The organism is Mesorhizobium ciceri biovar biserrulae (assembly GCF_001618845.1).
Taxonomy (GTDB): domain Bacteria; phylum Pseudomonadota; class Alphaproteobacteria; order Rhizobiales; family Rhizobiaceae; genus Mesorhizobium; species Mesorhizobium ciceri.
The window spans coordinates 3178638-3404492 of sequence record NZ_CP015064.1; the positions used below are offsets into that span (position 1 = coordinate 3178638).

The 225855-nt window shown below is 60.2% G+C and carries 224 protein-coding genes, 5 tRNA genes and 2 pseudogenes (2 of these 231 running past the window's edge); 81 read left to right on the top strand and 150 right to left on the bottom strand.

What is annotated here, in order from left to right; all coding sequences use genetic code 11:
• The 35 genes from A4R29_RS14745 to rpsL form a co-directional block, all read right to left on the bottom strand.
• Nucleotides 1–551, bottom strand: the beginning of a protein-coding gene (locus A4R29_RS14745) for a hypothetical protein (RefSeq protein WP_063172205.1). It extends 1108 nt beyond the left edge of the window; the window shows 551 of its 1659 coding nt (coding positions 1–551); the start codon lies at nucleotides 549–551; its stop codon lies beyond the left edge, outside the window.
• Between the two features lie 170 nt (nucleotides 552–721).
• A complete protein-coding gene (locus tag A4R29_RS14750; protein WP_063168068.1) occupies nucleotides 722–1552 on the bottom strand; it encodes an aspartyl/asparaginyl beta-hydroxylase domain-containing protein in 831 nt (276 codons plus the stop codon).
• A 171-nt stretch (nucleotides 1553–1723) separates the two neighbouring features.
• The gene (locus A4R29_RS14755; protein ID WP_063172206.1) at nucleotides 1724–3031 is read right to left on the bottom strand and encodes a replication-associated recombination protein A; all 1308 of its coding nucleotides are present in this window, start codon (nucleotides 3029–3031) and stop codon (nucleotides 1724–1726) included.
• A 48-nt stretch (nucleotides 3032–3079) separates the two neighbouring features.
• Nucleotides 3080–4567, bottom strand: a complete 1488-nt coding sequence (locus A4R29_RS14760; protein ID WP_013531440.1) for a DegQ family serine endoprotease — start codon at nucleotides 4565–4567, stop codon at nucleotides 3080–3082.
• 199 nt (nucleotides 4568–4766) lie between these two features.
• Nucleotides 4767–5198 carry a 50S ribosomal protein L17 gene (gene rplQ, locus A4R29_RS14765; RefSeq protein ID WP_013531439.1) on the bottom strand — a complete coding sequence of 144 codons (432 nt, stop codon included), beginning with the start codon at nucleotides 5196–5198 and terminating at the stop codon, nucleotides 4767–4769.
• A 104-nt stretch (nucleotides 5199–5302) separates the two neighbouring features.
• The gene (locus A4R29_RS14770) at nucleotides 5303–6313 is read right to left on the bottom strand and encodes a DNA-directed RNA polymerase subunit alpha (RefSeq protein ID WP_013531438.1); all 1011 of its coding nucleotides are present in this window, start codon (nucleotides 6311–6313) and stop codon (nucleotides 5303–5305) included.
• A gap of 102 nt (nucleotides 6314–6415) precedes the next feature.
• A complete protein-coding gene (gene rpsK / locus A4R29_RS14775; protein WP_006205444.1) occupies nucleotides 6416–6805 on the bottom strand; it encodes a 30S ribosomal protein S11 in 390 nt (129 codons plus the stop codon).
• 162 nt (nucleotides 6806–6967) lie between these two features.
• The gene (gene rpsM / locus A4R29_RS14780) at nucleotides 6968–7336 is read right to left on the bottom strand and encodes a 30S ribosomal protein S13 (RefSeq protein ID WP_013531437.1); all 369 of its coding nucleotides are present in this window, start codon (nucleotides 7334–7336) and stop codon (nucleotides 6968–6970) included.
• A 210-nt stretch (nucleotides 7337–7546) separates the two neighbouring features.
• Entirely contained in the window at nucleotides 7547–8143 is a 597-nt protein-coding gene (locus A4R29_RS14785; RefSeq protein ID WP_013531436.1) for an adenylate kinase, read from the bottom strand.
• The gene (gene secY, locus A4R29_RS14790; RefSeq protein WP_013531435.1) at nucleotides 8140–9480 is read right to left on the bottom strand and encodes a preprotein translocase subunit SecY; all 1341 of its coding nucleotides are present in this window, start codon (nucleotides 9478–9480) and stop codon (nucleotides 8140–8142) included. The genes A4R29_RS14785 and secY overlap by 4 nt, the downstream gene beginning before the upstream one ends.
• Before the next feature lie 192 nt (nucleotides 9481–9672).
• Nucleotides 9673–10149 carry a 50S ribosomal protein L15 gene (gene rplO, locus A4R29_RS14795; RefSeq protein WP_013531434.1) on the bottom strand — a complete coding sequence of 159 codons (477 nt, stop codon included), beginning with the start codon at nucleotides 10147–10149 and terminating at the stop codon, nucleotides 9673–9675.
• Between the two features lie 22 nt (nucleotides 10150–10171).
• On the bottom strand, nucleotides 10172–10369 hold the full coding sequence (gene rpmD, locus A4R29_RS14800; protein WP_006205449.1) for a 50S ribosomal protein L30: 198 nt from the start codon (nucleotides 10367–10369) through the stop codon (nucleotides 10172–10174).
• 24 nt (nucleotides 10370–10393) lie between these two features.
• Nucleotides 10394–10957 (bottom strand): 30S ribosomal protein S5, encoded by a 564-nt coding sequence (gene rpsE / locus A4R29_RS14805; protein WP_006333394.1) that lies wholly within the window; start codon nucleotides 10955–10957, stop codon nucleotides 10394–10396.
• 148 nt (nucleotides 10958–11105) lie between these two features.
• Nucleotides 11106–11465: a 50S ribosomal protein L18 gene (rplR, locus tag A4R29_RS14810; protein ID WP_013531433.1), complete on the bottom strand. Its 360-nt coding sequence runs from the start codon at nucleotides 11463–11465 to the stop codon at nucleotides 11106–11108.
• 138 nt (nucleotides 11466–11603) lie between these two features.
• A complete protein-coding gene (rplF, locus tag A4R29_RS14815) occupies nucleotides 11604–12137 on the bottom strand; it encodes a 50S ribosomal protein L6 (RefSeq protein WP_013531432.1) in 534 nt (177 codons plus the stop codon).
• Between the two features lie 89 nt (nucleotides 12138–12226).
• Nucleotides 12227–12625, bottom strand: coding sequence for a 30S ribosomal protein S8 (gene rpsH / locus A4R29_RS14820; protein WP_013531431.1), 399 nt, complete (start codon nucleotides 12623–12625; stop codon nucleotides 12227–12229).
• Between the two features lie 12 nt (nucleotides 12626–12637).
• Nucleotides 12638–12943 (bottom strand): 30S ribosomal protein S14, encoded by a 306-nt coding sequence (gene rpsN, locus A4R29_RS14825; protein WP_013895695.1) that lies wholly within the window; start codon nucleotides 12941–12943, stop codon nucleotides 12638–12640.
• 27 nt (nucleotides 12944–12970) lie between these two features.
• Nucleotides 12971–13570 (bottom strand): 50S ribosomal protein L5, encoded by a 600-nt coding sequence (gene rplE, locus A4R29_RS14830; RefSeq protein WP_013531429.1) that lies wholly within the window; start codon nucleotides 13568–13570, stop codon nucleotides 12971–12973.
• Complete coding sequence (gene rplX, locus A4R29_RS14835) at nucleotides 13563–13877, bottom strand: 50S ribosomal protein L24 (protein WP_013531428.1); 315 nt, start codon at nucleotides 13875–13877, stop codon at nucleotides 13563–13565. Before rplX ends, rplE begins: the two co-directional genes overlap by 8 nt.
• A gap of 12 nt (nucleotides 13878–13889) precedes the next feature.
• Nucleotides 13890–14258: a 50S ribosomal protein L14 gene (rplN, locus tag A4R29_RS14840; RefSeq protein ID WP_006205457.1), complete on the bottom strand. Its 369-nt coding sequence runs from the start codon at nucleotides 14256–14258 to the stop codon at nucleotides 13890–13892.
• An 83-nt stretch (nucleotides 14259–14341) separates the two neighbouring features.
• Entirely contained in the window at nucleotides 14342–14581 is a 240-nt protein-coding gene (rpsQ, locus tag A4R29_RS14845; protein WP_010909280.1) for a 30S ribosomal protein S17, read from the bottom strand.
• Nucleotides 14582–14592: 11 nt separating this feature from the next.
• The gene (gene rpmC, locus A4R29_RS14850) at nucleotides 14593–14793 is read right to left on the bottom strand and encodes a 50S ribosomal protein L29 (RefSeq protein ID WP_006205459.1); all 201 of its coding nucleotides are present in this window, start codon (nucleotides 14791–14793) and stop codon (nucleotides 14593–14595) included.
• Between the two features lie 13 nt (nucleotides 14794–14806).
• Nucleotides 14807–15220, bottom strand: coding sequence for a 50S ribosomal protein L16 (gene rplP / locus A4R29_RS14855; protein WP_013531427.1), 414 nt, complete (start codon nucleotides 15218–15220; stop codon nucleotides 14807–14809).
• 27 nt (nucleotides 15221–15247) lie between these two features.
• Nucleotides 15248–15973, bottom strand: coding sequence for a 30S ribosomal protein S3 (gene rpsC / locus A4R29_RS14860; protein WP_013531426.1), 726 nt, complete (start codon nucleotides 15971–15973; stop codon nucleotides 15248–15250).
• Entirely contained in the window at nucleotides 15973–16362 is a 390-nt protein-coding gene (gene rplV, locus A4R29_RS14865; RefSeq protein WP_006205462.1) for a 50S ribosomal protein L22, read from the bottom strand. Before rplV ends, rpsC begins: the two co-directional genes overlap by 1 nt.
• 2 nt (nucleotides 16363–16364) lie before the next feature.
• On the bottom strand, nucleotides 16365–16643 hold the full coding sequence (rpsS, locus tag A4R29_RS14870; RefSeq protein WP_006205463.1) for a 30S ribosomal protein S19: 279 nt from the start codon (nucleotides 16641–16643) through the stop codon (nucleotides 16365–16367).
• Nucleotides 16644–16659: 16 nt separating this feature from the next.
• Complete coding sequence (gene rplB, locus A4R29_RS14875; protein WP_024505067.1) at nucleotides 16660–17493, bottom strand: 50S ribosomal protein L2; 834 nt, start codon at nucleotides 17491–17493, stop codon at nucleotides 16660–16662.
• Between the two features lie 22 nt (nucleotides 17494–17515).
• Nucleotides 17516–17809, bottom strand: a complete 294-nt coding sequence (locus tag A4R29_RS14880; RefSeq protein WP_013531424.1) for a 50S ribosomal protein L23 — start codon at nucleotides 17807–17809, stop codon at nucleotides 17516–17518.
• Nucleotides 17806–18426, bottom strand: a complete 621-nt coding sequence (rplD, locus tag A4R29_RS14885) for a 50S ribosomal protein L4 (RefSeq protein WP_013531423.1) — start codon at nucleotides 18424–18426, stop codon at nucleotides 17806–17808. The genes A4R29_RS14880 and rplD overlap by 4 nt, the downstream gene beginning before the upstream one ends.
• Nucleotides 18426–19154: a 50S ribosomal protein L3 gene (gene rplC, locus A4R29_RS14890; protein ID WP_013531422.1), complete on the bottom strand. Its 729-nt coding sequence runs from the start codon at nucleotides 19152–19154 to the stop codon at nucleotides 18426–18428. Before rplC ends, rplD begins: the two co-directional genes overlap by 1 nt.
• A gap of 61 nt (nucleotides 19155–19215) precedes the next feature.
• Nucleotides 19216–19524, bottom strand: coding sequence for a 30S ribosomal protein S10 (gene rpsJ / locus A4R29_RS14895; RefSeq protein ID WP_010909272.1), 309 nt, complete (start codon nucleotides 19522–19524; stop codon nucleotides 19216–19218).
• Nucleotides 19525–19593: 69 nt separating this feature from the next.
• Nucleotides 19594–20769 (bottom strand): elongation factor Tu, encoded by a 1176-nt coding sequence (gene tuf, locus A4R29_RS14900; RefSeq protein ID WP_013531404.1) that lies wholly within the window; start codon nucleotides 20767–20769, stop codon nucleotides 19594–19596.
• A gap of 99 nt (nucleotides 20770–20868) precedes the next feature.
• On the bottom strand, nucleotides 20869–22959 hold the full coding sequence (gene fusA / locus A4R29_RS14905; RefSeq protein ID WP_013531421.1) for an elongation factor G: 2091 nt from the start codon (nucleotides 22957–22959) through the stop codon (nucleotides 20869–20871).
• A gap of 29 nt (nucleotides 22960–22988) precedes the next feature.
• Nucleotides 22989–23459: a 30S ribosomal protein S7 gene (rpsG, locus tag A4R29_RS14910; protein WP_008875664.1), complete on the bottom strand. Its 471-nt coding sequence runs from the start codon at nucleotides 23457–23459 to the stop codon at nucleotides 22989–22991.
• A gap of 76 nt (nucleotides 23460–23535) precedes the next feature.
• Nucleotides 23536–23907, bottom strand: a complete 372-nt coding sequence (gene rpsL / locus A4R29_RS14915) for a 30S ribosomal protein S12 (RefSeq protein ID WP_006333356.1) — start codon at nucleotides 23905–23907, stop codon at nucleotides 23536–23538.
• A gap of 497 nt (nucleotides 23908–24404) precedes the next feature.
• Between rpsL and A4R29_RS14920 the strand changes: the two genes are divergently transcribed.
• Nucleotides 24405–24686: a transcriptional regulator gene (locus A4R29_RS14920; protein ID WP_013531420.1), complete on the top strand. Its 282-nt coding sequence runs from the start codon at nucleotides 24405–24407 to the stop codon at nucleotides 24684–24686.
• A gap of 172 nt (nucleotides 24687–24858) precedes the next feature.
• On the top strand, nucleotides 24859–25785 hold the full coding sequence (locus A4R29_RS14925) for a Gfo/Idh/MocA family protein (RefSeq protein ID WP_063172207.1): 927 nt from the start codon (nucleotides 24859–24861) through the stop codon (nucleotides 25783–25785).
• A gap of 100 nt (nucleotides 25786–25885) precedes the next feature.
• Here the strand turns inward: A4R29_RS14925 and A4R29_RS14930 are convergent, their stop codons facing one another.
• A complete protein-coding gene (locus tag A4R29_RS14930; protein ID WP_063172208.1) occupies nucleotides 25886–26284 on the bottom strand; it encodes a hypothetical protein in 399 nt (132 codons plus the stop codon).
• A 96-nt stretch (nucleotides 26285–26380) separates the two neighbouring features.
• Between A4R29_RS14930 and A4R29_RS14935 the strand changes: the two genes are divergently transcribed.
• The gene (locus tag A4R29_RS14935; RefSeq protein WP_063168071.1) at nucleotides 26381–26959 is read left to right on the top strand and encodes a DUF2975 domain-containing protein; all 579 of its coding nucleotides are present in this window, start codon (nucleotides 26381–26383) and stop codon (nucleotides 26957–26959) included.
• A 13-nt stretch (nucleotides 26960–26972) separates the two neighbouring features.
• Entirely contained in the window at nucleotides 26973–27185 is a 213-nt protein-coding gene (locus A4R29_RS14940) for a helix-turn-helix domain-containing protein (RefSeq protein WP_013531416.1), read from the top strand.
• Between the two features lie 65 nt (nucleotides 27186–27250).
• Here the strand turns inward: A4R29_RS14940 and rpoC are convergent, their stop codons facing one another.
• From rpoC to secE, 8 genes are all read right to left on the bottom strand, one after another.
• Nucleotides 27251–31447: a DNA-directed RNA polymerase subunit beta' gene (rpoC, locus tag A4R29_RS14945; RefSeq protein ID WP_013531415.1), complete on the bottom strand. Its 4197-nt coding sequence runs from the start codon at nucleotides 31445–31447 to the stop codon at nucleotides 27251–27253.
• Between the two features lie 186 nt (nucleotides 31448–31633).
• On the bottom strand, nucleotides 31634–35770 hold the full coding sequence (gene rpoB, locus A4R29_RS14950) for a DNA-directed RNA polymerase subunit beta (protein ID WP_013531414.1): 4137 nt from the start codon (nucleotides 35768–35770) through the stop codon (nucleotides 31634–31636).
• 251 nt (nucleotides 35771–36021) lie between these two features.
• Nucleotides 36022–36399: a 50S ribosomal protein L7/L12 gene (gene rplL, locus A4R29_RS14955; RefSeq protein WP_013531413.1), complete on the bottom strand. Its 378-nt coding sequence runs from the start codon at nucleotides 36397–36399 to the stop codon at nucleotides 36022–36024.
• 54 nt (nucleotides 36400–36453) lie between these two features.
• Complete coding sequence (gene rplJ, locus A4R29_RS14960; RefSeq protein WP_013531412.1) at nucleotides 36454–36972, bottom strand: 50S ribosomal protein L10; 519 nt, start codon at nucleotides 36970–36972, stop codon at nucleotides 36454–36456.
• A 393-nt stretch (nucleotides 36973–37365) separates the two neighbouring features.
• Complete coding sequence (gene rplA, locus A4R29_RS14965; RefSeq protein ID WP_013531411.1) at nucleotides 37366–38064, bottom strand: 50S ribosomal protein L1; 699 nt, start codon at nucleotides 38062–38064, stop codon at nucleotides 37366–37368.
• 4 nt (nucleotides 38065–38068) lie between these two features.
• On the bottom strand, nucleotides 38069–38497 hold the full coding sequence (rplK, locus tag A4R29_RS14970; protein ID WP_013531410.1) for a 50S ribosomal protein L11: 429 nt from the start codon (nucleotides 38495–38497) through the stop codon (nucleotides 38069–38071).
• Between the two features lie 158 nt (nucleotides 38498–38655).
• Nucleotides 38656–39183: a transcription termination/antitermination protein NusG gene (gene nusG / locus A4R29_RS14975; protein WP_013531409.1), complete on the bottom strand. Its 528-nt coding sequence runs from the start codon at nucleotides 39181–39183 to the stop codon at nucleotides 38656–38658.
• A gap of 27 nt (nucleotides 39184–39210) precedes the next feature.
• Complete coding sequence (secE, locus tag A4R29_RS14980; RefSeq protein WP_013531408.1) at nucleotides 39211–39414, bottom strand: preprotein translocase subunit SecE; 204 nt, start codon at nucleotides 39412–39414, stop codon at nucleotides 39211–39213.
• A 1087-nt stretch (nucleotides 39415–40501) separates the two neighbouring features.
• On the opposite strand from secE, the gene A4R29_RS14990 reads away from it, so the two are divergent.
• The 3 genes from A4R29_RS14990 (at nucleotide 40502) to A4R29_RS15000 (ending at nucleotide 42690) form a co-directional block, all read left to right on the top strand.
• Nucleotides 40502–41032 (top strand): hypothetical protein, encoded by a 531-nt coding sequence (locus A4R29_RS14990; RefSeq protein WP_063172210.1) that lies wholly within the window; start codon nucleotides 40502–40504, stop codon nucleotides 41030–41032.
• Between the two features lie 33 nt (nucleotides 41033–41065).
• Nucleotides 41066–41830: a hypothetical protein gene (locus A4R29_RS14995; RefSeq protein WP_063172211.1), complete on the top strand. Its 765-nt coding sequence runs from the start codon at nucleotides 41066–41068 to the stop codon at nucleotides 41828–41830.
• A 158-nt stretch (nucleotides 41831–41988) separates the two neighbouring features.
• Nucleotides 41989–42690: a hypothetical protein gene (locus tag A4R29_RS15000; RefSeq protein ID WP_145923757.1), complete on the top strand. Its 702-nt coding sequence runs from the start codon at nucleotides 41989–41991 to the stop codon at nucleotides 42688–42690.
• Nucleotides 42691–42712: 22 nt separating this feature from the next.
• Here the strand turns inward: A4R29_RS15000 and A4R29_RS15005 are convergent, their stop codons facing one another.
• From A4R29_RS15005 to A4R29_RS15030, 7 genes and pseudogenes are all read right to left on the bottom strand, one after another.
• Nucleotides 42713–48241, bottom strand: coding sequence for a DEAD/DEAH box helicase (locus A4R29_RS15005; RefSeq protein WP_063172213.1), 5529 nt, complete (start codon nucleotides 48239–48241; stop codon nucleotides 42713–42715).
• A complete protein-coding gene (locus A4R29_RS15010) occupies nucleotides 48238–49257 on the bottom strand; it encodes a hypothetical protein (RefSeq protein ID WP_063172214.1) in 1020 nt (339 codons plus the stop codon). Before A4R29_RS15010 ends, A4R29_RS15005 begins: the two co-directional genes overlap by 4 nt.
• A 7-nt stretch (nucleotides 49258–49264) precedes the next feature.
• Nucleotides 49265–51169 (bottom strand): hypothetical protein, encoded by a 1905-nt coding sequence (locus tag A4R29_RS15015; protein ID WP_063172215.1) that lies wholly within the window; start codon nucleotides 51167–51169, stop codon nucleotides 49265–49267.
• Nucleotides 51166–52428, bottom strand: a complete 1263-nt coding sequence (locus tag A4R29_RS15020) for a hypothetical protein (RefSeq protein ID WP_063172216.1) — start codon at nucleotides 52426–52428, stop codon at nucleotides 51166–51168. Before A4R29_RS15020 ends, A4R29_RS15015 begins: the two co-directional genes overlap by 4 nt.
• Nucleotides 52429–52650: 222 nt before the next feature.
• A pseudogene (locus A4R29_RS35705) lies at nucleotides 52651–52785 on the bottom strand (hypothetical protein); the annotation flags it as partial.
• Between the two features lie 4 nt (nucleotides 52786–52789).
• Entirely contained in the window at nucleotides 52790–54013 is a 1224-nt protein-coding gene (locus A4R29_RS15025) for a Druantia anti-phage system protein DruA (protein ID WP_063172217.1), read from the bottom strand.
• Between the two features lie 332 nt (nucleotides 54014–54345).
• Entirely contained in the window at nucleotides 54346–55260 is a 915-nt protein-coding gene (locus tag A4R29_RS15030) for an ArdC family protein (RefSeq protein WP_082827406.1), read from the bottom strand.
• Between the two features lie 609 nt (nucleotides 55261–55869).
• Between A4R29_RS15030 and A4R29_RS15035 the strand changes: the two genes are divergently transcribed.
• From A4R29_RS15035 to A4R29_RS33120, 6 genes and pseudogenes are all read left to right on the top strand, one after another.
• Nucleotides 55870–57039, top strand: coding sequence for an ImmA/IrrE family metallo-endopeptidase (locus A4R29_RS15035; protein WP_063172218.1), 1170 nt, complete (start codon nucleotides 55870–55872; stop codon nucleotides 57037–57039).
• Between the two features lie 7 nt (nucleotides 57040–57046).
• Entirely contained in the window at nucleotides 57047–57511 is a 465-nt protein-coding gene (locus A4R29_RS15040) for a DUF4411 family protein (RefSeq protein WP_063172219.1), read from the top strand.
• A 161-nt stretch (nucleotides 57512–57672) separates the two neighbouring features.
• Entirely contained in the window at nucleotides 57673–58047 is a 375-nt protein-coding gene (locus tag A4R29_RS34135; protein ID WP_145923758.1) for a hypothetical protein, read from the top strand.
• A 425-nt stretch (nucleotides 58048–58472) separates the two neighbouring features.
• A pseudogene (locus A4R29_RS15050) lies at nucleotides 58473–59621 on the top strand (IS701 family transposase); the annotation flags it as partial.
• Nucleotides 59622–60486: 865 nt separating this feature from the next.
• On the top strand, nucleotides 60487–61005 hold the full coding sequence (locus A4R29_RS15060) for a Ros/MucR family transcriptional regulator (RefSeq protein WP_082827407.1): 519 nt from the start codon (nucleotides 60487–60489) through the stop codon (nucleotides 61003–61005).
• Between the two features lie 72 nt (nucleotides 61006–61077).
• On the top strand, nucleotides 61078–61431 hold the full coding sequence (locus tag A4R29_RS33120) for a sunset domain-containing protein (protein ID WP_082827569.1): 354 nt from the start codon (nucleotides 61078–61080) through the stop codon (nucleotides 61429–61431).
• A 254-nt stretch (nucleotides 61432–61685) separates the two neighbouring features.
• Here the strand turns inward: A4R29_RS33120 and A4R29_RS15065 are convergent, their stop codons facing one another.
• Nucleotides 61686–62309, bottom strand: coding sequence for a hypothetical protein (locus tag A4R29_RS15065; protein WP_063172223.1), 624 nt, complete (start codon nucleotides 62307–62309; stop codon nucleotides 61686–61688).
• A 203-nt stretch (nucleotides 62310–62512) separates the two neighbouring features.
• On the opposite strand from A4R29_RS15065, the gene A4R29_RS15070 reads away from it, so the two are divergent.
• Nucleotides 62513–63394: a DUF6875 domain-containing protein gene (locus A4R29_RS15070; protein WP_145923760.1), complete on the top strand. Its 882-nt coding sequence runs from the start codon at nucleotides 62513–62515 to the stop codon at nucleotides 63392–63394.
• 60 nt (nucleotides 63395–63454) lie between these two features.
• Nucleotides 63455–63955 carry an aminoacyl-tRNA deacylase gene (locus A4R29_RS15075; protein WP_063172225.1) on the top strand — a complete coding sequence of 167 codons (501 nt, stop codon included), beginning with the start codon at nucleotides 63455–63457 and terminating at the stop codon, nucleotides 63953–63955.
• Nucleotides 63956–64010: 55 nt separating this feature from the next.
• On the opposite strand, the gene A4R29_RS15080 is transcribed toward A4R29_RS15075, so the two are convergent.
• Nucleotides 64011–64571: a recombinase family protein gene (locus A4R29_RS15080; RefSeq protein WP_063172226.1), complete on the bottom strand. Its 561-nt coding sequence runs from the start codon at nucleotides 64569–64571 to the stop codon at nucleotides 64011–64013.
• Nucleotides 64572–64809: 238 nt separating this feature from the next.
• Between A4R29_RS15080 and A4R29_RS15085 the strand changes: the two genes are divergently transcribed.
• The 6 genes from A4R29_RS15085 to A4R29_RS15115 all read left to right on the top strand — a co-directional run bounded on the left by A4R29_RS15085 (nucleotide 64810) and on the right by A4R29_RS15115 (nucleotide 68896).
• Complete coding sequence (locus A4R29_RS15085) at nucleotides 64810–65160, top strand: hypothetical protein (RefSeq protein WP_063172227.1); 351 nt, start codon at nucleotides 64810–64812, stop codon at nucleotides 65158–65160.
• 62 nt (nucleotides 65161–65222) lie between these two features.
• Nucleotides 65223–65927 carry a hypothetical protein gene (locus tag A4R29_RS15090; RefSeq protein WP_145923761.1) on the top strand — a complete coding sequence of 235 codons (705 nt, stop codon included), beginning with the start codon at nucleotides 65223–65225 and terminating at the stop codon, nucleotides 65925–65927.
• Nucleotides 65928–65964: 37 nt separating this feature from the next.
• Complete coding sequence (locus tag A4R29_RS15095) at nucleotides 65965–66360, top strand: polysaccharide deacetylase family protein (protein ID WP_063172229.1); 396 nt, start codon at nucleotides 65965–65967, stop codon at nucleotides 66358–66360.
• Between the two features lie 111 nt (nucleotides 66361–66471).
• Nucleotides 66472–67002 carry a hypothetical protein gene (locus A4R29_RS15100; RefSeq protein ID WP_063172230.1) on the top strand — a complete coding sequence of 177 codons (531 nt, stop codon included), beginning with the start codon at nucleotides 66472–66474 and terminating at the stop codon, nucleotides 67000–67002.
• Between the two features lie 177 nt (nucleotides 67003–67179).
• Nucleotides 67180–67599 carry a hypothetical protein gene (locus tag A4R29_RS15105; protein WP_063172231.1) on the top strand — a complete coding sequence of 140 codons (420 nt, stop codon included), beginning with the start codon at nucleotides 67180–67182 and terminating at the stop codon, nucleotides 67597–67599.
• Between the two features lie 835 nt (nucleotides 67600–68434).
• Complete coding sequence (locus A4R29_RS15115) at nucleotides 68435–68896, top strand: phasin (protein WP_063172233.1); 462 nt, start codon at nucleotides 68435–68437, stop codon at nucleotides 68894–68896.
• Between the two features lie 192 nt (nucleotides 68897–69088).
• Here A4R29_RS15115 and A4R29_RS15120 read toward each other — a convergent pair whose 3' ends face one another.
• The 7 genes from A4R29_RS15120 to A4R29_RS15150 all read right to left on the bottom strand — a co-directional run bounded on the left by A4R29_RS15120 (nucleotide 69089) and on the right by A4R29_RS15150 (nucleotide 78388).
• On the bottom strand, nucleotides 69089–70405 hold the full coding sequence (locus A4R29_RS15120) for an O-antigen ligase family protein (protein WP_063172234.1): 1317 nt from the start codon (nucleotides 70403–70405) through the stop codon (nucleotides 69089–69091).
• A complete protein-coding gene (locus A4R29_RS15125) occupies nucleotides 70402–71541 on the bottom strand; it encodes a hypothetical protein (protein WP_244506826.1) in 1140 nt (379 codons plus the stop codon). The genes A4R29_RS15120 and A4R29_RS15125 overlap by 4 nt, the downstream gene beginning before the upstream one ends.
• Before the next feature lie 7 nt (nucleotides 71542–71548).
• Nucleotides 71549–73927, bottom strand: a complete 2379-nt coding sequence (locus A4R29_RS15130; protein WP_063172236.1) for a GumC family protein — start codon at nucleotides 73925–73927, stop codon at nucleotides 71549–71551.
• A gap of 44 nt (nucleotides 73928–73971) precedes the next feature.
• Nucleotides 73972–74748: a polysaccharide biosynthesis/export family protein gene (locus A4R29_RS15135; protein ID WP_063172237.1), complete on the bottom strand. Its 777-nt coding sequence runs from the start codon at nucleotides 74746–74748 to the stop codon at nucleotides 73972–73974.
• Nucleotides 74745–75554 carry a tyrosine-protein phosphatase gene (locus tag A4R29_RS15140; protein ID WP_063172238.1) on the bottom strand — a complete coding sequence of 270 codons (810 nt, stop codon included), beginning with the start codon at nucleotides 75552–75554 and terminating at the stop codon, nucleotides 74745–74747. The genes A4R29_RS15135 and A4R29_RS15140 overlap by 4 nt, the downstream gene beginning before the upstream one ends.
• A 259-nt stretch (nucleotides 75555–75813) precedes the next feature.
• Entirely contained in the window at nucleotides 75814–76323 is a 510-nt protein-coding gene (locus tag A4R29_RS15145; protein ID WP_063172239.1) for a hypothetical protein, read from the bottom strand.
• A gap of 706 nt (nucleotides 76324–77029) precedes the next feature.
• Complete coding sequence (locus A4R29_RS15150; RefSeq protein ID WP_063172240.1) at nucleotides 77030–78388, bottom strand: O-antigen ligase family protein; 1359 nt, start codon at nucleotides 78386–78388, stop codon at nucleotides 77030–77032.
• An 87-nt stretch (nucleotides 78389–78475) separates the two neighbouring features.
• Between A4R29_RS15150 and A4R29_RS15155 the strand changes: the two genes are divergently transcribed.
• On the top strand, nucleotides 78476–79561 hold the full coding sequence (locus tag A4R29_RS15155; RefSeq protein ID WP_161491078.1) for a right-handed parallel beta-helix repeat-containing protein: 1086 nt from the start codon (nucleotides 78476–78478) through the stop codon (nucleotides 79559–79561).
• 48 nt (nucleotides 79562–79609) lie between these two features.
• Here the strand turns inward: A4R29_RS15155 and A4R29_RS34140 are convergent, their stop codons facing one another.
• From A4R29_RS34140 to nusG (A4R29_RS33125), 16 genes are all read right to left on the bottom strand, one after another.
• Nucleotides 79610–80056 carry a hypothetical protein gene (locus A4R29_RS34140; protein WP_145923762.1) on the bottom strand — a complete coding sequence of 149 codons (447 nt, stop codon included), beginning with the start codon at nucleotides 80054–80056 and terminating at the stop codon, nucleotides 79610–79612.
• Nucleotides 80057–80182: 126 nt separating this feature from the next.
• Nucleotides 80183–80578, bottom strand: coding sequence for a hypothetical protein (locus A4R29_RS34795; protein ID WP_174564968.1), 396 nt, complete (start codon nucleotides 80576–80578; stop codon nucleotides 80183–80185).
• Nucleotides 80579–80800: 222 nt separating this feature from the next.
• Entirely contained in the window at nucleotides 80801–81994 is a 1194-nt protein-coding gene (locus A4R29_RS15165; RefSeq protein ID WP_063172242.1) for a glycosyltransferase family 4 protein, read from the bottom strand.
• Nucleotides 81995–82004: 10 nt separating this feature from the next.
• Nucleotides 82005–83135, bottom strand: a complete 1131-nt coding sequence (gene wecB / locus A4R29_RS15170; RefSeq protein WP_063172243.1) for a non-hydrolyzing UDP-N-acetylglucosamine 2-epimerase — start codon at nucleotides 83133–83135, stop codon at nucleotides 82005–82007.
• A 112-nt stretch (nucleotides 83136–83247) separates the two neighbouring features.
• A complete protein-coding gene (locus A4R29_RS15175) occupies nucleotides 83248–84177 on the bottom strand; it encodes a dTDP-4-dehydrorhamnose reductase family protein (protein WP_244506828.1) in 930 nt (309 codons plus the stop codon).
• A 131-nt stretch (nucleotides 84178–84308) separates the two neighbouring features.
• On the bottom strand, nucleotides 84309–85337 hold the full coding sequence (locus A4R29_RS15180; RefSeq protein WP_063172244.1) for a polysaccharide biosynthesis protein: 1029 nt from the start codon (nucleotides 85335–85337) through the stop codon (nucleotides 84309–84311).
• Nucleotides 85338–85355: 18 nt separating this feature from the next.
• On the bottom strand, nucleotides 85356–86522 hold the full coding sequence (locus A4R29_RS15185; RefSeq protein ID WP_082827409.1) for a glycosyltransferase family 4 protein: 1167 nt from the start codon (nucleotides 86520–86522) through the stop codon (nucleotides 85356–85358).
• Between the two features lie 77 nt (nucleotides 86523–86599).
• Entirely contained in the window at nucleotides 86600–88063 is a 1464-nt protein-coding gene (locus A4R29_RS15190; RefSeq protein ID WP_063172246.1) for a capsular polysaccharide export protein, LipB/KpsS family, read from the bottom strand.
• Nucleotides 88060–89121, bottom strand: coding sequence for a pseudaminic acid synthase (gene pseI / locus A4R29_RS15195; RefSeq protein WP_063172247.1), 1062 nt, complete (start codon nucleotides 89119–89121; stop codon nucleotides 88060–88062). Before pseI ends, A4R29_RS15190 begins: the two co-directional genes overlap by 4 nt.
• A complete protein-coding gene (pseH, locus tag A4R29_RS15200; RefSeq protein WP_201787926.1) occupies nucleotides 89118–89648 on the bottom strand; it encodes a UDP-4-amino-4,6-dideoxy-N-acetyl-beta-L-altrosamine N-acetyltransferase in 531 nt (176 codons plus the stop codon). Before pseH ends, pseI begins: the two co-directional genes overlap by 4 nt.
• Complete coding sequence (gene pseG, locus A4R29_RS15205; RefSeq protein WP_201787927.1) at nucleotides 89641–90738, bottom strand: UDP-2,4-diacetamido-2,4,6-trideoxy-beta-L-altropyranose hydrolase; 1098 nt, start codon at nucleotides 90736–90738, stop codon at nucleotides 89641–89643. Before pseG ends, pseH begins: the two co-directional genes overlap by 8 nt.
• Before the next feature lie 22 nt (nucleotides 90739–90760).
• Nucleotides 90761–91462, bottom strand: coding sequence for a pseudaminic acid cytidylyltransferase (gene pseF / locus A4R29_RS15210; RefSeq protein WP_063172248.1), 702 nt, complete (start codon nucleotides 91460–91462; stop codon nucleotides 90761–90763).
• Nucleotides 91459–92619 carry a UDP-4-amino-4,6-dideoxy-N-acetyl-beta-L-altrosamine transaminase gene (gene pseC, locus A4R29_RS15215; protein ID WP_063172249.1) on the bottom strand — a complete coding sequence of 387 codons (1161 nt, stop codon included), beginning with the start codon at nucleotides 92617–92619 and terminating at the stop codon, nucleotides 91459–91461. Before pseC ends, pseF begins: the two co-directional genes overlap by 4 nt.
• Before the next feature lie 32 nt (nucleotides 92620–92651).
• Nucleotides 92652–93950: a lipopolysaccharide biosynthesis protein gene (locus A4R29_RS15220; protein WP_145923763.1), complete on the bottom strand. Its 1299-nt coding sequence runs from the start codon at nucleotides 93948–93950 to the stop codon at nucleotides 92652–92654.
• Nucleotides 93951–93986: 36 nt separating this feature from the next.
• On the bottom strand, nucleotides 93987–95270 hold the full coding sequence (locus A4R29_RS15225) for a sugar transferase (protein ID WP_244506829.1): 1284 nt from the start codon (nucleotides 95268–95270) through the stop codon (nucleotides 93987–93989).
• 525 nt (nucleotides 95271–95795) lie between these two features.
• Nucleotides 95796–96311, bottom strand: a complete 516-nt coding sequence (gene nusG / locus A4R29_RS33125) for a transcription termination/antitermination protein NusG (protein ID WP_161491079.1) — start codon at nucleotides 96309–96311, stop codon at nucleotides 95796–95798.
• Between the two features lie 882 nt (nucleotides 96312–97193).
• Here nusG (A4R29_RS33125) and glmS point away from each other — a divergent pair.
• Together glmS and A4R29_RS15240 are read left to right on the top strand one after the other, a co-directional pair.
• Nucleotides 97194–99017, top strand: coding sequence for a glutamine--fructose-6-phosphate transaminase (isomerizing) (gene glmS, locus A4R29_RS15235; RefSeq protein ID WP_063172252.1), 1824 nt, complete (start codon nucleotides 97194–97196; stop codon nucleotides 99015–99017).
• A 130-nt stretch (nucleotides 99018–99147) separates the two neighbouring features.
• Nucleotides 99148–99609, top strand: a complete 462-nt coding sequence (locus A4R29_RS15240) for a VanZ family protein (RefSeq protein ID WP_174564955.1) — start codon at nucleotides 99148–99150, stop codon at nucleotides 99607–99609.
• 1165 nt (nucleotides 99610–100774) lie between these two features.
• On the opposite strand, the gene A4R29_RS15245 is transcribed toward A4R29_RS15240, so the two are convergent.
• Nucleotides 100775–101170, bottom strand: a complete 396-nt coding sequence (locus A4R29_RS15245) for a hypothetical protein (RefSeq protein WP_063172253.1) — start codon at nucleotides 101168–101170, stop codon at nucleotides 100775–100777.
• A 171-nt stretch (nucleotides 101171–101341) separates the two neighbouring features.
• A complete protein-coding gene (locus A4R29_RS34145; protein ID WP_145923764.1) occupies nucleotides 101342–102715 on the bottom strand; it encodes a tyrosine-type recombinase/integrase in 1374 nt (457 codons plus the stop codon).
• Nucleotides 102716–103295: 580 nt separating this feature from the next.
• Between A4R29_RS34145 and A4R29_RS15255 the strand changes: the two genes are divergently transcribed.
• From A4R29_RS15255 to A4R29_RS35055, 3 genes are all read left to right on the top strand, one after another.
• Nucleotides 103296–103976, top strand: a complete 681-nt coding sequence (locus tag A4R29_RS15255; RefSeq protein WP_063172254.1) for a hypothetical protein — start codon at nucleotides 103296–103298, stop codon at nucleotides 103974–103976.
• A 361-nt stretch (nucleotides 103977–104337) separates the two neighbouring features.
• On the top strand, nucleotides 104338–107316 hold the full coding sequence (locus A4R29_RS15260; protein ID WP_145923765.1) for a beta strand repeat-containing protein: 2979 nt from the start codon (nucleotides 104338–104340) through the stop codon (nucleotides 107314–107316).
• Between the two features lie 118 nt (nucleotides 107317–107434).
• Nucleotides 107435–107722: a PilZ domain-containing protein gene (locus tag A4R29_RS35055; RefSeq protein WP_082827412.1), complete on the top strand. Its 288-nt coding sequence runs from the start codon at nucleotides 107435–107437 to the stop codon at nucleotides 107720–107722.
• A 755-nt stretch (nucleotides 107723–108477) separates the two neighbouring features.
• Here A4R29_RS35055 and A4R29_RS15270 read toward each other — a convergent pair.
• The gene (locus A4R29_RS15270) at nucleotides 108478–110433 is read right to left on the bottom strand and encodes a ParB/RepB/Spo0J family partition protein (protein WP_063172257.1); all 1956 of its coding nucleotides are present in this window, start codon (nucleotides 110431–110433) and stop codon (nucleotides 108478–108480) included.
• A gap of 743 nt (nucleotides 110434–111176) precedes the next feature.
• On the opposite strand from A4R29_RS15270, the gene A4R29_RS34150 reads away from it, so the two are divergent.
• Both A4R29_RS34150 and A4R29_RS15275 read left to right on the top strand, forming a co-directional pair.
• Nucleotides 111177–111467: a hypothetical protein gene (locus A4R29_RS34150; RefSeq protein WP_145923766.1), complete on the top strand. Its 291-nt coding sequence runs from the start codon at nucleotides 111177–111179 to the stop codon at nucleotides 111465–111467.
• Nucleotides 111448–111942 carry a hypothetical protein gene (locus tag A4R29_RS15275; RefSeq protein WP_063172258.1) on the top strand — a complete coding sequence of 165 codons (495 nt, stop codon included), beginning with the start codon at nucleotides 111448–111450 and terminating at the stop codon, nucleotides 111940–111942. Before A4R29_RS34150 ends, A4R29_RS15275 begins: the two co-directional genes overlap by 20 nt.
• A gap of 353 nt (nucleotides 111943–112295) precedes the next feature.
• Here A4R29_RS15275 and A4R29_RS34485 read toward each other — a convergent pair whose 3' ends face one another.
• Nucleotides 112296–112613 carry an NAD-dependent epimerase/dehydratase family protein gene (locus A4R29_RS34485; RefSeq protein ID WP_161491080.1) on the bottom strand — a complete coding sequence of 106 codons (318 nt, stop codon included), beginning with the start codon at nucleotides 112611–112613 and terminating at the stop codon, nucleotides 112296–112298.
• 405 nt (nucleotides 112614–113018) lie between these two features.
• On the opposite strand from A4R29_RS34485, the gene A4R29_RS15285 reads away from it, so the two are divergent.
• The 3 genes from A4R29_RS15285 to A4R29_RS15290 all read left to right on the top strand — a co-directional run bounded on the left by A4R29_RS15285 (nucleotide 113019) and on the right by A4R29_RS15290 (nucleotide 115275).
• Nucleotides 113019–113753 (top strand): antitoxin Xre/MbcA/ParS-like domain-containing protein, encoded by a 735-nt coding sequence (locus A4R29_RS15285; RefSeq protein ID WP_063173694.1) that lies wholly within the window; start codon nucleotides 113019–113021, stop codon nucleotides 113751–113753.
• Nucleotides 113754–113947: 194 nt separating this feature from the next.
• Nucleotides 113948–114124 (top strand): hypothetical protein, encoded by a 177-nt coding sequence (locus A4R29_RS34490; protein WP_161491081.1) that lies wholly within the window; start codon nucleotides 113948–113950, stop codon nucleotides 114122–114124.
• Complete coding sequence (locus A4R29_RS15290) at nucleotides 114121–115275, top strand: porin (protein ID WP_063172260.1); 1155 nt, start codon at nucleotides 114121–114123, stop codon at nucleotides 115273–115275. The genes A4R29_RS34490 and A4R29_RS15290 overlap by 4 nt, the downstream gene beginning before the upstream one ends.
• A gap of 107 nt (nucleotides 115276–115382) precedes the next feature.
• On the opposite strand, the gene A4R29_RS15295 is transcribed toward A4R29_RS15290, so the two are convergent.
• The gene (locus A4R29_RS15295; RefSeq protein ID WP_063172261.1) at nucleotides 115383–115778 is read right to left on the bottom strand and encodes a hypothetical protein; all 396 of its coding nucleotides are present in this window, start codon (nucleotides 115776–115778) and stop codon (nucleotides 115383–115385) included.
• A gap of 548 nt (nucleotides 115779–116326) precedes the next feature.
• Nucleotides 116327–116605: a DUF2285 domain-containing protein gene (locus A4R29_RS15305; RefSeq protein WP_063172263.1), complete on the bottom strand. Its 279-nt coding sequence runs from the start codon at nucleotides 116603–116605 to the stop codon at nucleotides 116327–116329.
• 287 nt (nucleotides 116606–116892) lie between these two features.
• Between A4R29_RS15305 and A4R29_RS33145 the strand changes: the two genes are divergently transcribed.
• The gene (locus A4R29_RS33145; protein WP_082827413.1) at nucleotides 116893–117333 is read left to right on the top strand and encodes a Ros/MucR family transcriptional regulator; all 441 of its coding nucleotides are present in this window, start codon (nucleotides 116893–116895) and stop codon (nucleotides 117331–117333) included.
• A gap of 70 nt (nucleotides 117334–117403) precedes the next feature.
• Here the strand turns inward: A4R29_RS33145 and A4R29_RS15310 are convergent, their stop codons facing one another.
• Both A4R29_RS15310 and A4R29_RS15315 read right to left on the bottom strand, forming a co-directional pair.
• Nucleotides 117404–117760: a DUF2958 domain-containing protein gene (locus A4R29_RS15310; RefSeq protein WP_063172264.1), complete on the bottom strand. Its 357-nt coding sequence runs from the start codon at nucleotides 117758–117760 to the stop codon at nucleotides 117404–117406.
• 9 nt (nucleotides 117761–117769) lie between these two features.
• Complete coding sequence (locus A4R29_RS15315) at nucleotides 117770–117979, bottom strand: hypothetical protein (RefSeq protein WP_063173695.1); 210 nt, start codon at nucleotides 117977–117979, stop codon at nucleotides 117770–117772.
• Between the two features lie 383 nt (nucleotides 117980–118362).
• Between A4R29_RS15315 and A4R29_RS15320 the strand changes: the two genes are divergently transcribed.
• Nucleotides 118363–118560, top strand: coding sequence for a hypothetical protein (locus A4R29_RS15320; protein ID WP_145923768.1), 198 nt, complete (start codon nucleotides 118363–118365; stop codon nucleotides 118558–118560).
• Between the two features lie 63 nt (nucleotides 118561–118623).
• On the opposite strand, the gene A4R29_RS15325 is transcribed toward A4R29_RS15320, so the two are convergent.
• Nucleotides 118624–119172, bottom strand: coding sequence for a hypothetical protein (locus A4R29_RS15325; RefSeq protein WP_145923769.1), 549 nt, complete (start codon nucleotides 119170–119172; stop codon nucleotides 118624–118626).
• Nucleotides 119173–119446: 274 nt separating this feature from the next.
• Here A4R29_RS15325 and A4R29_RS15330 point away from each other — a divergent pair, with 274 nt between their 5' ends.
• Both A4R29_RS15330 and A4R29_RS15335 read left to right on the top strand, forming a co-directional pair.
• A complete protein-coding gene (locus tag A4R29_RS15330; protein WP_063172267.1) occupies nucleotides 119447–121444 on the top strand; it encodes a phospholipase D-like domain-containing protein in 1998 nt (665 codons plus the stop codon).
• 445 nt (nucleotides 121445–121889) lie between these two features.
• A complete protein-coding gene (locus A4R29_RS15335) occupies nucleotides 121890–123452 on the top strand; it encodes an FAD/NAD(P)-binding protein (protein ID WP_161491082.1) in 1563 nt (520 codons plus the stop codon).
• Between the two features lie 435 nt (nucleotides 123453–123887).
• Here the strand turns inward: A4R29_RS15335 and A4R29_RS15340 are convergent, their stop codons facing one another.
• The 3 genes from A4R29_RS15340 to A4R29_RS15350 form a co-directional block, all read right to left on the bottom strand.
• Nucleotides 123888–124070, bottom strand: coding sequence for a hypothetical protein (locus A4R29_RS15340; RefSeq protein ID WP_063172269.1), 183 nt, complete (start codon nucleotides 124068–124070; stop codon nucleotides 123888–123890).
• A gap of 424 nt (nucleotides 124071–124494) precedes the next feature.
• Nucleotides 124495–125178: a DNA methyltransferase gene (locus A4R29_RS15345; RefSeq protein WP_082827415.1), complete on the bottom strand. Its 684-nt coding sequence runs from the start codon at nucleotides 125176–125178 to the stop codon at nucleotides 124495–124497.
• Between the two features lie 85 nt (nucleotides 125179–125263).
• A complete protein-coding gene (locus A4R29_RS15350; protein ID WP_063172270.1) occupies nucleotides 125264–125467 on the bottom strand; it encodes a hypothetical protein in 204 nt (67 codons plus the stop codon).
• Between the two features lie 913 nt (nucleotides 125468–126380).
• Here A4R29_RS15350 and A4R29_RS15355 point away from each other — a divergent pair.
• From A4R29_RS15355 to A4R29_RS15370, 4 genes are all read left to right on the top strand, one after another.
• Nucleotides 126381–127253, top strand: a complete 873-nt coding sequence (locus A4R29_RS15355) for a phage integrase N-terminal domain-containing protein (protein ID WP_063172271.1) — start codon at nucleotides 126381–126383, stop codon at nucleotides 127251–127253.
• Nucleotides 127253–127555, top strand: coding sequence for a hypothetical protein (locus A4R29_RS15360; protein WP_063172272.1), 303 nt, complete (start codon nucleotides 127253–127255; stop codon nucleotides 127553–127555). The genes A4R29_RS15355 and A4R29_RS15360 overlap by 1 nt, the downstream gene beginning before the upstream one ends.
• A 324-nt stretch (nucleotides 127556–127879) precedes the next feature.
• Nucleotides 127880–128191, top strand: a complete 312-nt coding sequence (locus tag A4R29_RS34495) for a hypothetical protein (RefSeq protein WP_063172273.1) — start codon at nucleotides 127880–127882, stop codon at nucleotides 128189–128191.
• Nucleotides 128188–130647, top strand: coding sequence for a M48 family metalloprotease (locus A4R29_RS15370; protein ID WP_063172274.1), 2460 nt, complete (start codon nucleotides 128188–128190; stop codon nucleotides 130645–130647). The genes A4R29_RS34495 and A4R29_RS15370 overlap by 4 nt, the downstream gene beginning before the upstream one ends.
• A gap of 1192 nt (nucleotides 130648–131839) precedes the next feature.
• On the opposite strand, the gene A4R29_RS15375 is transcribed toward A4R29_RS15370, so the two are convergent.
• The 3 genes from A4R29_RS15375 to A4R29_RS34155 form a co-directional block, all read right to left on the bottom strand.
• On the bottom strand, nucleotides 131840–132043 hold the full coding sequence (locus tag A4R29_RS15375) for a hypothetical protein (RefSeq protein WP_063173697.1): 204 nt from the start codon (nucleotides 132041–132043) through the stop codon (nucleotides 131840–131842).
• A 144-nt stretch (nucleotides 132044–132187) separates the two neighbouring features.
• The gene (locus A4R29_RS15380) at nucleotides 132188–132502 is read right to left on the bottom strand and encodes a hypothetical protein (protein WP_063172275.1); all 315 of its coding nucleotides are present in this window, start codon (nucleotides 132500–132502) and stop codon (nucleotides 132188–132190) included.
• A 38-nt stretch (nucleotides 132503–132540) separates the two neighbouring features.
• On the bottom strand, nucleotides 132541–133002 hold the full coding sequence (locus A4R29_RS34155) for a hypothetical protein (protein WP_145923770.1): 462 nt from the start codon (nucleotides 133000–133002) through the stop codon (nucleotides 132541–132543).
• Between the two features lie 431 nt (nucleotides 133003–133433).
• On the opposite strand from A4R29_RS34155, the gene A4R29_RS15390 reads away from it, so the two are divergent.
• Nucleotides 133434–135071, top strand: coding sequence for a type IV secretory system conjugative DNA transfer family protein (locus A4R29_RS15390; RefSeq protein WP_063172277.1), 1638 nt, complete (start codon nucleotides 133434–133436; stop codon nucleotides 135069–135071).
• 125 nt (nucleotides 135072–135196) lie between these two features.
• Here A4R29_RS15390 and A4R29_RS15395 read toward each other — a convergent pair whose 3' ends face one another.
• The 8 genes from A4R29_RS15395 to tuf (A4R29_RS15430) form a co-directional block, all read right to left on the bottom strand.
• Entirely contained in the window at nucleotides 135197–135652 is a 456-nt protein-coding gene (locus A4R29_RS15395; protein ID WP_063172278.1) for a hypothetical protein, read from the bottom strand.
• A gap of 350 nt (nucleotides 135653–136002) precedes the next feature.
• On the bottom strand, nucleotides 136003–137097 hold the full coding sequence (locus tag A4R29_RS15400) for a MobA/MobL family protein (RefSeq protein WP_063172279.1): 1095 nt from the start codon (nucleotides 137095–137097) through the stop codon (nucleotides 136003–136005).
• Nucleotides 137098–137363: 266 nt separating this feature from the next.
• On the bottom strand, nucleotides 137364–138578 hold the full coding sequence (locus A4R29_RS15405) for a site-specific integrase (RefSeq protein WP_063172280.1): 1215 nt from the start codon (nucleotides 138576–138578) through the stop codon (nucleotides 137364–137366).
• Nucleotides 138579–138688: 110 nt separating this feature from the next.
• A tRNA-Trp gene (locus A4R29_RS15410) sits at nucleotides 138689–138764 on the bottom strand.
• Nucleotides 138765–138844: 80 nt separating this feature from the next.
• Nucleotides 138845–139396, bottom strand: coding sequence for a putative glycolipid-binding domain-containing protein (locus A4R29_RS15415; protein WP_063172281.1), 552 nt, complete (start codon nucleotides 139394–139396; stop codon nucleotides 138845–138847).
• 29 nt (nucleotides 139397–139425) lie between these two features.
• On the bottom strand, nucleotides 139426–139908 hold the full coding sequence (locus A4R29_RS15420; protein ID WP_013531406.1) for a group II truncated hemoglobin: 483 nt from the start codon (nucleotides 139906–139908) through the stop codon (nucleotides 139426–139428).
• A 102-nt stretch (nucleotides 139909–140010) separates the two neighbouring features.
• A complete protein-coding gene (locus A4R29_RS15425) occupies nucleotides 140011–141651 on the bottom strand; it encodes a COG3904 family protein (RefSeq protein ID WP_063172282.1) in 1641 nt (546 codons plus the stop codon).
• A gap of 153 nt (nucleotides 141652–141804) precedes the next feature.
• Complete coding sequence (gene tuf / locus A4R29_RS15430) at nucleotides 141805–142980, bottom strand: elongation factor Tu (protein WP_013531404.1); 1176 nt, start codon at nucleotides 142978–142980, stop codon at nucleotides 141805–141807.
• 312 nt (nucleotides 142981–143292) lie between these two features.
• Between tuf (A4R29_RS15430) and A4R29_RS15435 the strand changes: the two genes are divergently transcribed.
• Nucleotides 143293–144180: a DMT family transporter gene (locus tag A4R29_RS15435; protein ID WP_027163678.1), complete on the top strand. Its 888-nt coding sequence runs from the start codon at nucleotides 143293–143295 to the stop codon at nucleotides 144178–144180.
• Nucleotides 144181–144312: 132 nt separating this feature from the next.
• On the opposite strand, the gene A4R29_RS15440 is transcribed toward A4R29_RS15435, so the two are convergent.
• A complete protein-coding gene (locus tag A4R29_RS15440; RefSeq protein WP_013531402.1) occupies nucleotides 144313–144570 on the bottom strand; it encodes a GlsB/YeaQ/YmgE family stress response membrane protein in 258 nt (85 codons plus the stop codon).
• A gap of 132 nt (nucleotides 144571–144702) precedes the next feature.
• Here A4R29_RS15440 and A4R29_RS15445 point away from each other — a divergent pair, with 132 nt between their 5' ends.
• Nucleotides 144703–145167, top strand: coding sequence for a YidB family protein (locus A4R29_RS15445; protein WP_024505802.1), 465 nt, complete (start codon nucleotides 144703–144705; stop codon nucleotides 145165–145167).
• A gap of 76 nt (nucleotides 145168–145243) precedes the next feature.
• Here the strand turns inward: A4R29_RS15445 and A4R29_RS15450 are convergent.
• Together A4R29_RS15450 and A4R29_RS15455 are read right to left on the bottom strand one after the other, a co-directional pair.
• Nucleotides 145244–145317, bottom strand: a tRNA-Gly gene (locus tag A4R29_RS15450).
• A gap of 88 nt (nucleotides 145318–145405) precedes the next feature.
• Nucleotides 145406–145490 (bottom strand) — tRNA-Tyr (locus A4R29_RS15455).
• Nucleotides 145491–145688: 198 nt separating this feature from the next.
• Between A4R29_RS15455 and rlmB the strand changes: the two genes are divergently transcribed.
• Entirely contained in the window at nucleotides 145689–146537 is an 849-nt protein-coding gene (rlmB, locus tag A4R29_RS15460) for a 23S rRNA (guanosine(2251)-2'-O)-methyltransferase RlmB (protein WP_027163677.1), read from the top strand.
• Nucleotides 146538–146644: 107 nt separating this feature from the next.
• Here the strand turns inward: rlmB and A4R29_RS15465 are convergent, their stop codons facing one another.
• The 3 genes from A4R29_RS15465 to gcl form a co-directional block, all read right to left on the bottom strand.
• Entirely contained in the window at nucleotides 146645–147562 is a 918-nt protein-coding gene (locus A4R29_RS15465) for a 2-hydroxy-3-oxopropionate reductase (protein WP_063172283.1), read from the bottom strand.
• Between the two features lie 159 nt (nucleotides 147563–147721).
• On the bottom strand, nucleotides 147722–148519 hold the full coding sequence (otnI, locus tag A4R29_RS15470) for a hydroxypyruvate isomerase (protein WP_063172284.1): 798 nt from the start codon (nucleotides 148517–148519) through the stop codon (nucleotides 147722–147724).
• 26 nt (nucleotides 148520–148545) lie between these two features.
• Nucleotides 148546–150327, bottom strand: a complete 1782-nt coding sequence (gene gcl / locus A4R29_RS15475) for a glyoxylate carboligase (RefSeq protein WP_063170247.1) — start codon at nucleotides 150325–150327, stop codon at nucleotides 148546–148548.
• Nucleotides 150328–150542: 215 nt separating this feature from the next.
• Here gcl and bhcR point away from each other — a divergent pair, with 215 nt between their 5' ends.
• Nucleotides 150543–151364 (top strand): HTH-type transcriptional regulator BhcR, encoded by an 822-nt coding sequence (gene bhcR, locus A4R29_RS15480; RefSeq protein WP_063172285.1) that lies wholly within the window; start codon nucleotides 150543–150545, stop codon nucleotides 151362–151364.
• On the opposite strand, the gene A4R29_RS15485 is transcribed toward bhcR, so the two are convergent.
• From A4R29_RS15485 to A4R29_RS33150, 4 genes are all read right to left on the bottom strand, one after another.
• Nucleotides 151365–151724: a hypothetical protein gene (locus tag A4R29_RS15485; protein ID WP_013531395.1), complete on the bottom strand. Its 360-nt coding sequence runs from the start codon at nucleotides 151722–151724 to the stop codon at nucleotides 151365–151367. It abuts the gene before it with no gap.
• 186 nt (nucleotides 151725–151910) lie between these two features.
• Nucleotides 151911–152216 (bottom strand): BA14K family protein, encoded by a 306-nt coding sequence (locus A4R29_RS15490; RefSeq protein ID WP_013531394.1) that lies wholly within the window; start codon nucleotides 152214–152216, stop codon nucleotides 151911–151913.
• A 558-nt stretch (nucleotides 152217–152774) separates the two neighbouring features.
• The gene (locus tag A4R29_RS15495; RefSeq protein WP_013531393.1) at nucleotides 152775–152993 is read right to left on the bottom strand and encodes a hypothetical protein; all 219 of its coding nucleotides are present in this window, start codon (nucleotides 152991–152993) and stop codon (nucleotides 152775–152777) included.
• Between the two features lie 233 nt (nucleotides 152994–153226).
• Complete coding sequence (locus tag A4R29_RS33150) at nucleotides 153227–153394, bottom strand: hypothetical protein (protein ID WP_013531392.1); 168 nt, start codon at nucleotides 153392–153394, stop codon at nucleotides 153227–153229.
• 154 nt (nucleotides 153395–153548) lie between these two features.
• On the opposite strand from A4R29_RS33150, the gene A4R29_RS15500 reads away from it, so the two are divergent.
• The 6 genes from A4R29_RS15500 to A4R29_RS15535 all read left to right on the top strand — a co-directional run bounded on the left by A4R29_RS15500 (nucleotide 153549) and on the right by A4R29_RS15535 (nucleotide 158906).
• Nucleotides 153549–153624, top strand: a tRNA-Thr gene (locus A4R29_RS15500).
• A gap of 325 nt (nucleotides 153625–153949) precedes the next feature.
• Nucleotides 153950–154369, top strand: coding sequence for a hypothetical protein (locus A4R29_RS34645; protein ID WP_167355178.1), 420 nt, complete (start codon nucleotides 153950–153952; stop codon nucleotides 154367–154369).
• A 351-nt stretch (nucleotides 154370–154720) separates the two neighbouring features.
• Nucleotides 154721–155374, top strand: coding sequence for an outer membrane protein (locus A4R29_RS15510; protein WP_063172287.1), 654 nt, complete (start codon nucleotides 154721–154723; stop codon nucleotides 155372–155374).
• A gap of 269 nt (nucleotides 155375–155643) precedes the next feature.
• The gene (locus A4R29_RS33160) at nucleotides 155644–156024 is read left to right on the top strand and encodes a hypothetical protein (RefSeq protein ID WP_013531389.1); all 381 of its coding nucleotides are present in this window, start codon (nucleotides 155644–155646) and stop codon (nucleotides 156022–156024) included.
• A 614-nt stretch (nucleotides 156025–156638) separates the two neighbouring features.
• Nucleotides 156639–157346 (top strand): Crp/Fnr family transcriptional regulator, encoded by a 708-nt coding sequence (locus tag A4R29_RS15520; protein ID WP_013531388.1) that lies wholly within the window; start codon nucleotides 156639–156641, stop codon nucleotides 157344–157346.
• A gap of 1260 nt (nucleotides 157347–158606) precedes the next feature.
• Entirely contained in the window at nucleotides 158607–158906 is a 300-nt protein-coding gene (locus tag A4R29_RS15535) for a DUF1236 domain-containing protein (protein ID WP_013531386.1), read from the top strand.
• A gap of 366 nt (nucleotides 158907–159272) precedes the next feature.
• Here A4R29_RS15535 and A4R29_RS15545 read toward each other — a convergent pair whose 3' ends face one another.
• Nucleotides 159273–159842, bottom strand: coding sequence for a DUF2569 family protein (locus A4R29_RS15545; RefSeq protein ID WP_063172288.1), 570 nt, complete (start codon nucleotides 159840–159842; stop codon nucleotides 159273–159275).
• Nucleotides 159843–159966: 124 nt separating this feature from the next.
• Complete coding sequence (locus A4R29_RS15550) at nucleotides 159967–160581, bottom strand: TetR/AcrR family transcriptional regulator (protein ID WP_063172289.1); 615 nt, start codon at nucleotides 160579–160581, stop codon at nucleotides 159967–159969.
• Nucleotides 160582–160672: 91 nt separating this feature from the next.
• Here A4R29_RS15550 and A4R29_RS15555 point away from each other — a divergent pair, with 91 nt between their 5' ends.
• The 5 genes from A4R29_RS15555 to A4R29_RS15575 are packed head-to-tail and all read left to right on the top strand — an operon-like array spanning nucleotide 160673 to nucleotide 165286.
• Nucleotides 160673–161764, top strand: coding sequence for a polyamine ABC transporter substrate-binding protein (locus A4R29_RS15555; protein WP_063172290.1), 1092 nt, complete (start codon nucleotides 160673–160675; stop codon nucleotides 161762–161764).
• A 13-nt stretch (nucleotides 161765–161777) separates the two neighbouring features.
• The gene (locus tag A4R29_RS15560) at nucleotides 161778–162680 is read left to right on the top strand and encodes an ABC transporter permease (protein WP_063172291.1); all 903 of its coding nucleotides are present in this window, start codon (nucleotides 161778–161780) and stop codon (nucleotides 162678–162680) included.
• A 1-nt stretch (nucleotide 162681) separates the two neighbouring features.
• The gene (locus A4R29_RS15565; protein ID WP_013531381.1) at nucleotides 162682–163464 is read left to right on the top strand and encodes an ABC transporter permease; all 783 of its coding nucleotides are present in this window, start codon (nucleotides 162682–162684) and stop codon (nucleotides 163462–163464) included.
• Entirely contained in the window at nucleotides 163461–164525 is a 1065-nt protein-coding gene (locus A4R29_RS15570) for an ABC transporter ATP-binding protein (protein WP_063172292.1), read from the top strand. Before A4R29_RS15565 ends, A4R29_RS15570 begins: the two co-directional genes overlap by 4 nt.
• 2 nt (nucleotides 164526–164527) lie before the next feature.
• Nucleotides 164528–165286 (top strand): MBL fold metallo-hydrolase, encoded by a 759-nt coding sequence (locus A4R29_RS15575; protein WP_063172293.1) that lies wholly within the window; start codon nucleotides 164528–164530, stop codon nucleotides 165284–165286.
• A 6-nt stretch (nucleotides 165287–165292) separates the two neighbouring features.
• Here the strand turns inward: A4R29_RS15575 and A4R29_RS15580 are convergent, their stop codons facing one another.
• From A4R29_RS15580 to A4R29_RS15590, 3 genes are all read right to left on the bottom strand, one after another.
• Nucleotides 165293–165994, bottom strand: coding sequence for a TetR/AcrR family transcriptional regulator (locus tag A4R29_RS15580; RefSeq protein ID WP_013531378.1), 702 nt, complete (start codon nucleotides 165992–165994; stop codon nucleotides 165293–165295).
• A 139-nt stretch (nucleotides 165995–166133) separates the two neighbouring features.
• Entirely contained in the window at nucleotides 166134–167561 is a 1428-nt protein-coding gene (locus A4R29_RS15585; RefSeq protein WP_063172294.1) for an amidase, read from the bottom strand.
• Between the two features lie 85 nt (nucleotides 167562–167646).
• Nucleotides 167647–168681, bottom strand: coding sequence for an extracellular solute-binding protein (locus A4R29_RS15590; protein ID WP_063173699.1), 1035 nt, complete (start codon nucleotides 168679–168681; stop codon nucleotides 167647–167649).
• On the opposite strand from A4R29_RS15590, the gene A4R29_RS34160 reads away from it, so the two are divergent.
• Nucleotides 168653–168931: a hypothetical protein gene (locus A4R29_RS34160; protein ID WP_127224493.1), complete on the top strand. Its 279-nt coding sequence runs from the start codon at nucleotides 168653–168655 to the stop codon at nucleotides 168929–168931. The two genes, A4R29_RS15590 and A4R29_RS34160, sit on opposite strands and share 29 nt — an antisense overlap.
• 115 nt (nucleotides 168932–169046) lie before the next feature.
• Here A4R29_RS34160 and A4R29_RS15595 read toward each other — a convergent pair whose 3' ends face one another.
• The gene (locus A4R29_RS15595) at nucleotides 169047–170018 is read right to left on the bottom strand and encodes an NAD-dependent epimerase/dehydratase family protein (protein WP_063168088.1); all 972 of its coding nucleotides are present in this window, start codon (nucleotides 170016–170018) and stop codon (nucleotides 169047–169049) included.
• Nucleotides 170019–170738: 720 nt separating this feature from the next.
• Here A4R29_RS15595 and A4R29_RS15600 point away from each other — a divergent pair.
• Nucleotides 170739–171512 carry an NAD kinase gene (locus A4R29_RS15600; protein WP_013531374.1) on the top strand — a complete coding sequence of 258 codons (774 nt, stop codon included), beginning with the start codon at nucleotides 170739–170741 and terminating at the stop codon, nucleotides 171510–171512.
• Between the two features lie 198 nt (nucleotides 171513–171710).
• The gene (locus tag A4R29_RS15605; RefSeq protein ID WP_063172295.1) at nucleotides 171711–173306 is read left to right on the top strand and encodes a DEAD/DEAH box helicase; all 1596 of its coding nucleotides are present in this window, start codon (nucleotides 171711–171713) and stop codon (nucleotides 173304–173306) included.
• A 71-nt stretch (nucleotides 173307–173377) separates the two neighbouring features.
• Here the strand turns inward: A4R29_RS15605 and A4R29_RS15610 are convergent, their stop codons facing one another.
• The 8 genes from A4R29_RS15610 to A4R29_RS15645 all read right to left on the bottom strand — a co-directional run bounded on the left by A4R29_RS15610 (nucleotide 173378) and on the right by A4R29_RS15645 (nucleotide 181933).
• Nucleotides 173378–173983 (bottom strand): hypothetical protein, encoded by a 606-nt coding sequence (locus A4R29_RS15610; RefSeq protein ID WP_013531372.1) that lies wholly within the window; start codon nucleotides 173981–173983, stop codon nucleotides 173378–173380.
• A gap of 241 nt (nucleotides 173984–174224) precedes the next feature.
• Entirely contained in the window at nucleotides 174225–174875 is a 651-nt protein-coding gene (locus A4R29_RS15615) for a YiaD family glycine zipper/OmpA-like lipoprotein (RefSeq protein WP_013531371.1), read from the bottom strand.
• A gap of 175 nt (nucleotides 174876–175050) precedes the next feature.
• Nucleotides 175051–175419 carry a GFA family protein gene (locus A4R29_RS15620; protein WP_024503891.1) on the bottom strand — a complete coding sequence of 123 codons (369 nt, stop codon included), beginning with the start codon at nucleotides 175417–175419 and terminating at the stop codon, nucleotides 175051–175053.
• A gap of 169 nt (nucleotides 175420–175588) precedes the next feature.
• A complete protein-coding gene (locus A4R29_RS15625; protein ID WP_013531369.1) occupies nucleotides 175589–175966 on the bottom strand; it encodes a hypothetical protein in 378 nt (125 codons plus the stop codon).
• 288 nt (nucleotides 175967–176254) lie between these two features.
• The gene (locus tag A4R29_RS15630) at nucleotides 176255–176674 is read right to left on the bottom strand and encodes a GFA family protein (protein WP_082827572.1); all 420 of its coding nucleotides are present in this window, start codon (nucleotides 176672–176674) and stop codon (nucleotides 176255–176257) included.
• Nucleotides 176675–176751: 77 nt separating this feature from the next.
• Nucleotides 176752–177883 (bottom strand): peptide chain release factor 2 gene (gene prfB, locus A4R29_RS15635; protein ID WP_013531367.1). Its coding sequence is split into 2 segments (ribosomal slippage): nucleotides 176752–177816 and nucleotides 177818–177883, totalling 1131 coding nucleotides; the frame shifts between segments, so codons are not numbered across the junction.
• 117 nt (nucleotides 177884–178000) lie between these two features.
• Nucleotides 178001–180457, bottom strand: coding sequence for a penicillin-binding protein 1A (locus tag A4R29_RS15640; RefSeq protein WP_013531366.1), 2457 nt, complete (start codon nucleotides 180455–180457; stop codon nucleotides 178001–178003).
• 213 nt (nucleotides 180458–180670) lie between these two features.
• A complete protein-coding gene (locus tag A4R29_RS15645) occupies nucleotides 180671–181933 on the bottom strand; it encodes an N-acetylmuramoyl-L-alanine amidase (protein ID WP_063172297.1) in 1263 nt (420 codons plus the stop codon).
• Between the two features lie 654 nt (nucleotides 181934–182587).
• Between A4R29_RS15645 and A4R29_RS15650 the strand changes: the two genes are divergently transcribed.
• Nucleotides 182588–185524 (top strand): Rne/Rng family ribonuclease, encoded by a 2937-nt coding sequence (locus A4R29_RS15650; RefSeq protein ID WP_024503887.1) that lies wholly within the window; start codon nucleotides 182588–182590, stop codon nucleotides 185522–185524.
• A 170-nt stretch (nucleotides 185525–185694) separates the two neighbouring features.
• Here A4R29_RS15650 and A4R29_RS15655 read toward each other — a convergent pair whose 3' ends face one another.
• Together A4R29_RS15655 and A4R29_RS15660 are read right to left on the bottom strand one after the other, a co-directional pair.
• Complete coding sequence (locus tag A4R29_RS15655) at nucleotides 185695–186642, bottom strand: glutaminase (RefSeq protein ID WP_063172298.1); 948 nt, start codon at nucleotides 186640–186642, stop codon at nucleotides 185695–185697.
• A gap of 4 nt (nucleotides 186643–186646) precedes the next feature.
• A complete protein-coding gene (locus A4R29_RS15660; RefSeq protein ID WP_027160394.1) occupies nucleotides 186647–187795 on the bottom strand; it encodes a pyridoxal phosphate-dependent aminotransferase in 1149 nt (382 codons plus the stop codon).
• Between the two features lie 145 nt (nucleotides 187796–187940).
• Here A4R29_RS15660 and A4R29_RS15665 point away from each other — a divergent pair, with 145 nt between their 5' ends.
• The 6 genes from A4R29_RS15665 to aat all read left to right on the top strand — a co-directional run bounded on the left by A4R29_RS15665 (nucleotide 187941) and on the right by aat (nucleotide 193253).
• Entirely contained in the window at nucleotides 187941–189335 is a 1395-nt protein-coding gene (locus tag A4R29_RS15665) for a M48 family metalloprotease (protein WP_013531361.1), read from the top strand.
• Between the two features lie 61 nt (nucleotides 189336–189396).
• Nucleotides 189397–190200 carry a DsbA family protein gene (locus A4R29_RS15670; protein WP_013531360.1) on the top strand — a complete coding sequence of 268 codons (804 nt, stop codon included), beginning with the start codon at nucleotides 189397–189399 and terminating at the stop codon, nucleotides 190198–190200.
• Nucleotides 190201–190349: 149 nt separating this feature from the next.
• Nucleotides 190350–190784 carry a type II 3-dehydroquinate dehydratase gene (aroQ, locus tag A4R29_RS15675; RefSeq protein WP_013531359.1) on the top strand — a complete coding sequence of 145 codons (435 nt, stop codon included), beginning with the start codon at nucleotides 190350–190352 and terminating at the stop codon, nucleotides 190782–190784.
• A gap of 26 nt (nucleotides 190785–190810) precedes the next feature.
• Entirely contained in the window at nucleotides 190811–191269 is a 459-nt protein-coding gene (gene accB, locus A4R29_RS15680; protein WP_013531358.1) for an acetyl-CoA carboxylase biotin carboxyl carrier protein, read from the top strand.
• Between the two features lie 10 nt (nucleotides 191270–191279).
• A complete protein-coding gene (gene accC / locus A4R29_RS15685) occupies nucleotides 191280–192623 on the top strand; it encodes an acetyl-CoA carboxylase biotin carboxylase subunit (RefSeq protein ID WP_013531357.1) in 1344 nt (447 codons plus the stop codon).
• 12 nt (nucleotides 192624–192635) lie between these two features.
• Nucleotides 192636–193253, top strand: a complete 618-nt coding sequence (gene aat / locus A4R29_RS15690) for a leucyl/phenylalanyl-tRNA--protein transferase (RefSeq protein WP_024503883.1) — start codon at nucleotides 192636–192638, stop codon at nucleotides 193251–193253.
• Between the two features lie 9 nt (nucleotides 193254–193262).
• Here aat and A4R29_RS15695 read toward each other — a convergent pair whose 3' ends face one another.
• From A4R29_RS15695 to A4R29_RS15705, 3 genes are all read right to left on the bottom strand, one after another.
• Nucleotides 193263–193649, bottom strand: coding sequence for a hypothetical protein (locus A4R29_RS15695; RefSeq protein WP_024503882.1), 387 nt, complete (start codon nucleotides 193647–193649; stop codon nucleotides 193263–193265).
• Nucleotides 193650–193724: 75 nt separating this feature from the next.
• A complete protein-coding gene (locus A4R29_RS15700) occupies nucleotides 193725–194315 on the bottom strand; it encodes a DUF2155 domain-containing protein (RefSeq protein WP_063172299.1) in 591 nt (196 codons plus the stop codon).
• A gap of 123 nt (nucleotides 194316–194438) precedes the next feature.
• Complete coding sequence (locus tag A4R29_RS15705) at nucleotides 194439–194837, bottom strand: NADH:ubiquinone oxidoreductase subunit NDUFA12 (protein WP_013531353.1); 399 nt, start codon at nucleotides 194835–194837, stop codon at nucleotides 194439–194441.
• Nucleotides 194838–195092: 255 nt separating this feature from the next.
• Here A4R29_RS15705 and panB point away from each other — a divergent pair, with 255 nt between their 5' ends.
• Together panB and panC are read left to right on the top strand one after the other, a co-directional pair.
• Nucleotides 195093–195908, top strand: coding sequence for a 3-methyl-2-oxobutanoate hydroxymethyltransferase (gene panB / locus A4R29_RS15710; RefSeq protein WP_063173700.1), 816 nt, complete (start codon nucleotides 195093–195095; stop codon nucleotides 195906–195908).
• On the top strand, nucleotides 195905–196756 hold the full coding sequence (panC, locus tag A4R29_RS15715) for a pantoate--beta-alanine ligase (protein WP_063172300.1): 852 nt from the start codon (nucleotides 195905–195907) through the stop codon (nucleotides 196754–196756). The genes panB and panC overlap by 4 nt, the downstream gene beginning before the upstream one ends.
• Nucleotides 196757–196793: 37 nt before the next feature.
• On the opposite strand, the gene A4R29_RS15720 is transcribed toward panC, so the two are convergent.
• From A4R29_RS15720 to gatB, 4 genes are all read right to left on the bottom strand, one after another.
• Nucleotides 196794–197138 (bottom strand): VanZ family protein, encoded by a 345-nt coding sequence (locus tag A4R29_RS15720; RefSeq protein WP_063170249.1) that lies wholly within the window; start codon nucleotides 197136–197138, stop codon nucleotides 196794–196796.
• Between the two features lie 99 nt (nucleotides 197139–197237).
• Nucleotides 197238–197936, bottom strand: a complete 699-nt coding sequence (locus A4R29_RS15725; RefSeq protein WP_063172301.1) for an AIM24 family protein — start codon at nucleotides 197934–197936, stop codon at nucleotides 197238–197240.
• A gap of 161 nt (nucleotides 197937–198097) precedes the next feature.
• Nucleotides 198098–198592: a GNAT family N-acetyltransferase gene (locus tag A4R29_RS15730; RefSeq protein ID WP_063168096.1), complete on the bottom strand. Its 495-nt coding sequence runs from the start codon at nucleotides 198590–198592 to the stop codon at nucleotides 198098–198100.
• A gap of 4 nt (nucleotides 198593–198596) precedes the next feature.
• Entirely contained in the window at nucleotides 198597–200096 is a 1500-nt protein-coding gene (gatB, locus tag A4R29_RS15735; RefSeq protein WP_063172302.1) for an Asp-tRNA(Asn)/Glu-tRNA(Gln) amidotransferase subunit GatB, read from the bottom strand.
• 354 nt (nucleotides 200097–200450) lie between these two features.
• Between gatB and A4R29_RS15740 the strand changes: the two genes are divergently transcribed.
• Entirely contained in the window at nucleotides 200451–200753 is a 303-nt protein-coding gene (locus A4R29_RS15740; RefSeq protein WP_013531345.1) for a YjhX family toxin, read from the top strand.
• A gap of 47 nt (nucleotides 200754–200800) precedes the next feature.
• On the opposite strand, the gene A4R29_RS15745 is transcribed toward A4R29_RS15740, so the two are convergent.
• Together A4R29_RS15745 and A4R29_RS15750 are read right to left on the bottom strand one after the other, a co-directional pair.
• Nucleotides 200801–201232 carry a CBS domain-containing protein gene (locus tag A4R29_RS15745; RefSeq protein WP_013531344.1) on the bottom strand — a complete coding sequence of 144 codons (432 nt, stop codon included), beginning with the start codon at nucleotides 201230–201232 and terminating at the stop codon, nucleotides 200801–200803.
• 87 nt (nucleotides 201233–201319) lie between these two features.
• On the bottom strand, nucleotides 201320–202078 hold the full coding sequence (locus A4R29_RS15750; RefSeq protein ID WP_063172303.1) for a rhomboid family intramembrane serine protease: 759 nt from the start codon (nucleotides 202076–202078) through the stop codon (nucleotides 201320–201322).
• Between the two features lie 388 nt (nucleotides 202079–202466).
• Between A4R29_RS15750 and A4R29_RS15755 the strand changes: the two genes are divergently transcribed.
• The 3 genes from A4R29_RS15755 (at nucleotide 202467) to A4R29_RS15765 (ending at nucleotide 204750) form a co-directional block, all read left to right on the top strand.
• A complete protein-coding gene (locus tag A4R29_RS15755) occupies nucleotides 202467–203099 on the top strand; it encodes a PAS domain-containing protein (RefSeq protein WP_024503876.1) in 633 nt (210 codons plus the stop codon).
• A 183-nt stretch (nucleotides 203100–203282) separates the two neighbouring features.
• Complete coding sequence (locus A4R29_RS15760; protein WP_013531341.1) at nucleotides 203283–203900, top strand: PilZ domain-containing protein; 618 nt, start codon at nucleotides 203283–203285, stop codon at nucleotides 203898–203900.
• A gap of 241 nt (nucleotides 203901–204141) precedes the next feature.
• Nucleotides 204142–204750 carry a transglutaminase-like cysteine peptidase gene (locus A4R29_RS15765; RefSeq protein WP_063172304.1) on the top strand — a complete coding sequence of 203 codons (609 nt, stop codon included), beginning with the start codon at nucleotides 204142–204144 and terminating at the stop codon, nucleotides 204748–204750.
• A 188-nt stretch (nucleotides 204751–204938) separates the two neighbouring features.
• Here the strand turns inward: A4R29_RS15765 and A4R29_RS15770 are convergent, their stop codons facing one another.
• Nucleotides 204939–205598: a DUF2726 domain-containing protein gene (locus A4R29_RS15770; protein ID WP_063172305.1), complete on the bottom strand. Its 660-nt coding sequence runs from the start codon at nucleotides 205596–205598 to the stop codon at nucleotides 204939–204941.
• Between the two features lie 172 nt (nucleotides 205599–205770).
• Here A4R29_RS15770 and A4R29_RS15775 point away from each other — a divergent pair, with 172 nt between their 5' ends.
• Nucleotides 205771–206319 (top strand): ankyrin repeat domain-containing protein, encoded by a 549-nt coding sequence (locus A4R29_RS15775; RefSeq protein WP_063173701.1) that lies wholly within the window; start codon nucleotides 205771–205773, stop codon nucleotides 206317–206319.
• 48 nt (nucleotides 206320–206367) lie between these two features.
• Here the strand turns inward: A4R29_RS15775 and A4R29_RS15780 are convergent, their stop codons facing one another.
• Together A4R29_RS15780 and A4R29_RS15785 are read right to left on the bottom strand one after the other, a co-directional pair.
• On the bottom strand, nucleotides 206368–206895 hold the full coding sequence (locus A4R29_RS15780) for a gamma carbonic anhydrase family protein (protein WP_027160406.1): 528 nt from the start codon (nucleotides 206893–206895) through the stop codon (nucleotides 206368–206370).
• A 19-nt stretch (nucleotides 206896–206914) separates the two neighbouring features.
• Nucleotides 206915–207256 (bottom strand): DUF6949 family protein, encoded by a 342-nt coding sequence (locus tag A4R29_RS15785; RefSeq protein WP_063168099.1) that lies wholly within the window; start codon nucleotides 207254–207256, stop codon nucleotides 206915–206917.
• 125 nt (nucleotides 207257–207381) lie between these two features.
• Here A4R29_RS15785 and A4R29_RS15790 point away from each other — a divergent pair, with 125 nt between their 5' ends.
• Nucleotides 207382–208107, top strand: coding sequence for a hypothetical protein (locus A4R29_RS15790; RefSeq protein ID WP_024503873.1), 726 nt, complete (start codon nucleotides 207382–207384; stop codon nucleotides 208105–208107).
• A gap of 64 nt (nucleotides 208108–208171) precedes the next feature.
• Here A4R29_RS15790 and A4R29_RS15795 read toward each other — a convergent pair whose 3' ends face one another.
• Together A4R29_RS15795 and cysE are read right to left on the bottom strand one after the other, a co-directional pair.
• Complete coding sequence (locus A4R29_RS15795) at nucleotides 208172–208375, bottom strand: DUF3126 family protein (RefSeq protein WP_027160407.1); 204 nt, start codon at nucleotides 208373–208375, stop codon at nucleotides 208172–208174.
• A gap of 311 nt (nucleotides 208376–208686) precedes the next feature.
• Nucleotides 208687–209535: a serine O-acetyltransferase gene (cysE, locus tag A4R29_RS15800; protein ID WP_013531333.1), complete on the bottom strand. Its 849-nt coding sequence runs from the start codon at nucleotides 209533–209535 to the stop codon at nucleotides 208687–208689.
• 147 nt (nucleotides 209536–209682) lie between these two features.
• On the opposite strand from cysE, the gene A4R29_RS15805 reads away from it, so the two are divergent.
• Entirely contained in the window at nucleotides 209683–210285 is a 603-nt protein-coding gene (locus tag A4R29_RS15805; RefSeq protein ID WP_063172306.1) for an HD domain-containing protein, read from the top strand.
• Between the two features lie 85 nt (nucleotides 210286–210370).
• On the opposite strand, the gene A4R29_RS15810 is transcribed toward A4R29_RS15805, so the two are convergent.
• Genes A4R29_RS15810 through A4R29_RS15820 form a run of 3 tightly spaced genes read right to left on the bottom strand, consistent with a single transcriptional unit; the run spans nucleotide 210371 to nucleotide 212340 of the window.
• On the bottom strand, nucleotides 210371–211138 hold the full coding sequence (locus tag A4R29_RS15810; protein WP_063172307.1) for an alpha/beta fold hydrolase: 768 nt from the start codon (nucleotides 211136–211138) through the stop codon (nucleotides 210371–210373).
• A gap of 20 nt (nucleotides 211139–211158) precedes the next feature.
• Entirely contained in the window at nucleotides 211159–211719 is a 561-nt protein-coding gene (locus tag A4R29_RS15815; RefSeq protein ID WP_063172308.1) for a DUF192 domain-containing protein, read from the bottom strand.
• Between the two features lie 24 nt (nucleotides 211720–211743).
• Entirely contained in the window at nucleotides 211744–212340 is a 597-nt protein-coding gene (locus tag A4R29_RS15820) for a cold-shock protein (RefSeq protein WP_063168103.1), read from the bottom strand.
• Nucleotides 212341–212557: 217 nt separating this feature from the next.
• Here A4R29_RS15820 and gloA point away from each other — a divergent pair, with 217 nt between their 5' ends.
• Both gloA and A4R29_RS15830 read left to right on the top strand, forming a co-directional pair.
• Nucleotides 212558–212998, top strand: a complete 441-nt coding sequence (gene gloA / locus A4R29_RS15825) for a lactoylglutathione lyase (RefSeq protein WP_063172309.1) — start codon at nucleotides 212558–212560, stop codon at nucleotides 212996–212998.
• A gap of 145 nt (nucleotides 212999–213143) precedes the next feature.
• A complete protein-coding gene (locus A4R29_RS15830) occupies nucleotides 213144–213434 on the top strand; it encodes a DUF2218 domain-containing protein (protein ID WP_063172310.1) in 291 nt (96 codons plus the stop codon).
• 8 nt (nucleotides 213435–213442) lie between these two features.
• On the opposite strand, the gene A4R29_RS15835 is transcribed toward A4R29_RS15830, so the two are convergent.
• Nucleotides 213443–214003, bottom strand: coding sequence for a DUF1697 domain-containing protein (locus A4R29_RS15835; protein WP_063173702.1), 561 nt, complete (start codon nucleotides 214001–214003; stop codon nucleotides 213443–213445).
• An 8-nt stretch (nucleotides 214004–214011) separates the two neighbouring features.
• A complete protein-coding gene (ilvA, locus tag A4R29_RS15840) occupies nucleotides 214012–215268 on the bottom strand; it encodes a threonine ammonia-lyase IlvA (protein ID WP_013531325.1) in 1257 nt (418 codons plus the stop codon).
• Between the two features lie 467 nt (nucleotides 215269–215735).
• Here ilvA and A4R29_RS15845 point away from each other — a divergent pair, with 467 nt between their 5' ends.
• Both A4R29_RS15845 and A4R29_RS15850 read left to right on the top strand, forming a co-directional pair.
• Entirely contained in the window at nucleotides 215736–216809 is a 1074-nt protein-coding gene (locus A4R29_RS15845) for an alpha/beta hydrolase (RefSeq protein ID WP_013531324.1), read from the top strand.
• A gap of 143 nt (nucleotides 216810–216952) precedes the next feature.
• On the top strand, nucleotides 216953–218116 hold the full coding sequence (locus A4R29_RS15850; RefSeq protein ID WP_024503865.1) for an alpha/beta hydrolase: 1164 nt from the start codon (nucleotides 216953–216955) through the stop codon (nucleotides 218114–218116).
• A gap of 161 nt (nucleotides 218117–218277) precedes the next feature.
• On the opposite strand, the gene ade is transcribed toward A4R29_RS15850, so the two are convergent.
• Nucleotides 218278–220086 (bottom strand): adenine deaminase, encoded by a 1809-nt coding sequence (ade, locus tag A4R29_RS15855; RefSeq protein ID WP_063172311.1) that lies wholly within the window; start codon nucleotides 220084–220086, stop codon nucleotides 218278–218280.
• A 147-nt stretch (nucleotides 220087–220233) separates the two neighbouring features.
• Between ade and A4R29_RS15860 the strand changes: the two genes are divergently transcribed.
• Both A4R29_RS15860 and A4R29_RS15865 read left to right on the top strand, forming a co-directional pair.
• Nucleotides 220234–221085 (top strand): alpha/beta fold hydrolase, encoded by an 852-nt coding sequence (locus A4R29_RS15860; protein WP_063168107.1) that lies wholly within the window; start codon nucleotides 220234–220236, stop codon nucleotides 221083–221085.
• A gap of 94 nt (nucleotides 221086–221179) precedes the next feature.
• On the top strand, nucleotides 221180–221845 hold the full coding sequence (locus A4R29_RS15865; protein WP_027160415.1) for an outer membrane protein: 666 nt from the start codon (nucleotides 221180–221182) through the stop codon (nucleotides 221843–221845).
• A gap of 351 nt (nucleotides 221846–222196) precedes the next feature.
• On the opposite strand, the gene A4R29_RS15870 is transcribed toward A4R29_RS15865, so the two are convergent.
• The 5 genes from A4R29_RS15870 to A4R29_RS15890 all read right to left on the bottom strand — a co-directional run.
• Complete coding sequence (locus tag A4R29_RS15870; RefSeq protein WP_164919925.1) at nucleotides 222197–222541, bottom strand: hypothetical protein; 345 nt, start codon at nucleotides 222539–222541, stop codon at nucleotides 222197–222199.
• 143 nt (nucleotides 222542–222684) lie between these two features.
• A tRNA-Leu gene (locus A4R29_RS15875) sits at nucleotides 222685–222769 on the bottom strand.
• Between the two features lie 351 nt (nucleotides 222770–223120).
• Nucleotides 223121–224569 (bottom strand): aromatic amino acid lyase, encoded by a 1449-nt coding sequence (locus tag A4R29_RS15880; protein ID WP_063172313.1) that lies wholly within the window; start codon nucleotides 224567–224569, stop codon nucleotides 223121–223123.
• Nucleotides 224570–224595: 26 nt separating this feature from the next.
• On the bottom strand, nucleotides 224596–225180 hold the full coding sequence (locus A4R29_RS15885; protein WP_063172314.1) for a GDYXXLXY domain-containing protein: 585 nt from the start codon (nucleotides 225178–225180) through the stop codon (nucleotides 224596–224598).
• Nucleotides 225177–225855, bottom strand: partial view of a DUF2157 domain-containing protein gene (locus tag A4R29_RS15890; RefSeq protein ID WP_063168110.1) — the 3' portion only. Its footprint extends 440 nt past the window's final position; 679 of the gene's 1119 nt are visible here — the last part of the coding sequence; its start codon lies beyond the right edge, outside the window — the gene reads right to left on this strand; its stop codon occupies nucleotides 225177–225179. The genes A4R29_RS15885 and A4R29_RS15890 overlap by 4 nt, the downstream gene beginning before the upstream one ends.

The following is a 225855-nucleotide window of genomic DNA, read 5'->3' on the forward strand; positions in this document are numbered from 1 at the left end:
ACACGCATTCCGCTGATCACCGGTTCATGGGTCAGGAACCTCGATTTCCAGAGAAAATAGGTTGCCGCGCAAAGCGCGAGGCAGCCGGCAATGTCCGGCAACCCACGAAGCGTCGCCGCCCAGAAGGGCGTGTAGAGAAAGGCCGCAATCCATACGGTGAGCCAGCTTCGGCATGAAGGCGTCCCGGTCGCCGCCTCCAGATAGCTTGTTCTGCCGATGAGAAGAGCGGTCGGAACCAGGTAAACAGCGACTATTCCGGCGATGTAGGAAAACCTCGAATCGCCAAAAATGATGTGAAACGGCATCAGCGGCACCAGGATCGCCGCACTGTAGTCATCGGTGGCGATCGAGGTCCTCAAATGGCTGAGCCACTCGAGAGGGCTCTGAACCAAGAGCGTGCCCTGCCGGCTAAACGTGTCGAAATAGGCAGCGAAGTCCCAGTAATAGACAGGCTGTTCAAGCCCTACATAGATGAGAGCAAGAGCAACTCCCAGCAGAGCGGTACACACATATGTCGTTGCCCAAAATCCGAGAGATTTGTTCTTCGTCACTTGCGGCCGCCAGAAGGAGAAGAGGCAGAACTATCACAGCCAGCCCGGACTACCGTTTATGCAGCCAGGATCCGTTCCGGCGCATGAGCGGCCGACAAGGATTGGCCAAGTCTCACATGCAGAGCACCCAAACGCTGCCGGCAGGGCCGGCAGCGCCGATTTTCCAAAGCTCAGGTCGTCCCGGCATTCTTCGGCTTGGTCGAACCGATCATTTTCCAGTTCTTGTAGAACATGGAATTGATGCGCTCGACGCTCACCGAGACGATGGCCAGCATACCCGCGATGAGGCGGGGAACCGGCGATGGCCTGATAATGTCCATGAACACGCAGTAGCGGCGGCCGTCATACTCGTTGACCGAGCGATGCAGCAGCGTGTCGTCGAAGATGAACAGCGGATTGTCGTACCAGTAATTCTTGACGTTGCCGCACTCGACGAAAATCTCCGATTTCACCGGGATCAGATTGTAGAGGATGCGCAAGCTGAGCCGCAGCGGGCCGAAATGCCAGGACGTCGATTCGCGCTTGCTGAAGACGGAAACGGCGATGGTCTTGATGTATTTGAAATCCTTGTTGAACTCGGCGACGTTGTCGATCCTGTGCTTGCCGTACCACTGGTAGACATACATGCCGCGCCGGCCGGCGCCGAAATTGGCATCGATATCGGCGATGATCTCATCCTTGCGCGCCTTGAAGATGTCCAGGACCTCGTTGACCTCGCGCTGATAGTCGGCGGGAAACTGCTCCAGCTTCCACACGCCAGGATTTCTGTAGCACAAGAGGTCGACCAGCAGGTTGAACGGCGAAAGCAGCCAGGTGAACAGGCCGTTGCCGAGAAAATAGCCTGAGAACAGCGACAGATCCTTGCGGTCGTTGCGCAGCACGTCGATCAGGCCGCAGACGATGAAGATCGTCGTCAGGATGGGGATGAAATAGAAGCCAAGGGCGAGAAGCGGGATGGCAATGGCGAATTTGCGAAGGGATTTGCGAAGATTTTTTGTCATTTTTCCACGCGCCAAGCGCGATCCTGTTGCGAATGAGGTGCCCAAATCAAGGCAATGGCCACCGCCCGGTCGTGCGCCTTGATAAGGTTTTTTGGGTTACCACACAACGGCCCTGCTACCGCGGCCGGCTGGCTGCCTGCTGGATCTGGTCAATAGCCTCACGCAAGCCGGCTATTCCCGCTCTTTGCGCAGCTTTACCCAATAATCGAGCCGCTTCCTGATATCGCGCTCGAAGCCGCGCTCGGGCGGATCATAGAAGGTCTGGCGACCCATCTTCTCCGGAAAATAATCCTGCCCCGAAAAGGCATCCGGCTCGTCATGGTCGTAGCGGTAGCCGGCGCCGTAATCCTCCTCTTTCATCAGCTTGGTCGGCGCGTTGAGGATGTGCTTGGGTGGCAGCAGCGAGCCGTGTTCCTTGGCGGCCCGCGTGGCGGCCTTGAAAGCGTTGTAGACGGCGTTGGATTTGGGCGCGGTGGCGAGATAGACGGTGGCCTCGGCAAAGGCGAGTTCGCCCTCGGGCGAGCCGAGATAGTCGTAGGCATCCTTGGCGGCATTGGCGACGACAAGCGCCTGCGGGTCGGCAAGGCCGATGTCTTCCATGGCCATGCGCACCAGCCGGCGGCCTAGATAGAGCGGATCCTCGCCGGCATCGAACATGCGTGCGAGATAGTAGAGAGCCGCGTCAGGATCTGAACCGCGTACCGATTTGTGCAGCGCCGAGATCAGATTGTAATGGCCGTCCTGGCCCTTGTCGTAGATTGGCGCGCGGCGCTGGACGATGCGCTGCAGACCCTCGGGATCGAAGACCTCGCCGGGCTTGGCTGCTCGCCAGACTTCCTCTGCCAGGGTAAGAGAGGCGCGGCCGTCGCCATCGCTCATGCGGATGAGCATGGCCCGCGCCTCGTCGTCGAGCGGCAGCGCCCTGCCCTCGGTCTCCTCCGCCCGCGCCATCAGCTTGGAGATGCTCTCCTCGCCAAGCGAATGGAAGACCAGAACGCGCGCGCGTGACAACAAAGCGGCATTCAGTTCGAAGGACGGGTTTTCGGTCGTGGCGCCAACCAGCACGACTGTCCCGTCCTCCATGACCGGGAGGAAACTGTCCTGCTGCGCGCGGTTGAAGCGATGGATCTCGTCGACGAACAACAAGGTCTGGCGGCCATTGGCACGGCGCAATTTGGCTGATTCGAACACCTTTTTCAGGTCGGCGACGCCGGAAAAGACAGCCGATATCTGCTCGAAGGCGAGACTCGTTTCACCGGCGAGCAACCGCGCCACGGTGGTCTTGCCGGTGCCGGGCGGCCCCCAGAAAATCATCGAGCCGAGCGAGCCGGAACCGATCAACCGGGTCAGCGCGCCGTCAGGCCCGGTCAGATGCTCCTGGCCGACGACCTCGCCAAGGTTCCTCGGCCGCAACCTGTCGGCCAGCGGCCGCCCAAGCGGCTTCTTTTCCGGTTCATCGACGCTGAACAGATCGGCCATGCACTTCTTTTTCGTTGGAGCATGAGCCCGAATGCACGGAACCCAGCCCTAATAACGCAACACCTGACGCAGTATCTGCCCGCCGCGCTCGACCGTAAAGCGCCACCAGCGCGTATCCGTCTTGGCCGCCAGCTCCAGGGTCGCTGCGGTATCGATGGTGGTGCCGTTCACCTCGCGCACGATGTCGCCCGGCTGGAAGCCGAAATCGGCGGCCGGTGAATCGCGGTTGATGTCGACCACGGTGACGCCCTTGATGTCCGTGCGCAGGCCAAGCCGCTGCGCGAGCCGGGGCGAAAGCTCCGCGACCTTGGCGCCCGAAAAGGGGCTGCGGCCATGCAGCGTCACCTCGGCAGCCTTCATGCCTTCCGGAGCACGCTCCAGCGCGATATCCATCGCCGCCTGCTGGCCCTTGGTCAGAACCGCGAAATTGGCGGTGGTGCCGATCGACAGCGTCGCCATCCGGTAGTCCAGCGCTTCGATGCTCTCGACCGGCTTGCCGTTGAGCTGCAGCACCACGTCGCCGGGCTTGAGCCCTGCCTTGGCGGCCGGTCCGGTCGCCTCGACCGACGAAACCAGCGCACCGGTCGGCTTCTCCATGCCGAGCGATTCTGCGATCTGCGGCGTCACCGCTTCGAACTCGGCGCCGATATAGGGCCGTTCGAAGAAGTCGAGCCCGGCCTTGGCCGCGTCGGCAAAGGCGCGAACCATGTTCGAGGGAATGGCGAAGCCGATGCCGATCGAACCGCCGCTGCGGCTGTAGATGGCCGTGTTGATGCCGACCAGCTGGCCGCCCATGTTGATCAGCGCACCGCCGGAATTGCCGGGATTGATGGCGGCGTCGGTCTGGATGAAGAAGCTGGAATCGGAGACCCCGATATGGCTGCGGGCCAGTGCCGAGACGATACCGCTGGTGGTGGTCTGGCCGACGCCGAAGGGGTTGCCTATGGCCAGCAGCAGGTCGCCGACCTCGAGCGCGTCGGAATCGCCGATGGCAATGACCGGAAACGGCTTGTCCGAGGTGATCTTGAGCACGGCAAGGTCGAGAGTCTCGTCCTTGAGCAGCACCTTGCTGTCGAACTCACGCCCATCAGCGGTCGCCACCTTGACCCGGTCGGCATCCTTGATGACGTGGTAATTGGTGACCACGACGCCGGTCGGATCGACCAGCACGCCGGAGCCCAGCGAAGACTGCGCGCGCGGCTGCGAGCGGCCGAAGAATTCCTCGAAGAACGGATCACCGTCGAAAGGCGATGTCACCTTGGCGGTCTGCGAGGCATAGACGTTGACCACCGCCGGCGCCGTCTGCTTGACCAGCGGCGCAAACGACAGCTGCACCTCCTCGCGGCCGAACGGCACGCGCTTGTCGGGACCGGACGTCGCGTTCTCGCCCTCGACGCCATGCAGCAGGTCGGTCAGCACATCTGACAGGCCGGGATCTGTCTTGGTCTCCTCGGCCAATGCCTGCCTGACCACCGGTGCGGCCGCAAACGCCATGATGGCGAAAAGCAGAACAAAGGGCAGTCTTCTGGCGCGCATTCGCGAATCCTCCAAGGCAAGTTCGGGGGCATTGTCCCGACGATTGTGCAAAATGAAAGGCTAAGCCGCTGAAATCCGACTATTTTGGGCCAAAACCCCAGGGGCATGCCCGGAAATCGGATTCCGGCGCGGTTTGCTGCTTTCAGAAAACAAAAAGGGGCCCGCAGGCCCCTTTGAACTCATTTGGGAAAACCGAGCCTTATGCGGCTGCGGCGTCCGCGTCAGCGCTTTCGGCCTCGATGCGAGCGCGGTCGCCGGCGCCCTTGGCCGAGACGTCGCGATCGACGAATTCGATGACAGCCATGGCGGCGTTGTCACCGTGACGGAAGCCCGCCTTCATGATGCGCAGATAGCCGCCATTGCGGTTGGCGTAGCGCGGCGCGATGGTGTCGAACAGACGCTTGACGACGCCTTCATTGCCGATCTGGGCAATGACCTGGCGGCGGGCGTGCAGGTCGCCACGCTTGCCGAGCGTCACCAGCTTCTCGACGATCGGACGCAGGTCCTTCGCCTTCGGCAAGGTTGTGACGATCTGCTCGTGCTCGAGCAGCGACACGGCGAGGTTGGCGAACATCGACTTGCGATGGCTAATGCTTCGGGCGAAGCGGCGGCCTTTGAAACCGTGGCGCATGGCTCTTTTCCTTCTTCAGTTGTTCAAGAGGCCGCGGCCTCTGATGGTTTTCTGCATGACCGTCGGATCGAGCGGCCCACGCCGCCGATCCTTGGAATTCATGCTCAATATTGGTCTTCGTAACGCTTAGCGAGGTCTTCGATGTTTTCCGGCGGCCAGTCCGGCACTTCCATGCCGAGGTGCAGGCCCATCGCCGCCAGGACTTCCTTGATCTCGTTCAGCGACTTGCGGCCGAAGTTCGGGGTGCGCAGCATCTCGGCTTCGGTCTTCTGGATCAGGTCGCCGATATAGACGATGTTGTCGTTCTTCAGGCAGTTGGCCGAACGCACCGAAAGCTCGAGTTCGTCGACCTTCTTGAGCAGCGCCGGGTTGAAGGCGAGCTCGGTGACGGCCTCGGCGGCGACTTCCTTCTGCGGCTCGTCGAAGTTGACGAAGAGGCCGAGCTGGTCCTGCAGGATGCGGGCGGCGAAAGCCACTGCGTCCTCGCCGGTGATCGAACCGTCGGTCTCGATCGTCATGGTCAGCTTGTCATAGTCGAGAACCTGGCCCTCGCGGGTGTTCTCGACCTTGTAGGAGACCTTCTTGACCGGCGAATAAAGGCTGTCGACCGGGATGAGGCCGATCGGCGCGTCTTCGGCGCGGTTGCGGTCGGCCGGCACGTAACCCTTGCCGGTGTCGACGGTGAATTCCATGCGGATTTCAGCGCCTTCGTCCAGCGTGCAGATGACGTGGTCGGGGTTGAGGATCTCGACGTCGCCAACCGTCTGGATGTCGCCGGCAAGAACCGCACCCGGTCCCTGCTTGCGAACGACCATGCGCTTGGGACCATCGCCTTCCATGCGGATGGCGATTTCCTTGATATTCAAGACGATGTCGGTCACGTCCTCGCGCACACCGGCGATGGACGAGAATTCATGTAGAACGCCGTCGATCTGCACGGCGGTAACAGCCGCACCGCGCAGCGAAGACAGAAGCACGCGGCGCAGCGCGTTGCCCAGCGTCAGGCCAAAGCCACGCTCGAGAGGCTCGGCGACCAGCGTGGTCAGCGTCTTCTTCTTCGACGAGAACTCGATCTTGTTCGGCTTGATCAGTTCCTGCCAATTTTTCTGGATCATGATGCTTTCCTTCCGTTGACCCGCCACCATCCAATCGTGGCGGGCGACCTGGAATGCCACGGAGGAGCGCCCAAGGGCGCTCGCGCGGCGTTCGGTAAATGCTTAGACGCGACGCTTCTTGCGCGGGCGGCAGCCATTGTGCGGGATCGGCGTCACATCACGGATCGAGGTGATGGTGAAGCCGGCCGCCTGCAGGGCGCGCAGTGCCGATTCACGACCGGAGCCGGGTCCGCAGACCTCGACTTCGAGCATGCGCATGCCGTGTTCCTGGGCCTTCTTGGCAACATCCTCGGCAGCCATCTGGGCAGCGAACGGGGTCGACTTGCGCGAACCCTTGAAGCCCTGGGCACCGGCCGACGACCAGGCAATCGAATTGCCCTGCGCATCGGTGATGGTGATCATCGTGTTGTTGAAGGTCGAATTGACGTGGGCAACGCCCGACGAGATATTCTTGCGTTCGCGACGGCGAACACGAGCGGCTTCCTTGGCCATGATAGTCCTTTCAGTTGATCTCTACACCGCCGTAATGCCAGCGGCTCCACCTTCGTAAGGGAGTAGGGGAATAGGGCAGCAAGGGAGTAGGGAAAAGTGCGACCCGACTGGCGGGCATTCCCTACTGCCTTACTCCCCTACTCCCTTATTCCCCTAAAAAAATTACTTCTTCTTGCCGGCGATCGACTTGGCCGGGCCCTTGCGGGTGCGCGCATTGGTATGCGTGCGCTGGCCGCGGACCGGCAGCGAGCGGCGGTGACGCAGGCCGCGGTAGCAGCCGAGGTCCATGAGCCGCTTGATGTTCATCGAGACTTCGCGGCGCAGGTCGCCTTCAACCTGGTAATCGCGGTCGATGGTCTCGCGGATCTGCAGCACTTCCGCGTCGGTCAGCTGGTTGACGCGGCGCTCGGCCGGGATGCCGACCTTGTCGACGATCTCCTGGGCGAACCGCTTGCCAATGCCGTGAATGTACTGCAGCGCAATGACAACGCGCTTGTTGGTCGGAATGTTGACGCCGGCTATACGAGCCATGTTCTTCCCTTCTCCATGTGGGCCGGCCAATCCTCAAAAACAAGGTAGGCTCGGCGCTGTCTTAAGTTGCCCCGCGTCCGGTGGAGGCCGGCCCATGCGGGAGTTTCCAGTTCAATGCGGCTGCCTTGCCCTTGCGGACAAGCAAAGCTCATGCCTGATAGGAAGACGGGCCGCCATACCGCAGCGAACCGCCTCCGTCAAGTGCAATCGTTAATTTCCCCGCACCGCGTCCTTGAGCACCGCTTCGATCTGTTCCGTCACGGCGTCGATATCGGCCATGCCATCGACACTGCGGAGCTTGCCCTTGGCATAGTAGTAGCCAATCAGCGGCGACGTCTTCTTGTAGTATTCCCTCAAGCGCTCTTCGAACACGGTCGGATTGTCGTCCTTGCGAACGGGAAGGCCGGCGGCCTGCGCCTCGTCGGCGCGTTTGACGATCCGGCCAACCAGGGCCTTGTCGTCGACCACGAGTTCAATGACGGCGTCGAGCCCCTGCGAGCGATCCGACAGCATCTGCTCGACCGCATCCGCCTGCACCAGGGTCCGCGGATAGCCGTCGAGGATGAACCCCTTGGCGCAGTCGGGCTGATCGATACGCTCAGCGACGATCGCGTTGACGATCGCGTCGGACACCAGTTCACCGGCATCCATCACCGCCTTGGCGCGCTTGCCAACCTCGGTGCCTGCCTGGACGGCAGCACGCAGCATGTCGCCCGTCGAGAGCTGGGGTATGCCGTGTTTTTCTACCAGTCTTTGTGCTTGCGTCCCCTTGCCCGCTCCTGGCGGCCCAAGCAATATCAACCTCATCTGGCTTTCTTCCCCCCGCGCAGCTTCGACTTCTTGATCAGGCCTTCATACTGGTGCGCGATCAGGTGACCCTGAATCTGCGCAACCGTATCGAGCGTGACACTGACCACGATCAGAAGCGATGTGCCACCAAGGTAGAATGGTACGCCAGTCGCCGAGATCAGGAACTCCGGCAGCAGGCACACCAGCACCAGATAGATGGCGCCGACGACGGTGATGCGGGTGAGAACGTAATCGATATAATCGGCGGTGCGCTCGCCCGGACGATAGCCCGGGATGAAGCCCGAATGCTTCTTGAGCTGGTCGGCGGTGTCCTTCGGGTTGAAGACAATCGCGGTGTAGAAGAAGGCGAAGAACACGATCATCGCCGCATAAAACAGCATGTAGAGCGGCTGGCCGTGGCCGAGCGAGGCGAGCACGGTGCTTGCCCACGCCGGCAGGTTCGTCGTCTGCGAGAAGCCGGCGACGGTGGCCGGCAGCAAAAGCAGCGACGAGGCAAAGATCGGCGGAATGACGCCCGACGTGTTGAGCTTCAGCGGCAGATGCGAGGTATCGCCCTGGAACATCCGGTTGCCGACCTGGCGCTTCGGATACTGGATCAGCAAGCGGCGCTGGGCGCGCTCGAAGAACACGATGAGCGCAATGACGACGATAGCCAGCACGATGATCGCCAGGATCAGGCCGGTCGACAGCGCGCCGGTGCGGCCAAGCTCCAGCGTGCCGGAGATGGCGTGCGGCAGGCCGGCGACGATGCCGGAGAAGATGATCAGCGAAATACCGTTGCCGATGCCGCGGGCGGTGATCTGCTCGCCCAGCCACATCAGGAACATGGTGCCGCCGACCAGCGTGACGACGGTCGAGATGCGGAAGAACATGCCGGGGTCACTGACGATGCCGTTGCCGCCTTCCAGCCCGACAGAAATGCCATAGGCCTGGACCAGCGCAAGCAGCACGGTGCCGTAGCGCGTGTACTGGTTGATCACCTTGCGGCCCTGTTCGCCTTCCTTCTTCAGCGCTTCCAGTGACGGGATGACCGAGGTCATCAGCTGCATGATGATGGAGGCGGAGATGTAAGGCATGATGCCGAGCGCAAAGATCGCCATGCGCTGCACGGCGCCGCCGGCGAACATGTTGAACATGCCGAGCACGCCCTTGCTCTGCGAAGAGAAGGCCTGGGCGAAGGCGTCGGGATTGATACCGGGAAGCGGGATGTAGGTGCCGAGGCGATAAACCAGCAGCGCGCCGATCGTGAACCAGATGCGCTTCTTCAAATCCTCCGCCTTGGCGAAGGCCGAGAAATTCAGATTCGAGGCTAATTGTTCAGCAGCCGAAGCCATGCCTGATTCTCCGCTTGGTAACGCTTGATGGCCCTGAGGTCAGGCGGCGCGTTTCACCGAAGCTCACGAGATAAGCTCCGGGCTCTAAACATGCAAGCGGCCGCGTTGACGCGGCCGCCTCGTTGAGCAGATCAAAGCGAAATCGTGAGCAAAAACGGATTCCACTCCTGCCGATCGCGCTTCAAATTGCCGTTACTCGGCAGCTGCCTTTTCCTGCGGCAGCTTGACCGAACCGCCGGCCTTTTCGATCTTCTCGATCGCGGCCTTGGAGGCGCCGGCGACGTCAAAGGCGAGCTTCGCCTTGATCTCGCCATCCGAGAGGATGCGCACGCCGTCCTTGACGCGGCGGATGACGCCGGCGGCAACCAGCGATTCAGCCGTCACGGTTGCCTTGGCGTCGAGCTTCTTGGCGTCGATGGCCACCTGGATGCGGGCCAGCGACACGACGGTGAAGCTCTTGGCGAAGATGTTGTTGAAGCCACGCTTCGGCAGGCGCCGGTAGAGCGGCATCTGGCCACCCTCGAAGCCGTTGATGGCGACGCCGGAGCGCGCCTTCTGGCCCTTGACGCCGCGACCGCCGGTCTTGCCGGAGCCGGAGCCGATACCACGGCCGAGACGCTTCTTGGAGTGCGTCGCGCCGTCCTTGTCACGCAGATCGTTGAGTTTCATCTGACTTCTCCTGCGCTCTGGCTCAGCCCTCGTCCACGACGCGGACGAGATGCTGGACGGCAGCGATCATGCCGCGCACGGAGGGCGTATCTTCCAGCGTGCGCTGCTTGTGCATCTTGTTGAGGCCGAGGCCGACCAGCGTCGCGCGCTGTTCCTTCGGACGGCGGATCGGCGAACCGATCTGCTCAACGGTGATGGTCTTGGTTGCTTTCTTGGCCATGGTCAAAATCCCTGGTCAGATCGACTATTCTTCAGCCGCAACGGCGGTGCCGCGGCGGGCCTGAAGGGTCGAATACTTGATGCCGCGAGCAGCAGCCACATCCTTGGGATGCATCTGGCTCTTCAGCGCGTCGAAGGTGGCGCGAACCATGTTGTAGGGGTTCGACGAACCCATCGACTTGGCGACCACGTCATGCATGCCGAGCGTCTCGAAGACAGCGCGCATCGGGCCACCGGCGATGATGCCGGTACCTTGCTTGGCGGCGCGCAGCAGCACGCGTCCAGCACCCCAGCGTCCTTCGACGTCGTGATGCAGCGTACGGCCCGAGCGCAGCGGCACGAAAATCATGTCGCGCTTGGCCGATTCAGTTGCCTTGCGGATAGCTTCCGGCACTTCGCGCGCCTTGCCGTGACCAAAGCCGACGCGGCCCTTCTGGTCGCCGACGACGACGAGTGCTGCAAAACCGAAGCGACGGCCGCCCTTGACGACCTTGGCGACGCGGTTGATGTGGACGAGCTTGTCCACCATGCCGTCATCGCGTTCTTCACGATCGCGGCCGCGGCCGCCATCCCTACGTTCCTGTGCCATATCCTGTTCCTTGTTTTTTTCCGGAAGCACGGTTGCTGATAAGATCCGGTGCCTCGCCCCGAATAAGTCGGGAAACGGTCACCGGGGGCGAAATCATTTCCTTCGCATAATCTTTATCCGAAAAGTCTGCAACTTTTCGGGACTATGCTTAGAAGCTCAAGCCACCTTCGCGGGCAGCCTCGGCGAGCGCCTTGACGCGGCCGTGATAGATGTAGGCGCCGCGGTCGAAGACGACTTCCTTGACGCCGGCCTTGGTGGCGCGCTCGGCGATCAGCTTGCCGATCGCGGTGGCGGCAGCGGTGTCGGCGCCGGTCTTGAGCGAACCCTTGAAGTCCTTCTCGAGCGTCGAAGCGGCGGCGATGGTGTGGCCCTTGGCGTCGTCGATGACCTGCACATAGATGTTCTTCGACGTGCGGTGGACCGACAGACGCGGACGCTCGCCGGCGACCTTCTTGATCTGACGACGGACGCGCTGCGCGCGGCGCTGCGTGGATTCCTTGGTACCCATGATGGTCTTCCTTGCCTTCAAAAAACGGGGGCCGCCATATGCGGTAGGCGAAAGCGCCTCCCGCGACCGCTCCCCGCGGCGTTACACTCTTGGCTTGGCCCTTTCCGAAAAGTCTTCAACTTCTCGAGGCCAGGCCTACTACTTCTTCTTGCCTTCCTTGCGGACGATCTTCTCGCCGGCGTAGCGGACGCCCTTGCCCTTATAAGGCTCGGGACCACGATACTCGCGGATCTCGGCCGCAACCTGGCCGACCTGCTGCTTGTCGATGCCGGCCACGGTGATTTCAGTCGGCTTCGGCACGGTGATGGTGATGCCCTGCGGCGTCTCATAGACGACGTCATGGCTGAAGCCAAGCGCCAGTTGCAGGTTCTTGCCCTGAAGTGCCGCGCGATAGCCGACGCCGGTGATCTCGAGCTTCTTCTCGAAACCGTCCTTGACACCCTGCAGGATGTTGACGATCTGCGTGCGCGACATGCCCCACTTGGAGCGGGCGGTCTTGGTCTGGTCGCGCGGCTGGACAGCGATCTCGCTGCCTTCCATCTTGACCAGCACTTCGTCGTTCACCACGAACTTCAGCTCACCCTTGGGGCCCTTCGCCGTCACGGTCTGGCCGTTGACGGTCGCGGTCACGCCCTGCGGCAGCGAAACGGGTTTCTTTCCAATACGAGACATTTTGTTGTCCTCGTCACTTCTCTTGTTTCAGGTCTCTGTCTTCGGGAACGATCCGAAGACCGGATTCCACTTTGCGGTCAACTGCCAGATCAGAAGATCTGGCAGAGGATCTCACCGCCGACGTTCTGTTCACGTGCTTCATGGTCGGCCATCACGCCCTTCGGTGTCGAAAGGATGGCGATGCCGAGGCCGTTTGCGACCTGCGGGATCGACTTGGCCGAAACATAGACGCGGCGGCCTGGCTTCGAAACGCGGGCGATTTCGCGCACGACCGGCGCGCCGTCGAAATACTTCAGCTCGATCTCGATTTCGGACTTGCCGTTGTCGAAGTCGGTCTGGCTGTAATCGCGGATATAGCCTTCAGCCTTCAGCACGTCGAGGACGCGGGTGCGCAGACGCGAAGCCGGCGTCGAAACGCTCGACTTCTTGCGGCCATACGCGTTGCGGATGCGGGTCAGCATATCGCCGAGAGGATCGCTCAATGACATGTTATGTCCTCCTTACCAGCTCGACTTGACCAGGCCCGGGATCTGGCCGTTATTGCCGAGATCACGAAGCGCGATGCGCGATACTTTGAGCTTGCGATAGTAGGCGCGCGGACGGCCGGTGACTTCGCAGCGGTTGCGGATGCGGATCTTGGCCGAGTTGCGCGGCATGGCAGCAAGCTTGAGCTGAGCGCGGAAACGCTCTTCCATCGGCTTGGACTGATCCATGATGATCGCCTTGAGCGCAGCCCGCTTGGGACCGTACTGGTCGGCAAGCTTGCGGCGCCTGTTGTTCTTCTCGACTGAGCTGGTCTTTGCCATTTCAGATTTTTCCTTTTCTCGCTGCCGTTACTGGCGGAAGGGGAAGTTGAAGGCCTTGAGCAATGCCCTGGCTTCGTCGTCCGTCTTCGCAGTCGTACAAACGATGACGTCCATGCCCCAGATCTGATCAACCTTGTCGTAGTTGATCTCCGGGAACACGATGTGTTCCTTGATGCCCATGGCGTAGTTGCCACGGCCATCGAAGCTCTTCGGATTCAGTCCGCGAAAGTCGCGGACGCGCGGCAGTGCGATGTTCACGAGGCGGTCGAGGAACTCATACATGCGTTCCTTGCGCAACGTGACCTTGGCGCCGATCGGCATCTTCTCGCGGACCTTGAAGCCGGCGATCGAGTTGCGGGCGCGGGTGACGACGGCCTTCTGGCCGGCAATCATCGCCAGGTCTTCGGCCGCGATCGAAGGCTTCTTCGAATCGGCGGTCGCTTCGCCGACGCCCATGTTCAGCACGATCTTGTCGATGCGCGGAACCTGCATCTCGTTGTCGTAGCCGAACTGTTCCTGCAGCGCCTTGCGGATGGTCTCGTTGTAGACCTGCTTGAGGCGCGGCGTGTTCTGAGCCTTGGACTGTTTGCTTTCAGCCTTGGGCTTCGTGGTTTGAGCCTTAGCCATTGATGACTTCTCCCGAGCGCTTGGCGACGCGCACCTTCTTGCCGTCCTTCTGGAAGATGAAGCCGACGCGGGTCGGCTTGCCATCCTTGGGGTCGGCCAGCGCGATGTTCGACAGCTGGATCGGCGCTTCCTTGGTGATGATCCCGCCCTCTTGGGACTGGGACTGCTTCTGGTGACGGCGGATCATGTTGACGCCGCGCACCAGCGCGGTGTCTTCCTTCGGCTGTACCGAGAGGACTTCGCCCGAACGGCCCTTGTCCTTGCCGGCCAGCACGACGACCTTGTCGCCTTTTCTAATCTTTTGCATTGGTCCGGCTCCTTACAGCACTTCAGGCGCGAGCGAGATGATCTTCATGTGGTTCTTGGCGCGGAGTTCGCGCGGAACCGGTCCGAAGATACGCGTGCCGATCGGCTCTTTCTTGTTGTCGACGAGAACGGCCGCGTTCTTGTCGAAACGGATCACGCTGCCGTCCGGGCGGCGGATGTCCTTGGCCGTGCGAACCACGACCGCCTTCATCACATCGCCCTTCTTCACGCGGCCGCGCGGAATGGCTTCCTTGATCGACACCACGATGATGTCGCCCACGGAAGCGTATTTCCGCTTCGAGCCGCCCAGCACCTTGATGCACATGACACGACGGGCGCCGGAATTATCCGCGACGTCGAGGTTTGTTTGCATCTGAATCATGACTGGCCGCCTTCTTCTCTTCTAACGGGATGGGCTCAAAGCCCCTCCCCGGTCTGTCCAAAATTCGTTGTTTACGCCCGAGGTCAGGCTTGGTCCGAAGACACGACGATCCAGCGCTTGTCCTTGGAAATCGGCTTCGATTCCTGGATGAACACCTGATCGCCAACCTTGTGGGCGTTGTTCTCGTCGTGCGCCTTGTACTTCTTGGTCATGCGCACGGTCTTCTTCATCACGGGATGCGTGAAGCGCCGTTCGACCTTGACGACAACCGTCTTCTCGTTCTTGTCGCTGACGACGGTGCCCTGCAGAATGCGCTTTGGCATGGTTTTCGTCCTTAAGCCTTCTTAGCCGCGGACTTTTCCGCAGCGATGGTCTTGATACGCGCAATGTCCTTACGAACCTGTCTCACGCGCGCGGTCTTCTCGAGCTGGCCGGTGGCCTTCTGGAAGCGCAGGTTGAACTGCTCCTTCTTCAGGCTGGCCAGGTCGTCGGTCAGCTGGTCCTGGGTCTTGGTCCGGATGTCTTCGGCTTTCATGATCAGCCCGTCCTTATTCTGCGATGCGCTGCACGAAGCGCGTCTTGACCGAGAGCTTGGCCGCGCCGAGACGCAGTGCCTCACGGGCGGTTTCTTCATTGACGCCGTCGATCTCGAACATGATGCGGCCTGGCTTGACGCGCGCCGCCCAGTAATCGACCGCGCCCTTGCCCTTACCCATGCGGACTTCGGTCGGCTTCGAAGTGACCGGCACGTCCGGGAAAATACGGATCCAGACGCGACCAGCGCGCTTCATTTCACGGGTGATCGCGCGGCGGGCCGCCTCGATCTCACGTGCGGTGACGCGGTTCGGCTCAAGCGCCTTCAGCCCGAAACCACCGAAATCCAGGTTGGTGCCGCCCTTTGCGGTACCATGGATACGGCCCTTGAACTGCTTGCGGAACTTTGTGCGCTTTGGCTGCAGCATCGTTCTAACTCCAAATTCCTAAATGTCTCAGGCGTTTTCGCGACGACGACCGCGTTCGCGATCACCACCACCGCCATGCGCTGCATCGCTTTCGCTGGCCCGACGCTCCGAAGCCATCGGGTCATGCTCAAGGATCTCGCCCTTGAACACCCAGACCTTGACGCCGCAGATGCCATAAGCCGTGTGCGCTTCGGCCGTACCGTAGTCGACGTCCGCACGCAGCGTATGCAGCGGCACGCGGCCTTCGCGATACCATTCCATGCGCGCGATCTCGGCGCCGCCGAGGCGGCCGGCGCAGTTGATGCGGATGCCTTCGGCACCAAGCCGCATCGCCGACTGAACGGCACGCTTCATGGCGCGGCGGAACGCGATACGACGCTCGAGCTGCTGGGCGATCGACTGGGCGACCAGGGTCGCGTCGATCTCCGGCTTGCGCACTTCAACGATGTTGAGGTGCGTCTCGGACTTCGTCATCTCCATCAGCTTCTTGCGAAGCTTCTCGATGTCGGCGCCCTTCTTGCCGATGATCAGACCCGGGCGCGCGGCATGGATGGTGACGCGGCACTTCTTGTGCGGACGCTCGATCACGACCTTCGAGATGGCAGCCTGCTTGAGCTCCTTCTCGAGATACTTGCGGATCTTGATGTCCTCATGCAGCAGCTTGCCGTACTCGCCGGTGTTCGCGAACCAGCGCGAATCCCAGGTGCGGTTGATGCCGAGGCGAAGACCGATCGGATTGACTTTCTGGCCCATTATGCGGCCTCCCCTTTTTCTTCGACTTCACGAACGACGATCGTGAGGTGCGAGAACGGCTTCTCGATACGGCTGGCGCGACCGCGGCCACGGGCATGGAACCGCTTCATGACGATCGACTTGCCGACATAGGCTTCCGCCACGATCAGTGCATCGACATCCAGGTCGTGGTTGTTTTCCGCGTTGGCGATTGCCGATTCCAGCGTCTTCTTGACCGTGCCGGAAATCCGCTTGGCCGAGAATTCGAGATCGGAAAGCGCTGTCGCGACCTTCTTACCGCGGATCAGCGCGGCAACCAGGTTCAGCTTCTGCGGGCTGATACGGATCGTGCGCAATACGGCGCGCGCTTCGTTATCAGCAAGCCTGCGCGGAGCTTTGGCCTTGCCCATGATTATTTCCTCTTCGCCTTCTTATCCGCGCCGTGACCGTAATAGGTCCGGGTCGGAGCGAATTCACCGAACTTGTGACCGACCATGTCCTCGTTCACCGAGACGGGAACATGCTTCTGGCCGTTGTAGACACCGAAGGTGAAGCCGACGAACTGCGGCAGGATGGTGGAGCGACGGCTCCACATCTTGATCACCTCATTGCGACCACCTTCACGAACCTTGTCCACCTTCTTGAGAAGGTAGCCGTCAATGAAGGGGCCTTTCCAAATCGAACGAGTCACTTGGCGTTACCTCTTCTTAGCTCTTGCGCTGATGGCGCGAGCGCAGGATGAACTTGTCGGTCGCCTTGTTGGACCGCGTCTTCTTGCCCTTGGTCGGCTTGCCCCAGGGCGAAACCGGATGGCGGCCACCCGATGTGCGGCCTTCGCCGCCGCCGTGCGGATGGTCGACCGGGTTCATGGTCACGCCGCGATTGTGCGGGCGCTTGCCACGCCAGACCGTGCGACCGGCCTTGCCGTCATTGATGTTGCCGTGGTCCGGATTGGATACGGCGCCGACGGTGGCCATGCAGGAGCCGTGAACGACACGCTGCTCGCCCGAATTGAGGCGCAGGATCGCCATGCCCTGGTCACGACCGACCAGCTGACCGTAACCACCTGCCGAACGGGCGACCTGAGCACCCTTGCCCGGCTTCAGCTCGATGTTGTGGACGATGGTGCCGACCGGCATCGAAGCCAGCGGCATCGCATTGCCCGGCTTCACGTCGACCGATTCACCGGACACGATCTTGTCGCCGGGAGCCAGACGCTGCGGAGCGATGATGTAGGACAGCTCGCCATCGTCATACTTGATCAGCGCGATGAAGGCGGTGCGGTTCGGATCGTACTCAATGCGCTCGACCGTGCCGACGACGTCGAACTTGCGGCGCTTGAAGTCGATGATGCGGTACGAACGCTTGTGACCACCGCCGATGAAGCGGGCGGTGATGCGACCGTGATTGTTGCGGCCGCCCGACTTGGTCAGGCCTTCGGTCAGACCCTTGACGGGCTTGCCCTTGTAGAGGCCCGAGCGGTCGACGATGACCAGCTGACGGGTGCTGGGCGTTACCGGGTTGAATTTTTTCAGTGCCATTGTTCTGTCCTCGCGGCCTTGCTCAGAGACCCGTCGCGACGTCGATCGACTGGCCATCGGCCAGCGTCACAACCGCCTTCTTGACGTCGCTCTGGCGGCCAACCGTGCCACGGAAGCGCTTGATCTTGCCCTTGCGGACAAGCGTGTTCACGGCCATCACCTTGACGCCGAACAGCGCTTCGACGGCGGCCTTGATTTCCGGCTTCGACGCCTTCTTGGCGACGTTGAAGACGACCTTGTTCTGCTCGGAGGCCATGGTCGACTTTTCGGTGATCGCCGGCGAGACGATCACGTCGTAATGACGAAGGTCGGTCATTTAAAACGCTCCTCGAGAGCCTCGACGGCGGCCTTCGAAAGGACCAGCGTGCCGCGGCGCAGAATGTCGTAGACGTTGATGCCCTGGATGGGCAGCACGTCGATGTTGGGGATGTTCGTCGCCGCCAGCTTGAAGTTCTTGTCAAGCTCGGCGCCGCCGATCAGCAAAGCATTGGTCAGGCCCAGCGTCGCGAAATTCGCGATCAGCGCCTTCGTCTTGGCCTCGGTCAGCTTCAGCTCGTCGATGATGATGATCGACGCGCTCTTGGCCTTGGCCGAGAGAGCATGTTTGAGGCCGAGAGCGCGAACCTTCTTCGGCAGTTCGTGCTCGTGGCTGCGAACGACCGGGCCGTGGGCCTTGCCGCCGCCGCGGAACTGCGGAGCGCGTGCCGAATGGTGACGGGCGCGGCCCGTACCCTTCTGCTTGTACATCTTGGCGCCGGTGCGCGCGATCTCGGCGCGACCCTTGGTCTTGTGCGTGCCCTGCTGCTTCTTGGCAAGCTGCCAGCGCACGACGCGCTGCAGGATGTCTTCGCGCGGATCAAGGCCGAAAATCTCGTCGGAGAGTTCCACCTTGCCGGCGTCCTTGCCGCCCAGCGTTGTGATCTTGAGATCCATTATTCCGCTCCCTCTGTGGCCGGAGCCTCGTTCTTGGCACCACTTTCGGCAGCAACGGCGCGGATCGCGGCAGGCTTCGGCGCATTGGCCGGCAGTGCCACCTTGGCCGCATCGCGGACCAGGATCCAGGCGCCCTTCGATCCGGGAACCGCACCGCGGATCAGGATCAGGCCGCGGTCGGCGTCGGTCGACACGATCTCGACATTCTGCGTGGTGACGCGGGTGTCGCCCATGTGGCCAGCCATATGCTTGCCCTTGAACACTTTGCCCGGGTCCTGGCGCTGGCCGGTCGAACCGTGCGTACGGTGCGAAACCGAGTTACCGTGCGTTGCACGGCCACCGCCCATGTGGTGGCGCTTGATGACGCCCTGAAAGCCCTTGCCGATCGTCGTGCCCGTCACATCGACCTTCTGGCCGGCGACGAAGTGCTCGACGGTGATCTCGGCGCCAACATCGATCATATTGTCGGCGGAGACGCGGAACTCGGCGACCTTCGCCTTCGGCTCGACGGAAGCGGTCGCGAAATGGCCGCGCATCGCCTTCGACGTGTTCTTCACCTTGGCAAGGCCAACGCCGAGCTGAACGGCGGTGTAGCCATTCTTCTCTTGCGTGCGCTGGGCCACGACCTGGCAGTTCTCCATCAGGAGAACGGTGACGGGAACATGTTCCCCGGCATCGTTATAGATGCGGGTCATTCCCACCTTCTTTGCAATCACACCTGAACGCATCGGTTCAATTCCTTTAGAGTTCCGGGCCAGGGGCACCGCCCCTTACCGCGCTCTCATTCCCTTAGAGCTTGATCTCGACGTCGACGCCGGCGGCCAGATCGAGCTTCATCAAAGCATCGACCGTCTGCGGGGTCGGATCGACGATGTCGAGCAGACGCTTGTGCGTGCGCATCTCGAACTGCTCGCGGCTCTTCTTGTCGACGTGAGGCGACCGGTTGACCGTGAACTTTTCGATCCGCGTCGGCAGCGGAATGGGGCCGCGGACGTTTGCACCGGTACGCTTGGCCGTCGACACGATTTCCTTCGTCGAGGCGTCGAGCACGCGGTGGTCAAACGCCTTAAGGCGGATGCGGATATTCTGTCCGTTCATGCGTCACTTCCTTGTTCTGGCGCGGCGCGGGCAACTCCCGCGCCCGCGACAGATCGGTTTAAGTCCAAATTACTCTTTGATGGTGACGACGATGCCGGCACCGACGGTGCGGCCGCCTTCACGGATAGCGAAGCGCAGCTTCTCTTCCATGGCGATCGGCACGATCAGCTCGACATCGACCGTGATGTTGTCGCCCGGCATCACCATCTCGGTGCCTTCCGGCAGCGACACGATGCCGGTCACGTCGGTCGTGCGGAAGTAGAACTGCGGACGGTAGTTGGTGAAGAACGGCGTGTGACGGCCACCTTCGTCCTTGGTCAGGATGTAGGCTTCGGCCACGAACTTCTTGTGCGGCTTCACCGTGCCCGGCTTGGCCAGAACCTGGCCGCGCTCGACACCTTCACGATCAACGCCGCGCAGCAGCGCGCCGATGTTGTCGCCAGCCTGGCCCTGATCGAGCAGCTTGCGGAACATTTCCACGCCCGTGCAGGTCGTCTTGGTCGTCGGACGGATGCCGATGATCTCGAGTTCCTCGCCGACCTTGACCACGCCGCGCTCGACGCGGCCGGTCACGACCGTGCCGCGGCCCGAGATCGAGAACACGTCTTCGATCGGCATCAGGAACGGCTTGTCGAGCGGACGGACCGGCGTCGGGATGTAGGCATCGACCGCAGCCATCAGCTCGCGGATCGCGTCTTCACCGATCTTCTTGTCCGAGTCTTCGAGAGCAGCCAGAGCCGAACCCTTGACGATCGGAATGTCGTCGCCGGGGAATTCGTTCTTGGTCAGAAGCTCGCGAACCTCGAGCTCGACCAGTTCGAGCAGCTCGGCGTCGTCGACCTGGTCGACCTTGTTCAGGAACACCACGATCGACGGCACGCCGACCTGACGGGCCAGCAGGATGTGCTCGCGGGTCTGCGGCATCGGGCCGTCGGCAGCCGACACGACCAGGATCGCGCCGTCCATCTGCGCGGCGCCGGTGATCATGTTCTTCACATAGTCGGCGTGGCCGGGGCAGTCGACGTGAGCGTAGTGGCGGTTGGCCGTCTCGTATTCGACGTGAGCCGTCGAGATCGTGATGCCGCGCGCCTTCTCTTCAGGGGCAGCGTCGATCTGGTCGTAGCGCTTGTATTCGCCAAAATACTTGGTGATCGCCGCCGTCAGCGACGTCTTGCCATGGTCGACGTGGCCAATCGTGCCGATGTTCACGTGAGGCTTGTTACGCTCGAATTTACCTTTGGCCATAATCGTTCTCCGTCTATTCTACCCGCTTGGGGGAAATTGTTATTCGCTCTTCAGATCCGGCACCGCGCAAGGGACGCGACGTCGGTGGCTAAGGAACCCTTACGCGTATTTCTTCTGGACTTCCTGGGCCACTGCGGTCGGAACCGGCTCGTAGTGATCGAACTGCATCGTGTAGGCCGCACGGCCCTGGCTCATCGAGCGCAGGTTGTCGACATACTTGAACATGTTGGCGAGCGGCACCATCGCGTTGATGACCACGGCGACGCCACGCGCTTCCTGACCCTGGATCTGGCCACGACGACCGTTCAGATCGCCGATGACGCTGCCGACGTAGTCTTCCGGCGTCACGACTTCGACCTTCATGATCGGCTCGAGCAGCTGCACGCCAAGCTTGGGTGCTGCTTCACGGAAGCAGGCGCGGCCGGCGATTTCGAAGGCCAGAACGCTGGAGTCGACATCGTGGTAAGCGCCGTCGATGAGGGTCGCCTTGACGCCGATCATCGGGAAGCCCGCGAACGGACCCGAGGTCATGACGCTGTTGATGCCCTTTTCGACACCAGGGATGTATTCCTTCGGCACGGCGCCGCCGACGATCTTGGTATCGAACTCGAACTCGCTGCTGTCCGGGTTCGGCTCGAACAGGATCTTGACGCGAGCGAACTGACCGGTACCGCCAGTCTGCTTCTTGTGCGTGTAGTCCTGCTCGTGCTTGCGGGTGATCGTCTCGCGATAGGCCACCTGCGGTGCGCCGACATTGGCCTCAACCTTGAACTCGCGACGCATGCGGTCGACGATGATGTCGAGGTGGAGTTCGCCCATGCCGGAAATGATGGTCTGGCCGCTTTCCTCGTCGGTCTTGACGCGGAAGGACGGATCCTCGGCGGCCAGGCGGTGAAGGGCGAGGCCCATCTTTTCCTGGTCGTTCTTGGTCTTCGGCTCGATGGCGATCTGGATGACCGGATCGGGGAATTCCATGCGCTCGAGAATGACCGGATGCAGCGGATCGCTCAGCGTGTCGCCGGTGGTCGTGTCCTTGAGACCGGCAAGAGCAACGATGTCGCCGGCAAATGCCTCTTCGACGTCGGCGCGCGAGTTCGCATGCATCTGCAGCATGCGGCCGATGCGCTCTTTCTTGCCCTTCACGGTGTTGTCGACCGAGATGCCCTTGGTGAGCCTGCCCGAATAGATGCGCGCAAAGGTCAGCGAACCGACGAACGGGTCGTTCATGATCTTGAAGGCGAGCATCGACAACGGCTCGTTGTCGTCGGCATGACGCTCGATCTCGGCGTCGGTCTTGGCATCGACGCCCTTGATGGCGGGAACATCGGCCGGCGACGGCAGATATTCGACGACGGCGTCGAGCAGCGGCTGCACGCCCTTGTTCTTGAAGGCCGAGCCACAGAACATCGGGTAGAACTTGACCGCGATGGTGCCCTTGCGGATCAGCGCGCGAATCTCGTCATTCGACGGCATCTTGCCTTCGAGGTAATTCTCAAGCGCCGTCTCGTCCATTTCGACGGCAGCCTCGATCATCTTCTCGCGGTATTCTTCGGCACGAGCCTTGAGGTCGTCCGGGATCTCGACGATGTCCCAGGCAGCGCCCAGCGTCTCGTCGCGCCAGACCAGCGCGTTCATCTCGACGAGGTCGACAACGCCCTTGAACTCGGTCTCGGCGCCAATCGGCAGCTGCATGACAACAGCATGCGCACCGAGGCGCGAGCCGATCATCTCGACCGAGCGATAGAAGTCGGCGCCGATCTTGTCCATCTTGTTGCAGAAGATCATGCGCGGAACGCGATACTTGTCGGCCTGGCGCCAGACAGTCTCGGTCTGCGGCTCAACACCGGCATTGGCATCGAGCAGTGCGATGGCGCCGTCGAGCACGCGCAGCGAACGCTCGACTTCGATGGTGAAGTCGACGTGGCCGGGGGTGTCGATGATGTTGAAGCGGTGCATCTTGCCGTCACGAGCCTTCCAGAAGGTCGTGGTCGCGGCGGACGTGATGGTGATGCCGCGCTCCTGCTCCTGCTCCATCCAATCCATGGTGGCAGCGCCGTCGTGGACTTCGCCGATCTTGTGCGACTTGCCCGTGTAGTAGAGGACGCGCTCGGTGGTCGTCGTCTTGCCGGCGTCAATATGCGCCATGATACCGAAATTGCGGTAGTCTTCGATTTTGTATTCGCGGGCCATCGTAGCTGCCTCTCAGTCTCGTTCGCGCTTTACCAGCGGTAGTGCGCGAAAGCGCGGTTGGCTTCAGCCATCTTGTGGGTGTCTTCACGCTTCTTGACAGCGGTGCCGCGGTTGTTGGCCGCGTCCATCAGCTCGCCGGAGAGGCGGTCGACCATCGTGGTCTCGTTGCGGTTGCGGGCCGCAGCAATCAGCCAGCGAATGGCCAATGCCTGGCGGCGCTCGGGGCGCACGTCGACCGGAACCTGGTAGGTGGCGCCGCCGACACGGCGCGAACGCACTTCCACATGCGGCGCGACATTGTCGAGCGCCTGATGGAAGACGGTGACCGGCTCCTGCTTGGTCTTCGACTGAACCTGGTCGAGCGCGCCGTAGACGATGGTCTCGGCGACCGACTTCTTACCGTCATACATGACGGCGTTCATGAACTTGGTGACGATCAGATCGCCGAACTTCGGGTCCGGATTGATCTCACGCTTTTCTGCACTGTGACGACGCGACATGGCTTTTGTCTCTCAATCTCATAGCCCGACGCACTCAAGGAGCGCCAAGGCCGGAAAATCTTATTTCGGACGCCCCTTACTTCGGGCGCTTGGCGCCGTACTTCGAACGGCGCTGCTTGCGGTTCTTCACACCCTGCGTGTCGAGCACGCCGCGGATGATGTGGTAGCGAACGCCCGGAAGATCCTTGACGCGGCCGCCGCGGATCATCACCACGGAGTGCTCCTGAAGGTTGTGGCCTTCGCCGGGGATGTACCCGATCACTTCAAAACCATTGGTCAGGCGGATCTTGGCCACCTTGCGCAGCGCCGAGTTCGGCTTCTTCGGCGTCGTTGTATAGACGCGCGTGCAGACGCCCCGCTTCTGCGGGTTCTGCTGCATGGCCGGGACCTTGTTGCGCTTCACCGGCGCAATGCGCGGCTTGCGGATCAGCTGGTTGACGGTAGGCATTAAACCCTCTTGTCTCTCAATTCCGTGTCTCGCCCGGTCAGGGCCGCTCAAAGCGTCATTTCCATACGCAAATTCGGGCCATAAACCGCGCCTCGCGGTCTTGCCCGAACAAAAGGCAGAGGAAGCGGAAGCCGCTTCGTGCACGCCGGAAATGTCTTTTCGCTCGTAAAACGAACCCTGTTTGAGGCAAACTCCAAAGCGTGTCGCTTCGGAAGGGAGAGCCTCACATCGGTTCTGACTGGGCGGCTTCTACCCGTAAGACCGCGGACCGTCAAGCCCGGAGCACCAAATATTGCGCGCCGACCAAGGCTTGGCAGCCATGCGAAAACCGCATGTAATTTTCTTTCGCATTTTTGCAAGAGCGAGGAAGAAAGTGACAAGCCTTCAGGCAAAGTGAATGGGTTTGCGCTGTTGCGCGGCCTTGCTTCATGCGAAAAGGCCGCATGAGCAGTCAAAACCCCCTCGCCCGCCCACCCGCTGCCAAGAGGAATCGGCCCGTGAACGACAACGAAGAACGCCCGGTCACCATCATCACCGGCCGGGTGTGGAAGAAAAAAGGCGGCAAACCGGAAGGCGTCCACGTCATGCTGGTTGCGCCCGACGACGATTCGGCGGTGCGCCGGGCGCTCGAATCGCTTGCCGCCGAAGGTTACGCCGAGGCCGAGCTCGACCAGATCGGCGACATGGACGGCATCCCCGACGAAGAGCCGCATATTTCCGCCTTCCAGGGCGCGCTCGAAGGCGAAGTGTCGATCGTTACCTTCGACGTGCCTATCTGACCCCGGTCCAGCTTTCGAATCGACTGCCGAACCGAATCGGCGACCGAGGCCTTCCCAGCCGACAAATGTGCTGCCGCTAAGGGAAGGCTGAGCTTGGCTGCTCGGCTTCGGCTTGCCCGAGGCAAGTGTTCTGATAAGAAGCCATCACCATCATCAAACAGACGGAGCGGCCGTGTCCCAGCCCATCAAGATAGGCATCGTCGGCGTCGGCAAGATCGTCCGCGACCAGCACCTGCCGGCCCTGGCGAAAGACCAGGATTATCGCCTCGTCGCGGCCGCCAGCCGTCACGGCAAGGTGGATGACATCCCGAATTTCCCCACCATCGAAGCCATGCTCGACGCCGTAGCCGAGCTCGAGGCCGTCTCGCTCTGCATGCCGCCGCAATTCCGCTACGACGCGGCGCGGACAGCGCTGACGGCAAAGAAGCATGTCTTCCTGGAGAAGCCGCCGGGCGCTACTGTCAGCGAGGTCGAAGACCTCAAGACATTGGCTGCGCACAACGGCGTCTCGCTGTTCGCCGGCTGGCACTCGCGCTATGCGCCGGCCGTCGAGGCCGCACGTGCTTTTCTAAGTTCAGCCCGCATCCGCTCGGCCGCCATCAACTGGAAAGAGGATGTGCGCCGCTGGCACCCGAACCAGGAATGGATCTGGGCTCCCGGCGGTTTTGGCGTCTTCGATCCCGGCATCAACGCGCTGTCGATTGCCACCTATATCCTGCCGGCCATGTTCATCACCTCGGCGGTGCTCGACTTTCCCGAAAACCGCGCCTCCCCGGTTGCCGCGCGCGTCACCTTCCGCACCTCGAATGGCCTGCCGGTGACGATGGACCTCGACTGGCTGCAGACAGGCCCGCAAAGCTGGGACATCCTGGCCGACACCGACAAGGGCGCCATGGTGCTGTCGGGCGGCGGCTCGAAGCTCGCCATCGACGGCAAGCTCATTCACGAAGAGCCGGAAGCGGAATATCCGATGCTCTACAAGCGCTTCGCCGAGATCGTGCGCGCCGGCGTTTCCGATGTCGATCTGGCCCCGCTCCAGCATGTCGCTGACGCCTTCATGCTCGGCAAGCGCAACGTAGTCGAGGCGTTTTTCGATTGAGCTCTGGAACCGCACTCGCTGATCGCGCGCGCGGGTCGCAGGTTGGGAATAGTCGCGCGACAGGATTGTCGCGCGACTGAGAACCAGCGGATCGCCAGGCTCAATTCCTGGTCCTGCAACCGGCACGCTTGACCATGTCGGCAATGATCAGTGGCGTCGCCGGTGTCTGAGACCAGTTACCCTGACGAGGGGCGCCCGCTTCAAGGGCGGCGCGCACCGCTCGTGTATCCAGGCTGAAAGAACTCTTGCAGGAAACGAGGCCGCCATTGCCGATCGTGTCGGCGATCACGCCGGCGGCTTCGCCAACCCCGGCGACATAGGCGACCAGCGTTTGCCTGGCGACCGGGCTCGTGTCGGCCTTGTCGAGCATTTCCATCACCTGCCCCACCGATATCCGGCCTGTCGCTGTCGACGGGAGGGCGATGGCAGCAAAAGGCGTTATGGACGCGGCGGCAATCGCGATGGCTGCCACGGCAATCCGGCGTTTGAACGAAGGCATAGGTTTCTCCTGTGATGAGGAATTGACAAGAATGATCATTGCGCATAAATAAATTATTGTAAAACGATAATTCATTACGATGGAGTGATAACGGCGATGATTGAACCTGTCATCACGGCTGTCCCCGCCGATCCTGCCCGCCAGCTTAGATTGAGACGCATCCGACTTTTCAGCCTAGTGCTGGCGAGGTGTTTTGTCGTCCTCGCCATATTGCTGACCATCGGTCTGCTGTTCTACTGGCTCAGCGTCTCTGCCAGTTCGATCGCGGCCGATGCGCAAATCCCGCAGGAATGGCTGAGCGAGCTTGGCCTCGGTCGAAGACTGGTCGGGTTCGCGATCTCGTTCGTGCCGCTTGCCTGCCTCGTCTTCGCGCTCATGGCCGCAAGGCGCTGCTTCGGCGCTTTCGCGTCCGGCAACTTCTTCGGTCAGGGCGCCATCAGCAATTTGCGGTACTTTGGCCTCGGCCTGCTGGCATCCGCCTTGCTGAAACCGGTTTCGGCGGCGGCATTGTCCGTTCTGCTCAGCTGGGACGCGCCTGCCGGCCAGCACCGGCTGACGCTCGGTCTCGACAGCGACACGATGCTGACCTTGCTGGCAGCTTGCATCGTCGCTGTCATCACCTGGGTCATGGCCGAGGCATCGGCACTCGCCGAAGAAAACGCGCAATTCATCTGATGAGGATCAGCTCATGCCCATAAGGGTCAGGCTCAATGTCGTCCTCGCCGAACGAAACGTGAAGTCAAAGGACCTGGCCGAATATGTCGGCATTACCGAGGCCAATCTTTCCCTTTTGAAGCAGGGAAAGGTCAAGGGTATCCGGTTCGACACGCTGGAGCGCATCTGCGACTATCTCGACTGTCAGCCGGGCGATCTGCTTCGCTTCGAGAGGGTGTCCGAATAGCACAAAGAAATAGGCCGCCGGGTTGCCCCGACGGCCTTATTGCCTGAGATCGTTGCCGTCCGCGCTTACTGCGCGGCGGTGGTCATGTCGGCCAGCATCGGCTCGGCGACTTCCGCACCCGAGGCCTTGCGGCGCTCGTCGATGATCAGTTCGTCGCGCGAGGTGGCGATGCGCCGGATCTGGCTCATCGTGCCGCCGGTACCGGCCGGGATCAACCGGCCGACGATGACGTTTTCCTTCAAGCCCTGCAGCATGTCGGTCTTGCCGGCAACGGCAGCTTCCGTCAGCACTCGCGTCGTCTCCTGGAAGGAGGCGGCCGAGATGAAGGACGGCGTCTGCAGCGATGCCTTGGTGATGCCGAGCAGCACCGGCAGGCCTTCGGCCGGCTTCTTGCCGTCCTCGACCAGACGCTCGTTGACCTCTTCCAGTTCGATCACGTCGACATGATCGCCCGGGATGTAGGTCGAGTCGCCCTGCACCGTGATCTCGACCTTCTGCAGCATCTGGCGAACGATCACCTCGATGTGCTTGTCGTTGATCGACACGCCCTGCAGACGGTAGACTTCCTGGATCTCGTTGACGAGGTAGGAAGCAAGTGCCTCCACGCCCTTGATCGCCAGGATGTCGTGCGGCGCCGGGTTGCCGTCGAGGATGTAGTCGCCCTTCTCGATGACGTCGCCGTCCTGGAGATGGAACGGCTTGCCCTTCGGGATCAGGTATTCGACCGGCTCAAGCGTCGAGTCATGCGGCTCGATGATGATGCGACGCTTGTTCTTGTAGTCGCGGCCGAAGCGGATCGTGCCGTCGATCTCGGCGATGATGGCGTGATCCTTCGGACGACGTGCCTCGAACAGTTCGGCAACACGCGGCAGACCGCCGGTGATGTCCTTGGTCTTGGCGCTTTCCATCGGAATACGCGCCAAAACGTCGCCGGGGCGAACCTGCGAACCCGGCTCGACCGAAAGAATGGCCTCGACCGAGAGCAGGAAGCGGGCGTCGCCGCCCTTGGACAGCTTGCCGACCTTGCCCTTGGCGTCTTGGATCGCAATCGCGGGCTTCAGGTCGTTGCCACGTGGCGTCGAGCGCCAGTCGATGACCTCACGCTTGGTGATGCCGGTCGACTCGTCGGCCGTTTCCTGAACGGAAATGCCGTCGACCAGATCCTCGTACGACACCCTGCCCTCGATTTCGGTGAGGACCGGACGCGTGTAGGGATCCCACTCGGCGATACGCTGGCCGCGCTTCACCTTGTCACCATCGTCCACGAAGATACGCGAACCATAGGTGAGACGGTGCGAGGCGCGCTCCTTGCCGGCTTCGTCGAGGATCAGCACCGCCATGTTGCGGCCCATGACCATCTGCTGGCCGTCGGAGTTGCGCACCACGTTGCGGTTGCGGATCTCGACCTTGCCCTCATACGAGGCTTCAAGGAACGAGCTGTCCACCACCTGCGCGGTACCGCCCATGTGGAAGGTACGCATGGTGAGCTGGGTGCCCGGCTCGCCGATCGACTGCGCCGCGATGACGCCGACGGCTTCGCCCTGGTTGACCGGGGTGCCGCGGGCCAGATCGCGCCCGTAGCAGACCGCGCAGACGCCAACCCTGACTTCGCAAGTCAGTGCCGAGCGGATGCGGACCGACTGGACGCCGGCCTTTTCGATCTGTTCCACGTCACGCTCGTCCATCAGCGTTCCGGCCTTGACCAGGATCTCGCCCGACACCGGATGGGTGATGTCGTCGAGCGACGTACGGCCCAGCACGCGCTGGCCGACCGAAGCAACGACCTGACCGGCATCGACGATCGGCTGCATGGTGAGGCCCTTGTCGGTGCCGCAGTCGACGGAGTTGACGATGCAGTCCTGCGCCACGTCGACCAGACGACGGGTGAGGTAACCCGAGTTCGCCGTCTTCAAGGCGGTGTCGGCCAGACCCTTGCGGGCGCCGTGGGTCGAGTTGAAGTACTCGAGCACGGTCAGGCCTTCCTTGAAGTTCGAGATGATCGGCGTCTCGATGATTTCACCCGACGGCTTGGCCATAAGGCCGCGCATGCCGGCAAGCTGGCGCATCTGGGTGGGCGAGCCACGCGCACCGGAGTGCGACATCATGTAGATCGAGTTCATCGGCTTCTGACGGCCATTGTCCTCGAACTCGACCGCCTTGATGCGGGCCATCATCTCGTCGGCGACCTTTTCCGAGCACTTGGCCCAGGCGTCGACGACCTTGTTGTACTTCTCGCCCTGCGTGATCAGACCGTCATTGTACTGCTGCTCGTATTCCTTGGCCAAAGCCTCGGTGTCGGAGACCAGCTTGATCTTGGCATCCGGGATCAGCATGTCGTCCTTGCCGAACGAAATGCCGGCGCGGCAGGCATGGCTGAAGCCGAGCGCCATGATGCGATCGCAGAAAATGACCGTCTCCTTCTGACCGCAATGGCGGTAGACGGTGTCGATCATCTTGGAGATGTTCTTCTTGGTCATCTCCTGGTTGGCGGTCTCGTAAGGCACGTTGACGTTCTTCGGCAGAAGCTCGCCGATGATCATGCGGCCAGGCGTGGTGTCATGGATCTTCGACACGACCTTGCCTTCGGCGTCGACCGTGCGGAAACGACCCTTGATCTTGGAGTGCAGCGTCACCGCCTTGGTCTCGAGCGCGTGCTGGAGTTCGCCCATATCGGCAAACACCATGCCCTCGCCCGGCTCGTTCTGGTTGACGATCGAGAGATAGTAGAGACCCAGAACCATGTCCTGCGACGGCACGATGATCGGCGCGCCCGAAGCCGGGTGCAGGATGTTGTTGGTCGACATCATCAGCACGCGGGCTTCAAGCTGCGCTTCCAGCGACAGCGGCACGTGAACGGCCATCTGGTCGCCGTCGAAGTCGGCGTTGAAGGCCGTGCAGACCAGCGGGTGCAGCTGGATCGCCTTGCCTTCGATCAGGATCGGCTCGAACGCCTGGATGCCGAGACGGTGCAGCGTCGGCGCACGGTTCAGCAGCACCGGATGCTCGCGGATGACCTCGTCGAGGATATCCCAGACTTCCGGACGCTCCTTTTCGACCAGCTTCTTCGCCTGCTTGACGGTCGAGGAGTAACCCTTGGCGTCGAGACGGGCGTAGATGAAGGGCTTGAACAGTTCGAGCGCCATCTTCTTGGGCAGGCCGCACTGGTGCAGCTTGAGCTCCGGACCGGTCACGATGACCGAGCGGCCGGAATAGTCGACGCGCTTGCCGAGCAGGTTCTGACGGAACCGGCCCTGCTTGCCCTTGAGCATGTCGGACAGCGACTTCAGCGGGCGCTTGTTGGCGCCGGTGATGACGCGGCCGCGACGGCCGTTGTCGAACAGCGCATCGACGGCTTCCTGCAGCATGCGCTTTTCATTGCGCACGATGATGCCGGGGGCGCGCAGCTCGATCAGCCGCTTCAGACGGTTGTTGCGGTTGATGACGCGGCGATAGAGATCGTTCAGATCCGATGTGGCGAAACGGCCGCCGTCCAGCGGGACGAGCGGACGCAGGTCCGGCGGGATCACCGGAACCACCTTCATGATCATCCATTCCGGACGATTGCCGGATTCCATGAAGTTCTCGACGACCTTGAGCCGCTTCAGATACTTCTTCTGCTTCAGCTCGGAGGTGGTCGACGCCAGTTCCGAACGCAGGTCGCCGGCGATCTTCTCCAGGTCCATGCCGGCCAGGAGGTCATGAATGGCCTCGGCGCCGATCATGGCGGTGAACGAATCCTCGCCATACTCGTCGACGGCGATCATGTACTCTTCCTCGCTGAGCAGCTGGTGCTCCTTCAGCGCGGTGAGGCCAGGTTCGGTGACGATGTAGTTCTCGAAGTAGAGGACGCGCTCGATGTCCTTCAGGGTCATGTCGAGCAGCGTGCCGATGCGCGACGGCAGCGACTTCAGGAACCAGATATGGGCGACCGGTGCCGCCAGCTCGATATGGCCCATGCGCTCGCGGCGAACGCGCGACAGCGTGACTTCGACGCCGCACTTCTCGCAGATGACGCCCTTGTACTTCATGCGCTTGTACTTGCCGCACAGGCACTCGTAGTCCTTGATCGGGCCAAAAATGCGCGCACAGAACAGACCGTCACGCTCCGGCTTGAAGGTGCGGTAGTTGATGGTCTCCGGCTTCTTGATCTCGCCGAAAGACCAGGACAGAATCTTCTCAGGGCTGGCAAGCGATATCCGGATGGAATCGAACACCTGCGCAGGCGCCTGCGGATTGAAGAGATTCATGACCTCTTGGTTCATGCCGTTCTCCTTTTCGGGATCCTCGAAGATCCCTTGCATCTAGTCGCGAGCCAAACGCCCGCCGTCTTTGTCGGCCACTGGCCGTCGAATTCTTCCTGGTTGAGCATGATCCTGTCCGAAAACCGGTAGCCACTTTTCGGGATCATGCTCGAGGCGCGCCGCGGACAGCCGTGGCGCGCCATTGCCTTACTCGGCCGCGTCGGGCAGCCGGACAGGGTTGTCGTCGAGCTTGGTGTTCTCCAGCTCGACATTGAGGCCGAGAGACCGCATTTCCTTGACGAGAACGTTGAAGCTCTCCGGGATGCCGGCCTCGAAGGTGTCGTCGCCACGCACGATCGCCTCGTAGACCTTGGTGCGGCCGGCGACGTCGTCGGACTTCACCGTCAGCATTTCCTGCAGCGTGTAGGCGGCGCCGTACGCTTCCAGCGCCCAGACCTCCATCTCGCCGAAGCGCTGGCCACCGAACTGCGCCTTGCCGCCCAGCGGCTGCTGGGTGACGAGCGAGTACGGACCGATCGAACGCGCGTGGATCTTGTCGTCCACGAGATGGTGAAGCTTGAGCATGTAGATGTAGCCCATCGTCACCTTGCGATCGAACGGCTCGCCCGTGCGTCCGTCATAGAGCTGCGACTGACCGCTGCTGTGCAGGCCCGCCTGCTCCAGCATGATGTTGATGTCAGCCTCATGCGCGCCGTCGAACACCGGGGTCGCGATCGAGACGCCGCGGCGCATCTGCTCGCTGAGGCGAACGATGCTCTCGTCGTCATAGTCACGAACCGGCTCGTTGCGGTCGTTGGCCGGGATGAAGCTCTCGAGCGTCTTGCGCAGCGGCTTGATGTCGCCGGCTGCCTTGTACGTGTCGATCAGCTCGCCGATCTTCCTGCCCATGCCCGCACATGCCCAGCCCAGATGCGTTTCCAGGATCTGGCCGACATTCATGCGGCTCGGCACACCCAGCGGGTTGAGCACGATATCGGCATGCGTGCCGTCCTCGAGGAAAGGCATGTCCTCGACCGGAACGATCCGCGACACGACACCCTTGTTGCCGTGACGGCCGGCCATCTTGTCGCCGGGCTGCATCTTGCGCTTCACGGCCACGAAGACCTTGACCATCTTCATGACGCCCGGAGGCATTTCGTCGCCGCGCTGGACCTTCTCGACCTTGTCCATGAAACGCTGCTCGAGCGCCTTCTTGGAATCGTCGTACTGGCCACGCAGCGCTTCCAGTTCGCTCTGGAGCTTTTCGTTCTCTACGGCAAACTGCCACCACTGCGAACGCGGATACTCGTCGAGCGTATCCTTGGACAGCGTCGAGCCCTTCTTGAAGCCCTTCGGTCCAGCGATCGCTTCCTTGCCGACGAGCACGTCGGAAAGACGCGCGTAGACGTTACGGTCCAGAATGGCCTGCTCGTCGTCGCGGTCCTTGGCGAGGCGTTCGATCTCCTCGCGCTCGATCGCCATGGCGCGCTCGTCCTTCTCCACACCGTGGCGATTGAAGACGCGCACCTCGACGACGGTGCCGAATGTGCCCGGAGGCATGCGCATCGAGGTGTCGCGCACATCGGATGCCTTTTCGCCGAAGATGGCGCGCAGAAGCTTCTCTTCCGGCGTCATCGGGCTTTCGCCCTTCGGCGTGATCTTGCCGACCAGGATGTCGCCCGGCTGAACTTCCGCACCGATGTAGACGATGCCGGCTTCGTCGAGGTTCTTCAGCGCTTCTTCCGAGACGTTCGGGATATCGCGCGTGATTTCCTCCGGTCCAAGCTTGGTATCGCGCGCCATGACCTCGAACTCCTCGATGTGGATCGAGGTGAAGACGTCGTCGGCGACGATGCGTTCGGACAGGAGGATCGAGTCCTCGTAGTTGTAGCCGTTCCACGGCATGAACGCGACCAGCACGTTGCGGCCGAGCGCCAGATCGCCGAGCTCGGTCGACGGACCGTCGGCGATGATGTCGCCCTTGTTGACCCGGTCGCCCATGCGAACCAGCGGGCGCTGGTTGATGCAGGTGTTCTGGTTCGAACGCTGGAACTTCATCAACCGGTAGATGTCGACGCCGGACTTGCCCGGATCGAGATCTTCGGTGGCGCGGATAACGATACGCGTCGCGTCCACCTGGTCGACGATGCCGCCGCGGCGGGCGCCGATGGCGGCGCCCGAGTCACGGGCGACGATCGGCTCCATGCCGGTGCCGACGAACGGCGCCTCGGCGCGCACCAGCGGCACGGCCTGACGCTGCATGTTCGAACCCATCAGAGCGCGGTTGGCGTCGTCGTTTTCCAGGAACGGGATCAGGGCCGCGGCCACCGACACCATCTGCTTCGGCGACACGTCCATCAGATCGACGTTTTCGCGCGGCGCCATCATCACTTCGCCGGCACTGCGGCAAATGACGAATTCGTCGACGAAACCACCGTTCTTGTCGAGCTCGGCGTTGGCCTGCGCAACATGGTGCTTGGCCTCTTCCATCGCCGAGAGATAGACGACGTCATTGGTCAGCTTGCCGTCGACGATCTTGCGGTACGGGCTCTCGATGAAGCCGTACTTGTTGACGCGTGCGAAGGTGGCCAGCGAGTTGATCAGACCGATATTCGGGCCTTCCGGCGTCTCGATCGGGCAGATGCGGCCGTAATGCGTCGGGTGCACGTCGCGCACTTCGAAGCCGGCGCGCTCGCGGGTCAGACCGCCCGGTCCAAGCGCCGAGAGGCGGCGCTTGTGGGTGATCTCCGACAGCGGGTTGGTCTGGTCCATGAACTGCGACAGCTGCGAGGAACCGAAGAACTCGCGCACGGCGGCAGCCGCCGGCTTGGCGTTGATCAGGTCCTGCGGCATGACCGTGTCGATCTCGATCGAGGACATACGCTCCTTGATCGCACGCTCCATGCGCAGCAGGCCGACGCGGTACTGGTTTTCCATCAGCTCGCCGACCGAACGTACGCGGCGGTTGCCGAGATTGTCGATGTCGTCGATCTCGCCCTTGCCGTCGCGCAGTTCAACCAGCGTCCTGACCACGGCCAGGATGTCGTCCTTGCGCAGCACGCGCACGGTGTCCTCGGCCTTGAGCTCGAGGCGCATGTTCATCTTGACGCGGCCGACGGCCGACAGATCGTAACGCTCGCTATCGAAGAACAGCGAGTTGAACATGGCTTCGGCGGTTTCGAGCGTCGGCGGCTCGCCGGGGCGCATGACACGATAGATGTCGAACAGCGCGTCCTGGCGGCTCTCGTTCTTGTCGACGTTGAGCGTGTTGCGGATATAGGCGCCGACATTGACGTGGTCGATGTCGAGAACCTTGATCTCCTCTTCGCCGGTGCCGAGCAGCACCTTCAGCGTCTTCTCGTCGATCTCGTCACCGGCCTCGAGGAAGATCTCGCCGGTGGCGTAGTTGACGATATCCTCGGCCAGATAGTTGCCGAGCAGGTCCTCGTCGGTCGCCTTGATCGCCTTCAGACCCTTTTCGCCAAGCGCCCGTGCCTGGCGTGCGGTGATCTTCTTGCCGGCCTCGACGACGACTTCGCCGGTATCGGCATCGACCAGGTCGCCGACAGCCTTGAGGCCGCGGAAACGCTCGACGTTGAACGGAATGCGCCAATGGTCGCCGGCACGCTTGTAGGTGATCTTGTTGTAGAAGGTCGACAGGATCTCTTCGCCGTCCATGCCGAGCGCCATCAGCAGCGACGTCACCGGAATCTTGCGGCGGCGATCGATGCGGGCGTGCACGACGTCCTTGGAATCGAACTCGATGTCGAGCCACGAACCGCGATACGGGATGACGCGCGCGGCAAACAGAAGCTTGCCCGACGAGTGCGACTTGCCCTTGTCATGGTCGAAGAAGACGCCCGGCGAACGGTGCATCTGCGAAACGATGACGCGCTCGGTGCCGTTGACGATAAAGGTGCCGTTCAAGGTCATGAGCGGCATGTCGCCCATGTAGACGTCCTGCTCCTTGATGTCCTTGATGGACTTGGCGCCGGTGTCCTCGTCGATATCGAACACGATGAGGCGCAGCGTCACCTTGAGCGGCGCGGCATAGGTGAGGTCGCGCTGACGGCATTCGTCAACGTCGAATTTCGGTCCTTCGAACTCATACTTCACGAACTCCAGCATGGAGGAGCCGGAAAAATCGGAGATCGGGAAGACCGACTTGAAAACGGCCTGCAGCCCCTCGTCCGGACGCCCACCCTTGGGCTCCGCCACCATCAGGAACTGGTCATAGGATGCCTTCTGAACCTCGATCAGGTTCGGCATCTCCGCAACTTCCGGAATCTTTCCGAAGAACTTGCGTACGCGTCTGCGGCCATTGAAAGTCTGGGTCTGGGCCATCGTCGCTCCTTAGCTCTAAACTCGGGACGAGCCTCGCCGCGGCTCGCCTTGCATACTGGGCCACCTTGGCGGCAACCCTCTGTCTGTTTTCCCGGCGCCTGTCGGCGGCCGGCTAGAACGGGAGAAAACCCGTTTCCTGAAGGCCGGTTTTCGGCCCTCAGGAAAGAGGTTCTCGCAGATCTCGCGTTACGCGCTCTCCCTTCGGGCGAAGGGAGTGGCGGACGGCGCGAGGCCGCCCGCCGCTTTTACGCTTACTTCAGTTCGACTTTGGCGCCGGCTGCTTCCAGCTGGGCCTTGAACTTGTCAGCGTCGGCCTTGGAAACGGCTTCCTTGACCGGCTTCGGAGCCGCTTCAACCAGATCCTTGGCTTCCTTGAGGCCAAGACCGGTGATGGCGCGGACTTCCTTGATGACGTTGATCTTCTGAGCGCCTGCGTCGGTGAGGACGACGTCGAATTCCGTCTTTTCCTCGGCCGGAGCAGCAGCGGCCGCAGCGCCGCCAGCAGCGGCAACCGCCACCGGAGCAGCAGCCGAAACGCCCCACTTTTCTTCCAGAAGCTTCGACAGCTCGGCCGCCTCGAGGACGGTCAGCTTCGAAAGGTCGTCTACGATCTTTGCGAGATCAGCCATTGTTGTGTTCCTTCATAAGGTTCGAACGTGTGTTTGTGATAGCGAGGAACGGCCTCATGCCGCCTCGTCCTTCCGGGCGTAAGCGCCGATGACGCGCGCGACCGAGGCCGCTGGCGCATTGACGATCTGGGCGATCCGGGTTGCCGGCGTGGCGATCATGCCAACCAGCCTGGCGCGCAGCTCATCGAGCGACGGAAGTGTGGCGAGTGCCTTCACACCGTCGGCATTGAGCGAGGTGGTGCCCATTGCGCCGCCGAGAATGACGAGCTTGTCATTTCCCTTGGCGAAATCGGACGCGACCTTCGGCGCCGCAATCGGATCCTCCGAATAAGCAATCAGCGTCTGTCCCTTGAACAGCTCGATGATCGATGCGGAGTCCGTGCCCTGAAGAGCGATTTTGGCGAGACGGTTCTTCGCGACTTTGACGGTGCCACCGGCAGCGCGCATTTTCGACCGAAGGTCGTTCATTTGCGCGACGGTGATACCGGCGTAGTGGGCCACGACCACTGAACCTGCGTTCGAGAACGCACCGTTCAGGCCCGTGACGAGTTCGCGTTTTTCCGCTCTGTCCACTGCCTATCTCCAGTTGACCCCAATCCTGTTAACGGGAACATCCCATTGACGAGGACAGGCGTCGGGTTGCCTTTTGTCGGCCGGGCCATCCAGTAACGGATCTCCCGAACGACGCTCGAGGATCCTGCCCCCTTTCGCCACATCGACAATCAAGCCGGCGATGCGCAGACAAAAGGCAAACACGGTTCGAACCTTTCATTGGAGCAATCGCTCCGTTGTCCGGTCTTCACCCGTCTCATGCAGGCCCAAATCGAATTAAGGCTTCTGGGCCGCCTGCAATCTCGGACAGGATGTCCGGAAACCTTTCGGCTTCCGGTACCGGGCCGCCGACAAGTCGGAGGTCCGGAATTCACTTGCGGATCAGCCGCTTGGCGGCCGATCCAAATGTTCGTATCAGGACGCGTTGAGCGTCGCGACGTCGAGCTTGAGGCCCGGGCCCATCGTCGAGGTGACCGACACCTTCTTGACGTAGTTGCCCTTGGCGCCAGTCGGCTTTGCCTTGGTCACCGCATCGGCGAAGGCGCGGATGTTCTCTTCCAGGGCCTTGACGTCGAACGAGACCTTGCCGACGCCGGCATGGACGATGCCAGCCTTCTCGACACGGAACTCGACGGCGCCGCCCTTGGACGCCTTGACGGCGGCGGCAACGTCGGTGGTGACGGTTCCGACCTTCGGGTTCGGCATCATGCCGCGCGGGCCGAGCACCTTGCCCAGACGGCCGACCAGCGGCATCATGTCCGGCGTGGCGATGCAGCGATCGAAATCGATCGTGCCCTTCTGGACGATGTCGACCAGATCCTCGGCACCAACGATGTCGGCGCCGGCGGCGCGCGCTTCGTCGGCCTTGTCGCCACGGGCGAACACGGCGACACGTACCGAGCGGCCGGTGCCGTTCGGCAGGTTGACCACGCCGCGGACCATCTGGTCGGCATGGCGCGGGTCGACGCCGAGGTTCATGGCGACTTCGATGGTCTCATCGAACTTCACCGAGGAACGGTCCTTGAGCAGCTTCAGCGCATCACCCAGGGCATAAGCCTTGTTGGGATCGATGCCTTCGCGGGTCTTCGATACACGCTTTGCAATCTTTGCCATGATCTTAGCCCACCACTTCCAGACCCATCGAGCGGGCGGAGCCCTCGACCATGCGCATGGCCGCTTCGACGTCGTTTGCGTTCAGGTCTTTCATCTTCGCGGTGGCAATCTCGCGGACCTTGTCACGCGAAACCGTACCGGCCTTGACCTTGCCCGGCTCCTTGGAACCAGAGGTCAGGTTCGCCGCCTTCTTCAGGAAGTAGCTCACCGGCGCCGTCTTCATGACGAAGGTGAAGGACTTGTCCTGATAATAGGTGATGACAACCGGAACCGGCGATCCCTTTTCCATTTCCTGGGTCTGCGCGTTGAACGCCTTGCAGAACTCCATGATGTTGATGCCACGCTGACCAAGCGCCGGGCCGATCGGGGGAGACGGCGTAGCCGATCCCGCTTTCACCTGGAGCTTGAGCTGGCCTGCAATTTTCTTAGCCATCTCTTTTCCTGCCTTTGTCTATGCCGGTCATGCCGGCGGTTGCAGTCTGGTGGTGCGATCCATGCGGCCGGCTAAAGCCGCATTCGTCTCCCACCGTTCTCAGGCCGCGCTTCCGCGCCGCCTCCCCTGATCGCCAAACCGGCTTCAGAGATTTCGGATCAGCCCTTTTCGACCTGCCCGAATTCCAGATCGACAGGCACGGCGCGCCCGAAGATCGAAACTTCCACCTTGAGCCGCGCCCGCTCCTCGTCCACTTCCTGGACGAAACCGTTGAACGACGCGAAGGGACCATCCGAAACGCGGATCGCTTCGCCGATCTCGAACGTGACCGAGGGCTTGGGCCGCTCGACGCCTTCCTGCACCTGGTTCAGGATGCGCTGCGCTTCCGCCTCGGTGATCGGCACCGGCTTGGAGTCACCCAGGAAGCCGGTGACCTTCGGCGTGTTCTTGACCAGCGAGAACACGGCGTCGGTCAGATTGGCCTTCAGCAGCACATAGCCCGGGAAGAACTTGCGCTCGGCATCGACCTTGCGGCCGCGGCGAACTTCGACGACCTTCTCGGTCGGAACCACGATCTGGTGGATGTCGGCAGACAGGCCCTTCTGCTTGGCCTTGTTCTCGATATCCTCGGCGACCTTCTTTTCAAAGTTCGAATAGGCGTGGACGATGTACCAGCGCGCGGTCATTTCAAGACTTCTCCGTAATCGCCGGACTTAGCGTCCGATGCCCAGAATCTGTTCGACCGCGAGGCCCATGAGCTGATCAGCGGTGAAGAAAAAGATCATCGCGATCACTGCGAAGGCCAGAACCATCACCGTCGAGATCATCGTTTCGCGCCGCGACGGCCAAGTCACCTTGGCGGTCTCCGCGCGAACCTGCTGGAGAAAGACGAAAGGATTTGTGGTTTTCGAAGCCATATGCCGCTCTGTCTTCAAGACCCGTTGGCCGGGTCTCCTGGATGATCCCGCTGGCCGGGACGTGCCGCCTGAGCGAATTTCGCGCCGAATCAGCGCAATCATTTCGCCCATGCAAATCAGACGCGTAAAGCCGGTTTCCCAGCTCCACGCGTCGCGTGTCTGTTTCGTCTACATAAAACCGATTCTTGATCCACGCAAGTGGCAAGTCTCCGCTTTATGACCAAACACCGCCTCGGAACCATCCAGTCGTTCCGTCCCGGCTATGGCGCTCTTATGCCCCAATCGACCCTATATGGCAAGCGGGTCGCCGATTTTCAAAGGCCGGACCATGGAAATATCGTTTTGAACGCCATTCCGAAACGGCGAGACATTGGGTTGAATGCCATTCAGGGAATGGCACGGGCAGCAGGGCTCGAACCTACGACCTGCGGTTTTGGAGACCGAATATCCTTTACGCATCTCTCTGTTTACAAAGCGATATATGACGCTTTTGGAATTGATGTGCAAGGATTTGTGTAACAACCCCCTGTCCTTTTCAGCTGAATTTTTGACGTTCCTGGTTCATTTTCTGCACCGTTGACGATGGGAACCTCGGAATGCCCCCGTATCTTGGGATGGAGACGGCTCCGTAGAGAGTGACAGGGCTCAATCCGTGAGGGAATGGCCGGCAACTGTGATAGTCTCATCGGTAATCGGTGGAAGGAGCTTGAATCAATGTATCGTGGACTTCTAATTCGGATTGCTAGGACAAATCGAAATCGCTTGGATTTGGTCGACCTCGCACGGAGGCAGGTGGACCATCTCGGCCCGGCTGGAATCACGGCCAAGCGCAACCAGACGAATGAGCGGTTCCTAAAGAAGGGATTTCTCCGGCTGGCGCCGTTAACTCGCACCCAGCGTCGGAAATTGATGGTCCGCATCTCAAACCTGGGCGAGCCAGCTATCAAGGTGCAACCGTTCAAAAATCCAAATCCCCTGCCTCAATGAAGGTTATTGCCGCCCCACGTTGTCCGCCAAAGCGACAAAGCCATGCCAACCGTTCTTGTGGTGCCAATATTCGCAAGACGACACGCACCGCGGCTATGACATGACGACCGTCGCATCAAATTACCTCTACTCGACCTTGCGGGAGCGGATCGTCGAGCACGTGTTCGTCGGCGACGCCCTTCGCGAGTTATGGCGGCTTGGTGTTTATGACGTCGAAGTCCTCCGATCGGAGTTCGACGCACACGGCTACGACTTGGTCATGGCCCGAGGAAAGATCGTCCGGCATATCCAGTTCAAAACCGGCACGCAGAAGAAGCCCGGCACCGTATCGCTCTCCAGAGCTTTGGCCGAAAAGCCCAGCGGATGCGCGATCTGGATACGTCTTGAACCCGACCTCTCCATGGGACCGTTCTTCTGGTTTGGTGCGGCACCCGGGCAGCCACTGGCGGCGCTGCACCATCTTCCCAACTCCCGGCGCGTGACGCCCAACAAGACCGGAGTTCGGCCGATCCGCAAGAACCATCATGAAGTCCCAGGCGCAGCGTTCGTGCCTCGCAGCACATTACGAGAAATCCTGGTCGACCTATTCGGAGACCTGGCGCCGACAGTGGTCCTGGAGGAATCGGAATGATCCCGGCCCTACGGCGCGACGCGTGACACTGTCATGAACGACTACGTCCTATTTAAAATGTGGGGACCTCACCGGCTGTCCCTAATCAAGGGGCATCAGTTTTACGTCGAACAGGCCCGCAAGCGCCTGTTGTCACAATTCGCGAACATGGAAGCCGAAGCCGAAAAGGCGTCGGAGGAGTGGCTGGAGCAAAGCAGTGACCGGTTTGACCCCGACCGGCACGATCCTAGCGAATTCTACGAGGCCGCCAACGACGCCGGCATCGAGTTCTACCAGCTCCTGAGCGACATGCGCGACCAAACCCGGCTGAGTGTGATCGCGGGAATGTTTCACGAATGGGAGAAACAGCTGCGGGACTGGCTGGTGCGCGAAATCCAGCACTGGCATCAAGGAGACACGCCAATTGCAAAAGTCTGGTCAGCGGACTTCGGCAAAATTGCCGACCTCCTCGAGAGTTTCGGCTGGAAGATCCGAAGCACGGACTACTTCAACGCCCTCGATGCGTGCCGGCTAGTGGTCAACGTCTACAAGCACGGCTCCGGAAAATCCCTGGACGACCTGAAGGCGACCTATCCTGAATATCTCGAAGATCGGCTGAGTGGTTCGGGATTGCCAAGGACTTTGGACCTAGTGGACTACACGAACCTCAAGGTAAGCGATGACCAGTTTCAGGCGTTCTCGGACGCGATTGTCGCGTTCTGGCGGGATGTTCCCGACAGCGTCGCCGGATCCGAAATATCGAAGCCCCCAGAGTGGTTTAAAAAAGCCATCATCGGCGATCGCGCCGCCCGATCATAGTTGTCCGGCTCCTCCACTATTGTGTTGAAGGTCGGAAGGCGTCGGGTTGCCCAGGCACGGCCACGTGCACTGAGGAAGCTCCCTGCCGCCAAAACAAGTAGTCGACCATCGCCAGTACTATCCGTGATACTGTAGTTCCCATATAGTGGGAGATGCATATGACCTCAGACAAACCTATTGAGCCGCCACAAGCGCATCCAGGTGGAGCTATGCTGCGCGGTGCGGCCGAAGGTGTCGCGGGGCTCATCCCTGGTGCAGACCTCGTGACCAACATTCTTCGGGTCACCCATCCGCCCAGGGAAGAGCAGGAACGAGCTCAATGGGAGAAGGACCTCTCTCAACGCACAAATGAGCATACCGCCAAGTTTGCTGAGCATAGCGCCAAGTTTGCCAGTTTGGACCGAGCTTTGCGCGACGTAGTCGGGGCGTACATCACGGCCAATACGGTCCATCGACACGCCAGCCAGGCGGGGCAGCTATCTTTCTTCCGATCGGGAATGTTGCGCTCGCTGGAAGCGATTGCAGTTGGTCGAGGCACTCAACAGGACCAGGAGCGGCTCCGGGAGCTGTTAGCAGCCACCGGGCCGGAGGTGGACGACATCATTCGAGGCCTTTCCATTGCGCGCGACAGCTTAAGCGAAGACGCTGAAACCCTTGAATTTGCGCATAGGCTTGATGAGATAATTTATGGTCCGTTCGGCAAAGTACCAATCCGTGAGCACATCGAAGAGGTCATCAGGACTGACCTGTCTGCGTCATATCTGCCCTCTCTCGCCGAACGGATTTGCAACGACATCGAGCAGTTCAACAGGGCAGTTATCGCGCTTGGGCGGTCCGCGGTCAGGGGCGAGGCTGCGTGACCAAACTCAACCCACTGCCGGACTACTCCTTACCTAGAACCGCGTTGCGCACCATTTGATGTTCGTCCGGCAGATTGCGCCCTAGGATGAACTCATTGAGCACCACGGTGGATGTCGTCGCGGGCAGTTGCCCGAACGAGTGCCCTTGCCAATCCGGCGCCAGCAGCGCGGGACGCAAGCCAACGGCAACGTGTCGTGCCCCGTGCTCTACGACGAGCGGCACTGCGACACCATGAATCTCTGCCGGGCGCCTGCATTCAAACCCCTCGAGTTCGAGCAGCCGTCGGAGATTTCGCAGCAGATTGGCCTGCACCGCGGGTGCCTTCTCCTTAGGCAGCGTGCCGTCGAGCGCGTAGCGGAGAAGCTCGGCACCGAGGTTCCGGTCAAGACGTTCCTTGAGGTACTGGTTATGATAATGCCGCAGGCAACTCTCGCATGACTGCTCGCATTTGGCGGGGCACTGCTCCAATAGCACGAGGGTCTGCTGGAGAATATCCTCAATGTTCCTTGCCGCGAGATCGGCGTAGCCGGCCCCACCGGACAAAGTATCGTAAAGGTAGACGTCGAGCAGCAGGGTGTCATCCTCCCGGTTCGGGACGATACGGAACCCGGCACCGAACTCAGAAGGATCGAGATCGATCTGTGGATGCCGGCTGGCTGCCAGCCGCAAGCCTTCGGCCACCGAGTACAGGGCGTCTTCGAGTATCCTCAACTGCAAGGGGTCGCCCGTCTCGGTGACAAGCGGCTGCCTCAGGCTGATACGCAGCAACAGCAAATCGGTTGAGAAGACGTGGCCTAGGAACACGTTTTCATAAGTACCAGCACACTGATGGCCCGGCCTCGGCTTCCCGTACGAGAACTCAATCTTGTAGGGTCGGCTGTGTGACACTTGCGGCTGCTCGTCGACCGAGGCGCGTCCGCACTGGGTGCAGATCCAGAATCCGCTGCGACCGTCCGACGTCTCCTGTCCCTTGTTGACAGTCACCAACTGGCGGTCAGTGGTGACTACGTACATGAGGTTGCGGCCGACGGGTCGCAGGCTGGGCAGATCATCCCTGCCCACAGGGACGGGAAACTGCGCGGCCGTCGCGTAGGTAATGTCCTGATCGCGATCGTCGTCCTTGAGCGCCCTGCCTTCCTCCGGCAGGAAGACCTGCGGCACCACCATGTGCGTGTGTTTCAGGTCGCTTTCGCACACCGGGCAACGCGCCCCGCCCTGTGTCACGTCATTCAAATCCGCGACAAAGCTGCAGTTCTCACAGTGCACCAACGTGTGGCGTTCCTCAAAGATCGTCTCTGCGCGATTCTCGACGTCGGGCAATGTGTTCGCGACCACCCCGCCGGAGCGATAGGTTTCCTTATTGATGACGATCAGACGGCCGGGCGCATATTCGCTCAGTGCCTTGCCAATGGACTGCTGCGGCCGTTCGACGACCTCCATCTTCCACTCGTTGTTGCGCTGAATCAGGCGCTCCACGAGGAAACTCGATAGGTCCGTGGGGAAGGCATAGCTGGGCAGCAGACCCTTGGAGAACAGGAACTCCAGCAGTTCTTGATCAGCGATGGCCTCGCGCTCGGAACGCCGGTCCTCCTCCTCCTCGCCGCCTGCGGCAACCTCACCTTCGCCTGCGGCGGTTGCTGCTGCCAGTTCAGCCCGGAAACGGGCGAGAGTCGCCAGCAAGGCTGCGGCCTCATCGCCGATCCAGGCGTCGATCGTCCGGGGGGCGACGCGGAGGTTGTCCGGCAGCCAGTTGCGTATTAAAGGGCGCAACTGGCCGGTTGGCGCAAGAAGCTCCTGACGCACCCAGATGTCGAAGCTTGCGATATCGAGCCCCGACATCGGCTCGCCGAGGAAAAAGTCCGTAGCCTTGCCAAGTGCCCGGAAGAGGGCAGACGTTCCCGCCCCGACGGATACATCGTGAGTGTCCATGTAGTTGTGGAAAAACGTTTGGAAGAGGTAGGCGACGATGTGGCGCCGCGCGATCTTCGGGTTGTCGACCTTGACGTCCGGGTTGCGGGGATCGCCCGCGACGATCTGTTCTGGGTTGTTGTAGTAGTAGCCGTCGTGAGGGCCATTCTGCGCATAGGTCAGCACGGTTGAAAGCGACGAGCCGCGGCGTCCCGCCCGGCCGGCTCGCTGCTGGTAGTTCTCCCGCTGCGGCGGCACGTTGCGCAGGCCTACCGCAACCAGGGAGCCGATATCGACACCCACTTCCATGGTCGTGGTGCAGCTCAGCACGTCTATCGGCTTGTCGGACTTCGCGATACGGACGTCCTTGAAACGAAGTTCAAATTGCTCGGTAGTCGCGTGCACCCGTGCATTGTCGCGGTTTGACAACTGGGCGGTATGTTCCTCGACCGAAATGCTGCGCAGATGCGCACCGCCTGTCAGCACACGTTCCACCGGCGCACGCCAAAAGCCCTTGCGTGCCCTTATATATTCGCTCTGGGAAGGCGTGACCGACTGGACGGATCCTGATCCACAAGCCGCGCAATGACCATGAACGGTCATCGGCAACAGCGCGGTGCAGTCGGCGCAGTGATGCCATGTCATGTCCAGGTCGATGTGAACGATGACCTTGGCGGGATCGATGAAGATCGCGCCGGTGGAGTCAGCCAGCCCCAATTCGTTCGCGAGTTCCTTCTCGACCAAACCGAGGGTAGCCAGGTCGATCTGCAGGGCGGCGGCCAGCGCGGGCCGGATTGCCTTCGGAAAATTGCCGTTGCTCCCCCACGCGTTCCTCCAGCGGCCTGCCGCCGACCCACGGACGTTGCCTTCGATGGTATGGTCAAAGGCGTAGCCGTCCGCCACATGCATCAGCCACGCGGCGGCCAGGCCGGCCATGTCTGCGGCGGGAAGCGCCGGCATCAAAGGGGCGGCCAAACTAACAAGCTTGGCCAGAGCGCGCCGGGCCGGAAAGAGGCAACCGACAGTCGTGCCGGCCAGCGAGTAATATCGGCCGCACAGTTGCTTGAGGAGAGCCATCCTGTAGCGGCTGGGCGGCGGTCCAGGGTCGAAGTCGGCCAGCAATTCCTCGAGAGGTTGGTCTGCATGGTCCTTTTGGAGGCGCCTCACCTGATCCTCGATTGTTTGCGCGTCCTCCCGGTCAAAGATTGGCAAATTGCTGTCACTCAGAACCTTGAGCACGGCGATGTAAAGACTGCGGTCAGGCCGCGGTTCGCGACCCGCCTGGAGCAGCGCCCGTGTGGCCAGCGCCAGCACTTGCCGGAAAATGTCTTGCTCTACCTCCCGCGGAATATCGCGAGCCAACCGGGCCGCCTTCTGCCGACCGTCCGAAAAGAGAAGCACCTTGCGACCGCCATTCGGATACTCGCGGGTTTCGGTCCGCGAAGCCGGTTGGCTGTCCAACTGCATCTTCACCAAGTTGGCGAACGGCGCCTCGCCCTTGGTGGCGTGGTCCATGATCGTGGATGTCTCACTGCGCAGCGTTGGTTCGCCGCATACACAGCAATTGCCAAACCTTACGCCGTTCTTGACCCAGTCCTGGTTCTGGGCGGGCAGATAGACGCGGGTAAAGCCTTCTGCCGGCCGCTCGGCGCTGTAATTAAGACGGCCGCTCCGGATGTCGAGCCAAGCGGAAACGCAGTCGAGGAAGCTCGGGTTGGGCGGTTCCATCAGCACTTCCACTTCAACCAGCGGCGGCTGGCGGCCTTCACGGAACGGCCCTGACGGTGTGCTCCAGAGGAAATCAGGTTGCGGTCCATCGGCGTAGCCCCGCAAGTAGGCGGTACCACACTCACGGTGCGTCAGGAGCTCGAAAACCCGTCCACCGCACTGGCACTGCCGGCGGTGGTGGGTATGGAGCCTGCCGAGAATCCGGCCAGGTCCCTGATGGCGTGCATGGGAACAGTTCGGATCAACGCAGGCGTATAGCCCCGGCAGACCGCGAAAGAACATGTGCAGGCGGGTGGGCAACAGGACGCGGTCGTCCGCTTTGCGGCGCGCAAAGGGCGCCAGCGCAAGCAGGGCCGCCAGAGCGCGAGTACCGTCGGGATGGCGCTCAAACAATTGCTCCTGCAGGGCATCCAGCGCCAGAGCCTTGCCGGATACAAGCTCGATGAGCCTTTCGAGCACAGGAAAGCCAGTAAGGTTGGCAAACACGTAGTCGGGCAAGTCTTCCGCCGACGTCGGTTCCGACCAGCCCATCCCAGCAGCCAATGCGGCCACCGCGTCTCGCGCAGTCTCCGGATGGGTGGCGTATTGTTCGAAAGCTGCCAAATCAAAAACCGCGAGCACATCGGTCACGCGGTCGCTAGGCTGGCCGCTGCCGTGGCGCTGTTCACGCGTACCCGTGATAACCGCGAACCCACGCCGCGATTGGCGCGGCAATCCCGTGAGATTGCGCGCGAACTCGTCGATCGCTACCTCAGCGGCTGCACCCTGCCCCAAGCTGGCGCTGGTCAGGATGAAGCGCACGCGCTCACGCGGCACGTCAAGACGTGCGAGCAGGCGTCTGATCAGCAGAGCAACCTCCGCACCACCAGCGCCCCGATACATGTGCGCCTCGTCAAGCACCAGAATCAGCTCATTGGCGCTGTCGGCGTGCAGCCACTCCTTTGTCTGCTGGAAAATGGACCGCTCGATCGGCCGCATCAGCATGTATTCGAGCATCGAGTAGTTGGTGATAAGGATATCCGGGCAAGCCTGCTGGGTTTCATCGCGAGTCATCATCTCGCGGTCGCCAGGCTGGGTGATGAGGCGGCGGTCCCAATGACGATAGCGCCGTGGTGCACCGCCTTTGGGATTGGGCTTCAGTTCCTCGTGTTGCTTGCCAAAGAACGCGGTCAGGTCCTTTGAAGGCCATTGCCCAATCTTGGTAAGGCCTGACACTGTCTCGGGTGTCGCCATCAGGGGCAGGTAAAAGCTCTCGAACAGTGGCTCGATACGCTCGCCGTCGCGCTTAGCCGAGCGCAGTCCTGGATAGGGCGATCGGCCGGTATAACTGCCAAAACGCACCGGCCGGGCGCGACCCGCCGAAACAATGGCCGATGCAACCTCGTCGCCGAACAGCCGGCGAATGCGGCCCAACTGATCATTGACGAGAGCGTTCATCGGATAGAGCAGCAAGGCACGGCAGCCCGGCAGCGCCGCCGTGGCTGGCCGGTCGCGTGCCTCTTGGGTCAGTTGGCCGATGATCGGCATCAGAAAGCTCTCGGTCTTTCCCGAGCCGGTACCGGTGGCAACGATCAGATCGGATCCTGCGAAATACCTCTCAAGGGCTTGTGCCTGATGGACGTAGGGCCGGGGAAACAAGCCGACTTTTGCCGCTGCAAGCTCAGCCAACACCCTTGCCACCGCTGGGGGCAGATCAAGTTGGTCATAGGGAGCCCCCAGTTCATAAACCGGGGTAGACTCAACAAATGGAGCCTGCGCGACCGCGCCGTCTTCCTGCAGCAGCAGCCGCCGCTCTTGGATGAGTGCCTGGTTGCGCACGTGGTACTGCGCCTCAATGTAGCCGCGCAGGCTTGAGCCCAGCCGCCCAACCGTGGCGTGTACGCCGTGCTCGCTCTGCTCGACCCCGTTGCTCACAGCGCTCCCCCTCTCAGTTTTATCCCAAGCCGCCCAAGCGCATGTGTCACGAACGGCATGGCGCGAACCGGGAAGGCCATGGAACGGACTGACCGGGGAGTTGTGCCGTCACATTCCCAGCCAAGCGCGAGAACGCGGGCCTCCTCCATGGGCAGATCCTTGGCCAGCGTAACCTGCACCAGATCATTGTCCCGCCTCGTATTTAATGTGCGTGTAGCGCGAAGCGCGTCGTCGTAGGCAAAGCGGAACCGACGCGCGTGTCCATGGTCGACCGTTGCTGCACGCCGCAGTAGTAGCCCATCGGCCGTAGGCTCGAACTCTCCGAGATAGTACGGTCGGTTGTAGAGTGACGTTGGCTTTGCCTGCGCGCGGCACAGCCGGAAAGAGACACCGGCGAGTTCAACCTCACGGGCATTTATCCAGCGGGATCGCGACTGCCGCACAGCTTGGTCCGGAGCGTATACTTCGAGGTGGTCGGCTGGCATTGTCGCCTGCTGGAGACGTGGGCGATAGATCTTGAGCGCCTTGCCCATCCAGACGCCGATGGGTTCGGTGCGACCGAGCCAATCATCGAAGCTCTGCACGACCATCTGCGTGACGCCGGCATTCGCATAGCGCATGACCCCTGCCGCGACAAAGCCGCCTGGCGGGAGAGCGCCAAGCAAGAAGGACACGCTATCCGATAGTGCAACGGCGCGCGGAGGTGTTGACTTCCAGTAGCCTCCAGGTGACCGCCAAAGGTCGCCGGTTTCCTCGAGCGCCTCCAGCACCTTGTTAGCCAGCGGGCGAGCCTCGGCAGGCGCGAGCAAGCCTCCAAGATTCGTTTCGATCATGTCGGTGAGCCGCCCTGTGAACACGCCGTGACCATCCCGCGCCCCGTCTGCATCGCACGCAGCGTGCAGGTGCGCCGCAATCAACGCGCGCCGAACCGCCTCCGGGGGGCCTTGGATCGACAAGCCGACCGTCACGCTCGCCAGCGCCTCGGAGGCGGAAAGGACACGCAGTGACAGGGCCATCTCGGTGCTACTCCCTCCTGATACCAGCAAGGTCGAGCAGGAGTTGGAGCCGTGTGTCTACATGGTCCTCGCTATCGATCCGCCCGCCATCGAGTTCGTCCTCGATGTCCTCCGCTGCCAAGCCCGACATGCGCCAAAACGGCCACAGCCAGCCATAGGAGGTGGATTGGAGCGAGGTAGGCGCATTTGAAGTACGGAAACTCTCAAGCGTGGACATGAAGGCTGTTGCAGTCCGCTCGATGCGCGGGTTGCGCAACGAACGATCCTTCCGCAAAAGCCTCAGCAATTCTTCCGTTTGGGCTTTGCCTTTGGAGAGCTGCATCGACAAGACCTTGGGATCGAGCGACGCCAGCGCGCCCGCGGAGACAGTGGCGTTGGCCTTCGGAAAGATGCTCCAGTCCAGCACATCCGCGTCGAACACCGGACCCAGTTGGAGATAGAGCGGCTGCTCTGGAAACGTCGAAACTCCGTCCGCCAGTGTTGCCACCACCAAGACGCTTGTGTCCCGGACCAGGTCCGTGATCGCATCGGCCAGCAGTTCGAAGGGTGCGTTGTTGACCCGCTCCAGCACCAACGCCCCGATCATGCCATCCTGTTTGCCAAGTGCCCCCACCACATCGGTGTCCAGCGTCGTGGCATCGACAAAACCGACCGGCACCCGCGCCCGCATCACATGCTTCCCGGCGAGCGCCATTGCCGTTACGCGGGCCAGCTCGGTCGAGAATGATCCCTTGAGAAACAGCACCCTGCCGGTCACGGCAGCGGCGAGCACTTCCTCCGCAAAGACCGCGGCGCCCGGAGACTTGAGGCCAAGCGCAGCGTAGTTCGATGTCAGCAGGGCCGCGGCCTCTGTACCCGTCGCCAGGGCCTTGATCGGATCCGGTCGTTGCGCCAGCGGCACAACCCGTAGCGATGGGGTTGACGGCACTGATGGTGCTTCGGTCTGCACCGGAGCCGGGCTGGTGTTCTGCCCCAGTTGCCCAACCCTCTCGGCGATGTCGGCAAGCTGTTGTTGCAGTTCCGCGGTGTGCTTGCCTGCCCGGTCCTCGGTGTCGCTCCAGAGCGCCTCGAGATCGGCCACGCTGCGTTCAACGGCCTTCAGGCGCCCGTCTGCCGCGTCGCTGACGCGCGCAACGGCCTGGCCATGGGTTTCGAACTCCTTCCGCACAGCCGCCAGTTCGGCAAGCACCGCTTCTAGTGCGCGCCTAGGGACGCCCTCTTCGACCACCGGGGCTGGCCGGGCCACGAGACCGGTCACGGTCTCCGCCAATCGCGCCACCTCGCCTGACAACCTCTCAACGTCGCCCTGCAGGCTTTTCAACAGTTCCTCGTGGCCCTCCAAACGTTTCGGCAGGACGGACAATGCCCGGTCTCTCTCCACCGCCACCTGCGGTTTGGCGCTGCTTACCAGCCGCTCAAGCGTATCGGTGGTTTCGAAGGGGCTAAACTGGAGAAGGCGCGCGATCGTCTCTGCAGCACAATTGTTGAGAAACGACTGTTCATGCAAACTGCGGAACAGTGCTTCAATCTCCGCTTGCGGCTGGTCCGCGACCACCTGTGGACGGTCTTTTGCTGTTGCATTCTCAATCGCGTCGAGCATCACGGCGAGACCCTCGACATCCTTCAAATGCTGTTCCGCCCACGCGCGCCACAGATAATAGTAGGCGAGGTCGGCGTGCTCCTTGTTGGCCTTGGGAGCACCGCCCTTCTTGAGAAAGTGATGGAGCAGCGCCTGCTTGCGCTTCGGGAGGCTGGCGGCACTATCCTTGCGAAAGCCGTCAACGCTAGGCAGCACCTTCAACAGTTCCCGGCTTGTCTTGCTGGTCACTTCGTTGAAGAAGGCCAGCAGTTCGCGGTCACCGAGCGCGCGTAGCCGTTTGACAGCCTGTGGCGTGGGCGACGGCTGGGTCATGTTGCGTCCCTGTTTCCGCGAATCCGGGTCAAGGCAAGACGGTGGTGAGCCTCAAGCCAACGCGGCGCAATCATGGCGCGCAATGCGGTCGAAAGCGCCTCGTCGGACTGCGACCTTGAAGCGACGCCCGCCTGCCCAGCGGCGGCGAGAACCCAACGGGCGTGCGCACGCGTGGCTGGCGGCAGGTGCCGGGTCGGCCCGTCCGGGGCCTCCCGCATTTCGAACCACCATGCGCCGAACGGACCCAAGTCCAATACCACGTCGCGTTTGGTGTCACGCAGCACGACTTGGAGTTCAGCGAGGGCTTCCGTCGTCACTGCCTCGGCAGCCGAATGGAGATCCGCGGCGGTGGTCGCGAAGACGTGCTGGGCCCAATCGACAGCCCCCGCCGGCCGTGACCGAAGACTTGGAACAAGTCCACGGGGAACATTGAGGCCAGAAAGGTCGAGCGAGCCGGCCCGCACCTGCTCAAGTAGGGGCCGTGCATCGGCCGAGCTCGCCGAAACTGAGCGTGAACCGAAGGTCAGGAGAGCTCCCCTTGCAGCTCGCACAACAGGTCTGACCAGTACCTCTGGCAATAGCCGCCCCTCGGCCTCCAGAACAGGCGGCTCGGTCGCCGGAAAGCCGCTGACCCGTATGAACTGCCATTGTCCCCGTGCGAGGGGTACGGACGCACTGTCGTCACCGCTGCGTGCGCGCAGGATTGCCTCACCATGGCCACCGCCTGCATGGATCGCCAAGGTGAGTTCGCCCTTGGTGTCCAGGACAAGGCGCGCCGATGCGTCAATGAAGTGCATGGGCGGTGCCACCACACCCCACCGACGTTTGGCCTGCTGTACCGCCAAACCGGTGGCCTGCCTGATCCACTCGGCCAGCCCTTCGTCGGCCACCTGCGGGAGCGTGACCAGCAGGCAGCTCCATTGCTTCAGGTCGGCCAGACGGGTGACTGCGAGTTGCGGCGGCACACTCGTGACGAGCTCGGCACGCTGCACGAAATAATAGGTAGCGCCCCAGTCCAGTCCGGTTGCCAACGCCTGTCGGCTGCCTCTGTTGGCCGAAAAGACCGTGCTCCGCACGGAATCCAAACCGGGTATCCGCTCCTGTACGGCGACGCCAAAGGCGTTGTCCACGTCCCCGCTGACCCAAGCCACGCGGAACGCCGGGGAGTCGGGGTTAACCGCGTAGGCCTGCGCTCCAACATGCAGCCGGGCACAGGCTACTTCGACCCGGAACGCGTCGCCACCGCCGTCGAAGGTCAACCTGCCTCTCGGGGTGGGCGCGCGCGGAATCTGCACCTCAAGGCCCCAACGGGCCGATACCCTGCCGACCGGCGGCTGCACATGCAGAGTAAGGGCAAGGGGCAACTGAGGTGTCGCGGGCTCTGGCCGCGTCTGCACCGCCGGCTCCGCTCCTGGTCCCTGCCATCCCTCGGACGCGTGATAAAGGTAGCACTCCGGTCGCGCGGCACCCGAGAGGTGAGCGAAGTACGCATCACGGTAAGAGCCTTGCCGGGGACTAACACGTGCATCACACGCAGGACAGGCGTAACGGCGGTGCCGCTGCGCCAGCGCGGCCCCTACCCGCTGCCCGCTCGCAACGTCAATGGCGGAATACATTCCCTCAGCCTCTTCGACGGGCAGGTGGCGCCGCCTGTTCCTTCAACTCGGCAAGGCTACCGGCAACGGCGCCGCTCACAAGCTCTGGCACGCGGTCTTTGCGCCAATTGCGAAAAGCCGGCTCACGGACGCCGCGCGGGACCATCCACCGGCTTACGGCCAGCGCCGATACCTCGGCGACGCTCAATAGGTTGCTGTAGTCAGGATCGGCCCCGCTCCCGCCGAGGATGTCGACCGCGTTGGTTGCCAGGCTGCACAGAAATACTTGCCGCTGAATGCCGTGTTTTAGCAGCGAGTCTTTGAAGCCCAGCCGCGTCAGCGCCGCCTTGATGGTGCGCAGCCGCCAGTTCGGTCCCTTGCCGTACGCGTGGTGATCGGCATAGTCGTGGCTGAGTTCCCGGAGATAGGCCCGCAGTTTCTCGAACAGGGCGTCCGTAATATGGAAGTGCCCCCAGCCGATGGTGTAACCCACCGGCTGGAAGTACCGCGTGCCGCCAAGGGTCAATCGATTATAGACCGACGAACGCCCCATCGATGAGCTGGTTGTGACCATCAGCAGGCTGGCGTGCTTGGCGGCTCCCGAAATGATGCCGACGGACTCGCCGTAAGTGTCCTTGAAGTCCCGCACCACTTCCTGCGTCCGCACGAGTGCAGCCACAGCCTTGCCGCCGAGCAGGAACGAGTACGGCGGCACAGCACCCAGCACATAAGCGTCCAGCAGGTGCACCAGCCGCAGCGAACGGTCAGCGGAGTTCCAACCGATCAACTTGTCGCGTACCGACAGATTGAAAACAGGGTCGCCCAAAGCGATGATCCCCGCCAGACGGTCGTGACCCTCGTCCCACACCAGGTAGCGCAGGCGGCGGCCAAACCCCGCCGATACAGGTACTGACCAGGTTAGCGTAGCCAGCCGAAACAGGTCGGCATCCTTGGTATCGCTGCGCACTCGCCGAAGCGCCAACCTGATGTTGGCAGGTTCAATCTCGTCGCCGTCTGCAAAATGCGGCAGGAGTTCCTCGGCACATCGGGCAAGGAACGCTGTGTTCGCCTCAAGCTTGTCGCTACGCTGCTCCCCATGGAGCTGTCGCACCGCCTCTTTGTCTTGCCCCGGCGGCAACAGCAAGCCGTTCTTACCCTTTTTGAACCCAAGGCGCTTGAGATGCTGGCGGACCGAACGTTTCAGTTGCGCTTCCGGCGTCGGAAACTTAACTAGTATACCCCTGCCCATCGGCACTGTTCCCCCAATCCCTCTGGTTGTTCCAGATTGTTGTTTGCAATCGACAATCAATCAACAGGCTAAACGTAACAACTGCCTAGAAGGCAGGCAGTCGCAGCAACTTGATACCCGTATAAGACTGAGATTCGCCATCGCTGTCGATCCTTCAATCCTAATCGCCAACGACCACAGCCCAGGATTCTTCAGGAAGAACATCCGCAACCGCAGCATGCGCCGTGCTAATGGGGCGACCCTCTACATGCTGAGTTTGCCGCCCCCCCCGGCTGCCGGCCTGCTTGGGTGACATGGGCTTGGTAGACAGAAGAACTGGAAGCAGCCGCCGCTCACGCGGAGGCTGCTTCGGAGGCGCTGAAGCGCGACAGATAGTCTGCGGCGCGCTGCGCGTGCGCGGCGGCGGCGAAGATCGCCCGCTTGTCGTCCTTCAGCACGGACAGCCAGTGGCCGATATAGGCGGCATGGTCGTCGCGATCCTCGAGGCGCAGCCCCAGGTCGGCGCAAAGGAACGCGGCGCCGAGCTCGGCCACAAGCTCCTCTCGAGCATAGCCGTCATCTCCGAACCGCTTGCGACCGAGATCACGGTCAAGGCGCGTAGCGTGCCGGGTCCAGTGGGTGGCCTCGTGGGCAAGCGTGGCGTAGTAGGCTTGCGCATCCCGGAAGGCTTCGAAGGCAGGCATCTGGATAACGTCGAGAGCCGGGCTGTAATAGGCGCAGTCACCGCCATGACGGATGTCGGCGCGCGTCGCAGCGAAGAAGGCTTCGGCATGAGCGATGCGCTCCTCCGGGTTGCGGACATTTTCGGCGGGGGCATAGAAGTGAGCCGGGAGACCGTCGACCTGCTCGACATTGAAGACCGTGTAGGCCTTCAGGAACGGGATGAAGCGGTCGGACTCATCGCCGGTAGCCTCGTCGGTCTCGGTGCGCCGCAGGGTGTCGGCATACACGACTGGAGAGCCTTTCTCGCCCTTGCGGACACGGCCGCCCAGTTCGATGGCCTGCTTGAAGGTCATCCAGATCGGCGCGGCGTAATGCGCGGTCATCGCGGACGCCCAGAGCGTCAGGATGTTGATGCCGGCGTAAGGCTGGCCATTATGGCGCAGGGGCCGGGAGACGTGACCGGCGGCATGGGCGGCGCTCCAGGGCTGCGTCCAGGGTTTGACGCCCTGCTCAAGGGCTTCGATGATTTGGTTGGTGATGCGGCTGTAGACATCCTGCCGCAGGGTTTCGTTGGTGTCCGTCATGACCTTGCTCCTTTTGCGTCGGGTTTTTCTCAAGACGCGGAGAAGCAGGGCCGGGCGATTGAGCCGGCCGGTCAGGCCCTAACACGGTCCCGCCCCTTCGGCGGGAGTGGTGCGGGCGGGGTTTGACCGGGGGGCGCGCCCGGCCGAACGATCGCGGCAAAGATTGAGGAAAGCCCGTCGCAATGAGCATGGATGGAACGCCGGAAAGCCAAACCCCGCGGCATTGGCGAAAGTCGACAGGAAGACCCTGCAAAGGCAGGCAGCACGCGAGTCACCGCAAATGGACGTCGCTGTGCGAGACCAACTTTACCACGGCCCTTTTCAAGGTACGGGGCCATGGCTGGCCTGTGCGACTGGGAAAACGACGATCGGGGCGAGAGCACCGCGACCGGCCTTGCGTCAGTTGCACCCCGATACGAGGATCACCGGAGAGAGGATCGCATGGGGCGGGAGAATGCCTAAAACAGTCCGGTGGCCGTCCGCCACGCCGAGCCCTTGCGACGCCCTTCCGAGTATGACCGGGATGCAACGCCACCACGATCCAACGGCGTTAACTGGAACAAGAGGTGCGGCGGCCATATTGACAGCTGTGATAGAGTAAATGCGACCATGACCAAAAGCACCCTCGCCTATATCAATCCGGCCATCCTGCGATGGGTCCGGGAACAGGCCCGCCTCAGCCCCGAGGCGGCGGCCGAAGGCATTGGCATATCCGCCGACAAGCTGCAGGCCTGCGAGGCGGGCGACAAGCACCTGACCTTCCCGCAGTTTCTGGCCGCGGCGAATTTCTACAAGCGCGCACCCGCAATCTTCTATCTGAATGAGCCTCCGGTCGGATTTCTGCCGATTCAGGATTTCCGGCGCCTCCGCGAGACGCCGGAGGACGCCTTCAAGTCCGGCCTGGAATGGGCAATCCGGCAGGCCAGGGAAAGGCGGGAATTGGCGCTCGAGCTCCGCAATGATTTGGGCGAGCCGGTTCAGCCGTTCAAACTGCAGGCCTCCGTCAAAGACAACGTGGAGACCGTTGGGGCGGCAATCCGGACTTATCTTGGCATCACGCAAGCCGACCAGCAGACCTGGCGCGCCAAGGCGTTCGATAACTGGCGCACCGCCATTGAAACCAAGGACGTGCTGGTCTTCATGGTGCCGCGCTTGGCATTGGCCGAAATGCGCGGCGTGGCGGTCGCGGAACCCAAACTGCCGATCATCCTCATCAATTCCAAGGATCGCACCAACGGGCGCACTTTCACCCTGTTGCACGAATTCTGCCATCTGGTCGTCAGGGCCAGCGGTATCAGCGGTCTCGACTTCGTCGCACCCGAGCCCGCCAGCGCCCTCGTCGAGCAATTCTGCAATGCTGTCGCCGGCGCCGCCCTGGTTCCGAGCGACTGGCTGCTAAGCGAGCACCTGGTACGCTCCAAGGGCCAGGTGAAGACCTGGGACGACGATGAGCTGGCCGCGCTGGCCGGCCGCTTCGGCGTCAGCCGCGAAGTGATTTTGCGCCGGTTGCTGGGCCTCGGCCGCACCACACAGGCATTCTACGAAAGCCGCCGGGCGAGCTTCCAGGCCGAGTATGACGCCTTGGCCGATAAAAAGAGCAGCGGAGGTCCCGAGCGTCATCTGGTCGTGCTCAGCCAGCTAGGTCGCGGCTTTACCCGTCTGGTGTTGCAGGGCTACTACGATCGCCAGTTGACGCTGCGCGATGTGGCAAGCCACCTCAACATGCAGGTGACTGCCGTTCCGAACATCGAACGCGCCGCCTTCGGCCTTGCAGGGTAGCCGCTACGTGGCGACGATATATTGCATCGACACATCGGCCCTGATCGCCGCCTGGTACGAACGTTACAAGCCCAAGCGCTTCCCGAAACTGTGGGACGAGTTTGACAAGCTGATAGGTCAGGGCCGTCTGGTTTCGTCTCTTCTGGTCCAGGCAGAATGCGAGAAACGCTCGCCGGAGCTGCATGACTGGCTGAAAGAGCGCGCAGACATGTTTGTCGCGCCCGACCAGGCGATCCAGCAGCGCGTGCAGCATGTGTTGAACACCTACAAAGGCTTGGTCGCCGCCGGCAAAGAGAAGTTTGCCGCCGATAGCTTTGTCATTGCCACGTCTGAGGTCTTGGGCCACACGCTCATCACCGAGGAAACCGGCGTGGACAGCTTACGCAAGATCCCCGGCGTCTGTAACGCCATGAAAATACCCTGCATCAACCTGATGCAGCTGTTCGACGCCGAAGATTGGACCGTCGGCTAGCTAGTTGAAATGCCAAGATAACTCTCTCTATGGAAGGCGTATTACCCGGCGCAGAGGTCCCAACAACGAAGGATCGTCAATCCAGGTGCGAGAGCGCTCTATCGACCCATTGACCGACCTCAGGGCGTCACGCACCCAGCGTGTCTAGGCTGCTCGGTCATGTGGCGCTGATGCTTTTGGCGCCAGCTACTGCAATCGACAACGGCACTTCGGACACGCCATCGTCGCAGCCCGATTTCCTGTTCTCATTTATCCGGGTGGGCCAGGCTCACCCGTTGATCAACATACGCCGTCGCAAGCGTGAGCCTTTCGAAAAGGTCTCCCTTGCGCGGACCATAAATCTTCGCAAGCCGCGCACCATCGTCCCCGGTTATCCCAGCTATCTTCTCTTTATCTCGAAAGTACTCTTCCGCAACTGCTTGGCGCATTGCCAAGAGATCAACTTCACCGAGAAACTGATAAGTTTACGCCAAGAGACCACCTCATCGCCGTACGGATTACATTGCGTTGCACCAATAACTGACCGAAACATCTGAACAATCTTGATATCGTACAATCATAAACGACGTCGTGATTGAATGCCGATACTGAAGAATTAGGTTGCCACCTTTTTCTTTGTCTATTTTGTTCTTCGGTCTCGGGCATTGATCCGATGCGACCCAAAGCATATTAAACATATATAATTTTAATGCTCGGGCGCTGGTGCTATTCTCTCCTTTATCCTTCGCAGCGATGCTTGCATCTCCGGCGACGTCGGGGTTATGGCAATCACGGGTTGTTAAGTCAAGCTTGTCCTGAACAAGAGAATGTGAGAGTTGTGTGCCGCCCAAATTGTTGGCATGGCATTACTGTTATCGGTAAAAAACAACGGAGAATGAAGCAGTATTACAATTGCGTTTCACACATGAATTAGTTATTTTTTTCGATTCCGTGCCGGGCGGCCAAAGGGGGGTTATTGATAATGGTTGAATCGATTGAAATGACACTGGAGATATGGGCCTCGGCACTTCGGGAGGTGAAGTCTCGGATCAAGGGGCTTTTCCCTCAGGAACGCGTGGCGATCTCGGCCGGTCTGTTCCTTGAAGGCCTGCTCCGGGACGCGCATCGCAAAACCGGGTGGATGCGCGCCGAGGCTGCGGGTGACCCGGGGCCGTGGCGCCAACAGGCCATTCTCGGAAGGGGCAGGTGGGACGCAGACGCACTGCGTGACATCGTGCGCGAATATGCACTCGAAACGCTGGCTGACGCCGAAGCGGTCCTCGTGATCGATGAGATGGGTTTCGTCAAGCAAGGCAAGACGTCCTGTGGGGTCGCGCGGCAGGTCAATGCCTCGATGGGCAAGATGGCCAATTGCCAGATCGGCGTGTTCGCCGCCTATGCATCAAGGCACGGGCATGCTTTCGTTGATCGCGTACTGTATCTACCGAGGGCCTGGACGGAAGACCCTGCCCGCCTGGCGCGGGCCCACGTGCCTGCGGGCACGACTTTCGCGACAAAGTCCCGCCTGGCTCTTGATATGATCGCGCGCATCGTCGCAGCCGACGTACCCTTCAGCTGGGTAGCCGTTGACCTGGTCTACAGTGGCGTCGACATCGAGATGGCCCTGCGACGCTGGTGCAAGGGATACGTCCTCGCCGTTAGCGCAAACCATCATTTCGCTTTCCGAAATCGCTCTTTCCCGGAAGGAGGGACGGCCGAAGATGTCGCACGGAACCTCGCCCCCTCCGTTTGGCGGAGCTTGCCCTCAGGAGAGGCCCTCCAGGGCTCTGAATCCTGGGCTTACTGCCCGTTCAAAGACTTGGACGTCGCGGAATACGACAAAACCCGCACTGGGCTCTGGACCCCAGGGCTCTTGATCCGACGCGACGCGACCAAGGCTCTTTGCTACTTTTCAACATGGTCTCCAGCGGGCACCGAGATCGAAACGCTAATTGCAGTCGAGCAATGTTGCAGGATTGTCGAGGAAGGCCTTCGCGCGGCGAAGAACGAACTGGGCCTCGACCATAACGAAACCCGTTCCTGGCACGGGTGGCATCGCCACGTCTCGCTGGTCATGCTCGCATTCGCGATGGTGTCGACCGTGCGTCTCAGGGCGAGCAATCAGCCCCCGGGAGTGGTCAGTAACCTCAAGGGGACTGGTTGCCAACTCGAACGCTTGCCGAGGACCTTCAGGAAGCCGAAACCGGGATCGCTCAGCGCCGCAGCCACTCTCCCATGGCAAGATCAGTCCGGCGAAGGTGGCCGCAAGCCCTCGCCGCGCAAAACGCAATAGTAGCGTGAGGTTCCCATCATGAAATTGTCCGTGAAAACGAGATGCTCCCGTCTTCCGAACCAAGGCCGGCAAGGCCGCCGGATTCGCTTGGATTGGGAGAAATGAGATGGTCATGCGACAAAATGCCGTCATCGGTAACGGTATGTCGATCGAGACATCCGACCTGAGCAAGGGCGTAACCAGGAGCTCTCAGAGGGTCGATTTCCCGGTTGGAGCGAGTCTCAGTTGTCTTCGAGGGGAAACCGTTCGGAAGCCGGGATTCCAGTGAAAAAGTCCAGCAACTTACAGAATTTGCAGTTTGCCCAGGCGATGTTGAGAGAAATGCGTCAGACAGCACAGGCCGACGGTGAGAGCTTGCTGACCTACTTGCTCGAGATGGCTTACCTCGAAGCCAGTGATCGAGTTAGGGCAACTTGGGCCTCAAGAGGCAACAATGCCAAACCTGACACCTAGGATGGCAATAGAGCCTGCGGGATCTAGGCCCTGCTCTGACTTGGGCAAGCCTTCGTGGAGAGGTCAGGCTCAACCCTAAATCACTCGTACTCGATGACAACAAGATGCCATCACTTTCGATGGTTACAATGAGACCCAGCGGGAAAACGCAGTTAACGCCTTCAGAGACGACGAATTCAATTTGCGCGGCGCAAGTGGACCTTCAACAGCTCTCAAATAGGAAGGCTTACAGAAAGCAAGGAGTATGCCTATGACCGACGACAATACCGAACGCACGAGCGCAGATGACAACAATACTGAACAGACAGGCGTAAATGAGGAGAATATTGAGAACATAAACGTGGATGAGGAGGATACCGAGCAGCGGGGCGTAGATTTGCTGGCCCTTACGGCAGATATTGTGGCAGCATACGTCCAGAAGAATGCGACCCCCGTTGCCGACCTTCCGGACTTGATCTCTAGCGTCAATTCCGCGTTGAGAGGCATTGTGCGACCACCTGTCCCAGCAGAATCTGAGCTCGTTCCGGCGGTCAATCGCAAGCGGTCCGTGTTTCCCGACTATATCATCTGCTTAGAGGACGGAAGAAAACTCAAGTCCCTCAAACGACATCTCAGAGCGCATTTCGGCCTGACACCCGACGAATATCGAGCAAGATGGGGACTTGCCGCTGACTACCCGATGGTGGCGCCCAATTATGCTGCCCGGCGGTCGCTCCTTGCGAAGTCCGCTGGTCTCGGACGCAAGCCGGCCGTCAACACGGCAGGGTGAAAGTCTCCGCTCGCTCGCGGCTTCTGGACTTTTGGCTTTGAGAAACGCATCCTCCCCTTGGGAGAGATGGCGATGGGGAATGCGGTTCAGCTATGGCGCAAACGGCGCACACCGTGGTGGCGCACGCTTCTCAAAGCCCGCTTTGCAATCGTTCTTGCGCTGCTTGCAATCTCGTCTGCAGCCTATGTCGCGGCTGACAACCGGCCGCGACTCCCAACTGTTCACTCTTATGGCACGTCATCGATCACAGGGCGCAAGGTAGGTTGTGACATCAAGGGAAACATCAACGAGCGCGGCGAGCATATTTATCACGTGCCGGGCCAGGAATATTACCTGGCCACCCGGATAAACCCTGCGCGTGGGGAGCGCTGGTTCTGCTCCGAATGGGAAGCATGGTGGGCCGGCTGGCGAAAGGCTAAGGTATGAAGAAGCCTGGAACATCCTTTACCGCGGAGGAAATCGCGGCCGAGTTGGAGCGCCGCCGCAACGCTCAGAGCCAGATCGAACATGATCGGGCGCGGACAGCCCAACGTCTCCGTGAGTCCCGGAACGATATGCAGTGTATCCACGCAGGGATTTTGGAGCGTTGAATCCTCCGCCGCTGACGTCGGACTATGCGACGAATGCCTTCATAGGGACTAGCGCCAGGGGAAGCTTGCGTGCACTGCCTTCTCAAGCGTCTAGTGGCCGGGCTGATTGTAGGCGTCGCACCACAGTTTCAGCATGGAGATATCGACGATGTGTTCGTTGGGACGAATGTTGCTCGTAAAAATCGGCAGATTGGCGCCCTTGTTGGATATGACCTCATCAAGGTGATCAAACAGCCCCTTGATTTTCCTGATCATCTCCAGCGCTTGCGCACGCGGGTCTCTGCCATGTTCGTCCAGCGTGCGACGCTCATTGCTTACAAACTGAGTGAAGAGGAGGAACAAGCCGGTGTCCAGACCGACGAATTGTGCAATGGCCCGCAATTGATAGAACGACAAATTGATGCGACCGCCGGCGTCGATGTCGTCGAGCATCGTCGCAATAGTTTCTTTCGTGGACGGTCTTTTGCGGATGCCAGGATAATGCGACGCGACCTTTTCGAAGACCTCTACGAAATCCGTTTTCTCACAAAATGACTCCGGGTCGAGGATCTCGTCTCCAACCTGTTGGCCGGTGTGGAGCGCATTCCAATTGACGTAAATGGCCCGGACCGTCGAAGAAATCCCGTTCGGGAATCTCTTGTCTGCAGCGCCATCTGGCCGATGATTGATCCGCCCCTCATTCCGCTTTGCACGGACTCGCGCTTTCCCCGACATAGTGACCGCCTGAACATTTCCCTCAAAAAGGCGGCCCAAGCTTTACACTTGGGCCGCCTTCTCGATCGCTATTGACACTTATGGTGAACGAAGGCCTATTAGAGGCACTCGTTTAGGTTCGGAATCCGTCTGGGGAGGGTAGCAGCCCTATCCCAGAAGGCGAATCAAAGCGGGTGTGACAACCTCAAACGCAAGGAGTTCCTATGCGCAGCCTTGATCCACTTGCCGGATCCCGACTCGGATCTGCCCAATCGGGCAAAAAACTCAAATCGGATGTTTCTTCTTCCCAATTCCGATCTCGGGAATTAAGTCAGTTCGAGGGGAACCTGACACCGTCAGCCCCGTATGTCAACGATCCTTCGGCAAATAATTCCTGTTCGGCAAATCAGCAACGTTGGCGTGACTATAGCCAAGGCTTTCAATGCTTTGGACCGATGCTGACGGTGAACGCCATCCTGGCTGCCGGCGATCGATCGGCGTTGCGTGCTTATGCCCTCACGGAGCGCACCGCACTCATCCGTTTCGCTGGCTATGCGGCCAACTTCCTTTCGATGCCTCACGCTGAGCTCGGAAGAGCCGGCAACGTCTGCCCTTACGTCCCGGATGCGGTCGAAAATGACCTGTTCCGCCTCACGGCCACACTTGAGACGGAAGCTGAAAGGGTTGAGGCGGCGATGGACAAGATGAGGGACGTCTTCGCCGAGATGGAGCCAGTTGACGGCCGGAATATGATGCTGAAAACGATCGTCGTCGTTTTCCCGGACGTGCCGGCACAAGACAGCAAGGAGAAGATCGGCGCGCTGCAGAAGCGGCTCAAGCCCAGTTACATCAAGGAGGGATTCATGATCGGGGAATTCTTTCCGAACTGCCCTGAGCCCGGACTGCACAATCCGCACTTTCGGCCCTTGGATACGCCCGTTCCTGCCTTGGCCGTCAGGTACATCACCAAGTTCGATGCGCCCTTCATGCTGGGAGACCCCAGCTATGAGGCCGGCTATCTCGAACGGTTCGGTGACGAGGGCCGGCGGCGGCTCGAACGCGTGAAGGCAAGCCGGGCGACTTGCCCGTTCGGTCACAGGGCCTGAGTACAGGCCTCCGCGGCTCCTACCGGAATCGCGGAGGCCATTCATAAAGTAAGGTCAACCATGCATAAGCTCGTCTCCCAAGGCCTCGCCGCCTCAAACGCGTCCTGGAAAGTCTGGGATCATGCCAAGCTGGGCAAAGCCATTAGTAATCCATCAGAGTTTGCAGCGGCAATTGGCGCCGACTTAGATCGGATCGCAAAGACCGTCCTGCTCGCTGACCGCAGAAGTTCCGGCGACGAGCGGCGCGCTTGCCCCGAGCGTCACCTGGGAGCAGTTTGCCTCCCCATCGCATCAAAAATCGATTTTCAGTCCGTCGCCCTCAAGTTCGGATGGAACGCTTGCGAGCTTGCGAAGCCGGACCAACTGATGGCGATTGTTGGCTACCCGCCGAAAGGCGTGTCGCCGATTGGGTTGGCTCCTATCCGTTTGATCATCGACGAGGGCCTGATGAAACACCGCTCTGTGATCGTTGGCGCCGGTGCTGTCGGCATCGAAGTGGAACTTGACCCATTGGCGCTGGCAGCCCTCACCGGCGCCCTCGTCAGCAGGATCCAGCTGTAGAGCATTCTCTCCGCCTCCGGTTTCCGGACTCGTGCTGCCGAGTTGCTTTGTGACATCAAACCTCGGCGCCCTTGGGATGAAGCCGCGAAATTGTGCTGTTGCTGACATTGTAGCGGTGGGCGACATCACCCCTCGCCTCCCCGGCGGCCAGCCGTGCCAACGCCTCTCGGCGCTGCTCCTGCGAAAGCTTGGGCTTGCGGCCGAACTTAACGCCCATGGCCTTGGCGCGGGCGCGCCCATTCGACGTGTTCTCGAGGATCCTGCGCCGTTGCCATTTGGCGGCCCACCCAACGAGGAAAAGCACCAGATCCGACATCTCCGACGTGGTGTCGATAAAGGGCTCGTCCAGCAGGCGCAGCCCGGCGCCGGCTGACGTCACGGTCCTGAGGATGTTCAGCATATCAAAGGGGTCCCGCGCCATCCGGTCGCTGACGACGGCATAGACCACGTCGTCTGGCTTCAGGGATCTTAACAACCGCTGCAGTCTTGGGCGGTCGGCATCCTTGCCGCTACGCTTTTCAAAGAAAATCTTCTCGCAGCCAGCCGCCTGCAGGCGCTCAATCTGGGCGGCCAAGTCCTGCGCTTCGGTCGATACCCGCGCATAGCCGTATTTCATTCACCCATGCCTCCTCCGTTGCTCCAAAAATCACGATATTTGCAAGAGTCATCATGAGCAATATTTGCCTTTTTTTGAGCTTATCTGATAGGTATTTTGCTTAAGGTATGTGCAGAAAGTCAGAGCGCGCACAGCGCCACCGCCACGTGCAGGCGCGCGCAAATATCGTGATTTCTGCATAAACGTCTCACCTCTCCATACCCTTGCGATAGGTGCACCTTTGAGACGTAGCGCAGCCTTGGTCTTCGTCGTGGCCGGACTTCTTTCGGCATGTAATCCGCTGGCCGCAGACCCGAAGGTCGCGATCCTTGGAAGGTGGGAGAGCCCGACGTGGAAGAACGGCGCCGGCACTCCGCTCTATGTCCAATTCAAGGAGAACGGCGAGGTTCACTTCCTCAATGACAGCTCATCGGATTTTCGGGGCGAATGGCTGTTCCTTGAGAGCGGTGAGCTTCAAATCACCTACCCTGCCGGGTTCTCTAAGCGATGCACAGTCGCAATCGACGGCAAAAAGCTGACGGTCGCACAGACCAAATGCTTCTACGGCTGGGATGCGGTCAACCCCGGTATCGTTCTGGTCAAGCAATGAGCTGCCGCATTGAACGATCGGTAATACCGGCCACGAAAACATCCCGGATGTTGTCCCTGGCGTTGGGGCTGGCGATCGCCGCCGCGCCGGCCTGGGGCCAGGAGAAACTTTCCCTTGATGTTACGGTGCCGGCCGTGAGCCGGCCGTCACAATTGTTCAGGCCCAATGGCCAGGCTGCTGACTTCCTCGGAATAGGTCTCGGCCAAACGGTCGACGACGTCCGTAAGATCTTGACCGGCCAGAATTTCTCCAACGAAACCCCGTCAAACCGCTTCCTGCTGGAGGAAGACTATAACAGCGTCGAGATTGTCGCATCCGGTCCGAATCGATACTTCACCAACATCGTCTGGTCCGGGCCGCAGGACGCCACCGCCGACCAAAGCGTGAGGGTCGAATTCTCCTCTCCCCTGACAGGCCAACATTCAACGGATGTCCGGCGCTTCGTCACGTACAAGGGAGGTATGGGCCCGCTGATGGAGACGCTTCGTGCGGCCATTATCCAGAAATACGGACCGCCCAGCGTCGACGGCAAGACCCAAATGGAGTGGTTTTGGAGCACAGGCCAGCTCGTCAAAAAGGGTGCCCATGACAGGCAGATGGCGATCAGCATGGAATCCGAAAGCGACCATGTGAAGGGTGTTACCTACCTTCTGGTCGATGGCGCCGCGGTCGACGATGACCGGGATCAGGTCGCCAAATTCCAGAAGTCGGTCGAGGACGCCGCCAAGAGAGTCCGCGACGGCCACGCCACCGCACCCAAGCTTTAGAAATACGTTCCACGACCAACGGAGGAAGATTGTGACTATGATTTCACGCGCCCAGACTCTGCGGATTGCGGCTCTCGCCGCCAGCATCTTGGCCACTGCCTTGCCGGCGGCCGCCACGGACATTGTGGCCTTTATCGATCATGAGATGGCGCAAGCCAACCCCGGCTCAATCCTCATTCTCCATAACAAGCAGGGATGGACCGCCAACACCATCGACACGATCAGAGCCAGGTTGGATGCCAAGAAGTTCAAATACGCCTATCAAACATACAACGATGGGGATCGGCCCAAGGACATAGCCCGGCCCTTCAACTGGCCCGACTACGGAGCGGTGTTCTGTTTCGGGCAGAACGAGTGCGAATTGGTGAGAGGTCAAGCCTTGGCAAAGGGCTTTGAGGGCGATTTCTTCAACGCCTATCTCGAGAAGCGATAGACCTCGCCGAGGCCCTGCCCGGCTGCCCCGCTGGAATTTCGAGACGCTACCAGGCGACGACCACCGGCACCTCGATGACCATCGAGCCGACGACATGCCTTTAAGGTTGGGATGACGTCGGCCGGAGTATCGCGCTCGTCAAGCAATGACCCGCGGTCGCTGACTGCGCCCGATAGGCCTCACCATACAGTCGACCGTCCAACCCTATCTTCCGAGGTTATCTCCCTGCAAAACACAATCAAGATTCCGACAATCGGGTGGGGCATAGCCGCGCTGGTCTTCTTTCCCTTCTTTGTTCCGAATTCCTACAATATCAGCCTGTTCGGCATTCGTTTCCTGCCCGCCGCGCTCTTCGCCTATCTCGCCTATCGGGCCTACAAGAACGGGCTCACGGCAGGTGCCAGCGCCGAAGAACGTGCCCTGGCCCGGCACCAAGCCTTTGCAGCCGTGGCCTTATCTGTGGTCGGTGTGATCCTCGGTATCGGGTTTGGCCTGATCCGACCGCCAAACTTCAACTCTGTCATGCCCTCTGTCGCCAGCATCGAGGGCAAATACAGGGATCCCAACGGCAGCACAGTGGAATTTCTCGGCGACGGGACGGCCGTCATCGTCATCCATGGAACCCAAGCCATCTGGAAATAGAGCACCTATTCGGGCAATCGCCTGAAGCTCGAGCCCGACCCCGGTATGATCGGCGTTTCGGCCGCGATGTGTGATTACCAGCTCAATGGCTCCAGCCTGCACGTCATTGGTTGCGAGTATGCAATGCAATTGACCCGTTTCTGATCGACGATTTGAAAGTTGACGTGAGAGGGCGGCATGGGTTTCAGACATATATTGGCATTCACCGTGGCGGCGGGCGCCTTCCTGCCGGGGCAATCCAGCGCCCAGGAGGAACCTACTCAACCCGTCCCCAGCCAGAGATTCAAGCTCGGCCAAAGCGACGGCTGCTTTCGCTACATTGGTGACGCCTTCGAGTTTATCGGTCACTTCAAGGCCGGCAGTTATGTCGGCGTCTCCATGATCACCATCGGCCAGGACGGCTTGCCGACACCAGCCGCCGATGAGGACCGGACACCGGCAATGGATTTGCCGGCCTGGACAAGCGCCTCGCCCTATTTCTGGTTCGGCCCGACGACCAGCAGCCGCGACTACTCGATCACGTTCTCGCCTCGTGCTGCATGGGGCAGTTCCGCGATCGTCACGATTTGCGGCCGCCAGTCCCCTCCGGAAAGTTGACGCAGGCATTTTTAACCGGGAACAATCGCAAAAAAAGCGGAAAGCCCCAGCCGCCTCGTGATCCAGATGTCGCCAAAGCAATGACGCGTGGATAACCACAAAAATGGCGGGGCGGCCCCGGAATCGAGCCGCCGTCGCGAGCTTTTCGCGGCCGTGGAGGCTTCATTATCTGCTGTCCTCAGGGCGAAGCTTGCAGCAAATGAGGGTCTGCGACGAGTGCACCACCTCCTCCGCGTTCGGCCCCAGTTGCACTCAGCAACGCAGGCGATATCGTTCATTTGCGATTCGTCGCCTGGAGGATCTATGCGTCAGCAGTCAAAGCCGTTCGTTATCGAAAAGAAGACGTCCCGAAAGCTCAAATCCGATAGCCAGAAGGCATCGATCTGGGGAAAATTGGATTTGAGACTGGGGCGGGATCTTGCAGCGCAAGGGGACGTGCCCGAACAGCCGACAGTTGCAGGGGACATCACGGGCCTAGATTCGTAGAAGTGAACATCGCCAGCGATACCGCGGGCTGACGCCCCAATGCCGTACGACGGCCGAGACGTTGCCGTCGAGCTCCGCCCCTTCCCGCTGCGATCCGTGCCTGCTCCGCTGGGTCCAGTTGCGACGCCTCCGCCGGCCCGTAATCATCTCAACCCGAGGATGGTCACTTCCTTCATGCCCGTCTTGATGGCTGGCATTACGTCGTTACAGGAGACTAGCACTCGGGCGGCGCCGCGGGGAGCGCAGCCGGTCCCCCAAATTCACGTCAGGTTCACAAATCCGTTGTGACAATTTCGTACATGAAGGAGGCGGCTTTGCTTTGCGGCCGCCCCCCGAAAAAGGATGGAAAATGTCCAAGATCACCGGTAAGTCCGAAACGATCGAGAATGTCGAATTCCCTACCGTCGACCCGTCCAAGGTTGCCGAGCGAGTCCGCGCTGTCACCGATCAGAGCGTTGAGCAGTCGAAGGAAATATTTTCCAAATTGAGCTCGGACGCCGAAATGGCTCAAACGGCTTTCGAGTCGACCTTTGAAATGGCCAGGACCACCCGCAACGATCTCGTCGTGAAGACGATTGCTGCTCTGCAAGCCAATGCCGAAGCCGGATTCACGCACCTCGAAGCGCTGGTTGCCGTGAAGTCGCCGTCCGAGTTCTTCGACCTGCAGGCCGCATTCCTGCACAAACAGATCGAAAATTCCGCCGAGCAGGCCAAGGCCCTCCAGGCATTAATGTTGAGAGCTAGCGAGGACGTATCGAAGCCCATCAAGGATGCCTTTGAAAAGGCTTTGAAGGTACGCAAGGCCGCCTGATTTCCCCTTGGCAGTACGGGATGAAAGGTCAGCACCTCGTTGGCCGGCCACGCTGGCAAGAACGGCTCGTGGCACAGGGTCTTCCCCGGTCGGTCGGACAGCTTTGTCTGCCCGACCGCGCCGGTTTGACGCCGTAACCTCTGACCGCGACCTCGGAAGCGCGCCGCAGCGTCGGCCCACAACTGCTCACGTTTACCGAGACGCTCCAACGGGAACAAACAGCTTGTCGCCATTGTGGTCGACTTCTACCAGCTCCGGCTTTTGGCTCATGCGCTCCGTAATCCCGCGATGAAAGATGATGGCGTTCATATAGGCGAAGGTCATTGCGAGCGCGGCGGTGCGCAACGGGTAGTCGACCAGAGAATGCACAAGTAAGAATGCTACAGAAAGAAATGCTGCCTTCTGAAAAGAGTCCCGGCGAATTCTGGAAAACGCGAACAGAAGAAGGATAAGGTACAAGGCCATCAAAACGGCAGCGAGCACTCCGCCTTCCAAGGCCATTTCAAGATACTCGTTATGGGCATGGTTCACATACGCCCTGAATATCATTCCCTCTTTTTCGTATATTTGGTAGACCTTCTGAAAATTTCCAAATCCGACTCCGGTAACCCAATTCTCTTTTATTCCATCCATGGTCGTGCGGGCAAACTCCGCGCGTCCGAAGGCAGGATCTATCTCCCTTGCATCGATCGTCGTCCATGCCCCCATCACGTAGACGGAAAGCCCAACGAAAAGAACAAATACGCTAAAACCACTTATTCTCGAGCGAGCCGAGAGAAATATGATGGACACTACGGTAACGGCCAGTCCGATAAGAACGCCGGCACGCGACCCTGCCGCCAAAAGGAGCAGCAGAAGCGCGATCAGACCGATCGCTCCGGACAGGAGATGTCCGCGGAACAGGCCGTAGTAGACAACGAAGGGAATCGAGACGAAAAGCAAAGCCGAGAAATGGTTTCGGTTGGCGAAAAGTCCCGCATTGATCGTGAATGGCAACAATCCCTCGATCGCGATGTTATCTGAGAGCGAATATTGAATCGCTCCTGCCAATCCGTTGCAGATTACACCCATGAAAAAGAAGGGGAGCAGTCCGTAGACCTGATCGGCGCGCAAACGCATGACACCTAGGAAAAAAGCTGCCGATGCCGCCACATACAGCAGACACTCGATCGTTCGCCCTACCCCGACGCTGATGAACCGGGTTTCATCAACCAGCCAGGGAGCGCCGAGCAGCACTCCCGGCCGCAGACCGGCAAAAAGGCTTGCAGGCAGAGGAACGATTTGAAGCACAATCAACGCCACCGCCAGGAAAAGCAGCCAGAGAACTGATCCGGGGATTGCCGTCGGGGTTGACGTTCGCGAGACGGCAATCGCCGCCGAGACGATGGCTACTATCTCGACCAGGGTATCGGTATACAGCCCGCTCGCCGTACCGCCGCCTATCAGCAGGGAGGTGAACAGGACCGAACCGAGGAGATATTTGTCCCATTCCGACGGCCGTGCACTCAAGGTGAAATTCTCTCAATGTTCAATTTGTGCATGACCAATGTACCCATATAGCGAAACCGCCAACTCTCAGCTATTGCGGCGGTTTCCAACCGCAACAGCTGCATTGGGCATGCGTCCTGTCCAATGGAAAATTCCTGGCTCAGCCTCTGACGATTGAAGGTGCCCTCGGGAACGTTAAACCGCGCTATTTCGCTCGCCGGATCCACACATCTGATGGTCCAGAAAAGTTCTTTGGGCAGTTTCAGGTTTCGTCCGGATGCGACCAATGAAACCCTGTACGAACCGGGCGGCAGCTCGACATATTGTTGGAGAGCAGTGTTCTTCACCGGCGTGTTCAAAAACCGAACCGTCGCCCCTCCCTCGCCTTCAACAGCATCCTGGGATGTCGCGAACGTGACTTCGAGGCCTGATTGATCCCGAACCTGCCAATCGAAAGGCTTTCCACCGTACCCGGGCTCAAAGGCGCCATTAAAGATATATCCACCCAGCTTTCGTTCGTCATCGGACTGACTAAAGAGAAACACCCGATAGGCCTGTTCGTATTCCTTCTGCCCGATGTACCCGGTGATCACGGAGGACAGTTCGCCCGATGTCGGAGGCGCTTCGGATCCGGCCAGGTCAAGAAGCAGCTGATTTGCGAAATCGAGCCCTTGGCGCGTTTTTCCGATAACGGAAAACAAAGTCGCCCGCCACGGTGCTCCCGCCGCAATTGCTGCCAGCACGGCATGATATCCGTCAGGATTCGAAAGGATTGCTGGAAGGCCCCCGGCGACGGCCGGAAACTGATCCGGCCAACGGCGCAGCAGTATATCGAGCGCGCCTACAGCCTTGGACAGATCCCCGATCTCGATTGAATGGCCGATCGTTCTCTGGAGCGCATGGATCTCTGTTTTCGACAGCCTCCGTGCCTGATCAAAGAGCGCATACGCGTCATCTTCCTTGCCTTGTCGATACTCTATCTCCCCGATTAAGCTATAGAGGCGTGCATCTCCGACATTGAAGCGAAGGGAGTCTTTCGCCCTGGCAGCCAGTGCGTCAAGATCAGGGGGATTGGCTGTATCATTCAGGTCGCCGGAAATTTCGCTTATCAAGGCGTCGACATTCAAAGGATCCAGCGCCAGCGAAGCGCCTGGCATGCCTATCTCAAGGAGTCGACTTAGCCCGTTCAACGAAGCCGCTAACACTAGAGCGGATGCGACGAACCAAATGCCTGAACGTCGAAGATTTTGCGCGAGCGGGCTGGTCTGCGCCGTCATCAACTTTACCTTCAAGTTTCGGGGTACTCGTGCCATAGTTATAATATTGATAATTCATGTACTTGTAGGCATAATTGTAGTCGAACTTGTTCACCGCAAACTTCGACATTGCGGCTCCAACCACGTTGGCGCCGGCAGCGCGCAGACGCTTCAGGGCTGTCTTCGCCGACTTGCGGGTGACCTGCTTTGTCGAAATGACCATCAACGTACCGTCGGCCAGCCGACTGAGGATGGGCGCATCGGACAGCCCAACGATCGGTGGGGCGTCGATTATCACCAAATCGTACCGCTTGCTCAGATTGGTAACGATCAAGGCCATCTTCGGTGAAGAAAGAAGATCCGCAGGGTTAGGTGGGATGGTTCCAGAGGTCAGAACCGTCACATTGGGATACTTCGTCGGCCTGAAGATGGTCGCAAGGTCCTCTTTACGGACGGTGTTTGTCAGCAGGTTGCTCAACCCGATCGTATTGTCGAGACCGAACAGCCGGTGAAGGTTCGGCTTTCGAAGGTCGCCGTCGACAATCAGCACCCTTGCCCCAAGCGCTGCGAAATCCTGGCCGAGCTTGAACGCCGTCGTCGACTTGCCCTCCGCTGGCTCTGAACTGGTGACCAGAAGCGAGCGCGGCGCGCCTTCCGCGCCGGAAAACTGCAAAGATGTTCGAAGCGACCGATAGGACTCGGATAGGCCTGACTTCTGGTCTGCAATGCTGGCAATGAGCTCGCGATCGTCGACATGGGGCAAGATTCCGAGCATCGCCAGTCCGAGTTCTTTTTCGACCTGCTCGGGATTTGTAAACGTGTTGTTCAGCAGCTCAATAACATAAATAATCGAGCCACTGATGGCCATGAAGAGAGCCACTGCAATTGCGAGATTGATGCTCAGGCGTGGAGAATAAGGCGCCGTGGGCTGCGTCGCGACGTCCACGATCGCGGCACTTTGGGTCTTGAGCTCGGAACTCACGCCAACTTCGTTGAGCTTGGCAATTAGACTGTCATACTGAGACCGGTTTGAGTCGACTTCACGCTTCAGTATTGTATACTTGATATTCTTGTCATTGAAGGCGACCTGCTGCTGTTCCATATCTGCAAGCTTCGCTCTAAGATCGGCCTCCTTGTCCTGAGCCTGCTGGTACTTGAGCCGCAGCGAGTCAGTGATCGCCAGTACACCATTGTTATATACGCGCTGCAGTTCCTTGATCTGGGACTGCAATTGCTGCATTTCCGGAAAACCTGGCTTCAATACGCCGAGCTTCTGCTGATACTGGCTGTTGAGATCCGCCAGCTTATCGCTAAGCAGCTGCAGGCCCTTGCTTTCTAGCACCGGGCCAAGGCTACCACCACGTCCCTTGTCGATCTGATCCACAACCGATCCGGCATCGGACCGCTCCTGGGTTGCGGCTTGAAGCGCCGTATTGAGGGCCTCAATGTTAGACCCGATAAGCGACTTGTTGTCACCCGTGATCGTGATGCCCGCATCCCTTGCATAGGCGACGAGCTCTTCCTCGGATTTCTGGAGCTTCTGCTTGACCTGCGAAACCTGCTCCTGGATAAATTGCCGCGCCAGGTCAGACGTTTCGCTAGTCTGATCCACCCGCTGATCGATAAAACTCTGCGCAACCTGGTTGGCCACATCGCTGGCGTATTTCGGCTTCTGGTCAAAAAAGGTGATCGACAGCAGACTTGTGTTGGTTACGAGATTAACCGTGAGGTTGTCTAAAACGCGCCTTATCGCAACGGCTTCACGTTGTTCCGGGGTCTTCTCTTCGATTGAGGGAGCCTTAGTGATTCTGAAGGCACGATAGAAAATGTTGCTGATCGAAAAATCCGGCGTCGGAAACAGGAAGTCCGGCTTTTCGCTGAGGCCCAGTTGGAAGACAACGCGTTGCGCCAATGCCCGGCTCTTCAACTTTTCACGAGCGGTCTGAAAGGCTCGTATATCGCTGTTTTCGGAAACCACCTCGATGTCCTGGAAGACCTTCGCCGATGGGACTAAGACTTCTAACTGCGTCGTTGCCTGATATTTGGACGTCTGCATCATCGTCACTACGACGCCGGCAACCAGCCCGGCCGCCATCATCATGGCAATCAGCCATCGATACTGGACAACATAGAAGAGCAATTTGAGCGGATTAAAGCCCTGATCCTGTTCAGCAGAATCGCGGCCATACGGGCTATGATGTTGGCCACCATCAAAGTAGTGATCCGAAGACAAGGCTTGGCCATGTCCGGGAGCTGCTAATTGGTGTTGCCTGCTACGATCGAGCATAGTCCGGGCGATCCTGGTTCATAGGCGTTGACATGCGACGCGCACTACGGCGCGAGAACGCCAATTCTCACTGCGGTTGACGCAACTCCGAGGGCGTCCTTCAGATTGTTCAAAGCGATTTTCGATTTTGAAGGAAACACGACAACCTTGTCGCCACCGTAGATGCGTGGATTGCGGCTTTTGCCAGCGCGAATGTTCTCGACATTATAGTTCGCAACCAGTGTGTTTTGACCGATATTGCGATAAACAAAGACTTTCCCCGCATCACCGATAGTATTGAACCCGCCGGCAAGTGCGACCGCGTCGATCAACGAAGCGTTGCTCGATACGGGATAGATGCCGGCCTTGTTGACTTCGCCATCAACAGTTATGCGTTGTCCAATGGATTCCTTGATGAAAATTGTCACGTCCGGAGATTGGAGATAGTTCGCGCTGTAAGCGGCTTCAATTTCCTTCTCCAACTGACGGACGGTTTTTCCTGCGGCCATCACTGTTCCGATGAGTGGAAGCGAAATTTGCCCGCCGGCGTCGACTTGAACCGTCCTGTTCAGATTGTCGACTTGGAACACATCCACCTCGAGCACGTCATTCGGCGACAACGGCTGCTCACTGCCGTTCTGGCTATTTTGAGGAGCAGGAAGATCCTTCACAATCTTCAGAGCGCCACCGCCTGATAAGGGAACCGACGATGATGATGTGAGTTGCAGCGCGTCGATCGACGCCGGCCCCGTCGGCGAGGTGCTCGTGCAGGCCGACATGCTGAGGGAACCGAGCATCACGACCATCGTGATCGCGGCGCAGTTCATCAAATTGCGCATCATGAGGACACGGCCTTTAGCAAACGACCGAGCCCGCCGAAGCGGCCGACCTTGTCGGGGCTTGGCTTGTTTGCAAACCTTTTTCCAACAGGCTCAAGCGGCCGGTTCGCCAAGATGTCGCTCGGCCGCCCCACTACCATATTGTAGGCCTCGTCTTCCCCGCACCGCTTCGCGGCGGCGTCAACCGCTTGCGAAAGGCCAGGCCGGCGGCGATTAGCACCATGAGTATCGGATGCGATGATATCGACCCGGCCTTCGTCGATCAGCTTTTCCGAGTAGTAGAGGGCGGTACGCCCGAAAGCGCCAATAATCGAGTCTGCAGTAAGCTGTATGAGGCAGCCGAGCCTATTCAGCCTTTCAACCACGTCATAGTTCGCCTTGATCCAGGTTAAACGCTCCGGATGGGTGAGAATCGGGACGAACCCGGCCTGTACGAGGCGCAAAGCAAGTTCTTCCAACCGCGGCGGCAACACATGGTGAGGCGGCTCGAACAGAAAATAGCGTGAACGGTTTAAAGTCGGCACCTTGCCGTGCCTCAACTGACCTGGAAGATCGGGGGCTATGTGGATGTCGGCACCAACATAGAGGGCAAGCGGGATCTCAGCGCGCCGCAACGCTTGCTCCAACGAACGGACAGCACCGACGATATTCTCCGTCCCGTTTTCATACATCCCCGGCACGACATGGGGCGTGCATGCCATATGGGTCGTCCCGTCGGCTACCGCCAACTTCGCCATTTCCAGCGATTCAGCGATATTAGGCGAGCCGTCGTCGAGACCAGGCAAGATATGAGAATGCAAGTCGATCATAAGCGTTTCTGGCCACGTGAGGGCAAAACAGCGACTTCGCTGCGAAAGAAGACAAACGTGTCACCCGCTTCATTGCGATTGACAACCGCAGAGCGCCGACCGCCAGATTCCAGCTACTTGCTGACAGAATTGTCATCGTCGTGAACGCGGAGGATGAGCGCTGCCATCGACCCAAAAGCCGAGGCAGCAACAAACCGATAGCGAACGCTCATCTTAGCCCTTTAATCGCCGCCCCACCTGGGAACCCGCACGAACACGGCTAGCGGCTCACACCGTTATTATCATCCTGAGTCGCCGCGAGAACTCCGGCAGTGAGAAGCGCGCCTGCAAATAATTGCGCAGGCAAGCCAAAGGCAAATTTGTGCGACGGGTCAATGGCACCCGTCTGCTCGGGACTTACCGCAGCAGCACTGTGTTCGGGATTCACGACCTTGAGACAGATATTGTTTTCGACACGTGAAATGTCGAGAGTTGCATTCGCAGGCACGCTCAGCCTGCAATCGCCAACCTGAACGGACGCCGAGCCCTTGGCGCCGACCACCAAGCGACTGCCGAAATCCAAAGCGCTTCCCACGTTGGCAGGTCCGTAACCGGCCGTCTGCGAAACCATCACATTGCCACTTACACTTCGGATCGATCCGATTGGATTTGCCGGCCCCCGATAAGCCGTCGCACAACTGCACGGTGCATCCTGAGCGAAAACTGGAACTGAGCCAATACCGACCAAAGTGACCAACCCGGCCAACGCACTTTTCAAAACAATGTTCATTTGCTTCGATCCTTTGTTTGCGTCGTTCAGACGCGCCCAAGTTAATGTCTGCTGTAAGCGCCTATCAGCTTTTAATACCGATTCCAACCTATTTCGCATATGCGAGATAAGCTTTTGAGTTAAGACGCGCCTGTTTGATCACAGTACATTAGCTGACTCGAATGAACAAACTATGCACAAAGATACAGCAACAGGCCCTACCATCGGTTACTGATATGAAGCCGCTGCTCTATCGATGTTGCTTATTTGACGTTTTCTAAAGTATCTGTGCGGAAGTTGTCTATATAACATCGCGTTCTATAGCTAATTAGTCGGGAATTATATACTAGACGACGACAAAATTATATCCAAAAACTTATAGCATTTCTGCTGCTAACTGAGTGTCATTGCTTTTCCGTCGCGAGTATGCCCTCTGGTGATGCGCTGAGGTGAACGACTCGTTTCGTTTCCGATGTAGAGACTACCTTTAAACCGCGATACGCGTGCGCGGCAACTTAATCAATTGCACTCTTCCGCTGTCTCGCGACTACCACCGACCGAAAATATACCCGCCACCTTTCAAAATCCGAAAGGAGAAATCATAGAAAGCACGTTCGCGAGCCAGATCACAAGCCAATCCCCCGACGCCTTCCCGACACCCTCATCGAGAATCTGAACCATTCGGCGCAGCGCCCAGAAGTGAGTTGAAATCTGGGCGGATGGTCCGTCACCGAAATCTGCGATTGAGGTGCGGCTGCATTTCCACTCGAAGCGGAGCACAGCTCCCGCATGCAATCCATATCCAGACTATCATTCCAACGCCGCCCGGAGAGAACAAGGTCGCTTCTCCTGCATTGGTAGCGAGCGCAGCGAAGGTAATCGCGACAGCCTGCTCTGACCTCCAGATAAGAGGTCGATAAACGACGGCGACCACAAGGAGGGCGAACCCGATAAAGCCCACAACGCCGAGTTCTTCCAATACAGACAACACGATCACGCCCTTCTCGACTGGATTTCCAATAGGGATGCCCATGAACCGTGTTACGTCCAAGTCCCACGGCGATGACGGAAGGCCAAATCCGATCCCAAAAATGGGATGGGCGTAGAAATTCGGAATCGATTTATCGATCACGAGACCGCGCGATTCCATAAGCGCGCCAGAAAAGGTATCGGCATTGTTGAGCTTGAAGGCGAGGCTCTGGACCGCCGGCATGACAGCATCGTAGGCATAGCCCACTACGAAAACGCCGCCAGCGAACAAAAAGAAAGCAGCTATGATCGATCTGAATGCATGACCTTCACTCGATATGCGCCCAACTATAGCCGCGAAGGGCAGTGCTATCAGAACCGCTAACATGCCGGTGCGTGCTTCCGTGGCAACCAGAGAAACGAGGCAAAGGGTCGTGACGATCCACCAAAACAGACGGCGAGACCGGCCCGTGTACACCCGAACGATCATCCATGCCGTGAATGGCCCCAGGAAAACGCCGTACGCTTGCGGCTGGTTTAATAGTCCTTGGAAGCCATGATTGTTTGCAAAGAATCCGACAGCGGTGAATAGCAAAGGAAGACTAGCAAGCACAAAGACTGAGCTAAAGGTAAGCATCCATCGAATTAGCCGGTCTTGGTCCTCTTCTTTGGCGAGCTGCACATTCAATACCACCGCTGTGACGCCGATGAAGAATATTATCAACTTGGATAGCGACACATCCTTGGCGTAGCTCGAGATTAGGGTTTCCATTGCGACCACCGCGACAAAGGCGGCACCAGCCTTCAGAACAGGGGGCCAAAGCCAAGGTTGCGGCCGCTTTGAGAACAACGCGGTTCCAAATGCTGCAAAAAGCACAAGCCAACGCAGCAGCGCAACGGAATCCGGTGCAGGAAAGAGGGCTGGATTTGCCAAACCTACGACCACGGAGAGGCAAAGCGCTTCTACCGCTCTCATTGGGCCACCCAGTGCCCAGGCTGCCATCAAAATGTAAGCGCCGATGTAGCCTGCATTTCCGATGGCAGGGAGAGCGATGATGAACAGTGCGCGCAGGGCGGCCATAGAATCGAACTGTCGAACATCTTTCACAAGCTTCATCACAAAAATCTTGGGTTCCGTCTTCAGCGGGAGACAATTATGGAGCAATTTGGTAGTTGCCCAGTGCCGACTGAGAGGGAGAGGCACATGGATCGACGGCAATTTCTAGGTGGCGCACCTCTTATTGCAGCGGCGCCGGCCGTAGCGAAGACAGCTCGGCACGATGTTCTCTCATTCAACGCAGCTGGCGATGGAGTAAAAGACGATACCGCGTCTATCCAGCGCGCGGTGGACGAGGTGAAGCTGGTTGGCGGAGGCGTCGTCAGAATCCCCGAAGGCACCTATAAAATCAGTGCGCCCATCCGGGTCTATGGGAATTTTCAGTTTCGCAGCATCAAGATATTGGGGGACAATGCAGAGATAGTGTCGACCCATGCAGGTCCGGCGTTCGAATTCGATCCTTCAAACCCGACGCCCGCACCGCAGGTCAAGCAACGAAGCGAAATGGACGGTTTATCCTTCTCGGGGCCGGGCCGTGACATTGCTGGCTCCAGCGGGATTTCCATTATCAATGGAGCAACTGTACGAGTTCGCAATTGCAAGGTCAGAGGTTACGAAAAAGGCATATCCGGTGTCGGCGCCTTGATTTTACGCTTCCTTGAAGTGGAGCTTTACGGCAATGCTCACGGCTATCATTTCACCAGCACCAAAACGTTCGGTGCCAATGACATCCATTTCAACTCCTGCTTTATTTTTGAAAACACTAGAGCAGGGTTTGCTGAAAACTTCCCGAATAGCGTAATGACTTTCAACCAATGCGAGATCGAAGGCAACAACTTCGATGGAAATGCCGACGATGGCGTTGTCACCATGGAGTTCTCCAATGCAGGCAAGGTAACCCTTATCGGATGTCATGTGGAAGAAAATCACGGAAGGGCCAATATAGTTTTTGCAGGAGGCAACCGATCATCGTCCTTAAATATCATTGGCAGCGAAATTCTTCCTGGCAGGAAAATATCTACGGTGGTTGAGATGGCGACGAACTTTGGTCCATTCGGTCATCTGCATGTCATAGGATCTCGCATCACAAGCGGACGCGGAAATCAGATTGATCTTGGTCTTGGGATTTCGGCTTGCATAATTGGCGAGACCGAAGGGAGCATATCTGGCGATCTAAGCAAGCTGGTAGTGATCAAGGATGGCAAGGTCGCCACTGGCGGCATAGAGCCATAGATGGACGGTAAGTTCCTGGCGCACGTCGTATCATGTGGATATCAACAATCAGCAAGCTCGATAAGTCGCCCGAGCCTGACCAGGCTGACCACAGAGTAAGCCCATTTCAGTGAGAACAGCAGCCAGGTCACCCCCGTCCGGCATAAAACACTGGACGACCACTGCATCCCCCAGCCTCGCTCCAGTGTTCCCATCGCAGGGAGTCCCTGAGCCGACCGGTTTACAGTTCAAAACCATTCCCTGAAAATCACGCCGCGTCGCTTCTGTCACCATGTCACGCAAAGCCAGAGGTTTTGTTGACGCCACCCCGCACAGGACAACTTTACGGCCCCCCACCCGCAGATCGTCTATCGAGGGAATGTTGAGGTGTCCGGTGAATGGTGAAAGCGTGGCACGCGGCTGTGGACGAGGTTTGTCCCTCTGCGATACGATCACAGCCATGAAACCTACGGCAAACACCAGACCGACAACAGGAATAGCGATCAATTTATTCATCGTTGGTCGTAGACTCCCCAATCCTGATAGTGCCGACGGGCGCTCCCGGTATCCTGGTAGCGCCGGCCAGTGAGCCACCGCTTGGCGTGATCACGTCGATCCGCGGCTAGTTTGGCTCTAAGGTCGCTATTTGCCGTAGCGGCGCTCCAGCGCGTCAGCAATTCGCTCGCAAAGCAGTTCTGAGGTTACGGCTGTGAGGTGGAGACGGAGGCGACCTCCGTGTGTATCAACCAGGGTAGTGACAATACCCCGATCAGAGTACTCGGCGAGCTCGAGAACATCGTCGATGACGAAGTCTGGTATTTCACGAAGCCTCTCACGGCGCTCATCCACCGGGTTCTCCTCCAAAATTGGTGGATTTCCGGGCAGGCCGAGTCTCATTCGCTGGAGCTCGGCGTAGCTCTCAGCAAGGTCTTGAGCGTTGAATAAACGCCGAGTGACCTTGCCATTTTCGACGATCTGAACAATCCATTGACCATTGACATTTTTCAAACGCACGTCGTTCGGTTCTCCGGCAATCATATCCGCGATCCTAGATTTTCTCACAATATTTCGTCCTCTGGCGCAGGGCTGCACGGGCCGCCATAACCCGCCGTAGAAAGCGGTTTCACCCGAAATCTCTGCCACCGCGGCCCTGGCCGAATAGTTAGGCTTGGCTGTCAGCTATTGCCGGACACACGCAGCATTCCGGCCGTGAGGGGAGGCCAGCGCCCTCCCCTTGAGACGACGATCGGGGCGTTGTGATTATGGCTTGGAAAGGGCTTCTGCGATTTGAGACACCGCTTGCTCGGCGGAAAACTGGCGATCGAACAATCGCCTGCAACGTCCGGGCAGGTCGGCATCCGTTTCTAGCTGTACCAGTAACCTTTCGGCTTTCGCGACCAGTTCATCCAGATGATCGCTCTGGCACTCTTCGCCAACCCGCTCGTTTTGGATCAGTTCGGCCAAGTCGTTGCCTGGGTTCAAGCGGACCAACGCTGGAAGGCCATTTTGCATATAAGTCAGGAACTTGCCTGGTATGTTGTGCGATCTGTGGCGGAGATCCAACGAAACGATCCCAATCCGGCACTGTGCGTAAAGGTCCGGGATTTCGTCGGGGTCGATCTCGTCGAAAAAGACCACATTGGGGAGGCCGAGAGCTTGCGCCTTTTCCCTAAGTCTTCGCACCTCACTGCCTCGACCGACCAGCAGGAAGCCGACGTCGGCCCGTGAGGCCATTCTCTGCGCCAAGTCCAGTACAATGCCGACGCTTTGAGCCACCCCCATGTTACCTGCGTACACGAACAGCTTGCGACCGGCCAACGGCGTCTCGCTGACACGGATCGAACACCGTACGTTTGAAGGCTTGTCCAGCCAGTTCTGCAACACCTCAAGGACACGCCCCGGCCTCCGCCGCCACCGATCGAAGTAAGCCAGGTTGCCCGGCGTCTGGACGCCGATCACATCAGCAATCGAGTATTGGTAGCGCGCGATGGAATCGAAGAAACGGTAAGGCAGACCGCGGCCCATCAGACCCATATCAACGGCCCATTCGGGAAAGATATCGCGAATGATCAGATACCCTTTGCAGCCGCTTTCGCGCTTTAGCGCGCTTGCCATAGGGCCGTGGAAGATCGAGGGAGCATACCAAACAATGCCGTCCCATCGCTGCCCTGCCAGCGGGCTTTTGCGCAGGTTGCGCAACATGGCAAATGGCATGACGAACTCATTCCAGGTCCGCCTCACATAGCCAATTTCCTTGGTTGGCGGCGCTCGCAGGCGCAGCACCGTTACCCCGTCAAACTCTTCAATTGCCCAGGGGCGGTCCAGGTCGGCCGCTGGGAGCATGACAGTGAGCCGATGCCCTTGTCGCGCAAATTCCCGGGAAAGATCCCTCAGTTGCACGGCGCCCGACGTGCGCAGCGGTGGAAAAGTATCCGCAATCAAAGCGATCCGCATCTGGAGTCGCTCAGTACTTCTTCCACACGACACGGTTCACATAATCCGTATAGCTGTGGATTATGCGAACCACCTTTTCGCTGACATTGGGTATGTCATAATCAGCAACCAGACGGAGCCCGCGCTCCGCCCCGCGCGACTGGCTTTCCAAGATCGCAAGGCCCTGACATACCCGGTCGAGGTCCAAGCCCACCATCATTACCGCTCCTTCCTCCATGCCCTCTGGCCGCTCATGGGCCTCGCGCAGGTTGAGCGCAGGAAAATTCAAGATGGAGGACTCTTCCGTGATCGTGCCGCTGTCGGACAGAACCGCTTTTGCATTCATCTGCAGATGCACATAGTCCAAGAAGCCGAAGGGCTTCATAAAACGGACTCTCGAGTTCATTTCGAGCCTCAACGCGTTCAGCCGCGAACGCGTGCGCGGGTGCGTCGACACAATCACCGGAATGTCGTGTTCCTGCGCTAAGTGATTGGCGATCTCAGCAATCCGCGTCATTTTGTCCGGTGGGTCGACGTTTTCTTCGCGATGAGCACTCATCACGAAGTATTTTCCTCGTTCAAGAGAAAGCTGGCCCAAAACGTCCGATTTGTTGATCCCATCCTTATAGTAAGTCAGGACTTCAAGCATCGGGCTGCCCGTCTTGATAATCTGATCGGGCGCAATCCCCTCTCGCAGCAGATAGCTTCGCGCGATGTCGCTGTAGGTTAGGTGAATGTCGGCAACATGATCTACTATTCGGCGGTTTATCTCTTCCGGAACCCGCGAATCGAAACAACGATTGCCGGCCTCCATGTGAAAAACAGGAATCCTCAATCGTTTGGCGGCAATTGCCGCGAGACAGCTATTTGTGTCCCCAAGCAGCAAAACCGCTTCTGGCGGACGCTCGCGAAGCACTTGATCGGTCGTCGCGATCACGCGACCAATCGTTTTAGCAGCCGTGTCTCCCGATGCTTCAAGAAACACATCGGGGCGGCGAATCTTAAGCTGCTCGAAAAAGATCTCATTCAACTCATAGTCATGATTTTGGCCCGTATGCACGAGGCACTGGTCGCATGATTGGTCCAGCCGGTCGATGACACGCGACAATCGGATGATTTCGGGGCGCGTCCCGACGATCGTCATAACCTTCAGCCTATTCACCTATCCACTCCATACTTGAACTCTCAGGGCAGAACGACGTTTCAGACCCGCTGCCGAGGATGCGCTAAGCTAGTTGCTTGGTAAATTCCAGAAAAGCATGGTAATCAGCGGCTTACGAGCAATCCTGATCGGTCGACGCGCTTGGATCCTTGCTTCCAGCGACCTCTTGGTTGTACTTGAGATAGCTCTTGTGCATTGTTGCCACGAGCTCCTGCCAGGGACCAGGCATAAATCCAGTTATTCTCCTAAATAGGTCAGAATTCAGGGAGCGATCAACAGTGACCGACGTATCGGCAATAATATCTATTTCCTTGCCGTAGACTCTGGATACCAATGAAAGAAGATCAAATTTGTTGATCGGATCAGCTGACACGTGAAATAGGCCCCTTAGGTCGTCGTTAGGGATCACAAATTCCTTGATCACACGCGTAAGTTCGACCGCTGGCAAGCCGGAGAAGACCGCATTCTTGTAACCCCTGACTTCGCCTTTCTGGCTCAAAAACCAGTCGACCAGACTTTTTGAGCTCTCTAGCTCGTGACCGACGATTGATGTGCGCAGTGTCACTGCGTTCGGGTAATCGACCTCACCTAGAAACTTCGTTCTCCCGTACAGATCGTTCGCGTCGGCAAAATCGGATTCCAGGTAATTGCCCTTGCTACCTGAGAAAACACAATCCGTGCTCACATGTATCAAACGAGCCCCAGCTACGCGCGAAAGTTGCGCCAAGCGATGAGGGAGAGACGCGTTGATTGTCAGCGACGTGAGATGGTTTCGCGAAGCGTCCAGCTGCTTGATGACGCCCACACAGTTTACGACGACGTCCGGCCGGGTCTCGGCGAACACCGCCGTCAAATCCCCATCGTTTCGGACGTCGAGGTTGGATATGAGGCTACCATGATCGCGAGGCAGGAAATGGCGCTTTTTGGCCGAAGATCGAAGGGTTCCAACGGTTTCATATTGGTGATCGGCGGAGAAGGATCGGAAGACCGCGTTTCCGAGCATCCCGCCAGCCCCCAGGACAAGGATTCTGTTCGTCTTCACGTTACGCAGCGCCTTTCTGGTGACCATACCGCTAAGAAATCTGTGTATTGGCCGCGGGCGGCCTGAGGCCGCGAGCAAGCAGCCAACCTTCAGAGGGCATTGCAAACGGGACCAAGGTCATTCCATATGCCTCACTCTTCGGGCTCGACATTCTCACCCCGGACAATAGCTTGCACAAACCTAAGCTTCATCAATAATGCCTGCATCTCCTCGACATCCAACCTTGTGGTGTTGTGCGAATTGTAGTCTGTCGCTTGCGAGATCTCGATCTCGCCCTGCTCGAAGAATTTTCCATAATTCAGATCGCGCAAATCTGGTGGAACTCGATAGTAGTTGCCCAAGTCCTGGGCAGCCACTCTTTCCTCTCGGCTGAGCAAGGCCTCAAATAATTTCTCACCGTGTCGCGTACCGATTATCCTGATCGGATGGTCAGGGGCTCCCAGCAGGCCGGTCAGGGCCCTGGCCAAAGTCTCAATCGTTGCGGCCGGGGCCTTCTGCACGAAGATCTCACCCGGATGGCCATGCTCGAAGGCGTAGAGCACCAGGTCGACGGCGTCGTCCAATGTCATCATGAAACGGGTCATGGCCGCGTCCGTGATTGTGATGGGCTGGCCGGCGCGAATTTGGTTAGTGAACAACGGAATTACCGAGCCCCGCGACGCCATCACATTGCCGTAGCGGGTAGCGCATATGGCGGTGCTGTTGCTCGACCGAGACTTTGCGACGATAACCTTCTCCATCATCGCCTTACTGATGCCCATGGCGTTGATCGGATACACCGCCTTATCCGTGCTCAGGCAGATCACACGCTCCACACCGCAGTTTATCGCGGCTTCCAAGGTGTTCTCTGTACCCAGCACATTGGTCTTGACGGCCTCAAGCGGGTAAAATTCGCAGGACGGCACCTGCTTGAGTGCCGCGGCGTGATAAATAAAATTTACCCCTCGTACGGCGTTGAGGACGGACTGATAGTCGCGCACGTCTCCAATGTAGAACTTGACCTTGGAGTTGTTGTATTTCTTGCGCATGTCGTCCTGCTTCTTCTCATCCCGGCTGAAGATGCGGATTTCAGCTAAATCGGAATCGAGAAACCGCCGCAAAACGGCATTTCCGAATGAACCAGTGCCGCCGGTTATGAGGAGAGTCTTGCCGGTAAACATTGAGGATCCTTTTTAACTTCAACTGGCTGCAACAGAACGGAACATTTCCAGAGTGTCCGCTCGCGCCCGGTCGGATGCGGCGTAGCGTTTGGCGAATTCAATCGCGGCCATTCGCAGCGATCGTTGTTCTTGGGAATCTCTGTCCGCCGCGACCGCTATTTGCTGTCGCCATATCTCGATAGAAGCGAGGGGGACTACTGTGATTGCGCCGGATGGGACGGCCCGCCAAGGTGTCCGATCACTGACCAGGACGGGGGTGCCGGCGCGCAGAGCCTCAAAGACAACATGCCCGAAATTTTCCCCCAAGGTGGGAAACGCGAACAGGTCATGTACGGCGAACGTTGGGGAGACTTCATGGGGCTCCAGCATTCCTCGATATTCGACGGTGATATGTGAAGGCAGCCGTTTGATAATGGCCTGGCAGTTCTGCCAGTAGGCAGCGTCCTCCATAGGGCCAAAAACGCTGAGTTTGATCTTGCGGTCCACTCGGGAAAGAATTTCGAGTAGGCCAGCCAGATTCTTCATTGGTGAGATTCGCGATATGAAGGCGATGGCCAGTTGGCCCGCCGATTTTCGCGGATGTTCCCAAACCCTGGAATATTTGCTTGCCGCGGACACCGGGTCGGCGGCGAGATGGATTTTCCCTGTTGAACACGGAAACTGACGCTGAATATCCTCAGCTTCCAATGGGGTGGAGGCGTGCCAATGCACACCACGATACAGTCCCCCTAGCCTGGCGCAGCTCAGATAGATCCCCTTTTTAAGACGCTTGATCGAGAGCGCACCGGCAGAAAATTCGCCTCGTGGCGCAATGCAGACGTTCGCGCCCTTTCTCCGGACCAAGCGTTGGCTGAGATATATCGAAATGGATGATCTGTATCCAAAGAAGCTGTTCAGATACAGCACATCAAAGTCGTGTAACTCCGCTGCCTTGGCCATATACCTGGCATTAAATTTGCTGGGATCGGCATAATATATCATACCACTTGCCGAGCGCTGCCACTTATTGACGCGGACTCCCGTGTACGGTTCATCCGAGCCCAGATCACGATCCCTGGTGAAAATCAAAAACTCAACGCTGCTGCCCAGAGCTTCGCACATATTGGCAAGCGTACGAATTGGTCCGCCACCCTTGAAACCTGGCAAATAAAAATCGACAACACAAAAAACTTTGATCTTGTTCATGTCCACACAAGCAACAATACGCCCGCCATCCCTCGCACTTTGAGGCGAGAGTTGTATCTAGGTGTGCTTTTTAAGCTTTAAGCTGCGCTCTTTATCGGCGGGAACCCGTGCAATTGCCCCGACCTTCTTAATTCGCCGTAGATATGCTCGGCAGCTTGAGCGGCTGGCTCACGATCGAGCATAAGATTAAGTGTTCCCGGCAAGGTCGACAGCCAATAAGCGCAGACAAAATCATGATTGTACTTGTCGTCCCAGCTTATTGCAGAGGCCAGCCCCTCTGAGATGGTGCGACGGAGATTGGCGGGATTTACTACTTGGATGACACCCTTGTGAAATCCATAAAATACACGGCCATACAGAAACACCCGCCTTTTAAGCAGAAGCGCCTCGTAACCGACCGTGCTTGTGAGAGTGATGACTCCGACAGACGATTTGATGAGCTGCTTTGTCGGTTCGTCCGGCCCCAGCAACCTTACATTGGGCAGAGACCGTATACGTTGGTAAAATTCGAGCGAGGGGTATGCCCAGGCGCTCATATGATCCTTGACATATAGGCGGACGCCCTCGGGCAGGCTGAAGGCAATGTTGCGAATGACTTCATATTCGTCGAGGTAGGCCCCAGCCAGGATCGACGTCGAAGCTTCGGGGTGGAAGTGCATCGGATATAGAAGAAATAGCTCACCAGCCACGGCTTGCTGATACATGCCGCGAACCCTGCCGGCTTTAAGACGGCGACGCACATTGCGCAGAAAGAGGCTTACATGTGTGCGCAGGGGATTACCGATCTGAAACGAATTCGTGCGGCTATCAGACGCGTGGCGTATCAGCGACCTGATCTTACTGATGCGGTCTCGTCTAAAGTACCGCTTAAACAAGGCGATACGTTCCAACCCATTGATTTTCATATAGTCTGGAACGATCGTTTCGATGTTGGCGATGTAGCTCTCTACCCGCCGGTGAACATCCGGCGCCACCGTCGTTCGGCCATTTCGAATTTCTGCAAAAGCCGTCTCGACAGAGTTGTCCGCCAGCGGATCTGCCGTAACCGAAAACCGACCCGGTAGGCGCGAGGCGCCTAGACCAAAATAAACGGCTTGCCGTTCCTGGGCCACGAAAAGTGCGAAATGCGAAAATGTGTTCGAGACATTTTCATACAAGACGAGATCCGTGCCATGCTTGTCGAATATCTCCTCGAAAAACGATAGCAGCGCGCTTTTCAGTCGATCGAAATACTCAAGGTCGGCATCATCTCCCCAAATCCCATAGACCTGCGCACGCTCGAAGTCGGATAGCAGGGCGGAGTTCAAATCATATTCGGCATAGCGGGCTAGAATTCCGAAATCGACATGATGGCTGGCGAAGAAGGTCGAGAAATCATAGATCGCGGCAAAGCCGGCGGTATCCAAGCCGTTCTCCTCGCGAGAAAACGCGCTGTCTGCCGCGACGGCGACTGTGGCGCCGTCGTTGCGGAAACGCGCCGCCAGCGCGTTGAAGAAATGAAAATAGTTCGGCGCACTATTGGACAGGAGCAGAATGTTCATCTTGGCGGCCAGCTATCGATCAGTTCCGGGAGTACGGCCGTGGACGACTGAATGTCCCGGGTCACTGTACGGCCCAACACGGCTTCGAGATTTTTAGGCGCTAGCCCAAATCCTGGTCGTACGCTGCGTAAGCAGTCTCGAGTGATGACATCACCTGCCTTCAGGTCCCGTACAAAATACAGCGAGCGGCGGAACTTGACGTTCCCCTGCTCACTCGATTTACGCCCATAGTCTACTTTGCCGAGCGCCTGCCAGGCTGTTTTCGCGCCGGCGCACAATGCCGCCATTTCGGCAGGCTCCAGCGAGAAGCTGTCGTCTGGACCGCCGCCGCCGCGGTCGAGCGTGAAGTGCTTTTCGATAATCGAGGCACCCAAGGCCACACTGGTAATGGCGGTGGTATTGTCCAGCGTATGATCAGAAAGGCCCGTCACCAGCCCGAACCGGTCAATCATGTCGCCTATGGTGTGCAGATTGTAGTCATCGGCCGGAGCCGGATAGCCGCTGACGCAGTGCAGAATGGCCAATTCCCTGCAGCCGCCCTCACGTGCAGCGTCGATGGCTTCCTGGATTTCCCCTGCGTCCGCCATGCCAGTCGAGATGATCATCGGTTTGCCGGTGCTGGCGGCGTATTTGATCAGCGGCAGATCGACAGCTTCGAACGAGGCGATCTTATAAGCTGGCGCATTCAGGTCTTCCAAGAGATCAATCGCCGTACTATCGAAAGGCGAGCTGAAGATGGTAATACCAACCTTGCGGGCATGATCGAAGAGGAGCTTGTGCCAATCCCACGGCATATGCGCTTCTTCATAGAGATCGTAGAGTCTCCGCCCATCCCACAAACCGCCCTTGATCCGGAATTCCTCGCCATCGCTATCGAGCGTGATCGTATCGGGTCTGTAGGTCTGCAGCTTGACGGCATCTGCTCCGGCCTTCTTGGCCTCCTCGACAATCTGTAGCGCCGTTTCGATTCTGCCGTTGTGGTTGGCGGACAGTTCGGCAATGACATAGGGGGGCTGACCCGGGCCGATCAAGCGCCCGGCGATCTGGATACAGTTCAATTGGGTTCTCCAAGAGGTATCATTCGAATAATCCAGTCGCTTTTCAGCAACCCAAAGCAAACGATAGAACGATACAACCCCTGGATCCGTTGTTGCTCCCGCAATACGCCCTCCTGAGCAAAACCCAAACGTTCGTGCAGCGCGATAGAGGCCGTGTTGAAATCAACCGCTTGGCCGCAGACCTTATGCAGGTTCAATTCGCCGAAGGCATAAGCCAGCGCCGCGAAACCGAGCTTCTTCCCGGTTCCTTTTGTTGCCATGGGATCGGCATAGAATCCCCAGTTCGACACCCCGCCGTCAGTGACATTGTCGAACTGGACGCAGCCGATAGGGACATCGCCAACCGCAGCTATCAGCAACCGGCGAGTTTCCTCATTGCACAGCCGGGAGAACCAATTGCGGTGCTCGTCCAGGCCGATTTCGTGCTGAGTAAACATGAAACGCCGCACGTCCCAATGATTTCGCCATGCCAAAACCATAGGCAGATCATCAACGGTCATCGACCGAACGCGGTACAGCTCAGACATATTCACAGATCATCCGATCAGCGATCCGGGAAACGCCTTCTCCGTCAGTGACCCTCGCGGCTGCATTGCTAAGGTCGAGGAGAAACTGACCAACCGTCCCTGACACCAGGCGCTCCTCCAAGTGCGTTACAACTTGCGAAGGTTTCTGCAGGGCGACGACGGCCCCTGAAACTTGTAGCGCCTCGGCCACGGCATGTTGGTTGTCCGCCAGCACCAACACAAAGCTGGGCAGGCCCATGCAGCAGCGCTCCCAGGAAGTGCTTCCGGCCGCGCCGATAGCAATGTCGCTTTCGGCCATTAAGCGGGCCATGTTGCTCACACCGACCAGAACCCGGGTCGGGTAGCGCATTGCGGCCGCACGGATACGCACCTGATCTATCCAGGGCGCATGCGGCCCCATGACAACCGTGATCCGCAAATTCGGGGGCAAGTTCCCCTCATCAAGCGCGTCCAACACAGCGCCTGTGACGTTCTCCTTGTCCACACCGCCCATGGTTAGGAGCAGGTGCTCGAGTTTCGGTTGAACCCGGCGAGCAAGGCTCTCGGCGCGCAGCTGCGCGAACTCGGGCCGCAGAAGCGCATAGTCCGGTCCCAACAACCTGATGGCTTGGTTGCCCAAGAGGCCATCATAGTCCCCTTCCGTGCGGCCGAGGCTCTGGTCGAGCAACAGATCGCAATCGTGCCGGCGGTCAGCCAAGTCGTCGATGACCATCAGGTACCGACAGGCAGAATGAAGCTTTTCCTCCCAGCGGCGGTCTAGCCCGTAGTGATCGACGACCAGACAGTCCACAGCCCCGATAGCGTGGCGCGTTTGCTCGGCATCTCGAGCCCAGTCGGACCCCAGCCAGCAGGCATGGGGTGGAACCGCACACACCTCAATGATCTCCGTAGGCGGCTTGGGCAGCGCGACGGCCGTATAGCCGCGCTCTGCTATGAGGTTCATAAGGTGGCCATTGTGCAGGCGGCAAATGAACAGGCTTTCCGCCCCGCGCTCGCGAAGCGCGTCAGCCAGCGTGAGACAGCGCATGACATGACCGGTGCCAATCTCGATCGAGGCATCAGTTCGAAAGGCGATCTGCATGCTTTTCATTCACCGCCGGGACATTTTTGGATCATTCCGATCCTGTGTCCGCGTTCAGGACGCGGAACATACACTCCGCGCGCTCCCAGTCTTCGGGTGTGTCGATGTCTTGCACACGATGGCGCGGCAAGAACACCGGCACGCTTCCTTGCCCGAACACAGGCTTGTTCTCGAGCCATGCCTCAGAGCGACCCCAATAGAATTGACCTGCGTCGTGCCAGGCCTCCTCAAGGTCTTGAGAGCGGCTCCCAAGATGCTCCGGCTGGAACATGGCGACGCGGTGACCTGCCGTGATCCGCAATGCCCGGTGAATGGGAAAGGCATAACTCGTCACCGAGAAGGCGAAGTCGGCCTCGGTCGCCCGAAGCATCTCCAGGCCCAGACGCACGTCGCTCGCCCGCACAAATGGCGCAGTGGCGTAAATACAGCAGACCTCACGGGCAGGAGCACCCTCCCCCACATGCCATCGGATGGCATGTGCCACAACCGGAATGGTTCCAGTGTGGTCGTCAGACAATTCGGTCGGGCGCAAGAAAGGTACTTCTGCTCCGTATTCCTTTGCGACCTCGGCGATCTCAGCATCATCCGTGCTGACGATGATGCGGTCGAAACAGGCGCTCCGCATGGCTGCACGGATCGACCACGCAATTATCGGCAGCCCGCCAAAGGTGCGGATGTTCTTGCGGGGGATGCGCTTGGAACCGCCCCGCGCCGGTATTACGGCCAGTCTCATAGCCCCATGGCCTCGCGCAGCACCTTAACCACGAACTCCTGGTCCGCGTCGGTCAACGTCGGGTGCATCGGGATACTGATGGCCTCCCGGTAATAACGCTCAGCCTCCGGGTAGTCGCCGTTCCGGAAGCCCATCTTCTGGTAGTACGGCTGAGTATGCACCGGGATGTAATGCAGGTTGACCATGATGTCCCTGGCACGCAGCGCCTCGAAAACCTCCAGATGCGTCACCCCTATGTTCTCCAGCTGCAGCCGGATCACATACAAATGATAGGCGGAGTAGCTGTCTGGATGTTGCCACGGCAGCGTAACCGGCAGGTTGGCCAGGAGCGTGCTGTAACGATCGGCGATCTCATGTCGCCGCTTCACGTAATGAGCCAGCCGAGCAACTTGGCTGACGCCTAGCGCAGCCTGCATGTCCGTCATCCGGTAGTTGTAGCCGAGGGCCACCTGTTGATAGTACCAAGGGCCATCCATGAGCTGCGTCATAAGTTCTGGCTCTCGCGTGATGCCGTGGCTTCGCAGGAGGCCCAAGCGCGTTGCCAGCTCCTCATTGTTGGTTAAGGCCATCCCACCTTCAGCGGTTGTGATGATCTTTACCGGATGAAAACTAAACACGGTGATGTCGCTGTATCGACCGTTTCCGACGGGCTCTCCCTTATAGCGAGCGCCGATAGCGTGCGAGGCATCTTCGATGATCTTGAAGCCGTACTTTTCACCAAGGGCGTGAATGGCCTCCATATCGCAGGGCTGCCCGGTGTGATGGACAGGCGCCACAATTTTCGGCAGGCGGCCGACCTTTTCAGCTTCGATGAGCTTTTCCTGCAGCGCCCTCGGACAGAGGTTATAAGTACGCGGGTCGACATCCACGAAGCTCACCTGAGCCCCGCAATAGAGCGCGCAATTCGCCGTGGCCACAAAAGTGTTCGGCGAAGTCCAGAGAAAGTCGCCAGGCCCGAGGTCCAGCGCCAGGCACGCGATGTGAAGTGCCGAGGTGGCACTGTTCACGGCCACCGCATGCCTAGCACCAGTGCGCGCCAACACACTCCGCTCAAACTTCGGGATGTTGGGGCCTTGAGTAAGGTTGGCCGATTTCAAAACGTCCACAACGGCCTCGATGTCAGCCTGCGTAATATCTTGTTGTCCGTAGCGGATCATTGGTTCGGCCCGTTCTTGAGCAAAAGTTCGAATTACGCCGTTGACTTCGGCGTTATGTGATTTCTGTCGAGCCAACAGTAGGCGAGCGCTTTCCAGACCATGATCTGAGTGAACGAGACTGTCATGCCGATGGGAACGGCCAGTTCGGCGTGGCTTTTGCTGAAGCACCAGGTGGATATCAAAAATACCGGCAACGCAGCGATGTGACTGTAGATGATGGGCTTGTCGAACCCACGGGCATAGAGAGCATAGTGAGGCACCATCCCGACGGCATTGGCGATCGATGCAACAAGAACCCATGGGTATAGATCAAAAGCGTCTTGATAGACCGCCTTGCCTACCCAGTGCAGCAAGTAGGGCAGCAACGTCCAGCTTACGAAGCCGAACGCAATCGAAATAGCTAAGGTCTGGAAAAACATCTGCCTAACCGTCTTGCGGGCAAGATCATATTCCCGCTTGTGGCTATGACTGATCAGTGCCGGGTAACTGAAGGAGAACACCCCCGCATCCAAGAAAACCATGAGCGTTCCTGCCACTCCAAGGAACAACACATAGGCGCCGACCGCTTCAATGCCGCCTAGGCCTTCCATCCAATATCGATCGGCTGTCTGGATACCACGCAAGGCAAGGGTCGAAACGAGGAACGCCGCGCTAACCGAGATCCCTTTTCGGACCCAACGCCAATCGATCGGCATTGACCAACCACCAATCGGAAGTTGCTTTACCCTCCAAATGCCCAGCGCTCCCGCAGCGAGGCCCGAACACGTCCAGAGCGCCATAATGACGTTGAGATTTCGACTTTCTGGATATCCAATCATCAGGGCCACAGCCGCGATCGCCCAGCTGCCCTGGCGGACGAACAACGTTATGCTCGCGGTGACCTGATCCGACAACACGATGAGCAGCCGGGACACCTCCTGGTTGAAATGCTCCAGCGCCAGAATTGGAACGAACCAGCACAGCAAGGACACTGACCAGCCCGCGCGCGTGAGAACTAGGACAAGAGCTGGCAGCACTATCAAGTATAGAAGACCACATAGAGCCATCTGACCCTTTAACATGGCCCCTCGCTGGTCTTCAGATACCGTCAGTAGCTCCCGAGAAACGAAAACATAAAAGTCCAGCCCGACCAGATATAAGCCGTAGATGAGCGTTGCTGTGAAAAGACCGTAGTGCCCAACTGACGTCGGATCGACGTATTTGGCTAGGAAAAATACAAACAGAAACCGGGTCAAAAGAGTGCCGAAACGCAAAACAATGTTCAGCAGTCGGGCCGCCCCGGCAACCAAATGCTCATTTCCCTGCAGCAGGGGCGCCGATTCGATTTTCAACGCCCGGCCTCGGCTTGAACTCGCACTCTCGGCCATTCAACGTGCGCCAAAGCCGGTGAGGACTGTTCTAATTGTTCGAAAAATGATCAGCAGATCCAGCCACGGGGAGAAATTCTTGATGTAGTAGAAATCATAATGGAGTTTCTCCAACACCTCTCCCACGGCCGCCACGTGACCCTGATTCACTTGCGCCCACCCAGTAATGCCCGGTCGAACGATATGCCGGTACCTATAAAAGGGCAGCTCAGCCTCATACCATTTGGAAAGAACAAGCGCCTCGGGTCGAGGCCCTATCCAGCTCATTTCTCCGCGCAAGATGTTGATAACTTGCGGCAGTTCGTCGATCCTCGTTTTTCTCAGGAATCGCCCAAATCGAGTGATGCGCGCGTCACCATCTTTCGTAATTGCCTGTTCCTTATCGTCTGGAACACGGGCACCTGCCCTCATCGTCCTAAATTTGTAGACTTTATAAATGGTCCCTCTGTAGCCCATCCGTTCCTGCTTGAACAACGCCGCTCCGCTTGAATCGAGTCTGATCAACGCAGCGACCAATAAAAGAGCGGGCGAAAGAAGAACCAGAATTGCCAACGCCGCAATCCAGTCGATCACCTGCTTTATCTTCAGATAGGCTTGGTTCGGATTAAGAGAGCCGAGCGTGTTTTCTGAAAGGTGTTCGATCTCCACACGCCCTGTCAGCGACTCGCTGATCTGCTTGATATGATAGACCGGTGTGCCAGACAGCGCGCGATCGGCGATATATCGCTCCCACTCGTCTGAAAGATCGGCCCGAAGGTCGGCGACAACCCCGCTCGCTTGTTTTACAACTTCGTCAGACGAACGAATCCAATGCCACGCCACGCCGGGTATGTCTCCGAGCCGATGGACGTTCCCGCCGGGAATTACAGCCAGTCGGTATGGCTCGAGCCGTCGCGTCACGACGCTCAGCGCGAAGTACCAAGATGTCGACTGAAAGAAGCTGGCGGCCGCCTGGAAACGGCTGTAGTCAATCCGCAAAAAGAAAATGGTCAAAAACACGAGGCCGTAGGCCAAAGCAAAGGTAGGCAGAATATATCCGGCTGCTGCTACGCCCGGGAAATTCGCGATCCTGCGGTATAACATGTAGCCTGTGATATGCGCGATGATCGCAGCGACAATCGTGATCTGCATGTTAGAAGAGTAGATCACACCGAAGCCAACTGACGTGCGGATAAGAGCAGGAATCAGGACCGCAAACGTCAAGCCGCCCGCTAGCTGAAAGCGCATCCGCAAGAGCAAATGTCTTTGATTTGGCAGATTGATGGCGCGTACATTCATATTCATGTGCTGACATCCGGCGACTTACTCTTCGCCAACTTAGTATCGTTGTGGCTTGGCACGATCACACACGTCCCCGCGGTTGCCAGCGACTCGGTCCGATACTGCGGGTTTCTTTGGTTGCCACTATCGCGCTGACGCAACGTAGATTTTCTGTACAGGCTGGTTAGTGGTCTTCACGGCCATTCGTGATCATCGGCAGGACGTGACCGCTATTGACGTCGTTCGTCGTATAGTCCGTACGGATCAATGGGCTTAGCAGTTGCCGTTGGACCCATCGCCTTTCGAGGACTGGCACAGTTTGTCGCGGCCCCAAAGACCTTCTCCACGATAGATTGTTCCGCGATCTTGGGAAATGAAATCTAACCTCAGCTCAGTCCACCCGGCTCGGCCGAACGTTGTTGTCCCCGTCGCTCTCGCGGTAATATCCTTGGGTGAATGCGTAAGACCAAGGCTACCGCACTCCCGGGTGAAGCCGGAAGTTTTCACATGCAACAGGGGGGACGAGCACCGAGCAATAACGCGCTTTCATCACGCAATTGCGACAAGACCGCTGGATTCAAGATCAATAGGAATTTCGCCATTCATGATGGCGACCAGAACCCGGGCCCGCCCCGTGGAATCTAGCCGATCAAGACGGCCGATCAACTCGGCGAAAGGCCCCGATAGAATTCGAACCGAAGATCCCGGCTTGAGTCCGCTACTGAAATCAAGCAGGCCATCCTTGCCAGTCAATGCAATGAACCGCTCAACCAAGCCAAAAGGGACCGGCGAGGGCCTATCTCCCTGCATGATCAAAGAGCGAACGCCGATAGTTCCGTTGACTGAGCGCCAGCGTTGCTGAGTAACGTCAAAGGCCACAAACATATACCCGGGAAAATACGCCGCCTTCCGTGTAGAGAGTTGCCTGGCGTGACGAACAGTTCTCTCACTACGCGGTACGAACGAAACAAATCCTTGCCTGCGAAGGTGCTGTTCGGCAATTGTTTCCTTGCCCAAAAATACGCTTGCCGCATACCAGCGAGCGCCTATGTCGGCGACTGGCAAGTTGTGCGGAGCACTTATTGTAGCGTTATCTTGTCCCACGCCTACCAAGATATTACTTCCGGTTGTCGTCAAAGCTTTGTTGGCAGGCTTTACGCCACGTCATTCCGTCTCACAAGACACTATTTTGCTAAGATTCTGACTTATCTGGAAGATGACAAACTACTTCCCATGCTCTAGCGATAAATCAGCGTCTGCTAATACGCTGCTCCACTGTAAGTCCGCTTTGCCAACATGTTTATGTGACGCACAGCTTATAGCTCATTCTTCTGGGGTTGGCTCTCGGCTAACTGGACCATGGAGGGTTACACAGCGAAACGGACCGTTGTGTCTCGATTTCGGAGCCATATGATTCTTGCGCGGTAAAAGCAAGCCTCGGTAATGCCCTCAGGGTATTACAATCGATTAGATGATGTGCGCCGATCGGTAGGCATTCTGCTCGTTGATCGGTGTTTATTTGCGTTTTCCGATGCGTTTAGCCGTACGACGCCTGATCCGGGCCATTTTGTTCATTTTTTTATTTTCGCATCGTTATCTAGCGCGATCAAATGACGCACTATGGTTGACGCTCTTCATTGGGCATCATAGTGGCAGAGGCGCGTCATTGTCAGATACAGCATAAGCTTGGGTATGGATTTAGCTTCGTCATGTTCCTGTCAAGAGTCTTCACTAAGCGTGGCTGGTACGAGGTTTGTATTAGACGGCGTTTGACGGGCGATGTTGTCCGATTTTGAATATTACTATTGCGTTTCACATCTTTCTTGGCGGCGGTACTGAGGCGTGCAGTTCCGTTCGGCGTGACATCTCCGGCCACTTAAAAGCGTGCTTTACATGGAGCTGTACCCTGGCTCCGCTTTGTGTACAAAAATCGAGGGAACTGTCTTTATGTGCGGTATCATTGGAATTGTCGGCCGACTACAAGTAGCGCCCCTCATCGTCGATGCGCTGAAGCGGCTGGAATACCGGGGCTACGATTCTGCGGGCGTCGCCACCATCGAGAACGGGCAACTCGGTCGACGGCGCGCCGAAGGCAAGCTGGTCAATCTCGAACGCCAGTTGAAGGACGAGCCGCTCGATGGCAGGATCGGCATCGGCCACACGCGCTGGGCAACGCATGGCGTTCCCAACGAGACCAACGCGCATCCGCACTTCTCCGACGGCGTCGCCATCGTCCACAACGGCATCATCGAGAACTTCGCCGAACTGCGCGACGAGCTGATCCGCGGCGGGTACACATTCTCCTCGCAGACCGACACCGAGGTCGTCGCCCATCTGGTGGCGCGCGAGCTCGCCAAAGGGCTGAAGCCGGTCGAGGCCGCGCACCAGGCCCTCAAGCGGCTGGAAGGCGCCTTTGCGCTGGCCATCATGTTCAAGGGCGATGAGGATCTGATCGTCGGCGCCCGCAACGGCCCACCTCTGGCCGTCGGCCATGGCGACGGCGAGATGTTCCTGGGCTCGGACGCGATTGCGCTCGCGCCCTTCACCAATTCGATCACCTATCTCGAAGATGGCGACTGGGCGGTAGTGCGCCGCAATGAAGTCGCCATCTTCGACATGGACGGCAACAAGGTCGACCGCAATCGCCAGCAGTCACTGTCGACCAGCTTCATGGTCGACAAGGGCAACCGCCGGCACTTTATGGAAAAGGAAATCCATGAGCAGCCGGATGTGATCTCGCACACGCTGGCGCATTATGTGGATTTCGTCTCCGGCGTGTCGAAGCCGCTCGACCTGCCTTTTGATTTCGCCAAGATCGACCGGCTGGCGATTTCGGCCTGCGGTACCGCGTACCTCGCCGGCCTGATCGGCAAGTACTGGTTCGAGCGCTACGCGCGGCTGCCGGTCGACATCGATGTCGCCTCCGAATTCCGCTACCGCGAAATGCCGCTGTCAGCGAATGACGCTGCTTTCTTCATCTCGCAATCGGGCGAGACCGCCGACACGCTGGCCTCGCTGCGGTACTGCCGCAAGGCGGGGATGAAGATCGGCGCCGTCGTCAATGTGCGGGAATCGACCATGGCGCGCGAATCCGACGTGGTGCTGCCGACGCTCGCCGGCCCGGAGATCGGCGTCGCCTCGACCAAGGCTTTTACCTGCCAGCTCTCGGTGCTGGCATCGCTTGCCGTGCGAGCCGGCGTGGCCCGCGGCACGATTTCGCGCGAGCAGGAGAAGACGCTGGTGCGCGAATTGTCGGAAGCGCCTCACTTCGCCACCCAGGTGCTGAAACTCGACGAGCAGATCGAACGCATCTCGCGCGAGCTCTCCCGCTATAAGGATGTGCTTTATCTCGGCCGCGACACCAATTTCCCGCTGGCCATGGAAGGCGCGCTCAAGCTCAAGGAGCTCTCCTACATCCACGCCGAGGGCTATGCCGCCGGCGAACTGAAGCATGGGCCGATCGCGCTGATCGACGAAAACATGCCGGTCATCGTCATCGCGCCGCATGACCGCATTTTTGAAAAAACCGTGTCGAACATGCAGGAAGTGGTGGCCCGCGGCGGCAAGATCATCCTGATCACCGACAGCAAGGGCGCGGCGCAGACGAGCGTCAAAACGATGGAGACGATCATCCTGCCCGACGTGCCGGAAATCATCTCGCCGATCATCTACGCGCTGCCGATCCAGATGCTCGCCTATTTCACCGCCATGTTCATGGGCACCGACGTCGACCAGCCGCGCAACCTGGCGAAATCAGTGACGGTCGAATAGATTCTTTCAACCCAGCGTTCGTCGTCCAAACCGATGCAATCGTGCGATCAATGTGACCCCTGCCCCACACCGGATCCGGCTCAAATATGGAACTGCCGGGCGGTCAGGTGAAGACCTTTGCAGGAGCAGAATGAAATTTCATAGAGTCGCCGGACAGGTTGCTTTTGTGGTCGCGCTGACTGTCGTCCTTGTACTCGCGCTGTTGCCACTGCCTCGTCTAAAGGATTTTGGGATCGACGTCGGCTTTCACTACGACAAGTTGAACCACGGCACAGCATTCGCTGTCCTGATATTCCTTGGAAGCCTCGGCTGGCCCGAGCGAAAGATAACGCTGTTAATCGTCCTCACGTTTGTTGGCGCCGGTATCGAGGTTCTCCAAGGGCTGACATTGATCGCACGCGATGTAGATGTGCTCGACTGGGTTGCTGATTGCATCGGCCTCGCGTGCGGCCTCGCCGCGACGATGGCTTCGAAGGCCATACGCCTTCAGAGATATCAGAGCGATATGCCGTCTCGCCTGATCGGAAGCGAACCCCTTTCATCGCCGGTGCTCGAATCCATTGTCTCCGCGCGCTTGGACACGCCGAAATAGATCATCAACCCTACCGCGGCGAAATACCCTACCTGAAGAATGGTTGCGACGAATACCGCCCATCCTATCGTACGCCAGATAGAATCTGTTGCATAATAAACCCAGCCCACGACCACCAGCAGGGTGAACGTTGCCCCGACAAGAAACCTTGGAAAATACATATCGACACCCCAATACCGCGACCTAGAGAGGCTTGCCTCTAAAGGAGTACACCCGCGCTCAAATACCCATGTTTCACGCAAACTTGCAAGCAAGCATGCCAAAGTTTAATTGCTTTTTTTACAAGCATTTAATGTACCGTCTGTCCTTGGTCAACGGCCATACCCAGTTCCTGCTTAGCACTCACGAGGTTGCATGACTTGATTTCCAAATCTATGCACAGCCGAGCGTGACGATCATAGAACTTCAATTACTAGCGATGCCATCGCAGTCTTACCTGTTGGTGTGCTGGATCTGTAATTATTCACACCTTGGATATCGCGTCGTGTATTGTTTGTGGCCAACCACTTCTCAATTCAAGCGCCGACGATAACGCAAAACCCGCCATCCGGAACCTTAGCGTAAATATACTGCTACGTTTACCAGGTCTTAAGAACATGTCGGCGAAATTCCCTACGCTGGATGCCCGTCCAGCCTGCACATCTTAAGCTCGGCGAGATTGTCTCTCAGCCGAGCTTCTTTTTAGACGACCGGTGTACAACATTACTGCATGCATAGCGACGTCGTCGACAAAGATGGCGGCGATCACGTCGTGATTGGGGGAAGCGCATATCAATAACCGCCGGTGTTCATGCAGATGAAGACATCGGGAAGGCAAAGAAATTGCAGGCCTTCGCGTTTTCGGAGCGAACGCAGGCACCCGAATAGCTCGTCGCTCTGGTGGACAACGCCCTAGAAACCAAAAACGCCCCGATTTGAGGTCGAGGCGTTCGGAGCAAGTGGTACCAGCACTTGCCAATCGGTGACCACGCGAAGAGGAGACCGAACTGTAAAACTGGCTTATGTGTTCCTGAAATCTGATATTTTTCGACGGCATGGGCGGTATAGACCAACCGCGCCCAGTCTTAGCAAGACCCTGGCAGAACGGCCCGGTCGCTTAGGCGAATGGTCGAAGCAGCCGCTCTGGTTCGGCCAGCAATGCCACAACTCGACGTTTCCGTGGATGCTACCGCTTGCGATAGTAAGTCTCCCAGGCCAGTTTAATATCATAGAAGGACCATTCCCTTCGCCGACCGTAGGCGGGACTTGGCCGGGTGAAACACCCGTTCAGGCCAGCCTCTCTCTGAAATCTCATAAACCACGCCGTGGATTTGGGCTTGCCGGATGCTGTCGGCTGAATCCGGCGGATGAGTTCGCTGTGCGCCCAGTGGTCGTTCGGATTGGAAAGGGAAGCTGGGTCAGCCAGATAGCCGCGGAGCTTTTGTAAAGTCACATCTTCGGGTGCCTGGTGGAGGTCTGCGCGGAGCTCTGCGACGGCAAGTGTGGCTCCCTGCCTCGCTGCTTCCGTCAGCATATCCCGCAATTGGGTATTCGTCAGCACCAACGCTTGCAAGGCATCCATGAACCATACTTTCCTTGATGGGATTTTTGCGGCGAAAATCGCCGCTGGTGCATTGCCTCACAGCTGGAAAATGACGTCAAGCGCAAGTTTGGAACCATGATGGCCATGATTGACGTTTTGCGGACATTTCGACCAGGCGTTAACCGTTTCCGGTCCTGCGGCAAATCTGATTCATACGCCGAGAAGGTCGCCAAGCTTTTGGGTGACCGGTCGCATCGGATCAACAAAGCCAAGGTCGTAGATCATGGTCGTTTCGAGGTTTCCCTTGTGGTCGACGTAGTGGGAGATGGCCTCGTGGGAGACTCCTTGGCCGGTGAGCATCAGCGAGATCGCGATCCGCTTGAGGTCGTAGATCTGGAAATAGTCCGGCACGCCGGGCAGGGCCTTGAACCTGTCCAGCCCCTTGCGAAAGTTGTCGCGGGGTTGGCTGATGTCCGTATGTGACGGGAACAGCAGCTTGCTGTCAGGCCAACGCTCGCGCTGGGCCTGCATCATTCCGGCAACCCGGGCGTGAATCGGCACCGACCGGTAGGCGTACTCATAGAGCGATCGCGACAGCTTGATGCCCTTGGTGTTGTGCTTGTGCCAGACCAGCGTCTCCAGGTCGAAGTGGTCGAATTCGGCCTTGGTGAGATCGCTGGGGCGGGCCATGGTCAGGAACAGGATGCCCATGAAGTTACAGAGTTCCTGCATGTGGTCGTTGGCGGTTATCGCCCGAGCCTTGGCCAGGGCCATGTCGCGCTTGGCGAACCCTTCCAGACTGTCTGTTTCGGGCACGACTTCGAACGCCGGGTAGAAGATGTGGGCCGCGATCTGCCGGATCTGCTCGGTGGAATAATCCCGGCGGCGGCGTATAACCTTCTTTGCCCGGATCGGGCTGCAGGGGTTACGCATGTCCACGATCTGCATGCGGATGGCCCAATTAAACAGCGCCGTGACGTGCACAAGGGCGCCGTTGTGACTGTAAGAGGAGGCAAACTGGCGCTGGAATCGTTCGATGTCCATGGGCTTGATGGAGGAGAATGGCCGGTCGGCGAACATCGACCCGAAATCTTTATAGGGTTTGCGGATGTTCTGACCGCGGCGTGTAGCCGTTTTCGGTCGTTTCCGGAGCCATCCGGCAACGAACATCGCGAAATTGGTCTGATACCCGGCTGAGAGCGTCTGGATATGGCTTTCCCAATATCGGTCGATGGCCTCGCGTATGGTCAGTAAGTGGGCGCGACGAGTGTCGTTGTCTTCGAAGTCAGGGTTTTCGCCCGCCTCAAGCTGGCGTTGGCGTTGCCCAACGGCGAGACGCGCAGATGCGACGTTGAGAACGACGGTCGACCCGAGCGCTTTCCGGTAGCGTTTGCCATTGAACTGGTAAGCATGCACGAAGGATTTATGCCCGAGTGCAGTGACACGCAGGCCCAGCCCTGAGACAGACCCGTTGCGGATACGTCTGTCCTGACCAACGGGGTGATCCCAATAGATTTCCTGGTCCTTTTCAGAAGGGCAATCGGCGGTGAAGACAACGGAATCGTCTAAAAATAGCTTAGGCATTTCATGTAACTTCCATGTAACGGATTTATAGCAAATGTTACATGTAAAGTGAAGTAATGATTGTGATGATGGTGAGAAAATGACCAGAAAACAAATGATTACATATTTCAATTATACGGTAATATCAGATGGTTGGCCTTCACACTGTAGGGGTCGTAGGTTCGAATCCTATACCGCCCACCATATATTTCAAATGGTTATAAGCAGTCGATAACTGCCCAAATTTCCCATGTATCTTTCATGTAACCGATCCTGCATCGGGATAATCACTCGGCTGTAATATTCTATCGGGTAAGGGCGGATTGGGTTCTAAGCCGTGACCTGTCACCGACTGACGCCTCGCCCGATCTGTTTTCGGGGGCGCGTCCTCACCGGCCGAACACCGCCCCTTCGGAGGAGAGATGAAAAAGGAGGCGAAGCCCTTGAACTCGATCTGCTTCGTCATTGCCTGATTGCAACTCACTGGGCCAGTGCACAAATCACACACTAAGCGTGTCAGAAGTTTCCCCACCGCCTGTCAGAACACCTAGTCCGAGGTACCATAGATTTAAGACCCCCCACCAATCAGCAAAGGAACCTCATGACCACCCAACTTACCTTCAACCGCCTGCTCAGCCGCATGTCCTCCAACAAGGGCTATACGATTGACCAGACCATCCTGATCGTCGCCATTATCGCGATCCTGATCACCCTCGTCATCGTCACTGTGGGCTGGCAGCTCATCAACCGCTCCAGCGGTACCAAGGTCGGTGCCCAGCTCAAGCAGGTCGAAGACGCCAACGGTCAGTTCTTCTCCACCCAGCATGCATGGCCGCAACAGGCCCTGGCTGCCGGTAACCCCACTGCCCCTCAGATGATGAACATCCTGGTCCAGGACTCCGTCGGTACCGGCCTTGCCTACGCCAGCAACATCGACAAAACCAAGCTCAGCAACATGCTGCCCGGCTTCAAGGTTTCCGGCGGCGCCGTCTATCACGGCTTCGGTTCCGGTACTTCCGGTGTCATCACCGAGCAGGTCAACCGCATGTCCGCCACCAGCACCGACTACCGCATCGTCGTTCAGTTTGCCGGTGTGCCCCTGGCGCAAGCCCTGGAAGCTGACCACTCTATCGACAGCGAAGAAAACGCAGTCACCGGTCGCCTTACCTACGGTACTGCACCCTGTCTGAACGCCACCTACAACGGTACCATCCCGACTATGACCGCAGGTCCGACAGCCAGCATCGTGAACGTCTGCTACTCTGCCAACCAGGTTCAATAAGTAACCCAGGCTCTGAAACAGCCGCCTCCGGGCGGCTTTTTGCATTTTGTTTTGCTTCGGGCCAATTTCGGGCCTGCTCCGAGACTTGCTTCTGACGGTACGCCATCGCGACACGGTGGCTCTTGCGATCGACGGGAGGCTCTTGGCGATCTGCTCGCGATGCCCCGCGACATGGACGGACGTGTCCGATTCTGGACCGAGCCGACTATGCACCGCTCTGCCTCTTTTTGGCTGGTAGCTGTTGAACCGCCGCTATTCTTGCCAAAGTCGGCAGGCCGCCAGTGGCGAAGCCGCAACGGCGGTTGCCCCATTCAACAGCACTGGCGACGCCAAGCGGCAGAGGTTGCGGTAGATTGACGGAATGAGACGTCTTTCCTGCTTCCTGATGTTCGCCGCTATCGTGGCGGTAGCGCCTGCGTGGGCGCAGGATTGGGGCGTTGTCGCCAATATCTCTGCCACTATGGGGGTTACCGGCAACAGGCTCTGCTATGGCGAGGCGTCGCGGGGCGACATCGGATGCCCGGCCGACGCGCCGGTCATCAGTGGTTCGACCATCTCGGGCACCTTTGTCGGAGACGGCTCCGGCCTCACTGGCGTCACGGCCGCCAGCGCCGACCACATTGTGAGCGGGACTGCCCGAGTCATCGCCAACGGCAATAGCAATTCGATCAGCATCACCGAGGCCGGCGTAACCACTGGCTACTACTATAACGGCATCTGGGTTGCCGGCGGCGTCAGCACCACCGGCACCATTTCCGGCACTAATATCTACGCAGGCCTCCTTCGTGTCGCAGGCCAAGCCACCACCGGCAACGTCAGTACCACCGGCAATGTCTCGGTCACCGGCAATGTCTCCGCCAATCAGTTCATCGGCGACGGCTCCCTCCTCACCAATATCAGTGCCTCCAACATCATCGGCCTCAACCTGGACCGCCTCACCTCCGGCACCGCCGTGGCTTACCTGACGTCGGACGGCAATATCTTCGTGAACGGCAGGCTGGATATCGTAACCGGCACCAATGTCGTTGCCGTCGGTCAGGGCGCCGGAAAGAACAGCATCGGAACGAATATCACGGTGGTGGGTAAGTCCGCCGGTGGTGTCAACTCCGGCACAAATGTAGTGGGAATAGGCGATTTTGCCGGACAGAACAACACCGGGAGTGCCCTGACGGCAGTGGGGCATGCCGCTGCACAGAACAATACCGGCAACAACATCACCGCACTGGGTGCATGGGCCGGTAACTCCAACACATACAGCAACGTCACGTTGCTCGGCTACAACGTCTATACAGCCGATAAGTCCAATCAGGTTGTGCTTGGCAATGGCAACGTGATCGAAGTCTCCACGGCCGGCGTCTATGTGGGTAAGGGAGTCAGCACAACGTACGTCTCCGCCACCCTTATCGACGCCACTCGCAACGGAACGGTCTCGGCCACAAACGGCTACTTCGCCAGCGTCTCCGCTACCCATTTTTACGGAGACGGCTCGGGCCTAACAGGCATCAGCACAGCCAGTGACCGCATCATCTCCGGTACAGCCAGCGCCATCATCAGTCCCAGCGGCAACCTTAACGTCCGCGGCCTGCTGGATATCGTGACCAGCTCCAATGTCGTCGGCATCGGCTCTAGCGCGGGAAAAAACAATACCGGCGTCCAGGTCACCGCGGTGGGCTACGCCGCAGGCCAGAACAACGTCGGCAACTATCTCACCGCCGTTGGTTATGCGGCGGCCTTGTCCAACAGCATGCCGAACGTCACCGCCGTGGGCACCAACGCGGGTTACAGCAACTCCGGCACCAACGTCACGGGGGTCGGTATGAGCGCTGCCCAAAACAACACCGGCAGCAATCTTGCCGCCGTGGGCTATGCCGCAGGCCAGAATAACAGCGGGGATTATTCAACCTTGGTTGGTGGCCTTGCCGGGCAGAACAACACCCAGACCCATCTCACGGGCGTGGGGTATTTCGCTGGAAAGGACAACACTGGAGCCTTCGTGACGGCTCTGGGAGAAGAGGCCGGACAGCTAAACTCCGTCGTTGCCCTTTCGGCGGTGGGCGTGGCAGCCGGCAAGTACAATTCTGGCGCCAATTCCACCGCCATGGGATCCTACGCGGCCCAGTACAATACGGGTCTCAACGCCGCCGCCCTGGGCTATCTCGCGGGGCGGAACAATATCGGCAGCAACGTCACCGCCCTTGGTGCCTATGCCGTCTACGCCACCGGCGTGTCCAACACCTACAGCAACGTCACCGGTGTCGGCTACAACGCCCAGCCTAACAAGTCCAACCAGGTGGTCTTGGGCGATGGAAACGTCGTCGAAGTCTCCACCACCGGCATCTATGTTGGCGCTGGCGTCAGCACCACTGGTGCGATCTCCGCCACCAACGGTTACATCAGCAACAGCCTCGGTATCGGCACGACAACCCCAAGCACGTCGCTTAACATTATGAGCGCATCGCCCATAATTCGCCTCAGCGACATTACCGGCCTCTATTCCAGCATCAATGGCTCGAGCGGCAACCTCTATTTCACCAGCTACAACAGCACCCGCAACCATTATTTCATGGCAGGCGGTACCGAGTTAATGCGTATCCTCGGAACTGGTCAGGTTGGTATCGGCACCCAAAGCCCCAGCGCCACCCTCCACGTTTACGGCGGCGCCGCCAGTAGCACCATTTACCTTGGCCGTGCCGGGGCACCCAACACCATCGGCATGATTGATTATTCAGGCTCAGCCATGATCGTGGGCACCAACGGCGCCGATGGCTTGGTCTTGCGCACGAACGGCGCCACGCGCCTGAGTGTCGACTCCACCGGCTACTTTAGCACGGGCGGCAACATGGGTATCGGCGGCATGATCGGTTATACCCCCTCCACCACCCTCCACGTCTCGGGCACCCTCCGCATCGCCAACGGAGGCGAAGCTTGCGACTCCAATCGCACCGGCGCCATCCGCTACGTTAGCAATGCTTTCCAGGTCTGCTATGGCACCGGCGGCTGGGCCAACCTTGCCGACGCCTCTTCCACGGTCGCCACCACCGACCGCATTACTTCCGGCACCGCACAGGTTATCGCCAATGGTGGTAGCGGCTATGTTTCTCTCACCACTGGCGCTTCCACCTGGGGCTATCTCGGTGTCAGCCAGACTTATCTCGGCGCCGCGAATTTCGGCGGCAAGGTAGGCGTGGGGACCATCACCCCCGTCGCTCCACTCGAGGTTTCAGGGACCATCTCCGCCACCGTTTTGCAGTTGGCGGACGGCCCACCCATCACCTGCGGTCCTGCCACCTACGGCACCATGAAAATAGTCAACGGTCGCCCCTATTACTGCCGTCAATAGAAAAGCCGCAGGGACTGCCAGCTATTCTGTGAACAAGCGGTTTCAGCCTTGCTGACACGGGCTTTGCTAGTTACACAAGCGCGCTGGGCTGGCCAACGTTACTCGCTTGGAATGTTTTATGTGCAGTGGTGAAGAGACGAGAAAACAACGGCGTCGGCGCGTTCTCAAAGGAGCGACGATTCTTACAGGCATCGCAAATTCCGAAATCAAGTGCACTGTTCGTAACATGACTTCCGATGGCGCTGAGCTGCAGGTAGTTGTCGATGCGAGGATTCCTGATGAATTCCTTCTATACATCCCCATTGATGGCATAGGATACAAGACAGTTGTTCGGTGGCGGCGAGCAGACAAGCTTGGCGTTGTTTTTCGAGGCACAGAACCAAAGCCGAATTGGCACTATGGCTAAGTACATCTGCCTTGGACAAGCGAGGTCATCTTCGTCACAACAGTGCTGCACGGCATTTTTAAGTTCGCAACCATCCGATCGCTCCCCATAATGCAGGCGATAGGACTTTCTATTTTGGATTTTTCTGGTCACGAGGCTGGGGTCGATGGAACGTTTCAAAGTTGAAGAGATGGACGGCTCAAAGATCGTCCGTAGCCTGTCAGTCGCGGCACAAAGTCATGTTCACGCTGCGGTGAAAGCCATACCTGGAGCACTCACGCCCGGTCGCGCACCCGGTAGGCGGTGGATCCGCGTTACCGACTCCAATTCAGTGTCCAGAGAGTTTTCTGACCGAGACTGAACCGATCCATGTCGCTCCCACCGCTCGCGAGCAGCTTTCTGGTGTTCCTGCTGTGCTATGGGATGCTTACACGTCGAGGAATGGGGGGTAACGACTTGCTCGAAGATGGGGAAATGAGCCGAAACGGTGACCGGACTTGTACGTTCTGGATCGTGGTGACCCTGATGGCGATAGCGTTCGCCACTTGGTGGACGGTGTGAGGCCGTGGCCGAGCGTACCTCATCAACGATGCGTGTTGACATCAATTCATAAACAGCGACCCGACTTCAACTGGTTAGATTGTGGGCGGGCGGGGAGCGCGAGGGGCGGGCCAGGGGCGCCCTCGCTTGGCCCTCGGCCGGTTCGACACCGGCCTGAGGACAATCCGGACGTAAAAAAACCGGGGCATCGCTGCCCCGGGCTGAGTATGTGGCCTTTATTCGGCGGCGATCGCCATCTCCTTAGGACTTTCGCCCTCGGGCCTGACCGGCTTCCGCAGCGCTGCGGGGAGCCAGCCTTTGCCGTCCAGTTCCTTCTCGGCCTGCAAGACGCCTTCGGGTTTGGGGCCGCGTTCGACCGCTTTCGCGGCATCTTCCGCGCACCCGGCCTCGCGCATCACTCCAGCGATGTCAGCTTTCGACAGCCGCGAGAGGAACGCCGCTTCCGGTGTCCACCACAGGCCCATGTCCAGCCCAACCGCCTCGACCATCAGGTCGGCTTGGGCTATGCGCTCCCTGCCGGTTTCGTGGCGGGCCACCACGGCGTTGAGATTGGCGGCAGTGACCACCGCCAACAGGTCAAGCAGCGCTTCCTGCGGCTGCACCACCAGCCATGGCCACAGGTCGACAGGGTTTCCGGGCAAGCGGTGGCTCCACCCTTCAATCACCTCATTCCAGCCGGACAAAGCACGGCAGGCATCCGGCTCTTTGATAGAGGGCGCAAGGTTGCGGCGCTGGCCGGTGACCTCGACGGCTGGCTCAATACGGCCATAGTAGTCGTAGAACAGTCGGCTCACCAGCGCATGCACGATGCCGACTAGCGCCACATCGGGACGGTTTGAGAGCTCGACGCGTAGCGCTGCCGTGCGAATGGCCGTCAACTCCTCGGTCAGGGCTGCCGATATGCCCACGGCTTCCTCGTCGGGGCTTTGCTTCTCCCCGGCTTCGCTGGCCTCGTCGCCTTCGTTCTGGCCCTCATCTTCGTCCCCGCTCTGCAACGCAGCGAGCGCCTTGCGGTCTTCGGCCTTCACCAGTCCCGTCGTGACCTGCAAAGTGCCGCCATGAGAGATACCCACGACACAGCCCGCCAGCGCCATCTCACCTGCAGAAAAGGCTTCCGCCGCGCTCTGGATGGCCTCGATGCGGCTTTCCACCGCCTGCAACTTGGCCTCGTCGGCCTCGATTTGGGGGTCGCCTTCGGCGTACGCATCAACGGCCTCAACCAGTTGGTCGTACTCCAAGCCCAGCGCCGCCAGTTCGGCCTGTTCGGCTTCGGTCGGGTCGCGCCGCACCGCATGGATGCGTCCGAACCCGTTGCTGTGGATGAACGTGTTGTCGAGGCTGATTTCGACCCATTTCCAGCCCATCGAGCGTATCTCATCGGCCACCGCCTCGAGCCGGTCGCTGGCAAGCTTCACCAGCAAGGGTCGGTCGGTCAGGAATGTCTGGCCGTCCCCGTCAAACAGGTCGCGCAGCACCCCGCCCCCTGCGCCTTCGTAGGCTTCGATGCCGACATAGCGGGCCAGCCGGTCGTTGCCCCGCACATGGGCGCTGGTCAGGAACGAGCGGATATTGGCCGGGTTGCGGCTCCATCCGTCATGCTCAAACCAAGCCGCTTCCTGAGCGCTGTGGTCGTCGCTCACCGCCAATGCCTTGGCCTGCTCCAGCGTCAGTTCATCCGCGCGCATGACGTCAAGGATGCGTGGCGACAGATTGGCCAGTTTCAGCCGCTGGCGAACGGTAACAATGGACTTACCGAAGCGCGCCGCAATGTCTTCGGCGGCCATGCCCTGTTCGACAAGCTCGCGGTAAGCAATAACCTCGTCAACGACGTGCATAGCCTGCCTTTGGTCATTTTCGGCCAGGGAAATCTCGGTGTCGCTGCCTTCCTCACGCAGAATGGCCCTCACTGGAAAATCCTTAGTCACAGCCACACCCTGCACGGTGCGACCTTCTTCCAGCAGCAAACGCAACGCGCCCAAACGCCGCCCTCCGGCAACGACCTCGAACTTGGCTCCCTTTTCGGCCTTGCGGGTCACAAGGTTATGGATGAGACCGTGGGCCTCGATGCTGGCGGCCAGTTCAGCCTTGCCCGCCTCGGAATTGACGCGTCGGACGTTGGCCTTGCTCGGCACCAGCTTGCCAAGCGGGATGGTGATTTCAGCGGTATTCATGGACTTGCTCCTTTGATTGTCGTTTCAGGTGCCCCTATTCCCTGCGGGTCAGGCCACCTGACCCCTGCCACGCGGCGAGTAGCGAGGAGAGAGGGGGCAAGTCCCGGGGGCGGAGGGGTCTCCCCGGTCTGCACGGAGCGAAGCGCAGGAAGATGGGGGAAACCGCCCGCGGCGGCTTGCTGGGAGAGAGGGCCGCGCGCCTCTTTCCCCACACGGAGGAAACGTGCCGCCAGGCACATCCATATCGGCGCAGTCGTGCCGCTAAGGCGGCCCAACAAAGAAGGGCGTACAGGGCGGAAGCACCGAAATGCCCGCCAGCGGGACCAAGTCAGTTCGGTGCTGGAGAAAGTTCGTGGCCCAGAGACCGGTTCAACAGGGCGGCCTAAGGAGCGTCAGCATGGCGCCGCCGCAGGCGGGACGCGGGACTGACCGCCCCCGGCGAAGGGGGCGATATGAAACGTCTTGCCTCACTATTCCTCTCTCGGTGAATCAGACGAGATGCCGCAACCGAAACTCACTGCAATAAGGGTTGCAGTCGCACACCCGAATCTCACACTATAGTGAAAACATTATGGGGTTGGTTCTGGCAACCGGCGCGACGATGCCGAGTTTGAAGATGTCTAGAGTCAAACTCGGCCAGCATCGCGTACTGTTAGCAACCCGTACCAGTCGCCCGATCACCGTGACGTTGACATGACGGGTATAATATTCGAAATGTCTTATCGAAACGGGGGGGGGTTAGCATGGCGTTCCACGTAGGTGACGAAGTTCTATCCGTAAAGCGTATCGAGATCGGCGAGATCGTCTCGATCGTTTCTGCGGGCATTTACAACGTAAGATATCGAAAAACAGGCCCAGGCAATGCCGCCGAAGATGAACTACGGGCGATCCCAATTGTTGGGCGCATTCGAATCCCTATAGGCTCATTCTTTGTATATGCCAGTACTGAGCATGTTGACGGCGGCTATCATCTCGTAACCGATAAATACACCCAAAATGGCAATAGGATTCGCAATGTCCGGAAATCCTTTTAGCGCAAATATAAAGCTTTCAGAGCAGACCATGCGCTTAGGACAACACGGCGCCTTGCTTGGCATCGTTGCGCTCGGAATTCATCGATTTAACATAAATCTCAAGGCCATTCCTTGGCTGAGCATTGAGGTGGCTGATCCGACGGTAGTGCCGATTGCGACAATTATGGCGGCAGCGTCCACGCTGTTTATCGTTATGTTCTATTTGCACTATGGCGAAGAGCTTTTCGAGTTTAATCAGAAAGACTACGAGGCAAGTGCGAATTCTCCGTTCGTGGAAGACAATTCAAGCCCACATCCATCAGCCGCCGAGCTTTTGGCGGACCTCAAAGAAGCCGCAAAAGAAGAAGCCTTTGAGTCGAGCCGCATGAAGAAGCGCTTCGGGGCAATGAAACAGATTCTCTTTCTAGGAATTCCTGCTGTCATTTTAATCTTCGTTCTCAAGCAAGAGCTATTTAATATTGTATCATTATTGTAACATCGTGTCATCGCAACGAAACATCGAGGCAGGCATGAAAATTGATCAGTCATCGGTTACTTTTATTTCATCCACAGGGGAAGCTATCTCCGCACATCGACACCCAAATCCAGATGGATCCATCGGCGGTTGGGTGGCAGATAACGCTACGGTCTCGGCTGGGTCGCTGGTCGAGCCAGGCGCAGTGGTTGGGCCTCACGCTCAGCTGACCGCTGGTAAGATTCTTCGCTCGGGCTTAATCCTGGACGAAGGGGAAATCATGTAAGAATAACCTCGCTTGGCAACACATAGCTCGTGCTATCACCAAAATCACCAAAGCGAGAGACAACACGAAAATAGAAGCCTTCTGGCTTCTATTTTTTTGCTTTTGACAGAGGCGCCGTGGAATGTTTTCCCCTGACCAACGGTCCGCAAAAGGCAGCCCATGCGGTTCTTGTGCTTTCGGCATTACAGGAAGACGTGTCGATAATGACGTCAAAGCCGGGCACCTGTTGTGCGATCTCCTCGAGTTGGCCAGCATCTGTGCGGTTCGCGGTGAATTGCTCCGCGCCTACCGTGACTTTGTTCCCGCGATTGAGCACGCCCACATGAAATTTGTCGTGGAGCAGTGCGGGAATCAAATGTCCCCCGACGAAACCAGAGCCACCAATCACCAAAGCGCGCCTTCTCATTGTCAAAACATCCTGATGTCGTTGATTGCGTTCGGCCTCAGCCGCCCTCAACATCACAGATCGCGACCACTCCGAAATGTCCGAAGCACGGGTGACGACCGGTTCTGCAGATCGGCCCGCGCCCGATCCTGTGTCGCGCAGCAAAGCAGCAAGAACGCAATAGTAAAAGCACATCACCCTATAAAGGCATCAAACAACGCGCCCTGTCGTGAATCTGTCATGGAGCGCACCTACAGGCAAACTCAGGCGTCCCGCGACTGACATTTCGGGGCAGCCAGTTGGGGTGTAAAAAATGCAAGACAGCTGCCTGCTTGGTCGCTGCACCTGTTGCCGTTGCGCGTTCCCCTCCCCGCCGTACAACCGGCCGCGGCGAGGGACGAGCGCGCGTGGCCCGCAGACAGATGCATGACCAGTTTTCAGAACTCGCCTGACGGGATCTCACAAGAGGCCTTGGCAAGCCTGATTGCCGAGGCGGTGCAACAGGCATTGACGCAGCATGGTGTATTGCTAGACGCCGAGGCGCTCGTTTCCGCCAGCGCGATTGCTGGCAGCGTTGCAGCTGCCCTGCCCTTCCTACCGCAGGCACAGCGGCTCGCGATCGGCTCTTTCAAGGGCGGCTTGACCGCGCTCGCCTCGGAGTTCTTCCGAATGATGGCGGACAAGACCGCGAGCGGCGGCTGGACCGGTACGGGCCGCACCTCCGAGAGCCCGGCGCCGACAGTCGGTCTCGGCCAGCCTGCGTTCCAAATTGCCGAGCGAACCGCAGAGCTCCAATCGTTGGTGATCGAGGATTGGGCAGGCGAGGTCGCCGGATCGACCTATCTGGAAGAGAAGCTTCGCATACCGCGCTCGACGCTCCATCGCTGGCAAATGCGAAACGAGGTCATTGCCTTGCGCAAGGGCGGCCGCAAACATGTCTTCCCGCTGGCCCAGTTCGTCGACGGAAGGCCGGCTCTAGGAATCAGTGAGGTGCTGTCCCTAATTCCCAATGCAAGGCTGGCCTGGTATTGGCTGGCCCGCCCTTCCCCCGACCTCGACGGTTGCGCTCCCATTGAAATGCTCAAGCACGACATGGTGCACGAGGTCATGCTGGCCGCACGCGACTTTTCATCGTCCGGCCGTATCAACTCGTCAGTTTGACTTTCTGACTTTAAAATCGATTAGTTTGCAACTGTAATACGTTCTGATTTTATAAGTATCCACCTTCGCTAGACAGTCCTATTTCAAATCATCCTGCGCACGACTCACGTTTCGTTTGTGCCGCGTGTGCAGTCTGTGCCGACATTAAGCGCATATTCGTGATATTTCTGCAACAATACTTCTCCAACATCTAAATGACCGCTTTCCAGTCTCAATCTCCATTTGTGCACTGCAGCGAATTCGGCCATGTCGAGCGCGAAGAAGCGGCGCCGGTGCGCGACTTTTTCAACGATGAGGACGGGGTGGCAGGAAAGCCCAAGAGACCTGCCGAAGCCTGTCTTGAACCTTTGACTGGAGATTCAAGAAAATGAACATCAAGAGCCTTCTTCTCGGCTCCGCTGCGGCCCTGATCGCAGTTTCGGGCGCCCGCGCCGCCGACGCGGTGACCGTCGCCGAGCCGGAACCGGCCGAATACGTCAAGATCTGCGACGTCTACGGCGCAGGTTACTTCTACATTCCCGGCACCGAGACCTGCCTGCGCATCGGCGGCTACGTCCGCTATGACGCCGGCGTGGGCGATATCGGCACGTTCGATGGCGCAAAGACCACCGACGTACAAGACGGCAGTGAGAACAGCACCTGGTTTAAGAACACCCGCTTCACGCTGAAGACCTGGACCGGCCAGGAAACCGAACTCGGCACGTTGAAGACCTACACCGAAACGCGCTTTAATTTCGGTGTCAAAAACCTTGTCACCGCGGGCGGTGACGTCGACAGCAATCCTGCCGCCAACAAGGCGGTCGACCTGCATTTCGCGTGGATCCAGCTCGGTGGCCTGCGCGTCGGCAAGGACGAGACACCTTATGACCAGTTCATCGGCTATGCCGGCAATGTCATCCAGGACACCATCATCCCGTACGGCATCAAAGACACCAACGTCGTCAGCTACTACTTCGACGCTGGCAGCGGCTTCTCGGGCGTCGTCTCGCTCGAAGAAGGCTCTGGTGCCAACACGATCGACAGCTATGTTCCGCATGTCGTCGGCGGCTTGAAGTACAAGGGCGACTGGGGTGCGGTCACCGGCGTCGTCGCGTATGACAGCAATTACGAGGAAGTGGCCGGCAAGGTTCGTTTGGACGTCAACGTCACCAAGGAACTGACGCTGTTCGTCATGGGCGGCTACGGCACCGACGACAACCTCTCTGATCCGACCAATGCCGTCAACGCACACGGCCGCGGCTTCTACAAGCCATGGGGCGGCAACTGGGCGGTCTGGGGCGGCGGCACCTACAAGTTCAACGAGAAGACGGCGTTCAACCTCCAGGCGTCCGCTGACGACGACAAGAACTACGCTCTTGCGGCGAACGTAGCCTATACCATCGTCCCGGGCTTCACGGTCACGACCGAAGTTGACTGGGATCACTTCGGCCACTTCGACGACGGCACTCCGTTCGGCAACTTCACCAAGGCCGACAAGAAGGACAGCGTTGGCGGCATCGTCCGTTTCCAGCGCTCGTTCTGATCCAGCCCACCCCCGCCGATCAGAACGGAAAGGCCCGCGACGTCGTCGCGGGCCTTTTGTTTTACCGAGAGCTTCCGGACCGATGTGCCTCCCCCAAGAAGCGCCGCTCAGCCGGCTGGGGCCGGTACAAAGTGACCCGAGTTACGAAGCTTCGCGAGCAGGATGGTGGCAGTTCCGCGATAGTCAACCCTTGCTTGCTCGCTCAGGGGAGATGCATACCAAGCGGCCAATTCCGCCACCAAAAGGGCGGTGTCCCCGTTGATCGATGCGCCGTCGAGTCGTCCGCTCTTATCCATCACGATTATCGCTGTGCCGCTTTCGGCATATCCAATCGCAGCCATCCGCTGAACGCAGATATCGCCGTCGACACGTACGTCGAACAGAACCGATCCTGCGGTTTTCTGCGCGGCGTCAGCCACGCGATCACCGAACGGTGGATGCACGCCCTCGCGAACGCCGAGTGACTGCTCAAACAACGCCAATTCAACATGAGCCGCCACCATAGCTGCGAAGGTGCGCGCCGGCTGGCGCAAGCGGCAATAGGCCAGGGCTGATTATCCACACCCCAGCCGGCGTCCCGCAGCCTCTGCGACACCGCAATTGTGCTCCTGGCCGGCGCCACCCTTCGCTTGTCCGTTTATGTCAAGCCATTTGTCCTCGCTAAAGTAGCCGAAGTTAAATTTCGAACGTTTCGGCTTGCCGGAAATTAGGGTCTCCGTGGGTAAACCCGCATGGCTTTTTGGGTGCTGCAAGGAAGACTAATGCGTGGACGTAGATTGATTAGAGCGTTGCGCCAGGACGACGCTCGACAGGTGCGCGCGCGCATTGCCGAACTGGAGCTCGAGCTCATGACGACCACACCTTTGGGACGCCATCGACGTTTCGAAACCGGCCATGAACTTCGCAGGGCGAAGTTCCGCCTGGAGAAGCTCGAAGAATGCATCGGCCATATACCGGAGAGCTCTGGGCGTTAGCGCAAGCTTCACCGCTTTCCATCCGAGCGCGCCGGCAGCGCATTTGGCCCATCAACAGCAAAGAATTCCGGCCGATTCTATGGGCACTTTTGCGGCCAGGATTTGAAAAGCTCCTTGGATCCCGTCGTCAGCAGCCACACCACTCGATCGAGATGACTGCGAACCGCGTCGCGGGCGCGAACGGGCTCCTCCCACGGATCGATACCCAATATTTCCTGCGCCATCTCTTCTACGCTGGCTTCATCGTCCCACGCGTCCAGGAGTCTCAAATAGGTGGTGAGATGCTCTCTGTCATAGGCGGTTAGACGGTCAGACCAAGGGACATGGGTCGACACAGCAGAAGCTTTATTAGGCATTTGAGATCTATACTCCGTGATACCTCGCATTGCATAATCCAGACCCCGCCTTTGACGCCCCTACACTATCGTCAATTGAATAAATTTCAACATCTTTGGGCCCGCACCAACCGGGAGGCTGGCAAGACGTGGATACGCTTTGTTACCAAACGAAAGTTCGCTTTGCCCCTGCGTCATACAGAAATGCCAAATATCCGGCTTGAATGGAGAAAATCCGAGTGGCATAGGTTGGCGGCATATCGTCTCTCTGACGGATATGAGGATGTGATGATTGAAGGAGCACGTTGATGCCCGGGGAACCAACCAATAATATGATTGAACTTACTGCAGATATCGTTGCCGCCTATGTCCAGAAAAACGCGGTGCCAGTCTCTGGATTGCCGGATTTGATCGCGAGCGTGAATTCGGCGTTGTCGAATATTAGTCCGCCATCTCCAATAGCAGAACCCCCGCCCAAGCCGGCAGTTAACCCGAAAAAGTCGGTGTTTCCGGACTACATCATCAGCCTTGAGGACGGTAGGAAATACAAGTCACTCAAGCGCCATCTTGCGACCAGTCATGGGCTGACCCCTGATGAATACCGGGCGAAATGGGGTCTGGCGAAGGACTATCCCATGGTTGCGCCGAGTTACTCGGCGACCCGTTCGGCTTTGGCTAAGTCGCTAGGCTTGGGACGGAAGCCATCTCCAGCCAAGAAACCTGCGACGAAACGTAAGGCCAGGGCCTGAGGTCTGGCCGCTATTGCCTTCGGGCACTCAACGCCAGCCGGAAGGATGGCGTTGAGCATCGTGACGAACGTCACACCTGGATGCGGCCGAGGCGCTGAGCCTCGCTGGCATAGGCCGACAGGGATTTGTCCGGCCTGAAGTGCAGGTCACGCTCGACCGGCAAGCCTAGGCGGCCCCGCACGGCAGTCAGCTCCGAGAGGCTCAGACTACCTATTTCTGGGCAGCCAAGCCCAAGGTCACAAAGGCCGAATGCGAGGTCCGGGTCATCCGGATCGATTTCGGTCAGGAGCCAGGTCGCGCCGGCATCCGGTGTGAACAGCTTAACGACCGGGACGAAGTCGATTTCGCGTTCGGTGCCGCGGAGAGGTTGCTGCTGGCGACCATTCGCCAGCAGCTTCTCCCGCAGGTCTTGTGTCAAGATCTGCATGGCGGCCTCCTATTCGTCAGCCTTCGGGGTGCGAAGGACGACCCGCCCATCGATGGGCAGTGCGTCGAGGAGGAGCGTTCCGCCCTCGCCGTCGTCGTGAGCGAAGAAGGAGCCGATGCGGATCCAGAAGCCCTTCTGGCCTTCCTTGCCGTCACGCACGGTGTAGGCTTGGTAGAGCGGCGATTTCGCCTCGGACTTGGTGTTGCGGTTGTTGGTCATGGTCTTTTCCTTTGGTTGATGGTTTCTGTCCAGGAGGACGGTTCCAAAGGAGACGGCGCTCAAAGCAGGCTTGTCCCCAACACGGGAGCGCAGCGAATGGAGCGGGCAGGATCGGGACAAGACGGCTGCGCCGGCTAGAAGGCAACGTCATCAGCTCCGGGCGGACCAGCAGCGGAAAAGGCCACCGCCAACCGCATGGCACCGAGTGTGATGGCCGGGTTCGCCCTCACAATCATTCCCGTGGTGACGGGCGATGGGCGGGTTGACGGACTTACATTCGTTCGACTCGCGAAATGCGCAGTAAGGCGTATGATCCCCAAGTCGCCCGTCCCAAACGAGGGCATTAAGGAGGTTAGCTTCCGCCTATGTCCAGGAGCCTGACAATGTCACGCGCCAAGGTGTCTGCATTCGATTGCGAAATCATGCGAAGCGCCATCCGCCGTGCGATCACCGAAGGGGAAATCCCGGAAAACCAGTCCCGGGAATACGCCGCCCAAATGATCCGAGATTTCACCGGCGACGATCAGGTTGACCCTGACCTGCTGGATTGGATCGTGCGGGAGCAGCCAGGCGCGTCCTAAAGGCGGCACTGCAACCCGCGATTGACGGCATCAGAACTGGGTCGCGGCTTCACGCCATCTGTGTCAGAACGATTGCCCATCACCGTCGAGAAGCCCTTGGCTCTGACGCGAGAATGACCAGACATCTGCGCCATCGGTCTGGAGCACCCAAATGCTGTCGAAATCCTCGTCCGGCCAAGATTCCGGGGCGATACCCGCGCCACCGACGAGCGCAGCCGCCAGGCTCGGAATCGATTCGTGCTGCCAGCTTACCAACACAGGTGTTGGGGCTGTGCGAATGGCTTCTGCCACCAACGCCTCTTGGCCCTTCGAATAAGTGACATCAGGTTGAAGGCCGAGGCGTCTTGCCAGTGGCGTGATTGTTTGGCTGGGCCGTTTGCTCCGGGTTCCGGAACCATCTTTTTTGATCGTGCCCGACGCAACAATCGATGCGGGCTTTTTCATAGGCGCTAGCGGCCTAGAAAAGAGTGAGCAAAGCCCACCCGCGCGTTGCCAGCCACGCACGGTCAATGAGGCGGGATCAACCTCGCCCTGTTCTGTCACTCCAAAATCGATGCCCTGTGGAACCGGCTTCTCGGCATGCCGAATGATCATGACAAGCCTATTTGGCATCGTCCGCTCCCATATTTCCGTACGACGCTCCTGGCGCCAGTCGGCGCCCATATTCCGGCCGCAAGCCTCCGCACGGCAAGGTCGCGCGCTCGATCCCTAACAATATCAGCGTAAAATAATTGTCGCAGCTAGACTTTACTTTGGCGGTTTATTCTGAAGAATAACACTCTTGGTGCGCTGAAGGCCGGAACTTTAAAGGTTTTCGGCCTTCTTTATAGATTAGCCGTCTCATAAAATCGAGCCGGCTGGTCGTTGTTCTTCCAGGGGGGATGAGATGGTGCAGATCGTCAAGGCAACTGCAATCGTCAACAATGAAGTTGCGTTTCTTGCGTGGCAGACCAACCCCGACCCGATTCCTGATTGCCTGGGCTTCCATATTGTTCGGGAATATCTCGATGCCACTGGTATGGTAACCGCCGAACGCCCCCTTGCCGCCTATGTCGCCTTTGAAGGGCAGTCGAACACGGACTGGCAGGCGCAGAACACGACTGTTTGGCCCGTGCAGAAGTTTAACTGGCGCGATCTCACGCTGCGGCGACACCGTGACAAGTTGGGTCTCCGGCCCGAAAATGAGCGGCTACGATACCGTATCCGCCCCGTAGGTCGCTTGCGCGATGGCCTCGAGGAAGTAGTGCCCGTCCCCGAAAGCCATTGGGACGCAAAAACCAAACAGCGCGTCGAGCATCACTATCAGGGCGCACCTATCCGGCTCGGCTATCTGGCCCCCGCGGCATTCACCAACATCGTTGAGGCCACCCGCCGCGTGGGACCGTTCGTCTCCACCTTCACCAACGGCATTCTATCGAGCCAGTTCCTGATCCGCATGCTCGAAGAGAATGATGGCAAAGTTGGGCGCGACGAACTTGAAGTTCGTCTGCGCGATCCCGACGACACCCTGCGACGCTACCTGGCCGGCGACGTCCCGACGACGATAACCGAGTTCCTGAGCCGAGCAGGCGGGCAATTTCATGCCGCCCTCTACGAGCTGGAGGATCGGCAGTTGCTCGACCTGCTTGTCGCGGCGGCGCCCCGGATGCAGCTCATCCTGTCCGATGCCGGGTCCAGCGACACCAAGGACAAGGTTACCAAGAAGGTCATCCATACCGACTACGATACGAGAAACAAAGCAGCTCGCGCGACGTTGCGCGCGTTAGCGGATGCGCCTGGAACGACTTTCGGTATGCAGAACCGGCTGTTCAACGGCAGCGGCCACATCGGCCACAACAAATTCGTTGTCTGGTCGGATGACCAGGGCACACCCCAAGCCGTGCTTACCGGGTCGACCAACTGGACGTGGAGTGGCATCTCCGGCCAGAGCAACAATTGCATCGTCATCGAAGACACGAACGTCGCGCGCGCATACCTCGACTACTGGCAACGCCTGTTCGATCACCCCTTGCCGCAGCCTGCGCAAACGGGGGACGCCAACACCGCCGCCGACCAGGGCGATATCGTGAAGGACGCCGACCGTACTCCGGTGACCGGCAATCTCGCCAACGGCGCTGCCTTTGAATGTTGGTTCTCGCCCAACGTTCCGGGCGCCCAGCAGCCGCCTTCGGCGCGCGCCAAGCGTCAACTGCCGCCTCCACCGGACATGGACCGGCTCTTCTCGCTGATGCGCCGTGCGCACCGTATGATTTTGTTTGCGGTGTTCTTGCCGTCTAAGGGCGGGGTGCACTCGATCATCTCGCAGGCGATCGATCTCGGCCTCGCGGATACCAGCCTGGAGGTGGTCGGCGCGGTCTCCGATCCATTGGCTTGGGGCTACCAGCCTTCAGGCACCGGCCCGGATGGAAAGCCTTTGGTGCCGAGTTCGCCCTTCATCATCCAGCAGGGCGGCGTCAATGTCGTGCGCGCAACCGCGCTCACGGACAAGGATATCGGCCGCGAGCTCGGCAATTTCGTCAACAAGGAGATTTTGAGCGCTGGCAAGGCGATTATCCACGACAAGATCCTGGTGATAGACCCGCTTGACCCGGTGAATTGCGTGGTCGCGTTTGGCAGCCACAACCTCGGTTATAAGGCCTCCTACTCCAACGACGAAAACCTGGTAATCGTGCAGCGCGATCCCGCGCTTGCCCAGGCGTATGCGACGCATGTCCTCGACGTATTCGATCATTACCGCTTCCGTGCAGCCGAGGCAGAGAAGTCGGCCGACCTGAAGCGGGCGGGCGTCGCCGCATCGTCAAGCCCGACCGATGGCTTCCTCGGCGTTGACGACACTTGGCAGACCACGGCAGATCGGCGGATTTCGGCCTATTTTGCGAAATAAGTGCGCGGCATGGTGCAGAGGCCGACAGAAACTCTGCTTGGGGGCAGCTACATGTTTCGGATCGTGACCGGCTTGCTGATCGCCGGCGTGTGGGAGGGGACAAGCCAAAACAATGCGGGTGGCGCGGGCGCACAAGCGCAGCGCGGAGCCTCGGCCGTGTCGATTTTGCTTGCGGGGAGAAGGGGCCGAGCCCAAAGCTCCCTTTCCAGTGTGTCTCGCGCAAGGCGCAGCCGCTCCTGGGGCCAGCGGTCGCTACGAAGCAGAGATTCAAGGCGAGTTCCTTGGCTGCGCCGCCGGCAGCAAGACAGCGCAAGTCACAAGGAGTGCTAAATACTCAAACCACCCGCGTCACGACAGAGACGGCGGGGAACTTGGTTGCCACACGAAACGATTCCTGATTATGCTACAAGTAATTCGGCTTTTACTCGCTATGACAGGGGTGCCCATGAAAGAATCTGAGACGGCTAACGACCAACTACAGTCAAATGATCCATCGCGACACTGGATTATTGTCATAGGCGCCGGAGCAGGCGGTTCACGTTTCTTCATAGAGAGCTCAACGCTAGCAATTCAAAATAAAATGTCAGACGCCGTGGGCTACATTATCTTGGAGCTGCGCCCGGCCTCCGAGCACGGAAAAGGCGTAGCGTGGTCATCCGAGCAAAGCACGAATTTGCGCGCAAATATGCCTTTTCCGACGATTGGTTATTCGCCACTGGATCACGGTCGGCTTTCCACGCTTGCCGAATGGAAAGAGGGCGAAGAGGCAACGCAGGACGCTTTATATAAGCGCCGAAAAGACATAGGAGAAATGCTCCATAAGGACTTTCTTTATTACCTAGAAATCGCTGACAAGAACAATATACCCGTCGTTATTTTACAAGGTGAGGCCTCTCGGCTTTCACGGAAAGGAATTGGGTTTAGCATAGCCACAACAGATGGACGAATGATATATGCGAACACCGTAGTACTTGCGTTGGGTCATACCCCCCCGACAAAATATAGCGAATTGATCGGCAACCCAAATTATTATGGCAATCCGTGGGACTGGAAATCTCTTGATGGCATCGATCCTAAGAAAACTGTCGGGATCCTTGGCTTGGGTCCTACAGCAGTCGATGCGACAATTGTACTTAGTGACAAGGGCATCAAAAAAGTTTTGGGGTTTTCTCGAACAGGAACGATGCAATATCCAAGACCGAAGTATACATCCCAATCTCCTCTGTTCATTACGGAGAAAAATATCCTTGATATCTACGATTCGACAGGAAAAATCACGATAGATCATATCGTTGCGTTAATGTTACAGGAATTCAAAGCGGCTAATGTTCATCCAGACAGCCTAAAAAATGCGTTATTGAATAGCCGACTGCAACCATCAAAACTTTTAAGCATGGCTCTACCGGATTGTTATTCCGAAACGAAGTGGTTTGCTATTCTCAAACTGCTCGATAATGTAACTCCTCTGATTTGGCACTTGTTCACGCCCAATGAGAGAGACAAGTATCTCAAGTTTTGGCGCCCCCAGCACACCGCAGTTAGCTATGGCATGGCATCCCCCCAAGCTATCAGAATTCTAAAAGAAATTAATGATGGGCGTTTTGAGGTTCATGGAGGGATTACAGATAAGTCGGTTAGAGAAACTAAGGCCGGGTTCAGGATAACAACCAAGTTCGGCTCCAAGCAAAATGACTATGATGTTGGGGCTATAGTTAATTGTAGCGGGGTTGGAACCGAGTTATCCTCTGCGCGATTCCCTGTTCTCAAATCAATGATGGCCGAGGGCTGGCTTACAAGGCACAAGTATGGGGGCGCCCTTGCTGATTTTAACACTGGCCAGATCTTGACCGAAAATAGGGAGCCAATAGGTGAATTGTACTCACTGGTGGGGAGCGTAATGTACGGAACGCGTTTGTTAACCCACTGCCTAGGTGAGACGGGTAGTTCCGCTCTGAGGACCGCTAGTGCCATTCACGAGAAACTCAAAGAACGGAGAACAACGATATAGCCTGCTCGATCTGAGCAGGCTATATCGCTACCATGGTGCGTATGGAAATGACCCGATGTCGGTAATAAAGGTTGGCTCCCGCTTCACATTGTGACTCGGCACGTCCGTTTCCTTTTTCTCCTGAAATGCGCTTTGTGCGGGCCTTTCGAGGTCTGTCACTTCCTCGTTCAAACTTTCCGTTGTTCCAATCATAAACGTTATCCTCTATTGTCGAGATAAGTACTATGGCATTATGGTTTATATCTAGTATAATGGTCAAATATATCGAGGTGTCGGTAAGTGTATTGTAAGGATAGCGGAATGATTGATATTGCGGGATTCTTTCAGGGACAGTTGCCACTTTGATGGGCTTAGGTCCGCTCGGTCGCGGGCTGGGAGACGCGAATGTAGGTGCTTCGGCCCGTCGGCATCGGGAGCCGGTGAAATGAAGCTCGGTCACTGACACTGGTGGTTGCCGACCAGGTGCGATGTCCAGACCCGACGGGCCGATTCCGGCTCACGGTCGAGGTTCAGGGTGGCTCGCGCCACGCGGCGCCAATTGGCGCCGCCCGCTTCTGCGATCAACGGGACTGCGTAGGTCTGGATGTGCGCCACGTCGCAGGCCATGACGTTGGCCAAGTCCAGCGCGCTCCTTAGCGATCGCGATTTGACGTGGGATCTGGCTCCCTGGACAATTCTTCCGTTTGCGGCGGAGCCGCGTTGTCGAGGTCAAGTACGTCGCGATCTCGTAACGCAGGCGGTCGCGGCTACCGTAGCGCGCTTGCAGCCATACCGTGCACCTGAGCAACAGACCGATTTTGCGACGGCGACTTGGCCTTATTAATCGGCCTTTTCATGCGCCGACACTCAATGTGCATGGACGCACGCACTTCGCTACCTGTGCAGTTGAACAGGTAGTTGTTTGCTCAAATTGAGGGAGGCGATAATTCAGCAGATGCATAGTCAACGATCGTTGCGCTGAGCGCCTTTGGCTAGCTGGATGCTGGAACAGCTAGCCAAAGGAATAAAGGGGCACCCCCACGGCCAAGCTATCTGGCTGCGGTCAGACTCGACCCGACGCCGTTTCGGCATGACGGGCATCCAACTCGATGCCCAGCCAGTTGCGGCCGCAGTCCTGCGCAGCAACAAGCGTGGAACCCGACCCGCAAAACGGGTCGAGTACCAAGCCACCCTCAGGGCAGAACGCCTTCACCAGCCGCCGCAGCGGCTCAACGGGCTTTTCCGTGGGATGGAGGCGATTGCCGGTGTATTGCCACGGCAATACGTCGGGAACCGCCTCCGTTGGCAAGGGAGGCTGTCCCTTGGCAAGGATGTAGGCGGACTCGTGATGCGCCGCCACGAACCGCGTCGAGGAGGCATAGCTTTTGCTGAAGACGAGATGGCCGACAATGCGGAATCCCGCCGCGCGCCACGCTTCGATAAACTGGTCGGCAGCGTTCCAGCCGTAGAAGCTGACGCACAAGCTGTCTGGCCGCAGCACGCGATAGGCTTCGGCAAAGGCCGGCTTCAGCCAATGCGAGTTATTGTCGTTGGCCACCGTGCGGCCGGTACGGTCACGGTAGCGGCACAGGTACGGCGGATCCGTGAGGATGAAGTCGACACATTCGGCAGGAAGGCCGGCCATGACGTCGATGCAGTCGCCGTGGAGTACGCTGTTGCGGGGACTCGTGGCGGCAGCCGCTGCCGGGACGGGTCCCAGGCGCTGGATAGAAATGAACCGGCTCATCGCACCAATTCCTCTCTATCGGCTTCACTTCTGCCGGCAAACGCATCGCCGGCAAGGCCGTCCGCACCGCGGAAGCGGTGGGGGCTCATGCCCCCACGCTTTCCTTGGCCTTGCGTTCGCGGATGACCAGGCGTCCGCTGAGCGGCAGCGCCTTCAGGTTAAGGTTGAAGCCCTTGCGGTCATCGTGGCTCCACAGTGCGCCGATTTCGGTCCAGGTGGTCTTATCGCCCTCGCCCTCGACAACGAAAACGGTGTGGGTCGGCCGTTTGGTGGTGGTGGTTTTCGTCATAGTCTTTCTCCTTTGTTACCCCGGCCACGTCATTGCGGCCGGTCGGGTGACCAAGGCGCCGGGCGATTCAGCCGGCCTGCAACGGAGGGTCCAACCGAGGGTCCCACTGGGAGACGGTTGGATGCCTTGCAGGACGGCACGCCGGGTGCACACACGACCCATTTCCGGCCGCTTTGAGCTGTGACCGGCACAAAGGGGAGAAAGACGACGAAACCGCCGCCGGCGGCCGACCACCCATGCCATGTCGAGGCGCGGGCGATCCACCTGCGACAAGGGTGCTGCCACTGCCGCCAAGACGACCGCAAGGGCTTGGCCCTGAACAGGGCCTCCGCTTGCCGTGCCGACGCCAATCCGGTGCCGGGCCAATGCCATTGGCCAGGAACGCGGAGGGGGCGTACCGAGCCATGTCGGACATGGGAATGTCCGGCATGGCGGGCGGCCGGCGGTCTGTCACTCGCCAATGTATTGGGGAGTGACAGACCGCCACCAAACCCACAGTGGACGCTGGGTTCGCACAAACGTCGGCACACGACCTGCAAATGACGCTACGCTACGCTGATCATTTCCGGTGCAAAGTGCTGGCAATTCACGGCGACTGCGGCAACTATCCCGGCGGGCAAAAACCGCCTGAACCATCTCACCCGACCATTTCCCCAACCAAAGGAGAGCAGCATGACTGCTTATCGAATACGTGCGCCGCCGCGGCGGGCACACCTCCGGTTTCGACCTCTCGGTGACCGGACGCCCAACAGGGCAAACCAATTCGGCCAGCCACCAGGCTGGCTAGGGAGGCTTATACCGTAAGGAAGACTACGCATTCCGGCCCTGCCGCGAATGACCTTCGCGGGGTGTCACGATCTACGGACGTGCATCGGCCATCAACACTCAGCCAATAACAAAAAAAGCGAGCAAGATGGACGATTTAACCATGGACCTGGTGCGGCTGTGCCAACGCAACCGGGACGGCTCTTACGGCACACAGAACAACCGCCGGCGCGGCCTGTCCGCAATGGCCAACGACCTCGTGGACCTCGGCTATAAGCTGCCGTCTGCGACGTCCCTCAAGCCCAAGCATGTCGAGGCCCTCGTCGAGCGATGGCTCGATACGGACACCTCGGACGCCAGTATTCGCAACCGCCTCACCTGGCTGCGCTGGTGGGCCGAGAAGATCAACAAGGTCAACGTCGTCAACCGTGAGAACGCCGCCTATGGCGTCGCCGAACGGGGTGACGTCACACGCAACCGTGCGCAAACGCTCGACCATGCCAAGCTTGCCTCGATCGAATGCCCGTACATCAAGGCGTCGGTGCTCCTCCAGGTGGCCTTCGGCCTCAGGCGTGAGGAAGCCATGAAGTTCCGGCCGCAGGCGGCCGTCCGAGCCGACCAGATCGCCTTGCAGGCGAGCTGGACGAAGGGGGGCCGGGCACGGACCGTGCCCGTGACCACGCTGGAACAGCGGCAGGTCCTCGAAAATATCCTGCGACTTTTTCCCGGTGCAGGATCGTTGATCCCGGCTCAAATGAGCTATGTCGAACACCTCAAGCGCTTCGAGTACCAGACGCTCAAGGCGGGCCTCCGCAACACCCATGGATTCCGACACGCCTATGCGCAGCAACGCTATGCGGTGCTGACCGGGCATCCCTGCCCCCTGGCAGGCGGCAAAGCCTGGGCTGATATGTCCGGGAAAGAACGTGCCGAGGACCGCGCAGCGCGCCATCGGATTTCCGCAGAGCTCGGCCACGGCCGCCTGAAGATCACGGATACTTATCTGGGGAGTGCCTTCTGATGAAACGTTCGGAAGGCAATTTCCTCATGGCCTCCAGGAAGAGGATGAAGTACGCCGAAAATCTGTTCAATCCGGCGACGGTCGCCGCCGCCATCGATGAGGCGGCCATGCAGGGCCACCGCCGATATCGCATCGTCCAGGAGTTCGCGTTCGATCTATCCGACACGGAGGCCGCCAAGGCGCTTGAGAAATGGCTCGATTCCGAGCAGTTCGAATACGTCTGGCGCCCGACGCGTCTCGAACAGGATGCGTATCGCCCATCGATCCTGGCGGAATACCCGGAACTCGAAATCTCATGGTGAAATGATTCCGAAGGGCCGAATGGCTGCACAACGGGGGCGTTCGCCCGTTGGGAGGGAGGGGATGTCCATCCCCTTTTGTTTTTTTGCCTCCGCTTCCGGAGTCCTTGAGGCCAGCAGTTCTGCTGTCCCGTTCAAAAACCAGAGTGTGTTCACATTCCCTCCCCGCAGAACCAATGACGAGCTATAACCACAGGATAGTTTTAGCTTGAGCTAATAACCTTGGGGTCGAGTCTTCGGTCCCAGGTTAGCTCAACCAATTTCTCGAAATCCCATTGTATTCGGCTTCGCTGTTGCTACTGTCGCCTCAGTCGGGCTGGGTGGGATATGGCCGATAAATTTGATCTGTTTGGCGAGCTGGATCGCGGCGGCGCGCTTGCGCTGAAATGGGGCAAATGGGGCCTCTCGGTCGGAAGGCATTTAAGGGTCCGCTCGGCAAGGCGGCGGGCCGAAGACCTCTATGGCCGGACACCGGGCGAAATCATGGAGCAACTGTCCGGCTGGCAGCGCAGCGGCTGGCGCGGTGGCATCAGCTATCCGCGTGGCAGCCGACCCTTCGAAACAAGGATCGTCTCCTACACCCAGAGCGAGACCTGCAAGACGCGCATTGGCACAATGGACGGAGGGCCAGGCACATGACGCTCGCCACCACCATATACGGGTCAGAGACCCGCCTGCGCCCGCTCATCAAGTCCGTCGTCCTTGTGACGGGCTTGCGGGCCGCATGGCTCGCCATCAACGCCTATCCTCCGGAGGCGCTGCCATTGGCTTGGGCGCTGGTCCCCTGGCCGCAGCACGCGTTTTCCTGGACGGTGTTGGCGGTCGATTTGGCGCTGGTGTTCTCCCAGTTCCGAGCCGCCGTGCGGCTAATTCGGCTGCTGCTGTTGCGCTTCGCTCCGCAGCTCGCAGCGTTTTTGGGGTTTTCGGCGCGCCCGCCTTCGGCCGAGCAGCACCTGACGCCGCGCAATCGTTCCTGGGGGCCGACGGCGGTGCTGCTCTGCGGCATCCTGATGCTGTCTTGCTGCGTGTTGACCTGGATTGTGTTGATGCTGGCCTACAACGAGTGGGCGCCCTTCGACCTGTTCATGCTGAGCTATTTCGCGGACAGGGCGCTGCTGGTCGGCTTCGTGCTGTCCCTGCTGGGCCTGACGTTTGGTGGCCGCTATATCGCCCGGGCCTCTGGGGACGTCAGCACGAGTTTCGGGGTGATGCCGGTTGAAGACACCCACTGGCTGGCGGAGCGTGTGCACGGCTTGGCCGAACAGCTCAACTTGCCCAAGCCGGCTGTGGGTGTCACCAATGTCATGAATGCCTTCGCCATGGGCGCGAACCAGAAATCGTCCATGGTCGTGATCGGCAAGCCGCTCTTCGTGTTCGAGAGAGATGAGCTAGACGCTGTTATCGGGCACGAACTTGGCCACATCCTGCACAACGATGTGGCGCGGATGCAGTTCGCGGAAGGCTTTCAGCGCATGCTGGTCACCGTGGTGAACATCATGACGCGGGTCGCCGTCAAAGTGGCCGTGCGCGGCAAGAAGAGTCGCGCAAAAGCTCGCCGGGATGCGTATCTGGCCTGGCTTAGCGGGTTGGTTGTCCGGAAAACGGTCTTCGTCGCCTCCGAGCTCGTCGCCAAAGGCATTTCGCGCAACCGCGAGTTTCACGCCGACGCGGTCGGAGCGCACGTAACGTCTCCCGATGCCATGGCCCGCGCCCTCAAGCGCGTCCATGGGGTGACGGACAAGCCTACCGCCGAAGAGCGGCAGTACGGCTACCTGATGTTCCGGGGAGCAGGTTTCGGAAAATTCTTCGCGACGCACCCGCCCCTAGAAGCGCGCCTGAGAGCCCTGGACGCTCATGCGATTTCGCACGAAGCCGCCAAAGCGGCCGTTATCCCGGCCTCGGTTGTGGCCGTCCACGGGGCAGAAGGCCTTGGCCTTGCCGGGCCGGGATCCGGCGACGATACGCCGTCCGCTCTGCGTGCCCAGCTTGGCTCCTTGGCTTATGGCCTTGGACGCAGGACGCGGCGCGGCCTCACGGCTTTTCGCGCAAAGGTCAATGTCAGGCGGCTGGCGACCTTGGGCGCCGTTTGCCTGGTCTTGGCAGCGGTGGCGCCTGCCATCGTGAACTTCTACAGCCTCGATCGCCGGTTCAATGACGCCAAGGCGTCAGCAGGCCAGGCACTGTCAACCTCCTGGAACTGGGTGGCCGACATGCAGGAGGCGTGGTTCGGTAACACCGATTACACCGCGCGTGTTCAGCAGCTCGAGGCTCGCGAGCAGGCGGTGAAGGCCGCGGAAGCGCGCCTTGCCAACGACCGCAAGGCCCTCGCCCAGCAGACGTCCGCGGGCAACGTGAGCCTCCCTAACGCGCTCGCCGAGCGCGACCAGGCCCGCCGGCAAGTGCAGGATCTGCTCCTGAAGCTTGATGCGGCCAACGCCGACCGCTCCGCGTTGACGGCGCGTCTTGCCCAGCAGAAGACCCCGGAGGCCGGAACATTGCCTGCGGCTTCGCAAGCCGACATGCAGGATCAAATTGCCTCCCTAACCGAACAGCTGTCCACGATGACCGCCGATCGCGACGAGATGGTCCGGCGGAATGACGAGCTTCGGCAGATGAACCTCGAACTGAAGGGACAGATCGCCGACCGGGACACGGCCCGGGTCGACCTCGACAAGCAAATCCAGTCCTTCAAGGATCAGATCGCCAATCTCGCCAACGGCGAACCCGCAAGCCAGGAGCAATCCGCCGCGCCGACCGTCCGCGAAGCGCCGGCTACAGGCGGTTACGGCGCATTTGCAGCCGCTGGGAACGGCATCGTCATTCTCACGGATCGGAGTTTCGCGACCCAGCAGGCCGCCACCGACGCGGCCCTGGCCGAATGCCGCCAATTCAGCGGCGGAAGCCAATGCGAGTTGAAACAGGTGTTCCGCAACACCTGTGCGGCCGTGGCGCGGGTCATTCCGGCGACCAAGCGGTCGCGCTATGAACTGCAGTTGGAAGCGACAATACAGGACGCAGAAGAAATGGCACTTTCGGAATGCTATCAGCAAAATCAGCGACCTTGTGAAGTGACACGCCAGGTTTGCGTCCAATAGGAGGGCTTGCCTGCTCGGCCTCTCACGGAAGTGTCATGAATGGCAGGTAAACGTGCTTTTCCTGGGAGCGATTGATCGTTGGTGGACGAACAGCAAGCGCAAAGTGACGCCCACCGCCTCGTGCGCATTGACGGTGGTCGCGCCATAACTCTTGTCACTTTTTATTCGGCGGCCGAGGCATTAGCCGTCTTGGGCTGCTTGGTCGATGGCCACCGCTTGAAGCTTGGCGACAGGCAAGTATGGCCTGCATCCGGCGGTCATGTTGATGACGCAAGTTAGGAGCCACCTTCGGGATTTACGGTGTTCCCAAGACGTTTCAGCGCGGCTTTCGGCCGGGCAAAAGTGGTACATGTGTTCGAGAGCATGAGATCGCACTAGAGAGGAGCTTGATCGGACTGGAGGATCATGATTGCCAGCGATACATCGCGGAGAGGAAACGAATGGCAAGCAACAGGTTATTCCTAGGTAGAACTTCGGTCGGCTTTTTTGAAGCATTCCCAAACATTTCAACGTTTGAGTTGACTGTCCAGCAACAAGGCAGAAGCTATTTTGAGGAACCAACGGTCAGCGTCTACACGGAAAAGCGCCCGCCGCCACCCACGATACCCTGCGCTAATCCCAGGTGTCGCGGGGGCGGCTTGGATTTGCAGTGGACGCTAAGTTCGCTTCCAAAAGAGGCATCGCAATACGAACAGACTTTCTACTGCGGTGGCGACGAGGGATCGCCTGCAGGTCGCAAACGAGGCAATTCGTGTACAAACTCGTTTAAGCTTCATGTCAGTGCGAACGCGCCCACATCCTACAAATACGAGCATCTGCATGAAAAAGGGTGATTGCGAAACCGCAATCCGCTCCCTCGCCACAAAATGGGCAAGGGAAACCGGCGTGGGCGATGGCGACCATCCTAGCTTTTCCAGCTTCAAAAACCTGGCTGCGGGAGAAGGGCTATTCCGGGTACCTCGATTTCCGATCAGTCATGGGTCCTAATTACGATGCCGAAGCTTGGTTTGATGACGAGCTTGGTCAGAACTGGCGGCGCTAGCTAGCCGTCATGGGCTGCTTGGATGATGGCTACCTCTTGATGCTTGGCGACAGGCAAGTATGGCCGGCAACAGCGGTCATGACTATGTCGCAAGCTAGGAACGGGCCCGCTTCTCCGGCGTTCTAGCCCTCGCCTCCTCCCGGACAGATCTCAGCTCCCACAAGGGTCCAGTTTTGCCCGGATCTTGCCGATCGCCTTCATGAAGGTGTCGGCGGCTTCCCGGTCCAGCGCGATATCGAGGAGGCCTTTCGTTGTGCGGATCGAGAGAATGCCAAAGGTGCCCTTCTCGTCCATGACCGTGTCGACATGGATTTCGGTCGGCACGAAAGGCCGTGCCTTTTCCACACGCTTCATGGGTTTCTCGCGTCGCTGGGTGGTTTCCGACAATCACGCACCAAAGCGCTGTGTTCAAGCGAACTCAAAGCTTATGCTAAGACAGGCCCCGTTTCTTGTCTGGGAACGTCACCACATCGCAGAAAATTGCCGTCCTTTTTCCGCTCAGTGCTCGTAGTGGTAGGCGGGCAAGTGCTCAGGCTGGCCCTGCAGCTCCGCAATCAGATAGGCCCGGACCTTTTCCGTGGAATTCACTTGCTCCTGGGCTCGGGCATGAAAGTAGAACGTACTTTGGCGCAGATCTTCCGGTATTCCGGGGATGGTTTCCGCCTGCGTTTTGCGGAGGGTCCAGTAGTCAAGGCGCTTCCGGCACCGGATAAGTTCCTTTTCGAGCAATTCCAGATCCTTGCGGGCTTTCGCGCGCTGGTCTTCCGTGAGTTCACGGATGCCGAAAACAGAGCCTCTATGTACCTTGGTCATACATTCATCATGGGGCGGCTCTCCGAATCCCGCAAGTGCTACCTCTGATTGCGGTCGGGCTCGTCCCGCCCGCAGTCATCCACGCCGTCGGCCGGCTCGTGGCGCCCCGTATCAAGCCAATCCAGGTGGTTTTCGGCGCGCTCCGGTACTGCGTCGGATCGATGAACCAGCGTTCCGACTTTGGAAAGCCAATCCAGTTGGTTCTCGGCGGGACTACGACGCTCCCCGTTCGACGAAGGGGATTGCATCCGTTCACTCTCCTCACGGCCTTGGACGCGGCGCTCCAAATCCTCGATCTGTGCTTCCACCTTGCCGAGTTGATACATGTGATCCCGTTGAATACCGTAACGATCCTGCAGGAACGAACTGATGCGATTGGGGCTGGAGTCCGCCTCCAGCCGGGGAAGGCAGTTTTTAATCTCATAGTCGATATCGTCGACGGCTTTTTCCAAAGACCGGGATTGGTCATAGAGAAGTTCGAGTGCGCGCTGGCTGTCCATGTCTTGTCCTTCGTCCTCTGGCGAAATTATGCGGCTCGCGACCCGTGTTGCAGCGAGGATTAGGCCGGAAATGACGGCCCCCCTTTCGCTCATTTTCCGACTCGTTCCAGCTGGAGCGGCCGGAGACGGGGCGGGTACAAGAACGGGAAATCAAGCCTTTCGCCTACTCGAGAGACAAGGGATGTCCATCCCCTCTTCAGTTTCTTGCCTCCCCTTCCGGAGGCCTCTGGAACAGCAGTTCTGCTGTCTTGATTTGAAAGGCTGCTCCCGCATGCTGGCACGTGAGCTTTTGGTCCAGCGCATTCCAGCCATTCTCTTCGCGGGAAATCCTTTTGCAAACACTCAAGAAAAATTCTTCTCGCCCCTTCTAAAGGGGGTTTCTGCCAGATGTTTCTTGGTGCTAGATCATCCAGTCTCGCGGGGGCTGGGGTATGCCGGATTGGTTCAAGGATTTCGATCCCCTGAAGGGAGTCGAGCCGTTCGGATCGTCTCGCAAAGGGGGTGCGGGAGGGGGATTTTCAACCGGATTCAAGATAGCCACCGCCATCAACAACATGTTCGCCCAACATCGGGCGCGCAAACAAATGGAAAACGAGCAGCGCGAGGAGAAACGGCGCGTCGATGAGGCGGTTGCCAACCCGCCTCCCCTGCATGGTTCGGCGCGCTGGGCTGATGCCTCGGAGCTCTCAAAAGCGGGCTTGCTGCACCCGACTGCAAAATTCGACAGTCCCTCTTCCATTTTGCTGGGAGTCTTCGAGGACCCCGCCCTCGGTAGCGCAGTCGCCGGTCAACTTCACTGGGATGGCGAAGGCCACCTCCTCACCGTAGCGCCTACACGTACTGGCAAATCGACGACGACGATCATCCCCAACCTGATCCGCTATAAGGGCTCGTGCGTTGTGCTCGACCCCAAGGGCGAGCTTTACGCCCAAACGGCGGCTTGGCGTCGGAAGAACGTCGGACCGGTCTATCGTCTTTCACCTTTTCAGTCCGAAACCGACGCCTACAACCCACTCGACGGCATCGCATCATTTTCGGATGCCCAGGCGCTTGCCGACCTGATCATGCCGCCGGATCCGCACGCGCCGGACTTCTTCCGCAAGGATGCCATCTCAGTCCTGACTGCCATTATCATGTTCGTCACCGAGGCAGCGCCGCCGGGCCATCGCAACATGGCCGAGGTGCGGCGTATCACGGCCGCTCCCCTCGATCTTTTCACCGAGGCGATCAAGACCATGGGGGACTCGCGCAATCCTGCGATTGCAAACGCCGCCAACATTGTCCTTGGGAAGGACCGCAGCAAGGCCATTCCGAACCTGCGGGATACCATCAATACCGAGTTCGCCCTTTGGGACGACCCAGGGCTTCACCGTGCCACCTCGGTGGCTTCGTTTGATTTCCGTTCGCTGAAGGACGAACCGGCGACCGTCTACATCACCGTGCCGTTCCACAAGATGTCCGCGTATGCCGCGTTCCTGAAGATCACACTCACCACCGCTCTCGAGGCGATGCTCCAGAATGAAACCATCCCCGACATACCCGTCCTGTTCATCCTGGACGAGTTCCTGAGCCTCGGCCCCTTCCCGCGCTTCCGCGACGCAATCCGAACACATGCCGGCGCCGGCGTCCGCCTCTGGTTCTTCCTTCAGGACGTCCCCACGTTGGAAGAACATTACCCCGGCGGGTGGAAGACGTTCTTCAACACATCGGTGAAAACGTTCTTCGGAACGGACGAGCACTTTACCGCATCGATGATCTCGGACTTCCTCGGCGACCAGACGCGGGGTTACCGGACAGCAGGGACCAGCAATAGCGCCTCGACCGGCCCGATCTTCAGTGGCAACGGGGCAGGAACGGGCTCAGTCAATCACGGCATCGCCTATTCCGGCCGTGCCCTTCTAACGCCGGACGAAGTGACGGAACTGCTCAGTGGCACCGACGCGGATCAGACCCGCACCGGCCTTGTCTTTGCGCGTGGCGTCCGGCCGGTCCAGGCCAAGCTCGTGCCCTGGTATCTGGGGCAAACCTGCCGTGATCGTGTCACCCAACCAGCCAATCGCAAAGCATGAGGAACGGCATGACCTCCGGTCCCTTTTTCGACGAAGTCAGGCCGTTGGCCGTCAAGTATTTGGCGGCCACGGCGGTAGCCACCTGAAACGCCTTCTCGCAAGAAAGCCGATTGATCTTTGCGGGCCTAGCGGTCCCACAGCCATTGCCGGCTTATGTCTCTCTCTTGCTCTCGGTCTTCGGACCCAGGCGATTCAGGTCTTCGTTTGACCCACCACGGATCGGGGTCGGCTCGCATCTCGCGCTGCTTGCCATCGAAATGCACGGGGTTAATGGTGCGCATCTCATCCAACTGGTCGCGAACACCACGATATTCCTGAAATATGGCCGGGAGCCGTAAGCTGGCGTCTATGGCGTTCTCCTTTCTTGTCTCATCCCGGGGCATCTCGCCAAGCGAGAAGAGGTGGTTCTTCAGGAGCTCATACGAATGCGCATCGTTTAAGGCGGACTTCACCCACTTCTCGTAGGCGAGGTCAGGCCGCTCAAAGCACCGCTCAAAAAGCTCGTCGAACTGGCGGTTGAGCTGAACCATCCGCGTGGTCAGCTTCTGCATGTCTGCTTCCGGATCGAGATCCTTCGCCATGGCAATTTCCTTTGACAGGGAATAGGAATAATGTCCTACTCCCCCTATGCGGCCATATTGGATGAGAAGGTTAGACTACGAACTTGCTCTAGCAAAGCGCCGCCCGTGGAGAGATTGGCCAGGATGGTTCTGGTTTCACATGGTCAAACGACCTTACTATGCATACATGCTGCACCGTCGTCGGAAACTGGGAACCTATAGAGAGGGGTTGCCACCCAGCGATACCGCGACCCGCGTGCGGGGCGACATGCTGGCTGGCGCGCTGCCCGCCAAGCGTATTCCAAAAGACACGGTAAACTAGTTCACGGGGACCTCCGTTCCTAGTTGCGTGGCACGCCTTCCCGAGCCGATCACCGACTCCGCCACCAGGCATCGCGATCCAGTTCAGGCGCATCATGTTCGCTTTCCGGCTGCCGATGATGCTGCGTGCTCACCCACCACGCCCTGTCGGTCTCGGCAGCAAGCTCCCGATCATTTGGTAGCGGATAGCGCTCGGCCGGCTGCTCGACCTCGGCAATCATCCTGTCCTGCGCCGCCTCCAGTTCATGCGATGGGATCAAGTCACCTTCGGGATTCAGGACGGGCAGATCGCGCTCGGCAACAGGGTCGCCCTGCTCGTGATCCCGCGACTGCCAATAGAGCCAGAATTCGTTACGTTCGTGCTCACTTATATCCGGCGCCGGTTCGCGGCTTTCCGGCGGCCAGTCGCGTCTTAGGGATAGGTGGGGATATAGTTCGGCAAGCGGGTTGGGCATTCTCAGCTCCTGTCGGACCGTGGCTATGCGTTCTACGTCGATGTACGCCCGGCGTGACCGCCGCGCCTGGCGATCGGCACCCATGTGCCGGCCTGCGCGCTGAGCCGAACCCATGGAAGCTTGGCTGCGGGCATCAATGCGGGCATCGAGGCCGGCGCTGGCAAAGCTGGCGTTGGCAATTTTGGCCCACCTGGCACGCGCATCGGTCACGAAGCGAAGACCGTCGGCCTCCCGGATCTTTTCGGCGAAACCGCCCGCCGTAATCCGACGCGTTGTCAGCAGCATGTGGGCATGAGGATTGTTGTTGCTCCCGTCCTCGTGAATCGCCAAATCCACGACATAACCTTGACGCGTATACGCATCCGCCATCGCGTTGGTCAGCTCGCGCCAAATCGCCGGGGCGACTTCACGCGGCAGCGCGAACTCGATCTCCTTGGCAAGCCGCGCGTCCTTGCGCTTTTCGGCGGCTTCGACGGCATTCCAGAGCTTGGCACGGTCACCCATCCAGACAGGAGCCCCAGCCGGTATCCGGATCTCGGCGTGAACAACGTCGCGCCGGCCGCCAAACGCGCTCTCGCGTTCTTCGGCGTCGTTTGGCAACGTTTCGCCTGCCCTATAGGCGGCGGCAGCGACAACGGAACGACCGTCACCACGACTGATGTTTTTGACGTGCAGATGAAAGATCGCCACTGGTCACCTGTCTATCTGCAATTTGTCGGGCCACGGCGTACAGTCAAGTTGAAAAGCACACCCAGGTGCGCAGCGGGGTTCCAAGGGGCTTGCCCCTGGCGCACTTGCCGGTTTTCTCCGATTGGCGTTTCGCCAGCGGTTAGAAAACCGAGCAACGCATCGCAAATTTCGTCCAATGCGTACACATTGGGCGATGCGTAAGTGCGCTGTTGGCATGGCACCAATTTCCAAGGTTTGCCCTCTCTAAGCCGCTATCCGGCGAGCACTTAATCCTGAATGTGTTCGGACCTCTCAGGCTTCGCCCGCGGGGCCGGCCTTGGCTTGCGCACATTGATGGCCGCCGCATCCAGTCTGTTCTTCAGGTGCACGGCATAGTGCTTCTCGATCATCTCGACGCTCGTCCGGCAGTTTTTGGCGATCTGGTAGATGTCGGCGCCCTCCAACAATCGGAAGCTGATGTAGCTGTGACGGAGCGAGTACAGCGTCCGCCGGTTGCCCTCGCGGTCCAGCTTGAGGCCGATGTTGTCGAGGATCGTGTTGAACTGCTTCTTGTGGTCGACCGGAAAGATCCGGTCTGTGGGCTTGGGCTTGTTCCGGGCAACCATTCGCTCGAACGGGAACACCGCGCCCGACGTGCTTTTGCAGTACCCGACTCCGCGCTTGCCGCGCACCTGGATCTCCAGGATTTTCTGACCCGTCGGCCCGTCCTTGACAACCTCCACGTCCCGGTACTCCAGCCAGTTGGCCTCGTCCGGTCGCAAACCGGTATTGGTCAGGAAGAGGATCTTGTCGTGAAGCTGCTCGGCCAACCAGACACGGTGCGCCTGCTCGCCCTTCTGCGCTTTGAGGCTAACTGCACGGGCATCGTGGGCGTGCGCCCGCGTCGCCTGGTACAGCTGTTTGTACTCCTCTGGGGTAAACCAGGCGCGATGTACCACCTTGGCCGACTTCTTGTAGGGTTGCGAGATGTCGGGCAGGTGGGCCACCCAGCGGTGGCGCAGCGCGGTTTTCAGGACCAGCCGCAAGGTTACGGTCTCGTGGTGCAGGGTACTGCGTGAGGGAAGCTTCTTGCCCTCCTCAGGCGTCATCCGCGAAATGCGGTATTCTTGCACCGTGCCGGCCGTGATAGTCGAAAGACCCATCTTGCCGAAAAAAGGCACCAAATAGGTGCGAACGCGCCGGTAATGGTCCTTGACCCAACGGGCGTTGCGCTCTCCATCCGTAAGAACCTCGTATTCAGAGATAAACTGGTCGGCGGCGTCCTTGAAGGTTTTCTCACCAACCAGTTCGCCGCGCCGGCCTTTGTCCTTCAGCCCGAAATACCAGTCCTCGGCCCAGTCCTTGGCCCGGGAAAGACTCTCTTCCTTGGTGCTGACGCGCCAGTTTTTGCCTTTCAGGAACGTCGAACAATGCCAAATCGGGCTCTCGTTGCGCCGATAGACGTGAACCTTGCCTTCCAGAATCGTGTGCTTTTCCGCCATCGCCAGACACTCCCTGCGCGCGTGCAAGTTTGTGAAAGAGATGTGTAAGGCTAGTTTCGGCATCCTCGCCTAGCAAGGCGAATTTTAAGTGCCTGATTTTCCTTGGAAAATGGCACGGGCAGCAGGGCTCGAACCTACGACCTGCGGTTTTGGAGACCGCCGCTCTACCAACTGAGCTATGCCCGTACGTGCGCATGTCGGCGCAGCAGGCGCTTCCTAAAAGCTTCCGCACGCTCTGTAAAGAGCGGTTTGCAAGCAAACACGCCTTAACCTCTGCGCCAGAAATCGGGATAGTCGACAACCAGCCCGTTGCGGTCGATTTCAAGTTCCCGCCTGAAGTCGCTGGCGCGCGATTCATAGAGATATCGCCTGCCCTCTTCGAAGCATGTGTAGCGCTGCGGGTTGGCGACGACCGTGAGGGCGGGGAAGTCGATGAAGGCAGTGGTTATCTCGGCACTCTGCCCGGCGGAAAGTTGCAATCGCCGGATCGGCAGCGTGTTGGTGAACGGCGTGATGGTCAGGTCGGGATCGAAAATGCCGTCGAGCTCCGGCATCGGCAGGCCGTCCCTGGTCCAGCGACCATCGCCATCGGCGGAAAGAACAAGCGTGCGGCCGCTACCGATCATATCGACAACGACACGCCTGGCGTGCCAGCCGACATCGCAAACGATGCGGTAACGGACGGCAAAAGGCGTTTGCCCGGAGCAGACTGCGACAGAGTCGGCCGAGACCTCCCCTGCCCGCTCCTGCAGCACCAAATGTTCGAGACCCGGTCCGTCCCACTCGCGCCAACGTATGATCTTCACATCTTCCGGCATCAGCCCAACACCTCCATGGCGACTGGACGCTAGTTTGTACCCGGTGGCTGATAGGGGCCGCCCGGCACACCCCAGCCCCAGGCCGGCATCGGTTCCGTCTGCGGATCGCAGGTTTCGCCGAGATTGGAGTTCATCTTGGCCAGGCGCGATCCCCATTCGACATAGCCCATGAAGGCCGAACGGAATTCCGGATCGTCAGGCAGGCCGACCGCGTCGGCGGCATCGGCCAGGAGGCTGATCCAGCGGCGGCGCTGCTCCTCGGTGAGATGCTTGCCCAGATGGTGCATGACCATCTCGCGGTGGCCGCCGAACTGCTCGCTGTAGGTCTTCGGTCCGCCGAAAACCTCGCCGATGAAGGCCGCGACATGGGCGGGGTGATCCGGCGACATGGTCTTGAACACCGGCCCGACGATCGGGTCCTGCGCCACCTTGTCATAGAAGGTCTGGGTGAGCCGGTTCAAGGCCTCGCTGCCGCCGGCCCATTCGTAGAGTGTCGGGATATCCTGGCCCATTCTCGATCCTCCGCCTGCCTGAAGCCGCCAGCAGCGACGATAGCGGAAAAATCGAAAGCGGCTCAACCTGCCTCGATGGCCAGTTTCGGGCTCCGTCGCCCACTACAATTTGGCCGGCGCGTCAGCCTCGGCATTGGCGGAAGGCCGGATCCGGCAATTCTCGGGTCTTGGCACCGCCTCGCAAATGGTGGCGCCGGTCAGCGCGTCGACCGATTGCAGGCTCGTCGTCAGGCCGACCTTCAGCATCATGTCGGGTTCCAGCCGGCGCTCGACCGAGCGCCGCTCGATCGCCGCGAACAGGGCGGAACTGATCGCCATCTCCTCCAGGTAAGCCTTGACCATCAGCTTTTGCCCCATCGGGTAGAGGCTAAGTCGCGCCTGGGGACCGACAAGCCGCCTGATGCCGCCGGCAAGCATGAGCGCGCAGGCCGAATCGCACTCCACGCCCGCATCGATGCTCAGCCCGGCATAGGCGCCCTCCTTGGCCAGGCAATTCCACGCTCCTGGGTCACAGCCGACGAAATCGGTGCGGCCAACGGCGACGTCGAGATTCTTTTCATGGATAAGCCGTCCCGCCGCCAGGGCACTGAACAGGTCGCCTCCCTTCGAGCTGATCACGACAGGCAGTTGCCGTTTGCCGAGCGTGGCGAGCAGCTGGCGCAGCTTCTGCGGGGTCTGGGGGGTGATCGCGCCTTCCGCCGAGATCCATTCCGGGCAGTCTGGATTGCAGAGCGGATTGGTGCCGCGAACGACAACGAAGCGCATGTCTTCATCGCGCCGCGCCGCCTCGGGTTCGATCGCTGGCGGAGTAGGCCTGGCCGCGGTCGCCATCAGGCCATCAGGCTTGTTCCCCGGCACCTCCCGGCAATTCGTGGCCAGGCGGCCGGGTTCGCACAGGCTCGCCGCGGTCAACAGGCCCACGGCGTCCGTGCTGGTGACCAGCTTCATCGCCAGCATGTCATCGAGGGCGATCTGGTGGATTTCGCTGGCCGGGGTGCCCTTCATCGTTTCGAGCATGCTTTGTTCGATGCCCATCTGATCCAGGTAGGCCGCCAGCTTTTTCTCCACCGACTTGCTCATTTCGTAGGTCTTGTAGCTGCCGGCGTTCTTGCGGCTGACGATCTTCGTGTTGAGGATCTTCTTCTTGCCCCCGACGATCCGGTAGGTGGTCCGGTATTGCAATTTCGTGCGGATGTAGGTCGTGGTGATCTGATGGACCCCGAGATAGGCCCATTCGCCGGCCACTCGCCTGATGCCGCCGGCAAACATCAGAGGACAGGCGGAATTGCACATGGCGCCATAGTCGATGACATCGCCGAAGTAGCGGGCGTCACGGTCCTGGCACCCCTTCGCGTCGGGCTGGCAGCTGGAAAACACCGTCTTGCCGATGGCGATATCGAGCTTGTTCTTGCGGATCAGCCGGCCAAGCGTCAGCGCCGCCTCGACATTGCCGCCGGGAGAATCCACGACAACAGGCAGTTTCCGCCCGCCAAGCGTCTTCAGCATGCGTTTGAAGAGCGCCGGAGTTCCGGCTTCTATGGAGCCCTCGGCCGATATCCATTCCGGGCAGATCGGCTCGCACCCCGCTGCGTTGCTGCGGACAATGCCGAACCGCATCGTCGGTCCAAGATCCGGCGCCGCATCCGCCGCGAAGGCTGCCGGGCCTGTGGCAAGCAACGCAATCAGCCAGGTCAGAGCCAGCGGCCACAATGCCCGACGATGAAAATACCGCCTTGGAACCATTTGGAAAAAGCCCCTTGATGCAACCTATACTAGACGAGGTCCAGAGCCTTGCAACAGGCTTCGGCCGACGGGGCGGCAGCCGATAGCCCGGCAAACAAAAAGGGCGGCCCGAAGACCGCCCTTTCTTGTCGATCCGGCGAATGCCGGGCTCGGTTATTCCTTGATGGTGACGACGATGCCGGCACCGACGGTGCGGCCGCCTTCACGGATAGCGAAGCGCAGCTTCTCTTCCATGGCGATCGGCACGATCAGCTCGACATCGACCGTGATGTTGTCGCCCGGCATCACCATCTCGGTGCCTTCCGGCAGCGACACGATGCCGGTCACGTCGGTCGTGCGGAAGTAGAACTGCGGACGGTAGTTGGTGAAGAACGGCGTGTGACGGCCACCTTCGTCCTTGGTCAGGATGTAGGCTTCGGCCACGAACTTCTTGTGCGGCTTCACCGTGCCCGGCTTGGCCAGAACCTGGCCGCGCTCGACACCTTCACGATCAACGCCGCGCAGCAGCGCGCCGATGTTGTCGCCAGCCTGGCCCTGATCGAGCAGCTTGCGGAACATTTCCACGCCCGTGCAGGTCGTCTTGGTCGTCGGACGGATGCCGATGATCTCGAGTTCCTCGCCGACCTTGACCACGCCGCGCTCGACGCGGCCGGTCACGACCGTGCCGCGGCCCGAGATCGAGAACACGTCTTCGATCGGCATCAGGAACGGCTTGTCGAGCGGACGGACCGGCGTCGGGATGTAGGCATCGACCGCAGCCATCAGCTCGCGGATCGCGTCTTCACCGATCTTCTTGTCCGAGTCTTCGAGAGCAGCCAGAGCCGAACCCTTGACGATCGGAATGTCGTCGCCGGGGAATTCGTTCTTGGTCAGAAGCTCGCGAACCTCGAGCTCGACCAGTTCGAGCAGCTCGGCGTCGTCGACCTGGTCGACCTTGTTCAGGAACACCACGATCGACGGCACGCCGACCTGACGGGCCAGCAGGATGTGCTCGCGGGTCTGCGGCATCGGGCCGTCGGCAGCCGACACGACCAGGATCGCGCCGTCCATCTGCGCGGCGCCGGTGATCATGTTCTTCACATAGTCGGCGTGGCCGGGGCAGTCGACGTGAGCGTAGTGGCGGTTGGCCGTCTCGTATTCGACGTGAGCCGTCGAGATCGTGATGCCGCGCGCCTTCTCTTCAGGGGCAGCGTCGATCTGGTCGTAGCGCTTGTATTCGCCAAAATACTTGGTGATCGCCGCCGTCAGCGACGTCTTGCCATGGTCGACGTGGCCAATCGTGCCGATGTTCACGTGAGGCTTGTTACGCTCGAATTTACCTTTTGCCATTGTCTCTTTCCTTGGACGGCCCGGATCTTCAGTTCGGTCGAAGACCTTCAGTTCAGTCGAATGCGGGGCGATTAGCGACAAAGGCCAAAAAACACAAGCGTCTTTTGGCCGGGTGCCGTCTCACTCAGTCCGAACCATCGATCCGATTGCGGGGATGTGGCGCTGATATAGGAAGGCTCCGGGCAAAATGAAGGGGTAGCGGGCCGACCGATCGAGGCCGCGAAAGCGCCGGCTTGCTTGCCCAGCCCTGTCTGAATCATGGCCAGGCCATGGACCATTGCCGCCGCCATCCGCCTCTGATCTTGTGGCCGGATGCATTTCATCCCTGCCTCTATCCGCGGCCCGCTGTTCATGATCGTCTCGACGGGGTCGTATCTCGTCAACGACACGATGATGAAGCTCGCGACGGCGGGCCTGCCGTCTTATGAGGTGCTGTTTCTGCGGGGTGCCGCGGCGGCCCTCTGGGGCTTCCCGCTGCTGTTCGCGCTGGGCTACGGCAAGCAGATCCCGCTGATCTTCGACAAGCGCGTCCTGAGCCGGAACGTGCTCGAACTGGCGGCGATCCTTTGCTATGTGGTCGCGCTCGCCAACATGCAGATCGCCGATTCCACCGCGCTCGGCCAGATCACGCCGCTCTTGATGCTGGTTGGCTCCTCGATCCTGTTTGGCGAGCGGATCGGCGGCCGGCGCATGGCGCTGATCGGGCTCGGCTTCGTCGGCGCGCTGATGGTGGCACAGCCGACCATGCAAGGCATTTCGGTCTATGCCCTGCTGGCGCTCGGCAACGCAGCCCTTGCAGCGGCGCGCGACCTAGCCGGCCGGCGGGTCTCGGCCGAGGTGCCGGGGATGATCGTGGCGATTTCCGCCGTCGTGGTGGTGCTGATCGGCGCCGGCGCCGCGCATCTTGTTTCCGAGCGCTGGGTCATGCCCGGGGCGCATCACCTGCTGCTGATGGCAGGTGCTGGATTCTTCCTGATCTTCGGCCACTTCTTCATCTTCATGGCCTATCGCGTCGGACCGACCAGCGCCGTGGCGCCGTTCTACTATTGCTTCACCGTCTGGGCGGTCATTTCGGGCCTGCTGGTGTTCGGGCAATTCCCCAACACATTGGCGGTCTGTGGCATCCTGCTGGTCGTCGGCAGCGGACTGACCATCGTGTCGCTGGATCAGCGCCAGCGCCGGTTGGCCGTCGTCGCCTAGCCTCGTTTCATTGCGGGAACGCCGATCTTTGTTTTCGCCGCCCCGATGCCATAGGCAAGCCACTGCCGGGCATACCGGCCTGAAGCCGGTCTTGCCTTCAGAAACTCGAAACCTCAGACGATCCGCAGGCGCCTAAAGCGTCCGCCTTGCGCTGAACTGATGGTAGGCCCACAGAACAACCACCGCCCCGATGACGGCAACGATCAGGCTGTAGATGTTGAGACCGGTGACGCCAGATGCGCCGAAGGCACTGAAGATCAGCCCGCCGACAATGGCGCCGACGATGCCCAGCACGATATCCATTATGACACCCTGGCCGGTCTTGTTGACGATCTTGCTGCCTATGAAGCCGGCGACCACGCCGAGAATGATCCAGCTGATGATACCCATTTTTTCCTCTCCATCCCCTCGCCAGCCGAACATTTTCATATGATTGTCAAAACCTCAAGCCAGCTTGAAATTCCGCCCGAATGCTTCATTGTTGAGGAGGGGTCGGGCCTTGGTCGCTATGGAGGATCCACGATGGGACTTTTTGACAACGCCGTTCCCGGCGGCAACATCACCAAACCCCTGATGATCGCACTCGGCGCATTGCTGGTCGGCAAGATGCTGAGCGGCAGAAGTGCCGAAGAACCGGAACAGTCTCCCGTGCCCGCTCCGACCGCCCCCGTCCCGACGGAAACCACATCCGCCGACGGTGGCCTGCTGGGCGGCCTGGGCGGACTGCTCGAAAAGCTCCGGGACGCCGGTCACGGCAACACCGCGGACTCCTGGGTCGGAACCGGCCAGAACCAGTCGATCAACGCCAACGATCTTGGCGCCGCGATCGGACCGCAGATCATCCGCGAGATCGCGCAACGGACCGGACTGGACGAGCAGGAACTGCTCAAGCAACTGTCCACCGCCCTGCCCGGCATCGTCGACAAGCTGACGCCGAACGGCCAGGTGCCGCAGCAGCACCAGGTCGCATCCGCGTTCAACAGCTGACGCGGCGCAGCCACGACAATTGGAGCGCTGCGCTTCGTGCGCAGTGCTTCGGCTTGCCGGTGATGGGATGAGTGTCTGGAGCGGGTAGCGGGAATCGAACCCGCATATTCAGCTTGGAAGGCTGCTGCTCTACCACTGAGCTATACCCGCGCCTTACCTGAAGTACCGGATTCATCCGAAAAGCGCCATGCACTTTTCGGTCCGATTCTTGTCGCGTTTCAGGCTTCCGGGCCGGCAGTGGTGGAGAGGGTTGGATTCGAACCAACGTAAGCTAAGCTAACGGATTTACAGTCCGTCCCCTTTAACCACTCGGGCACCTCTCCAGTCTGCCGCCGGAGCCATGCAACGAGGCATTCACGCCGATCCGGACCCGAGTTATGTGTTCTCCGAAACCAGCGCAGCGCCTTATGGCGGCAAGGCCATTGGGTGTCAACCGCGCAGCCAGCGTTTTTCGATGTTGTTCGCCGGCTGTGACGGCGGGCCATATCCTTGGCCGGAGGACACCGCTATAGAAGCCAGCCATGAGCGATAAAACCAACACCCCCAAAGACACCCATTACGCCAAGCTGCGCCGCGCCTATCGCGACGAGAAAAGCGGCGGCGCGCCGGCGTTCCGGCCTCGACAGCCGGTTCCGCCGGGCGAAAATGCCGCGGACGGACTGGTGCGGCTCTACGGCCTGCACACGGTTCGCGCCGCACTCGACAATCCGCGCCGCAAGATCAGGAAGATGCTGGTGACGCGCAATGCGGCCGAGCGCCTCGAAATCGCCGATCTCGCCGCCCTGCCCTTCAAGACGGAACTGGTCGAACCCAGGGATATCGACAAGATCACCGGGTCGGATGCCGTGCATCAGGGTGTGCTGATCGAGGCCGAGCCGCTTAAAGCCAAGCGGCTCGATGCGCTTGGTGACGCGAAGCTGGTGCTGGTGCTCGACCAGATCACCGACCCGCACAATGTCGGCGCCATCCTGCGCTCGGCGGTCGCCTTCGGCGCCGGCGCGCTGATCACCACGGCCCGCCACAGCCCGCAGGAATCGGGCGTGCTGGCGAAATCCGCCTCGGGCGCGCTGGAGCACATCGACCAGATCGAGGTGAAGAACCTCGCCGAAGCGCTCGGCCAGCTGCACGAGGCCGGCTTTCGCACCATCGGGCTTGATTCGGACGCGCCGGCCGAACTCGAAAAGAGCTTTGCCGGAGAAAAGATCGCACTGGTGCTGGGCGCCGAGGGCAAGGGCCTGCGCCAGAAGACCCGCGAGACGGTGACCACGCTGGCGCGGCTCGACATGCCCGGCGCCATCCATTCGCTCAACGTATCGAATGCCGCAGCGATCAGCCTTTACGTGGCACGGGCATTTTTGAAGCGCGGCTAAGCCAAAAAACCATCTCGACGAGAAACGGGTCCCGACAGACGCCGGAACCCGTTCTTCGATGGGCCAGGAGTTGGCGGCTTGGGAACGTTGCGCCGCCCTCTCCTGACCTATGCCGCTTTGCCCCGGGTGCCGGCAGCCTCGCTGCCGACCTCGAAATCGGCCATCCTCTCCAGCGCCCTGACCAGGGCCGAATGATCCTCCTTGGCGCCGCCATTGGCCGCGCAGGCGTTGAACAGCTGCTGCGTGGTCGACGTGTTGGGCAGCGACACGCCGAGCGCTTTCGCGCCCTCCAGCGCGAGGTTCAGATCCTTCTGGTGCAGTTCGATCCGAAAACCCGGGGCGAAGGTGCGCTTGACCATACGCTCGCCATGCACTTCCAGAATGCGCGAAGCCGCCAGCCCGCCCATCAGCGCCTGCCTGACCTTGGCCGGATCCGCGCCGGCTTTCGAAGCAAAAACAAGCGCTTCGGCGACGGCTTCAATGGTCAGCGCAACGACGATCTGGTTGGCCACCTTGGTGGTCTGGCCAACGCCGTTGGGGCCGACCAGAGTGATGTTCTTGCCCATCTTCTCGAACACGGGCTTGGCGCGCTCGAAGGGTTTCTCCTCGCCGCCGACCATGATGGTGAGCGACGCCGCCTTGGCGCCAACCTCGCCGCCCGAGACCGGCGCGTCGAGATAGTCGCAGCCTAGATCCTTGATTTTACTGGCAAAAATCTTGGTCTCGATCGGTGAGATCGAGCTCATGTCGATGACCAGCTTGCCTTTGGTCAGACCGGACGCGACGCCGTTCTCGTGAAACAGCACATCGGCGACCTGCGGTGTGTCGGGCACCATCAGAATGATGATGTCGGCGGCCTTCGCCACGGCAGCATGGCCGGTGACTGACGTTAGGCCCTTGGCGACGAGATCGGCTGAGAGTTTCGATCGATGGTCGCTGGCTATGACCCTGTAGCCCGCGTCCAACAGGTGCCCCGCCATCGGTGCGCCCATGATGCCGAGGCCGATGAAGCCGATGGTTTCCATTTTGGTTCTCCAGTTGCTTGTGTGAAACGCCCCCTCATCCGGCCGCTAGCGCGGCCATCTTCCCCCGAGGGGAGAAGAGAAGCCGACGTTGGTGCCTGTCTCTTCTCCCCACCGGGGAGAAGGCGGCCCGAAGGGCCGGATGAGGGGGCGCGGCGTTGGCTAGGCCGCAGCACTTCCCTGCCTGGCTAATGCTTGAAACCACCCCAGCCCAGCCTCCGTCCCGGCCTTCGGCTTGTATTCCGCCCCGATCCACCCCGAATAGCCGATGCGGTCGATTTGCTCGTACAGGAAGGGAAAATTGATCTCGCCCGTCCCCGGCTCGTGACGGCCTGGATTGTCCGCAAGCTGGATATGCGCGATGCGGTCGAGGTTTGCCTCGATGGTACGGGCGAGATCCCCCTCCATGATCTGCATGTGATAGATGTCGTATTGCAGGAACAGGTTCTTCGACCCGACACGGTCGATAAGCGCCAACGCCTGGTCGGTATAATTGAGAAAAAAGCCCGGGATATCGCGCGTGTTGATCGGCTCGATCAGCAGCCTGATGCCGGCCTGCTCCAGCTTTTCCGCCGCGAAGGCGAGGTTTTCGGCAAAGACGTCCTCCAGCACCTTGCGATCGGCGCCGGCGGGCGCGATGCCGGCCAAGCAATTGACCTGCTGGCAGCCGAGCGCCTGCGCGTAGGTGATCACCTTGGCGATGCCCTGGCGGAATTCCGGCACGCGGTCCGGCAGCACGGCAATGCCGCGTTCGCCCTTGCCCCAGTCGCCGGCCGGCAGGTTGAACAGCACCTGGGTCAGGCCGTTCTTCTTCAGCCGGGCGGCGACGACATCGGGCGCATGGTCATAGGGGCCGATATATTCGACGCCCTTGAAGCCGGCGCGGGCGGCGGCATCGAAACGGTCGAGGAACTCGTGCTCGCCAAAGAGCATCGAAAGATTGGCTGAAAAACGCGGCATTCTTTTTCTCCTTTTCTCCGCCAAGCCTAATCCAGCATGACGATCGACGTCGGCGCATCTTCGTGGCTCTCGGCAAGCTCCTCGAATTCGGTGATCTTGTCGATCTCGGTGCCCATCGAGATGTTGGTGACGCGTTCGAGGATGAATTCGAGGACAACCGGAACCCGGTGTTCTTTCATCAACCGCTGCGCCTCCTTGAAGGCACCGGCGAACTCTTCCGGCTTGCGCACCCTGACCGCCTTGCAGCCCATGGCCTCGGCGACGGCAACATGGTCGACGCCGTAGCCGGCCTCGGGATCGCCTGCCCGGTTGATGTTCTCGAAGGCAAGGTCGACCTCGAAGTCCATCGAAAAGCCGCGCTGCGCCTGGCGGATCAAGCCGAGATAGGCGTTGTTCACGACGACATGGAGATAGGGCAGCTTGTGCTGGGCGCCGACCGCCAGTTCCTCGATCATGAACTGGAAATCATAGTCGCCCGACAGCGCCACGATGGTCCGGTCGGGATCGGCGGCGCGCACGCCAAGGGCAGCCGGCAAGGTCCAGCCGAGCGGGCCGGCCTGGCCGCAATTGATCCAGTTGCGCGGCTTGTAGACATGCAGGAACTGCGCGCCGGCGATCTGCGACAGGCCGATCGTGGTGACGTAGGTGACGTCGCGGCCGAACGCCTTGTTCATCTCCTCATAGACACGCTGCGGCTTCAGCGGCACCTGGTCGAAATGCGTCTTGCGCTTCATCGTCTTCTTGCGAGCCTGGCATTCCTTCGCCCAGCCGGACCAGTCGCGCAGTCTGCCTGCCGTCTTCCACTCGGTGGCGACGTCGAGCAGCATCTTCAGCGCAGCACCAGCATCCGAAACGACGCCGAGATCCGGCGCGAAGACACGGCCGATCTGCGTCGGCTCGATGTCGACATGGATGAATTTTTTGCCCTTGGTATAGACATCGACGGAGCCGGTGTGACGGTTGGCCCAGCGGTTGCCGATGCCGAAGACGAAATCGGCTTCCAGCATCGTCGCATTGCCATAGCGGTGCGAGGTCTGCAGCCCGCACATGCCGGCCATCAGCCGGTGGTCGTCGGGGATCGCGCCCCAGCCCATCAAGGTCGGGATGACCGGCACGCCTGAAATTTCCGCGAATTCGATCAGCAGGTCCGACGCATCGGCGTTTATGATGCCGCCGCCGGCGACGATCAGCGGCTTTTCGGCGGCGTTGAGCATCGTCAACGCCTTTTCGGCCTGGGCGCGCGTCATGGCCGGCTTGAACGGCGTCAACGGCTCATAGGCATCGATGTCGAATTCGATCTCGGCCAGCTGGACATCGACCGGCAGGTCGATCAGCACCGGACCCGGCCGCGACGAGCGCATCAGGTGAAAGGCTTTCTGCAGCGCCATGGGGACGAGATAGGGCTCCATGACCGTGACCGCCCATTTGGCGACCGGCGCGGCAATGGCTGATATGTCGACGGCCTGGAAATCCTCCTTGTTCAGCCGCGCCCGCGGCGCCTGGCCGGTGATGCACAGGATCGGAATGGAATCAGCGGCGGCCGAATAGAGCCCGGTGATCATGTCGGTGCCGGCCGGACCCGAAGTGCCGATGCACAGGCCGATATTGCCTGCCTTGGCCCGGGTAAAGCCTTCCGCCATGTGCGAGGCGCCCTCGACGTGACGGGCAAGCACGTGGCGGATCGTTCCCCTCGCCTTCAGCGCCGAATAGAACGGATTGATCGCCGCGCCCGGCACGCCGAAAGCGCAGGAAATGCCTTCCTTTTCGAGAACGAGAACCGCGGCATCGACAGCGCGCATCCTGGCCATTTTACAGCCCTCCACGGGGTTTGTCATTGTTGGATTGGCGGAGGATGCCAGCACGCCGGCTATTTTTCAATTTTTTCAGAATATTTTTTCATTTATAGAAAACGACGGCTATGCGCTGATTTTGTTGGATTTTCCGTTTTCCAGCAATTCGGCCGGCGATATCAGTGAAAAATTTTTTCATTGTGCATTTGGCGAAATCGGTCGAGAATGACGCCATGGAAACCACGGAAAAACGCCAGCGCGGCCGGCCGCGCGCTTTCAATGGGCCGTCGGAAGCCAGTTCGGTGCAGTCGCTCGATCGGGCGCTGAGAATCCTGGCCATTGTCGCGGAAGGCAGCGGCCTGTCGCTGAGCGAAATATCGGCGCAGAGCGGGCTTGCCGCCTCCACCGCCTACCGCATGCTGACGACGCTGCAAAACCACGGAATGGTCGAATTCGACACATCAGACCAGTTGTGGTCGATCGGCGTCGAGACCTACCGTATGGGCGCGGCCTTCCTGCGCCGCCGCAAGCTGGTCGACCGCGCGCGTGTCGTCATGCAGGAGCTGATGGAGAGAACCGGCGAGACCGCCAATCTCGGCGTCGCCGAGGACGATTGCGTGGTCTTCGTCAGCCAGGTCGAGACGCATCAGGCGATCCGCGCCTTCTTCCGGCCGGGCACGCGCAGCCCCTTCCATGCGTCCGGTATCGGCAAGGCGGTGCTGGCGCATCTCGAGCCGGAGCGCGTCGGAACCATGCTGCGCAAGGCAGGCCTGCAGCGCTTCACCGACAGGACGCTGTCCGACATTTCGGCGCTTGCCCACGATCTGGCGCGGATCAAGCAGCGCGGCTGGTCGGTCGACGACGAGGAGCGGCACCCCGGCATGCGTTGCGTGGCAGCCGCCATCTTCAACGAATTCGGCGAGCCGATCGGCGGCGTTTCCGTGTCGGGGCCGACGGTGCGGGTGACGCCGGAGCGGCTGGCCGAGATCGGCCCGCTGGTGCGCGATGCGGCAGCCGAGGTGACCAGGATGATCGGCGGCCTGCGAGCCGGCTGATCAGCCCGCCCCGGGCAGCGCGCTCCTGGTCGCGATATCGAAGAAATCGAGAAGGATGGCCATGCCGACGCCGCAGGCGGTGAATATCAGGCCGGCCATGAAGATGCGGTTGGCGCGTTCATAGATGCGCCGCTGCAGGCATTTCGTGTCGAGCAGCAGCGAGAGCGCCCGCATCTGCAAGGCAATGCCGGCCAGGATCGGCAGGACGGCGACAAGATGGTAGGTCTGCCACGGGATCGGGTTGGCGGCCCAATGGGTGATGAAGCCCAGCGAAAACGCCAGCAGGATGCCGACGGTGGTGACGGTGCCGTTGCGGAAAACCGTTTCGACCAGGTCTTCCCTGGGGTCCTGTTCGTCCAAGGGTCTCTCCCCGCGTTTCGCGGTCCAGGATAGACGCTCGGAAAATCTCTGTACACTGTCCGATCTGTCGCCGGACCAATCCCTTCAGTTCTGCGCTGAAGCGGCCGATGGAGCACGCACCGCTACCATCCAGACAACAGAAGAGGGGCTCGCATGGGCCCCTCTGTTGCTGAACGGGTCCTCCCCTCAGAGACGGCAATAGTGGCGGTATCCGTCGTGGCCGAGATAGGTATCGGAGTCCGCGTCGTAGCTGGCATAGCGATCGTAGCAGCGGCGGACATGCCACGAGCCACCGCCTTCGTCGACATAGACGGTGCGCGGCTGGGCGAGCAGGCTGCCGAGGACGAAGCCGCCGACGCCGGCAGCAATGCCGATGCCGATTTCGCGGTTGTGGTGATGGCTGTGGGCGGCCGAAGGCTGCACGGTGCCGGCCAGCGTGGCGGCGGCGACGGCGGTGGCGATAAGGCCGGAAACGAGTGTGTTCTTGAACATGACGATCTCCTTGCTTCGTTGACCGAGGCGATCCATCCGCCTCTTGATCATCTGTCGTCACAGCCAGGAAAAAGGTTCGAACTTTTTTTGATTTTTCTGGAGCTGGGAAATCGGATGGACCGAGGTCCACGCTGACGGCGACTGGAAAGGGTTGGCGAGGACGTTGATGCGGCCAATCTCCCCCACTTGCTGGGGGCTATGCCATGCACATATCTGCTATGACTGGGGTGACTGATCGGCCCGAGGCCCGATTGCCGGGTGGGTCCCCCAATCCGTCGCTGCTTCGCAGCGCCACCTTCCCCCCTCCGGAGGGAAAGGAAAGGAGCGTTGGTGGGCGAGCGTTGGCTCGGCGAAGCCGAGACGGAGCGGGACCAGCGCCGCATAGGCAATGCATGCGCCAAGCTGCCATGCACTCTATCGCCAAAGACCAGTTGCTTGGAAATGTGTGCATGCCGTAGCTTGCGGGGATCAGCAGCTTTGCCGCCCGACTTCACAAGGTGGTCGCCGAACGCAAAAAGGGCGGCCGAAGCCGCCCTCTTGGGGAATTGGGTCCCTCCATCAAAGGAAAATGATCACCCTGCCGTGCCTGTGGTGATGGTTGTGGTGGTGGTTGTAGTGCTTCCACCAGAACTTCTTGAAGTGCTTCTTGTGATGGTTGTGGTGGTGATGATGATGGCCATGCATGCCGTGGGCTGACGACGTGCCGACAGTGCCGGCGAGCGCGCCGGTGGCGACGAAGATGGCGACGAGGCCCGAGGTAAGAGTGCGCTTGAACATGATGATCTCCTGGATCTTTTGATCGAGGCGACCCATTCGCCTCTGACCATCAGTCGGCGCGGCGCAGCAAAAGGTTCGATAGGTGGAGGAGATTTTTTGTGGGGTGCCGCTGAAGCCAGCGCGGCGACGGCAAGGACACCAATGACCCGTCGCCCCCTATTCCCCTATTCCCCTATTCCCCTATTCCCCTATTCCCCTATTCCCCTATTCCCCTATTCCCCTATTCCCTCACCTCACCCCATCCCCGTGACATGGCGCAGCCAGAACGCCAGCGCGATGAAGCCGATGATGGTGGTGACGCCGGTCCAGTCGACATTGGCCTTCTTCACGTCGCTGATGATCTTCACCAGCAGCATCCAGGCCACGAAGATGATCGGGAGAATGATGACAAATCTGATCATGCGACACCCTGCTCGAAGCGATTGCACCCTTCCCTAGATGTAGGAAGCAATCCGGCGGTTTTCAGGATGCCCTCGCCGACGGCCCATGCGGCATGCCGGGAAAAACGGAGTTTTGTCTTTACTGGCGCAACAAATATGCTAACCGGAGCGCCGTGCCCTTGTAGCTCAGCTGGTAGAGCAGCGGTTTTGTAAACCGAAGGTCGGCGGTTCGATTCCGTCCGGGGGCACCAGCACAATGCAAAAACCATAACATTTTCAAAAGCTTAGAAAACAAGGTTCGGGTTCGATCCACCGCTTATCCACCTGGAATTTTTCATTTGCCAACGCGAGTATCCGCCCCAGAGCATCACCGTATCCGGATCATCCTCTTCGTCCTCCTCCGGCTCGTAAGGTTCCGGCGCCACCAGCAAATCGATTCGCCTAAGGTCAGTCCCTCCCATTGGCGCATCGAGCGAGAGCGTTTTGAAGGTGTCATATTTGTGGATAGTGTGCTTGGTGCTAGGTTGCCAAATATTCAGCCTGGCTCAGATTTGGGAATATTGGGGGGACGTCACTTTGATCCGCATTTTGGTCGCACTCGCCGCCGCAATTTGCTTCGCGTCTTCGGCGGCTTCGGCAGGACAGGACAATATCCACTTCCTGGTCGGGATGCCCGATGCCAAGTTAAATTTGGCCGCTAAAATGGCAGGTAACCTCAACGGCGTTATGCAAAGGTGCCGGCTGAGGCCTACAGAAGATGGAAAAGCTATCATTGCTGTCCCTGTGCTTTTGTACGAGGGGATAGAAAAACACCTGACGCCTAATCCTCCTAAGTTCCGGAAGGCCATTCGCACCTATGAAAGAGCTTACGCCATGCGGTCCAGAGAGCGGGAAATTGCCAGGCTGAGAAGGCCAAATACCCGGGACTTTACCGATAGATGGCTGAGAAGGGACCCGGACATTGGGCGAGTCACCGCCCTGCGCGCCGCCGCCTAACTATGGCGTCGACGGCATCCTTCCTGATTGCTGCGGATTGAGCCGTCCGGTATACCCATCGGCATTCTTCACGAACACAGCTGCAAGCCTGATCCGTGCGGCAGCGGCTTCATTGAAGATCAGAACGGCACCCTTCCACGCTCCGCACTTGAATTTCTCGATAATGCCCGCATCGAAGCCTGACGCGGAAGTATTGAGCTCTTCGAGGGATGCCTGCTTGCACCGGCCATCCCGATACCTATTTCGCCGAATTCAGGCGCAGCAACTTAGCCTACGGGTGTGACTTCCTAGCTATATACAAAGTTGCAGGCTCATCGATATAAGGCGATTGGCGATTTTGATGGGGATTTCATGAAAGCTTTTTTGCTCGCTTCATTCGTTGCGCTTTCCGCGGCTCCGGCCATGGCTGCCGATATGACGATCGCTCCTGTCGATACCCCTGAATGGACCTGGCAAGGGCCATACGCCGGCGTATTCGGTGCCGGAACGTTGGAACACTACAAGATCTATGGACCGGGCGCCCAGGCTGGCGCAACGCATAATGTCGGCTCGGCAACGGTCGGCGGCTTTGCAGGCTATAACCTCCAATCCGGCAAGATTGTCTATGGCGTCGAAGGCGAGCTTGGCTACCGCTTCAAGAAGAACACCTTCGACGATATTCCAGGCCCAGGCGTCCTTGACGCCTCCACAGGTTTGTTCGGATCCGTAAAGGGTCGCGTTGGCATGGACATGGGAGCCTACATGCCGTTCGTCACGGCTGGTGTAACCGCTGCAAAGCTGAAGACATTCTACCCAGGTGGAAACGCTGAGCGGGATGCCACCTTGGTCGGTGGTATTGTTGGAGCAGGCATCGACGTCGCGCTCACACACAACGTGTTCTTGCGCGGCGAATACGACTTCTCCTTCTTCGGCAAGAAGTCGCTTGAATATTGTGGCGGCGGATGCACGCTGGAACACACGCTTCAGACGCACGATTTCCGCGTCGGCATCGCGATGAAGTTCTAACTGTTCAGCGCGTCTCCGACTTTGACGCCCTCCGCGGGAATGGCAAGACCAAGGTCCAGCTTGTGAACGGCATTCCGCGGGCGCAATGTCGCCGCGAACCCGACGGCTAGGGGCCTGGATCGCAAATAGTTTGCCGTTCAGGCCCTTCGTTCGTTCGGGACCATGCCCATCTGCGCGCCATCCCTTCGTACCAAACCGTACGTTGAATCCTTCTTGGGTCACGCGTGACAAGAGAGTAAATAAATCCTTTCGCAGGAAGGGAGGCCGCGATGGCAGAAACGCATATAGAAGTCGCACGCGCGGTTATAGAAACCAGCTTTCGGTTGCGGCACCATTCCCTGGCCGGAACTGCCTCATTTCGCCGTGATATGGACCACTCCCGACGCGCAATCGAGGCCTCGCGCGAACTGCTCAAGCGCCTTCGCCAACGTCATCGCGATGACATGGCCCGGGAGGGAGATCCGGAGCCAGGTCCTGTTGCCGTCTCGGCCTTCGATGCCGACATTCTCCGCTCGGCGTTTCGAAACCTGGTCAGGGAAACAGGCGTTCCCGAGTGTGAATGGCGCCACCTGGCTGAAAGCCTGGTCCGCGAATATGTCGGGTGCGAGCAGGTTAACGTTGGCTTGTTGGACTGGATTACCCACAAGTAGTCAGCGGTATAAATTGCGTACCAACGCAAAACAGCCCGCCCCGCCCACATTGCCGGTGACACGAAACGGGCTGCGGAAGCCCGCATGCGATGCTTCCTGCAATCCAACTTTGGGCGAGTACGGATGTTCCGTTAGTTTCTGCTGAAAGGCGGTACATTCTGCTGCCGTGGCCATTCGACAGTCACTGGTAGGGTAGACCCGCCGCTCCATTTGCGAAGCGACGGGCTCTCGCCCACCCCATACCTGTGAAAGCAATTTAGATGCCAAAAACTTTTGACCCGTTATGGGGCACAGCCGTCGCCTTGCCAGTCGGTCCTACCAGTGCCCTCTCGTCGCTCTGCCTCGACATTGATAACCATGTACATCATGCCGGCTCGTTGGCTGCGATCACAAATTGTCGGATTCGTACGAAGCAGAGTTCTGTACGATTCCAACCCTTTAACTTTGTACACCCCTGTTTTGTAATTCGGCGGCTGAGGGGACGCCGTGCATCAGGTTGCATTTCACTGTCAATCGCGCGCCAGAGGGCGTATATTTTTTAAATCGTCTGCACGTGTCTACGGGCGCAGACGGCAGGGAGATTGGAAAGCTCTTGCCCCAAGCGGGATTGAGCTATGACCAATCCAGAGAACGATTCCTACAGAAACCAATTGTTGCGCAGGCTTGACCCTGGTGACCTGGGGCTTTTGCAGCCACACCTTGAACTGTGTGACCTCGAGCCGAAAACGACCTTAGAGAAAGCCGATTCGGAGATCGAGACGGTGTACTTCCTGGAGGACGGCATCGCTTCTGTGGTCGCGACGGCTTCAGGTAAGGAAGCCGAGGTGGGCCTTGTCGGCTTTGAGGGAATGACCGGTGCCGCGCTCGTGATGGGCGCTGACTATGCGGCGCATCAATGTTACGTTCAGTCGGCCGGCAGCGCTTTCAGGATGGGAACCGAACCCTTCAAGGAGGCTCTTGCGAACAGCCCAACGTTGCGCCTGTTCCTGTTGCGCTATGTCCACTACTTCCACATACAGACCAGCTATACGGCCCTGATCAACGCAAAATCAAACCTTGAAGAGCGGTTGGCGCGCTGGCTTCTAATGTGTGACGATCGGGTCCACGGCGAGCGCCTTGCGATCACCCATGAGTTTCTCGCCGTCATGCTTGGAGCAAGACGCCCAGGCGTTACCGTTGGGCTGCAAGTTCTGGAAGGACGTGGTTTCATCTATTCTCGACGTGGCGAAGTGCACATCAGGGACCGCAGCGGACTTGCGGCCTGCGCAAACGGCACCTACGGCAAGCCAGAAGCCGATTACGTTCGGCTAGTTGGATTATAGCGCTCCAAGCATGCCGGACGTAGGCCGCGGTGATCCAAGCACCTGCGCCTCGCGCCAGCAATACAGCCCGTCCCGCCCATATTGCCGGTGACACGAAACGGCTGCGGAAGCCGCGATCCGATGCGATTGCAATCCAACCCTGGGCGCGCACGGATGTCCCGCAAGCTTCATATCCCGTGCGTCAGCACAAGATAAATAGCGGGGACGAGCATCAACCAGCCGCTCAGTCCAAGAACCACCAAGATGGCCATGCGCTCTGTTCGCCTGACAAGGTCGGCAATGTTTTCTTTGTCCGGCAAAGCGACGGAGGCCACAAACCCGGGCGCACGATCATCGTTGCCATTTCCCGGTTGGTTCGCGCTGCCACTCTCATTCGATCTCTGGACCAATGTCATTGTGATCGTTCACCGAAAAGAATCTAAACCGGCCCGTTCTCGGCGCGTGAGCCGGAACGGGCCGAGGCGGGAAATCAGTTAAAATCGAAGGACGACCGAAGGACCACGTCGGCGGTAGCACCGGACGCGACGGCGACCATGCCGCCAATAACTGCGGCAAACCCGTCTCCAGCCCCGCCGGCGGCGGTGGGGACGGTAGTGCCAGTCCCGATGGTAGACTTGCTGCACTTCTGCCTGTGCGTCTTCTTCAAAGGTCTCTGTTTGTGGCGTCTCAAGTTCATCGAGGATGCCGTGTCCGGCCCCTGGAACACCCGCCATTGCGTCAGTTGGGCGGACAGCGCTTGCAAGGGCCGCTGCCCCGGCAACGCCAAACATTGCAGTCAAGAAGGATCGCCGATCCATAATAAACCTCCCAAGGTACATGTGCTAGAAATGCGCCCACGCCTGCCGAATGAGCATGCATGGGCGCACGGTGAAATACAGGACCCGCCCGCCGCCGAAGCAGCTCACGGGTCCTATCAGCGCAGGAAGGGACGTAGCTGCGCCGATCCACGCCATGTCAGCCAAGAACGACCCCCATCACCAGGAAGGTGATGGCTGTTGCGAAAATCGGTGCGAGCAACCATCGCGCCTGGCCGACACTTTTTTCCACTGTTTCTCTCCGAATTGGAGAGACAACAACCTTTAGGCCTAAGCCGTTCCGCCTACTCCCAACGGGTAAGACCATTGCGTTTTCCAACCAGACTTTGGTCCTGCGCGGATTCAGACAGAGGCCCGTATGAGGAACGTTTGGCCTGGCGACGTGTTCGGGTGGCTGGCGCCCAGCCGATCGTGCTGCCGCCAGGTTACAAGAGGAGAAAAACAAATGAGGATGCACCTAAGCAGCGCCGCTGCGGCGCTCTTGCTGTTGGCCAGCGTCGGCGCGGTTGCGGCACAGGATGTGGTTATCACACCGGAACAGGACACCGTCGTCCGCGAATACGTGAAGAAGCAACCCTTGGCTTCTGTGAAGCTTCCGGGGGTGGAGTTGAATGTCGGCACGGCTCTGCCAGACACGGTCGAACTCCACGAGGTTCCCAACGTCAAATACCGCTATACGGTGGTCGACAACCGAACGGTTTTGGTGGACCCGAGCACACGCAAGATTGTGAAAGTCTACGACTGAAACTTCGAACCGGCCAGGCCCGCCGGCAGGGATGCCGGCGGGTTGCGCTCGTCAAATCGCCACTCAATCGGACAAATGAAAATGATGAACCCTGAAGTCGAGACGTCGCAATCGCTCGTGGCGCGCCTGGTTGATCTCCAGGCGAGGGCGCGGGCAGCACGTATAAATGAGGCCGAAATAAAGACCTTCCAAAAGGTCGCAGCCGTCACGGATGATGGTCGAGGTCGGTCGGCTCAGGATCTGGCCGTTCCAGGTTCGATGGCGACATAGTGGTGCACGAGGTCACACCCCAATCGCCGCCACAAGAATTCGGTTCTGCCCGCGGATCGCCGCGCGCAGTTCCAACATTCCAAGTTGTGCCTTCTTCTACGACGCGCCAGCAACCTGGGTGGATGCCCCAACCCTGGTGAAGGTGTTCCGCACCCTGACGGACTTGTAGACGTAGGCGACCCAGAGCCCTATCAGCACAAACGAGACTATGTGCGTCGCAAGCGCCTCGCCAGTGACCACTTGCCGAACCGAAACCCCGATCGCGGTGGAGACCCAGATCGCGTCCAGTATGACCGCCACCGGGATTGCGAGCCATTGGATGAGAAACAACTGCTTGAACCGAAGGCTCCGCCTCAGCATGGCAACGAGCACCACAAGCTGAAGCACCATGAATGCCAGCAGCAGGGCAACCTCGCCATAGACCACCATGGGTCCATTCGGCACCAGCATGAGCTGGTTGTAGCCATCGCTGGAGGCCCCCAATTCGGCGAGTGTGCGCAGCGGTGACAATGCCTGACCGATAGCCAGCAGCATCAGCCAGCCGCCGAAGCCCACAAGAGCCTCAGGATTCTGCGACGGCTTCGCGGCCGATCGAACAGCAAAGAAAACAGGCACGCCGATCAACAGCAGCATGATCGCCCAATGCCAGATGGAAAACGCCCCCATTTACGCCTCCCCTTTTTATGCCCCCTTAAGTTGTACCAAGTTTTAGATTCAACTCAAGAGGCGAGCCCTCGTGTGAATGAAGTTATGTCGAACCGACGCTTTCTCCTGTCTGCTCCTGACTCCCTCACACCCCGATTGCCGCCACCAAAATCCGGTTCTGCCTCCGTATCGCTGCGCGCAGCTCCGGTATCCTCGCCGCGTCGCGCTTCACGAACTCGATGAACATCATGTTCATGTTGTTGAAGATCAGTTCGCCGAGCGCCGCCCCGTCGATGTCCTGGCGCACCAGGCCGAGCGCCTGCAGGCGGGCGATCAGGGCGCGGATCTGTTCGGTCAGCGCGCGGTCGAGCGCGGTGTAGGCCTGGCCGAACGGGCTGTCGGGCAGTTGCGTCGAGATCGCCATTGCCTGCCGCCACATCTCCTTGCTGAGATAGTGCAGCGAGTGCTCGATGTAGATGCCGATCAGCGTATCCAGCGCATCGCCGACGTTGGCTGGTGGCCTGGCGACGACGCCCTGCCCGGCATTCAGCACCTCATTGACCTCCAGCGAGACGATGGCGCCGAGGATGTCGCCCTTGTTCTCATAGTAATTGTAGATGGTGCCGACAGAGACCTCGGCCTGCGCGGCGATCGCTTCGATCTTGGCGCCTTCATAGCCGGCCTCGCGAAACAGTTCCGCCGCCGCCTCGATGATGCGCCTGTGCCGGTCCGCCTTTTGCCTTGCCCGCAATCCGCTCATTCCAGCCTCTTGCCACAAAAACAGAATTGACTCAATTTTAGAATTGGTTCAATTTTTTGCAAGAAGCCACAAAGGCAAGGGAGAACACTCGATGTCCGCACATTCCAAGACCATGAATTCGCTTTCCATGTTGAAGAGCCATCTGCATGCTGCGTGCGCGGCCGCGGCGCTGTTGCTCGCAGCCGGCAGCGCTGTCCAGGCCGCCGACCTCAACGCGCTGATCTGGTGCGATCATGCCGATCCGGCGCTGCTGCAGCCCTTCGAGGAGGCCAATGGCGTCAAGGTCAACGTCAAGGAATTCGAGGGCACCGGCGCTGGCCTCGCCATCGTCGAACAGTCGCAGCCGGGCGACTGGGACGTGATGGTGATCGATTCGATCGACGTGCCGCGCGGCGTCGAAAAAGGCCTGTTCGAGCCGCTGCCGGAAGACAAGCTGCCGCTGGCCGACCTGTTTGCGCAGGTGAAGATGGACGGCTCCACCATGGTCGGCGGCAAGCGCTACGGCATCACCGAAAAGTTCGGCTACAACACGATCGGCTACAACAAGACCAAGGTCGACCCGGCCGACATGCAGTCGATGGCGGCCCTGACCGGCGACAAGTACAAGGGCAAGGTCGCCATCTACGACTACTACCTGCCGGTCATCGGCATGGCCGCACTGGCGATCGGCAAGAAGACGGCCGATCTCACCGAAGCCGACCTGCCCGCCCTCAAGGACGAGCTCTTGAAGATGAAAGCCAATGCCAAGCTGGTCGGCGAAGTGACCGCCAGCCAGACGGCGCTGGCGACGGGCGAGGTCGACATACTGGTCGGCGGCGGCGAATGGGTGACGGCGGGCCTGGCCAAGGAAAACCCGGCGCTGGACTTCTCCATCCCGAAAGAAGGTGCGGTTCTGTGGTCGCAGTCGCTGGCCATGTTCAAGGATTCCAAGAACAAGGACATGGCGCTGAAGTTCATCCAGTACATTATGAGCCCGGAGGGCCAGGCGCGGCTTGCCACCTCCTCCTGCTACTGGGGCATGCCGGCCAACACCAAGGCAGCACTGACCGACGACCAGAAGAAGGTGCTGCGCTTCGACGAACAGCCGGGCTTCCTGACGCGTGCCCAGGCCTATCCGGCGCCGAACGCCGATCTCGACAAGAAGATGCAGGACATGTGGACCGAAATGCTGCAGGCGAAATGAGCCGATAGCGCTCATGAGCTCGGCTGGAAACAACCCCTTGCCCCGGGCGGGCCGTACCCAGCCCCGGGCGAGCTCTGCTCTGCCCCGGGCGAGCTCTGCTCTGCCCTGGGCGCTGGTCACGCCGGCGCTCGGCTGGACGCTGCTGTTCTTCGTGCTGCCGTTCATTGCCATGGGGTTTTCCAGCCTGACGGCGCATGAGGGCGGCGGCTTCACGCTGTCCAACTACAGCCAGTTCTTCACCAACCCTTCCTACTGGCAGGCGATGGTGAACTCGCTTGAGGTGACCGCGATCGTCACCGTGGTCTCGGTGCTGCTCGCCTATCCCTTCGCCTGGATCCTCGCCGAACAGGTGCCGGAGCGCTGGCAACGGCTGGCGCTGATGCTGGCGGTGCTGCCGTTCTGGACCTCCTATGTCGTGCGCTCCTATTCCTGGCTGCTGGTGCTGGCGCAGAACGGCGTCGTAAACCGGGCGCTGACCGGCTCCGGCCTCATCAGCGAGCCTGTGCATCTCGCCAACACGCGTTTCGCCACCATCACCGGCTTCGTGCACTTCTTCGTCATGTTGTTGACGCTGACGATCTTCGCCAATCTCAAGCAGCTCAGCCCGAGCTACCGCAAGGCGGCCGCCGATCTCGGCGCCGGGCCGGTGCGAACCTTCCTGCATGTCGTGCTGCCGCTGACCTTGCCCGGCATCATGGTCGGCGCCTTCCTCACTTTCGTGCTGTGCATGGGCGACTACATCACGCCGCAGATCCTGGGCGGCAACAACGAGCTGCTGATGCCGCAGCTGGTGATGATGCAGATCGGCCGGCGCGGCGACTTTCCGCTGGCCTCGGCGCTGTCGATCATCCTGATGGCGGTGGTCACCATCGCCTATCTCGCCTGCGCCCGCTGGCTGAAGATCGAGCGGGCCTGAGATGCGCAGGATTGTCCGCATCGCCTCCTGGCTCTACGCGCTTGCCGTCTACGGCTTCATCTTCCTGCCCGTGATCGTGCTGGTGCTGTTTTCGCTGCAGGCGACGTCGTTCCCGATCCCGCCCTTCACCGGCCCGTCGCTGCGCTGGTACGACGCAGTGCTCTCGGACCCACGGCTGACGTCGGCGTTGGTCAATTCGCTGCTGGTCGCGTCCATCTCGTCGCTCGCCGCCGTGACGCTCGGCTTCCTTTCCGCCTGGGGCTTTGCCCGCTTCGTCCTGCCCGGCTCCGGCCTGCTGCGCGGGCTGATCACCCTGCCGCTGACGGTCAGCTATCTCATCATCGGCATGGGGCTGCTGGTGCTGTTCAACTGGGCCGGCGTACCGAAATCCTTGCTTGCCGCCGGCATCGGCCATGTCGTGATCAATCTGCCGCTGTGCTTTGCCATCATCTACAGCCAGATGGGCGACCACCAGATCAACATCGAGCGCGCCGCGCGCGACCTCGGCGCGCCGGAATGGAAGGTGCTGCTGTTGATCACCGTGCCGGTCATGGCGCCGGCCATCTTCGCCGGCTTCTTCCTGTCGATGACCTTCTCCTGGGACGAATTCGTGATCTCCTTCCTGCTCACCCGCTTCGACACCACGCTGCCGGTCGAGATTTGGAACCTGCTGCGTTCCGGCCTCAATCCCAAGACCAATGCCGTCGGCTCGCTGGTCTTCGCCGTCTCCATCGTGCTGGTGGTGTTTTTTGAACTGACATTGCTTCGGAGAAAGCCCGCATGAGCGCGCCCCTCGTCGACATCAGCAGTGTCTCGCACCGCTTCGGCCAGCACACCGTGCTGAAGGATGTCTCGCTGCAGATCGAGCCCGGCAGCTACACGATCCTGCTCGGGCCGTCCGGCTCCGGCAAGACGACGCTCTTGTCCATTCTGGGCGGCTTCGTCACGCCCAGCGAAGGCAAGGTGTTCATCCGTGGCCAGGACTGCACGTCGGTGCCGCCGGCCAAGCGCCCAACGACGACGGTGTTCCAGGACTATGCGCTGTTTCCGCATATGAGCGTCGGCAGCAATGTCGGCTTCGGCCTGCGCATGCAGGGCGTCGACGGCGCGACACGCGCCGCAAAGGCGCGCGAGGCGCTGGCGCTGGTCGGTCTCGCCTCTGCCTTCGACAAGAAGCCGCATCAGCTCTCCGGCGGCCAACGGCAGCGCGTGGCGCTGGCGCGCGCGCTGGTGATCGAGCCGGCGGTGCTTTTGCTCGACGAGCCGCTCGGCGCCCTCGACCTCAAACTTCGCCGGCAGATGCAGGATGAATTGAAGGCGATCCAGAAGCGCGTCGGCACCGCCTTTATCCATGTCACGCACGACCAGGAAGAGGCGATGGCGCTGGCCGACCATTGCGTGGTGATGAATGACGGGCGCATCGAGGACGAAGGTCCGCCAGAGCGCGTCTACGCACGGCCGGCGACGCGTTTTTCGGCGACCTTCATGGGCGAAAGCACGATCCTCGCCGGCACGGTCACGGAGGCGAAGGATAGGACAAGCACCGTCGCGACGCCGGTCGGGCCGGTCTCGCTGCCCGGCGCCTTGCCGGTCGGCTCTACCGTTGCGCTGGCCATACGCCCGGAGCATCTTGTCTTCGGCGAGGCGCGCGGCGGTGTCAGGCTCGGCACGGCCGAGGTGAGCGACGTGGTTTTCCAGGGCAGCTTCAAGCGCGTGCTCGCCGTTTCCGTCGAGGACCCTTCGCTCCACATCATCGCCAAATTGCCCGCGACGGCGACCGTCCAGCCGGGCGACAGGGTCGCGATTTCCTGCGATACCGATCAGATCATCCTGCTGACGGATTGAACATGGCAACGCTTGCGGTCATCGACGCTCCCGACTGGTACGAGACCATCCGCATGAGCGATGGCGTAACCTTGATCCACGAGCCATGGATAAAACCATTCTTCCGCTGCAACATGTGGCATGTGCGCGGCCGCGATCGCGATCTCCTCTTCGACACCGGGCTTGGCCATTTCAGCCTCAGGCGTCACGTGCCGTTGGTCAGCGAGCGCAAGCTGATTTGCGTCGCCAGCCACACGCATTTCGACCATATAGGCTGTCACCACGAATTTCCCGAGCGCTGCGTGCACGCCGCCGAGGCCGGGATCCTCGCCGATCCGCGTAACGAGTGGACGGCAGCCGGCACCTATGCGACCGACGAAATGTTCGATTGCCAGCCGCAAGGCTGGAACACGGCGCGCTACCGTATTCCGCCCGCACCGGCAGGCCGTTTGCTCGAGCATGGGGACGTCGTCGATCTCGGCGATCGTGCCTTCGAGGTGATCCACACGCCCGGCCATTCGCCCGGCGGCATCGCGCTCTATGAAAACAGGACGGGCATCCTGTTATCAGGCGACATCATCTATGACGGCCCGCTGATCGACGACGTCTACCACTCGGACATATCAGACTACATGGCGACACTGCTGCGCCTGCGCGACCTCGATGTCTCGGTCGTGCATGGCGGCCATTTCCCGAGTTTCGGCAAAGTGCGCTACCGCCAGCTCGTCGACGAGTATCTGGAACAAAAGCGGCGAGCCGGCTGCCATCTGCGGCAGCCCTGAAAGCGGTCAGCGCATCAATTCGAAATGCCGCGGAAACGCTTGATGCAGCAGGAGCAGCATGGTCTTGCGCAGCACGTTGGTGTCACGGCTGGACGGATTGAGATGATCCCAATACCAGGCGCCGTGGACCAGATAATTCAGGCTCTCCGACAGCGTGTCGATGTCGACGCCGGTGTAACCGCCGCTGCGCGAAATCTCGATCAGCAACTCGCGCGCTTCGGCGGTGTAGGCAAGATCGCTCGGCAGGCCGATCTCATTGTAGATCTGCATGCTCTTGCGGTCGCTGGAGAACACGACAAAGACCGAAACCCATTTCGGGTGCTGGCGGGCGAAACGTTGCGCGCAATCGACCGCGCCCAGGGCCCGCTCAACCGGCGACAGGCCGGGCGCTCGCACCAGCGTCACCCACAGCTCGTCGTATCGATCGCTGAGATACTGCAGGACGGCGCGAAACAGGTTCTCCTTGCTGCGGAAATGGAAGACGACCAGGGCATTGGACGAGCCGACATGTTCGGCGATGCGCTGCATGGTGACGCTTGCCAGTCCCTCCTCCGCGATGAGCTCGATGGTGGCGTCGATGATCCGCTGCACGCTGGCTTCGCCGCGTTCGCGCCGACGGTCCTTGGGCGGCGCGGCATCGTTTGCGGCACGTCCATTCTTCGCCGTTGCGCCTTTGCGTTTTGCCGCCGCAGCTTTTTGTTGCGCCATCTTCGTCCAGCTCCTTTCGGACCTTCTGCCGGCGATCGCCGGCTCCGCCACGGATCCGTCTATTCGAGGTGTCCGGCGCGGCTCACCATAACCGAAACCGCAGATCAATCACGATCGCGGCAAGGGCCGCATCGCCCTGTTATAGCGACGGGCGCGTTTCGGCGTTTGTGTACCACTGCCCCTTGGCCGTCTCATAGGCCACGGCCGCCCGGAAGACATCGGCATCGCAATAGGTGCGGCCGACGATCTGAATGCCTGTCGGCACGCCGCTTGCCGCCCGGCCTGACGGCACGGATAGAACCGGACAGCGGCTCATCATGTTGAACGGCGTCGTCATCACCCAGCCAAGCGACGGGTTCACCTGCTTGCCGTTGATCTCGACCGTGCCCGTTGTCTGATCGAACTCCGCCGGCACGGCGGGAAGCGCGTTGGTCGGGCAGATCAGCACATCGTAGGTCTCCAGCAGCGGCCCCAGCGTCTGGTACATCCTGGCCGCCACTTCCAGTGTTCCGACAAAGTCCGTCGCCTTCGACCTTTGCCCGTCCTCGGCGAACTGCCTGGCATAGCTCGTCATGTCCTTGCCGTGCTCCTTGAGCAGTTGCGACAGTGAGGCGCCGAACAGATGTTCGAGATAGGCCATGCCCGCCTTGAGCACGTCGTCGCCCCAGCCCAGATCGACTTCCTCGACCGTGGCGCCAAGCGAGCGAAACACATCGCAGGCGGCAAGCGTGTTCTTGCGCACATCGGGGTCCACTTCGAAAGAACCGAGGTCCATCGAGAAAGCAATCTTCCAGCCCTTGATCGGCTTGTAGTCGCTGGGCAGGCGCAGTTTGGGGCGGAGCGTGGCGATGTCGAGCGGGCTCGGTCCGGCCATCACGTTCTGCAGCAGGATCGCATCCCCGACGTTTCGCGCCAAAGGTCCGGTGTGGCAGTAGAAATCGAGGTTGAACGGCGGCTCGTCCGGATTGCGCCCGTAAGGCGGCTTGAAGCCGACAAGACCGCAGGCCGACGCGGGAATTCGGATCGACCCGGCAATGTCCGAGCCGGTGGCGATCGACGACGTGCCGGACGCCAGCGTCGCCGCGGCACCGCCGGACGAACCGCCGGGCGTGAAATCCGGGTTCCACGGATTGCGCGTCACGCCCCAGCGTTTCGACCAGGTGTAGCCGGCGCAGCTGAATTCAGGCGTCGCCGTGCGGGCATGGACAATGCCTCCGGCCTTGATGATGCGCTCGTTCATCGTCGACGTATGGCCACCGATGGCATCCCGGGACAGCAGCGAGCCGTGCGAGGTCGGCTTGTCCTTGATGTAGCTCTCGTCCTTGATGCCGATCGGCAGTCCCTCGAGCGCCCCGGTACGGGCCCCCCTGGCGTATTTCGCCTCGGCTTTCCTGGCCAGATCCATCGCCTCGTCGAAATGCGTGAAGGTGAGGCAGTTGATCGTCGGCTTGGTGGCTTCGGCGCGGCGGATGGTGGCCTGCATCAGTTCGACGGGCGAAAGCTTCTTTGCCTTGAACAGCCGCAGCGCCTCGCTGGCCGGCATGTAGCAAAGGTCGAGATCGGTCATGGGAAGTCTCCTGCGATCTGCGCATCGCGTTGCATGGACGGAGATGACCGCGCCGCGTGCTGCGGCGCGGGAAAGCCTGGTCAGGTCATTTCTGCAGATCGGTCCAGATCTTCGTGTAGAGCGCCTGCACGTCGGGCGGGCATGCCTGCATGAACTGGCCCTTGGCGGCGAAATCGGCGGGAATGTTGACTTCCGGCGCGGTCTTCATGTCGTCGGGCATGAAGGCTTCCGAGCCCTTGATGCCGTTCGAATAACGCGCAAAGGCTGAGATCAGCGCCGCATTCTGCGGATCCATGATGAAATTCTGGAACAGCTTGGCGTTGTCGACGTTTTTGGCGTCCTTGAGGACAGCGACATTGTCCATCCAGATCGGATAGCCTTCCTTGGGATAGCCATAGACGATCTTGTCGTTCTCAAGCCGCTCGCGCAGCGATATGCCGTTCCAGTTGACGCCCGCGGCGATGTCGCCCCTGCCCAGGCCATCGACGGCCGCATAGTCGAGCGAAAGCCATTTCGCCTTGGCCTCCACCAGCTTGTCATGCACTTTCTTCAGCATTTGCATGTCGCTGCTGCAATATTTGCCACCCTCGTAAGCGATGGCGAGGAACATGATGTCACCCATTTCGGGTACGACATTGATCTTGCCGACGAGTTCGGGGGGTGGGTCGAGGAAGATCGCCGATGTGTTGGGGTCGCCGGCATAAACCGACTTGTTCAACGAAATGCCGGTCGTGCCCCACTGCCATGGAACGGTATATTTGCGGCCTGGATCGAATGGAACATCGACCCACCTGGGATCGACGTTCTTGAAGTTCTCCATCTTGTTGGGATCGGTCTCCAAGAGCAGACCTTCGCTGATCCAGACCGGCACGACGCTCGCCGAGGGCACGACGATGTCATAGCCGGAGGCGCCCTGCCGGACCTTGGCCAGGGCGGTATCGTTGGAATCATAGTCGGTGACGGTGACCTTGACCTTGTAGGTCTCCTCGAACTTCTTGATCAGCTCGGGACTGGTGTAGTTGCCCCAATTGTAGATGTTGAGTTCGCCCTCGGCATGGGCAACGCCCGTGACAGTCAGCAGCGACAGGCCGATGGCCGTCGCGGTCAGTTTCCAGTTCATGCTGTATGCTCCCATTGTTGGGACCGGCGGCGTTACGGCCTCAGGTCCGTTTCCTGCTGACGAAAAGATGGCCGCGACAATGCCGATCGACGGCACGAGAACGGCCGTCGGCATCGCATTTGCGGCATGCGGCGCACCGGCAACGGCAAGCCGCATCGCAGTCGAGATATTCCCCTCTTCACGGTGGCCATTCACCGGCTGGCGCCGGCTGTCCAACTCAATTCGCGACCTCAGGAGTAACTATGACTAAACATGCAGTCAATATCTTTATGCGGATACGGCCATGGCTCGCCGATCGATGCGCCCGATGCGGTGGTGACCAAGTGGGCAGCCAGGAAAGAGCTTTGGCCGCGACGTCGGGCGCGTCAGGCCGTTGGGGCCGCAACGGTTCCGGCCGCAATTCGCTGACGGAACCAATCGAAGGTGCGCCCGATGCCTTCCTGATAGCCCGTCCTGGCTTCCCAGCCAGGAAGGACATGCCTCGCCGACGTCAGGTCCGGACGCCGATTTGTCGGATCCTGGGGAGCCGGAGGGTGGTGCTCGATGCGGCTGCCGGGGACAAGCGACCTGACGAATTCCGCGATGCGCAGGACGGAAACCTCGTGATCGTTGCCGATGTTCAGAGGGCCGCGATGCGAGATGCCGTCGCGCCAGAAGTAACGTTCCAGCCCCTCGACGATGTCGTCGACATAACCCCAACTGCGCGATTGGGACCCGTCGCCATAGACCGTCAGCACCCCGGTTGTCAGAGCCTGGATGGCAAAGTTCGAAACGGCGCGTCCGTCGTCGATGCGGGTTCGCGGCCCATATGTGTTGAAAATCCTGACGACGCGAATGTCGAGCCCGACAACCCGCTGCTGTTCGAACAGCAATGCCTCGGTGCAGCGTTTGCTTTCATCATAAGAGGCCCTGGGACCGGTGCAGTCCACCGATCCCCTGTAACTCTCGGGTTGGGGTGAAACCAGGGGGTCGCCATAGACTTCCGAGGTCGAGGCGAAGCAGAAACGGCCGCCGGGCTTGAGCAGCGTCAGAAGATTGAGCGCGCCGCCGATGTTGGCCTTGATCGTGCGTACCGGCTCGCGCATGTACCAAAGCGGCGAAGCCGGCGACGCGAGATGAATGATCTCATCGAAGCGTTGAAGGGATGAAAAGCTTTCGGCATCGGCAATCTGCAGATCGAAACGCGGATCGGCGATATGTGCGACGTTGTCTCGCGTCCCGGTCCAAAGATTGTCGACGACGATCAGCTTTTCCAGATCGCTTCGCCGCAACAGACGGTCGACCAGATGTGAGCCGAGGAAGCCGCAGCCACCAGAAATCAACACGCTGCGCGACATGGCCCCCCTGCTCCAGACACCCGGCCAGTCAACGAGCCGCAGGGCTTGTTTCCCAACAACGGCGGATACGAGGCTACCCAAAAACCTTTCCGCCAATCGGTGCACCCATCTACACCGCCAAGCGCCGCGAGTGCAAACAGCAAGCTTTCACGAGTGGAACGTGCGGCAGCCGACCGGCCTCTGCTTTTAAGGAGAGAAACTGCCGCGCGATGTCACGCACCGAAGCGGCCGCCAATGCCGCCGGTCATCCGAAAGGATGATCAGGTTACAGCGCTACAGCGCCCTTTGCGGGCATGGCGCTCCGGCTGCGTCACCACAGCGCGACGCCGTGGGCTGCGGTCGGAAGCTCGTCTCTTCGGACTGGCGCACCAGTTCGGCAAAGAGCAGCGCGAAGCTTCCCAGCATCAGAAAGACAATGATCAGGCGTGTTACCGGCAATATGTCGGCCTCGACTGGCTAGCCCCCACGCCACCCATCCACTGCCGGCTAACATGACCGATCCGGCTTTACGAGACTTTAAGGCCGGTCTTAACCATCACATTCGCGTAGCCTTTGACATGATACGCGAACGCATGTCTGCATCCGCCGTCCCGCGGTCGCCTCGCCATCCCGGAGTGGCGTTGCCATCCGGGATGGCGGCTCCCTTTGCAGACCTACCCCGCCCATGCTACCCCGAAATCGGCGGCCCTGCCGCTGCCATCCGGTCGTCATCGGGGAGCCATGAGCAAAGCCGCCAGCCACATCGCCTTCGTCTCGTCCGACACCGCTGACGCCAAGACGGCGCTGGAAAGCCTGTCGGCGCGCTATGGCCAGTCTTCCGTCGAGGAGGCCGAGATCGTCGTTGCCCTTGGGGGTGACGGCTTCCTGCTGCAGACCCTGCGCGACACGATGGGGACCGGCAAGAAGGTCTACGGCATGAACCGTGGCACCATCGGCTTCCTGATGAACGAGTATCGTTCCGGTGGCCTGACCGAGCGTCTCGAAGCCGCCGTCGCCGAAACCATCCGCCCGCTGGAGATGCTGGCCGTGACCTCGGAAGGCGAAACGATTTCGGCACTGGCTATCAACGAGGTGGCGCTGTGGCGTCAATCGTACCAGACGGCCAAGATCCGCATCACCGTCGACGAACAGGTCCGGCTTGAGGAACTGAACTGCGACGGCGTCATGATCGCAACCCCGGCCGGGTCCACCGCCTACAATCTTTCGGCGCACGGGCCGATCCTGCCGCTCGACGCGCCGCTGCTGGCGCTGACCCCGGTCAGCCCGTTTCGCCCGCGCCGCTGGCGCGGCGCGCTGCTCTCCAACAAAGCGACGGTGCGCTTCGACATCCGCGAGCCGGAAAAGCGGCCGGTGAACGCCGCCGCCGACCATACCGAGGTCAAGGCGGTGACCTCGGTAACGGTGCGAGAATCACCCACGGCGACAGCAACGTTGCTGTTCGATCCCAATCATTCTTGGAACGAGCGTATTCTCGCCGAACAGTTCCGCTATTGAGCCGGCTCTGCGACCGACAGGTCGATTAAGCATCCCGATTAAGGTTACAACTTCACAATCGTGCCATTGCTGCCCGTTTCTGTTGACAAATCGAGGGCTTGCTCCTAATTGCAATACCGATCTTGCAGGCGCGTGGCGCTTGCCGCGACGCCATTAGACGCCGTTGCGCTTCCCCGAACCAGCCAAAGACAACAACACTTGTCCTCAGACACCACGACCGCTCAAGAAGCGTTGACCTTCGCAGACCTCGGCCTGTCGCCGAAGGTCCTTTCCGCAGTCACCGACGCCGGCTACACCCAGCCGACGCCGATCCAGGCTGGTGCGATCCCGCACGCCTTGCTCGGCAAGGATATTTTGGGCATCGCCCAGACCGGCACTGGCAAGACGGCTTCCTTCGTGCTGCCGATGCTGACCCGCCTCGAAAACGGCCGGGCCCGCGCCCGTATGCCGCGCACGCTGATCCTGGAACCGACGCGCGAACTCGCCGCGCAGGTCGAAGAGAATTTCATCCGATATGGCAAGAACCACAAGCTCAACATCGCGCTCCTGATCGGCGGTGTCTCATTCGACGAACAGAACAAGAAGCTGGAGCGCGGCGTCGACGTGCTGATCGCGACGCCCGGCCGCCTGCTCGATCACCGCGAGCGCGGCAAGCTGTTGCTCAATGGCGTCGAGATCCTCGTCATCGACGAAGCCGACCGCATGCTCGACATGGGCTTCATTCCCGACATCGAGCGCATCTGCGAGATGATCCCGTTCACCAGGCAGACGCTGTTCTTCTCGGCGACGATGCCGCCGGAAATCACCAAGCTGACCGAGAAATTCCTGCATGCGCCGGTGCGCGTCGAGGTCTCGAAGGCCGCGTCCGCCGCCACCAACATCACCCAGCGGCTGGTCAAATCAGGCTCCAAGCCGTGGGACAAGCGCGAGACGCTGCGCAACCTGATCAAGGCCGAAGATGCCGAACTGAAGAACGCCATCATCTTCTGCAACCGCAAGATCGAAGTGTCGGAACTGTTCCGCTCGCTGCTGAAGTATGATTTCGACGCCGGTGCGCTGCATGGCGACATGGACCAGCGCGCGCGCATGCAGATGCTGGCCAATTTCCGCGACGGCAAGCTGCGCTACCTCGTCGCTTCCGACGTCGCCGCGCGCGGCTTGGACATCCCCGACGTCAGCCATGTCTTCAACTATGACGTGCCGATCCATGCCGAGGATTATGTCCACCGTATCGGCCGTACCGGCCGCGCCGGACGCTCCGGAAAATCCTTCACCATCGCGACCAAGTCGGACACCAAATACATCGACGCCATCGAGCGGCTGATCGGCAATAAGATCGAATGGCATGATGGCGACTTGTCGACGGTGGTTGCCAGCGAAGGCGGCGAGGACGATGCTCCGCGCCGTGGCAAGGGCGCACCGCGCCGCGCCGGCCGCAAGGACGACGACCGCAGCAGGGAAAAGGGCGGCGAGCGCAAACCGCGCGAACGCCACGCCAAGCGCAGCGAAGACACGGCACCGGAAACAGTCCGCGAGGACCAGCCGGTGGCCGAGGTCGCAGCGGCAGCCGCCGACGTCGGCGAACGGCGCTCGCGCAAGGAAGCGATCCGTTCGGAAAACACCGAGCGCAAATCGTCCGATCGCAACGAACAGCGCGCACCGGAACGCGGCGATACCCGGCCGCAGCGAGACAACAGCCGCCCTGCCCGCCAACGTCACCAGGAAGACAACGATTCAACCGTTGGCTTCGGCGATGACATGCCGGCCTTCATGCGGATCGTCGCCAAGGTCTGATCCCGACCGCTTCGAAGGCAAGCCAGCCATCCGGCTTGCCTTCTCGGTAGAGCTCCAGCCTGGTTCGCCCGTTACATCGGCCCAGGCATCATCTTGGTCGGTTTTTCCAGCATCGGAAACTCGGCCTTCGAGCATTTCACGTTCGGGTTCGTCGGACTGAACATGCCGTTCGGATTGTCTCCGAGCCAGGCATGAAGGTCATAGTGGACGAACTCCTTCGGGATGAGAGGGTAGTGCCCCTCCATCGGCCCCATGAAGGTTTGGCCAAACAGCTTCGGAGGCTCCTTTATGTCCGGCGTCAGAGGCACCAGCCATTCCGCGCCCACCAGCCGCAAACCCTTCTTGGTCGGTTCATAGATCAGCACGTTGGGGTGCATCGGGTCGAGCTTCTGGCCGACACTCGGGACATTGACGAAGTGAATACCCATGGCGCCCTTCGGGTAATCCATCGCGCCCGCTATCTTTTCTCCGCTGTAGTAGACGCAGCCGACCGTCGACAGATAGAGGTCGCGGACGGCAGCGGTGTAGTCCTCATATTTGGCGAGCGACTTTTTCAAGGCTTCGATGTCGGCCTTGTTGGCGTCCTCGGCCCGAGCCGAAGCAACGTTCAGCCACGCGCCTACCAAACCTGTTAAAACGAGGACGCCACAGCGCCCAAGGCTGGCTGTTCTTGTCATGCATTCCTCCCAGATTTCTGATCTGGCCGTGCAAGACCGAGGCGGAAAAATGCTGATTGCGCGGCCGGTTACACCGCCTCATCCCCGCTGGACTGCCATGATGCTATTCCTTTCCATGGCCGCCGGAAAGCTATATTTTAGCAATAACTAAATCTATACCGTACCCATCCAGAGCGCCGATGTCAGCTCAAACAAAAACGGCCCCGCATGAGGGCCGTTTCGCATCCGCTTGCCGGACGGATCAGGTGAGCGGGGACAGCTGGATCTCGACGCGGCGGTTCTGCGCCCGACCTTCGGCTGTGGCATTGGATGCGACCGGACGTGTCTTGCCGAAGCCTGTGACGGCGAAGCGCCGCTGATCCACGCCCTGACCGGACAGATAGTTCGCCACCGCCAAAGCACGACGCTGCGACAAATCGAAATTGTGCTGGTCGCCACCGGTCGAATCGGTGTGGCCGAACACGTCGACCGTGGTCTGCTTGAACTTCTTCAGCACCAGCGCGACGGAGTTCAGGACCTGATAGAAGCCGGGCTTCACCGCATCCTGATCCGAGTTGAAGGTGATGTCGGACGGCATGTTGAGGATGATCTGGTCGCCGCTGCGGGTGACGCTGACACCGGTGCCCTCGAGCTGCCGGCGCAGTTCGGCCTCGTTCTGGTCCATCGTGGCGCCGATGGCGCCGCCGGCCAGCGCGCCGATGCCGGCGCCGATCAGTGCGTTGCGGCGGTCGTTGCCACCGGCAAGCAGGCCAAGGCTGGCACCCGCCAGGGCGCCAAGGCCGGCGCCGGCCGCCGTGTTGGAAATCTTCTGGTCGCCTGTATACGGATCGGTGGTGGTGCAGGCGCTCACGAGCACAGCCGTCGCCACGACGACGAGCACAGTCTTTTTCATAGGATGGTCCCTCTCCAAGTCACGCCTTGCGGTGGCGCCAAATCAGCCCTTCCCGCGACTTGTACCATGAATTGCGGCGAAAAGCGGAACGGCAAAAGCGCCGTTCACGGCTTTTCCCGAGGGACCAATACCCGGTGGTGGCGCCGCATCGCCGTGCCGGAATGGTTTGGATAAGCTACCAGAGGTTCTTGCCGTCTATGACAACCACTTCGACCTTGTCGAGATCGAAATCATCGAACAGCCGCGAGTTGACGCTGATCTTGGGATTGTCGAAATCCGGCTCGCCTGTCGACCAGTCCGGCGTTTCGGTAAAGGTGCCGCAGCCGCAGGTGGCGCAAAAACCGTGCTTTACGGTCTTCGACCCCCAACGATAGAAAGAGACGTTCTCCATCGGGCTGGTGAGCTTGAATTGCGAAGGCACGTAATAGGCCCAGAGCGAGCCGCGTTTCGAGCAGAAAGAACAGGTGCATTGCGTCACCGTCTGCGGTGCTTGCGAAACCTCGAACGTCGTCGCCTTGCAATGACAGCTTGCCTTGATGGTCATCAACGAACTCCTCCTGTCGCCGCCACCCTGTACGGCAAAGGCAGCATAAAGAGGTGCTCCTGACAACTGTCTGTCAGCAAGCATCACCCGGCGCTACCGCGACAGGCGCGTCTCAGCAAGCCCGTCCCGTCACACGCGATCAGGCGGACGTCGGAATGCGTTCCTATCGTCAATACGAGCGCGGCGGCACGAACAGGCAGATTGTCCTGCCGGCGTCGAGGCCCCCCTGGTGCGCGCACCAATGGAACTCGCCGTCCGGGCTGTCCTTGACACGCTTGTCGGTCATTGGAACGACCTCACCCGTTCCGGCGATGACATAGCCCTCGGGTTTCTCCAGCACTTCGCCTGTATGGGTCGTGCGACAATCATAGTTGGCGCAGCATGCGAACGGATAACTCCAGCCTTGTGGCTTTGCCGCCGTGGGCGTGGCGTCATGCGCGAAGGCAGGTGCCGTCAGCATTGCCATCGCGCCGATCGCGAACAGGGAAAACAAAAGTCGGCCAGCCGGTTGAACGGCATTGGCCGATCTGAGTGTGGCAGCAGACATGGAAACGTTCCTTTCAAACGAGCATCAAGCGTTTCGCTTGCCCGTTCCCGGAACGTATCTTCCCAGTGGCCGGATCGTCGGGTCGCAGATATGCCGCGTCCGGCCATAAATGCTTTTTCTCTCCCAGCCCTTGGATGCTGGGCTGATTCCTTGGTCGGCGCAAGAACATGCATTCCCGACATCGTTCTACAGACGTCAGGCATCCGCTACCGCCGACGAGATGAGGCCAAGGTCAATTCCCGGCAAACGGGCGTCGAATAAACGGGATTGGCCCGCTGTGGTTCCAGCCTATTGCTGGTCGGAGCCGGCAATCACGTGCTCTTGATACTGCGGCAGGTCATCGGTGATGGTGAACCAGCCCGCCTTCGAACCGACGAAGATGTGCTCGGTTGGACGAATGGATGGGTCGTCGACGAGCGTTCCCATGGCGACATGGACGTAGGCGCCGTCGCGCACGAGCGAATAAAGCAAGGAGCCGCACCGGCAGCAATGCGCGTTGTGGCCGCTTTGGTCGCCGAAGATCAGGAGTTTGTCCTCGCCTTCGGTGAGGACAAACTTTTCACGCTCGATACCGGCGAAAGGCTTGAATGCCGAACCGGTGGTGCGCCGGCAGTCCGAACAATGGCAATTCGCGGCATAGAGGAATTCGTCGGCCACCTCGTAGTGAACCGCGCCGCAAAAGCATTTTCCGGTGAGCTTGCTCGGCACTCTCTCCTCCATTGCTGTGGTGCGCAGGGGTATGTTCAGATGAGGCCAGGCCAGCCTCACCTGAATATGGGCATATCCTAGTCCAGGTCCGCCACGGCTTCGCCGGCACCGCCTTCGATGCGCTGCGACAACGAGGCTTCCATGAAATCGTCGAGGTCGCCATCGAGCACGCTCGACGGGCTGGTGCTCTCGACGCCGGTGCGGAGATCCTTCACCAACTGATAGGGCTGCAGCACATAGGAGCGGATCTGGTGGCCCCAGCCGATATCGCTCTTCGATGCTTCGGTGGCGTTTGCAACCGCCTCGCGCTTCTTCAGCTCTTCCTCGTAAAGGCGCGAGCGCAGCATCTCCCAGGCCTTGGCCTTGTTCTTGTGCTGCGAACGTTCGGCCTGGCAGGCGACGGCGATGCCGGTGGCCAGATGCGTGATGCGCACCGCCGAATCGGTGGTGTTGACGTGCTGGCCGCCCGAGCCGGACGAGCGATAAGTATCGATGCGGACGTCGGATTCGGAGACGTCGATCTCGATCGTGTCGTCGATGACCGGATAGACCCAGACGCTGGCGAAGGACGTATGCCGGCGCGCATTGCTGTCATAGGGCGAAATACGCACCAGGCGATGAACGCCCGATTCCGTCTTCATCCAGCCATAGGCGTTGTGGCCTTTGATCATCAACGTGGCGGACTTGATGCCGGCCTCTTCGCCGTCATGCATTTCCAGCACTTCGACTTTGAAACGGCGCCGCTCGGCCCAGCGCGTGTACATGCGCAGCAGCATCGAGGCCCAGTCCTGGCTTTCGGTGCCGCCGGCACCGGCATGGATTTCGAGATAGGTGTCGTTGGAGTCTGCTTCACCCGACAGCAGCGTCTCGACCTGGCGGGCCTTCGCTTCGCCTTGCATCGAGCGGATCGCGGCTTCCGCCTCGGCGATCACGCCCTCATCGCGCTCTTCCTCGCCGAGTTCGATCAGGCCGATATTGTCTTCCAGCGCCTGCGTCAGACCTTTCACCGAGGCGATGCCTTCTTCGAGGCTCTGGCGTTCGCGCATCAGCTTCTGCGCTTCCAGCGGCTCGTTCCAGAGGCTGGCGTCCTCGGCGCGCACATTGAGGTATTCAAGCCGCTTTATGGCTTGATCCCAGTCAAAGATGCCTCCTCAGCAGGGTTATCGCCTGCCTGATCTCGTCGACAATATTCTGCGTTTCCGCGCGCATGGCTGGCTGTTCTGTCCTGTTTGCTGAAATCGGTCGGCGCGATACATAGGCACGCCGCCGCCGGCTGTAAAGCAAAATGGGCCGGCCCAAGGCCAGCCCATCCGCCCCTGAAAATCGTCAGTAGAGGCCGCCGCCGCCGGACTGGATAGCCTGATTGGCTTGCGGCGACAGTGCGCCACCGGTGGCATTGGAACCATCGGCGCCCATGCCGATCACCCAATAGCTGTCGGCGGGACCGGTGCCCGGCTTGAAGGCTTCGATGATGGTGCCGGGATCGCCCGATGCGGCACGCATGCCGGTCTTGCGATTGATGGCGACCAGGTTCATGCCTTCGGGCACCTTGAAGTCGACATTGGGCGTGCCGTCCAGCGCCACTCGCATGAAGTCCTTGAAGATCGGGGCTGCGAGGCCGCCACCGGTGGCGCCATGGCCGAGGCCGCGCGGCGTGTCATAGCCCATGTAGAGGCCGACGACGAGGTTGGGCGTGTAACCGATGAACCAGGCGTCCTTTTCATCGTTGGTCGTTCCGGTCTTGCCGGCGATGTGACGGCCGAGTTCGCCGATGGTGGCGCCGGTGCCGCGCTGCACGACCCCTTCCATCATCGAGGTGATCTGGTAGGCGGTCATCGGGTCGAGCACCTGCTCGGAATTGTCGACCAGCTCCGGCTCCGGCTGGTTCTGCCATTCCTGCGCATTGCAACCCTGGCAGCCACGTTCGTCCTGCTTGAACACCGTCTTGCCGTAGCGGTCCTGGATGCGGTCGATGAGCGACGGTTTGATCGACTTGCCGCCATTGGCCATGATCGAATAGGCCGACACCATGCGCATCACGGTGGTTTCGCCGGAACCCAACGCCATTGGCAGATAGGGTGCCAGATGGTCGTAGACACCGAAGCGCTCGGCATATTCGACCACCAGCTTCATCCCCATGTCATTGGCAAGCCGCACCGTCATCAGGTTGCGCGACTTCTCGATGCCGGAGCGCAGGGTCGCCGGACCGGCGACGGTGCCGTCATAGTTCTTCGGCGTCCAGCTCGTGTTGCCGCTCTGGATCGTGATCGGCCCGTCCATGATGACCGAGGCCGGCGTATAGCCATTGTCGAGCGCTGCCGAATAGACGATCGGCTTGAACGAGGAGCCCGGCTGGCGCATGGCTTGCGTGGCGCGGTTGAATTCGGACTGCGCATAGGAGAAGCCGCCGACCATGGCCAGCACGCGGCCGGTGTGCGGGTCCATGGCGATCAGGCCGCCCTCTACTTCGGGCACCTGGCGCAGGCTGTAGGTGCCCTCGGCACCATCGTTTTTCTGCACGAAGATGACGTCGCCCGGCTTCAACACCTCCGCCGGCGACTTGGCCTTGACGGTCTTGCCGGCGACCACATGGCGCATGGCAAAACCCATGTCCTCCTTGCTGATGGTGCCTTCGACGCGCTCCTTGACGATCTCGCCCGACGCCTGCCGTGCGGGCTGCAGGCCGATCGACAGGCCGGTCGCCGAACTGTCGAGCACGACGGCGAGCGACCATTCGGGAACATCCTCCAGTCCCTTGACGGCGCCAAGCGGCACGCCCCAGTCGCCCGAGACATCGATCGATGTCACCGGCCCGCGATAGCCGCGCAGCGTGTCGTATTTCATCAACCCGTTCTGCATCGATTTGCGGGCAATGAGCTGGATCTTCGGATCGAGCGTGGTGCGGACGGAGAGGCCGCCTTCGTAGAGCGCATTCTCGCCGTAGCGGGCGATGATCTGGCGGCGCACCTCTTCGGTGAAGTACTCGCCGGCGAACAGATAGGTGCCGCTGCGCCGCGGCGTCACGCCCAGCGGCTCGGCCTTGGCCTTGTTGCCTTCCTCACGCGTGACATAACCGTTCTCGACCATCTGATCGATGACCCAGTTGCGGCGCTCGATCGCGCGATCGGCATGCTTGAAAGGGTGATAGTTGTTCGGCCCCTTGGGCAGGGAGGCCAGGTAGGCGGCCTCGGCCACGGACAGTTCGTTGACCGACTTGTCGAAATAGGTCAGCGCCGCACCGGCGACGCCATAGGCGCCGAAGCCGAAGAAGATTTCGTTGAGGTAGAGCTCGAGAATGCGATCCTTGGGATAGGCCTGCTCGATGCGGAAGGCGAGGATCATCTCCTTGATCTTGCGCTCGTAGGTCTGGTCCGAGGACAACAGGAAGTTCTTCGCCACCTGCTGGGTGATCGTCGAAGCGCCGACCTGGCGCCGGCCCGAGCCGAAATTCTGCAGGTTGACGATGATGGCGCGGCCGAGGCCGGTGACATCGATGCCCGGGTGATTGTAGAAATTCTTGTCTTCCGCCGACAGGAAGGCCGCCTTGACGCGGTCCGGAATGGCCTGGATCGGCAGATACAGGCGCCGTTCGCGCGCATATTCCGCCATCAGCGCGCCGTCGGACGCATGGATGCGGGTGGTCACCGGCGGCTCGTATTTGGCCAGCACCTCGTAGTCGGGCAGATCCTTCGACAAATGGCCGATGTAGATCGCAACGCCCGCCGCGACCAGAAGGGCCAGCGTCGTGCCGATGCCGAAAAAATAGCCAATGAGACGAATCATACCCGCTCCAGTCCTTGGTTCGGGAATTTCCTAAACGAAGCCGCCTTTCACGCAAGCTTTCGAGCCGGTCCCAATCCGTAATCGAAAACCCTTGTCGCCGCCATGTGGACAAAATACGGCAATGCCTGATTTCACGGCTGCTGGCCGGAAATAAAAGCACTGGGTGTTGTCGTCGCGCAACGCCGCCTCTGGTTGCAGGCGTCGCCGGTCATGTCAACCTCCGGTTCCCGATCCGGCCTTGGCCGACGCGAACAGCGCGACGGCGTTGGTTATGCTCTGGGCCGCCTTGCCGCGCCAGTCGGCGTTGAGCAACTGCGCCTCGTCCTTGGCGTTCGAGAGATAACCGAGTTCGACCAGCACCGACGGCACATCGGGTGCCTTGAGCACCTTGAAACCCGCGGAGCGCTGCGGATTGTTGATAAGACCGACGCTGGTCGACAACTGGCCAACCAGCGTGTGGGCGAAACTCATCGAGAAATTGTGTGTTTCGCGGCGGATCAGGTCGATCAGGATGTCGGTGACTTCCTTGTTGTCGTTCTTGATTTCCATGCCGGCGAACTGGTCGGAGAGGTTCTCACGGTCGGCAAGCGCCTGCGCCTCGGGGTCCGAAGCCTTGTCGGAGACGGTATAGACGGTGGCGCCGCGAATGCCCTTGACGCTGATCGTGTCGGCATGGATCGAAATAAGCAGGTCGGCCTCATGCTGACGGGCAATGCGCACGCGGTCGTCCAGACGCAGGAATTCGTCTGTGTCGCGCGTCATGAACACATCATAATTGCCGACGGCCGCGAGTTTGTCGCGCAGCTCCGTGGCGAAGGCCAGCGTGACGTTTTTTTCGATGGTGCCGTTCAGGCCCTCGGCACCGCCGTCGATGCCGCCATGGCCAGGGTCGATGACGACGGTGAACCGATGGCCCGGATTGGAGACCGGCCCGGTGCCGACCCGCCCTCCCTTGTCGGTCGAAACGGTCGATCCGGTGGTCAGCGCCTGATTGGCAAGTGCGGCATCGAACTCGCGTTCGGATGCCGCTGACATATCGATGGCAATGCGGTAGCCGGTTCCGTCCTCGTTCTTGAGCACGTCGAGCTTGTCGACGGCAAAGGGTCCCTTGCCGGTGAGGATCAGACGCGAAACGCCCTCGCCGAGTTCGCCCAGGCGCACGCCCTTGACCAGGCCCCGCGCCTTCAAATCCTTGGCATCCACGGCGAATCTCGTATTCGCGAGATCGATGACAAGACGGTTGGGACCACGCAGCAGGAACCATTTGATATCGGGTTCGCGGTCGAAATCCATGACGATGCGCATCTTGGTGGCATCGCCGGCCATCTTGTAGCCTTTTGCCACGAGCGGAGCGTCGGCGGCACTGGCATTTGAAAACAAGACGGATGAGGCCGCCAGCAGCAGCAAGAGGCAGAAAGCGGCCAGGATCCGGCCGCCGACACGACATCCCTTGTCTGTGAAGTCCGCCAATCCCATCTCTCTTGCAGTCGCTCCCGGTTTGGCGCCCGGCGCCCGGTCGTTTCGTCGAAATGCCGGTTAGGCCGCGAACTCGATTAACGATTGGTATCCAGAGAAGGTTAACCAAGCCTTTTCATGCAGGGCCGCAAGCCTGGCTTTACGCTACGGAACGGCTTTTTGCCGGCATCGGAAATCGGGGTTGCCTTCCACCCCGCCAAATCATAAAAGCGATGGTGGATCACTGCAATCCTGGAACCGCCCTCCTCCGCAGCTTCTTGCTACAGGGTCAGACGTAAAGGCGGCTCCTTTCGCTTCAGGCGAAAAGGGTTCAGGTGATCGCGACGAATTTCGCAGGCGTGCTCCCGTGGCGGGGGAATCGCCTGCGTGAGGAAAACGGCCGGGTTTGTTCCCGTGCCGGCTCTGTATGAGCAAACAAGCTGGTCCGGTTCGTCCGGGCTTTGGTTCAAAAGGTTCTGTTGGTGACGATGGCTTCAAGCGCAATCATGGAAAGGTCCGCATCAAACCGCGCCATTATGGCTGCGGGCGGCACCGCCATGGCGCTCAAGCGGCGGCCGACGGACGTTCAAATATCCGGCACCCACATTCCAGACACGCAGCAGCAGGCTTTGCCTCGCAAGCTGCGGCTGACGGCTGCCGGGGGGAAACGAAATAATGCCCAACAAAATGCTGATAGACGCCTCCCACCCGGAGGAAACACGCGTTGTCGTCATACGCGGTAACCGTATTGAAGAATTCGACTTTGAATCCCAGGACAAGAAGCAGCTCAAAGGAAACATCTACCTAGCCCGCGTAACGCGCGTAGAGCCCTCCCTTCAGGCAGCCTTTGTCGAATATGGCGGCAACCGTCACGGTTTTCTCGCCTTCAGTGAAATCCACCCCGATTACTACCAGATTCCGGTCGCCGATCGTCAGGCACTGCTGCGCGCGGAAGCGCAGGAGGCTGAGGACGAGGAGAACGAGGACGGCGACGGCGATGATCGCCAGAGCCGCGATCGCGGACGGCGCGGCCGCAGGCGCGGCGGCAAGCCCCGCGACCGGGGCGAGCACAAGCGCGATGCAGCCGATTCCGGCGAGGCGAGCGACGCTGCCGACGAGGCAGAAGAAGGTGCCGACGCTGGTGTCGAGGACATCTCGCACACGTCCGAGATCATCGAACATGCGGCTGATTCGTCCGAACATGCAGATGCGTCCGAGCATGGCGAGGATTCGGCCGAGCAGGACGAAGGCGAAATCCGCGAAGGCGGCCCGACGTCGATCGCCGCCTCGGTCGAGGCCGATGTGATTTCCGAAGCCGTCCCGCTGGCCGAACAAGGCAGCGAAGCGACCTCCGGCGACAATGATCGCGGCATGCTGGAAGAAGTGCAGTCCTCGCATCCGGACGATCACGAGGTCGAATCGGTCGGCGCCGAGGATGCGCTGGAAGAAGTGCGCAACCGCCGCAAGCCGGTGCGCCGCCAGTACAAGATCCAGGAAGTGATCAAGCGCCGGCAGATCCTCCTGGTGCAGGTCGTCAAGGAAGAGCGCGGCAACAAGGGCGCGGCGCTGACCACCTATCTGTCGCTGGCCGGCCGCTATTCGGTGCTGATGCCGAACACGGCGCGTGGCGGCGGCATTTCGCGCAAGATCACCAGCGCGGTCGACCGCAAGCGGCTCAAGGAGGTCGTCGCCGATCTCGAAGTGCCGCAGGGCATGGGCGTCATCCTGCGCACCGCCGGCGAGAGCCGCACCAAGGCAGAGATCAAGCGCGACTACGAATATCTGATGCGGCTTTGGGAAAATGTCCGCAATCTCACCTTGCAGTCCACGGCCCCTGCCCTGGTCTACGAGGAAGGCAGCCTGATCAAGCGCTCGGTCCGCGACCTCTACAACAAGGATATCGACGAGATTCTTGTCTCCGGCGAGGAAGGCTACCGCGAGGCCAAGGACTTCATGCGCATGCTGATGCCGAGCCACGCCAAGGTGGTTCAGCCGTTCCGCGACACGACGCCGATCTTCGTGCGCAACGGCATCGAGGCACAGCTCGACCGCATGCTGCAGCCGCAAGTGACGCTGAAGAGCGGCGGCTACATCATCATCAACCAGACCGAAGCGCTGGTTGCCATCGACGTGAATTCGGGCCGCTCCACCAAGGAGCACTCGATCGAGGACACCGCGCTCCACACCAATCTGGAAGCGGCCGAGGAAGTCGCGCGTCAGCTAAGGCTGCGCGATCTTGCCGGCCTGATCGTCATCGACTTCATCGACATGGAGGAGAACCGCAACAACCGCTCCGTCGAGAAGCGGCTGAAGGATCACCTCAAGAACGATCGTGCGCGCATCCAGGTCGGCCGTATCTCGCATTTCGGCCTCATGGAGATGTCACGCCAGCGCATCCGCGCCAGCGTGCTGGAATCGACCATGAAGCCTTGCCCGCATTGCGGCGGCACCGGCCATGTGCGCTCCGATTCGTCGGTCGCGCTGATGGTGGTGCGGGCGATCGAGGAATTCCTGCTCAAGGATTCGCGCAGCCACATCACGGTGCGGACGCCGGCGGCGACAGCACTCTACGTGCTCAACCACAAGCGCGGCACGCTGGTGGAACTCGAAAGCCGCTTCGGGCTGACGATCACCGTCGAGGCCGACGATTCGGTGGGTTCGCAGCACTATGCGATCTTCCGCGGCGCGTTGGCTGAAAAGCCGGAAGGCTTTGTCGAGGCGCGCAGCTTCCCGGCCTATGTCGAGCCGGACGAGCCCGAGGATGAGATTGCCGTCATCGAGGAAGACGACGAGGCGCCGATCCAGGCAGAACAGCCACGCCAGCAGCCGCAGCAACAGCAGCCGCGGCCCGCTGCCGGTGGTGAGGAAGGCGAAGGCCGCGACCGCAAGCGCCGCAAGCGTCGGCGTCGGCGTGGCGGCAAGGATCGCGATCGCGAACATGGCGCCCCTGCGGACGGTGCTTCCGTCTCGGCTCCGGCCGGCGAGTTTTCGGACTCGGACTCGGCCGCCGGAGATGGCGACGCGGAAGCGGACGACAATGCCCCTGTTGGTGTTTCCGAAACTCCTGCCACAGCTGAAGCTTCGGACGAAGGCCAGGGCAAGAAGCGCCGGCGCGGCAAGCGCGGCGGCAAGCGCAACCGCCGCGAAGACGGTGAAGGCGAGGCTGAGGCAAGTGCTGGCGAAGCAGCCGACGCGTCCGAAGGCGAAGTCTCGGCAACCGAGGTGATCGCTAGCGAGCCGGTGGTTACCGCAGCGGCCGAAGAGCCGGTGGTGCTTGCTCCGGCCAATGACGACGCGCCGAGCACGGAGAAGCCGAAGAAGCCACGCCGTGCCGCCAAGCCGAAGAAGGCCGCAGCCGAAATCGTCGCCGAAGAGCCGGCTGCCGAGGCGGAAGCACCGGTCGAGACGCCGGCCACGGCGTCCGACGAAGCAGCGGCTGTCGAGAAGGCACCGAAGGCCCGCCCGTCGCGGCGCAAGCCGGCGGCGGTGAATGCGCCGGTCGAGCCGGTGGTGTCTTCGACCGTAGCGGAAGAACCCGCGGCCAAGGCCGAGGACAAGACCGACGACAAGCCGAAACGCGGCGGATGGTGGCAGCGGAAGGGCTTTTTCTAAGCCTTTCAGCCACCTGAGCTAGTTTGTTGACAAAAATCCCGCGCCGTCTCGAAGACGGTGCGGGATTTTCTTATCTGGCGCTATTCCGGATCGCGAAAGGCTAAAACGCTTCTTTGATTTTTATGCATGTCGTTGTCCCAAAACCGCTGCGCACTTTTGGGCGACATGCATCACGGCGCGAAGATCGACCAGTTCATCATCCTGGCCAGCTTTTCCAGCGCGATCGACCCCAGCTTGGAGTTGCCGTTGGCATTGAGGCCGGGCGACCAGACGGCAAGCGACGCCATGCCCGGCACGATGCCCAATATGCCGCCGCCGACGCCGCTCTTGCCGGGGATGCCGACGCGGAAGGCGAAATCGCCGGAGCCATCATAGTGACCGCAGGTCAGCATCATCGCGCCGATGCGGCGTGCCCGTTCGGCCGACACCACGGAATGCCCGGTCGCCGGGTTCTTGCCGCCATTGGCGAGGAAGCGGCCGGCGAGCGCCAGTTGCCGGCAACTCATTGCGATGGCGCAATGGTGGAAGTAGACGCCCAGCGCCAGCTCCGGCGCGTGGTGGAGATTGCCGAAGGATTTCATGTAGTTGGCAAGCGCGAAGTTGCGATAGCCGGTGGCCCGTTCGGACGCCGCGACCTCACGATCGATGATGATCGTTTCGTCGTCGGCGAGGAACTGGATGAAGCGCAGGATTTCGCCGATCGCCTCGCGCGGCTGGTGGCCGGCAAGCAGGATGTCGGAAATGACAATGGCGCCGGCATTGATGAACGGGTTGCGCGGAATGCCGTTCTCATGCTCGAGCTGCACGATCGAGTTGAATGGATTGCCTGACGGTTCGCGGCCTACCCGCTGCCAAAGCGCGTCACCGACATTGCCGAGCGCCAGTGTCAGCGTGAACACTTTCGAGATGCTCTGGATGGAAAATGCCTGGTCGGCATCGCCGGCCATCAGCACGCGGCCGTCATTGGTGACCGCCGCGATGCCGAACTTCTTCGGATCGACCTTGCCCAGCTGCGGAATGTAGGAAGCGACGTCGCCGCGATCGGTGCGCTCGGCCATTTCGGCGGCGACTTCGGCCAATGCCCGATCAAGTTTGGGGGCCTGTTCAAGTTCCGGCATGGTGCTACCTCAACCAGCGTTCGATGCGCACCATTGCCTCGACCATGTCGTCGTGGCTGCCGGCATAGGAGAAACGCATGGTCCGGTGCCCAGCCTGAGTGTCGAAGTCGCGGCCGGGCGTTGCTGCAACATGCGCCTCGGCCAGCATCTTTCGCGCAAAGGCCATGCTGTCATTGGTATGCCTGGTGACGTCACAGAACGCATAAAAGGCGCCGTCCATGGGCGCCGCCAGCGGAAAGCCGAGTTCCGGCAGGCGTTTCATCAAGAGCTCGCGATTCCAGGCGTAGCGGCCTTTTACCGCCTCCAGTTCCTCGGTCGCCCTGAACGCTTCGATCGCGGCAATCTGCGATAGCTCCGGCGGCGAGATGTAGAGGCTCTGGGCGACGCGCTCGACCGGCCGCACCAGTTCCTGCGGCAGCACCATCCAGCCGATTCGCCAGCCGGTCATGCAGTAATATTTGGAGAAGGAATTGATCACCGTCACATCGCCGCCATAGGCAAGTGCCGTGGTGTCGGGGGCGGCATAGGCCAGCCGGTGATAGATTTCGTCGGAGATGACGGCGATGCCGAGGTCCTGTGCCGTCCTTACCAGGGCCGCCAGTTCATCGGCTGGTATGACCGCGCCGGTTGGATTGGCGGGACTGGCGAAGAGAACGCCTTTCAGCGGCTTTTCACGATGCGCGGCTTCCAAATGGCCGGCATGCAGGTAGGCGGCGTCGCCGAGCTCGATCTCGACCACCTCGATGCCGAGTGCGGCCATGATGTTGCGGTAGGCAGGGTAACCGGGTGCCGCGATGGCGACGCGGTCACCCCGATCGAACATCGCCAGGAAGGCAAGGTTGAAGGCGGCCGACGATCCCGTGGTCACCGCGATCCGGCCGGGCTCGATCTCAAGCCCGTAGTGATCGGCGTAGTGTCCGGCTATCGCCTTGCGCAAACCTGCCAGTCCGAGCGCGTCGGTGTAGCCGATGCGCCCATCCTGCAGCGCCTTGGCTGCTGCGGCGCGAACCAGAACCGGTGCGGGATCGGAGGGTTGGCCGACGGCCATCGAAACAACCGGCACGCCCTGGGACTTCAGCCGGTTTGCCTCTGCCAGAATGTCCATCGCATGGAAGGGCTCGACATTGCCACGGCGTGAGAGCGAAACGACCATTTAACCAGTATTCCCGATGACTGACGGCGCCAGGCACTGGCGCATGTGCCGCACAAATGCCCGATTGATGTGAGGATCACAAGTTGAGGAAGTTTCCGGCGCCGACTTTTCATCTTTCGCCCGCTCGTCTACCAGTGGACACATCATGTTGAGCCGACCCAGATCGACGATTGCCCAGGCAGCGCGCGTCTTCGCGACGCTTTCGCTTGGCGTTGCCGTTGCAATGTCGAGCTCGGTCAGCGCCTTCGCCCAGAACGTGCCGGTGGTGCGCGACGCCGAGATCGAGGCGCTGGTGCGCGATTACGCGCGGCCGATCTTCAGGGCGGCCGGCCTGGCGAATGACGGCATCGACATCGTCCTGGTCAACGACCAGAGTTTCAACGCCTTCGTCACCGGGCGTCGGCTGTTTATCAACACCGGCGCGCTGATGACGGCTGAAACGCCCAACGAGATCATCGGCGTCATCGCGCACGAAGCCGGTCATATTGCCGGCGGCCACCAGCAGAAGCTGCGCGACCAGCTCGAACGAGCCAAGACGATGGCCGTCATCGCGACATTGCTTGGCGCCGGCGCCATTGTCGCCGGTGCCACAACCAGCAGCCGCGGTCTCGCCGGCGCCGGCATGGGCGTGGCTGCCGGCGGCGGCGAAATGGCACAGCGCAGCATCCTCGCCTATCAGCGCACCGAGGAGATGACGGCCGACCGCTCGGCGATCACCTATCTCAACGCCACCGGCCAGTCCGGCATGGGCATGCTGAAGACATTCCGCCGCTTCCAGACCGCACTTTCGCTTTCGGGCGCCCAGGTCGATCCGTATCGGATCAGCCATCCGATGCCGCAGGACCGCATCGCCAATCTCGAAGTGCTGGTGAAACAGGACCCCAATGTCGACAGGCCGGACCCGCCCGCGCTGCAGCAGCGCCATGACATGATGCGGGTGAAGATCGCCGTTTACATGGAAGGCCAGGCGGCCGCGTCCCGGCTGATGCGAAAGATGCAAGGAACCCTCGCCGCCCAGTACGGCGACGCCCAGTCGACCTACCTGTTCGGCAACATCGCCGCCGCCCTCGCCAAGACCAATGCACTGATCAAGGCGCAACCGAAGAATGCCTACTTCCAGGAACTGCGCGGCGACATCCTGATGAAAGCCAACAAACCCAAGGAAGCCGCGGACGCCTATGCCAAGGCGGTCAGCCTCGATTCGGCTCGGTCCGGTCTGCTGCCGGTGTCCGTGGGCCAGGCGCTGATGGCCGTCGGCACGCCCGACTCCCTCAAAAAAGCCGTCGTGCAGATCAACAATGGCCTCGGTCGCGACAAGGAAAATTCAGCCGGATATCGCTATCTGGCGCAGGCCTATGGCGAGTTGGGCGACATACCTGGCGCTGAACTTGCCACCGCCGAAAGCCATTTCTATTCCGGCAACTACAAGGATGCGAAGATTTTCGCCATGCGGGCGCAGCAGCAGATGAAACGCGGCGAGCCGCGCTGGCTTCGCGCCCAGGATATCATAAACTACAAGCCGTCAACCAAGATCAAGTGAACCTTCCGGCCCCGCGCCACGACATAGCCAGACCGGAAAACAGGCAGAAGGAACAGGAACGATGAAAAAGGCACTGCTGCTGGGCACCACGGGGGTTGCGGTCGCTCTGGCCATGCTGGCTTTCGGATTCGTTGCCGGAAACCCGCAGATCGCCAAGGCCGGGACCGCACAGCCGGTCGAGACGGCGGCGGCCGATACCAAGATCGACCGCACCGAGGTCGAAGGCATCATCCGCGACTATTTGTTGAAAAACCCGGAAGTTCTTCTGGAGGTCCAGGACGCGCTTGAGGCCAAGCAGAAGGAAGAGCAGCGCATCGCTCATCTCGGCGTGATCAAGGATGCCAAGGACCAGATTTTCAACTCCGCCTTCGACGGCGTCGTCGGCAATCCGACCGGCAAGGTCACCATCGTCGAGTTCTACGACTATAATTGCGGCTTCTGCAAACGTGCCATCGACGACATGAAGGCGCTGACCAAGACCGATCCGGACCTGCGTTTCGTGCTCAAGGAATTCCCCATCCTCGGACCGGATTCGCAGAAGGCGAGCGTGGTCTCGATGGCCTTCCACCTGATGCACCCGGAAAAGTACGGCGAGTTCCACAATGCGTTGCTCGGCGGTCAGGGACGCGCCACCGAGGCGGCGGCCATGAAGGTCGCGCTGTCGCTCGGCGCCGACGAAGCGGCGCTGCGCGAGAAGATGAAGGACCCGACAATCAACGAGGCCCTCGCCAAGACCTACGATCTTGCCAACAAGCTGGCGATCACCGGAACGCCGTCCTATGTCGTCGGCAACGAGGTGGTGTTCGGGGCGCTCGGGCAGGAAGTGCTGGCTGAAAAGATCGAGGCGGCGAAAGCCGCGCTCTGATCTTGCTCGCCAGCTATCTCTCACTGGCACATTTCCGCCTGTTGTGGACAGTGAAAGAACGCACTTGCGCTCTTTCCGCGGGCGGCTATGCCCATTATAGAGGGCCCAGCGCGCCGGCTTGATGACGGCGCCGGGAAAGGTCGGCTTTTTTGAAAACGGTTTTCGTCCTGAACGGTCCCAATCTCAACGCGCTCGGCAAGCGCGAGCCGGGCATCTATGGCGGCAAGACGCTTGCCGCGATCGCCGACGACTGCAAGCAGGCAGGCACGGCGCTGGGGTTCGAGATCGATTTCCGCCAGTCGAACCATGAGGGCGACCTTGTCGACTGGATTCAGGAAGCCGGCGACAAGGCTGTCGGCATCGTCATCAATCCGGGCGCCTACAGCCACACCTCGATTGCCATCCACGACGCCATCCGCGCCGTCGCACCATTGCCGGTGGCCGAAGTTCATCTTTCCAACATCCATGCGCGGGAACCATTCCGCCACGTCTCCATGGTCGCGCCGGTCGCCGTCGGCATGATCTGTGGCTTTGGGCCGCTCGGCTATACGCTGGCGCTACAGGCGCTGGCCGCACGCCTATGACCGGCCAACAAACAGAAGGCTCGAAAATGTCGATAAAGAAGACCGGTGTTGACCAGCAACTGATCCGCGATCTGGCGGGCATACTGAACGACACCAACCTCACCGAGATCGAGGTTGAACTGGGCGACCTGAAGGTGCGCGTCTCGCGGCAGGCGCCGGCCGTTCATGCAATCGCGGCGCCGCAACCGGCCTATGCGCCGGCAGCAGCGCAGGCTGCCGCCGTTGCCGTGCCTGTGGTGGCGGACCTTTCCAAGAATGCGGTCACCTCACCGATGGTCGGCACGGCCTATTTGGCGCCGTCGCCGGACGCCAAGGCATTCATCGAAGTCGGCCAGAAGGTCAAGGAAGGCCAGACGCTGCTGATCATCGAAGCAATGAAGACGATGAACCAGATCCCCTCGCCACGCGCCGGCACGGTGACCGCGATCCTTTTCGAGGATTCGCAGCCGGTCGAATATGGCATGCCGCTCGTCGTGATCGAGTAGAGCGGGCCTGATGTTTCAGAAGATCCTCATCGCCAATCGCGGCGAAATCGCCCTCCGGGTGCTGCGCGCCTGCAAGGAACTCGGCATCCAGACGGTGGTGGTGCATTCGACCGCCGATGCCGACGCCATGCATGTGCGGCTCGCGGACGAGAGCGTCTGCATCGGTCCGCCGCCATCGCGCGACAGCTATCTCAACATCCATCAGATCGTTGCGGCCTGCGAAATCACCGGCGCCGACGCCGTGCATCCGGGCTACGGCTTCCTGTCGGAGAACGCCAAGTTCGCCGACATACTGGCCGCGCACAACATCACCTTCATCGGTCCGTCCGGCGACCATATCCGCATCATGGGCGACAAGATCGAGGCCAAGCGAACCGCCAAGCGCCTCGGCATTCCGGTTGTGCCCGGTTCGGACGGCGCCGTCACCGACCAAAAGGAAGCCAGGCGCATTGCCGCCGAGATCGGCTATCCCGTGATCATCAAGGCATCGGCCGGTGGTGGCGGGCGCGGTATGAAGGTGGCGCTTACAGAGGCCGACCTTGAGGTCGCCTTGCAAACGGCGAGCACGGAAGCCGGTGCGGCCTTCGGCGACGATGCGGTCTACATCGAGAAATACCTGGAAAAGCCGCGCCATATCGAGGTGCAGGTGTTCGGCGACGGCTTTGGCCGCGGCGTGCATTTCGGCGAGCGCGACTGTTCCTTGCAGCGCCGCCACCAGAAAGTCTGGGAAGAGGCGCCCTCGCCGGCCCTCAATGCCGAAGAGCGCGCCCGTATCGGCGGCATCTGCGCCAAGGCGATCGCCGACCTCGGCTATTCCGGCGCCGGCACGATCGAGTTCCTCTACGAAAATGGCGAGTTCTATTTCATCGAGATGAACACGCGCCTGCAGGTCGAGCATCCGGTGACGGAAGCGATCACCGGCATCGATCTCGTGCATGAGCAGATCCGCGTCGCTTCCGGCGGCGGCCTCTCGGTGAAGCAGGAGGACATCAAGTTCAACGGCCACGCCATCGAATGCCGCATCAACGCCGAGGACCCACGCACCTTCACCCCCTCGCCCGGTACGATCACCCATTTCCACACACCGGGTGGTCTGGGCATCCGCGTCGATTCCGGCGTCTATTCCGGCTACAAGATCCCGCCCTATTACGACAGCCTGATCGGCAAGCTGATTGTACATGGGCGTAACCGCGTCGAGTGCATGATGCGCCTGCGCCGCGCCCTGGACGAGTTCGTCGTCGACGGTATCAAGACGACGCTGCCGCTGTTTCGCGATCTCGTCGGCAATGCCGACATCGCCAATGGCGATTATGACATCCACTGGCTGGAAAAATACCTGGCCAAGGAAGAGTAGCGCGGAGACGCGATGACCCGCCCCTACGCGCCCGGCTATCGCATCCCCACCGACCTGCTGCTCAAGGCCTACGCCTCGGGCGTTTTCCCAATGGCAGAAAGTGCCGGCGACCCGGAGGTGTTCTGGGTGCGGCCGGAGACACGCGGCATCATCCCGCTTGACGGCTTTCACACGCCGAAAAGTCTCTGGAAAACGATCAAGAAACATCCCTTCGACATCCGTTTCGATTTCGATTTCGAGGCGACCATCGACGGCTGCGCCGAAAAGCGCGCGGAGCGGCGCTCGACCTGGATCAATGCGCCGATCCGCGAAGCCTATATCGAGTTGCATCGGATAGGCCATTGTCATTCGGTCGAAGCGTGGCGTGAGGACCGGCTGGTCGGCGGCCTCTATGGCGTGTCGCTCGGCCGGGTGTTTTTTGGCGAGAGCATGTTCGCCAGGGAGACGGACGCTTCCAAGACCTGCCTCTTCTACCTCGTCGAGCGCTTGAAGGCGCGGGGCTTTGCTCTGCTTGATACGCAGTTCACCACCGAGCACCTCAAGCGGTTCGGTGCGGTCGACGTGCCGCGCGGCAAGTATGAGAAGATGCTCGCCGATGCGTTGAAGGGCGAGGCAATATTCTATCCCTGAGGATTGAGCCTACTTCCCGGTAGCGGCTTCCAATGGAGTCTGCGAATGGAACATCATCTTCCAGCCGTTGGCGCGATGGACGTAGCCGGTGCTGACCAGCGCGGCATAAGCCTCGCCATTCTCCCGTGTCGCACGCGCCTCGTAAGTCAGCATGATGATGTCGCTGCCCGGCTCGATAATGCCCTTGAGATCCATCTGCAGGTTGCGCCAGCGGTTGGGCTTGGCCGCGGTCTTGGCCAGATCCGCATTGTCCATCGCCTGTGCCATCTGCGGAAATGCCACCAGGCATTCGGTGTCGGCGTTGGCCGCGTAGTAGGCGGAGTCGCCCGTCCAGAACCCCTTTTCGAGTTCCAGCAATTCGGCCTTGCTAGCCGTGATCCGTTTGCTGTCTGACATCGGAAGATCCTCCTTGCGCATGAATGTGCGCTCGTCCGTGGCCCAACGCATTGTGGCCAGGACGGTTCCGGGGGATCAGTTGGTGTCGGTAGTATCGGGTTCCGAAGCGTCCGGCTCCGTCACATCAGGCGTTGTGACGTCCGGAGTGGTCGCGGCTTCCGGTTTGGCTGCGGCGGGCTTGGGAGCCTCCGCTTTGGTTGCGTCAGCCTTGGCTCCGTCGGGCGCCGGCACATCCGACTTCTGCTTGCAGGCCTTCAGCCAGACGTCGTAGACGGCATGCTCGACGGCGTTGAGGCCGGGGCTTTCGGCAAACATCCAGCCGGTGAAGATGCGGCGGATCTTGCGGTCGAGCGTGATCTCGTCGACCTCGACGAAGGAATCGGTCTTCGGCGCCTCCGCCTGCGGCCGCGAATAGCAGACGCGCGGCGTCACCTGCAAAGCGCCGAACTGCACCGTCTCGTCGATATAGACATCGAAGGTGATGATCCGGCCGGTGATCTTGTCGATACCGGCAAACTCGGCAACGGCATTGGTAACCCGGTCCGCTCCCGCGGGCGGCACCGGCGCGGGTGCCGCGGGCTCAGGCGAAGCGGCGAAGGCCACGGTGCTGACGGCAAGACCGGCGGCTAGCGCCAGACTGGCCGATATTGAGTAAGAAAAGCTCATGCAAAGATACCGGTGGTTCGCGCCCGGGTGATTCTGTCGATCGCCAAGGCTAGTCGCCGTTTTCTGATCAGCAAGCAGCTAAACACCAATTGTGGCGATAAAGGACCGGCTCGCACCCTGTCGCTACGACCCGGGTGTCCAGGCATCGTAGTCGCCGGTGACCTGCGGGCGATGCTGATTGGTGAGCACCGAGCCCTTCGGGCGATAGGCCGCCGGGCTGCCGGTCAGATTGGGCTGATGCGGCTTCTGCCAGTCGCGTGGCTTGTAGTCCTCGCTGGACGGCGCGACGTCGACACGGTGGTGCATCCAGCCGTGCCAGCCGGGCGGTATCGCCGAAGCTTCCGAATAATTGCGGTAGATGACCCAGCGGCGCGTGCGGCCTTCCGAATCGATGCCGCCTTCGTAGTAAAAATTGCCGGTCTCGTCCTGGCCGACCTTCTTGCCATACCGCCACGTGTGCAGGCGGGTTCCTATCGTCTGGCTGTTCCACCAGGTGAAAAACTGCGTAAGGAAAGTCTTCATTTCAAAACCCTCGCGCCGGCAGCGCCCGTTTCCTGCTTATGGCGTCAGGCCTTGCCGAAGGCAAGGGTTTTGCCACGGCGTGTGCGCAAATGGCTTTCCCGAAACCCGACACAAGCCTGTGATCCTGCCGGTGGCTGCATGCACGCTTGCCAAGCCTTTGCGGTGTTTCTAAAGCTCTGCGCGCCCATGCTTGTATCCAGCCCGGCTTGAGGCCAAAGGAGGTGACGATTGGCCACGGAATTGCCGACCACCGACATGCGCATCAGCGCCGAGGCGATTCGCCACCGCAAGGGCGGCACGCCGATCGTTTGCCTGACCGCCTATACCTATCCCATCGCCCGTCTGCTTGATCACCATGTCGATCTGCTTCTGGTCGGTGACAGTGTCGCCATGGTCCTCCATGGCCACAAGACGACACTGGGTGCCTCGCTGGAGATGATGATCGCGCATGGGCAAGCCGTGATGCGCGGCTCGGCCAGTGCCTGCGTCGTCATCGACCTGCCGGCTGGCAGCTATGAGGTCACGGCAGAACTTGCCGTCGCCTCGGCGCGGCGGGTCGTCGACGAAACCGGCTGCCAGGCGGTGAAGCTCGAAGGCGGCGTCGACATGGTTAGCCAGATCGCGGCCATCGTCGCCGCCGGCATTCCGGTCATGGGGCATATCGGCCTGCAGCCGCAATCGGTCGAGAAGGACGGCGGCTACAAGATCAAAGGCCGCACCGAGGGGGCTGTTGCGGCATTGCTTCGCGATGCGCTCGCCGTCGAGAACGCCGGGGCTTTCTCGGTGGTCATCGAAGGCACGGTCGAGAGGGTCGCCGCCGATATCAGCCGCCGCCTCGCCATTCCAACCATCGGCATCGGCGCCAGCGGCGACTGCGACGGCCAGATCCTGGTCATCGACGACATGGTCGGGCTGACCGTCGATCGCGTGCCGAAATTCGTCAAGGAATACGCCGACCTGCGCAGCGCGATCTCGCATGCCGCAAAGAGCTATGCAGCAGAAGTGCGAAACCGGACCTTCCCGGGCCCCGGCCATGTCTTTTCGGCGACAAACAGCAGGGATGACGCATGAGCCAACCCGTCGTCGTCGACAGCGTTGCCGCACTTCGCACGCAAATCCATGACTGGCGCCGTGACGGCCTTCGTGTCGCCATGGTGCCGACTATGGGCGCTTTGCACGACGGGCACATCTCGCTGGTCAGGATCGCGCTCGAAAAAGCCGAGCGCTGCGTCGTGTCGATCTTCGTCAACCCGACACAGTTCGCGCCGAGCGAAGACCTCGACAAGTACCCGCGCCAACTCGCCCGCGATCTCGACCGGCTCGGCGCGGCAAAGGCCGACCTTGCTTTCACACCGACGGTTGGCGAGATGTATCCCGCCGGCTTCGCCACGAAAATCTCGGTCGGCGGCCCCTCCGCCGGGCTCGAATCGGACTTTCGGCCGACCTTTTTCGACGGCGTCGCCACCGTGGTGGCAAAGCTCCTCCTGCAGGCAACGCCCGACTTTGCGGTCTTCGGCGAGAAGGACTACCAGCAGCTTTGCGTGGTGAGACAGCTCTGCGGCGATCTCGACCTGCCCGTCGAGATCGTCGGCGCCCCGACGATACGCGACGCGCATGGTCTCGCCATGTCGTCACGCAACGCCTATCTCGATGAGGCCGAACTGAAGGTCGCCCGCCAACTCAACGTGATATTGCGCAAAACGGCTGCGGCCCTGGCGGCAGGCGCCCACCAAACCGACGCAACCGAAGAGGCCAGCCGCGACCTCATCGCCGCCGGTTTCCAGAAGGTCGACTATGTCGAGGCACGCGAAAGCCTGACGCTTGCGCCATGGCGTCGAAACCGCGAAGGGCGTCTTCTCGCAGCAGCATGGCTCGGCAAGACCAGGCTAATCGACAATGTGGGGGTTCCCGCTGCCTAGCGAAGGCTCGATCCTCCGCGGCGGATTGCTGCCGCGCCTAGCTCTCGCTCTTTTGCCGGCCGGCCCTGACGATCAGGTGTCCCGCGACGATCCCAACCACCCCGGCAAAGGCTTTCACCAATGCATCGATGAGGCGTGCATGGCGACCGGGATCAATGAGCTGAAGCAGTTCCAGCATGCCGGCGATCACAGCCACAAAGATCACGACTTGATACAGTCGGTTGGGGAAGCCGACCGCGAGGGCGAAGCCCAGCAGGACATAAGCCAAGGCACGCTCGACATTTGCTTCAGCGAGATGCGGCCGCATCTGGATCGGCGACAAGGTCGCGAAAATGATGATGGCGAGCAGCGCCAGCGCCGCAGTGCGGAACAATTTGGTCATGGCCCTTGCATATCCGTGGTGAGCCGGCACGGCAAACGCCGCGATGACGCATGGCCGGGTCGCGGCCGCCATTGCTGCCCGCCAGTGGCCTTCGCCGAACTATTCCTCCGTCGGCATATGCAGATACATCGACTGGATGCCGACACGGCCCGGTCCGGTGAATCGGTTGACGATGAAATTCATGTTGGCGCCGAAGAAGCCGCTCGACAGGCGATCGATCTTGGTTTCCATCCTGACCGAGGCATCCTTGAACAGCCAGCCGCCTGGTTCGATGTCGATGGTTTCGCCGGCGGCGAGCGTCTTTTCGAAGACGTTGCCATAGCCGTGCAGCCAGACGATGCCATCGCCGGAATCACCGCGAAAGCGGTCGATGAAAAAGCCGCTCTGGCCGAACAGCATCGTCGCCAGGCCGCGCACCCGTTCGAAGGTGTAGTCGACATTGCCGGTGGCGGCGAGAAACTGGTGCTCGCGCACCTGGATCTCTTCGCCGTGCCTGAGATGGATCGGCACGATGTGGCCCGGCCCATCGCGGCTGAAGGCAATGATGCCCGCCCCCGACGCCTCGGTGACGAAGATCTGCATGCTGGCCATCATCCGCTTCAGCGCGCCCTTCAGCGATTTCAGGCCGATGGTGATGGTGGAATTCTTCCACAAAAGGATGTGGTGCTCGAAATAGACCGGCATGCGCGTGACATCGACCGAAAGCACCGGCACCAGCTCGCCCGCTATATGATAGGTGACGCCGCCAAAGGTCTCGTCCGACACCTGTGTCGGCATCAGTTCCGGCAAGCTTGGCATGACGATTCCCCAAGCTGCCTCGCATGCCACCGGTCAAACACCGATCATGGCTGGGGTCAGCGGCCACAGCTTTGCGCTCGATATTTGCGCCGTCAAATGAAAGCCGTGCGCTCGAGGGTCCACTCGCAACAACGTGATGCAATCGCGCGATCATCGAGCGCTCAGGCGGTCAGCATCCGCTCAAGAATCAACGCAGCAATACCGGACTGCGCCGGCCCATAATTGTCGGCCCGGCCAATCTCGGCAAAGCCGTTGGCCAGATAGAAGGCGACCGCACGCCTGTTCTGCTCCACGACCTCGATGCGTAGAGAGCGGGCTTCCGGAAAATTCTCGATCACCTCATCGAGCAACATCCCGCCGATACCCCGGCCTTGCAGGTCGGGTGCGACATGGAGCTGTTGCAGGTCGACCACGGTGCCGCCTTCGACGCTTTCGGCATAGGCGACGCCGCCGATGCGCTTGCCGTCGTCGGCGACCAGGAATTCGGCATTCGGCCGCTCAAGGCTAGCTCTCAATTTCGCCGGCGAACACCAATCCTCGATGACCCGGTCGATCCGATCAGGGCCATAGACCGCGTCATAGGTCGTGTGCCAGGTTTCGACCAGCAGCGCCCGGATGGCCGTCAGATCACGTTCACCTGCGGTGCGGACAAACACCGCGCTACTCGATGCCCAGCTTGGTCTTGACGAGGTCGTTGACCGCTTGTGGATTGGCCTTGCCGCCGGTCACCTTCATCACCTGGCCAACGAACCAACCGGCCATGCTCGGCTTGGCGCGCGCCTGTTCGACCTTGTCGGGGTTGGCTGCGATCACCTCGTCTACGGCCTTCTCGATGGCGCCGGTGTCGGTGACCTGCTTCATGCCACGGCTCTCGACCAGCTGGCGCGGATCGCCGCCCTCATTCCAGACGATCTCGAACAGGTCCTTGGCGATCTTGCCGGAAATGGTGCCGTCCTTGATCAGATCGATGACCGCGCCAAGCTGCTCGGGGGAAACCGGAGCGTTTTCAATGTCTTTTCCGGCCTTGTTCAATTGCCCGAGCAGATCGTTGATGACCCAGTTGGCGGCTAGCTTGCCGTCGCGGCCGGCGGCCACCTTCTCGAAATAGTCGGCGATCGGCTTTTCCGAAACCAGGATCGAGGCGTCATAGGCCGACAGGCCGAGCGACGCGATCAGCCGCGCCTTCTTGTCGTCTGGCAGTTCCGGCAATTCCTTGGCCAGCGCATCGACATAGGCCTGGTCGAATTCCAGCGGCAAGAGGTCCGGATCGGGGAAGTAGCGGTAATCATGCGCCTCTTCCTTGGAGCGCATCGAACGCGTCTCGCCCTTGGCGGCGTCGAACAGCCGCGTCTCCTGCTCGATCTTGCCGCCATCCTCGAGAATGGCGATCTGCCGGCGCGCCTCGTAGTCGATGGCCTGGCCGATGAAGCGGATCGAGTTGACGTTCTTGATCTCGCAGCGCGTGCCGAACTCGCCGCCCGGCTTGCGCACCGAAACGTTGACGTCGGCGCGCATCGAACCTTCGTCCATGTTGCCGTCGCAGGTGCCGAGATAGCGCACGATGGTACGCAGCTTGGTGACATAAGCCTTGGCTTCGTCGGCCGAGCGCATGTCGGGCTTGGAGACGATCTCCATCAGCGCCACGCCGGAGCGGTTGAGGTCGACATAGGACATGGTCACATGCTGGTCGTGCATCGACTTTCCGGCATCCTGCTCCAGATGCAGCCGCTCGATGCCGACCTCGATGTCCTCGAATTCGCCCTGACGATCGGGGCCAACGGAAACGATCACCGTGCCCTCGCCGACGATCGGTTGCTTGAACTGCGAGATCTGGTAGCCCTGCGGCAGGTCTGGATAGAAGTAGTTCTTCCGATCGAAGACCGACTTGTGGTTGATCTGCGCTTTCAGCCCAAGGCCGGTGCGGATCGCCTGCTTGACGCATTCCTCGTTGATGACCGGCAGCATGCCGGGCATCGCCGCATCGACCAGGCTGACATTGGCGTTGGGCGCCGCGCCGAAAGCGGTCGAGGCGCCGGAAAACAGCTTTGCTTCCGACGTAATCTGGGCATGGACCTCGAGGCCGATGATGATCTCCCAGTCGCCGGTGGCACCGGAAACAAGGCGCTTGGCGTCGGGCGTGCGGGTGTCGATGAGGGACATGGTGGCCTGCGTATTGGAACTGCGGATAATGCGTTTCGCACACTTTGGTGTGCAACTTCGCTAGTGCAAACCGCCAAAAGAGACAAGCGCCCAAAAAACACAAGCGCAAAGCCGCGGACTGGCCTTTTCAGCCGCGTTCGCCTATAGGAGGTCCATTCCAATGGAGAGTGGATGTCCACTTACGCTCTGTCCCGGTAAGGCCCTGACCTCCTGGCGAGGCAGGGCAGAAAACCTGAAACCCCGTGCCGCGAAGCTTCGCGGCGGCGGCATTTTTTGTTTTCCCGGAAAACTCTCACATGGATATTTCGCGCAGCGCATGACCCCGAAAATCGGTATCGATTTTCGGAAAGGATCATGCGCCAAATCATAAGTGCCACAGCGTCCTTTGCGCGTCCAAGAGGACGCGCGGCGCTGTGGAAACAGCGCATCCTGCACCTGCTCGCGCAGGGCGGACGCATTGAAATCGAAAAGAACGAGAAGAAACGGATCGCCTCCGTCAAATGCCTGACCCGCGACGGCTGGCATTATCCGGGCGTCGATCTCGAGCTGTTTCGAAAACTGAAGCGGAAGAAGGCTGTTTCTTCGTCTGACGGTGGACCCTACCGCATCACCCGGCGCGGGCTCGCACTCGTCCGCTCCGAACTCGACAACAGGTAACCACGGCTCCGCCGGTCGGTTCTCCGGCCGGCGGTTCGCCTCACCGCTCAGGCGGTGGCGATGTAGGCTCTGATCTCGTCGGCCTCGCGCTCGACATCCTCGATGCGGCGCTTGACCACGTCGCCAATGGACACGATGCCATCGAGCATGCCGTCCTTTTCCACCGGCAGATGGCGGAAGCGGCCTCGGGTCATGATCTCCATCACCTCGTTGACGGTGTGGTTTTCGTTGCAGATCTTCACTTTCGGCGTCATCGCCGAACGCACGGGGATATCGAGCGCGGCTCCACCTTCGCGGGCGACAACCCGGACGATGTCGCGCTCTGACAGGATGCCGACGATCTTGCGATCGCCATTGGTGATGACCAGCGCCCCGATCTTGTGCTCTGCCAGGATACGGATGGCTTCGCTAAGCTTTTCGTTCGGCCCGAGCGTCAACACGTCATGGCCTTTTCTCTCGAGAATTGCCTTAACCGTCATGGCGTCCTCCTCTGCTTTGCCTGCCGGTTCCTGCCCTGACCGGCCTTCACGTAAGAGTGAACATCGTGCGCCGTGATCGGTTGCATTTCAAGTGTGGTGGTCGGCCGTCTCCCATTCGGGCGCCTGCCATCGCCTGTCGAACCAGCGCAGGCCGAGGAAGCCGGCGACAAAGCCGCCAATATGGGCCTCCCAGGCGATCTGGCCGTCTACCCCCGGGGCAAAACCGAGCAGGCCGGTGGCGAGATTGATGACCATCCACATGGCAAGGAAAATCACGACACCGCGTAAGCGCAACACGAATGCGATCGGCAGCACCGGGCCGGCGAAGGCGGCTTTGCCGGCCGAACGATCGGTGCGGAAGCCAAAACGCGCCGCAGCCCCCATCATGCCTGATATCGCACCGGAAGCCCCGACCAGCGGCGCCTCACCGTAAGGATGCAGTGCCCAGAAAAGCGCGACCGAAGCCAGCCCGGTTGCGGCAAAGAACAGCGCGAACCACAGCGTTCCCAGACGGTTTGCCAATGGTGAACCAAACGCGGCGAGCCACACCATGTTGATGGCGATATGGGCAAAGCCGCCATGCATGAACGCGTAGGTGAAGGGCCGCGAAAACAGGAACCAGTCGAAGCCGTATTGCCCGGTGTAGAGAACGGGGATGAAGGCCCCGTCATACAGCAATGTCATCTGCTGGGATTCGCTCAACACATATTGCTGCAACAGATAGACGACGACGCAGATGCCGATCACCGCCAGCACGACGGGCGGCAGGTTGAACACCGGCTCGCGCCGCGGCTCGGGCGCGCCCTCGAGCGGGTCGGCTTCCGAGGGAATTGCCGGTTCACTCATTTGAAATTGCACTCCCTGCGGGATTCCAGGTTCGAGCATCTAGATTAACGCGGACCGAACAGCAAACCGCGAATCATCTGGCGCGAATCAAAAAAGAAGCCGTTCAAGGTTTCCCTTGAACGGCCGGTCGAGCCCCCTGCTCCCCTAAAACTCTGACTGAAGTGCTGCCGATCGTCGCGAAACGACCGCTTCTGGAGTGGTTTTTGTGTGCCACGGGGCTGGCTCAGACGCAACGTAAACCACTTGTTAACCTTAACGACCCCGACCCGTGAACAAGTGTTAACGACGCTGGCACGCTTCCTGCTCCGCAACGCATGTAGGTCCTCGGAGGGCGCCCTTCTGTTCACCGATGGGACATCAGACGACAGATTGCGCGGAGCAGCATAGCATGAACCAGAATGGATCGATCACGCTGTTCCAATATTGGAACCGCCTGCGTGATGGACGCCCCGCCCCGAAGCGTTCGGAGGTCGAACCGGCCGACATCAAGTCGCTGCTGGCCGACACCTTTATCCTGGAACGTGACACGCGCGGACAGGCCGTATTCCGGCTGGCCGGCACAAGGCTTTGCGCCTGCTACGGCCGCGAGCTCAAGGGGTTTTCCTTTCCATCGCTGTGGCGCGAGAAGGACCAGCGGCTCGTCTCGCGCCTGATCCATGGCGTGTTCGAGCAGAAATCGGTCGTGCTCATCAGCTATGAGGGCTTCAGCCGCAACGGGCGCTCCAATAAGTTCGAACTGCTTGCCCTGCCGCTGGACGGCGGCGTCGAAAATCCGCGCTGCCTGGGCGTCATCAGCGCCGTGGAGAAACCCTTCTGGCTGGGTGCCGATCCGATCACCGATGCGTTGATCGATTCAATCCGCGTCATAGATCCGGAGAAGGAGCTTCTGAACAATCGCCCGGCGATCGATGTTCCCTCGCTTGTTCCCGATGAACTTGGGGCACCCGAGACGATCTCGGCGCTCGGCCGGGTGCGTCGCATCCGTCATCTCGTCGTCTTCGATGGCGGGCGCGAGGAATAGTCCGCTGTTTTTTGAGACCTGATGCACGTCGCCCAAAACTGCGCGGCGGTTTTGGCACCACGGCCTGCAAAAAGGAAAACGCTGGAGCGCCCGCTTTTCCCCTTTGTTAACCCGCTTTGTTGTACTTCTGTGATGAAGTTCCTCGCATCGGCGCGCGGGATGCCAAACGGGGTGTAGGCAGTCATGAGGTCAGCGGCGGTCGACTATGCGCCGTCCCAAGCTGAAAGGCGAAACTTTCAGCGCGTCCGGGTTAAAATTTACGGACGCTTCATGCTGGAAGACCGCACCGAACATCCCTGCCAGGTCGTCGACATGTCACCGGGCAATGTTGCGTTTCGCACCGACCGCATCGGCATGCCCGGCGAAAAAATCATCGCCTACATCGATCATATCGGCCGCATCGAAGGCGTCGTCACACGCACCCTGCAGGACGGTTTCGCGATGACCGTCATTGCATCGGATCGCAAGAAGGACAAGCTGGCCGCGCAATTGACCTGGCTGGCCAACAAGCATGAACTCGACCTGCCGGAAGATCGCCGCCACGAGCGCGTCGCACCGCGCAATCCGACAAGCGTGCTGCAGCTCACCGACGGCCGCCAGTACCAGTGCCGCATCATCGACCTTTCGCTCTCCGGCGCCGCTGTCGAAATCGACGTCAAACCGGCGATCGGCATCCAGGTCATGCTTGGCACCATGCGCGGGCAGGTCGTGCGTCATTTCGAGGATGGCGTCGCCATCGAATTCGCTGTGATCCAGCGTCCCGAAACGCTTGATTCCGAATTCAACACGCCACGCGCCTGAGCAGGCCCGACAGCAACATTCCAGGAACCGGCCCTTGCGGCCGGTTTTTTGTTTCTGGGAGCTTGTTTCTGGGAGCGCTCCGCGCCCGAGGTGGGAGCCTTCAGATCCAAACGAATTAATACTCAAATGATTCAAATTTTACGTTTATTCTATTGGAGTTTTACTCAATATCTACTTCGCGCTTTTGCGTCAAATAAATCCACACGTGGCAATGTCTCCTTCGAACGGGGAGACTACAACAATGAAGAAAACGAGGGGCAAGCTGTTGCTGGCGGCAATGGCGATGCAGCTTTCCGCTTGGGGATCAGCATATGCCGCGGGACCGGCCTATATGCACACCGGTGGACGCACCACCCAGCCTGTTGGTCACTATGAGTTCTGCCAGCGCATTCCCGGCGAATGCAGCGAACGGACCCCCAGGGGTGCGCCGGTCGAACTGACCCGCAAGCTGTGGGCGACGATCGTCAACATCAACAATTCGGTCAACACCCGCATCAAGCCGCGCACCGACATGGAAAACTACGGTGTCGAGGAATATTGGGCCTATCCGGCCAATGGCTATGGCGATTGCGAGGATTACGCGCTGGAAAAGCGCCGCGAGTTGATGGATGCGGGCGTCCCCGCCGGCAATCTGCTGATGACGGTGGCGCGCCAGCCGAATGGCGACGGCCACGCGGTGCTGACCGTGCGCACCAGCCTCGGAGAATTCATCCTCGACAATCTTGAGACCAAGGTCCTGTCCTGGACGGACACCGACTACACCTATCTCAAGCGCCAGTCGGACCAGAATTCCGGCGTTTGGGTGACGATCAATGACGGCCGCTCCGACGCGGTCGCCAGCGTCCGCTAAAACAGAGCTCAAGCGCGCCGCGTGAATGCGAGGCGCTTCAGGAGAAACCCGGTCGAGTCCCCACCCTCCCCGTCCCCAACGACCGGGTGAAAGGAGCCGGCCCCGTCCCCGGGCCGGCTCCGCCATTTCTGGCTATGGCCGTTCGAAAACCAATCAGGTTCCGAGAAATCTGCGTTGCAAAAGGTCAGCTATTGCGGTGCGGTGGGCTTGTCCACCAGCCTCTCAACCAGTCGCCTGAGTTCCGAAGGTGTCGTGTGACCGCCGACGATCTCATGGTAACTGATGCCAGCACGTCGCAGCGCTTCCTTTTTGACCGCATCACGTGCTGCTGCTGTGCCTTGGTGATGCGCATGGCCTTGGTATTCGAGCGCATGTCGAGGCAGACAAGTCTCGTCCACAAGAAGAAGGTCCACTCGTTTCGAGTTGATGCAGCTGTAGGCGTCAGCGTTCGCGCTGCGCAAAATTTCGCCCAGTGACACTTGGGCCATCACCTGCCATCCCGGATTGCAGCTGATCACCATGCGATCAAGTTCCTTGAAGACGCGCACTTCACTCCTGTTGAGGAGCGGTTGAATAGTGAAGCTCGCACCCATGACGATCCGCAACTGGTCAGCAGGATCAATCGGTTTCGGTGGCGCGGAAACAGGCTTCGGGGCAACCCATAGGCCGCTAAGAATGTCGCCCCCTCTGCGCTCTCTCGCCCAGCGCCTGCTATTGCTCTCCCTCCATGCCTGCCTCCGTTTCCTCGATAGGAGACGTTCCAAGGCCATACCAATGAAGACGCCAGCTAACAGAATGCAAATTAGCGAAAGAATTTGCTGCGTTTGCTCACTGAGCTGGAATGGCATGCCGGAAAGCTACCTCCGCGATGCAGATTATTATTCAGCGATGACTTATATCAGCAATCCGTGAAATGTTATGCGCATCGTCGACCTACTGGACGCATCGGACGACCGCCTTTCCACGCGCAGGGGATCGGGGCAATATAGGCCGTTGGTTTTCGCCTTCTGGAACACGGCGATGTTGGAAATCCCGGAAGATCGATGCGAGCGTCATCGCCTCTTCAAGGCGATCGACGATGCCTTCAAGGCCGGCGACTTCGACGGCCTCGGTCTAGCCTTGGGCGGCTCTTCGCGCTGGTTCGACGAGCGCATGCCGTTTGAGTTCGGCCTTGGGCATCCGCTGGAATATGCGATCTATTGGAGTCCCGTCGGCTTCATCTCGACCTTGCTGGATGCGGGCTCGGATCCGAATTATCAGGATCATGGCGGGTTTCCGTCCATCATTGCGGCGCTGTCCACCGATCGCGCCAATAGGCTGGACATCGTGCGGGTGCTGATCGAAGCTGGCGCCGACCCCAACATGCGGGGCGTCAACGACTGGACTCCGCTGCACTATTCGGTGGCCATCCGCAGTGTCGATGCGATCCGTCTGCTTTTGGCGGCGGGCGCCGACCCGGCGCTCGAAACCCGCATCGATGACTACAGGACCGCGATCGAGGAAGCCGAGATTGCCGGCTTTGAAGGCGGTGCTTCCTTGCTGCGCGATGCGATGGCTGGGCGCAACTGACGAACAGTGAGTTGAGGCGCTAAGAAACCAGCAAATGCCAGGCTAGCCTCAAACCTTCTTCAACCCCGCCTTGAAGCGCTTGCCGTTGGCGACATAATGCGCCGCCGAGCCGCGCAACCTTGCCACGGCCGCGTCGTCCAGCACCCTGATCGCCTTGGCGGGCGAGCCGACGATCAGCGAATTGTCCGGGAATTCCTTGCCCTCGGTAACCAGCGCACCGGCGCCGACCAGGCAATTCCTGCCGATTTTCGCGCCGTTCAGCACGATGGCGCCCATGCCGATCAGGCTGTTGTCGCCGATCGTGCAGCCATGCAGCAAGGCGCGGTGGCCGATCGTGCAGCCTTCGCCGATCGTCAGCGGGAAACCGGGATCGGTGTGCATGACCGTATGTTCCTGCACGTTGGTGTCGGCACCGATGACGATGGGCTCATTGTCGCCGCGGATGACGGCGCCGAACCAGAAGCCGGCATTGCGTCCGACCCTGACGTCGCCGATCAGCGTCGCATCGGGCGCGATCCAGTTCGAGTCCGCATCGGCGAAGCTGGGCTCTGTTCCATCGATCGCATAAAGCGGCATTTCTGGTCTCCGAATCGTCTCAAGCTGGCAGCTCGGACCCTAGGAGACGGACCGACCATGAGGCAATGGCAAGCACGACGACGCCCAGCGCCAAGGTCCACGCAATTGCCGTGCAGCCGCAGGACATCAGCGCCAACGTTGAAATGCGGCGCTGACGCCGGGCATCGATGGCGTCGTTGACCAGCATGAACGGTCCCGCACAGGCCGTGGCGAGGAGCGAGCGCAAGACATGTGACGGCGACACATAGGGTTCGGTGAAGGCGACCTTGCGGCCCGACACCAGTTCCATGGCCGATCCGGCCAGCCCGCAGGCCGTCAACCCGACGGCAAAAGCAAAGAGTGTGAGTTCCAGCGGTCCCATCTTAACTTTCCATTTACCATGAAATTGCACAGTCGTTCCATGCAGGCTGCAAGAGCCATGCCGTGCGATGTGTGCCGCCCGGGGACACTGGAGGCGGACGGGCGGCCCGAGATCCGAGGACTGAGATGAAGCAGGCAGCGCTCGCCAACGAACTCACCGTGGTCGATTCCACGCTGATGAAGCGGGTGCTCTACGGGTTCGCGGCGCTCGCCCTGTTGTCGGTGGCGATCAGCCTTGCCGGCAAATGGTTCGGCCATTCGATCGCCATGGCCGGATACACCGACGACGCAACGGCCCACCAGGTGGTGATCGGCAACAATGTCATCACGGTCCCGGCCAATGCCATCCGTTTCGCCCAGGCCCGGCGCGACGGCATCGCCTCGCGGCTCGACCTCTATCTGCGCTATCCCCAGATGGACGGCTACAGCGAGGCCGCGCGAGATGATTTCAACCATACGGGGACAGCCAAAAGCATCGTCTTCCTGTCCTTCGAACAGCAGATGATGTCGCGTGACATGAGCGGCCGCTTCGCGCCGATCTACAGCGCGCTGATCACCCGACCCGGCACTGCCGGGCCTGGCGGCACGATGATTTATGGTTTCAACGAGAAATCAGGCTATCTGAACGAGGTGCTGGTTGTCGGCAATCGCCCCGGCAAGGAGCCGTTCGTGGCCCGTTGCCTGAGCGGGCCGAGTGCCGACCAATCGCTGGCGCCTTGCGAGCGCGACATCCAGGTCGGCGACGAACTCAGCCTCACCTATCGCTTCCCAAGGGAGTTTCTGGGCGATTGGCAGGCGCTCGATGCGGCAATCGCCACTGAAGCCGGGCGCGTTCTGAAGGCGGGACGTTAAGAACGCTTCAAGGGAACCCGGCTGGCCGGCTCCATGAAGCCGGCCGACCGCAAGATTTTCTGGCTCAGGCCAGATCGATGTCGAGAATCGCCATCGAAAAATTGTAGTCGCCGTCGTCCTCGTCCTTGAAGACGATGCCGAGGAATTCGTCGCCGACATAGACCTCGGCCGAATCGTCCTTGCGCGGCCGCGCCTTGACCTCGAGCCTGGGGTTTTGGAAGACGCGCTTGAAATAGGCGTCCAGCTTTCTGATTTCGTCCGGCTTCAACAGTCTTCTCCGATCATCGGGCTTGCTCGTTCGAACGCGCTTCTGGCACGTCGACAATGGCGATGTAAAGGCAAGCGGCCTGATTAAGGTCTGTTGATATTCACGTGAGGCCGGCCTGCAAATGGCGGTTTCCTGCGCTTCCCCGTTCTACCGCGTCGCGGTAGAACTGTGCTCACGTACCCAAACGTACGCTCCGCTCCGGTTCTCGGAACCCACCATTTTCGGCTCGGCCTGACCTGAATCTCAAAAGACCTTGGGCGAGAACAATCGCCCATGTCTGCCCACGGCCTCAGGCAGCGGACATATGACGATCAGATGTCGAAACTGACGACCTGATCCATCGTCTGCGACGGCAAAAGCTGGTCCATCTGGCGCGACGGCTGATCGCAGCCGGTCTCGCCGACGACGCGGGCCGGCACGCCGGCAACCGTCTTGTTGTGCGGCACAGGCGACAGCACCACCGAGCCGGCCGCTATCTTCGAGCAATGGCCGATTTCGATGTTGCCGAGTATCTTGGCGCCGGCGCCGATCAGCACGCCGTAGCGGATCTTGGGGTGGCGGTCGCCGCCGGCCTTGCCGGTGCCGCCCAGCGTCACGCCATGCAGGATCGACACGTCATCCTCGATGACCGCGGTCTCGCCGACCACGAGGCCGGTTGCGTGGTCGATGAAGATGCCCTTGCCGATGCGGGCGGCCGGGTTGATGTCGGTCTGGAAGACCGAGGACGAGCGGCTCTGCAGATAGAGCGCGAAATCCTTGCGCCCCTGGTTCCACAGCCAATGCGCCAGCCGATGGGTCTGGATGGCGTGGAACCCCTTGAAATAGAGCACCGGCATGATGAAGCGGTCGCAGGCAGGATCGCGATCGTAATAGGCCTGGATGTCGACACGTACCGTCGTCGGCCACTCCTTGTCGTCGGCCAGCATGGACTTGAAGGTCTGGCGGATGAGATCGGAGCCGATGTCCTGGTGCGCCAGCCGCTCGGCCAGCCGATGAATGACTGCTTCTTCCAGGCTGTCCTGGTTGAGGATGGTCGAATAGAGGAATGCAGCGAGCAGCGGGTCGCGGTTGACAGCCTCCATGGCCTCGTCGCGGATCGAACGCCAGATCGGATCGACCGGCTTCAATGCGCTGTGTCGGGAAATGCTGATGCTGTTCATCGCCGTCTCGTCCTGCGTCCTGCCTGGCCTGCCTGTTGTGCTTGCCTGTTGCCTGGCCGCACATATAAGCCAGATCATAGCACGATTGAACTCAATTTTCCTTAGTGCTTTGTCAAATGGATTTGGTTCGCGGGAATTCAAGCAGCCATGGAAAACGAACCCTTGATCGACGACGCGCTGAAAAGCGAGCTCTCAGCACTCTACCGGGCACAGGGCCGCCACTACCACAACCTTGCCCATATCGAGGCGATGCTGGCGCTGGCTGGCGACTATCGAAGGTTGCTGGCCGATCCCGAGGCGATCGAAGCGGCGATCTGGTTCCACGATGCCGTCTATGACAGCAAGGCCAAGGACAATGAGGCGCAAAGTGCCGCCCTTGCCGAAAAAAAGCTGGCGGGCCGCGCAGCTCCTTCACGTCTCGACCGCATCTCGGCAATGATCGTCGCCACCGCCACGCACCAGGTGCCGCCGTTCGACGACGCGACGGCCACACGGGACGCAAGTCTTTTCCTGGATATGGACCTGTCGATCCTGGGTGCCGCACCGGACGCCTTCGACGCCTATGAGCGCGCCGTGCGGCGCGAGTACCACTGGGTGGAGGAGCCGATGTGGCGAGCCGGACGCAGTGCGGTCTTGAAGAGTTTCCTCGCCCGCCCGCATATCTTCCACACGCAAGAGTTTCGCCAGCGCTTCGAACCGCAGGCCCGGGAAAACATCGCGCGATCGCTGGCGGCCCTTGCAAACGGCTAAGGACAATCAGGATAGGCGCCTATCACGATGCCAAGCAGCCTCGTCCCCGACTACGGCACTGCTTCTCGCTGCCCTGGCCCTCCGCTCAGAGCGGATTTTCGGCATAGAACTCCAGCACGCGCTGCTTGAAGGTCTTGTCCCCGACGGCAAGCATATGATCGCGGCCCTCGATGTGGAAGGCCCTGGCGTTCGGCATCAAGGCTGCAAGCTCATCGGGCGAGCCGCCTATGTCGTCGGTGGTTCCGACGGCGACCAGCGTCGGCTGGGCGATGCGGGCAACATCCTGCTCGCTCAGCAATTCGCGCGATTTGGCGATGCAAGCCGCCAAGGCACGGCGATCGCTGCGGGTCTGGTCGGCGAAGGCGCGAAACGACCGGCCGCGCGGATGGCTGGTCGCGGCCGGATCTTCGGCAAGCAGCGCGTCGGCAATCGGATCCCAATCGCCGACACCGTCGATCATGCCGATGCCGAGGCCGCCGAAGACCAGCGTCGCCACCTTGTCCGGATCGGACAGCGCCATGAACGCCGCGATGCGCGCGCCCATCGAATAACCCATGACGTGGGCGCGCTCGATGCCGAGATGGTCGAGCAAGGCAGTGGCATCGGAGGCCATCTTGACCGGCGTATAGTCGGCCTCATCATAGCTCTTGGACGACGCGCCGTGGCCGCGATTGTCAAAGGCGATGGCGCGGTAACCGGCATCGTTCAGCGTCTTGAACCAGCCGGGCGACACCCAGTTGACATAGTGGCTCGAAGCGAAGCCGTGGATCATCAGCACCGGATCGCCCTCGCCCGATTCCGGCTGGCGCTCGAGGAAAGCAAGATCGAAGCCGTCATGGGTGAAAAACTGCATCAGCGACCCCGCTTGCGCACTCAACCGCCACCGCCATTGGGTGCATCGCCATTGTCGGCGGGCGGCATGCTCGGGCCGGACACCGTGCCCACCGCCGGATGGCGCAAAAGGTCGCCATACTCGATGCCGTTCCTGGCGGCAGTGCCGGCCTTGAGCTCGAGCACGAAGCGCACCGGTACACCAGGCGAAATGACGGCGTCTGATTGCGGCTCGCCGTGCTTGACCGCCCGGATCTTGCCATCCTGGCCGACAAAAATCAGATCAAGCGGCATCGGGGTGTTGTGCATCCAGAAGCCAACCTGCTGCTGGACCTCGAAGACGAACAGCATGCCGTGGTTGTCCGCCATATCCTGGCGATACATCAAGCCAGCCTCGCGCTCCGCGGCGGTGTCGGCGACTTCGATGGAGAAAGAGCGATCACCGCCTTTCGTCACCACGACCAATGGCGCCGGATCGGCCGGAAGGATCATTGCCCGGCTGTCCGCCGAGGTCGGCTTTTCGGAATAGAAGTAACCACCGGCGGCGGCGATGAAGGCAATCGCGCACATCGCGCCCGCGGTCAGCCAGTTCCTGTAAGCCATTCGAGATCCTCGGCCGGAAACGCCCTAGTGCGAGACCGGCAAGGTCCCCATATCGGGGTGAATTTCGGCGGCCATAAGGCCTTTGTCGCCGCGCCCGAAACGAACCAGCACGACCTGTCCGGGCCGAAGCTCGGTGATACCGTAACGGCGCAAGGTCTCCATATGGACGAAGATGTCCTCGGTACCCTCGCCGCGGGTGAGAAAACCAAACCCCTTGGTGCGGTTGAACCATTTCACCAAGGCGCGTTCGAGACCGCTCTCCGGCGTCACAGCGACATGGGTGCGCTGCTCCTGCATCTCGGCCGGGTGGACCGCGGTGGTGACATCCATGGAGAGCACACGGAAGGCCTGCAATCCGCGCTCGCCATGCTTGACGAGGCAGACCACGCGTGCGCCTTCCAGCGCCGTCTGAAAGCCGTCTCTTCGAAGACATGTCACATGAAGGAGGATGTCGCCCGAGATGCCGTCATCCGGGAGGATGAAACCATAACCCTTGGCCACATCGAACCACTTGATGGCGCCGGCTACTTCGAGCAGATCAGAAGCGTCGCCGCCTTCGTCACGCTGCAAGGCGTCGCCAAGGGTTCCGTCCCGCCCCATGAAAGAGGCCTTTTCCCCCATAAGAATGCCCCCTCTTTTCAAGAACACCGCAACTGATTCTTGCCAACAGATTAACACTGCGGCTTCCGGTGTGTGCAAGACCTGCCGTGCCTTTTTTCACGGTTCATTGGGGCAATACCGGATTTGTTCTTTGCCGGCATTGCGCACCGCCGCACGATTGCCCTTTGACAGGGCCGACCCTATGTTGCGCCGCAACGCAATTTATCGAGGAAATCACATGCGCTATCTGCACACCATGATCCGCGTCGCCGACGTCGATGCCTCGCTCGACTTCTACTGCAATAAGCTCGGCCTCAAGGAAGTGCGCCGCTACGAAAACGAGCAGGGCCGCTTCACGCTGATCTTCCTCGCCGCACCGGAAGACGAGGAGAGCGGCATCAATGAAAAGGCACCGCTGGTCGAACTGACCTACAATTGGGATCCCGAAGACTACAAGGGCGGGCGCAATTTCGGCCACCTCGCTTATGAGGTCGACGACATCTACGCCACCTGCCAGCATCTGATGGACAATGGCGTCACCATCAACCGGCCGCCGCGCGACGGCAACATGGCTTTCGTCAAGTCGCCGGACGGCATCTCGATCGAGCTTTTGCAGAAAGGCCCGGCCAAGGCCAAGGCTGAGCCTTGGGCTTCGATGGCGAACACCGGAAGCTGGTAGCCGATCACGCTGTCTTGAGCGGACAATGCCAGGCTGATGAGCCCGCTACCGTTTGGTTTTTCAGGGGCGGCGCCTATCTGTCTGGCTGAGGCGCCAGGCTTGGCCGGCGCCCAGCCATGCAAAAGGCGCTTGCCCAGGAGAATTCATGCCGACCAGCCATGCCGACGTCGCCACCGAACATGCCAGCCGCTACCTGCAGCAGTTGTGCAAGCACTGGGCACACAAATTCCCGGTCGAGTTCGATCCCACCCATGGCACCATCGATCTCTCAATGGGCCGTACCGTCATGGCTGCCGATGCCGCAGCGCTGCATGTCACGGTGTCGACTGACGAAGCAGGATCGATCGAGCGCCTGGAAAACGTTGTCGCCGATCACATCAAGCGCTTTGCTTTCCGCGAAGAACTGACCTTCGACTGGAAGCCAACTCCCGCCTAGCCGGCGAACTACTTCTTACCGGCGTGTGCGGCCATCTCCAGCAGCGCCTGCACCGAGCGCCAATTGCGCGCGGTACCCGGCACTTTCAGCGTGCGCGGGATCAGCCCGGCAAACACCGATTTGCCCAGCCCATTCGGTGCGCTGAGGTAGAGCACATCGCCCTTGATCTCGAAGCGTTCGGGGCCGGTGCACTTTTCGGTCAGCCGCGCCACCTCATCGGCGGTCGGCTCGCGTTCCAGCACATAGGCGTGCAGCTTCGTGTGGTCCGCGGCAATTTCCGGATAGGGATTTTCGCGCACCAGCTTCTCGAACCAGGAGAGATCGCGCACCATGATGCGCGAATGGAACCCCCATTTCTTCTCGAAGGCTGCTTCGAGCAGTTTCGCCAGTGCCGCCGCGTCGCCTTTCTTCGCCCGGAACACGGCATTGCCGCTCTGCACGTAGGTGGCGACGTCGGAAAAGCCGAGGCCCTCGAAGAACGACCGCAGCTCCGCCATCTTGACGATGCGGTTGCCGCCGACATTGATGCCGGAAAACAGCGCGACGAAGATTTTTCCCGGATCAATCATCCGATCGCTCATATTATGAACCCGGCCAGTGTCTCGTTGTCGGTGATGTCCTGATACTGAACGCCCTCGGCCTCGAACTTCGCCTTGAGCCGATCGAAATTGCGACGGTCCCTGGTTTCGATGCCGATCAGCACCGAACCAAAATTGCGCGCCGATTTCTTCAGATATTCGAAACGGGCGATGTCGTCGTCGGGTCCGAGCAGTTCGAGGAAATCGCGCAGCGCGCCCGGCCGCTGCGGAAAACGGATGATGAAGTATTTCTTCAAACCCTCGAAGCGCAACGCCCGTTCCTTGACGTCCGGAAGCCGCTCGAAATCGAAATTGCCGCCCGAAACCACGGCGACGATGGTCTTGCCCCTGATCTCCTTCTTGGAGAAATCCTTGAGCGCATCGATCGCCAACGCGCCAGCCGGCTCCAGCACGACGCCTTCGACGTTGAGCATCTCGATCATGGTGGCGCAGAGCCTGTTTTCCGGGATTAGCCGCACCGTGTCGGCCGGAAAATCCTTGAGATGACGCAACGGCTCGCGGCCGATCTCGGCCACCGCGGCGCCATCGACGAAATTGTCGACCTTGGCGAGCTTGAGCCGTTTCCCCGCCGCGAGGCTCTCGCGCAGGCTCGGCGCGCCTGCCGGTTCGCAGAAGACGAAGCGTGCTTCCCTGCCCTGATCGGCGAAATAGTGGGTGACGCCCGCGGCAAGTCCGCCACCGCCGACCGGCAGCATGACGATATCGGGCATGCGGGCGCCCGGCATCTGGTCCGCGATCTCGTAGGCGACGGTTGCCTGGCCCTCGATGATGTCCTTGTGATCGAAAGGCGGCACCATATGGGCGCCGGAACTGTCGGTGAATTCCAGGGCAGCGCGATAGCAATCGTCGAAGAAATCGCCGACCAGTCTGATCTCGATGAAATCGCCGCCGAACAGCCTGGTCTTGTCGATCTTCTGCTGCGGCGTCGTCACCGGCATGAACACGACGCCTCGCCTGCCGAAATGGCGGCAGACGAAAGCAAAGCCCTGCGCGTGGTTGCCGGCGGACGCGCAGACGAACAGTTCGGCCTCGTTGCCCGCAGCGAGCGTCTTGCGGAAGAAATTGAAGGCGCCGCGGATCTTGTAGGAGCGGACCGGCGACAGATCCTCGCGCTTCAACAGCACCCGCGCACCGGTCTTTTTCGACAGATAGTCGTTTTCCTGTAGCGGCGTTTCAGGGAAGATCTGGCGGATCGCGGCGGCAGCGGCAGCAACGCGGGAAGAGAAACTGTTCATCGGAAACCACCCCTGGGGAAAATCACCTTGCGTTGCATGCTGTCCGCGGATCTCTATCATTAATCGGGTCGCGAACGTTCGGTTGTTGAGCGCCATGACCAGGTGCGGCGCGAGCCCGCCTATCACATATCCGGCTCCGCAGCGCCATCGTCCATCATTTACGTCCTTCCGGGCGGAAATTTTGCGAAATATTTTCAGCTACTTGCGGGTGCATTCTCATGCCCCCTCGCATCGGGCGGTATGAAATCGCTATCTCCGCGGGGATTGGAGGGCCGGCGGCGACGCCGCTCATTGCGCACATCACGCAGCCGTTTCCCGCCATTTTGGCTTTCGCGCAACACTGCGATGGCCGCAGCGGGGCGCCGATCACATTTCGACTCGACAGGACTTAGTTCTGCCGCACTCTGCCTGTCCGGGAGGTATCGTGAGGATAGACAGGCCTTTCGGCCGGAGTTGGAAATTCAGGCGTGCCTTTGAAGAAGATTTTTACCGTTGTCCTGGCCTTGTTCGTCGCCGGCTGCGCCGGCCAGCAAACACAGGAATTGCTTGGCAGCGCCATGGTGTCGGCGCCGGTGACGGAGATCGCCGGCAACCACTCGATCTTCATCGCCACGACGCGCAAGAAATCCGACGATCCCAACAAGGTTTTCGACGGCGAACGGTCGGCGACGCTGAACTATGCCCGCGTCAACGTCACCGTTCCGGGGCTTCACAAGACCGGCCAGATCGAGCGCCGCTCGCGCGGCAAGTCGGACGACCCGGCCAAATATTTCATGGCCTCCGAGGTCGTCGGCTACGACACGCAGCCGAAATTCTCCAGCGCGCTCAACGCCGACATCGCGGCGCGCGGCGGCCGCGTCATGGTCTTCGTGCATGGCTACAACACCGGCTTCGATGCCGCCGTCTATCGCCTGACCCAGATCGTCCATGATTCCGGCTATCCCGGCACGCCCGTGCTGTTTTCCTGGGCATCGGGCGCCAGGACCACCGACTATGTCTATGACAAGGAAAGCGCCAGCGCTGCCCGCGACCAACTGGAAGTGACGCTCAGGATGCTGGAGCAGTCCGGCGCGCGGCGCATCGACATCGTTGCACATTCGCTCGGAACCTGGGTCACCATGGAAACGCTGCGCCAGATGGCCATCACCGGCGATCGCGATCTCGGCGGCAAGCTCGGCGACGTGGTGCTGGCCTCGCCCGACATCGATGTCGACGTGTTCAAGAGCCAGATGCGGCGCTATGGCAAGCCCGACAAGCCGTTCATCCTGCTGTTATCGGACGACGACCGTGCGCTGCGGCTCTCCGGCCTGATCGCCGGTTCACGGCCGCGTGTCGGCGATTACAAGGACGCCGCCGATCTTGCCTCCTATGGCGTGACGGTCGTCGACCTGTCCAAGGTCAAGGGATCGGACAGCTTCAATCATACGAAATTCGCCGACAATCCGACGCTGGTGAAGATGATCGGCCAGCGGCTGCGCGAGGATGACGGCTTTGCCAGCGACCGTGATGTCACCGACCGCATCAGCCTGCTTGGTCAATAGGTGCGGTCCAGCGGCTTTCGCCGTGCCTGCCCGGCATCGCGGGCGTATGGATTCACTTTGAACTGGACCGCGCCGGTCTCTGGCCTTATCGGAATAGCCAGCGACGTCACGCGTTTGACGTCCCCTTTTGCGGGAGCCTGCGTGTGACCGTGCGTTCGAAGAGCTACCTCGTCGTTGCATTGGCGCTCGCTGTCACCGGCTGCGCTGGCGGAAAAACGCACGACCTGCTCAACAGGACGACGGTCTCGGTGCCCGCATCCGACATCGCGGCCACGCATGAAATCTTCGTCGCCACCACCCGCCAGAGGGCAACAAAAGAGCCGCGACAGGTTTACGACGGCGATCGCTCGCTGACCACCAGCTTTGCCCGTGTCGACGTCACCGTTCCCAAAAGCCATCAGGTCGGCGCCATCGAGCGGGCCAAGGGATCGGCAAACAGCAATCCTGCCAAGGATTTTACCGCCAAGGACGTCACTTTCTATGAGGGCGCGCCCCAGTTCGCCAAAGCGGTCGGCGCCGACATTTCCATGCGCGGCGACCGTGCGCTGGTTTTCGTGCACGGCTTCAACAACGGTTTTGACGACGGCATCTACCGGCTGACGCAGATCGCCCACGACACCAAATATCCCGGCACCCCGGTGCTGTTCTCATGGGCTTCGAGCGGCAAGACCACGGGTTATATCTACGACAAGGAAAGCGCCAACGCAGCGCGCGACGACCTCGAGGCGACGCTCCGGATGCTGGCCAAGACAAAGGTCAAGAGCATCGACATCATCGCCCATTCGATGGGAACCTGGGTGACCATGGAGGCGCTGCGCCAGCTTGCCATCACCGGCGACCGGGATCTCGGCGGCAAGCTCGGCTATGTCATCCTGGCCTCGCCCGACATCGATGTCGACGTCTTCAAGAAGCAGATGATCCGCTACGGCAAACCCGACAAGCCGTTCGCCATCCTGCTCTCTGCGGATGACCGGGCTCTCAAGCTCTCGTCCCTGATCTCGGGCGACAAGCCGCGCGTCGGCGACTACGGCAACGCTGCAGACCTCGCCAGCTATGGCGTGTCGGTGGTCGATCTTTCCCAGGCCAAGGGCGGCGACCGCCTCAACCACGCCAAATTCGCCGACAACCCGATGCTGGTGCAACTGCTCGGCGACCGGCTGCGGGCGCCGGCGGGCCTCGCCTCGGACGAACCCGACCCGACACAGCTCAACAATCTCGGCCAGGGCCTCGGCAAGGCCGTCGGCTCGGTCGCAGAGATCGTCATCACCACGCCGTTCAAGGTGCTGACCATCGCCACCGGCGGGTGAGCCAGCGGGCGGCATTGGCCCTAGGATTGTTGAGATTCGGGTCAGGCCGAGCCGAAAGTGGTGGTTTTCGAGAACCGGAGCGGAGCGTACTTAAGTACGTGAGCACCGGAAGCGCAGAAAATCGCTACTTGCAGGCCGGCATGGCCTGAATATCAACAATCCTAGACGAACAGATCGACCTTCTGGAATGTCGTCACATCGATCAGGCCGACGTCGGAGATCCTGAGCTCCGGAATGACGACCAGCGCCAGCAGCGAGTGCTGCATGTAGGCGTTGTTCAGCGAACAGCCCATCTTGCGCATCGCCTCGGTGAGCTTCTCGGCCTTGGCCGCGACGATTTCCGCCCGTTCGTCCGACATCAGGCCTGCGATCGGCATTTCGACCAGCGCCAGTTCCTTGCCCTTGGAGAACAGCACGACGCCGCCACCGACCGCGCCCAGACGGTTTACCGCCAGCGCCATGTCCTGCTTGTTGGTGCCGACGCAGATGATGTGGTGGGCGTCATGCGCCACGCTGGACGCCATGGCGCAGTCGCCCATATAGCCGAAGCCCGAAACGAAGGCGTTGGTGACGCCGCCCGTGCCCCTGTGACGCTCGACCAGCGCGATCTGGCAGATGTCGTTGCGGCGGTCCATTGCGACCAGCCCGTCCTCGACCGGCAGATCGGCCTCCAGCGCGCGCGTCGGCGCCTGGTTCTCGATGACGCCGATGACACGCACCCGAACCTCGTTGGCGCCCTTGGGGGCGGCGATATCGAAGTCGTCGCCCTTCAACTTCTTGCCGAGCTTGACGGTGTTCTTCGCCGTCCGGGGGTAATCATAGGCCGGAATGTCGATTTCGAGCTTGCCGCCCTTGGCCACCCTGACGCCGCGTGCATAGACCTCGTCGATGGTCATTGCGGCGAGATCCGAGACGATCAGCAGGTCGGCCAGCCGGCCCGGCGCGATCGAGCCGATCTCGCGCTCCAGTTTGAAATGCTGGGCGGCATTGAGCGTCGCCATCTGGATCGCCGTCACCGGTTTCAATCCCTGTTGGATGGCGTGGCGCACCACGCGGTCCATATGGCCTTCCTGGACCAGCGTGCCGGAATGGCTGTCGTCGGTGCACAGGATGAAGTTGCGCGGGTCGATTCCGCCCTCCGTCACCGCCTTGATCTGCGAGGCAACGTCGTACCAGGCCGAGCCCAGCCGCAGCATCGCCTTCATGCCCTGGCGCACGCGGGCGATGGCGTCCTCGGCGCGCGTGCCCTCATGGTCGTCCTCGGGGCCGCCGGCGACGTAGCCATGGAACGGCAGGCCGAGATCGCGCGAGGCATAATGCCCGCCGACCGTTTTGCCTGCATGAACCGTCGCCGCGATCTCGCCCGACATCACCGGATCATTGGCGACGACGCCGGGAAAGTTCATCACTTCGCCCAGGCCGATAATGTTCTCCCAGGTCATCGCTTCCGCGACATCGGCGACCGTCAGCTCGGCGCCGGCATGTTCCAGCCCCGGCGCCGAAGGCACGCAGGACGGCATCTGCACATGCACGTTGATGGGCATGGCGACCGCTTCGTCATGCATCAGCCGCACGCCGGGCAGACCCAGAACATTGGCGATTTCATGCGGGTCGATGAACATCGAGGTAGTGCCGTGCGGAATGACGGCCCGGCAGAACTCGGTCACCGTCACCATGCCGCTCTCGACATGCATATGCGCGTCGCAGAGGCCGGGCACCAGATAACGCCCGCCGGCATCGACCACCTTGGTGCCCTGGCCGATTGCATGGCTGGCATTCGGCCCGCAATAGGCAAAGCGCCCACCGGCAATGGCGATGTCGGTGCCGGCGATGATCTCGCCCGAATGGACATTCACCCAGCGGCCGTTGCGCACGACCAGGTCAGCGGGTCTGCGCCCCACGGCGACATCGACCAGATGTGTCGCCATCTCGGTCCACGGTCTGGGTTTTGCGGGCGTTGCTTTCGTCATGGGCGATTCCTCGGTTGCCGCCAGTCTCGCAAATGTCGGCGGGCGCCGCCAGAGCCGTCGGTCCGACATACCGCGTCAGGGCGAGCTTGTTGACTAATCCGGCTGGAAGGCGATGCTGACCGCGAACCGAACCATATGAGGGAAGACATGACCCGTTTTTGGAAAGCGTTCGCCATCGTTATCTTGTTCGCAGCGTCGACCACTTCTGCCGTGGCCGAGGAGCGTTGGCAGACCTTGCCGGAACCAGCGGCCATGCCCAAACCCGATCAGAGCGGATACGCGCCGGTGAACGGCATCCAGATGTACTACGCCGTTTTCGGCGCGGGCGATCCGGTGCTGCTCATCCATGGCGGCCTCGGCCACGGCGACATCTGGGCCAGCCAGGTGGCCACGCTTTCCAAGACGCACAAGGTAATCGTCGCCGACAGCCGTGGCCACGGCCGCTCCACCCGCACCGAGCAGCCCTATGGCTACGACTTGATGGCATCGGACTATCTGGCGCTGCTCGACCACCTGAAGATCGACAAGACCGCGCTTGTCGGCTGGAGCGATGGCGGCATCATCGGTATCGACATCGCACTGCATCATCCGGAGCGGCTGACAAGGCTGTTCGCGCAAGCCGCCAACGTAACCACCGACGGCCTTGATCCGGGCGTGATGACCAACAAGACCTTTGCCGCCTACATCGACCGCTCCGGCCGCGACTACAAGAAGATGTCGAAAACACCGGACCAGTATGACGCCTTCGTGGCGCAGATGAGCCACATGTGGGAGAGCGAGCCGGCGTGGAGCAAGGAACAGCTTGCCGAGATAACCACGCCGACGGCGATCGTTGCCGGCGACCACGATGAGGCGATCAAGCGCGAACACACCGACTATATCGCCTCCGCCATCCCAGGTGCGAAGCTGATCATCCTGCCCAACGCCAGTCATTTCGCCATGCTGCAAGCGCCGGATGAATATAGCCAGGCTGTGCTGGACTTCATCGATGCCAAATAGAGGATTCTGTACGGCGACAGGGGGATTGCGATTGCGGCGAATGCGGTTATCCTTCTGACGAGGATCTTTCTGAACCGTCATTTCGGGGAGTTCGATGCGTCGATTGATGGTCGCTAGTGCCGGTTTCCTTGCCGTTCTGGCCGTGCCGGCTTTTGCAGCCGACCCGGCGGTCGACGTGCCGATGACCGCGCCCGGATTCGACTGGACGGGCTATTACGCTGGTCTGCAGGCCGGCTATGGCTGGGGCCAATCCGATGTATCGGTGACAGAAGGTGCGCCGTTTTCCATCGCGCCCGACATTGACGGCGGTTTTGTCGGCGGCCACGTCGCCGGCCTGTGGCAATTCGACCAGGCGGTGCTCGGCGCCGAGGCGGACCTCAACTATTCCTCGGTCGGCGGCACGACGGTATCGGCGCTGGGAAGCACATTCGGCACCGACATCAAGTGGTTCGGGTCGGTCAACGCCAAGGCGGGTTACGCCATGGACCGCCTGCTGGTCTACGGCATTGGCGGCGTCGCCTTTGCCGGCATCGAAACATCGCAAGTCGCGGGTCCGGCGTTCGACAGCACGCGCACGAATGTCGGCTGGACCGTGGGTGCCGGCGTCGACTACGCGCTGACCGACAAGTTCGTCGTCGGCGCGCAGTATCGCTACTATGATTTCGGCTCCGAGCACTACGAGGTGGCAGAACCCTTTAACGATCGCGATCAGAACGTGAAGCTGAATACGGTCGGGATCAATTTGAGCTACAAGTTCTGACCAGGCCCACAATCGCGACGCTGCCGGCCCAGGCGACCACTTGAGGGGCTCTCTTCATGGAAGGGTGGCCGACGCTCCCAGTGGGCGGGGGGAATGGGTTGGGCCTGAGAGGCGCCGGCCTTGGCGGATCAAATCCACCACAAGGCATCCTACCACTACCCGCCGCGCCGATAATTCCGTGATCGCGCCAGTATCATCAAGCCGCCCGGTCTGTTTGCACGTTCGGCGAACGCTCAACAACACGACTTGACGGCCTGTGTCTGGCGTCTGAAAAGGGCTGGCCTGCGGACGTGGCGGAATTGGTAGACGCAAGGGACTTAAAACACTTCTCTCGCGCATACCTGCGGCTCGTCAGTTCTGCTGTTCTTCGGCCGCTTCGTTTTCGATGGCCGCGCGCCGAACTACCTCGGGAGACACATGCATGATGGTAATATCGAAAGTCCGATACGCCTCATCTGGCGTGATGCCGCTTTCGATTTCCGCCTTCGTCATGCCGTCCTTCAGTTGCTCGTTGCGCAGTTTAGTCAAGATTGATCCAAGCCCATGGTGATGGCCGAAACTCGGCGCGATGTATTCGCCTGAGGGCGTCCAGCCGCCGAAGTGCATCGCAACATGCACATCATGGAGTTCCTCCGGATCAGACCTGCTAATCCTGACTAGCTCTTTGATGAGCTCGTCAATTGCAGCTTTGGTCATGTATGCGGTTACCCCCATGACATCCAATCGCAGCGCCAAGCTGTGCGGTCCGGCCGACATCTTTTTCGCTGGTTTTTTCGTTGGTCGCCTAGCCATGCTTAAATTGCCTCTGTTCCGTGATGCGTTCGATCCTTTGGGAAGCATGGTGCGGGCGGCGGGACTTGAACCCGCATGGCCGAAGCCTCCGGATTTTAAGTCCGGTGTGTATACCAATTTCACCACGCCCGCGTACGCCGCAGACTTAGGCGGCGCCGACTTATTTGGAAAGCGAAAAAGGCATTTCCCACATACGGTAACCCAGTGGGAATTGAGTGGGAAACTCCCACACTTCGAGGGACGATGTGGGAGGGCTAGACGCTCAGAACCCTTGGCCAGCAACAAACCAAGCAATCGCGCAAGGGACTTAAAATCCCTCGATCTCTGATCGTACGGGTTCGATTCCCGTCGTCCGCACCACCCTTCGCTCTTCGAGCTTCGGTGGCGTGCCACCCTAAGTTCGTTAGATGAAGGAGTGTTCTCAGGTTCGTACTTCATCCGTTCAGGCGCACCAATTTCACTGGCTACAGCTTGTCGGCATCTCTACGCCTCGAACACTTTCTCAGTGAACCATTCCGCCAACCTGGCAAGCTCCGGTCCCAGCACGCGATCGGCGCCGACAGGCGGCACGATAGCTCTGATTTGATCGACGAAGGAACGCAGTGCCGGCGGCGGCGTCCGTTCGGTGACGTGCAGCGCCTGCGAGGCGATCATTGCCAGCATCGCCATGGCGGCATCGACGCAGCGGCCGGCGGTCGCTTCCTTGGTCCATGCGAAGAATGCCGTCGTGGCGACGTCGTCCTGCCCCGCGCCAGCCGATTCCGTGCCCGGAATGAAGGTGCGCTGTGCGGCCAGCTTGGCCTGCTCGAGATAGCCGGTGATCGCCATCGGCACATAGCCGACATTGCCATGGCCATCGCTATCGGCTGAGTGACGTCCGGTCATCAGCAGATCCGGCAGCAGCGACACCTTGCCGTTCAGAAGCTTCGAGGCGTGGCGGTCGCAGAGCAGGCAGATGTCGGCCCATATCGCCGCCAGATCGTCCAGCGCCGGCGTTGCCATCGCATTGTGATAGCCGCCGGTCGAGATGCAGCGGCCGAGCCGATCTGCATCGTCGGGCGGGATGTAGACGGGATTGTCCGATATCGAGGCCAGCGACACATTGGCCGCCCGCTCGGCCGTCGCCAGCGCACGATGCGCCTGGCCGAGGACGCGCGGCACGATGCGGTAGCTGACCGGCGCCTGATAGTTGCGTCGCCCATCGCCGGCGCCAACCAGAAACTCCCGCAATCCCTGCAGGGCAGCCGTTTCATGCTCATCGCCCCAGAGCGTGTCGAGCGCCGCGTCATAGTGCTCGAGCGGCGCGCGAAACGCTTCGATCGACAGCGCGAAAACTTTTTGCGCCATGCGGATGCGGCGGCGCCCCGCGAGCGCTGCGTCGGCCACCAAAGCGGCGGCGCAGGGCGAGCCGTTGATGAGCGAGCCGCGTTCCTTGACCTCGAGGTCGAAGCGCGTCGAAAGTTCTGCAAACAAGGGATAGAGCGCCAGGATCTCACCGGCGCCGCCCTGGCCGGAGGCCGGCACGACAGGCATCGGCCCACCGTCGAGCATCGCGGCCACGGCAAGCGCGATGCGCGGCGTGGTGGCGGCGTTGCCCTCGATGAAGTTTGTCAGACGGGCAAGCACGATCGCCCTGACCACGCGATCCGGCAAGGGATCGCCGAACGAGGTGGCGGCGGCAAACGCCTTGATGCGCGCATGGCGATCACGCTCGTCAGGTTCGAGCTTTCGGCTTGCCAATTCCCCCATGGCGGTTGTGACGCCATAGATGACCGGTGGCGGATCGGATTCAATCAGCTTCAGAAACGAGACGCGGCATTCGGCGATGCGCTGCAAGGCCTTCTCGCTGATCTCCACCGTGTCCTTCTTCCAGGCGACGCGGAAGACAGTGTCGAGGTTGATGTCTTCACGCGTCGACAGGCTAACTGGCATGCTTCACACCATCGGAAATAAGGGACTTAGTAGAGTGGTTCCTCGAACAGCGTCTTGTCGCCGTCGACCAGCGCCTTGATCTGCGAGGTGCCGTCGCCGGCAAGCGCAAGACGGATGCCGAATGGCCGCACCCGCATGTCGTTCTGGATCGCCATCCCCTCGCCTTCCGGCAGATAGAAGCGCTCGATGCCATAGTCCGGCGCGATGGTCGCCTCTTCGCCGCGAAGGTCCCAGCCTTCGGCGATGTGGCCTAGAATATCGGCCTCGTCGGCGGTTGCCATCGTTGGCGCCTTGCCGAACCAGGCGGCCGTCGGCTGCCAATAGCCGTCGGCGCCCTTCTTCAGGCGCACCACAATCGACGTATCGTCGCTTGAAAATTTGTCGGGCGGAATGTTGGCGATCATTTTCACCGGTATGCGTGAAATCTCGTAGCCCAGGATAATATAGTCGCCGCGCAGGAGGTCGCGCGGATCGACGGGTTCGATCTTCAGCAGCACTTCCTTGCCGTTGCGCAGGATCGCCGCCCGGCCGGCGATGATCCAGCTCAGGAAGCCTATCTGGACGAGCGCCAGCACCAGCGCCGAGATGACAAGCCTTTTCCCGGTGATCATGCCGTGGCTCCCTTGGCGTCTGGGCCCTTCATGCGTTTTTCCACGCGGATGATGACGATCGCGAGGATGCCGAGCAGCACCGCGGCGGCCAGGAAGAAACCGGCCGTATCGAGCATCGATTGCAGGGTCACGACATAGATGATGGCGAGTTCGAAGGCGAAGCCGAGATAGGCAAGCCAGCGTAGCCCACGGCTCTCCCGTCCTGCCAGCACGATCGCGGCGACAACACCGGCCAGCGCGATCGCCGAAGCGAGGGCAAAACCGCTGTTGTAGGTGCTCTCGTCGGCGAGTTCGAACTGGATCATTGCGAGGCCGGTGAGGAAGGCGAGCAGCGCGTGCAAGGGCAAGCGGCCGCCGAGTTGCACGACCCGGTCGACCGGGCCAGGCGCGAAGACCGAGGCCGCGAACAGCAGCGCCGAGGCGACGACCAGCGGGATCGCCACCTGCAGCGTGTCGTGGTTGGTGACCAGCAGCATGAGATAGAACAGCACCGACAGGATAATCAGGTGGCGCGCCGCCTGGCTGCGGGTCCAGAACGAGACGGCAAACAGCACGATCGCCATCACGACGAAGCCGTGCGGAAAATCGCTGCGGCTGTAATAGTCGAAGCCTTTGAGGACCAGCCAGGCATCGGCGATGCCGACCGAAGCCACCGTCAGCGGGTTCGATCGCAGC

Excerpts from the sequence above, each read along its gene's own strand:
- A4R29_RS14750 (WP_063168068.1), bottom strand. The coding sequence starts at position 1,552 with ATGACAAAAAATCTTCGCAAATCCCTTCGCAAATTCGCCATTGCCATC.
- A4R29_RS14755 (WP_063172206.1), bottom strand. The coding sequence starts at position 3,031 with ATGGCCGATCTGTTCAGCGTCGATGAACCGGAAAAGAAGCCGCTTGGG.
- A4R29_RS14760 (WP_013531440.1), bottom strand. The coding sequence starts at position 4,567 with ATGCGCGCCAGAAGACTGCCCTTTGTTCTGCTTTTCGCCATCATGGCG.
- rplQ (WP_013531439.1), bottom strand. The coding sequence starts at position 5,198 with ATGCGCCACGGTTTCAAAGGCCGCCGCTTCGCCCGAAGCATTAGCCAT.
- A4R29_RS14770 (WP_013531438.1), bottom strand. The coding sequence starts at position 6,313 with ATGATCCAGAAAAATTGGCAGGAACTGATCAAGCCGAACAAGATCGAG.
- rpsK (WP_006205444.1), bottom strand. The coding sequence starts at position 6,805 with ATGGCCAAGGAAGCCGCTCGTGTTCGCCGTCGCGAACGCAAGAATATC.
- rpsM (WP_013531437.1), bottom strand. The coding sequence starts at position 7,336 with ATGGCTCGTATAGCCGGCGTCAACATTCCGACCAACAAGCGCGTTGTC.
- A4R29_RS14785 (WP_013531436.1), bottom strand. The coding sequence starts at position 8,143 with ATGAGGTTGATATTGCTTGGGCCGCCAGGAGCGGGCAAGGGGACGCAA.
- secY (WP_013531435.1), bottom strand. The coding sequence starts at position 9,480 with ATGGCTTCGGCTGCTGAACAATTAGCCTCGAATCTGAATTTCTCGGCC.
- rplO (WP_013531434.1), bottom strand. The coding sequence starts at position 10,149 with ATGAAACTCAACGATCTGCGTGACAAGGACGGCGCGACGCACTCCAAG.
- rpmD (WP_006205449.1), bottom strand. The coding sequence starts at position 10,369 with ATGGCCAAGAAAGCAACCAAGACCATCACCGTTGAGCAGATCGGTTCG.
- rpsE (WP_006333394.1), bottom strand. The coding sequence starts at position 10,957 with ATGGCACAGGAACGTAGGGATGGCGGCCGCGGCCGCGATCGTGAAGAA.
- rplR (WP_013531433.1), bottom strand. The coding sequence starts at position 11,465 with ATGGGTACCAAGGAATCCACGCAGCGCCGCGCGCAGCGCGTCCGTCGT.
- rplF (WP_013531432.1), bottom strand. The coding sequence starts at position 12,137 with ATGTCTCGTATTGGAAAGAAACCCGTTTCGCTGCCGCAGGGCGTGACC.
- rpsH (WP_013531431.1), bottom strand. The coding sequence starts at position 12,625 with ATGTCATTGAGCGATCCTCTCGGCGATATGCTGACCCGCATCCGCAAC.
- rpsN (WP_013895695.1), bottom strand. The coding sequence starts at position 12,943 with ATGGCAAAGACCAGCTCAGTCGAGAAGAACAACAGGCGCCGCAAGCTT.
- rplE (WP_013531429.1), bottom strand. The coding sequence starts at position 13,570 with ATGGCTAAGGCTCAAACCACGAAGCCCAAGGCTGAAAGCAAACAGTCC.
- rplX (WP_013531428.1), bottom strand. The coding sequence starts at position 13,877 with ATGCAAAAGATTAGAAAAGGCGACAAGGTCGTCGTGCTGGCCGGCAAG.
- rplN (WP_006205457.1), bottom strand. The coding sequence starts at position 14,258 with ATGATTCAGATGCAAACAAACCTCGACGTCGCGGATAATTCCGGCGCC.
- rpsQ (WP_010909280.1), bottom strand. The coding sequence starts at position 14,581 with ATGCCAAAGCGCATTCTGCAGGGCACCGTCGTCAGCGACAAGAACGAG.
- rpmC (WP_006205459.1), bottom strand. The coding sequence starts at position 14,793 with ATGAAAGCCGAAGACATCCGGACCAAGACCCAGGACCAGCTGACCGAC.
- rplP (WP_013531427.1), bottom strand. The coding sequence starts at position 15,220 with ATGCTGCAGCCAAAGCGCACAAAGTTCCGCAAGCAGTTCAAGGGCCGT.
- rpsC (WP_013531426.1), bottom strand. The coding sequence starts at position 15,973 with ATGGGCCAGAAAGTCAATCCGATCGGTCTTCGCCTCGGCATCAACCGC.
- rplV (WP_006205462.1), bottom strand. The coding sequence starts at position 16,362 with ATGGGCAAGGCCAAAGCTCCGCGCAGGCTTGCTGATAACGAAGCGCGC.
- rplB (WP_024505067.1), bottom strand. The coding sequence starts at position 17,493 with ATGGCACTGAAAAAATTCAACCCGGTAACGCCCAGCACCCGTCAGCTG.
- A4R29_RS14880 (WP_013531424.1), bottom strand. The coding sequence starts at position 17,809 with ATGACCGACCTTCGTCATTACGACGTGATCGTCTCGCCGGCGATCACC.
- rplD (WP_013531423.1), bottom strand. The coding sequence starts at position 18,426 with ATGGATCTCAAGATCACAACGCTGGGCGGCAAGGACGCCGGCAAGGTG.
- rplC (WP_013531422.1), bottom strand. The coding sequence starts at position 19,154 with ATGCGTTCAGGTGTGATTGCAAAGAAGGTGGGAATGACCCGCATCTAT.
- rpsJ (WP_010909272.1), bottom strand. The coding sequence starts at position 19,524 with ATGAACGGACAGAATATCCGCATCCGCCTTAAGGCGTTTGACCACCGC.
- tuf (WP_013531404.1), bottom strand. The coding sequence starts at position 20,769 with ATGGCCAAAGGTAAATTCGAGCGTAACAAGCCTCACGTGAACATCGGC.
- fusA (WP_013531421.1), bottom strand. The coding sequence starts at position 22,959 with ATGGCCCGCGAATACAAAATCGAAGACTACCGCAATTTCGGTATCATG.
- rpsG (WP_008875664.1), bottom strand. The coding sequence starts at position 23,459 with ATGTCGCGTCGTCACAGTGCAGAAAAGCGTGAGATCAATCCGGACCCG.
- rpsL (WP_006333356.1), bottom strand. The coding sequence starts at position 23,907 with ATGCCTACCGTCAACCAGCTGATCCGCAAGCCGCGCATTGCGCCGGTG.
- A4R29_RS14930 (WP_063172208.1), bottom strand. The coding sequence starts at position 26,284 with ATGCCTTCGTTCAAACGCCGGATTGCCGTGGCAGCCATCGCGATTGCC.
- A4R29_RS14935 (WP_063168071.1), top strand. The coding sequence starts at position 26,381 with ATGATTGAACCTGTCATCACGGCTGTCCCCGCCGATCCTGCCCGCCAG.
- A4R29_RS14940 (WP_013531416.1), top strand. The coding sequence starts at position 26,973 with ATGCCCATAAGGGTCAGGCTCAATGTCGTCCTCGCCGAACGAAACGTG.
- rpoC (WP_013531415.1), bottom strand. The coding sequence starts at position 31,447 with ATGAACCAAGAGGTCATGAATCTCTTCAATCCGCAGGCGCCTGCGCAG.
- rpoB (WP_013531414.1), bottom strand. The coding sequence starts at position 35,770 with ATGGCCCAGACCCAGACTTTCAATGGCCGCAGACGCGTACGCAAGTTC.
- rplL (WP_013531413.1), bottom strand. The coding sequence starts at position 36,399 with ATGGCTGATCTCGCAAAGATCGTAGACGACCTTTCGAAGCTGACCGTC.
- rplA (WP_013531411.1), bottom strand. The coding sequence starts at position 38,064 with ATGGCAAAGATTGCAAAGCGTGTATCGAAGACCCGCGAAGGCATCGAT.
- rplK (WP_013531410.1), bottom strand. The coding sequence starts at position 38,497 with ATGGCTAAGAAAATTGCAGGCCAGCTCAAGCTCCAGGTGAAAGCGGGA.
- nusG (WP_013531409.1), bottom strand. The coding sequence starts at position 39,183 with ATGACCGCGCGCTGGTACATCGTCCACGCCTATTCGAACTTTGAAAAG.
- secE (WP_013531408.1), bottom strand. The coding sequence starts at position 39,414 with ATGGCTTCGAAAACCACAAATCCTTTCGTCTTTCTCCAGCAGGTTCGC.
- A4R29_RS14990 (WP_063172210.1), top strand. The coding sequence starts at position 40,502 with ATGACGACCGTCGCATCAAATTACCTCTACTCGACCTTGCGGGAGCGG.
- A4R29_RS14995 (WP_063172211.1), top strand. The coding sequence starts at position 41,066 with ATGAACGACTACGTCCTATTTAAAATGTGGGGACCTCACCGGCTGTCC.
- A4R29_RS15000 (WP_145923757.1), top strand. The coding sequence starts at position 41,989 with ATGACCTCAGACAAACCTATTGAGCCGCCACAAGCGCATCCAGGTGGA.
- A4R29_RS15010 (WP_063172214.1), bottom strand. The coding sequence starts at position 49,257 with ATGGCCCTGTCACTGCGTGTCCTTTCCGCCTCCGAGGCGCTGGCGAGC.
- A4R29_RS15015 (WP_063172215.1), bottom strand. The coding sequence starts at position 51,169 with ATGACCCAGCCGTCGCCCACGCCACAGGCTGTCAAACGGCTACGCGCG.
- A4R29_RS15025 (WP_063172217.1), bottom strand. The coding sequence starts at position 54,013 with ATGGGCAGGGGTATACTAGTTAAGTTTCCGACGCCGGAAGCGCAACTG.
- A4R29_RS15030 (WP_082827406.1), bottom strand. The coding sequence starts at position 55,260 with ATGACGGACACCAACGAAACCCTGCGGCAGGATGTCTACAGCCGCATC.
- A4R29_RS15035 (WP_063172218.1), top strand. The coding sequence starts at position 55,870 with ATGACCAAAAGCACCCTCGCCTATATCAATCCGGCCATCCTGCGATGG.
- A4R29_RS15060 (WP_082827407.1), top strand. The coding sequence starts at position 60,487 with ATGACCGACGACAATACCGAACGCACGAGCGCAGATGACAACAATACT.
- A4R29_RS33120 (WP_082827569.1), top strand. The coding sequence starts at position 61,078 with ATGGGGAATGCGGTTCAGCTATGGCGCAAACGGCGCACACCGTGGTGG.
- A4R29_RS15065 (WP_063172223.1), bottom strand. The coding sequence starts at position 62,309 with ATGTCGGGGAAAGCGCGAGTCCGTGCAAAGCGGAATGAGGGGCGGATC.
- A4R29_RS15070 (WP_145923760.1), top strand. The coding sequence starts at position 62,513 with ATGCGCAGCCTTGATCCACTTGCCGGATCCCGACTCGGATCTGCCCAA.
- A4R29_RS15075 (WP_063172225.1), top strand. The coding sequence starts at position 63,455 with ATGCATAAGCTCGTCTCCCAAGGCCTCGCCGCCTCAAACGCGTCCTGG.
- A4R29_RS15080 (WP_063172226.1), bottom strand. The coding sequence starts at position 64,571 with ATGAAATACGGCTATGCGCGGGTATCGACCGAAGCGCAGGACTTGGCC.
- A4R29_RS15095 (WP_063172229.1), top strand. The coding sequence starts at position 65,965 with ATGATTTCACGCGCCCAGACTCTGCGGATTGCGGCTCTCGCCGCCAGC.
- A4R29_RS15100 (WP_063172230.1), top strand. The coding sequence starts at position 66,472 with ATGACGTCGGCCGGAGTATCGCGCTCGTCAAGCAATGACCCGCGGTCG.
- A4R29_RS15105 (WP_063172231.1), top strand. The coding sequence starts at position 67,180 with ATGGGTTTCAGACATATATTGGCATTCACCGTGGCGGCGGGCGCCTTC.
- A4R29_RS15115 (WP_063172233.1), top strand. The coding sequence starts at position 68,435 with ATGTCCAAGATCACCGGTAAGTCCGAAACGATCGAGAATGTCGAATTC.
- A4R29_RS15125 (WP_244506826.1), bottom strand. The coding sequence starts at position 71,541 with ATGCCAGGCGCTTCGCTGGCGCTGGATCCTTTGAATGTCGACGCCTTG.
- A4R29_RS15130 (WP_063172236.1), bottom strand. The coding sequence starts at position 73,927 with ATGCTCGATCGTAGCAGGCAACACCAATTAGCAGCTCCCGGACATGGC.
- A4R29_RS15135 (WP_063172237.1), bottom strand. The coding sequence starts at position 74,748 with ATGATGCGCAATTTGATGAACTGCGCCGCGATCACGATGGTCGTGATG.
- A4R29_RS15140 (WP_063172238.1), bottom strand. The coding sequence starts at position 75,554 with ATGATCGACTTGCATTCTCATATCTTGCCTGGTCTCGACGACGGCTCG.
- A4R29_RS15145 (WP_063172239.1), bottom strand. The coding sequence starts at position 76,323 with ATGAACATTGTTTTGAAAAGTGCGTTGGCCGGGTTGGTCACTTTGGTC.
- A4R29_RS15150 (WP_063172240.1), bottom strand. The coding sequence starts at position 78,388 with ATGAAGCTTGTGAAAGATGTTCGACAGTTCGATTCTATGGCCGCCCTG.
- A4R29_RS15155 (WP_161491078.1), top strand. The coding sequence starts at position 78,476 with ATGGATCGACGGCAATTTCTAGGTGGCGCACCTCTTATTGCAGCGGCG.
- A4R29_RS34140 (WP_145923762.1), bottom strand. The coding sequence starts at position 80,056 with ATGAATAAATTGATCGCTATTCCTGTTGTCGGTCTGGTGTTTGCCGTA.
- A4R29_RS34795 (WP_174564968.1), bottom strand. The coding sequence starts at position 80,578 with ATGATTGCCGGAGAACCGAACGACGTGCGTTTGAAAAATGTCAATGGT.
- A4R29_RS15165 (WP_063172242.1), bottom strand. The coding sequence starts at position 81,994 with ATGCGGATCGCTTTGATTGCGGATACTTTTCCACCGCTGCGCACGTCG.
- A4R29_RS15180 (WP_063172244.1), bottom strand. The coding sequence starts at position 85,337 with ATGTTTACCGGCAAGACTCTCCTCATAACCGGCGGCACTGGTTCATTC.
- A4R29_RS15185 (WP_082827409.1), bottom strand. The coding sequence starts at position 86,522 with ATGAACAAGATCAAAGTTTTTTGTGTTGTCGATTTTTATTTGCCAGGT.
- A4R29_RS15190 (WP_063172246.1), bottom strand. The coding sequence starts at position 88,063 with ATGAACATTCTGCTCCTGTCCAATAGTGCGCCGAACTATTTTCATTTC.
- pseH (WP_201787926.1), bottom strand. The coding sequence starts at position 89,648 with ATGTCTGAGCTGTACCGCGTTCGGTCGATGACCGTTGATGATCTGCCT.
- pseG (WP_201787927.1), bottom strand. The coding sequence starts at position 90,738 with ATGAAAAGCATGCAGATCGCCTTTCGAACTGATGCCTCGATCGAGATT.
- pseF (WP_063172248.1), bottom strand. The coding sequence starts at position 91,462 with ATGAGACTGGCCGTAATACCGGCGCGGGGCGGTTCCAAGCGCATCCCC.
- pseC (WP_063172249.1), bottom strand. The coding sequence starts at position 92,619 with ATGATCCGCTACGGACAACAAGATATTACGCAGGCTGACATCGAGGCC.
- A4R29_RS15225 (WP_244506829.1), bottom strand. The coding sequence starts at position 95,270 with ATGAATATGAATGTACGCGCCATCAATCTGCCAAATCAAAGACATTTG.
- glmS (WP_063172252.1), top strand. The coding sequence starts at position 97,194 with ATGTGCGGTATCATTGGAATTGTCGGCCGACTACAAGTAGCGCCCCTC.
- A4R29_RS15240 (WP_174564955.1), top strand. The coding sequence starts at position 99,148 with ATGAAATTTCATAGAGTCGCCGGACAGGTTGCTTTTGTGGTCGCGCTG.
- A4R29_RS15245 (WP_063172253.1), bottom strand. The coding sequence starts at position 101,170 with ATGGATGCCTTGCAAGCGTTGGTGCTGACGAATACCCAATTGCGGGAT.
- A4R29_RS34145 (WP_145923764.1), bottom strand. The coding sequence starts at position 102,715 with ATGCCTAAGCTATTTTTAGACGATTCCGTTGTCTTCACCGCCGATTGC.
- A4R29_RS15255 (WP_063172254.1), top strand. The coding sequence starts at position 103,296 with ATGACCACCCAACTTACCTTCAACCGCCTGCTCAGCCGCATGTCCTCC.
- A4R29_RS15260 (WP_145923765.1), top strand. The coding sequence starts at position 104,338 with ATGAGACGTCTTTCCTGCTTCCTGATGTTCGCCGCTATCGTGGCGGTA.
- A4R29_RS35055 (WP_082827412.1), top strand. The coding sequence starts at position 107,435 with ATGTGCAGTGGTGAAGAGACGAGAAAACAACGGCGTCGGCGCGTTCTC.
- A4R29_RS15270 (WP_063172257.1), bottom strand. The coding sequence starts at position 110,433 with ATGAATACCGCTGAAATCACCATCCCGCTTGGCAAGCTGGTGCCGAGC.
- A4R29_RS34150 (WP_145923766.1), top strand. The coding sequence starts at position 111,177 with ATGGCGTTCCACGTAGGTGACGAAGTTCTATCCGTAAAGCGTATCGAG.
- A4R29_RS15275 (WP_063172258.1), top strand. The coding sequence starts at position 111,448 with ATGTCCGGAAATCCTTTTAGCGCAAATATAAAGCTTTCAGAGCAGACC.
- A4R29_RS34485 (WP_161491080.1), bottom strand. The coding sequence starts at position 112,613 with ATGAGAAGGCGCGCTTTGGTGATTGGTGGCTCTGGTTTCGTCGGGGGA.
- A4R29_RS15285 (WP_063173694.1), top strand. The coding sequence starts at position 113,019 with ATGACCAGTTTTCAGAACTCGCCTGACGGGATCTCACAAGAGGCCTTG.
- A4R29_RS34490 (WP_161491081.1), top strand. The coding sequence starts at position 113,948 with ATGACCGCTTTCCAGTCTCAATCTCCATTTGTGCACTGCAGCGAATTC.
- A4R29_RS15290 (WP_063172260.1), top strand. The coding sequence starts at position 114,121 with ATGAACATCAAGAGCCTTCTTCTCGGCTCCGCTGCGGCCCTGATCGCA.
- A4R29_RS15295 (WP_063172261.1), bottom strand. The coding sequence starts at position 115,778 with ATGGTGGCGGCTCATGTTGAATTGGCGTTGTTTGAGCAGTCACTCGGC.
- A4R29_RS15305 (WP_063172263.1), bottom strand. The coding sequence starts at position 116,605 with ATGCCTAATAAAGCTTCTGCTGTGTCGACCCATGTCCCTTGGTCTGAC.
- A4R29_RS33145 (WP_082827413.1), top strand. The coding sequence starts at position 116,893 with ATGCCCGGGGAACCAACCAATAATATGATTGAACTTACTGCAGATATC.
- A4R29_RS15310 (WP_063172264.1), bottom strand. The coding sequence starts at position 117,760 with ATGCAGATCTTGACACAAGACCTGCGGGAGAAGCTGCTGGCGAATGGT.
- A4R29_RS15315 (WP_063173695.1), bottom strand. The coding sequence starts at position 117,979 with ATGACCAACAACCGCAACACCAAGTCCGAGGCGAAATCGCCGCTCTAC.
- A4R29_RS15320 (WP_145923768.1), top strand. The coding sequence starts at position 118,363 with ATGTCACGCGCCAAGGTGTCTGCATTCGATTGCGAAATCATGCGAAGC.
- A4R29_RS15325 (WP_145923769.1), bottom strand. The coding sequence starts at position 119,172 with ATGCCAAATAGGCTTGTCATGATCATTCGGCATGCCGAGAAGCCGGTT.
- A4R29_RS15330 (WP_063172267.1), top strand. The coding sequence starts at position 119,447 with ATGGTGCAGATCGTCAAGGCAACTGCAATCGTCAACAATGAAGTTGCG.
- A4R29_RS15335 (WP_161491082.1), top strand. The coding sequence starts at position 121,890 with ATGAAAGAATCTGAGACGGCTAACGACCAACTACAGTCAAATGATCCA.
- A4R29_RS15345 (WP_082827415.1), bottom strand. The coding sequence starts at position 125,178 with ATGAGCCGGTTCATTTCTATCCAGCGCCTGGGACCCGTCCCGGCAGCG.
- A4R29_RS15350 (WP_063172270.1), bottom strand. The coding sequence starts at position 125,467 with ATGACGAAAACCACCACCACCAAACGGCCGACCCACACCGTTTTCGTT.
- A4R29_RS15355 (WP_063172271.1), top strand. The coding sequence starts at position 126,381 with ATGGACGATTTAACCATGGACCTGGTGCGGCTGTGCCAACGCAACCGG.
- A4R29_RS15360 (WP_063172272.1), top strand. The coding sequence starts at position 127,253 with ATGAAACGTTCGGAAGGCAATTTCCTCATGGCCTCCAGGAAGAGGATG.
- A4R29_RS34495 (WP_063172273.1), top strand. The coding sequence starts at position 127,880 with ATGGCCGATAAATTTGATCTGTTTGGCGAGCTGGATCGCGGCGGCGCG.
- A4R29_RS15370 (WP_063172274.1), top strand. The coding sequence starts at position 128,188 with ATGACGCTCGCCACCACCATATACGGGTCAGAGACCCGCCTGCGCCCG.
- A4R29_RS15375 (WP_063173697.1), bottom strand. The coding sequence starts at position 132,043 with ATGAAGCGTGTGGAAAAGGCACGGCCTTTCGTGCCGACCGAAATCCAT.
- A4R29_RS15380 (WP_063172275.1), bottom strand. The coding sequence starts at position 132,502 with ATGACCAAGGTACATAGAGGCTCTGTTTTCGGCATCCGTGAACTCACG.
- A4R29_RS34155 (WP_145923770.1), bottom strand. The coding sequence starts at position 133,002 with ATGGACAGCCAGCGCGCACTCGAACTTCTCTATGACCAATCCCGGTCT.
- A4R29_RS15390 (WP_063172277.1), top strand. The coding sequence starts at position 133,434 with ATGCCGGATTGGTTCAAGGATTTCGATCCCCTGAAGGGAGTCGAGCCG.
- A4R29_RS15395 (WP_063172278.1), bottom strand. The coding sequence starts at position 135,652 with ATGGCGAAGGATCTCGATCCGGAAGCAGACATGCAGAAGCTGACCACG.
- A4R29_RS15405 (WP_063172280.1), bottom strand. The coding sequence starts at position 138,578 with ATGGCGGAAAAGCACACGATTCTGGAAGGCAAGGTTCACGTCTATCGG.
- A4R29_RS15415 (WP_063172281.1), bottom strand. The coding sequence starts at position 139,396 with ATGCCGGAAGATGTGAAGATCATACGTTGGCGCGAGTGGGACGGACCG.
- A4R29_RS15420 (WP_013531406.1), bottom strand. The coding sequence starts at position 139,908 with ATGGGCCAGGATATCCCGACACTCTACGAATGGGCCGGCGGCAGCGAG.
- A4R29_RS15425 (WP_063172282.1), bottom strand. The coding sequence starts at position 141,651 with ATGGTTCCAAGGCGGTATTTTCATCGTCGGGCATTGTGGCCGCTGGCT.
- tuf (WP_013531404.1), bottom strand. The coding sequence starts at position 142,980 with ATGGCAAAAGGTAAATTCGAGCGTAACAAGCCTCACGTGAACATCGGC.
- A4R29_RS15435 (WP_027163678.1), top strand. The coding sequence starts at position 143,293 with ATGCATTTCATCCCTGCCTCTATCCGCGGCCCGCTGTTCATGATCGTC.
- A4R29_RS15440 (WP_013531402.1), bottom strand. The coding sequence starts at position 144,570 with ATGGGTATCATCAGCTGGATCATTCTCGGCGTGGTCGCCGGCTTCATA.
- A4R29_RS15445 (WP_024505802.1), top strand. The coding sequence starts at position 144,703 with ATGGGACTTTTTGACAACGCCGTTCCCGGCGGCAACATCACCAAACCC.
- rlmB (WP_027163677.1), top strand. The coding sequence starts at position 145,689 with ATGAGCGATAAAACCAACACCCCCAAAGACACCCATTACGCCAAGCTG.
- A4R29_RS15465 (WP_063172283.1), bottom strand. The coding sequence starts at position 147,562 with ATGGAAACCATCGGCTTCATCGGCCTCGGCATCATGGGCGCACCGATG.
- otnI (WP_063172284.1), bottom strand. The coding sequence starts at position 148,519 with ATGCCGCGTTTTTCAGCCAATCTTTCGATGCTCTTTGGCGAGCACGAG.
- gcl (WP_063170247.1), bottom strand. The coding sequence starts at position 150,327 with ATGGCCAGGATGCGCGCTGTCGATGCCGCGGTTCTCGTTCTCGAAAAG.
- bhcR (WP_063172285.1), top strand. The coding sequence starts at position 150,543 with ATGGAAACCACGGAAAAACGCCAGCGCGGCCGGCCGCGCGCTTTCAAT.
- A4R29_RS15490 (WP_013531394.1), bottom strand. The coding sequence starts at position 152,216 with ATGTTCAAGAACACACTCGTTTCCGGCCTTATCGCCACCGCCGTCGCC.
- A4R29_RS15495 (WP_013531393.1), bottom strand. The coding sequence starts at position 152,993 with ATGTTCAAGCGCACTCTTACCTCGGGCCTCGTCGCCATCTTCGTCGCC.
- A4R29_RS33150 (WP_013531392.1), bottom strand. The coding sequence starts at position 153,394 with ATGATCAGATTTGTCATCATTCTCCCGATCATCTTCGTGGCCTGGATG.
- A4R29_RS15510 (WP_063172287.1), top strand. The coding sequence starts at position 154,721 with ATGAAAGCTTTTTTGCTCGCTTCATTCGTTGCGCTTTCCGCGGCTCCG.
- A4R29_RS33160 (WP_013531389.1), top strand. The coding sequence starts at position 155,644 with ATGGCAGAAACGCATATAGAAGTCGCACGCGCGGTTATAGAAACCAGC.
- A4R29_RS15520 (WP_013531388.1), top strand. The coding sequence starts at position 156,639 with ATGACCAATCCAGAGAACGATTCCTACAGAAACCAATTGTTGCGCAGG.
- A4R29_RS15535 (WP_013531386.1), top strand. The coding sequence starts at position 158,607 with ATGAGGATGCACCTAAGCAGCGCCGCTGCGGCGCTCTTGCTGTTGGCC.
- A4R29_RS15545 (WP_063172288.1), bottom strand. The coding sequence starts at position 159,842 with ATGGGGGCGTTTTCCATCTGGCATTGGGCGATCATGCTGCTGTTGATC.
- A4R29_RS15550 (WP_063172289.1), bottom strand. The coding sequence starts at position 160,581 with ATGAGCGGATTGCGGGCAAGGCAAAAGGCGGACCGGCACAGGCGCATC.
- A4R29_RS15555 (WP_063172290.1), top strand. The coding sequence starts at position 160,673 with ATGTCCGCACATTCCAAGACCATGAATTCGCTTTCCATGTTGAAGAGC.
- A4R29_RS15560 (WP_063172291.1), top strand. The coding sequence starts at position 161,778 with ATGAGCTCGGCTGGAAACAACCCCTTGCCCCGGGCGGGCCGTACCCAG.
- A4R29_RS15565 (WP_013531381.1), top strand. The coding sequence starts at position 162,682 with ATGCGCAGGATTGTCCGCATCGCCTCCTGGCTCTACGCGCTTGCCGTC.
- A4R29_RS15570 (WP_063172292.1), top strand. The coding sequence starts at position 163,461 with ATGAGCGCGCCCCTCGTCGACATCAGCAGTGTCTCGCACCGCTTCGGC.
- A4R29_RS15575 (WP_063172293.1), top strand. The coding sequence starts at position 164,528 with ATGGCAACGCTTGCGGTCATCGACGCTCCCGACTGGTACGAGACCATC.
- A4R29_RS15580 (WP_013531378.1), bottom strand. The coding sequence starts at position 165,994 with ATGGCGCAACAAAAAGCTGCGGCGGCAAAACGCAAAGGCGCAACGGCG.
- A4R29_RS15585 (WP_063172294.1), bottom strand. The coding sequence starts at position 167,561 with ATGACCGATCTCGACCTTTGCTACATGCCGGCCAGCGAGGCGCTGCGG.
- A4R29_RS34160 (WP_127224493.1), top strand. The coding sequence starts at position 168,653 with ATGGCCGTCGCGGTCAGTTTCCAGTTCATGCTGTATGCTCCCATTGTT.
- A4R29_RS15590 (WP_063173699.1), bottom strand. The coding sequence starts at position 168,681 with ATGAACTGGAAACTGACCGCGACGGCCATCGGCCTGTCGCTGCTGACT.
- A4R29_RS15595 (WP_063168088.1), bottom strand. The coding sequence starts at position 170,018 with ATGTCGCGCAGCGTGTTGATTTCTGGTGGCTGCGGCTTCCTCGGCTCA.
- A4R29_RS15600 (WP_013531374.1), top strand. The coding sequence starts at position 170,739 with ATGAGCAAAGCCGCCAGCCACATCGCCTTCGTCTCGTCCGACACCGCT.
- A4R29_RS15610 (WP_013531372.1), bottom strand. The coding sequence starts at position 173,983 with ATGACAAGAACAGCCAGCCTTGGGCGCTGTGGCGTCCTCGTTTTAACA.
- A4R29_RS15615 (WP_013531371.1), bottom strand. The coding sequence starts at position 174,875 with ATGAAAAAGACTGTGCTCGTCGTCGTGGCGACGGCTGTGCTCGTGAGC.
- A4R29_RS15620 (WP_024503891.1), bottom strand. The coding sequence starts at position 175,419 with ATGACCATCAAGGCAAGCTGTCATTGCAAGGCGACGACGTTCGAGGTT.
- A4R29_RS15625 (WP_013531369.1), bottom strand. The coding sequence starts at position 175,966 with ATGTCTGCTGCCACACTCAGATCGGCCAATGCCGTTCAACCGGCTGGC.
- A4R29_RS15640 (WP_013531366.1), bottom strand. The coding sequence starts at position 180,457 with ATGATTCGTCTCATTGGCTATTTTTTCGGCATCGGCACGACGCTGGCC.
- A4R29_RS15645 (WP_063172297.1), bottom strand. The coding sequence starts at position 181,933 with ATGGGATTGGCGGACTTCACAGACAAGGGATGTCGTGTCGGCGGCCGG.
- A4R29_RS15650 (WP_024503887.1), top strand. The coding sequence starts at position 182,588 with ATGCCCAACAAAATGCTGATAGACGCCTCCCACCCGGAGGAAACACGC.
- A4R29_RS15655 (WP_063172298.1), bottom strand. The coding sequence starts at position 186,642 with ATGCCGGAACTTGAACAGGCCCCCAAACTTGATCGGGCATTGGCCGAA.
- A4R29_RS15660 (WP_027160394.1), bottom strand. The coding sequence starts at position 187,795 with ATGGTCGTTTCGCTCTCACGCCGTGGCAATGTCGAGCCCTTCCATGCG.
- A4R29_RS15665 (WP_013531361.1), top strand. The coding sequence starts at position 187,941 with ATGTTGAGCCGACCCAGATCGACGATTGCCCAGGCAGCGCGCGTCTTC.
- A4R29_RS15670 (WP_013531360.1), top strand. The coding sequence starts at position 189,397 with ATGAAAAAGGCACTGCTGCTGGGCACCACGGGGGTTGCGGTCGCTCTG.
- accB (WP_013531358.1), top strand. The coding sequence starts at position 190,811 with ATGTCGATAAAGAAGACCGGTGTTGACCAGCAACTGATCCGCGATCTG.
- accC (WP_013531357.1), top strand. The coding sequence starts at position 191,280 with ATGTTTCAGAAGATCCTCATCGCCAATCGCGGCGAAATCGCCCTCCGG.
- aat (WP_024503883.1), top strand. The coding sequence starts at position 192,636 with ATGACCCGCCCCTACGCGCCCGGCTATCGCATCCCCACCGACCTGCTG.
- A4R29_RS15695 (WP_024503882.1), bottom strand. The coding sequence starts at position 193,649 with ATGTCAGACAGCAAACGGATCACGGCTAGCAAGGCCGAATTGCTGGAA.
- A4R29_RS15700 (WP_063172299.1), bottom strand. The coding sequence starts at position 194,315 with ATGAGCTTTTCTTACTCAATATCGGCCAGTCTGGCGCTAGCCGCCGGT.
- A4R29_RS15705 (WP_013531353.1), bottom strand. The coding sequence starts at position 194,837 with ATGAAGACTTTCCTTACGCAGTTTTTCACCTGGTGGAACAGCCAGACG.
- panB (WP_063173700.1), top strand. The coding sequence starts at position 195,093 with ATGCGCATCAGCGCCGAGGCGATTCGCCACCGCAAGGGCGGCACGCCG.
- panC (WP_063172300.1), top strand. The coding sequence starts at position 195,905 with ATGAGCCAACCCGTCGTCGTCGACAGCGTTGCCGCACTTCGCACGCAA.
- A4R29_RS15720 (WP_063170249.1), bottom strand. The coding sequence starts at position 197,138 with ATGACCAAATTGTTCCGCACTGCGGCGCTGGCGCTGCTCGCCATCATC.
- A4R29_RS15725 (WP_063172301.1), bottom strand. The coding sequence starts at position 197,936 with ATGCCAAGCTTGCCGGAACTGATGCCGACACAGGTGTCGGACGAGACC.
- gatB (WP_063172302.1), bottom strand. The coding sequence starts at position 200,096 with ATGTCCCTCATCGACACCCGCACGCCCGACGCCAAGCGCCTTGTTTCC.
- A4R29_RS15740 (WP_013531345.1), top strand. The coding sequence starts at position 200,451 with ATGCGCCAAATCATAAGTGCCACAGCGTCCTTTGCGCGTCCAAGAGGA.
- A4R29_RS15745 (WP_013531344.1), bottom strand. The coding sequence starts at position 201,232 with ATGACGGTTAAGGCAATTCTCGAGAGAAAAGGCCATGACGTGTTGACG.
- A4R29_RS15750 (WP_063172303.1), bottom strand. The coding sequence starts at position 202,078 with ATGAGTGAACCGGCAATTCCCTCGGAAGCCGACCCGCTCGAGGGCGCG.
- A4R29_RS15755 (WP_024503876.1), top strand. The coding sequence starts at position 202,467 with ATGAACCAGAATGGATCGATCACGCTGTTCCAATATTGGAACCGCCTG.
- A4R29_RS15760 (WP_013531341.1), top strand. The coding sequence starts at position 203,283 with ATGAGGTCAGCGGCGGTCGACTATGCGCCGTCCCAAGCTGAAAGGCGA.
- A4R29_RS15765 (WP_063172304.1), top strand. The coding sequence starts at position 204,142 with ATGAAGAAAACGAGGGGCAAGCTGTTGCTGGCGGCAATGGCGATGCAG.
- A4R29_RS15770 (WP_063172305.1), bottom strand. The coding sequence starts at position 205,598 with ATGCCATTCCAGCTCAGTGAGCAAACGCAGCAAATTCTTTCGCTAATT.
- A4R29_RS15775 (WP_063173701.1), top strand. The coding sequence starts at position 205,771 with ATGTTGGAAATCCCGGAAGATCGATGCGAGCGTCATCGCCTCTTCAAG.
- A4R29_RS15780 (WP_027160406.1), bottom strand. The coding sequence starts at position 206,895 with ATGCCGCTTTATGCGATCGATGGAACAGAGCCCAGCTTCGCCGATGCG.
- A4R29_RS15785 (WP_063168099.1), bottom strand. The coding sequence starts at position 207,256 with ATGGGACCGCTGGAACTCACACTCTTTGCTTTTGCCGTCGGGTTGACG.
- A4R29_RS15790 (WP_024503873.1), top strand. The coding sequence starts at position 207,382 with ATGAAGCAGGCAGCGCTCGCCAACGAACTCACCGTGGTCGATTCCACG.
- cysE (WP_013531333.1), bottom strand. The coding sequence starts at position 209,535 with ATGAACAGCATCAGCATTTCCCGACACAGCGCATTGAAGCCGGTCGAT.
- A4R29_RS15805 (WP_063172306.1), top strand. The coding sequence starts at position 209,683 with ATGGAAAACGAACCCTTGATCGACGACGCGCTGAAAAGCGAGCTCTCA.
- A4R29_RS15810 (WP_063172307.1), bottom strand. The coding sequence starts at position 211,138 with ATGCAGTTTTTCACCCATGACGGCTTCGATCTTGCTTTCCTCGAGCGC.
- A4R29_RS15815 (WP_063172308.1), bottom strand. The coding sequence starts at position 211,719 with ATGGCTTACAGGAACTGGCTGACCGCGGGCGCGATGTGCGCGATTGCC.
- A4R29_RS15820 (WP_063168103.1), bottom strand. The coding sequence starts at position 212,340 with ATGGGGGAAAAGGCCTCTTTCATGGGGCGGGACGGAACCCTTGGCGAC.
- gloA (WP_063172309.1), top strand. The coding sequence starts at position 212,558 with ATGCGCTATCTGCACACCATGATCCGCGTCGCCGACGTCGATGCCTCG.
- A4R29_RS15830 (WP_063172310.1), top strand. The coding sequence starts at position 213,144 with ATGCCGACCAGCCATGCCGACGTCGCCACCGAACATGCCAGCCGCTAC.
- A4R29_RS15835 (WP_063173702.1), bottom strand. The coding sequence starts at position 214,003 with ATGATTGATCCGGGAAAAATCTTCGTCGCGCTGTTTTCCGGCATCAAT.
- ilvA (WP_013531325.1), bottom strand. The coding sequence starts at position 215,268 with ATGAACAGTTTCTCTTCCCGCGTTGCTGCCGCTGCCGCCGCGATCCGC.
- ade (WP_063172311.1), bottom strand. The coding sequence starts at position 220,086 with ATGACGAAAGCAACGCCCGCAAAACCCAGACCGTGGACCGAGATGGCG.
- A4R29_RS15860 (WP_063168107.1), top strand. The coding sequence starts at position 220,234 with ATGACCCGTTTTTGGAAAGCGTTCGCCATCGTTATCTTGTTCGCAGCG.
- A4R29_RS15865 (WP_027160415.1), top strand. The coding sequence starts at position 221,180 with ATGCGTCGATTGATGGTCGCTAGTGCCGGTTTCCTTGCCGTTCTGGCC.
- A4R29_RS15870 (WP_164919925.1), bottom strand. The coding sequence starts at position 222,541 with ATGACCAAAGCTGCAATTGACGAGCTCATCAAAGAGCTAGTCAGGATT.
- A4R29_RS15880 (WP_063172313.1), bottom strand. The coding sequence starts at position 224,569 with ATGCCAGTTAGCCTGTCGACGCGTGAAGACATCAACCTCGACACTGTC.
- A4R29_RS15885 (WP_063172314.1), bottom strand. The coding sequence starts at position 225,180 with ATGATCACCGGGAAAAGGCTTGTCATCTCGGCGCTGGTGCTGGCGCTC.